Source organism: Streptomyces spororaveus (genome assembly GCF_016755875.1).
In the GTDB taxonomy this organism is placed as follows: Bacteria; Actinomycetota; Actinomycetes; order Streptomycetales; family Streptomycetaceae; genus Streptomyces; species Streptomyces spororaveus.
Map to the genome: position 1 here is coordinate 7583810 of NZ_BNED01000005.1, position 226503 is coordinate 7810312.

General features: G+C 73.2%; 204 protein-coding genes and 6 pseudogenes (1 of these 210 running past the window's edge). 123 read left to right on the top strand and 87 right to left on the bottom strand.

Annotation, left to right across the window (positions count from 1 at the left end):
• From Sspor_RS36655 to Sspor_RS36665, 3 genes are all read left to right on the top strand, one after another.
• A protein-coding gene (locus Sspor_RS36655) for a serine/threonine-protein kinase (RefSeq protein ID WP_202202951.1) crosses the window boundary here: on the top strand, window positions 1-1365 show its 3' portion. It extends 747 nt beyond the left edge of the window; the window shows 1365 of its 2112 coding nt (coding positions 748-2112); the start codon falls outside the window, past its left edge; its stop codon occupies window positions 1363-1365.
• Window positions 1362-2933 carry a phytoene desaturase family protein gene (locus tag Sspor_RS36660; protein ID WP_202202952.1) on the top strand — a complete coding sequence of 524 codons (1572 nt, stop codon included), beginning with the start codon at window positions 1362-1364 and terminating at the stop codon, window positions 2931-2933. The genes Sspor_RS36655 and Sspor_RS36660 overlap by 4 nt, the downstream gene beginning before the upstream one ends.
• Before the next feature lie 246 nt (window positions 2934-3179).
• Window positions 3180-3587 carry a PPOX class F420-dependent oxidoreductase gene (locus tag Sspor_RS36665; protein WP_202202953.1) on the top strand — a complete coding sequence of 136 codons (408 nt, stop codon included), beginning with the start codon at window positions 3180-3182 and terminating at the stop codon, window positions 3585-3587.
• A gap of 65 nt (window positions 3588-3652) precedes the next feature.
• Here the strand turns inward: Sspor_RS36665 and Sspor_RS36670 are convergent, their stop codons facing one another.
• Both Sspor_RS36670 and Sspor_RS36675 read right to left on the bottom strand, forming a co-directional pair.
• The gene (locus Sspor_RS36670; RefSeq protein WP_202202954.1) at window positions 3653-4102 is read right to left on the bottom strand and encodes a nitroreductase family deazaflavin-dependent oxidoreductase; all 450 of its coding nucleotides are present in this window, start codon (window positions 4100-4102) and stop codon (window positions 3653-3655) included.
• 43 nt (window positions 4103-4145) lie between these two features.
• Window positions 4146-5351: an FAD-dependent monooxygenase gene (locus Sspor_RS36675; RefSeq protein ID WP_202202955.1), complete on the bottom strand. Its 1206-nt coding sequence runs from the start codon at window positions 5349-5351 to the stop codon at window positions 4146-4148.
• A 96-nt stretch (window positions 5352-5447) separates the two neighbouring features.
• Between Sspor_RS36675 and Sspor_RS41210 the strand changes: the two genes are divergently transcribed.
• The 4 genes from Sspor_RS41210 (at window position 5448) to Sspor_RS36695 (ending at window position 9044) form a co-directional block, all read left to right on the top strand.
• On the top strand, window positions 5448-6134 hold the full coding sequence (locus Sspor_RS41210) for a TetR/AcrR family transcriptional regulator (protein WP_272934859.1): 687 nt from the start codon (window positions 5448-5450) through the stop codon (window positions 6132-6134).
• Between the two features lie 215 nt (window positions 6135-6349).
• On the top strand, window positions 6350-7765 hold the full coding sequence (locus Sspor_RS36685; RefSeq protein WP_202202956.1) for an alpha/beta hydrolase family protein: 1416 nt from the start codon (window positions 6350-6352) through the stop codon (window positions 7763-7765).
• A 160-nt stretch (window positions 7766-7925) separates the two neighbouring features.
• Window positions 7926-8483, top strand: a complete 558-nt coding sequence (locus Sspor_RS36690) for a hypothetical protein (protein ID WP_237404190.1) — start codon at window positions 7926-7928, stop codon at window positions 8481-8483.
• A 186-nt stretch (window positions 8484-8669) separates the two neighbouring features.
• The gene (locus Sspor_RS36695; RefSeq protein ID WP_202202957.1) at window positions 8670-9044 is read left to right on the top strand and encodes a VOC family protein; all 375 of its coding nucleotides are present in this window, start codon (window positions 8670-8672) and stop codon (window positions 9042-9044) included.
• Window positions 9045-9066: 22 nt separating this feature from the next.
• Here the strand turns inward: Sspor_RS36695 and Sspor_RS36700 are convergent, their stop codons facing one another.
• On the bottom strand, window positions 9067-10986 hold the full coding sequence (locus tag Sspor_RS36700) for a serine hydrolase domain-containing protein (RefSeq protein ID WP_202202958.1): 1920 nt from the start codon (window positions 10984-10986) through the stop codon (window positions 9067-9069).
• A gap of 342 nt (window positions 10987-11328) precedes the next feature.
• Here Sspor_RS36700 and Sspor_RS36705 point away from each other — a divergent pair, with 342 nt between their 5' ends.
• The 3 genes from Sspor_RS36705 (at window position 11329) to Sspor_RS36715 (ending at window position 15514) form a co-directional block, all read left to right on the top strand.
• Window positions 11329-12444: a nitronate monooxygenase gene (locus tag Sspor_RS36705; RefSeq protein ID WP_202202959.1), complete on the top strand. Its 1116-nt coding sequence runs from the start codon at window positions 11329-11331 to the stop codon at window positions 12442-12444.
• A gap of 5 nt (window positions 12445-12449) precedes the next feature.
• A complete protein-coding gene (locus tag Sspor_RS36710) occupies window positions 12450-14033 on the top strand; it encodes an acyl-CoA synthetase (RefSeq protein ID WP_202202960.1) in 1584 nt (527 codons plus the stop codon).
• A 371-nt stretch (window positions 14034-14404) separates the two neighbouring features.
• A complete protein-coding gene (locus Sspor_RS36715; RefSeq protein ID WP_202202961.1) occupies window positions 14405-15514 on the top strand; it encodes a calcium:cation antiporter in 1110 nt (369 codons plus the stop codon).
• Between the two features lie 86 nt (window positions 15515-15600).
• Here the strand turns inward: Sspor_RS36715 and Sspor_RS36720 are convergent, their stop codons facing one another.
• Window positions 15601-18069 (bottom strand): penicillin acylase family protein, encoded by a 2469-nt coding sequence (locus Sspor_RS36720; RefSeq protein ID WP_202202962.1) that lies wholly within the window; start codon window positions 18067-18069, stop codon window positions 15601-15603.
• Between the two features lie 157 nt (window positions 18070-18226).
• On the opposite strand from Sspor_RS36720, the gene Sspor_RS36725 reads away from it, so the two are divergent.
• Window positions 18227-19750 carry a fatty acyl-CoA synthetase gene (locus tag Sspor_RS36725; protein ID WP_202202963.1) on the top strand — a complete coding sequence of 508 codons (1524 nt, stop codon included), beginning with the start codon at window positions 18227-18229 and terminating at the stop codon, window positions 19748-19750.
• 40 nt (window positions 19751-19790) lie between these two features.
• Here the strand turns inward: Sspor_RS36725 and Sspor_RS36730 are convergent, their stop codons facing one another.
• On the bottom strand, window positions 19791-20645 hold the full coding sequence (locus Sspor_RS36730; protein WP_202202964.1) for a YhjD/YihY/BrkB family envelope integrity protein: 855 nt from the start codon (window positions 20643-20645) through the stop codon (window positions 19791-19793).
• Window positions 20646-20716: 71 nt separating this feature from the next.
• Window positions 20717-22039 carry a phenylacetate--CoA ligase PaaK gene (gene paaK / locus Sspor_RS36735; protein WP_202202965.1) on the bottom strand — a complete coding sequence of 441 codons (1323 nt, stop codon included), beginning with the start codon at window positions 22037-22039 and terminating at the stop codon, window positions 20717-20719.
• A 101-nt stretch (window positions 22040-22140) separates the two neighbouring features.
• Here paaK and Sspor_RS41625 point away from each other — a divergent pair.
• Together Sspor_RS41625 and Sspor_RS36740 are read left to right on the top strand one after the other, a co-directional pair.
• A pseudogene (locus tag Sspor_RS41625) lies at window positions 22141-22254 on the top strand (alpha/beta fold hydrolase); the annotation flags it as partial.
• Window positions 22255-22501: 247 nt separating this feature from the next.
• A complete protein-coding gene (locus Sspor_RS36740) occupies window positions 22502-23023 on the top strand; it encodes a hypothetical protein (protein ID WP_237404191.1) in 522 nt (173 codons plus the stop codon).
• Between the two features lie 28 nt (window positions 23024-23051).
• Here Sspor_RS36740 and Sspor_RS36745 read toward each other — a convergent pair whose 3' ends face one another.
• Window positions 23052-24680 carry an acyl-CoA synthetase gene (locus tag Sspor_RS36745; protein WP_202202966.1) on the bottom strand — a complete coding sequence of 543 codons (1629 nt, stop codon included), beginning with the start codon at window positions 24678-24680 and terminating at the stop codon, window positions 23052-23054.
• A 198-nt stretch (window positions 24681-24878) separates the two neighbouring features.
• Here Sspor_RS36745 and Sspor_RS36750 point away from each other — a divergent pair, with 198 nt between their 5' ends.
• The 11 genes and pseudogenes from Sspor_RS36750 (at window position 24879) to Sspor_RS36790 (ending at window position 34581) form a co-directional block, all read left to right on the top strand.
• Complete coding sequence (locus tag Sspor_RS36750; protein WP_202202967.1) at window positions 24879-25679, top strand: crotonase/enoyl-CoA hydratase family protein; 801 nt, start codon at window positions 24879-24881, stop codon at window positions 25677-25679.
• Window positions 25680-25895: 216 nt separating this feature from the next.
• The gene (locus tag Sspor_RS36755) at window positions 25896-26858 is read left to right on the top strand and encodes a Zn-ribbon domain-containing OB-fold protein (protein ID WP_202202968.1); all 963 of its coding nucleotides are present in this window, start codon (window positions 25896-25898) and stop codon (window positions 26856-26858) included.
• Window positions 26858-27916: a thiolase family protein gene (locus Sspor_RS36760; RefSeq protein WP_202202969.1), complete on the top strand. Its 1059-nt coding sequence runs from the start codon at window positions 26858-26860 to the stop codon at window positions 27914-27916. The genes Sspor_RS36755 and Sspor_RS36760 overlap by 1 nt, the downstream gene beginning before the upstream one ends.
• Window positions 27913-29079, top strand: coding sequence for a thiolase family protein (locus tag Sspor_RS36765; RefSeq protein ID WP_202202970.1), 1167 nt, complete (start codon window positions 27913-27915; stop codon window positions 29077-29079). Before Sspor_RS36760 ends, Sspor_RS36765 begins: the two co-directional genes overlap by 4 nt.
• A gap of 144 nt (window positions 29080-29223) precedes the next feature.
• Window positions 29224-29451: a DUF397 domain-containing protein gene (locus tag Sspor_RS36770; RefSeq protein WP_254722811.1), complete on the top strand. Its 228-nt coding sequence runs from the start codon at window positions 29224-29226 to the stop codon at window positions 29449-29451.
• 43 nt (window positions 29452-29494) lie between these two features.
• Window positions 29495-29653: pseudogene (locus tag Sspor_RS40860) on the top strand (GNAT family N-acetyltransferase); the annotation flags it as partial.
• 152 nt (window positions 29654-29805) lie between these two features.
• Complete coding sequence (locus tag Sspor_RS36775; protein WP_202202972.1) at window positions 29806-30213, top strand: ACT domain-containing protein; 408 nt, start codon at window positions 29806-29808, stop codon at window positions 30211-30213.
• 136 nt (window positions 30214-30349) lie between these two features.
• Window positions 30350-32887, top strand: a complete 2538-nt coding sequence (locus Sspor_RS36780; protein WP_308445564.1) for an ATP-binding protein — start codon at window positions 30350-30352, stop codon at window positions 32885-32887.
• Window positions 32887-33177 carry a hypothetical protein gene (locus Sspor_RS41365; protein WP_308445565.1) on the top strand — a complete coding sequence of 97 codons (291 nt, stop codon included), beginning with the start codon at window positions 32887-32889 and terminating at the stop codon, window positions 33175-33177. The genes Sspor_RS36780 and Sspor_RS41365 overlap by 1 nt, the downstream gene beginning before the upstream one ends.
• A 35-nt stretch (window positions 33178-33212) precedes the next feature.
• Window positions 33213-33992, top strand: coding sequence for a maleylpyruvate isomerase family mycothiol-dependent enzyme (locus Sspor_RS36785; protein ID WP_202202973.1), 780 nt, complete (start codon window positions 33213-33215; stop codon window positions 33990-33992).
• Between the two features lie 88 nt (window positions 33993-34080).
• Entirely contained in the window at window positions 34081-34581 is a 501-nt protein-coding gene (locus Sspor_RS36790) for a hypothetical protein (RefSeq protein WP_202202974.1), read from the top strand.
• 25 nt (window positions 34582-34606) lie between these two features.
• Here the strand turns inward: Sspor_RS36790 and kstD are convergent, their stop codons facing one another.
• The 3 genes from kstD to Sspor_RS36805 all read right to left on the bottom strand — a co-directional run bounded on the left by kstD (window position 34607) and on the right by Sspor_RS36805 (window position 38418).
• Window positions 34607-36400, bottom strand: coding sequence for a 3-oxosteroid 1-dehydrogenase (kstD, locus tag Sspor_RS36795; protein WP_202202975.1), 1794 nt, complete (start codon window positions 36398-36400; stop codon window positions 34607-34609).
• A gap of 90 nt (window positions 36401-36490) precedes the next feature.
• Window positions 36491-37084 (bottom strand): hypothetical protein, encoded by a 594-nt coding sequence (locus Sspor_RS36800; protein ID WP_202202976.1) that lies wholly within the window; start codon window positions 37082-37084, stop codon window positions 36491-36493.
• Between the two features lie 209 nt (window positions 37085-37293).
• Window positions 37294-38418 carry an aminoglycoside phosphotransferase family protein gene (locus Sspor_RS36805; RefSeq protein WP_202202977.1) on the bottom strand — a complete coding sequence of 375 codons (1125 nt, stop codon included), beginning with the start codon at window positions 38416-38418 and terminating at the stop codon, window positions 37294-37296.
• A gap of 231 nt (window positions 38419-38649) precedes the next feature.
• Here Sspor_RS36805 and Sspor_RS36810 point away from each other — a divergent pair, with 231 nt between their 5' ends.
• On the top strand, window positions 38650-40146 hold the full coding sequence (locus Sspor_RS36810; protein ID WP_202202978.1) for a DNA-binding protein NsdB: 1497 nt from the start codon (window positions 38650-38652) through the stop codon (window positions 40144-40146).
• 103 nt (window positions 40147-40249) lie between these two features.
• Here the strand turns inward: Sspor_RS36810 and Sspor_RS36815 are convergent, their stop codons facing one another.
• Window positions 40250-41671: a PP2C family protein-serine/threonine phosphatase gene (locus Sspor_RS36815; RefSeq protein WP_202202979.1), complete on the bottom strand. Its 1422-nt coding sequence runs from the start codon at window positions 41669-41671 to the stop codon at window positions 40250-40252.
• 488 nt (window positions 41672-42159) lie between these two features.
• Here Sspor_RS36815 and Sspor_RS36820 point away from each other — a divergent pair, with 488 nt between their 5' ends.
• The 4 genes from Sspor_RS36820 (at window position 42160) to Sspor_RS36835 (ending at window position 48490) form a co-directional block, all read left to right on the top strand.
• Window positions 42160-44388 (top strand): xanthine dehydrogenase family protein molybdopterin-binding subunit, encoded by a 2229-nt coding sequence (locus Sspor_RS36820; protein WP_202202980.1) that lies wholly within the window; start codon window positions 42160-42162, stop codon window positions 44386-44388.
• A gap of 21 nt (window positions 44389-44409) precedes the next feature.
• Window positions 44410-44865, top strand: coding sequence for a (2Fe-2S)-binding protein (locus Sspor_RS36825; RefSeq protein ID WP_202202981.1), 456 nt, complete (start codon window positions 44410-44412; stop codon window positions 44863-44865).
• 178 nt (window positions 44866-45043) lie between these two features.
• The gene (locus Sspor_RS36830) at window positions 45044-46519 is read left to right on the top strand and encodes a PucR family transcriptional regulator (RefSeq protein ID WP_237404192.1); all 1476 of its coding nucleotides are present in this window, start codon (window positions 45044-45046) and stop codon (window positions 46517-46519) included.
• Window positions 46520-46549: 30 nt separating this feature from the next.
• The gene (locus Sspor_RS36835; protein WP_202202982.1) at window positions 46550-48490 is read left to right on the top strand and encodes an APC family permease; all 1941 of its coding nucleotides are present in this window, start codon (window positions 46550-46552) and stop codon (window positions 48488-48490) included.
• Here Sspor_RS36835 and Sspor_RS36840 read toward each other — a convergent pair.
• Window positions 48408-49733, bottom strand: a complete 1326-nt coding sequence (locus Sspor_RS36840) for a helix-turn-helix domain-containing protein (RefSeq protein ID WP_202202983.1) — start codon at window positions 49731-49733, stop codon at window positions 48408-48410. The genes Sspor_RS36835 and Sspor_RS36840 overlap by 83 nt on opposite strands.
• 128 nt (window positions 49734-49861) lie before the next feature.
• On the opposite strand from Sspor_RS36840, the gene Sspor_RS36845 reads away from it, so the two are divergent.
• The 9 genes from Sspor_RS36845 to Sspor_RS36885 all read left to right on the top strand — a co-directional run bounded on the left by Sspor_RS36845 (window position 49862) and on the right by Sspor_RS36885 (window position 58299).
• Window positions 49862-50425 (top strand): TetR/AcrR family transcriptional regulator, encoded by a 564-nt coding sequence (locus Sspor_RS36845; RefSeq protein ID WP_202202984.1) that lies wholly within the window; start codon window positions 49862-49864, stop codon window positions 50423-50425.
• A 56-nt stretch (window positions 50426-50481) separates the two neighbouring features.
• Window positions 50482-51102, top strand: a complete 621-nt coding sequence (locus Sspor_RS36850; protein WP_237404193.1) for a DUF6461 domain-containing protein — start codon at window positions 50482-50484, stop codon at window positions 51100-51102.
• A gap of 142 nt (window positions 51103-51244) precedes the next feature.
• Window positions 51245-51487, top strand: coding sequence for a helix-turn-helix domain-containing protein (locus Sspor_RS36855; RefSeq protein ID WP_202202985.1), 243 nt, complete (start codon window positions 51245-51247; stop codon window positions 51485-51487).
• A gap of 160 nt (window positions 51488-51647) precedes the next feature.
• The gene (locus Sspor_RS36860) at window positions 51648-52088 is read left to right on the top strand and encodes a hypothetical protein (protein WP_189966848.1); all 441 of its coding nucleotides are present in this window, start codon (window positions 51648-51650) and stop codon (window positions 52086-52088) included.
• A complete protein-coding gene (locus tag Sspor_RS36865) occupies window positions 52085-52882 on the top strand; it encodes a transcriptional regulator (RefSeq protein WP_202202986.1) in 798 nt (265 codons plus the stop codon). The genes Sspor_RS36860 and Sspor_RS36865 overlap by 4 nt, the downstream gene beginning before the upstream one ends.
• Before the next feature lie 71 nt (window positions 52883-52953).
• Window positions 52954-53373, top strand: a complete 420-nt coding sequence (locus Sspor_RS36870; RefSeq protein WP_202202987.1) for a roadblock/LC7 domain-containing protein — start codon at window positions 52954-52956, stop codon at window positions 53371-53373.
• Window positions 53374-53542: 169 nt separating this feature from the next.
• A complete protein-coding gene (locus Sspor_RS36875) occupies window positions 53543-53917 on the top strand; it encodes a hypothetical protein (protein WP_150255694.1) in 375 nt (124 codons plus the stop codon).
• Window positions 53918-54112: 195 nt separating this feature from the next.
• The gene (locus Sspor_RS36880; protein ID WP_202202988.1) at window positions 54113-57691 is read left to right on the top strand and encodes a bifunctional glycosyltransferase/CDP-glycerol:glycerophosphate glycerophosphotransferase; all 3579 of its coding nucleotides are present in this window, start codon (window positions 54113-54115) and stop codon (window positions 57689-57691) included.
• Window positions 57692-57816: 125 nt separating this feature from the next.
• Window positions 57817-58299, top strand: coding sequence for a VOC family protein (locus Sspor_RS36885; RefSeq protein WP_202202989.1), 483 nt, complete (start codon window positions 57817-57819; stop codon window positions 58297-58299).
• An 81-nt stretch (window positions 58300-58380) separates the two neighbouring features.
• On the opposite strand, the gene Sspor_RS36890 is transcribed toward Sspor_RS36885, so the two are convergent.
• The gene (locus Sspor_RS36890; protein WP_202202990.1) at window positions 58381-59109 is read right to left on the bottom strand and encodes an SIR2 family NAD-dependent protein deacylase; all 729 of its coding nucleotides are present in this window, start codon (window positions 59107-59109) and stop codon (window positions 58381-58383) included.
• Window positions 59110-59273: 164 nt separating this feature from the next.
• Here Sspor_RS36890 and Sspor_RS36895 point away from each other — a divergent pair, with 164 nt between their 5' ends.
• From Sspor_RS36895 to Sspor_RS36905, 3 genes are read left to right on the top strand one after another with little or no spacing between them, the layout of a single operon-like run.
• Window positions 59274-59702: a hypothetical protein gene (locus Sspor_RS36895; RefSeq protein ID WP_202202991.1), complete on the top strand. Its 429-nt coding sequence runs from the start codon at window positions 59274-59276 to the stop codon at window positions 59700-59702.
• Between the two features lie 42 nt (window positions 59703-59744).
• Window positions 59745-60710, top strand: a complete 966-nt coding sequence (locus Sspor_RS36900; protein ID WP_202202992.1) for an ATP-grasp domain-containing protein — start codon at window positions 59745-59747, stop codon at window positions 60708-60710.
• Window positions 60707-61549: a GNAT family N-acetyltransferase gene (locus tag Sspor_RS36905; RefSeq protein ID WP_202202993.1), complete on the top strand. Its 843-nt coding sequence runs from the start codon at window positions 60707-60709 to the stop codon at window positions 61547-61549. The genes Sspor_RS36900 and Sspor_RS36905 overlap by 4 nt, the downstream gene beginning before the upstream one ends.
• A gap of 98 nt (window positions 61550-61647) precedes the next feature.
• Here the strand turns inward: Sspor_RS36905 and Sspor_RS36910 are convergent, their stop codons facing one another.
• Together Sspor_RS36910 and Sspor_RS36915 are read right to left on the bottom strand one after the other, a co-directional pair.
• Window positions 61648-62091: a subtilase-type protease inhibitor gene (locus tag Sspor_RS36910; protein WP_237404194.1), complete on the bottom strand. Its 444-nt coding sequence runs from the start codon at window positions 62089-62091 to the stop codon at window positions 61648-61650.
• Between the two features lie 260 nt (window positions 62092-62351).
• The gene (locus tag Sspor_RS36915) at window positions 62352-63002 is read right to left on the bottom strand and encodes a TetR/AcrR family transcriptional regulator (protein WP_202202994.1); all 651 of its coding nucleotides are present in this window, start codon (window positions 63000-63002) and stop codon (window positions 62352-62354) included.
• Between the two features lie 101 nt (window positions 63003-63103).
• Between Sspor_RS36915 and Sspor_RS36920 the strand changes: the two genes are divergently transcribed.
• Entirely contained in the window at window positions 63104-64852 is a 1749-nt protein-coding gene (locus Sspor_RS36920; RefSeq protein WP_202202995.1) for an MFS transporter, read from the top strand.
• Window positions 64853-64934: 82 nt separating this feature from the next.
• On the opposite strand, the gene Sspor_RS36925 is transcribed toward Sspor_RS36920, so the two are convergent.
• Entirely contained in the window at window positions 64935-65396 is a 462-nt protein-coding gene (locus Sspor_RS36925; RefSeq protein WP_202202996.1) for a Crp/Fnr family transcriptional regulator, read from the bottom strand.
• A 157-nt stretch (window positions 65397-65553) separates the two neighbouring features.
• Window positions 65554-65862 carry a hypothetical protein gene (locus Sspor_RS36930; protein WP_030722976.1) on the bottom strand — a complete coding sequence of 103 codons (309 nt, stop codon included), beginning with the start codon at window positions 65860-65862 and terminating at the stop codon, window positions 65554-65556.
• A gap of 200 nt (window positions 65863-66062) precedes the next feature.
• On the opposite strand from Sspor_RS36930, the gene Sspor_RS36935 reads away from it, so the two are divergent.
• Complete coding sequence (locus tag Sspor_RS36935; protein ID WP_202202997.1) at window positions 66063-67991, top strand: glycoside hydrolase family 5 protein; 1929 nt, start codon at window positions 66063-66065, stop codon at window positions 67989-67991.
• Here the strand turns inward: Sspor_RS36935 and Sspor_RS36940 are convergent.
• Entirely contained in the window at window positions 67915-69441 is a 1527-nt protein-coding gene (locus Sspor_RS36940; RefSeq protein ID WP_202202998.1) for an MFS transporter, read from the bottom strand. The two genes, Sspor_RS36935 and Sspor_RS36940, sit on opposite strands and share 77 nt — an antisense overlap.
• A 77-nt stretch (window positions 69442-69518) precedes the next feature.
• Here Sspor_RS36940 and Sspor_RS36945 point away from each other — a divergent pair, with 77 nt between their 5' ends.
• Both Sspor_RS36945 and Sspor_RS36950 read left to right on the top strand, forming a co-directional pair.
• Window positions 69519-70106, top strand: coding sequence for a helix-turn-helix domain-containing protein (locus Sspor_RS36945; protein ID WP_202202999.1), 588 nt, complete (start codon window positions 69519-69521; stop codon window positions 70104-70106).
• A gap of 184 nt (window positions 70107-70290) precedes the next feature.
• Complete coding sequence (locus tag Sspor_RS36950; protein WP_202203000.1) at window positions 70291-73023, top strand: DNRLRE domain-containing protein; 2733 nt, start codon at window positions 70291-70293, stop codon at window positions 73021-73023.
• Window positions 73024-73118: 95 nt separating this feature from the next.
• Here the strand turns inward: Sspor_RS36950 and Sspor_RS36955 are convergent, their stop codons facing one another.
• The 6 genes from Sspor_RS36955 to Sspor_RS36980 form a co-directional block, all read right to left on the bottom strand.
• Window positions 73119-75635: an acyl-CoA reductase gene (locus tag Sspor_RS36955; RefSeq protein WP_266818387.1), complete on the bottom strand. Its 2517-nt coding sequence runs from the start codon at window positions 75633-75635 to the stop codon at window positions 73119-73121.
• Window positions 75632-76816: a LuxE/PaaK family acyltransferase gene (locus tag Sspor_RS36960; protein ID WP_202203002.1), complete on the bottom strand. Its 1185-nt coding sequence runs from the start codon at window positions 76814-76816 to the stop codon at window positions 75632-75634. The genes Sspor_RS36955 and Sspor_RS36960 overlap by 4 nt, the downstream gene beginning before the upstream one ends.
• A complete protein-coding gene (locus tag Sspor_RS36965) occupies window positions 76813-77958 on the bottom strand; it encodes a GNAT family N-acetyltransferase (protein ID WP_237404195.1) in 1146 nt (381 codons plus the stop codon). The genes Sspor_RS36960 and Sspor_RS36965 overlap by 4 nt, the downstream gene beginning before the upstream one ends.
• Window positions 77955-79325 carry an MFS transporter gene (locus tag Sspor_RS36970; RefSeq protein ID WP_202203003.1) on the bottom strand — a complete coding sequence of 457 codons (1371 nt, stop codon included), beginning with the start codon at window positions 79323-79325 and terminating at the stop codon, window positions 77955-77957. Before Sspor_RS36970 ends, Sspor_RS36965 begins: the two co-directional genes overlap by 4 nt.
• Window positions 79322-80605, bottom strand: coding sequence for a phenylacetate--CoA ligase family protein (locus tag Sspor_RS36975; protein ID WP_202203004.1), 1284 nt, complete (start codon window positions 80603-80605; stop codon window positions 79322-79324). Before Sspor_RS36975 ends, Sspor_RS36970 begins: the two co-directional genes overlap by 4 nt.
• Window positions 80606-81735: 1130 nt before the next feature.
• On the bottom strand, window positions 81736-82149 hold the full coding sequence (locus Sspor_RS36980; RefSeq protein ID WP_202203005.1) for a DUF3224 domain-containing protein: 414 nt from the start codon (window positions 82147-82149) through the stop codon (window positions 81736-81738).
• Window positions 82150-82250: 101 nt separating this feature from the next.
• On the opposite strand from Sspor_RS36980, the gene Sspor_RS36985 reads away from it, so the two are divergent.
• On the top strand, window positions 82251-83213 hold the full coding sequence (locus tag Sspor_RS36985) for a helix-turn-helix transcriptional regulator (RefSeq protein ID WP_202203006.1): 963 nt from the start codon (window positions 82251-82253) through the stop codon (window positions 83211-83213).
• Between the two features lie 103 nt (window positions 83214-83316).
• Here Sspor_RS36985 and Sspor_RS36990 read toward each other — a convergent pair whose 3' ends face one another.
• Window positions 83317-83796, bottom strand: coding sequence for a hypothetical protein (locus Sspor_RS36990; protein ID WP_202203007.1), 480 nt, complete (start codon window positions 83794-83796; stop codon window positions 83317-83319).
• A 96-nt stretch (window positions 83797-83892) separates the two neighbouring features.
• Between Sspor_RS36990 and Sspor_RS36995 the strand changes: the two genes are divergently transcribed.
• Complete coding sequence (locus Sspor_RS36995) at window positions 83893-84189, top strand: hypothetical protein (protein ID WP_202203008.1); 297 nt, start codon at window positions 83893-83895, stop codon at window positions 84187-84189.
• A 24-nt stretch (window positions 84190-84213) separates the two neighbouring features.
• Here the strand turns inward: Sspor_RS36995 and Sspor_RS37000 are convergent, their stop codons facing one another.
• Both Sspor_RS37000 and Sspor_RS37005 read right to left on the bottom strand, forming a co-directional pair.
• Window positions 84214-85056: a MerR family transcriptional regulator gene (locus Sspor_RS37000; RefSeq protein ID WP_202203009.1), complete on the bottom strand. Its 843-nt coding sequence runs from the start codon at window positions 85054-85056 to the stop codon at window positions 84214-84216.
• An 84-nt stretch (window positions 85057-85140) separates the two neighbouring features.
• On the bottom strand, window positions 85141-85590 hold the full coding sequence (locus Sspor_RS37005; protein WP_202203010.1) for a hypothetical protein: 450 nt from the start codon (window positions 85588-85590) through the stop codon (window positions 85141-85143).
• Window positions 85591-85777: 187 nt separating this feature from the next.
• Between Sspor_RS37005 and Sspor_RS37010 the strand changes: the two genes are divergently transcribed.
• From Sspor_RS37010 to Sspor_RS41220, 4 genes are all read left to right on the top strand, one after another.
• On the top strand, window positions 85778-87073 hold the full coding sequence (locus tag Sspor_RS37010) for an MFS transporter (RefSeq protein WP_202203011.1): 1296 nt from the start codon (window positions 85778-85780) through the stop codon (window positions 87071-87073).
• A 215-nt stretch (window positions 87074-87288) separates the two neighbouring features.
• A complete protein-coding gene (locus Sspor_RS41215) occupies window positions 87289-87420 on the top strand; it encodes a hypothetical protein (protein WP_272934860.1) in 132 nt (43 codons plus the stop codon).
• A gap of 63 nt (window positions 87421-87483) precedes the next feature.
• Window positions 87484-88230 carry a peptidoglycan-binding domain-containing protein gene (locus Sspor_RS37015; RefSeq protein WP_202203012.1) on the top strand — a complete coding sequence of 249 codons (747 nt, stop codon included), beginning with the start codon at window positions 87484-87486 and terminating at the stop codon, window positions 88228-88230.
• A gap of 223 nt (window positions 88231-88453) precedes the next feature.
• The gene (locus Sspor_RS41220; protein WP_266818402.1) at window positions 88454-88582 is read left to right on the top strand and encodes a hypothetical protein; all 129 of its coding nucleotides are present in this window, start codon (window positions 88454-88456) and stop codon (window positions 88580-88582) included.
• 27 nt (window positions 88583-88609) lie between these two features.
• Here Sspor_RS41220 and Sspor_RS37020 read toward each other — a convergent pair whose 3' ends face one another.
• The gene (locus tag Sspor_RS37020) at window positions 88610-89353 is read right to left on the bottom strand and encodes an SDR family NAD(P)-dependent oxidoreductase (protein WP_202203013.1); all 744 of its coding nucleotides are present in this window, start codon (window positions 89351-89353) and stop codon (window positions 88610-88612) included.
• Window positions 89354-89534: 181 nt separating this feature from the next.
• On the opposite strand from Sspor_RS37020, the gene Sspor_RS37025 reads away from it, so the two are divergent.
• Both Sspor_RS37025 and Sspor_RS37030 read left to right on the top strand, forming a co-directional pair.
• Window positions 89535-90611, top strand: a complete 1077-nt coding sequence (locus Sspor_RS37025) for an RNA ligase (ATP) (RefSeq protein WP_202203014.1) — start codon at window positions 89535-89537, stop codon at window positions 90609-90611.
• Window positions 90612-90780: 169 nt separating this feature from the next.
• A complete protein-coding gene (locus Sspor_RS37030) occupies window positions 90781-91698 on the top strand; it encodes an NADP-dependent oxidoreductase (RefSeq protein ID WP_202203015.1) in 918 nt (305 codons plus the stop codon).
• A gap of 63 nt (window positions 91699-91761) precedes the next feature.
• Here Sspor_RS37030 and Sspor_RS37035 read toward each other — a convergent pair whose 3' ends face one another.
• The 5 genes from Sspor_RS37035 to Sspor_RS37055 all read right to left on the bottom strand — a co-directional run bounded on the left by Sspor_RS37035 (window position 91762) and on the right by Sspor_RS37055 (window position 100076).
• Window positions 91762-94671 carry a poly(A) polymerase gene (locus Sspor_RS37035; RefSeq protein WP_202203016.1) on the bottom strand — a complete coding sequence of 970 codons (2910 nt, stop codon included), beginning with the start codon at window positions 94669-94671 and terminating at the stop codon, window positions 91762-91764.
• The gene (locus Sspor_RS37040; RefSeq protein WP_202203017.1) at window positions 94671-96449 is read right to left on the bottom strand and encodes an RNA ligase family protein; all 1779 of its coding nucleotides are present in this window, start codon (window positions 96447-96449) and stop codon (window positions 94671-94673) included. The genes Sspor_RS37035 and Sspor_RS37040 overlap by 1 nt, the downstream gene beginning before the upstream one ends.
• Window positions 96450-96584: 135 nt before the next feature.
• Window positions 96585-98111, bottom strand: a complete 1527-nt coding sequence (locus Sspor_RS37045) for a hypothetical protein (RefSeq protein ID WP_202203018.1) — start codon at window positions 98109-98111, stop codon at window positions 96585-96587.
• Between the two features lie 173 nt (window positions 98112-98284).
• Entirely contained in the window at window positions 98285-98773 is a 489-nt protein-coding gene (locus tag Sspor_RS37050; RefSeq protein WP_202203019.1) for a hypothetical protein, read from the bottom strand.
• 67 nt (window positions 98774-98840) lie between these two features.
• Window positions 98841-100076: a DUF418 domain-containing protein gene (locus Sspor_RS37055; RefSeq protein ID WP_202203020.1), complete on the bottom strand. Its 1236-nt coding sequence runs from the start codon at window positions 100074-100076 to the stop codon at window positions 98841-98843.
• A 242-nt stretch (window positions 100077-100318) separates the two neighbouring features.
• Between Sspor_RS37055 and Sspor_RS37060 the strand changes: the two genes are divergently transcribed.
• From Sspor_RS37060 to Sspor_RS37085, 6 genes are all read left to right on the top strand, one after another.
• Window positions 100319-101368, top strand: a complete 1050-nt coding sequence (locus Sspor_RS37060; protein ID WP_202203021.1) for an NUDIX domain-containing protein — start codon at window positions 100319-100321, stop codon at window positions 101366-101368.
• Between the two features lie 178 nt (window positions 101369-101546).
• Window positions 101547-102050, top strand: coding sequence for an SRPBCC domain-containing protein (locus Sspor_RS37065; protein ID WP_202203022.1), 504 nt, complete (start codon window positions 101547-101549; stop codon window positions 102048-102050).
• A 148-nt stretch (window positions 102051-102198) separates the two neighbouring features.
• Complete coding sequence (locus Sspor_RS37070) at window positions 102199-102939, top strand: SDR family oxidoreductase (RefSeq protein ID WP_202203023.1); 741 nt, start codon at window positions 102199-102201, stop codon at window positions 102937-102939.
• Between the two features lie 127 nt (window positions 102940-103066).
• On the top strand, window positions 103067-103636 hold the full coding sequence (locus tag Sspor_RS37075) for a hypothetical protein (RefSeq protein ID WP_237404196.1): 570 nt from the start codon (window positions 103067-103069) through the stop codon (window positions 103634-103636).
• Window positions 103637-103725: 89 nt separating this feature from the next.
• A complete protein-coding gene (locus tag Sspor_RS37080) occupies window positions 103726-104358 on the top strand; it encodes a hypothetical protein (protein WP_202203024.1) in 633 nt (210 codons plus the stop codon).
• A gap of 104 nt (window positions 104359-104462) precedes the next feature.
• The gene (locus Sspor_RS37085) at window positions 104463-105401 is read left to right on the top strand and encodes a class I SAM-dependent methyltransferase (RefSeq protein WP_202203025.1); all 939 of its coding nucleotides are present in this window, start codon (window positions 104463-104465) and stop codon (window positions 105399-105401) included.
• A 92-nt stretch (window positions 105402-105493) separates the two neighbouring features.
• On the opposite strand, the gene Sspor_RS37090 is transcribed toward Sspor_RS37085, so the two are convergent.
• Entirely contained in the window at window positions 105494-106972 is a 1479-nt protein-coding gene (locus tag Sspor_RS37090) for a DEAD/DEAH box helicase (RefSeq protein ID WP_202203026.1), read from the bottom strand.
• A 111-nt stretch (window positions 106973-107083) separates the two neighbouring features.
• Window positions 107084-107578: a MarR family winged helix-turn-helix transcriptional regulator gene (locus Sspor_RS37095; RefSeq protein WP_202203027.1), complete on the bottom strand. Its 495-nt coding sequence runs from the start codon at window positions 107576-107578 to the stop codon at window positions 107084-107086.
• Between the two features lie 107 nt (window positions 107579-107685).
• On the opposite strand from Sspor_RS37095, the gene Sspor_RS37100 reads away from it, so the two are divergent.
• Window positions 107686-108060 carry an HGxxPAAW family protein gene (locus Sspor_RS37100; protein ID WP_202203028.1) on the top strand — a complete coding sequence of 125 codons (375 nt, stop codon included), beginning with the start codon at window positions 107686-107688 and terminating at the stop codon, window positions 108058-108060.
• A gap of 191 nt (window positions 108061-108251) precedes the next feature.
• Entirely contained in the window at window positions 108252-108458 is a 207-nt protein-coding gene (locus Sspor_RS37105; protein WP_202203029.1) for a cold-shock protein, read from the top strand.
• 116 nt (window positions 108459-108574) lie between these two features.
• Here Sspor_RS37105 and Sspor_RS37110 read toward each other — a convergent pair whose 3' ends face one another.
• Window positions 108575-109174 carry a TetR/AcrR family transcriptional regulator gene (locus Sspor_RS37110; RefSeq protein ID WP_202203030.1) on the bottom strand — a complete coding sequence of 200 codons (600 nt, stop codon included), beginning with the start codon at window positions 109172-109174 and terminating at the stop codon, window positions 108575-108577.
• A complete protein-coding gene (locus tag Sspor_RS37115) occupies window positions 109171-109524 on the bottom strand; it encodes a DUF1304 domain-containing protein (protein ID WP_202203031.1) in 354 nt (117 codons plus the stop codon). Before Sspor_RS37115 ends, Sspor_RS37110 begins: the two co-directional genes overlap by 4 nt.
• Window positions 109525-109747: 223 nt before the next feature.
• On the opposite strand from Sspor_RS37115, the gene Sspor_RS37120 reads away from it, so the two are divergent.
• On the top strand, window positions 109748-110332 hold the full coding sequence (locus Sspor_RS37120) for a hypothetical protein (protein WP_202203032.1): 585 nt from the start codon (window positions 109748-109750) through the stop codon (window positions 110330-110332).
• A gap of 3 nt (window positions 110333-110335) precedes the next feature.
• Here the strand turns inward: Sspor_RS37120 and Sspor_RS37125 are convergent.
• Window positions 110336-110673 (bottom strand): annotated as a pseudogene (locus tag Sspor_RS37125) (thioredoxin family protein).
• A 117-nt stretch (window positions 110674-110790) separates the two neighbouring features.
• Here Sspor_RS37125 and Sspor_RS37130 point away from each other — a divergent pair.
• On the top strand, window positions 110791-111060 hold the full coding sequence (locus Sspor_RS37130) for a hypothetical protein (protein WP_161289346.1): 270 nt from the start codon (window positions 110791-110793) through the stop codon (window positions 111058-111060).
• Between the two features lie 42 nt (window positions 111061-111102).
• On the opposite strand, the gene Sspor_RS37135 is transcribed toward Sspor_RS37130, so the two are convergent.
• The 3 genes from Sspor_RS37135 to Sspor_RS37145 are packed head-to-tail and all read right to left on the bottom strand — an operon-like array spanning window position 111103 to window position 116040.
• Window positions 111103-114768 carry a CHAT domain-containing protein gene (locus Sspor_RS37135; RefSeq protein WP_202203033.1) on the bottom strand — a complete coding sequence of 1222 codons (3666 nt, stop codon included), beginning with the start codon at window positions 114766-114768 and terminating at the stop codon, window positions 111103-111105.
• Window positions 114762-115766 (bottom strand): hypothetical protein, encoded by a 1005-nt coding sequence (locus tag Sspor_RS37140; protein WP_202203034.1) that lies wholly within the window; start codon window positions 115764-115766, stop codon window positions 114762-114764. The genes Sspor_RS37135 and Sspor_RS37140 overlap by 7 nt, the downstream gene beginning before the upstream one ends.
• Window positions 115756-116040, bottom strand: a complete 285-nt coding sequence (locus Sspor_RS37145) for a hypothetical protein (protein WP_202203035.1) — start codon at window positions 116038-116040, stop codon at window positions 115756-115758. Before Sspor_RS37145 ends, Sspor_RS37140 begins: the two co-directional genes overlap by 11 nt.
• Window positions 116041-116261: 221 nt before the next feature.
• Between Sspor_RS37145 and Sspor_RS37150 the strand changes: the two genes are divergently transcribed.
• Entirely contained in the window at window positions 116262-116618 is a 357-nt protein-coding gene (locus Sspor_RS37150; protein WP_202203036.1) for a YciI family protein, read from the top strand.
• 68 nt (window positions 116619-116686) lie between these two features.
• Window positions 116687-117907 carry an RNA polymerase sigma factor gene (locus tag Sspor_RS37155; RefSeq protein ID WP_202204082.1) on the top strand — a complete coding sequence of 407 codons (1221 nt, stop codon included), beginning with the start codon at window positions 116687-116689 and terminating at the stop codon, window positions 117905-117907.
• A gap of 126 nt (window positions 117908-118033) precedes the next feature.
• On the opposite strand, the gene Sspor_RS37160 is transcribed toward Sspor_RS37155, so the two are convergent.
• From Sspor_RS37160 to Sspor_RS37170, 3 genes are all read right to left on the bottom strand, one after another.
• Complete coding sequence (locus tag Sspor_RS37160) at window positions 118034-119512, bottom strand: condensation domain-containing protein (RefSeq protein ID WP_202203037.1); 1479 nt, start codon at window positions 119510-119512, stop codon at window positions 118034-118036.
• Between the two features lie 197 nt (window positions 119513-119709).
• Window positions 119710-121053, bottom strand: a complete 1344-nt coding sequence (locus Sspor_RS37165; protein ID WP_202203038.1) for a variant leucine-rich repeat-containing protein — start codon at window positions 121051-121053, stop codon at window positions 119710-119712.
• Window positions 121050-121973 (bottom strand): LysR family transcriptional regulator, encoded by a 924-nt coding sequence (locus tag Sspor_RS37170; RefSeq protein ID WP_202203039.1) that lies wholly within the window; start codon window positions 121971-121973, stop codon window positions 121050-121052. Before Sspor_RS37170 ends, Sspor_RS37165 begins: the two co-directional genes overlap by 4 nt.
• Window positions 121974-122045: 72 nt before the next feature.
• On the opposite strand from Sspor_RS37170, the gene Sspor_RS37175 reads away from it, so the two are divergent.
• Complete coding sequence (locus Sspor_RS37175) at window positions 122046-122975, top strand: NAD-dependent epimerase/dehydratase family protein (protein WP_202203040.1); 930 nt, start codon at window positions 122046-122048, stop codon at window positions 122973-122975.
• Between the two features lie 5 nt (window positions 122976-122980).
• On the opposite strand, the gene Sspor_RS37180 is transcribed toward Sspor_RS37175, so the two are convergent.
• On the bottom strand, window positions 122981-123739 hold the full coding sequence (locus Sspor_RS37180) for a GntR family transcriptional regulator (protein WP_202203041.1): 759 nt from the start codon (window positions 123737-123739) through the stop codon (window positions 122981-122983).
• Window positions 123740-123971: 232 nt separating this feature from the next.
• Between Sspor_RS37180 and Sspor_RS37185 the strand changes: the two genes are divergently transcribed.
• Genes Sspor_RS37185 through Sspor_RS37205 form a run of 5 tightly spaced genes read left to right on the top strand, consistent with a single transcriptional unit; the run spans window position 123972 to window position 128718 of the window.
• Complete coding sequence (locus Sspor_RS37185; protein WP_373318882.1) at window positions 123972-125135, top strand: ABC transporter substrate-binding protein; 1164 nt, start codon at window positions 123972-123974, stop codon at window positions 125133-125135.
• Window positions 125135-126025: an ABC transporter permease gene (locus tag Sspor_RS37190; RefSeq protein WP_202203042.1), complete on the top strand. Its 891-nt coding sequence runs from the start codon at window positions 125135-125137 to the stop codon at window positions 126023-126025. The genes Sspor_RS37185 and Sspor_RS37190 overlap by 1 nt, the downstream gene beginning before the upstream one ends.
• Window positions 126013-126954: an ABC transporter permease gene (locus Sspor_RS37195; protein WP_237404197.1), complete on the top strand. Its 942-nt coding sequence runs from the start codon at window positions 126013-126015 to the stop codon at window positions 126952-126954. Before Sspor_RS37190 ends, Sspor_RS37195 begins: the two co-directional genes overlap by 13 nt.
• A gap of 4 nt (window positions 126955-126958) precedes the next feature.
• Window positions 126959-128062, top strand: a complete 1104-nt coding sequence (locus Sspor_RS37200; protein WP_202203043.1) for an ABC transporter ATP-binding protein — start codon at window positions 126959-126961, stop codon at window positions 128060-128062.
• The gene (locus Sspor_RS37205; protein WP_272934861.1) at window positions 128059-128718 is read left to right on the top strand and encodes an HAD family hydrolase; all 660 of its coding nucleotides are present in this window, start codon (window positions 128059-128061) and stop codon (window positions 128716-128718) included. The genes Sspor_RS37200 and Sspor_RS37205 overlap by 4 nt, the downstream gene beginning before the upstream one ends.
• A gap of 24 nt (window positions 128719-128742) precedes the next feature.
• On the opposite strand, the gene Sspor_RS37210 is transcribed toward Sspor_RS37205, so the two are convergent.
• Entirely contained in the window at window positions 128743-129252 is a 510-nt protein-coding gene (locus tag Sspor_RS37210) for a hypothetical protein (RefSeq protein WP_202203044.1), read from the bottom strand.
• An 86-nt stretch (window positions 129253-129338) separates the two neighbouring features.
• Between Sspor_RS37210 and Sspor_RS37215 the strand changes: the two genes are divergently transcribed.
• Complete coding sequence (locus Sspor_RS37215; protein WP_202203045.1) at window positions 129339-130424, top strand: DUF2330 domain-containing protein; 1086 nt, start codon at window positions 129339-129341, stop codon at window positions 130422-130424.
• Between the two features lie 30 nt (window positions 130425-130454).
• On the opposite strand, the gene Sspor_RS37220 is transcribed toward Sspor_RS37215, so the two are convergent.
• The gene (locus Sspor_RS37220) at window positions 130455-131684 is read right to left on the bottom strand and encodes a competence protein CoiA family protein (protein WP_202203046.1); all 1230 of its coding nucleotides are present in this window, start codon (window positions 131682-131684) and stop codon (window positions 130455-130457) included.
• Between the two features lie 459 nt (window positions 131685-132143).
• Between Sspor_RS37220 and Sspor_RS37225 the strand changes: the two genes are divergently transcribed.
• From Sspor_RS37225 to Sspor_RS41750, 4 genes and pseudogenes are all read left to right on the top strand, one after another.
• Window positions 132144-132653 carry a hypothetical protein gene (locus Sspor_RS37225; protein ID WP_202203047.1) on the top strand — a complete coding sequence of 170 codons (510 nt, stop codon included), beginning with the start codon at window positions 132144-132146 and terminating at the stop codon, window positions 132651-132653.
• A 111-nt stretch (window positions 132654-132764) separates the two neighbouring features.
• Window positions 132765-134204, top strand: a complete 1440-nt coding sequence (locus Sspor_RS37230; protein ID WP_237404444.1) for an amidase — start codon at window positions 132765-132767, stop codon at window positions 134202-134204.
• Between the two features lie 156 nt (window positions 134205-134360).
• Window positions 134361-134771 (top strand): Rid family hydrolase, encoded by a 411-nt coding sequence (locus Sspor_RS37235; RefSeq protein WP_202203048.1) that lies wholly within the window; start codon window positions 134361-134363, stop codon window positions 134769-134771.
• Between the two features lie 54 nt (window positions 134772-134825).
• A pseudogene (locus Sspor_RS41750) lies at window positions 134826-134994 on the top strand (IS21-like element helper ATPase IstB); the annotation flags it as partial.
• Window positions 134995-135022: 28 nt separating this feature from the next.
• On the opposite strand, the gene Sspor_RS37240 reads toward Sspor_RS41750, so the two are convergent.
• The 5 genes from Sspor_RS37240 to Sspor_RS37260 all read right to left on the bottom strand — a co-directional run bounded on the left by Sspor_RS37240 (window position 135023) and on the right by Sspor_RS37260 (window position 140676).
• Window positions 135023-135730: a 2-phosphosulfolactate phosphatase gene (locus Sspor_RS37240; protein WP_202204087.1), complete on the bottom strand. Its 708-nt coding sequence runs from the start codon at window positions 135728-135730 to the stop codon at window positions 135023-135025.
• A gap of 85 nt (window positions 135731-135815) precedes the next feature.
• Window positions 135816-136553: a class I SAM-dependent methyltransferase gene (locus Sspor_RS37245; protein ID WP_202203049.1), complete on the bottom strand. Its 738-nt coding sequence runs from the start codon at window positions 136551-136553 to the stop codon at window positions 135816-135818.
• A gap of 68 nt (window positions 136554-136621) precedes the next feature.
• The gene (locus Sspor_RS37250; RefSeq protein WP_202203050.1) at window positions 136622-138259 is read right to left on the bottom strand and encodes a carboxylesterase/lipase family protein; all 1638 of its coding nucleotides are present in this window, start codon (window positions 138257-138259) and stop codon (window positions 136622-136624) included.
• Window positions 138260-138398: 139 nt separating this feature from the next.
• Window positions 138399-139304 carry a 5'/3'-nucleotidase SurE gene (surE, locus tag Sspor_RS37255; RefSeq protein ID WP_202203051.1) on the bottom strand — a complete coding sequence of 302 codons (906 nt, stop codon included), beginning with the start codon at window positions 139302-139304 and terminating at the stop codon, window positions 138399-138401.
• Between the two features lie 118 nt (window positions 139305-139422).
• The gene (locus Sspor_RS37260) at window positions 139423-140676 is read right to left on the bottom strand and encodes an MFS transporter (protein WP_202203052.1); all 1254 of its coding nucleotides are present in this window, start codon (window positions 140674-140676) and stop codon (window positions 139423-139425) included.
• Window positions 140677-141312: 636 nt separating this feature from the next.
• On the opposite strand from Sspor_RS37260, the gene Sspor_RS37265 reads away from it, so the two are divergent.
• The 4 genes from Sspor_RS37265 (at window position 141313) to Sspor_RS37280 (ending at window position 145380) form a co-directional block, all read left to right on the top strand.
• Window positions 141313-142065 carry a phosphatase PAP2 family protein gene (locus Sspor_RS37265; RefSeq protein ID WP_202203053.1) on the top strand — a complete coding sequence of 251 codons (753 nt, stop codon included), beginning with the start codon at window positions 141313-141315 and terminating at the stop codon, window positions 142063-142065.
• Between the two features lie 128 nt (window positions 142066-142193).
• Complete coding sequence (locus Sspor_RS37270) at window positions 142194-143771, top strand: carboxylesterase/lipase family protein (RefSeq protein ID WP_202203054.1); 1578 nt, start codon at window positions 142194-142196, stop codon at window positions 143769-143771.
• 79 nt (window positions 143772-143850) lie between these two features.
• The gene (locus Sspor_RS37275; RefSeq protein WP_202203055.1) at window positions 143851-144858 is read left to right on the top strand and encodes a LacI family DNA-binding transcriptional regulator; all 1008 of its coding nucleotides are present in this window, start codon (window positions 143851-143853) and stop codon (window positions 144856-144858) included.
• A gap of 21 nt (window positions 144859-144879) precedes the next feature.
• Complete coding sequence (locus Sspor_RS37280) at window positions 144880-145380, top strand: hypothetical protein (RefSeq protein ID WP_237404198.1); 501 nt, start codon at window positions 144880-144882, stop codon at window positions 145378-145380.
• A gap of 261 nt (window positions 145381-145641) precedes the next feature.
• Here the strand turns inward: Sspor_RS37280 and Sspor_RS37285 are convergent, their stop codons facing one another.
• From Sspor_RS37285 to Sspor_RS37295, 3 genes are all read right to left on the bottom strand, one after another.
• Entirely contained in the window at window positions 145642-146853 is a 1212-nt protein-coding gene (locus Sspor_RS37285; protein ID WP_202203056.1) for an SMI1/KNR4 family protein, read from the bottom strand.
• A 135-nt stretch (window positions 146854-146988) separates the two neighbouring features.
• Window positions 146989-147753, bottom strand: a complete 765-nt coding sequence (locus Sspor_RS37290; RefSeq protein ID WP_202203057.1) for a phosphatase PAP2 family protein — start codon at window positions 147751-147753, stop codon at window positions 146989-146991.
• 114 nt (window positions 147754-147867) lie between these two features.
• A complete protein-coding gene (locus Sspor_RS37295) occupies window positions 147868-148818 on the bottom strand; it encodes an alpha/beta hydrolase (RefSeq protein ID WP_202203058.1) in 951 nt (316 codons plus the stop codon).
• Between the two features lie 286 nt (window positions 148819-149104).
• Here Sspor_RS37295 and Sspor_RS37300 point away from each other — a divergent pair, with 286 nt between their 5' ends.
• From Sspor_RS37300 to Sspor_RS37330, 8 genes and pseudogenes are all read left to right on the top strand, one after another.
• On the top strand, window positions 149105-149551 hold the full coding sequence (locus Sspor_RS37300; protein ID WP_202203059.1) for an ATP-binding protein: 447 nt from the start codon (window positions 149105-149107) through the stop codon (window positions 149549-149551).
• 147 nt (window positions 149552-149698) lie between these two features.
• Window positions 149699-151309, top strand: a pseudogene (locus tag Sspor_RS37305) (AMP-binding protein); the annotation flags it as partial.
• 138 nt (window positions 151310-151447) lie between these two features.
• A pseudogene (locus Sspor_RS40870) lies at window positions 151448-151837 on the top strand (acyl-CoA thioesterase); the annotation flags it as partial.
• Window positions 151819-154122, top strand: a complete 2304-nt coding sequence (locus Sspor_RS37310) for an oxidoreductase (RefSeq protein ID WP_202203061.1) — start codon at window positions 151819-151821, stop codon at window positions 154120-154122. The pseudogene Sspor_RS40870 and the gene Sspor_RS37310, both read left to right, overlap by 19 nt.
• A gap of 19 nt (window positions 154123-154141) precedes the next feature.
• Window positions 154142-155179: a carbon-nitrogen hydrolase family protein gene (locus Sspor_RS37315; protein ID WP_202203062.1), complete on the top strand. Its 1038-nt coding sequence runs from the start codon at window positions 154142-154144 to the stop codon at window positions 155177-155179.
• Entirely contained in the window at window positions 155176-156294 is a 1119-nt protein-coding gene (locus Sspor_RS37320; RefSeq protein WP_202203063.1) for a cupin domain-containing protein, read from the top strand. The genes Sspor_RS37315 and Sspor_RS37320 overlap by 4 nt, the downstream gene beginning before the upstream one ends.
• Window positions 156295-156311: 17 nt before the next feature.
• Window positions 156312-157223 carry a fumarylacetoacetate hydrolase family protein gene (locus Sspor_RS37325; protein WP_202203064.1) on the top strand — a complete coding sequence of 304 codons (912 nt, stop codon included), beginning with the start codon at window positions 156312-156314 and terminating at the stop codon, window positions 157221-157223.
• 9 nt (window positions 157224-157232) lie between these two features.
• The gene (locus Sspor_RS37330; protein WP_272934862.1) at window positions 157233-158012 is read left to right on the top strand and encodes a maleate cis-trans isomerase family protein; all 780 of its coding nucleotides are present in this window, start codon (window positions 157233-157235) and stop codon (window positions 158010-158012) included.
• A 50-nt stretch (window positions 158013-158062) separates the two neighbouring features.
• Here the strand turns inward: Sspor_RS37330 and Sspor_RS37335 are convergent, their stop codons facing one another.
• The 4 genes from Sspor_RS37335 to Sspor_RS37350 all read right to left on the bottom strand — a co-directional run bounded on the left by Sspor_RS37335 (window position 158063) and on the right by Sspor_RS37350 (window position 161836).
• Window positions 158063-159118, bottom strand: a complete 1056-nt coding sequence (locus Sspor_RS37335; RefSeq protein ID WP_202203065.1) for a zinc-dependent alcohol dehydrogenase family protein — start codon at window positions 159116-159118, stop codon at window positions 158063-158065.
• Between the two features lie 53 nt (window positions 159119-159171).
• Window positions 159172-160026 carry a DMT family transporter gene (locus Sspor_RS37340; RefSeq protein ID WP_202203066.1) on the bottom strand — a complete coding sequence of 285 codons (855 nt, stop codon included), beginning with the start codon at window positions 160024-160026 and terminating at the stop codon, window positions 159172-159174.
• A gap of 101 nt (window positions 160027-160127) precedes the next feature.
• Window positions 160128-160925, bottom strand: coding sequence for an ATP-grasp domain-containing protein (locus Sspor_RS37345; protein WP_202203067.1), 798 nt, complete (start codon window positions 160923-160925; stop codon window positions 160128-160130).
• A complete protein-coding gene (locus tag Sspor_RS37350) occupies window positions 160922-161836 on the bottom strand; it encodes an ATP-grasp domain-containing protein (RefSeq protein ID WP_202203068.1) in 915 nt (304 codons plus the stop codon). Before Sspor_RS37350 ends, Sspor_RS37345 begins: the two co-directional genes overlap by 4 nt.
• A gap of 429 nt (window positions 161837-162265) precedes the next feature.
• Between Sspor_RS37350 and Sspor_RS37355 the strand changes: the two genes are divergently transcribed.
• Window positions 162266-162997 (top strand): DUF7873 family protein, encoded by a 732-nt coding sequence (locus tag Sspor_RS37355; protein ID WP_030758600.1) that lies wholly within the window; start codon window positions 162266-162268, stop codon window positions 162995-162997.
• Between the two features lie 414 nt (window positions 162998-163411).
• Here Sspor_RS37355 and Sspor_RS37360 read toward each other — a convergent pair whose 3' ends face one another.
• The 3 genes from Sspor_RS37360 to Sspor_RS37370 all read right to left on the bottom strand — a co-directional run bounded on the left by Sspor_RS37360 (window position 163412) and on the right by Sspor_RS37370 (window position 165830).
• Entirely contained in the window at window positions 163412-164140 is a 729-nt protein-coding gene (locus tag Sspor_RS37360) for a zf-HC2 domain-containing protein (protein WP_202203069.1), read from the bottom strand.
• Window positions 164137-164748, bottom strand: coding sequence for a sigma-70 family RNA polymerase sigma factor (locus Sspor_RS37365; protein WP_202203070.1), 612 nt, complete (start codon window positions 164746-164748; stop codon window positions 164137-164139). Before Sspor_RS37365 ends, Sspor_RS37360 begins: the two co-directional genes overlap by 4 nt.
• An 83-nt stretch (window positions 164749-164831) precedes the next feature.
• Window positions 164832-165830 (bottom strand): DUF1996 domain-containing protein, encoded by a 999-nt coding sequence (locus Sspor_RS37370; protein ID WP_202203071.1) that lies wholly within the window; start codon window positions 165828-165830, stop codon window positions 164832-164834.
• 82 nt (window positions 165831-165912) lie between these two features.
• Between Sspor_RS37370 and Sspor_RS37375 the strand changes: the two genes are divergently transcribed.
• Window positions 165913-166896, top strand: coding sequence for a phosphotransferase family protein (locus tag Sspor_RS37375; RefSeq protein WP_202203072.1), 984 nt, complete (start codon window positions 165913-165915; stop codon window positions 166894-166896).
• A gap of 55 nt (window positions 166897-166951) precedes the next feature.
• Here the strand turns inward: Sspor_RS37375 and Sspor_RS37380 are convergent, their stop codons facing one another.
• Window positions 166952-168118 (bottom strand): ATP-binding protein, encoded by a 1167-nt coding sequence (locus Sspor_RS37380; protein ID WP_237404199.1) that lies wholly within the window; start codon window positions 168116-168118, stop codon window positions 166952-166954.
• Between the two features lie 324 nt (window positions 168119-168442).
• Here Sspor_RS37380 and Sspor_RS37385 point away from each other — a divergent pair, with 324 nt between their 5' ends.
• The 4 genes from Sspor_RS37385 (at window position 168443) to Sspor_RS37400 (ending at window position 175009) form a co-directional block, all read left to right on the top strand.
• Entirely contained in the window at window positions 168443-168988 is a 546-nt protein-coding gene (locus Sspor_RS37385) for a GNAT family N-acetyltransferase (RefSeq protein WP_202203073.1), read from the top strand.
• A 76-nt stretch (window positions 168989-169064) separates the two neighbouring features.
• A complete protein-coding gene (locus Sspor_RS37390) occupies window positions 169065-169814 on the top strand; it encodes a DUF1838 family protein (RefSeq protein WP_202203074.1) in 750 nt (249 codons plus the stop codon).
• A gap of 449 nt (window positions 169815-170263) precedes the next feature.
• Window positions 170264-172027 (top strand): S8 family peptidase, encoded by a 1764-nt coding sequence (locus Sspor_RS37395; RefSeq protein WP_202204091.1) that lies wholly within the window; start codon window positions 170264-170266, stop codon window positions 172025-172027.
• Between the two features lie 213 nt (window positions 172028-172240).
• On the top strand, window positions 172241-175009 hold the full coding sequence (locus Sspor_RS37400; RefSeq protein WP_237404200.1) for a helix-turn-helix transcriptional regulator: 2769 nt from the start codon (window positions 172241-172243) through the stop codon (window positions 175007-175009).
• Window positions 175010-175033: 24 nt separating this feature from the next.
• Here the strand turns inward: Sspor_RS37400 and Sspor_RS37405 are convergent, their stop codons facing one another.
• From Sspor_RS37405 to Sspor_RS37415, 3 genes are all read right to left on the bottom strand, one after another.
• Window positions 175034-175948 carry a glycoside hydrolase family 19 protein gene (locus Sspor_RS37405; protein ID WP_202203075.1) on the bottom strand — a complete coding sequence of 305 codons (915 nt, stop codon included), beginning with the start codon at window positions 175946-175948 and terminating at the stop codon, window positions 175034-175036.
• 145 nt (window positions 175949-176093) lie between these two features.
• Window positions 176094-176507, bottom strand: coding sequence for a rodlin (locus Sspor_RS37410; RefSeq protein WP_202203076.1), 414 nt, complete (start codon window positions 176505-176507; stop codon window positions 176094-176096).
• A 167-nt stretch (window positions 176508-176674) separates the two neighbouring features.
• The gene (locus tag Sspor_RS37415) at window positions 176675-176866 is read right to left on the bottom strand and encodes a DUF5302 domain-containing protein (RefSeq protein WP_030384532.1); all 192 of its coding nucleotides are present in this window, start codon (window positions 176864-176866) and stop codon (window positions 176675-176677) included.
• Between the two features lie 208 nt (window positions 176867-177074).
• Here Sspor_RS37415 and Sspor_RS37420 point away from each other — a divergent pair, with 208 nt between their 5' ends.
• On the top strand, window positions 177075-178436 hold the full coding sequence (locus tag Sspor_RS37420; protein WP_202203077.1) for an FAD-dependent oxidoreductase: 1362 nt from the start codon (window positions 177075-177077) through the stop codon (window positions 178434-178436).
• A gap of 102 nt (window positions 178437-178538) precedes the next feature.
• Here the strand turns inward: Sspor_RS37420 and Sspor_RS37425 are convergent, their stop codons facing one another.
• Entirely contained in the window at window positions 178539-179057 is a 519-nt protein-coding gene (locus tag Sspor_RS37425) for a mycothiol transferase (protein WP_202203078.1), read from the bottom strand.
• Between the two features lie 98 nt (window positions 179058-179155).
• Window positions 179156-180700, bottom strand: coding sequence for an MFS transporter (locus Sspor_RS37430; protein WP_202203079.1), 1545 nt, complete (start codon window positions 180698-180700; stop codon window positions 179156-179158).
• Between the two features lie 154 nt (window positions 180701-180854).
• On the opposite strand from Sspor_RS37430, the gene Sspor_RS37435 reads away from it, so the two are divergent.
• Both Sspor_RS37435 and Sspor_RS37440 read left to right on the top strand, forming a co-directional pair.
• On the top strand, window positions 180855-181292 hold the full coding sequence (locus Sspor_RS37435; RefSeq protein ID WP_202203080.1) for a MarR family winged helix-turn-helix transcriptional regulator: 438 nt from the start codon (window positions 180855-180857) through the stop codon (window positions 181290-181292).
• 5 nt (window positions 181293-181297) lie between these two features.
• Window positions 181298-181936: a HutD/Ves family protein gene (locus Sspor_RS37440; protein WP_202203081.1), complete on the top strand. Its 639-nt coding sequence runs from the start codon at window positions 181298-181300 to the stop codon at window positions 181934-181936.
• Here the strand turns inward: Sspor_RS37440 and Sspor_RS37445 are convergent.
• The gene (locus Sspor_RS37445; RefSeq protein WP_202203082.1) at window positions 181905-183755 is read right to left on the bottom strand and encodes a galactose oxidase early set domain-containing protein; all 1851 of its coding nucleotides are present in this window, start codon (window positions 183753-183755) and stop codon (window positions 181905-181907) included. The two genes, Sspor_RS37440 and Sspor_RS37445, sit on opposite strands and share 32 nt — an antisense overlap.
• Window positions 183756-184010: 255 nt before the next feature.
• Here Sspor_RS37445 and Sspor_RS37450 point away from each other — a divergent pair, with 255 nt between their 5' ends.
• Window positions 184011-184673: a DUF4360 domain-containing protein gene (locus Sspor_RS37450; RefSeq protein WP_202203083.1), complete on the top strand. Its 663-nt coding sequence runs from the start codon at window positions 184011-184013 to the stop codon at window positions 184671-184673.
• A gap of 71 nt (window positions 184674-184744) precedes the next feature.
• Here Sspor_RS37450 and Sspor_RS37455 read toward each other — a convergent pair whose 3' ends face one another.
• A complete protein-coding gene (locus Sspor_RS37455; protein WP_202203084.1) occupies window positions 184745-185794 on the bottom strand; it encodes a LacI family DNA-binding transcriptional regulator in 1050 nt (349 codons plus the stop codon).
• A gap of 89 nt (window positions 185795-185883) precedes the next feature.
• Window positions 185884-186312, bottom strand: a complete 429-nt coding sequence (locus tag Sspor_RS37460) for a MarR family winged helix-turn-helix transcriptional regulator (RefSeq protein ID WP_202203085.1) — start codon at window positions 186310-186312, stop codon at window positions 185884-185886.
• Window positions 186313-186441: 129 nt separating this feature from the next.
• On the opposite strand from Sspor_RS37460, the gene Sspor_RS37465 reads away from it, so the two are divergent.
• Complete coding sequence (locus Sspor_RS37465; protein WP_202203086.1) at window positions 186442-187326, top strand: MBL fold metallo-hydrolase; 885 nt, start codon at window positions 186442-186444, stop codon at window positions 187324-187326.
• A 19-nt stretch (window positions 187327-187345) separates the two neighbouring features.
• On the opposite strand, the gene Sspor_RS37470 is transcribed toward Sspor_RS37465, so the two are convergent.
• The 4 genes from Sspor_RS37470 to Sspor_RS37485 all read right to left on the bottom strand — a co-directional run bounded on the left by Sspor_RS37470 (window position 187346) and on the right by Sspor_RS37485 (window position 190812).
• Entirely contained in the window at window positions 187346-188182 is an 837-nt protein-coding gene (locus tag Sspor_RS37470) for a class II glutamine amidotransferase (protein WP_202203087.1), read from the bottom strand.
• Window positions 188183-188270: 88 nt separating this feature from the next.
• Window positions 188271-188783 (bottom strand): pyridoxamine 5'-phosphate oxidase family protein, encoded by a 513-nt coding sequence (locus tag Sspor_RS37475; protein ID WP_202203088.1) that lies wholly within the window; start codon window positions 188781-188783, stop codon window positions 188271-188273.
• 134 nt (window positions 188784-188917) lie between these two features.
• Complete coding sequence (locus Sspor_RS37480) at window positions 188918-190348, bottom strand: glycoside hydrolase family 16 protein (protein WP_202203089.1); 1431 nt, start codon at window positions 190346-190348, stop codon at window positions 188918-188920.
• A gap of 245 nt (window positions 190349-190593) precedes the next feature.
• Entirely contained in the window at window positions 190594-190812 is a 219-nt protein-coding gene (locus Sspor_RS37485; protein ID WP_202203090.1) for a hypothetical protein, read from the bottom strand.
• Window positions 190813-191033: 221 nt separating this feature from the next.
• On the opposite strand from Sspor_RS37485, the gene Sspor_RS37490 reads away from it, so the two are divergent.
• Window positions 191034-191243: an acyl-CoA carboxylase epsilon subunit gene (locus Sspor_RS37490; protein ID WP_202203091.1), complete on the top strand. Its 210-nt coding sequence runs from the start codon at window positions 191034-191036 to the stop codon at window positions 191241-191243.
• A 50-nt stretch (window positions 191244-191293) separates the two neighbouring features.
• Here the strand turns inward: Sspor_RS37490 and Sspor_RS37495 are convergent, their stop codons facing one another.
• The gene (locus tag Sspor_RS37495) at window positions 191294-192925 is read right to left on the bottom strand and encodes an FAD-dependent oxidoreductase (RefSeq protein WP_202203092.1); all 1632 of its coding nucleotides are present in this window, start codon (window positions 192923-192925) and stop codon (window positions 191294-191296) included.
• Between the two features lie 271 nt (window positions 192926-193196).
• On the opposite strand from Sspor_RS37495, the gene Sspor_RS37500 reads away from it, so the two are divergent.
• The 10 genes from Sspor_RS37500 to Sspor_RS37545 all read left to right on the top strand — a co-directional run bounded on the left by Sspor_RS37500 (window position 193197) and on the right by Sspor_RS37545 (window position 200909).
• Window positions 193197-194294 carry a SchA/CurD-like domain-containing protein gene (locus tag Sspor_RS37500; protein ID WP_202203093.1) on the top strand — a complete coding sequence of 366 codons (1098 nt, stop codon included), beginning with the start codon at window positions 193197-193199 and terminating at the stop codon, window positions 194292-194294.
• Window positions 194295-194392: 98 nt separating this feature from the next.
• Window positions 194393-194836, top strand: coding sequence for a cupin domain-containing protein (locus Sspor_RS37505; protein ID WP_202203094.1), 444 nt, complete (start codon window positions 194393-194395; stop codon window positions 194834-194836).
• A complete protein-coding gene (locus Sspor_RS37510) occupies window positions 194833-196104 on the top strand; it encodes a beta-ketoacyl-[acyl-carrier-protein] synthase family protein (RefSeq protein ID WP_202203095.1) in 1272 nt (423 codons plus the stop codon). Before Sspor_RS37505 ends, Sspor_RS37510 begins: the two co-directional genes overlap by 4 nt.
• Window positions 196101-197327, top strand: a complete 1227-nt coding sequence (locus Sspor_RS37515; protein WP_202203096.1) for a beta-ketoacyl synthase N-terminal-like domain-containing protein — start codon at window positions 196101-196103, stop codon at window positions 197325-197327. The genes Sspor_RS37510 and Sspor_RS37515 overlap by 4 nt, the downstream gene beginning before the upstream one ends.
• 18 nt (window positions 197328-197345) lie before the next feature.
• Window positions 197346-197600, top strand: coding sequence for an acyl carrier protein (locus tag Sspor_RS37520; protein WP_030725715.1), 255 nt, complete (start codon window positions 197346-197348; stop codon window positions 197598-197600).
• Window position 197601: 1 nt separating this feature from the next.
• Window positions 197602-198081 carry an SRPBCC family protein gene (locus tag Sspor_RS37525; RefSeq protein ID WP_202203097.1) on the top strand — a complete coding sequence of 160 codons (480 nt, stop codon included), beginning with the start codon at window positions 197602-197604 and terminating at the stop codon, window positions 198079-198081.
• Between the two features lie 20 nt (window positions 198082-198101).
• Entirely contained in the window at window positions 198102-198443 is a 342-nt protein-coding gene (locus tag Sspor_RS37530) for a TcmI family type II polyketide cyclase (RefSeq protein WP_202203098.1), read from the top strand.
• Window positions 198444-198597: 154 nt separating this feature from the next.
• Window positions 198598-199230, top strand: a complete 633-nt coding sequence (locus Sspor_RS37535) for an NADPH-dependent FMN reductase (RefSeq protein ID WP_237404446.1) — start codon at window positions 198598-198600, stop codon at window positions 199228-199230.
• Window positions 199231-199292: 62 nt separating this feature from the next.
• Window positions 199293-200210: a MurR/RpiR family transcriptional regulator gene (locus Sspor_RS37540; protein ID WP_202203100.1), complete on the top strand. Its 918-nt coding sequence runs from the start codon at window positions 199293-199295 to the stop codon at window positions 200208-200210.
• 312 nt (window positions 200211-200522) lie between these two features.
• Window positions 200523-200909, top strand: coding sequence for a hypothetical protein (locus Sspor_RS37545; protein ID WP_030725700.1), 387 nt, complete (start codon window positions 200523-200525; stop codon window positions 200907-200909).
• A 30-nt stretch (window positions 200910-200939) separates the two neighbouring features.
• Here the strand turns inward: Sspor_RS37545 and Sspor_RS37550 are convergent, their stop codons facing one another.
• Both Sspor_RS37550 and Sspor_RS37555 read right to left on the bottom strand, forming a co-directional pair.
• Window positions 200940-201332 carry a toxin Doc gene (locus tag Sspor_RS37550; protein ID WP_202203101.1) on the bottom strand — a complete coding sequence of 131 codons (393 nt, stop codon included), beginning with the start codon at window positions 201330-201332 and terminating at the stop codon, window positions 200940-200942.
• Between the two features lie 66 nt (window positions 201333-201398).
• Window positions 201399-202256 (bottom strand): S1 family peptidase, encoded by an 858-nt coding sequence (locus Sspor_RS37555; protein ID WP_202203102.1) that lies wholly within the window; start codon window positions 202254-202256, stop codon window positions 201399-201401.
• A gap of 229 nt (window positions 202257-202485) precedes the next feature.
• On the opposite strand from Sspor_RS37555, the gene Sspor_RS37560 reads away from it, so the two are divergent.
• Together Sspor_RS37560 and Sspor_RS37565 are read left to right on the top strand one after the other, a co-directional pair.
• Window positions 202486-202992 (top strand): hypothetical protein, encoded by a 507-nt coding sequence (locus tag Sspor_RS37560; protein WP_202203103.1) that lies wholly within the window; start codon window positions 202486-202488, stop codon window positions 202990-202992.
• A gap of 45 nt (window positions 202993-203037) precedes the next feature.
• On the top strand, window positions 203038-203286 hold the full coding sequence (locus tag Sspor_RS37565) for a hypothetical protein (protein WP_202203104.1): 249 nt from the start codon (window positions 203038-203040) through the stop codon (window positions 203284-203286).
• 173 nt (window positions 203287-203459) lie between these two features.
• Here Sspor_RS37565 and Sspor_RS37570 read toward each other — a convergent pair whose 3' ends face one another.
• Window positions 203460-204443: an IS481 family transposase gene (locus Sspor_RS37570; RefSeq protein ID WP_202203105.1), complete on the bottom strand. Its 984-nt coding sequence runs from the start codon at window positions 204441-204443 to the stop codon at window positions 203460-203462.
• Window positions 204444-204584: 141 nt separating this feature from the next.
• A complete protein-coding gene (locus Sspor_RS37575; protein WP_202203106.1) occupies window positions 204585-205487 on the bottom strand; it encodes an oxidoreductase in 903 nt (300 codons plus the stop codon).
• Window positions 205488-205557: 70 nt separating this feature from the next.
• Between Sspor_RS37575 and Sspor_RS37580 the strand changes: the two genes are divergently transcribed.
• Window positions 205558-206556, top strand: coding sequence for an ArsR/SmtB family transcription factor (locus tag Sspor_RS37580; protein ID WP_237404447.1), 999 nt, complete (start codon window positions 205558-205560; stop codon window positions 206554-206556).
• On the opposite strand, the gene Sspor_RS37585 is transcribed toward Sspor_RS37580, so the two are convergent.
• A complete protein-coding gene (locus Sspor_RS37585) occupies window positions 206537-206812 on the bottom strand; it encodes an SHOCT domain-containing protein (RefSeq protein ID WP_202203107.1) in 276 nt (91 codons plus the stop codon). The genes Sspor_RS37580 and Sspor_RS37585 overlap by 20 nt on opposite strands.
• A gap of 302 nt (window positions 206813-207114) precedes the next feature.
• On the opposite strand from Sspor_RS37585, the gene Sspor_RS37590 reads away from it, so the two are divergent.
• A complete protein-coding gene (locus tag Sspor_RS37590; RefSeq protein ID WP_030725676.1) occupies window positions 207115-207489 on the top strand; it encodes a hypothetical protein in 375 nt (124 codons plus the stop codon).
• 182 nt (window positions 207490-207671) lie between these two features.
• A complete protein-coding gene (locus Sspor_RS37595) occupies window positions 207672-208037 on the top strand; it encodes an ArsR/SmtB family transcription factor (protein WP_030725673.1) in 366 nt (121 codons plus the stop codon).
• A gap of 24 nt (window positions 208038-208061) precedes the next feature.
• Here the strand turns inward: Sspor_RS37595 and Sspor_RS37600 are convergent, their stop codons facing one another.
• Entirely contained in the window at window positions 208062-208427 is a 366-nt protein-coding gene (locus Sspor_RS37600; protein ID WP_202203108.1) for a darcynin family protein, read from the bottom strand.
• Complete coding sequence (locus Sspor_RS37605; RefSeq protein ID WP_202203109.1) at window positions 208417-209337, bottom strand: NAD(P)H-binding protein; 921 nt, start codon at window positions 209335-209337, stop codon at window positions 208417-208419. The genes Sspor_RS37600 and Sspor_RS37605 overlap by 11 nt, the downstream gene beginning before the upstream one ends.
• A 113-nt stretch (window positions 209338-209450) precedes the next feature.
• On the opposite strand from Sspor_RS37605, the gene Sspor_RS37610 reads away from it, so the two are divergent.
• Complete coding sequence (locus tag Sspor_RS37610) at window positions 209451-210398, top strand: LysR family transcriptional regulator (protein WP_202203110.1); 948 nt, start codon at window positions 209451-209453, stop codon at window positions 210396-210398.
• A gap of 69 nt (window positions 210399-210467) precedes the next feature.
• Here the strand turns inward: Sspor_RS37610 and Sspor_RS37615 are convergent, their stop codons facing one another.
• Together Sspor_RS37615 and Sspor_RS37620 are read right to left on the bottom strand one after the other, a co-directional pair.
• Window positions 210468-211133 carry a response regulator gene (locus tag Sspor_RS37615; RefSeq protein ID WP_202203111.1) on the bottom strand — a complete coding sequence of 222 codons (666 nt, stop codon included), beginning with the start codon at window positions 211131-211133 and terminating at the stop codon, window positions 210468-210470.
• The gene (locus Sspor_RS37620) at window positions 211130-212335 is read right to left on the bottom strand and encodes a sensor histidine kinase (protein ID WP_202203112.1); all 1206 of its coding nucleotides are present in this window, start codon (window positions 212333-212335) and stop codon (window positions 211130-211132) included. The genes Sspor_RS37615 and Sspor_RS37620 overlap by 4 nt, the downstream gene beginning before the upstream one ends.
• Window positions 212336-212638: 303 nt before the next feature.
• Here Sspor_RS37620 and Sspor_RS37625 point away from each other — a divergent pair, with 303 nt between their 5' ends.
• The 3 genes from Sspor_RS37625 (at window position 212639) to Sspor_RS37635 (ending at window position 219537) form a co-directional block, all read left to right on the top strand.
• Window positions 212639-213865 carry a hypothetical protein gene (locus Sspor_RS37625; protein ID WP_202203113.1) on the top strand — a complete coding sequence of 409 codons (1227 nt, stop codon included), beginning with the start codon at window positions 212639-212641 and terminating at the stop codon, window positions 213863-213865.
• Between the two features lie 379 nt (window positions 213866-214244).
• Complete coding sequence (locus tag Sspor_RS37630) at window positions 214245-218033, top strand: bifunctional glycosyltransferase/CDP-glycerol:glycerophosphate glycerophosphotransferase (RefSeq protein ID WP_202204094.1); 3789 nt, start codon at window positions 214245-214247, stop codon at window positions 218031-218033.
• The gene (locus tag Sspor_RS37635) at window positions 218026-219537 is read left to right on the top strand and encodes an Ig-like domain-containing protein (RefSeq protein ID WP_202203114.1); all 1512 of its coding nucleotides are present in this window, start codon (window positions 218026-218028) and stop codon (window positions 219535-219537) included. The genes Sspor_RS37630 and Sspor_RS37635 overlap by 8 nt, the downstream gene beginning before the upstream one ends.
• Here the strand turns inward: Sspor_RS37635 and Sspor_RS37640 are convergent.
• Window positions 219521-220480, bottom strand: a complete 960-nt coding sequence (locus tag Sspor_RS37640) for an endonuclease/exonuclease/phosphatase family protein (protein ID WP_202203115.1) — start codon at window positions 220478-220480, stop codon at window positions 219521-219523. The two genes, Sspor_RS37635 and Sspor_RS37640, sit on opposite strands and share 17 nt — an antisense overlap.
• 165 nt (window positions 220481-220645) lie before the next feature.
• Here Sspor_RS37640 and Sspor_RS37645 point away from each other — a divergent pair, with 165 nt between their 5' ends.
• From Sspor_RS37645 to Sspor_RS37660, 4 genes are all read left to right on the top strand, one after another.
• A complete protein-coding gene (locus tag Sspor_RS37645) occupies window positions 220646-221554 on the top strand; it encodes an aldo/keto reductase (RefSeq protein ID WP_202204095.1) in 909 nt (302 codons plus the stop codon).
• Window positions 221555-221646: 92 nt separating this feature from the next.
• Window positions 221647-223152 carry an alpha/beta hydrolase gene (locus tag Sspor_RS37650; protein ID WP_202203116.1) on the top strand — a complete coding sequence of 502 codons (1506 nt, stop codon included), beginning with the start codon at window positions 221647-221649 and terminating at the stop codon, window positions 223150-223152.
• 341 nt (window positions 223153-223493) lie between these two features.
• Window positions 223494-223667 (top strand): hypothetical protein, encoded by a 174-nt coding sequence (locus Sspor_RS37655; RefSeq protein ID WP_202203117.1) that lies wholly within the window; start codon window positions 223494-223496, stop codon window positions 223665-223667.
• 92 nt (window positions 223668-223759) lie between these two features.
• Window positions 223760-225100 (top strand): DUF2252 domain-containing protein, encoded by a 1341-nt coding sequence (locus tag Sspor_RS37660; protein ID WP_202203118.1) that lies wholly within the window; start codon window positions 223760-223762, stop codon window positions 225098-225100.
• Between the two features lie 14 nt (window positions 225101-225114).
• Here Sspor_RS37660 and Sspor_RS37665 read toward each other — a convergent pair whose 3' ends face one another.
• Window positions 225115-226449, bottom strand: coding sequence for an MFS transporter (locus Sspor_RS37665; protein WP_202203119.1), 1335 nt, complete (start codon window positions 226447-226449; stop codon window positions 225115-225117).
• Window positions 226450-226503: the final 54 nt, after the last annotated feature.

Sequence of the window (226503 nt, forward strand, 5' to 3'; positions counted from 1 at the left end):
GAGCTGCCCGGCTACTTCGACGAGGTGGTCCTGGACCTGCTCGCCAAGCGCCCCGAGGACCGGCCGGGCGACGCCCGCCACGTGCACCGCCGGCTCGTCGAGGCACGGCTCGGACCGGGCGGCCTGCCCGGCGCCCAGGCCCCGCTCCCGGCCTGGGCCCGCGGCATGACCGCCGGACGCAAGGCCGGGATCGACGCCCGGCCCGCGAGCGGCGAGTGGGCCGTGCTCACCGGAGCCTGGACGGCCGCGCGCCCCGGCGGCCGACAGCCGGTGCCGCGCCCGCGCGACGAGTACCCCCCGGTCCACCCCGGCACCACCACCATCATCCGTCCCGCGCCCGACGAGGACCCGCGGCTCACCGCCGCGTACGGATTCCCGCGCCCCGCCGGCCCGCGGGGCAGCGGTCCCGACGCGCTCGCCGCCGGACACGCGCGCGCGTACGCCCTCAGCCGCACGGGCCGGCCCGAGGAGGCGCTCGCCGGGTACACCGCCGTGGCCGAGGGGCGCACGCGGGTGCTCGGCGCGGACCACGCCGACACCCTCGCGGCGCGCCAGGAGACGGCGTACGAACTGGGCCGGCTCGGGCGCCACCGGGAGGCCTACGACGTCTACCGCGCCGTACTCGCCGCCCGCGAGCGGACCATGGGCCCGCTCCACCCCGACACCCTGCGCTGCCGGCACAACCTGGCCTGCGCGCTGGGCGCGCTGGGCCGGTTCGCGGAGGCCCACACGACCGCCGCCCAGGTCGCCGCCGACCGGGCGGCCGTCCTGGGGGCCGAGCACGCGGACACCCTGCTCACCCGCTACGAGGCGGCGTACGCCCTCGGCCGCCTGGAGCGCTGGCAGGAGGCCCTGGTCGCCTTCCACGAGGTCGCCCTCGTACGCGAACGGGTGCTGGGCCGCGACCACCCCGACACCCTGGCCGCCCGCTACGAGGTCGGCATCGCGCTCGGCCGCACCGGCAACAGCGCCCAGGCCCTCGACCTGTTCCGGGCCCTGGTCCGCGACCGCACCCGCGCCTACGGGGTCACCGACCCCGAGACGCTCCGCGCCCGGCACGTCCTCGGGGTCAACCTGGGCCGTCTGGAACGCTGGGCGGAAGCGGTGGCCGAGGCCCGCCAGGTCGGCGCCCTGCGCGCCGAGGTGCTCGGGCCCGAGCATCCGGACACCCTGGTCAGCCGCCGGGAACTGGCCGGAGGGCTCGGCCGGCTGGGCCGGTGGGACGAGGCCCTGCCCATCTACCGGGACCTCTCCGGAATCCGCGAACGGTCCCTCGGCGACGAACATCCCGACACGGTCCTGGCCCACGCCGACGAGGCCCACTGTCTGGAGCGGCTCGGCCAGGTGTGCTACCAAGAGCCATGACGACCTTCGGGCGGGACGTGTACGACGATGTGATCGTGGGCGGTGGGCACAACGGCCTGGTGGCCGCCGCGTACCTGGCCAGGGCGGGCCGCTCCGTGCTGGTTCTGGAGCGGCTCGGGAACACGGGCGGGGCGGCGATCTCCAGCCGCCCCTTCGTCGGGGTCGACGCGAGACTCTCGCGCTACTCGTACCTGGTCTCCCTGCTCCCGGCGAAGATCGTGCGCGACCTGGACCTGCGGTTCGCGGTACGCCGCCGGACGATCTCCTCGTACACGCCCACCGAGCGCGGCGGGCGGCCCGGCGGACTGCTCGTCGGCGGCGGCGAGCAGCGCACCCGCGAGTCCTTCGCGCGGCTGACCGGTTCGGACCGGGAGTACGAGAGCTGGCGCTCCTTCTACGGGACCACCGGGCGGGTCGCCGAGAAGGTCTTCCCCACCCTGACGCAGCCGCTGCCGACACGGGCGGAGCTGCGGGCCCGGATCGACGACGAGGCCGCCTGGCGGATGCTCTTCGAGGAGCCCCTCGGGCAGGCCGTGGAGCGGAACTTCGCCGACGACCTGGTCCGCGGGGTGGTCCTCACGGACGGGCTGATCGGCACCTTCGCGGACGCCCACGACCCGTCCCTCGCGCAGAACCGCTGCTTCCTCTACCACGTCATCGGCGGCGGGACCGGCGACTGGGACGTGCCCGTCGGCGGCATGGGCGCGCTGACGGACGCGCTCGCGGCGGCGGCCAGGGCGGCCGGTGCCGAGATCGCGACCGGCCACGAGGTGCTGCGGATCGACACGGACGGGGTCGCCCCGGCCGAGGTGGTCTTCCGCACGGCGTCCGGGGAGGGCCGCGTCGTCGGCCGCACGGTGCTGGTGAACGCCTCGCCGAAGGCGCTGGCCGAACTCCTCGGCGAGACCCCGCCCCCAGGGGGCGCGGCCGCGGCCCCCGAGGGCGCCCAGCTCAAGGTCAACATGCTGCTGCGCCGGCTGCCCCGGCTCCGGGACACCTCGGTGGACCCGCGCGAGGCCTTCGGCGGCACCTTCCACATCGCCGAGGGCTACGCCGAGCTCGCCCGGGCCCACGCGGAGGCCGCCTCCGGCGAACTGCCCTCCGTACCGCCCTCGGAGATCTACTGCCACTCGCTCACCGACCCGACGATCCTCGGCCCGGACCTGGTGGAGCAGGGCTACCAGACGCTCACCCTCTTCGGTCTGCACACCCCGGCCCGGCTGTTCGAGAAGGACAACCAGCAGGCCCGCGAGGTACTCCTGACGGCCACCCTCGCCCAGCTCGACGCGCACCTGGCCGAACCGCTCACCGACTGCCTCGCCTTCGACGCGGACGGCCGCCCGTGCATCGAGGCGAAGACCCCGCTGGACCTGGAACGCGAACTGCGGCTGCCGGGCGGCCACATCTTCCACCGGGACCTGTCCTGGCCCTACGCCGAACAGGGCGGCCGCTGGGGCGTGGAGACCGCCCACCGCAACGTCCTGCTGTGCGGGGCGGGCGCGGTCCGCGGCGGCGGCGTCAGCGGGGTCCCCGGACACAACGCGGCGATGGCGGTCCTCGGGCACTAGTCGGGCCTGCGGGACCGGGACTCGGCCGGACGGGTGGATCGTCGGCACTCCCTCCGCCCGCCGGGCCGGGCGCTCCGGCCCGGCCACGAACCGGGATCCGGGGCCCGCGGCGCCGCGGCGCGCGGTGCGGCACGGGGGCGGAGGAACTTGCCCGGGGCGGCAGCGTTTTGCAGGCTGTCCGTTGCCGGTCCCCTCCGAGGCCAGTCGGCCCGGGGACGGCAGCCAGCCGAGGGAAGGAACCGCCCCGTGTCCGCCGCACTCTCCGACGACCTGAAGAAACTCATCGACGACAGCCCGGTCTTCGCGACCGTGGCCACGATCCAGCCGGACGGCAGCCCGCAGCTGTCGATCACGTGGCTCACCCGTGACGGCGACGACCTGCTGGTCTCCACGACGGTCGGCCGCCGCAAGGAGAAGAACCTGCGCGCGGACCCGCGGATCACGGTCATGATCAACCCGTCGAACGCGCCCTACTCCTACGCCGAGGTCCGCGGCACCGCCGAACTGACCACGGAGGGCGGGTACGAGCTGATCGACGCGCTGTCGCGCAAGTACACGGGCAAGGACTACGCGGACTTCAACCCGGCGTCGAAGGACGACGCCGAGCGCGTCGTCGTCCGCGTCACGCCGCGCAAGGTCGTCGGCTCGATCTGACGCCCGCCGGACGGGCCGGCGGGAGGAAGACCTCCCGCCGGCCGCCGGACGGCCGTCCGCCGCGGTCAGCCGGCGGGTTCGATGACGACGATCGGGATCTCGCGGTCCGTCTTGGCCTGGTACTCGTCGTACGCGGGCCAGTGCCCGACCATCACCGGCCAGTACGCGGCGCGCTCCTCGGGGGTGGCGGTCCGGGCGGTGCCCTCCATGATCTTCGGGCCGACCTGGATGCGGACCGCGGGGTGTTCGGCGAGGTTCCGGTACCAGAGCGGGTGCGCGGGATCGCCGCCCTTGGAGGCGACGACCAGGTAGCCGCCGTCGGCCTCGCCGTAGATGAGCGGGGTCCGTACGGGCTTGCCGGAGACCCTGCCCAGGGTGGTGAGCAGCAGGGTCTGGGTGCCGTTCCAGTACTGGCCCTCGGAGCCGCCCGAGCCCACGTACAGCGTGACGTGGTCCCGCTGCCAGGTTCCCTCCTTGGGGTCGGTCGGGTGGTCCCAGTCGATGTCGGTCGTCATATGACCCCGCCTGCCTTCGCGTCGGAACAGTCAGCGAACCCGGTCAACGAGTACGGGTGCCCACGGGCACGGTGTCCGTCCCGTCCGGGAGCGTGAATCCGTCGAACAGCGCAGCCATCGCCCGGCCCGCGGCCCCGGCCGGGGTGGCGCGGACGGCGAGGTCGCGGACGGCCACGGCGAGCGGGTGGGTGACGGCGGCGACCCGGCCCGCCCGGCGGGCGCGGACACGGATGGCGTCGGTACGCGCGCAGCGGGCCGCGCTGTAGGCGGCGAGGGCGGCCGGGACGTCCCCGGTGCCGGCGCCGGCCAGCAGATGACCGAGGACCGCGGCGTCCTCGACGGCCTGGCAGCCGCCCTGGCCCAGGTTGGGCGTCATGGCGTGGGCGGCGTCGCCGAGCCAGGCCAGGCGTCCGCGGTGGAAGCGGGGGAGCGGGGCGGCCAGGTCGTACAGGTCGTGCTGGAGCACGGCCGCCGGGTCGATCCGCTCCAGCAGGGCCGGGATCGGGTCGTGCCAGGTGCCGTAGCGGCGCAGGAGTTCGGTACGGACGTCGGCGGGACGGTAGCCCGCGGGGACGACGGCGGTGGCGTAGAGGTAGATCCGGCCGTCGGCCAGCGGGACCACACCGAAGCGCTCGCCGCGGCCCCAGGTCTCGGCGGTGGCCGTCGCGGTGCCGCTCGCGGCGGCGGGCAGGACCGTGCGCCAGGCGGTCTCTCCGCTGTGGTGGAGTCCGGGGTGGTCCGGGAAGTACTGGCGGCGCAGCGGGCTGTGGATTCCGTCGGCGGCGATGACGAGATCGGCGCCGTCGAGGTCGCCGGCGTCGGTGCGGACCACCGGGGAGCCGTCGGCGTCGTCGACCGAGGTGACGGCGACTCCGTAGCGGATCGCCGTGGCGGGGAGGGCCGCGGCCAGGGCGTCGGCGAGGGCGGAGCGGTGCAGGGCGAGTGGCGGGCCGCCGAAGCGGGCGGCCAGCGCGGCGGTGTCGGCGCGGCTGAGCCAGCGGCCGTCCGGGCGGCGCAGGCCCATCGCGGCGGGGACCGTACGGCCCGCCGCGCGGGTGATGTCGAAGCCGATGGTGTCGAAGGCACGCAGGGCGTTGGGGGCGAGCACGATCCCGGCGCCGACGGCGGTGGGCCCGGCCGCCCGCTCGCACACGGTGACCCGCCAGCCGTGGCGGTGCAGGGCCACGGCCGCCGTGAGCCCGCCGATCCCCGCGCCTGCCACGACCGCGTGACGCTGAACTGCCGACATGACGAATCCCCGCTTCCTCGTGCGTCGTTCTCCTTCGCCGGAGCCTCTACAGATGTAGAGCCCGATGGCTTCACTCTACAGCTGTAGAGTGAGGGGATGTCCACCCCTCGTATGCGTCCGCCCGCGGCGGACCGCAGAACCCTGATCGCCGACACCGCGATCGACCTCGTCGCCGCCGCCGGGCTCCGGGGCCTGACCCACCGCGCGGTCGACGGTGCGGCGGGGCTGCCGGCCGGGAGCACCTCGTACTACTTCCGTACGAGGACGGCGCTGATCGCGGCCTGCTACCAGCGGCTGGCCGAGCTGGACCTCGGCGACCTCGGCGACGTGGGTGACCTCGCCGGCCTCGGCGATGCCGGTCGCCCCGGAGCCGGTGGCCCCGATGCCGGTGGCGCGGCCGAGGGCCCGCCCGTGTCCCCGGCGGCGGACCGGGACACGGCCGCGGCCGCGCTGGCCGGGCTGCTGCACCGCTGGCTCACGGCGGGCCGCGCGCGCCAGCTGGCCCGCTTCGAACTCAGCCTCGAAGCGGCGCGCAACCCCGACCTGGAGGCGGACTTCCACCGGGCGGGCCAGGGAGCACGGGCCCGCGCCTCCGGCATCCTCGCCGCCCTCGGGGCCCGGCGGCCCGAAGAGGCCGCCGAACTGCTGGTCGCCTGGACGGACGGGCTCCTCTACGACCGGCTGGCCGGCGCCCTCGCCCGCTCCCGCCCGGCCCCGGACCTCGCCGAACTGACCTCCGTCACCCGGCGGATGCTCGACGCGGTCCTCGCCCACCCGGCCTGACTCCCACGGCACCCCGCCGTCCCGGAATCCGGGCCCCGCTTCCCCCGGACGGCGCAAGACCGGCGGCGTCCGGAAGGCCGCGCCGCCCGGCCGGGGCCCGGCCCCCGCCACCTGCCGGTTCGGGTGACGGCCCGGGCCGGGGCGGGTACCGCGCGCGGACCACGCGGGAGGGGACGGGAGGCCGGCGCGCCGGGCCGGCGCTACGTTCCGGAAGCATGAACCGCATACCTGGTGACCAGCACTCCGGCCCCACCCGCCGCGCCCTGCTCACCGTCGGAGCGGGTGCGGCCCTCGCCGCGGGGTGTGCGCGCGGCGGTGCCTCCGGCTCTCCGGCGGCGGCGTCCAGCGGCACCGCCCCGCCGACCGCCACCCCCACCGCGGCCGCCGGCGGTCTCACCCCGGGCGTGATGACGCTGTTCCAGGACCCGGCGTACAACTTCAACGGGCTCCTCGCCCTCGGCGGCTCGGGCGCCGGCGCCGCCGAGGTCGGCGAGGTCCTCACCGCCGTGAACAAGATCAACGCCGCCGGTCTGAGCGCCCAGACGTACGTGGAGACCTTCCGCACCCTCGGCGACCAGCTGCTGAAGGCGCCTCCCGGCGCCCCGGCCGACGGCCAGAGCAAACGCTTCTGGGCGCTGCGCGCCGCCCAGTACTACGGCCAGGCGCTCTTCTTCGTCCTCGGATCGGACGACCCCGGCAGCGAGGAACAGCTCTACAAGGCGGGCCGCGGGGCCTGGGACACCTTCTGCGACCTGTGCGAGCCCGCCCCGGTGAAGGCCAACGTGCCCTATGCCGGCACGCCACTGCCGGTCTGGTTCTTCCGCCCCGACACCTCCGGCACCCCGCGCCCGACGGTGATCCTCACGAACGGGAGCGACGGCCAGAACGTGGACATGTGGACCTACGGGGTCCCTGCCGCGCTGGACCGGGGCTGGAACGCACTCGTCTACGACGGCCCGGGCCAGGGGCAGCTGCTCTTCGTGGACCGGGTGGTGTTCACCCCCACCTGGGAGAAGGTCGTCACGCCCCTGGTCGACTGGCTGTCGGCCCGCCCCGACGTGGACCCCGGCAAGATCGCCCTGACCGGTCTGAGCATGGCGGGGGACCTCGCCCCGAGGGCGGCGGCCTTCGAGACCCGGATCGCCGCACTGGTCGCCATGCCGGGCTGCGTGGAGCCGTGGCTGGGCTTCCCGCCCGAGATCCGGAAGATCCTCACCCCCGACAAGCAGGAGACGAACGCCATCTGGAACAAGGAGGTCGTACCCGAACTGCCCCCGGACGCGGCCGACGTGATGAAGAAGCGCTTCGAGCCGTTCTCCGTCCCCGCCATGCTCGAAGCGCGGCAGGGCAAGCTGTTCACCGACTTCTACACCCCCGCCACCCGGATCCAGGCCCTGTCCATCACCGACGTCGTCGGCCGGATCAAGGCCCCCACCCTGGTGCTGGACTACGAGGGCGAGCAGTTCTACCCGGGCCAGCCGCGCCGCATGTACGACGCCCTCACCTCGCCCAAGGACTACCTGAAACTGACGGCGGCCGAGGGCGCGCAGTTGCACTGTTCCCCGATGGCCCCGCAGCTGCACTGCGAGGTCGTCTTCGACTGGCTCCAGAAGACGCTCCTGGGCGGCTGAGGGACGGCCGACGCCGACGCACGCGCAAGTGCGGGCCCGGGCCCGGGCCGCCCGGGACGGCGCAAACCCCTGGCCGGAGCCGCTCCGACCTCGCATGATGGGGAGGCCGTCGCCGTCCGGCGGCGTCGACGCCGAACCTCCGGAGCGGAGCAGCACCTTCATGGCGACCGTCGCGGTGACCGGCCACGTGAACCTCACCGGGGCGAGCCTTCCGCCGGTCGCGGAGGCGCTGCGCGCGCTGCTCGCCCGCTACCCGGCCGCGGAACTCACCGGCATGTCCTGCCTGGCCCCCGGCGCGGACACGGTTTTCGGGGATGCCGTACTCGCCCTGGGCGGGCGGCTGGTGGCGGTCCTGCCCTCGGGTGACTACCGGGCGCGCATGCGGGAGGGCCCGCACGCAGCCGCCTTCGACCGCCTCCTGCGGGCCGCCGCCGAGGTCGAGGTCATGCCGTACCGAAGGGCCGGTACGGACGCCTACGCCGCCGCCAACCGACTCCTGCTCGGCCGGGCCGAGCTCCTCGTCGCGGTCTGGGACGGAGGAGCCGGCGGCAGGCAGGGCGGGACGGGCGACGCGGTGGCCGCGGCCCGTGCGCGGGGGATCCCGGTGGAGGTCGTCTGGCCGGCCGGTGCGGCGCGGGAGCACCCGGCACGGCCCGCCCGGGGCGAGCGGCGCGGCGGTTCCGCCGGTGCCCCGCGCCGCCGGCCAGACACGGCCTAGGCCGGGTCCGCAAAGTAGCGCCGGCCGCCCGAAGGGCGGGCCACGCGGCGTCTGGCGCCGTGCATCGCAAGGCGGAGGGCCGTCCGTGTACTGGCCGTACTCGGACGTGCCCGACAACGCAGCGAGGTGCGGTGCCAGGCGTCGCGTGGCAGGCGGGACTTTGCGGACACGGCCTAGGATCCGGTCATGATCGCTGAACTGCAATGCGTGGTCCTGGACTGCCCCGAGCCGCAGGCGCTCGCAGAGTTCTACCGGTCCCTGCTGGGCGGGAACGTCAACCAGCCGGACCGGCGCTGGTCGCTCGACGAGAGCTGGGCGACGCTCCACACCCCGTCGGGACCGGTCCTCGCCTTCCAGCAGGCCCCGGACCACGTGCCGCCGCGCTGGCCCGACCCCACCCGGCCGCAGCAGTTCCACCTGGACCTCGGTGTCCCGGACCTGGACCGGGCGCAGGAGGAGGTGCTCGCGGCCGGCGGGACCCTGCTCGACGGTTCGGACGGGCGTGGCTGGCGGGTCTACGCGGACCCGGCGGGACATCCCTTCTGCCTCGTCCGGCACTGAGCCGCGGCGGCGGCCGGAGCCGTCAGTCCGCCGACCGGGTCCAGCCGACGGCCTCGACGTGGTCGGCGTCGGCGGGGCGGTCCTCCGCGAAGAGCAGACGACCCGGTTCCGCCACCCGTACGACGTCCACGTACGCCCCGCGCCCCACGTAGCGGCCGGTCGCGGTGTGGCGGAAGCGCAGCCGTACCTCGCGTCCCGCCCACGCGGCCGTGAGGGGGGCTTCGAGACGGTGCCAGACGCGGCCCGACCAGCCGCTCACGGAGCCCCGCGGCCACTGCTCGGGCGTACCGCCGGTGGACCGCAGCGTGCTGAAGGGCAGCGGCTCCCAGTGCTCCCCGTCGGGGGAGGCCTCCAGGTGCAGGGCGCCCTCGCCCGGCACCGTGTCCCACCACACGGCGCAGCGCAGCCGGGCGGCGGCCGTGACCGGGCCGAGCGGCGGCAGTGTGAGGGTGCCCGAGGCGCCGGGCCGGATGCCGGAGAACCAGGCCGCCCCGCCGTGCCGGGTGCGTACCGGGACGGCGCGGGCGAAGCGGTTGCCGACCGCGACCCGTGGCGCGCTCCCGGCCCGCCAGGTCCGTACGGGGTGCACGGAGTTGCCGAGCAGGATCAGGAACGAGTCGGTGGAGGGGTCCAGGACCAGGGAGGTACCGGTGAAGCCGGTGTGCCCGGCGGAGTGCGGGGTGGCCATGGCGCCCATGTACCAGTGCTGGTAGAGCTCGAAGCCGAGGCCGTGGTCATCGCCCGGGAAGGCCGTGTTGTAGTCGGTGAAGAGCAGTTCGACGGAGGCGGGGCGCAGGATGCGCCTGCCCGCGTAGACCCCGCCGTCGAGGAGGGCGCGGGCGAGGACGGCCAGGTCCCAGGCGGTGCCGAAGACCCCGGCGTGGCCCGCGACGCCGCCGAGTGCGTACGCGTTCTCGTCGTGGACCTCGCCCCACACCAGCCCGCGGTCCAGGCCGGACCAGGGCGGGCGCTGCACCTCGGTGGCGGCGATGACCCGGCGCCAGGAGAGCGGTGGGCTGTACCGAGTGCGGTGCATTCCGAGCGGAGCGGTGATCTCGTCGTGGAGCAGGACGTCCAGAGTGCGACCGGTGATCCGTTCCAGGAGCAGTTGCAGCGCGATGAGATTGAGGTCGGAGTAGCGGTAGACGGTCCCAGGGGTCTCCTGCGGCCTGACCGACCACAGCAGCCTCAGCCGCCCCTCCCGCGTGGACTCCTGGTAGAAGGGCGCCCAGGAGCGCAATCCCGAGGTGTGCGTGAGCAGCTGACGGACCGTGACGATCTCCTTGCCGCCACCGGTGAACTCCGGCAGGTACCGGCACACCGGAGCCTCCAGCTCCAGGCGCCCGCGTTCCATCTGCTGCACCGCCAGGATGGAGGTGAACAGCTTGGTCAGCGAGGCCAGGTCGAACACGGTGTCCTCGGCCATCGCGATCCGCTCGGCCGCCGGGAACTCCCGGACCCGGTCGGTCCGCCCGTCGTACTCCGCGTACCGGACCGCGTACCCCATGGCCCGGTGCAGGGCGACGGTCCGGCCGCGGCCGGCGAGGACCACCGCCCCCGCGTAGTAGGGGTGTTCGGGGGAGGGGCCCAGAAAGCGCCGGGCCTCGTCCGCCACCCCCTCCAGATGCTTCTCCAGCAACCCGGCCTGGCGGGCGGAGCCGTACCGCAGTCGCAGGCCCTGGAGCGCGCGCCGCTCGGCCGGGCTGCCCGCGGCGCCGGCGGATCCCGCGGAGCCGGGGAGCGCGGCATGCAGGACGAGCACCCCGCCCAGCGCGAGCAGCCGCGCCCCGATCCGCCGCCGCGTCGGCGCGCCACCGGCTGCCCCGGGCCCGCCGCCCGTCCTCCCGGGCGCGCCCGTTGCGGCCGGTGCGCCCGCTGCGGCCGGTGCGGGCCGCGCCGCCTCTCCGCTCGCCCCGCCGAAAGCCCCCGTGCGTCCTGTCATGTCCGCCCTCCTGTCGGCTGTCCACATGCGGCGCCGTCTCCCGGGCCTGCGCCCCGGACCCCGCGCCCCGAACGCCGACGGGGCTGGACCGCCCCGCCGACCGCCTGCGGCGTCACCGCCCAGGACGCCGCCCGGGGTCCGGGCCCCGGAACCGTCGAGCGCGATGCGGGCGAACGGGCCCCGGACACCCCGGATCCGCCGAGCGCGCCGCAGGCGATCCGCACGGTAGTGGGTATCTGCCCGCCCACCGGGCACCCTCCGCACCGACCGGCCCGTAAAGAATCTGACACTGCATCAGAAAATCTCTTCCCTCGACCGCCGGGCTGCGGCATCCTGCCGCCCATGGAGACGGAGCTGAGCAAAAAACTGGGAGTCGAGCACGCCATCTTCGGCTTCACGCCCTTCCCGGCGGTCGCCGCCGCCATCACCCGCGCGGGCGGTTTCGGGGTACTCGGCGCGGTCCGCTACACGGCCCCCGACGACCTCAGGCGGGACCTCGACTGGATGCAGGCACACACCGACGGCAAGCCCTACGGCCTCGACGTCGTCATGCCCGCCAAGAAGGCCGTCGACGGCATCGGCGAGGCCGACATCGAGGCGATGATCCCGGCCGCGCACCGCGCCTTCGTCCGTGACACCCTCGCCAAGCACCACGTGCCCGAGCTCGCCGAGGGCGAGGCCTCCGGCTGGCGGATCACCGGCTGGATGGAACAGGTCGCGCGGAACCAGCTCGACGTCGCCTTCGGGTACCCCATCAAACTCCTGGCGAACGCCCTCGGTTCCCCGCCCGCCGACGTCATCGCGCGCGCCCATGACCACGGCGTCCTCGTCGCCGCCCTCGCCGGCAGCGCCAAGCACGCCCGCCGCCACGCCGAGGCCGGCATCGACATCGTCGTCGCCCAGGGCTACGAGGCCGGCGGCCACACCGGCGACATCGCCACCATGGTCCTGGTACCCGACATCGTCGAGGCCGTCGCCCCCCTCCCGGTCCTCGCCGCCGGCGGCATCGGCAGCGGCGAGCAGATCGCCGCCGGCCTCGCCCTCGGCGCCCAGGGCGCCTGGCTCGGCTCCCTCTGGCTCACCACCACCGAGGCCGACCTCCACTCGCGCGCCCTCACCGAGAAGCTGCTCGCCGCCGGCTCCGGCGACACCGTCCGGTCCCGCGCGCTCACCGGCAAGCCCGCCCGCCAGCTGCGCACCGAATGGACCGATGCCTGGGACGACCCGGCGGGCCCGGGCGCCCTCCCCATGCCGCTCCAGGGCCTGCTCGTCGCCGAGGCCGTCTCCCGGATCCAGGAGTACGAGATCCAGCCGCTGCTCGGCACACCCGTCGGCCAGATCGTCGGCCGGATGACCGAGGAGCGCAGCGTCCAGGCCGTCTTCGACGACCTCACCAGCGGGTTCGAGAGGGCGATCGACCGCATCAACCGCATCGCCGGCCGAGTCCGAGAGGCGTGACCGACATGACCGCCACGACGTCCACGACCCCCGCCGCCGACCGGCAGCCGCCCAACGGCTTCTGGGCCCAGGCCGCAGCCGACCCCGGGCGCACCGTCCTGGTGACCCCCGAGGGCGAGGAATGGAGCGCGGGCCGGCTGCACGCCGACGTCAACCGCCTCGTCCACGGCCTGCGCGCCGCCGGCCTGGAGAAGGGCGACGTCTTCGCCGTCGTCCTCCCCAACGGCGTCGAGTTCCTCACCGCCTATCTGGCCGCCTCCCAGGCCGGCTTCTACCTCGTCCCCGTCAACCACCACCTCGTCGGCCCCGAGATCGCCTGGATCGTCTCCGACTCCGGGGCCAAGGTCCTCATCGCGCACGAGCGCTTCGCCGAGGCCGCCAGGGCCGCCGCCGACGAGGCCGCCCTGCCCGCGAGCCACCGCTACGCCGTCGGACCGGTCGAGGGCTTCACGCCGTACGCGCAGCTCCTCGACGGGCAGCCGGCGAGCCCGCCCGAGGGCCGCACGCTGGGCTGGGTGATGAACTACACCTCCGGCACCACCGGCCGCCCGCGCGGCATCCGCCGCCCGCTGCCCGGCAAGCTCCCGGAGGAGACGTACCTGGGCGGCTTCCTCGGCATCTTCGGCATCCGGCCCTTCGACGGCAACGTCCACCTGGTCTGCTCGCCGCTCTACCACACCGCCGTCCTCCAATTCGCGGGCGCCGCCCTGCACATCGGGCACCCGCTCGTCCTGATGGACAAGTGGACGCCGCAGGAGATGCTCCGGCTGATCGACGGTCACGCCTGCACGCACACCCACATGGTGCCGACCCAGTTCCACCGCCTCCTGGCCCTGCCGCAGGAGACGAAGGACGCGTACGACGTCTCCTCGATGCGGCACGCCATCCACGGCGCCGCGCCCTGCCCCGACCACGTGAAACGGGCGATGATCGACTGGTGGGGACGCTGCGTGGAGGAGTACTACGCGGCCAGCGAGGGCGGCGGCGCCTTCGCGACCGCCGAGGACTGGCTGAAGAGGCCGGGAACCGTCGGCAAGGCTTGGCCGATCAGCGAACTCGCCATCTTCGACGACGACGGCAACCGGCTGCCGGCCGGGGAACTGGGCACCGTCTACCTCAAGATGAACACGGGCGGCTTCAGCTACCACAAGGACGAGGGCAAGACGAGGAAGAACCGGATCGGCGACTTCTTCACCGTCGGCGATCTGGGGCTCATGGACGAGGAGGGCTACCTCTTCCTCCGCGACCGCAAGATCGACATGATCATCTCGGGCGGGGTCAACATCTACCCCGCCGAGATCGAATCCGCCCTGCTCACCCATCCGGCCGTCGCGGACGCCGCCGCCTTCGGGATCCCGCACGCCGACTGGGGCGAGCAGGTCAAGGCGGTCGTCGAACCGGCCGAGGGCTTCGTGGCGGGCGACGCCCTGGCCGCGGAGATCCTGCACCACTGCGAGCGGCAGCTGGCCGGCTACAAGCGCCCCAAGACGGTCGACTTCATCGAGACGATGCCCCGCGACCCGAACGGCAAGCTCTACAAGCGGCGGCTGCGCGACCCGTACTGGGAGGGCCATGACCGGCCGCTGTGACGCGGGGCGCCGGGTCGCCCCCGGGAGCAGGCTCACCACTGAGTGAAGTCGTACACCGCCGCGCAGTAGGGGTCCTCGTCCGCGGACAGGCCGTCCGGCGCCCCCGGCTCCCGGAGGCGGCGACACGTGGCGCAGCAGTGCCCGGAGCAGCACGCGGTGCAGGTCCGTCAGGTCCTCGTCGCTCCAGAGCGAGGGCGGGCTCGCCGGGGCCGGGGTCATGCCCCCAGGCTCCGGCTCGTCGCCGCCCCGTCCGCGGAACCGCGGAACCGCGGAACCGCCACGCCGCGGAATGCCGTGAGAAATGCCACGTCACGGCCCCGGAGGCGCGCCTTGCGCCGCACTGTGCGGACATTTCTGGCAACTTGGCCGATATGAGTACGGCTACCCGTAGATCCCCCCTGACCGACTGGACCTTCGTGGTCCCCGTGGTGGCGCTGGTCGCGCTCGTCTTCAGCTGGGGGCGGGACCTGCCAGGCTTCGCGGTAGGGCTCGTCGCGCTCTGCCTCGCGGGCGCGGTGCTGGCGGCCGTCCACCATGCCGAGGTCGTCGCCCACCGGGTCGGCGAACCCTTCGGCTCGCTGGTCCTCGCCGTCGCGGTCACCGTCATCGAAGTCGCCCTCATCGTCACCCTGATGGCCGACGGCGGGGACAAGACCGCCTCGCTGGCCCGGGACACGGTGTTCGCCGCCGTCATGATCACCTGCAACGGGATCGTCGGCCTGTCCCTGCTCGTCGGCGCCCTGCGCAACCGGATCGCCGTCTTCAACCCGGAGGGCTCCGGCGCGGCCCTCGCCACCGTCGCGACGCTCGCCACCCTCAGCCTGGTCCTGCCGACCTTCACCACCAGCAAGCCCGGCCCGGAGTTCTCCGCCGCGCAGCTCACCTTCGCCGCCGTCGCCTCGCTCGCCCTGTACGGGCTCTTCGTCGCCGTCCAGACGGTGCGTCACCGCAGCTACTTCCTGCCCGTGGACACCGGGCGGGGGACCGGCGACGCCGACGCCGACGGACTCGCGGAGCCGCCCACCGCCCGCGCCGCCCTCGTCAGCCTCGGCCTGCTGCTGATCGCGCTCATCGCGGTGGTGGGCGACGCCAAGGCCGTCTCCCCGACCATCGAGCGGGCCGTTGCCGCGGCGGGCCTGCCCCAGGCGGTCGTCGGTGTGATCATCGCCCTGCTCGTCCTGGCGCCCGAGACCCTCGCCGCCGTCCGCGCTGCCCGGCGCGACCGCGTGCAGACCAGCCTCAACCTCGCCTACGGATCCGCCATCGCCAGCATCGGCCTGACCATCCCGGCGATCGCCCTCGCCTCGGTCTGGCTGTCCGGCCCGCTCCTGCTCGGCCTCGGCCCCATCCACATGGTGCTGCTCGCCCTGACCGTCGTGGTCAGCGCCCTCACCATCGTCCCGGGCCGGGCCACCCTGCTCCAGGGCGGCGTGCACATCGTGCTGCTGGCCGCGTACCTCTTCCTGGCCGTCAGCCCCTGAGGGCCGCGGCGGGGGCCGGGGCCGCCGCGCGAGGCTGCGTCCCCGGCCCCCGCCTCCGGCCCCCGGCACCCGCCCCCGGCCCCCGGTCACCGCCGTTCGCGGGCCAGGACCACCTTCAGCTTCGGCGACGTGAGGATGTCCCGCTCGCAGAACCGCGCCGTGACCCAGCGCTCCTCGGAGTACAGCCGGGTCTGGTCGGCGTAGTACGGCGAACCCGGGTTCGAGGACTGGCTGTACGTCAGCAGGGTGCGCGCCACCGGACAGCGGCCGCCGTCCCAGCCGACCGCCTGGATGTGACTGGACCCCTGCGTGACCTCCGGGTAGCCGCCGGCCGCCGCGTTCCACGGGGCCTCGGTCTTGTTCCAGACGCCGAGTGCCTCCGTGCCGCCCCCCACCGGCAGCTTGCGGCCGCCCCGGACCACGAACTGGTGCTCGCCCAGCGGGGCGTCCAGCGCGATCCCGGCCGCCCTCAGCTCCGCCACCGTGTCCGCCAGCGCCCGCCCGATGCCGGGCGCCGCCTGATCGAGCGTACGGGGGGTATGTACGGGATCGGCCGCCGAGAACGGCACCAGCCACAGGTCCTTGGCCGGCGTCGAGGCCGTCAGCCTGCGCCAGAACCGGTCGAAGAGCAGCGCGCCGCGGCTGGCGCTGTCGGTCGTACGGTCCCAGCCCGCCAGCACCCCGCAGGCCGCCGAGACGTCCACCGCACTGCCGTCGCCCGCCGTCGCCGTACCGCCCGGCAGGGCGGCGCATGCCTTCGCGGCGTCCGCGGCCGCCAGATCACCGGCCGGTACCCGGTTCGCGAACTGCTGCTTCTGCAGGTCGGCCACCGTCAGCCGGCCCTTCGCGGCCATCGCGGACACGTCCTCGACGGCGCCGCGCGTGCGCAGCGAGCGCGCGGTGGCGACAGTGCCCCAGACCCGCTCGTAGCCGGTCAGCGGCCGGTCGGCGTTGGCCAGCCAGGCGCTGTCGTTGGAGTTCTCGGCGTACGGGGCGTCCCGCAGCGTCGGCGCCTTCCCCGGGCCGAAGACACCCGGCTGCACCGCGTCAGGGTCGGAGCCGATCGCGCAGTCACCGCGTGAACCGTCCAGTACCGCCAACCCCGAGGCCGGGTAGGTGGCCCGCCCCAGCGGGGTGGAGCAGCGCGCCGCCAGCTCGTCGGTGATCCGGGGAAGCACCTGGGTCTGGGTGAAGAGGGTGCCGCCCGCGGAGTCGGCGGCCACCGTGTTGACCCAGGGCAGCCCCTGGGTGCGCTTCAGCGCGTCCTGGATCCCGGCCACCGAGCGGGCCTTGCCCATCGCGAGGGCGGTGTCGGAGCCGCGCAGGTTCGCCGCGTTCGGGTCGTTCAGCGCGTACGCGGTCTGCGCGGTCCACGGCAGGGGCAGGCCCGGGCCGAGGGCCGAGACCACCGGTCCGTAGCGGGTCCACCACTGGGTGCGGGTGACCGGGGCGCCGCCCGCCACCGGGACGGTGACGGTCCGCCGGGTCATCCTCTCCGGCGTGCCGTCGACGAGGTAGGCGGTGGGGTCGGCCGGATCCAGAGCCAGCTGGTGGAGGCTGACGGGGGTGCCGGTGGCGACCGTGTGGCTCCAGGCCACCTTCTCGTTGAAGCCGATGCTGACCACGGCGGTGCCGAGCAGGGACGCGCCCGAGACGTTCAGCTCGCCCGGGATGGTCTGCTGGAACTGCCAGAAGCGGCGTCCGCCGTGCCACGGGTAGTGCGGGTTCCCGAGGAGCAGGCCGCGGCCGTTCGCCGTGGTGGAGCCGGCGAAGGCCACGGCGTTGGAGCCCATGTCGTAGCGGCCGGTGTCGAAGAACTCCCGCGCGGCCTCTGCGGCGGCCACCGGATCGGTCGCCGGATCCTGTGCCGGACCGCCCGCCCGCGGGAGCCCGGTGGGGCCGGCCGCCGAGCCCGCGGCGACCGGGGGCTGCGCGGCCGTGATGCCGTCGATGCCACGGCCCTGGCCGCCGAGGACGGACACCGCGAAGGCGCGGGCGGCCACATCGGCCGTGGTGACCGGGCGGACCCACCCGGCGCCCTTGCACGCCGGATCGGTGACCTCGTTCCGGGCCAGCCAGGCGTTGTACCCGGCGGCCCAGCCACGGGTCAGTTCCTTGAGGTCCTCGGTCGGGCCGGCCGGGGCGGGCGTCGCCAGCAGCCGCTCCACCGTGCCGGACTCCCTCACGCCCTTGAAGTAGAGGTCGCTGGAGAGGTTCCTCGTGGCCGAGGAGAGCGAGAAGTCGGGGGCCGCGTCGGCGCCGAACCAGCGCGAACGCTCACCCGCCACGGTCACGAACCCGTCCGCGAGGACACAGACCTGGTCGGCGGCCTGCGCCCAGCCGGTGCCGAAGCCGAGCTGCGCGTAGTCACGGGCGAGTATGTGCGGGATGCCGTTCTCGGTGTACCGGATGACGGCGGACAGGCCGCCGCGGGCGACCGTCCGGTCGTCGGGCGCCGCGGACGCCGACGCCTGGGGTACCGCGGCCGTCGCGGCGAGCAGAGCGGCGCCGACGAGGGCGGCGCGGCGGAGTATCGGACGAGTACTGAGGTGCAACAGTCCTCCCAAGTTGCCTGTGGGTGGGCGTGGTTACCCGCTGGACAGGCGGTACGTCCGTGCCCCCACACTCAGTCAGCTCGTCCGGCGATCTGTCAACATGCCGTTCGGCGTACGGTTGTTGACCTTGGGTGCGCGGGAGGACGAGGATCGCGCCATGACGGCAGCGCGGGCACTGCGAGCAGTGCGGGACAACACGGTCGACGGACTGGTGCACGACAGTGCGCGGCGGGTCCCCGACCGCCCGGCCGTTCGCTACCGCGAGCGGAGCTGGACGTACGCCGAGCTGGACGCGGCCGTCACCACGGGCGCCGCCGTGCTGCGGGAGCGGTACGGGCTGGCCGCCGGGGACCGGGTCGCCACCTTCGCCCACAACTGTGACGCCTACCTGCTCGCCTTCCTCGCCTGCGCCCGGGCCGGGCTCACCCACGTCCCGGTCAACCAGAACCTCACCGGCGAGGACCTCGCGTACATCCTGGACAACTCGGCGAGCGCCCTGGTCCTCGCCGACCCCGACCTGGCCGGGCGGATCCCCGACGGCTACCGGGTGCGGCCGCTGCGCGACGCCGCGGACTCCTTCCTGGCGGAGCTGGCCGAGCCGCTGCCCTTCGAAGCCGGCCGGGATCCGGGCGCACTGGCGCAGCTCCTCTACACCTCGGGGACCACCGCCCTGCCCAAGGGCGCGATGATGACCCACCGGGCACTCGTGCACGAGTACGAGAGCGCGATCGAGGCCCTGGACCTGGCCGAGGACGACCGGCCCGTCCACTCCCTGCCGCTGTACCACTCGGCGCAGATGCACGTCTTCCTGCTGCCGTACCTGGCGGTGGGGGCCCGGAACACGATCGTGGACGCGCCGGTCGCGGAGCAGATCTTCGACCTGGTCGAGGCCGGGGAGGCGGACAGCCTGTTCGCCCCGCCGACGGTGTGGATCGGCCTGGCCGGTCACCCGGACTTCGCCGCGCGTGAGCTGGGCGCGCTGCGGAAGGCGTACTACGGTGCCTCGATCATGCCGGTTCCGGTCCTGGAACGCCTGCGCGAGCGGCTGCCCGGGCTCGGTTTCTACAACTGCTTCGGCCAGAGCGAGATCGGCCCGCTGGCGACGGTGCTCGGACCCCTGGAGCACGAGGGGCGGATGGACTCCTGCGGCAGGCCGGTGCGCCATGTCGAGGCGAAGGTCGTCGACGAGGACGGCAAGGACGTGCCGGACGGTACGGCGGGGGAGGTGGTCTACCGCTCGCCGCAGCTCTGTCTGGGCTACTGGGACGACCCGGTGGCCACGGAGAAGGCCTTCCGTGACGGCTGGTTCCGCTCGGGCGACCTCGCGGTGCGTGACGCGCAGGGGTACTTCACGGTCGTGGACCGGGTGAAGGACGTCATCAACTCGGGCGGGGTGCTGGTCGCCTCGCGGCAGGTGGAGGACGTGCTCTACACCCACCCGGGCGTGGCCGAGGCGGCGGTGGTCGGGCTGCCCGACGAGCGCTGGATCGAGGCGGTCACGGCGGTGGTGGTCCCGCGCGGGGAGGTGACGGAGGCGGAGCTGATGACCTACGCGCGGGAGAGGCTCGCCCACTTCAAGGCCCCGAAGCGGGTGCTCTTCGTGGACGCCCTTCCGCGCAATGCCAGCGGAAAGATCCTCAAGCGGGAACTCCGCGACCGGTTCACGGAGCCCGGCCGCTGACACGGCCGCTGACACCCGGCTGGGGGCCCGGTCCGCGCGGTCAGCCGGAGCGTGGTGGGGGTGCGGCGGACTCCTCGGGCGGGAAGAGCCCGCGGCGCCGCAGCCGCCGCAGGGTGAGGTGCTCGTGTACGAGGCGGCCGACGAGCGCACCCCCGTAGACCACGAAGCCGACGCCGACCAGCCAGGACTGCACGACGAGCAGGGTGCCGAAGGGGCCGTAGATCACCGCGTTGGAGGCGATGAGCGGGGAGAACACCAGCTGCGAGAAGATCCGCAGCCCCAGCAGCCCGAGGCTGGTGGCGACCGCCCCCGGCACCAGCGCGCGCCAGCGGACCCGGCCGCCGAGCAGCAGGCGCTGCGAGACGATGAAGAACAGGCAGGTGCCGACGAGGTCGCCCAGAGCGCCGAGGACCGTGCCGATGGCGTCGTTCGACGGCGAGGGGATCCCCACGAGCAGGCCGAGGTAGCAGACGAGCAGGGCGAGCCAGACGACGTGCAGCCACATGGTGTGCCAGCGCGCGGTCGGCAGGTCCCACACCTTCTCGTAACCGGTCTGCACGGCAGACCCGAAGGTCAGGCCGAACACCGCCAGGGCGGCCAGACCGAACGCGGTGGTCCGCTCCAGCGCCATGTCCGCGGCGCCGAACAGCATCTCTACCCGGACCCGCGAGGCCTCCGTCACCCCGAGGGCCTGACCCAGCCAGCGGCCGAAGCCCGAGCCGCTCCCGGGCGCGGCGGCCGCCACGACCACCAGCAGCGGCACCAGGGTGAGGAAGCCGAGGGCCGCGAACCCCATCGCCCGGTGCATCAGCTCCATCTCCCGGCCGCGGCTCCAGGCCAGCCCGATCTGGGAGCCCTGGAGCCGGTCGTAGAGCTGCCGGACGGTGGAGATCACACCTCATGCACTACCCCCGAGCGCAGGCCCGTTCCCGGAAGCCACCCCGAAATGGGCCCGAAGGGGTGGTTTCAGCCGCCCGGACGCGTGTCCGGGCCGGACCCGCGGAGGTCGACCAATCTCTTGATCTTCCCCACCGAGCGCTCCAGCGTCTCCGGGTCGACCACTTCGACCCGGACGGAGACCCCGACCCCTTCCTTGACGGCCCGGACCACGGCAGCGGCCGCCTCCTGCCGCCGCCCGGCGTCCGTCTCCCGGCGCGCCTCCACCCGTACCGTCAGGGCGTCCATCCGGCCCTCCCGGGTCAGCCGCAGCTGGAAGTGGGGTGCCAGGCCCGGCGTCCGCAGCAGGACCTCCTCGATCTGGGTCGGGTACACGTTCACCCCGCGCAGGATGATCATGTCGTCGCTGCGGCCGGTGATCTTCTCCATCCGCCGGAAGGCCGGCCGGGCCGTACCGGGCAGCAGCCGCGTCAGGTCCCGGGTGCGGTAGCGGATGATGGGCATGGCTTCCTTGGTGAGGGAGGTGAACACCAGCTCGCCGGGCTCGCCCTCCGGCAGTACCGCGCCGGTCAGAGGATCCACCACCTCGGGATAGAAGTGGTCCTCCCAGATGTGGAGGCCGTCCTTGGTCTCCGCGAACTCCTGCGCCACGCCCGGTCCGATGACCTCGGACAGGCCGTATATGTCCACCGCGTCGATGTCGAGCCGTTCCTCGATCTCCCGGCGCATCTCCTCGGTCCACGGCTCCGCCCCGAAGATTCCCGTCCGCAGCGAGGTGGAGCGCGGGTCGATCCCCTGGCGCTCCATCTCGTCCAGCAGGGTCAGCATGTAGGAAGGGGTGACCATGATGACCTCCGGCCGGAAGTCCTCGATGAGCCGGACCTGCCGGTCCGTCATCCCGCCCGACGCGGGCACGACCGTACAGCCGAGGCGCTCCGCGCCGTAGTGCGCGCCCAGGCCGCCCGTGAACAGTCCGTACCCGTAGGCGATGTGGATGATCTGGCCGGGCCGCCCACCGGCCGCGCGTATGGACCGGGCGACGACATCCGCCCAGGTGGCGAGGTCCCCGTCGGTGTACCCGACGACGGTCGGCCGCCCCGTGGTCCCGCTGGAGGCGTGGATGCGGCGCACCTGCGAGCGCGGTACGGCGAACATCCCGAAGGGGTACTGGTCGCGCAGGTCGGCCTTGGTGGTCAGGGGGAACAGGGAGAGGTCGGCGAGGGACCGGCAGTCGTCGGGATGCACACCGGCCTTGTCGAAGGCCTGGCGGTAGAACGGCACCTTCTCGTAGGCGCGGCGCAGGGTCGCGCGCAGCCGGGTGAGCTGGAGGGCGGCCAACTCGTCGCGGCCCAGCCGCTCGCCCTCGTCGTGGAGATCCGCGTACACCGCCATGCCGTCACCTCAACATGAGAACCGACCGATCATTCGGTAGATTGCCAGGAAGCCGCAGGTTAAATCAATGACTCGAACGAGTGATCGTCTGTTGTGATGGCCTGGGGGACCTCGGCGGGCCGGCCGCCGGGCGCCTTCTGATCCTCCTCGACCTGCGCGGCACGGGCGACTCGGCGCCGCCGGCCGACGAGTCGGCGTACCGCGTCGACCGCCAGGGAGGACCGGCTCGCCGCGCTGTTCCCGCGGGGTTCGGTCGACGTCCAGCCCCGAGCGGGCCACTTCCCGTGGCCGGACGACGCGGCCTGGTTCGCGGCCCGCGTGGAGCGGTTCCTGGCGGCGGGGGTCTGGGGGCGGGGGCCTGACGGCGCGATGCGGCGGGGGCTCGTCGGGCGGTGGTTCGTCAAGATCGGCGGGATGGCAGACTGGCCGGCCGTACCGCGAATCGGGAGGATTGACATCATCGTGCGACGGATACTGGTGCTCATAGCCGTGGCGTCCCTGGCCTTGACGGCACTGGCGGCGGCCGTGGCGGCCGTCGGCGCGTTCTTGCTGCGGGACCTCGGCCCGCTGCCCCCGCGATACTCGGGTCCGCCGCTGCCCCGCGAAGCGGTGGTGTCGGAGATGACCTCGATCCTGGCGGCGGAGGGCATCACGGTGGAGCGGGAACCCTCCGGGAATCTGGGCAGGTGCCACGAACGGCTCTCAGGGTTCCACGCGCCGGAGACGGTGGACGCCGCCATGAAGGCGGCCCTCGCGCGGGCCCGTTCCGAGTACGGCTGGCAGACCGGACCCGACACCGGCGGGACATCGGTGACCCTGACGAAGAACAACTGGACGGCCCTGGCCGGCTTCGCGGGTGACCCGGCGTCGGGTCTGCAGGCACCGGTGCTCATCTCGCTGATGTGCGTGGACGGCGACGACGCCTCCACCGCCCCCGCCGCACCTTCCGCCCCGGCCCTCACACCCGCACCCGCGCCGTCCTGAGCGAACACCGGGCGTACGCCCCGTGTGATCAGGCCGTGTCCGCCTCCGTCGCCACCGCCTTCGCCCAGCGGTAGTCCGCCTTGCCGCTCGGGGAACGCTGGATCGCGGGCGCGATGACCAGCTGGCGCGGGATCTTGTAGCCCGCCAGCCTCGTGCGGCAGTGGCTCTGGATCTGGTCCAGCGACGGCGCCTGCGCGCCCTCCCGGACCTGGACCACGGCGGCCACATGGCTGCCCCACGTCGGGTCCGGGACCCCTGCCACCAGGGCGTCGTACACGTCGGGGTGGGACTTCAGGGCCTGCTCGACCTCTTCCGGATACACCTTCTCGCCGCCCGTGTTGATGCACTGCGAGCCGCGGCCGAGCACCGTGACGATGCCCTGCTCGTCGACGGTCGCCATGTCGCCGAGCAGCACCCAGCGCTCCGAGCCCTTCTGGAAGAAGGTCTCGGCGGTCTTCCCCGGGTCGTTGTAGTAGCCGAGCGGGACGTGTCCGCGCTGGGCGAGGCGGCCCGGCTCGCCCACCGCCACCGGCTCGTGCGTCACCGGGTCCACCACCTGCGTACGGTCGTTGACCTCCAGCCGGAAGCCCTTCTCCGGGCCGGAGTCGTCCGTCGCCCGGCCGTTGGAACCGGACTCGGAGGAACCGAAGTTGTTCAGGAGCAGCACGTTCGGCACCAGCCGCTGGAACTCGGCGCGCACCGTGTCCGACATGATCGCGCCGGACGAGGAGACGCTGAACAGCGAGGACAGGTCCGTGCCCTTGAGCGGTCCGTTCAGGGCGTCGATCAGCGGCCTCAGCATCGCGTCGCCGACCAGCGACACGCTGGAGACCTTCTCCTTCTCGATCGTACGGAGCACTTCCTCGGGCGCGTACTTCCGGTGGATGACCACCCGCTGGCCGTAGTTGAAGGCGATGAACGAGGTGAGCGTCGACGTGCCGTGCATCAGCGGGGGCGCCGGGAAGAAGGTGAGCCCGGCGCCGCGCGCCGCGACCCGCTCGGCCAGCTCCTCCGGCCGCTTCACCGGCTCGCCCGAGGGCTCGCCGCCGAACAGCCCGGCGAAGAAGAGGTCCTCGGCCCGCCACATCACGCCCTTGGGCATGCCCGTCGTCCCGCCGGTGTAGATGATGAACAGGTCGTCGGGGCTGCGCGGCGGGAATCCGCGCCCGGGCGCTCCGGCCGCCTCCGCGTCCGCGTACGGGACGGGCGCGATCGATGGCTCGGGGGCGCCCCCGGGGGCCTGACCGACGCGGATCAGGTGCCGGAGCCCCGGCGTCTGCGGGAGCGCGGCCGCGACCCGCCCGGTGAACTCGCCCTCGAAGACGAGGGCGGCGAGATCGGCGTCGTTGTAGAGGTAGACCAGCTCCTCCTCCACATACCGGTAGTTGACGTTCACCGGCACCAGCCGGGCCTTCAGGCAGGCCAGCACCGTCTGCAGGTACTCGATCCCGTTGTAGAGGTGCAGGCCCAGGTGCTCGCCGGCCTCCAGGCCGCTGTCCAGCAGGTGGTGGGCGATCCGGTTCGCCGCCGTGTCGAGCTCCGCGTACGTCAGGCGGCGCTCGGCGCCGGTCCCGGGGTGGTCCACGTACACGAGGGCCTCACGGTCCGGGACCACGTCCACGACCGACTCGAACAGGTCGGCAAGGTTGTACTCCACCGTTCCTCCTGACCCCGGATGTTCCCGATGTTCACGATGACTGGCCCCGTGGCCGGCCTGCTCCGGCGGTCATTAGAGCGCCGGGGACGGCAACTGGGAAGGGCACCGTCCAAGAAATCTGACTGAGTGTCAGAAAACTATTGAACTGCACCCTCCCCTACTGCAACCTGTTCTAGGTCTTGAGACGGGAGGACGGCAATGGGTGGGACGGAACACCTGAGCGTGGACCGGCACGGCGCCACGCTGGTGCTCACCATGAACAGGCCCGAGGCGAAGAACGCGCTCTCGCTGCCGCTGCTGGTGGGCCTGTACGACGGCTGGCTGGAGGCGGACGCCGACGACGGGATCCGCTCGGTGGTCCTCACCGGCGCGGGCGGGGACTTCTGCGCCGGGATGGACCTCAAGGCCCTGGCCGGGAAGGGAATGGCGGGCGACCAGTACCGGGACCGCCTCAAGGCCGACCCCGACCTGCACTGGAAGGCGATGCTGCGCCACCACCGGCCGCGCAAGCCGGTGATCGCGGCGGTGGAGGGGTACTGCGTGGCGGGCGGGACGGAGATCCTGCAGGGCACGGACATCCGGGTGGCGGGCGAGGGTGCGACCTTCGGGCTGTTCGAGGTCAAGCGCGGGCTCTTCCCGATCGGCGGCTCCACGGTGCGGCTGCCGCGCCAGATCCCGCGGACGCACGCCCTGGAGATGCTGCTGACCGGCCGCCCGTACTCCGCCGCCGAGGCCGAGCGGATCGGGCTGGTCGGGCGGGTGGTGCCGGACGGTACGGCGCTGGCGGCGGCGCTGGAGATCGCGGAGCGGATCAACGCGTGCGGGCCGCTGGCGGTGGAGGCGGTCAAGGCGTCGGTCTACGAGACCGCCGAGATGACGGAGCGGGAGGGGCTGGCGTCGGAGTTGCTGCGGGGGTGGCCGATCTTCGACACCGCCGATGCGAAGGAGGGGGCGCGGGCCTTTGCCGAGAAGCGGCCCGCGGTGTATCGGCGCGAGTAGTAGGGGCCGGGCTGCCCGTGTCGTGCCGTGCCGTGCCGGTGCCGTGCCGGTGCCCTGCCGGGTGCGGCGCCGTTGCCGGGGGCGCTGCCCCCGGACCCCCGCGCCTCAAACGCCGACGGGGCTGAGATAGCGCCTCAAGCGTCGGCGGGCCTGAGAAGGCGCCTCAAGCGTCGGCGGGGCTGACATCAACCGAATCGATCGCATCGGAGAGCCACCATGACAGCTGCCCCCCCACCGGAGGTGCTCCGTGCGCCCCTCGTCGTCGAGTTTCCCTTCACCCGGTCCCTCGGGCCCGTCCAGAGCGCCTTCCTCACCGGACTGCGCGAGCGCACCGTCCTCGGGGTGAAGACCTCCGACGGCAAGGTGATGGTCCCGCCCGTCGAGTACGACCCCGTCACCGCCGAGGAGATCCGCGAGCTCGTCGAGGTCGCCGCCACCGGTACCGTCACCACCTGGGCGTGGAACGACCGCCCCCGCCCCCAACAGCCCCTGGACACCCCCTTCGCCTGGGTGCTGGTCACCCTCGACGGCGCGGACACGGCCCTCCTGCACGCCCTCGACGCGCCCGGCCCCGACGACGTCCGCACCGGCATGCGCGTGCGCGTCCGCTGGGCCGCCGAACGCACCGGCGCCATCACCGACATCGCCTGCTTCGAGCCGTGCGACGACGGCCCCGCGGGCGGGGAGCCCGTCCCGCACGACGGGGGGTTCGCCGACGCCGTCACCGGCATCGTCGCCGAGGCCCGCCTCGACTACGTCTACAGCCCCGGCCGAGCCCAGACCGCGTACATCAACGCCCTCTCCGAACGGCGGACCGTCGGCGAGCGCTGCCCCTCCTGCCACAAGGTGTACGTCCCGCCGCGCGGCGCCTGCCCCACCTGCGGGGTGGCCACCACGGACCAGGTCGAGGTCGGCCCGGCGGGCACGGTCACCACCTACTGCATCGTCAACATCAAGGCCAAGAACCTCGACATCGAAGTCCCCTACGTCTACGCCCACATCGCCCTCGACGGCGCGGGCCTCGCCCTCCACGGCCGGATCGGCGGCATCCCCTACGACCAGGTCCGCATGGGCCTGCGCGTCGAGCCCGTCTGGACCGAGGGCGGCCGCTACCCCGACCACTACCGCCCCACCGGCGAACCGGACGCGGACTACGACGCGTACAAGGAGCTCATCTGATGGCCCGATACGCCCGCGAGGTCGCGGTGGTCGCCTTCGCGCAGAGCGACCACCTGCGCCGCACCGACGAGCTCAGCGAAGTCGAGATGGTCATGCCGGTCCTCCACCGGGTGCTGGCCGCCACCGGCCTGAAAGCCGGTGAGATCGGCTTCACCTGCTCCGGCTCCAGCGACTACCTGGCCGGCCGGGCCTTCTCCTTCACCATGACCCTCGACGGGGTCGGCGCCTGGCCGCCCATCTCCGAGTCGCACGTCGAGATGGACGGGGCCTGGGCCCTCTACGAGGCCTGGGTCAAGATCCAGACCGGCGAGGCCGACACCGCCCTCGTCTACTCGTACGGGAAGTCCTCGCCGGGGTCCGTGCGCGACGTGCTGACCCGCCAGCTCGATCCGTACTACGTGGCTCCGCTCTGGCCCGACGCGGTGGCGCTCGCCGCCCTCCAGGCCCGGGCCCTGATCGACTCGGGAGAGACCGACGAGAGCGCCCTGGCCGCCGTCGGGGCACGCAGCCGGGACGCGGCCGCCGCCAACCCGCACGCCCAGCTCCGCGGCCCCGTCCCGCAGGGCGACTACCAGGTCCGGCCGCTGCGCACCGGGGACTGCCCGCCCGTGGGCGACGGCGTGGCCGCCGTCGTCCTGGCCGCCGGCGACCTCGCGCGCCGGCTCTGCGAGCGCCCCGCCTGGATCACCGGCATCGACCACCGCATCGAGGCCCACAGCCTGGGCCTGCGCGACCTCACCGACTCCCCGTCCACCCGGCTCGCCGCCGCACACGCGGGTGTCTTCGACGCCCCGGTGGACACCGCCGAACTGCACGCGCCCTTCTCCTCCCAGGAGATCGTGCTGCGCAAGGCGCTCGGACTCGCCGACGACGTGACCGTCAACCCCTCCGGGGGAGCGCTCGCCGCCAATCCGATGATGGCCGCCGGCCTGATCCGCATCGGTGAGGCGGCCGCCCGGATCCACCGCGGAGCCTCGCGGCGGGTCGTCGCCCACGCCACCTCCGGCCCCTGCCTCCAGCAGAACCTGGTCGCCGTCCTGGAAGGGGACGCACGGTGAGTAAAGAGCCCGTGGCCATCGTCGGGATCGGCCAGACCAAGCACGTGGCGGCCCGCCACGACGTGTCCATCGCCGGACTGGTCCGCGAGGCGGCCGCACGCGCCCTCGCGGACGCCGAACTGACCTGGGCGGACATCGACGCGGTCGTCATCGGCAAGGCCCCCGACTTCTTCGAGGGGGTGATGATGCCCGAGCTGTACCTGGCGGACGCCCTCGGCGCGGTCGGCAAACCGATGCTGCGCGTGCACACGGCCGGTTCGGTCGGCGGGTCCACCGCCCTGGTCGCCTCCAACCTGGTGGCGGCCCGCGTCCACCGCACCGTCCTCACCCTCGCCTTCGAGAAGCAGTCCGAATCCAACGCGATGTGGGGCCTGTCGCTCCCCGTCCCCTTCCAGCAGCCGCTGCTCGCCGGGGCCGGCGGCTTCTTCGCCCCGCACGTGCGCGCGTACATGCGGCGCACCGGCGCGCCGGACGCGGTGGGCTCGCTGGTGGCGTACAAGGACCGGCGCAACGCGCTGAAGAACCCGTACGCGCACCTGCACGAGCACGACATCACCCTGGAGAAGGTCCAGGCCTCGCCGATGCTGTGGGACCCGATCCGCTACTCGGAGACCTGCCCCTCCTCCGACGGCGCGTGCGCGATGATCCTCACCGACCGCGCGGGCGCGGCGCGTTCGCCGAAGCCGGCGGCCTGGGTGCACGGCGGGGCGATGCGCAGCGAGCCCACCCTCTTCGCCGGCAAGGACTTCGTGTCGCCGCAGGCCGGCAAGGACTGCGCGGCCGACGTCTACCGCCAGGCCGGAATCACCGATCCGCGCCGGGAGATCGACGCGGTCGAGATGTACGTGCCGTTCTCCTGGTACGAGCCGATGTGGCTGGAGAACCTCGGCTTCGCGGCGGAGGGCGAGGGCTGGAAGCTCACCGAGGCCGGGGTCACCGAACTCGACGGGGACCTTCCGGTCAATCCGTCGGGCGGGGTGCTGTCCACCAACCCGATCGGCGCCTCCGGCATGATCCGCTTCGCGGAGGCGGCCCTCCAGGTCCGCGGCCAGGCCGGGGAACACCAGGTTCCGGGAGCCCGCCGGGCGCTCGGGCACGCGTACGGCGGCGGCGCGCAGTTCTTCGCGATGTGGCTGGTGGGGGCCGAGGAGCCCACGTCCTGACGGGGGCCGGGCCGGCCGCGGAGGGACGGGCCCGGGGTACGGGACAGGCCACGGTGACGCACCGTGGCCTGTGCGCCACGCGCTGCGGTGGTTAACCTTGCCCCCGGACGACGTACCGGGAGGAGCACGCACGTGGCCGAGAGCATGACTTCACAGCCCCTCGCTGGCTGGGGGAAGCCGGACCTCGATCTCACCGAGGCGCAGTGGCAGTCGAGCAGCCGGGGAGTGGGCGACGTCCAGATCGCCTTCGTCGAGGGCTTCATCGCGATGCGCAACAGCGAGCGGCCGGAGAGCCCTTCGCTGATCTTCTCGCCGGACGAGTGGCACACCTTCGTACGGGACGCGCGCGGCGGTGAGTTCGACCTGACCTGAGCCGGTCCGACCCCGACCGGGCGGTCCCCCTCCGGGGATCCCGGGCGGGGAGGAGGACAACCCCCGGGCGCGGGCCCTGTACGAGCGGCCGGGGTACGTCGCCCGGGGCTTTCGGCCCGACGCGTGGATCGAGCAGGCCCCGGACGGATCGTCCCGCCGCCACGAGACGGTGTGCACCGTGATGCGCAAGCGGCTCGCGTAGGCAAGCCGCCCCCGGGCCGGGCCCGCTCCACTCGCACGGGGCCGGACGGCCGATCGGGAGCATCACGGGCGACTCCCGATCCGGCCGACCCGCCCGTTTGACCCGCCCGCTCACGGACCGGCCGCGGCCGCAGCGATCGGTAGGGTGGCCGCATGAGCGGCGAGCACGATCTGCGGAAACTCCTGAGCGGCATGCGGCCCGAGCTGAACGAGGGACAGTACGTCTTCTGCACCGTCGATGGCGCCACCGTCCCCGCCGGGACCGCCCCCGTCGCCACCGTCCTCGAACCCGAGGGGCTCACCCTCGTGCTGCGCCAGGAGGACGCCGACGCGGCCGGGCTCGCCTACGACTGGACGGCCCGGTGGATCACCCTCCGCGTCCACTCCGCCCTCGACGCCGTCGGACTCACCGCCGCCTTCGCCACCGAACTCGGCGCACACGGTCTGAGCTGCAACGTCATCGCCGGCTACCACCACGACCACCTCTTCGTGGCCGCCGACCGCGCGCAGGAGGCCGTGGCCGTCCTGGAAGGCCTCGCCGCCCGTTCCGCAATCGACTGAATCCGGCCGGAAAAGAAGATCGCATTCTTTTCCCCAGTGGCATCCCCCGCGATGCGCGCCGGGCGTACGCTGAACCCCCGAACAGGCCTGGGGGGTACCAGCCATGACGGACCGCCGGACCCGCACACGGCGCACAATGGTCGAACGCGACACCGAACTCGCCATCGTCGACGAAGCCCTGGACCAGCTCACCGGTCCCGGGCCGGACGCGGGCGGCGCGCTGCTCGCCTTCTCCGGCCCGGCCGGCCTCGGCAAGACCACCCTGCTCGCCGAACTGCGCCGCCGAGCCCACGCCCGCAACTGCACCGTCCTCGCCGCCCGGGGCGGCGAACAGGAGCAGAGCCAGCCCTTCCACGTCGCCCGCCAGCTCATCCAGCCCCAGCTCGCGGGCACCTCCGAGCAGGAGCTGCGCGCCGCCCTCGGGGGCTGGTACTCCATCGTCGGCCCCGCCCTCGGACTCTGCGCCCCCGAACAGGGCGTCCCGCCCGACCCCCAGGGCCTGCGCGACGGACTCGACTGGGTCCTCACCCACCTCGTCGTCAAACGCGCCCCCGTCGCCCTCGTCCTCGACGACGCCCACTGGGCCGATCCCGAGTCCCTCGGCTGGCTCGCCGCCTTCGCCCCGCGCGCCGAACACCTCCCCCTGCTCCTCGTCGTCGCCTACCGCCCCGACGAACTGCCCGAGCACGCCGACGCCTTCCGTACGCTCCCCGGCCGGGCGGGACAGCGCCCGCTGCCGCTGGCCCCGCTGACCCCGGCCGCCGTCGCCACCCTGGTCCGCGAGGCCGTCGGCGCCCACGCCGACGACGCCTTCTGCCAGGAGGCCTGGGCCGTCACCACCGGCAACCCCTTCGAGGCCGTCGAACTCACCGCCAAGGTCCGCGGCAGGGGCCTGACCCCGGTCGAGGCGAACGCCCCGCAGCTGCGCGACCTCGCCGCCGCCCAGCGCGGCAGCGGCCTCGTCGCCCGCCTCGAACGCCTCGGCCCCTCCACCGTCCGCTTCGCCTGGGCCTGCGCCGTCCTGGGCACCGCCATCCCGCAGGACCTCGCCGCCCGGGTCGCCGCCCTCGGCTCCGAGGAGGCCGTGGACGCCACCAGGCGGCTGCGCGACGCCCGTATCCTCTCGGCGGCCGCCACCGAGGAATCCGACGCCGACACCGGACTGGAGTTCGTCCACCCGCTCATCGCCACCTCCATCTACCGCGCCATCCCCGACGCACTCCGCGTCGCCCTGCACGGCAAGGCCGCGGCAGCCGTCGTCGACGCCGGACTCGGCTCCTCCGCGGCCGCCCGCCACCTGCTGGAGACCCACCCCGAGAACGACCCCTGGGTGGTACGCACCCTGCGCGAGGCCGCCGGCGAGAACCTCCGGGCCGGCGCCCCCGAGGCCGCCCGCCGCCAGCTCGCCCGCGCCCTCCTCGAACCACCGGACTTCGACGAACGCGCCGCCGTCCTCTACGAACTGGGCTGCGCCTCCCTGCTCACCGAGCCCGCCAACACCGTCAACCACCTGCGGGCCGCCCTCGCCGAACCCTCCGACGACCCGGCCCTGCGCCAGGGCATCGTCATCCGGCTCGCCCAGGTCCTCGCGCACAGCGACCGCCTCGCCGAGGCCTCCGAATCGCTCGCCCGGGAGATCCCGTACACCCAGGACGTGCGCGCCCGGCTGCGCCTGCAGTCCGAGCAGTTCATGTGGGACGCCTTCAACGCCGCCGAGACCGACTCCCCGGCCCGCTCCCGCCGGCTCGCCCGCCTCGCCGACCGGCTGACCGGCCGCGATCTCACCGAGCGGTACATCATCGGGCTGCGCGCCTGGGACGCCTGCCTGCGGGGCGAGCCGGTCGACGTGGTGCTGCACCACGCCGGGCGCGTGCTGGAGCGGCCCTTCAGCTGGGCCCACGAGGACCGCGGCTTCGAGGTCCCGGTCCTGGTCGCGATGGCCCACATGTACACCGACCGGCCCGGACGCGCCGAGGAGCTGTTCGAGGAGGGCACCGCCGAGTTCGAGCGGCACGGCTGGCGCGGCGCGCACCTCTCCTTCGCCTACAGCCTGCGGGCCTACGTCCGCTACCGGCGCGGGCGGCTCGTGGAGGCCGAGGAACTGGCCCGGGCCGGGCTGCGGCTCGCCGAACGCGTGGGCCGGCGTACCCCTGTGCACTGGTACGCCATAGCCATCCTCCTCACCACCCTGCTCGCGCGGGGCCGACCCGAGGAGGCCTGGGAGCTGGCACAGGAGCACGAGTACGGCGCTCCCTTCCCGGCGGCCGTGGTCTTCCCCGACTCGCAGACCGTGTACGCCGAACTGCTGCTTTCCCGGGGCGAGGTGCGGGCCGCGATCGCCGAACTGGAGGCGGTCGACCGGCGGCTGACCCCGCGCGGCATCCAGAACCCGGCCTGGTGCCCGTGGCAGCTGCACCTGGCCCGGGCGGTGGCCGCGCACGATCCGCAGCGGGCCCGAGCCCTGGCCGACGACGCCGTCCGGCGGGCCCGTGCCTTCGGCGCCGCCTCGGGCATCGGCCAGCCCTGCGGGTGGCGGCGCAGGTCGCGGCCCCCGAGGAGCGGGCAGGGCTCCTCCAGGAGGCGGTCACCCTGCTCTCGGCCTCACCCGCGGGCTACGAACTGGCCTGCGCCCTGGCCGCGCTCGGCACCGAGCTGCGCGACGCGGACCTGCTGATGCAGGCCGTGGTGACGGCGCGGGAATGCGGCGCGGACGGGCTGGCCGCGGAGGCCACCGACACCCTGCTGGGGCTGGGCGGCGCCCTGCCGTGCGGGCTGGCCTGGGAGGACGGGCTCACCGAGGAGGAGATCCAGGCGGCGGACCACGCGGTCCGGGCCGAGAAGGAACCCGCGGCGAAACCGAAGCCCGGCCCGGACTGGGTGCTGTCGGCCGCCTGCCGCAAGCTGGGCACCGACCGGCCCGGGCTCAGGGACGCACTGGAGGCGTTCGCCCGTAGCTCAACGTGATCGCCTGCCCTCCCCCGGTGGGCAGGGACACCCGTATGGATCACCTGGACCAACTGGATCACGGCGGGAGGCTCACCGCCTTCCGGACCGAGGCCGCCGCCTTCGAGAAGGCCGTACGCGGAGCGTTCGACCGCGGAGGGGAGGCGCCACCGGTCCCCTCGTGCCCCGGCTGGTCGGTCACCGACCTCGTCCGGCACCTGGGCGGGGTGCACCGCTACCTCGCGCACCTCCTGCGCGAACGGCTCACGGCCCCGCCGGACCCCGCCGGCCTCACCCTGACCGAGGCCCCGGACGATCCGGACGCCCTGGCCGACTGGTTCGCGCAGGGCGCCCTGGAGCTGGCCGGGCTCTTCGCCGAGCTGGGGCCGGACACGACCGTCTGGACCTGGTCGGTGGAGCAGACCTCGGGCTTCTGGCTGCGGATGCAGCTGATCGAGCTGGCCGTCCACCGCTGGGACGCCGAATCCGCGACCGGTACTCCGGGCACTCTCGCCCCGGACGTCGCCGCGGACGCCGTGACCCAGACGATCCAGGTGATGGCACCGGCCCGCCGCGGCTGGCGGCAGGCACCGCCGGGCGCGGGGGAGCGGTACCGCTTCCGGCGTACCGACGGTCCGGAATCCTGGACGGTCCTCTTCTCGGGCGACCAGGTGCTGCTGGTGCCCGGCGTCCCCTCCCCGGCGGACGTCGAGGCCGAGGGGAGCGCCTGCGACCTCGCGCTCTTCCTCTGGGGCCGCGTCCCGGCCACCCGCCTGCGGGTCACGGGCGACGCCGCCCTGCTCCCGCACTGGTTCACCCTCGTCCCGCCGGTCTGACGGCCCGGGCCGGCGGGCCCGGCCCGGGGAGGTTCCCGGATGCGGGCCCCCGGGCCGGAAAACTCGCGCGGCCACGTACCATGGCGGCATGTCCTTCCTCCGCCGCCACCGCGCCGCCACACCCGCCGGCCCGGACTTCGATGTCCTGGCCATGGACCCGGGGGACTGGCCGGGCAATCTCGGGGCCGGGCTGCTGCCCGCGCCCGACGGCAGCTGCCAGGGTGTCTTCCTCCGCTACGACCTGTTCGGCGGACGCGGCCCCGCGATGATCATCGGGAACCTCCCGGAGGGCTCCCCGGCCCGGGACCTCACCGACGGCCAGATCCCCTTCGAGGCGGCCCAGCTCCTCGACGCGCTGGAGAACGACGAGGACGTCGAGGTCACCGGTGTCGAGGACTGCCCCGTCATGCAGGGCGACAACCTCCTCATCGTCCGGAAGATCAAGCTGTCGGAGTCCCGCATCTCCTGCGTCCAGTTCGACCGCAGTGACAACGTGCTGGTCACCATCGCCAGCTGGGACCGCCCGATCACCGATGACCTCTACGCCCTCCTGAAGCCGCTCCCCGCCGAGCTCTTCCAGCAGGGCTGACCGTCCGCGTCCCCGGGCGCGGACGTCACGCGTCCGCGATGGCGTTCGCCGCCACGTAGCCGAACGTCATCGCGGGGCCGATCGTCGATCCGGCCCCCGCATAGCTGTGCCCCATCACCGCCGCGCTCGCGTTGCCGGCCGCGTACAGGCCCGGGATCACCGTCCCGTCCGGGCGCAGGGCCCGGGCGCGTGCGTCCGTCACGATGCCGCCCTTCGTACCGAGATCCCCCGGCACGATCCTGAACGCGTAGAACGGCGGGACCCAGACGGGTGCCAGACACGAGTTCGGGTGCACGTTCGGGTCGGTGTAGTAGTGGTCGTAGGCCGTGTCGCCCCGGTGGAAGTCGGCGTCGTCGCCGTTCCACGCCTGCGCGTTGAACCGGCCCAGCGTGGCCCGCAGCGCCGCCGCCGGGACCCCGATCTGGCCGGCCAGCGCGTCCCAGGTCCATGCCTTCTTCGCCGCGCCCGCCTGGTACCAGGAGTCCGGGAAGGGGAGCGTCGGGAGGATGTCCTTGAACAGGTACTTGTTGCGGTAGTTCTGATCCACGATCAGCCATGCCGGGATGTGCGAGCCGGCCGCGCCCCGGTCCTTCTCGTACATCACGTGCACCACATCGCTGTACGGCGCCGCCTCGTTGACGAACCGCGCGCCGTTCGCGTTCACGATCAGACCGCCCGGCAGGGTCCGCTCGGCGAGGCAGAAGTAGGGCTCCCCGGGCAGCGGGATCGACGGCCCCCACCACGCGTCCTCCATCAGCGCCAGGGCGGCCCCCGCCCGCTGGCCCGCCCGGATCCCGTCGCCGGTGTTCTCCTTCGCGCCCACCGACCACTGGGTGCCGATCGGCTGCTGCTGGTACTGCGCCCGCATCGCCGCGTTGTGCTCGAAACCGCCCGAGCCGACGACCACCCCGCGCCGGGCCCGTACGGTGCCCCGTACGCCCTCCTTCTCCACGACCACGCCGGTGACCGCGCCGCCCTCCTGGACCAGGTCCACCAGCGGGCTGTTCAGCCACACCGGCACCCCGGCCCGCTGGAGTCCGGCGCGCAGCCCGGCCGCCAGTGCCTGGCCCATCGTCAGTGGCTTCTCGCCGCGCAGCGCCGCCTTCGTCCCGCGCGCCAGGCACTCGGTGGACACGGCGAGCCCCTTGGCGCTCACCGCCGCCAGGTTCAGCCACTTGTAGTCCTGGCTGAAGACCACCATCCCGGCCGGGACCGGCATGTACGCCGGGTTCAGGCGGGCCAGTTCGTCCCCCAGGATGTGCCCGTCGATCTGGTCCGGTTCGATGGAGCGGCCGTTCGCCAGCCCGCCCGGCAGATCGGGGTAGTAGTCGCTGTAGCCCTCCATGAAGCGGAACCTGAGCGGGCTGCTGGCCATCACGAAGTCCAGCATCCTCGGCCCGTTGGCGAGGAACGCGGCCTGCCGGTCGGCCGGCACCCCGGGCCCGACCACGGCCGCGAGGTACGTCGCCGCCTTCTGCGGGGTGTCCGGAACCCCCGCACCCAGGATCACCGAGTTGTTGGGGAGCCAGATACCGGCTCCGGACCGGGCGGCCGATCCGCCGAAGGTCGGGGCCTTCTCCACCACCAGCACGCTCAGCCCCCGCCGGGCGGCGGTGAGCGCGGCGGTCATCCCGGCAGCCCCGGACCCGACCACCACGACGTCGTACTCGCCGAGCGGGGGACCGTCCTGGGCGCCGTCGGCCCGGGCGGCGGCGGACGGCAGCACGGTGGCGGCGAGCACCCCGGCCCCCGTACCGGCGAGGACCGCGCGTCTGGAGGGGAGGGTGGCGGGGGAGGTGCGTGAAGCGCTCGCGGACATGGGCAGGCTCCAGCGGTGTGGGGAGGAGGGGAAGTGCCTCCAGCATGTCTGATGCTGAGTCAGAAAAGGTGTTCGGGGGATCATGTGATGTCAAGGCATCCGGCGCCGCCGCCTCCAGTAGGCCACCGTCACCACGCCGAGCAGTGGACCCCACAGGACGAGCGGGACGTAGCAGACGTAGAACCACGCCGCGGTCCAGCCACCCGCCTCACTGGGGAAGTCCGCAGGCACCGGATCTCCCTGGAGGGTGGTCCCGGCCACCTGGGTCACCGCCGCGAGGACCGTCCACAGCGCGGTCAGCACGACGGCGCCGAGCGCCGCCGGGACGGCGGCCGCAGCCACCGGGATCCGCCGGCCGCCCAGCACCGGGATCCACCGGGGGACCACCTCGCCCCACGCGGCCACCAGCCCGACCGCCGTGAACGCCAGCAGCTCGGACACGACCGAGAGGAGGACGACGTACACCTCCAGCGGCAGCCAGTCCGGCAGCTGCCCGCTGTCCGCCTCGGAGTGGTCGACGAAGAGGAGGCCCAACCGCCAGATGCCGGACGGCAGAACGGTGAGCGGGACGGCGTACGCGGCGACCCGCGCCCAGCGCGGAACTCCCGCCACGGGGGCGTGCGCGGCCTTCCAGGCGGCACCGAAACGCCCGCCCGCCGGGCGGGCGTCGGAATGTACGGACACGGTTTCCTCCGCAATCACGGGCAGCCCTTGCCCGCTCCGCTCCGAACATCGCAGCTGCCCGGCGGCGCGCGGATCGCCCGCCGGGCGGATCCGGCTCCCCCGCACGGGGGACACCCGCCCCCTCCCCGTACCCCCTGTCCGCACCCGAGAACGGCGAAGTCCCGCGGCGGTGGGGGCCACGGGACTTCGCGTATCGGGGGGAAAGACGGTCAGCGCGTGCCGACCGCCGCGCGGACCGCCCGGCGCGCCATGCCCGCATCGTCGTGCAGGCGGCGCAGCAGCAGCCGCTGCTCCTCGCCGGAGGACAGGGCGCCCACCGGCAGCGGCTGGGCCGGGGTGCTCGCCAGCATCGAGCGCTGCACCGCCGTCTCGGACATCCGGATCTCCCGGGTCAGCACCAGCATCAGATTGACCAGGAAGGCGTCCCGTGCGGCCGGACCGGCCGACTGGGCGAGCCGGCTGATCTGGGCACGTGCGGCCGGGGCGTCGCCCAGTACCGTCCACAGCGTGGCCAGGTCGTATCCGGGCAGGTACCAGCCCGCGTGCTCCCAGTCGAGCAGGACCGGACCGGCCGGCGACAGCAGCAGGTTCGACAGCAGGGCGTCACCGTGGTTGAACTGCAGCGCCGTGCCGGACAACTTCACGCCGTGCAGCAGCTTCTGCAGGTCGCCGAGGTCCCGGTCGGTCAGCAGCCCCAACTCGTAGTCGCGGGCGATCCGCCGCGCGTAGTTCATCGGGGTGCCGAACAACTCCGCTGGCGGGCGCCACTGGTTGACCCGGCACACCGCGCCGAGGGCCGCCCGGAGGTCCACCCGCGGCGGCGGCTCCACCGGGTGCCGCTGCAGCGCCGCGACCCGGCCCGCCATCCGTTCCACCACCAGCGTGCAGTTCTCGGGGTCCGCGGCGATCAGCCGCGGCACCCGGACCGGCGGGCGGTGCCGGACGAAGGCCCGGTATGCCGCTATTTCGTGCCGGTAGCGCTCACGCCACTCGGGCGAGTGATCCAGTAAGACCTTCGCGACGGCGGTCATCCGTCCGGTGGTGCCCACCAGGAGGACCGAGCGGCCGCTGCGCCGTAGCACCTGCACCGGGGCGAACTCCGGGCAGATCCGCTGCACCGAGGCGAGTGCGGTGCGCAACTGCGCCCCCTGCGGACCCGAGAGGTCGATTCTTCCGCTGACGGGCAGGGAGCCGGTACCCGGCATTCGCCGCGCCCGGACGGCGCCCTGCGCCGGTGCCGACGGGCGGCCGGGTTCGAGGTAGGGGCCGCCGCCGGCCGGGAGGGTGCGGTGCGACCGGACCGGTGCGGACACGGAGGACGTTGCTGCGTACATGGTGATACGGATCCCTTCGTGCGCCGACGAGTTGCGTACGCCGCCCCGCCGGATCCCGTACTTCACCCTGGGGAGTTCCGCCGGTGAACCGGGGCGGGGAGGCGCATTCCTACCTGACACCCGGCGCAAGGTGGCGAACCATCGGGCGTGCCCTGGCGAAGCCTGGCGAATAGTCGCTGGGCATCTGACGGCGGGCTACTGTCAACTCAGCCGAGAACCTGGGGGCTTGACGTGAGCAAAGGTCCAAACACCCGCTTGAACGACCTGTTCGGCCTGGCCGGCTGGTCGAAGGGCGAACTGGCGAGGATGGTGAACAGGCAGGCGGCGGCCATGGGCCACCCCCAGCTGGCCACCGACACCTCGCGGGTGCGGCGCTGGATCGACATGGGGGAGGCCCCCCGCGAACCGGTGCCCACGGTACTGGCAGCACTGTTCACCGAGCGGCTCGGTCGTGTCGTGACCATCGAGGACCTCGGGTTCGTACGGCAGCGGCGCACCTCCAGACGGCAGCCGGACGGGGCTCGTGAGAACCCCGACGGCATGCCGTGGGCGCCCGAACGCACAGCCGCGGTCCTCACCGAATTCACGGGAATGGACCTCATGCTCAACCGTCGCGGTCTGATGGGCGCCGGTGCGGTGCTCACCGCCGGCTCCGCCCTCAGCAACGCCATGTACGACTGGCTGCACACCGACCCCGCCCTGGCCAAGGAGGCCCGGAACTTCGGGGATTCCTTCCAGGCCGATCCAGCGGGCTACGACCGCTACGAGGCCGCGCCGATCGGCTCCCAGGAGATCGCGGCCCTGGAGCGCTCCGTTGAGGTCTTCCGGGCCTGGGACGCTTCCAGGGGTGGCGGACTCCAGCGCAAGGCCGTCGTCGGCCAGCTCAACGAGGTGGGCGGCATGCTCGCCTACCACCACCCCGACCACCTCCAGCGCCGGCTCTGGGGGGTGGCGGCCAACCTGGCGGTCCTCGCCGGCTGGATGTCCCACGACGTGGGCCTCGAACCCACGGCGCAGAAGTACTTCGTCATCGCCGCGCACGCGGCCCGCGAGGGCGGCGACCGGCCGCGCGCCGGCGAGGCGCTGTCCCGCGCCGCCCGTCAGATGGTCCACCTGGGCAAGCCGAACGAGGCCCTGGACCTGATGAAGCTCGCCCAGTCCGGCTCCGGCGAGCAGACCCTGCCGCGCACGCGCGCCATGCTGCACACCATCGAGGCGTGGGCGCAGGCCGCCATGGGCAAGGGGCAGGCCATGCGCCGCACCCTGGGCGAGGCGGAGGAGCTGTTCGTGTCCGACAAGGGCGATGTGCCCCCGCCGAGCTGGATGCAGCACTTCGACGAGGCGGACCTGCACGGCATGCAGGCGCTCGCCTACCGGACCCTCGCCGACCACGACGCCGCGGCGGCGCCGATCGCCGCCCGCCACGCCAAGGAGGCCCTGCGGCTGCGCGGTGAGGGCTACCAGCGCTCGCAGATCTTCGACTACATCTCCATGGCCTCGGCCTGCTTCATCGCCGACGAGCCGGAGCAGGCGGACCGGTACGCGCGCCTCGCGCTGGTCTCGATGAACGAGACCTCCTCGCACCGGACCTGGGACCGGCTGCGCGAGATGTACCGGCTGACGGCCCAGTACTCCGGGTACGCGCGCATCGAGGACCTGCGCCAGGAGATCAAGCTGGCCCTCCCCGACACACCGGCGCCGCGCGGCCCGCGCGGTACGGGGGTGTAGTCCCACGCCGCCGCGCACCGCATGCCGTCCACGAGCCCCTGTACGGAGACGAGAAAGGCCGCGCCTTCCGGCGCGGCCCTGAAGTCCACCCGGCGTCGGGCCGTTACCCGCCGACCCGGGCGACGAGCACGCAGGCGTCGTCCTCGCGCTCGCTCTCGCCGAACTCCTCGATCACGATCCGCACGCACTCCTGCGCCGACCCCGCCGCAGAGAAGCGCGGCGCCAGCGCCAGCAGCCGTTCGGTCCCGTCCGCCCGGCTGAACTCGATGCTGCGCGGCGTGAGTCCGTCCGTGTGCAGGACCAGCAGGTCGCCCACTTCGAGGCGTTCCTCGGCCTGCCCGTACGAGGCTCCGGACGTCGCGCCCAGCAGGACGCCCTCCGGCGGCAGCAGGGCGCGCCCCGACCCGCGGCGGAACAGCAAGGGGGCCGGGTGGCCCGCCTGCGCCCAGGACAGCACCCGGCGCGCGGGATCGTAGCGGCAGCAGACGGCCGAGCCGAGCGCGGGCTGTACGGAGGTCTCCAGGAGCTGGTTGAGCCAGCCCATCAGCGGGCCGGGCTCGATGCCCGCCATGGCCATGCCGCGCAGGGCGCCCAGCATCATCGCCATCCCCGAGGTGGCGCTCACCCCGTGTCCGGTCAGGTCGCCGACCGTCAGCATCGAGCCGCCGTCGGGGAGTTCGAGCGCGTCGTACCAGTCGCCGCCGATCAGGGCGCTGGTCGCGGAGGGCAGGTAGTGCGCGGCCACGTCCAGCGTGCCCGCGCTGCCGTACGGGAACCGCAGGGAGCCGCGCCACGGGGGGAGCACGGCTTCCTGCAGCTCGACCGCCAGCCGGCGCTCGGTCTGCGCGATCTCCCGCTGGCGCTGCAGCGAGTCACGGGACTCGCGCACCGCGCGCTGGCTCCGGCGCAGTTCACTCACGTCCCGCAGGACGGCCCACATCGAGGCCGTACAGCCGTCGGAGTCGAGGACCGGCTCGCCCCTCATGTGCAACGTCCGGACCCGGCCGTCGGCCCGGACGATGCGGAACTCGCCGTCGATCGGCTTGCCGTCCACCAGGCAGGCGGTGACCCACGCGGTGAGCAGCGGCTGGTCCTCGGAGAACAGGGTCGAGCCGAGTTCGTCGAGGGGCGGTGCGCCGGACTCGGGCGAGCGGCCGAAGATCTGGAACAGCTCGTCGGACCAACTGACCTCGTCCGTCAGCAGGTTCCACTCGGCGCTGCCGACGCGGGTCTGGGCCTCGGGACCGGCCTCGGCCCCCGGCTGCGGGTACTCGACGGTCTCGGGCGCCGGCGGCAGGCCTTCCTTGAGCTGGCCGAGGTGCTCGCGGAGGTCGTCGAGGTGGTGGACGGCGAGATCGCACAGGGCGCGCTGCCAGCGGCCCTGGGCGTCGTCGTCGTCGACGACGGTGTCGCGGCGGACCGCGTCCACTTCCCCCCGCAGCCGCCGGGTCTGCGAGATCAGCGCGTCCACCGACCCCGGCTCGGGCGGCTGCGCGGGACGGTCCGCGAACAGGTGGGACGGCATGAGAACTCCGATACAGGCGCGGCACGGCCAAGTCTGAAGGAAGGACCGGTAACGACTGTTGCACAGGGCGCGACGGTGTGTAAGGCGTTTGGCAACATCCGCTACGTTCTTGCTTCTGGTATATGCCGATGGCCTTCCGGCCCGCTCGCGACGTGCGAACGAATCCGGTCAGGCGAACTCCGGGGCGACCCAAGGGCATCAGCCGGTCGGGGCCGTGAGGCCGTGGGAACCGCGGCCGGAATCAGGCCATCCGGCGGGCGTCGCTCGATCGTACGGCCGAGGTGTACGAGTCCTGCCCACCGCCGGAATCGCGTAAAGAACGGATCAAGGCAAGCCCTCGGAATACCCCCGAACGAGTGATGTCGCCCGGAGTGACGCGGCGTGATCGGGGCTTCCCAACGCCCTGCCGGGTCGCTACCCTACGTGCCGGTAATAACCGGGGGAGGTCTGCGCGGGCGGACCCGCGCAGCGTGGGGACACACAACGACATGACCGGGCAGGACCACGCCACGGGGCAGAGCCGCCGTTCCTTCCTCACCTGCCTCGTGGCCGCGCCGACCCTGGCCCTGGTCACCCGGGCCGGCGCCGACGCGCTCGCCCCGCAGGCCGCCCACGCCGTCGTGCCGTCCCTGCCGGCCGTCGCCGACGTCATCGACCTCGGCGACCTGTTCATCCTGGCCGGCGCCCCCACCTCGGCCCTGCTGGCACTCGCCGTCGAGGCGGACGGCACCATCCGCTTCCGGCTGCCGCGCGAAGAGGTCGGCCAGGGCCTCACCACCGCCGTGGCCATGCTGGTGGCGGAGGAACTCGACGCACCGCTGGCCGACGTCCGCGTGGAACTGGACGACGCCCGGCCCGAGCTGCTCTTCAACCAGCTCACCGGATCCTCCAACTCCATCCGCTCCCTCTACGGGCCGGTCCGCCAGTGCGCCGCCACCGCCCGGGCCCGCCTCGTCGCGGCCGCCGCCCACCGCTGGAGCCTGGACCCGGCCGCACTGACCACCTCCGGCGGCGCCGTCCGCGCGCCCGACGGCCGCACCGCCGACTACGGCGGCCTCGCAGCGGCCGCCGCCGACCCCGGCCTGATCGTCCTCGGAGCCACCCCCAAGGAGACCGGCCGGCACACCCTCGTCGGCCGGCCGACGAGCCGCGTCGACGCCCGCGCCATGGTCACCGGCGCCCTGCGGTACACCCTCGACCTCGACGTACCCGGCGCCAAGCCCTGCGTCGTGCGCCGCCCGCCCACCCTCGGCGGCACGGTCCGCACCGTCACCAATCTCGCCGCCGTCCGCGCCATGCCCGGCGTCCTGCACGTGGTCACGGTCCCGACCGGGGTCGCCGTCGTCGCCGAGACCTTCGGGCAGGCCATCGACGCCAAGGCCGCCCTCCAGGTCACCTGGGGCCCCGGCCCCGCCGACCAGCTCTCCGACGACCGGATCCGCGCCAAGCTGCGCGCCGCCACCCCGCCGCTGCTGGTCCCGCCCCTGCTGACCCCGTACGTGGACGCCGAGTTCGACTTCGCCTTCGTCAGCCATGCCCCGATGGAGACCAACTCCGCCATCGCCGACGTGCGCGAGGACCGGGCCGAGATCTGGTCCGGCCTCAAGTCCCCGATCGTGGCCCGCGAGACCATCGCCGCCGACCTCGGCCTGCCGCTCTCCAAGGTCCAGGTGCACGTGGTCCAGGCCGGCGGCTCCTTCGGCCGGCGGCTCTTCTTCGACGCGGCCCTGGAGGCCGCCCGCATCTCCAAGGCGTGCCGCCGCCCGGTCCGTCTCATGTGGACCCGCGTGGACGACACCCGGCACGGGCGGATGCGTCCCGCGACCCACCACAAGATCCGCGCCACCCACCTGCTGGGCGAGGTACTCAGCTTCGAGCACCGCGTCGCCGCCGCCGAGACGGACTTCCGGCACGGCCTCGGCGAGATCATCACCGCCACCGCAGCCCGGCTGCCGCTCGGCATCGGCAACGCCACCCTCGCCCAGACCCTCTTCCTGACCACGGTGAAGTCCCCGTACCACTTCGGACTCACCACCCAGGCGCTCACCGAGGTGCCCACCGGCATCCCCACCGCCTCCTGGCGCTCGGTCTACTCCGCCAACACGCGCGGCGCCGAGGAGATCGTGGTCGACGAACTCGCCGCCCGGACGGGCCGGGACCCGTACCGGTTCCGGCGCACCTTCCTGAAGACCGACGCCCAGCGCGCCGTACTCGACAAGGTGGCCGAGGAGGGGAACTGGGGACGGCCGATGGAAGCCGGATGCGCGCAGGGCATCGCCTTCCACGAGGAGTACAAGTCCCGCACCGCGTGCCTCGTCGAGATCGACACCCGGGACCCGGACCACGTCCGCGTCACCAGGGCCGTCATCGCCGTGGACGTCGGCCTGCCGGTCAACCCGCGCGGACTGGAGGCCCAGATGATCGGCGGCCTCACCGACGCGATCTCCACCACCCTGCGCGCCGGGCTGCACCTCGACAAGGGGCTTCCGCTGGAGGGCAGCTACAGCCAGTTCCACTGGGCCCGGCAGCGCGACACCCCGCACGACGTACGGGTGTTCGTACTGCCGGCCACCGGCGAGGAGCCGGGCGGCGCGGGTGAGCTCGGCGTGCCCGCCGCGGTCGGTGCGATCGCCAACGCCTGGGCCCGGGCCACCGGTTCGAAGCCGCGCAGCTTCCCCCTCGACTTCGACGTCGACTTCACCCCCTACCCCCGCTGATCCCGGAGCCAGGAGTACGCAGTGCCCTCGCACACCTTCACCGTCAACGGGCGGAGCGTCACCGTGGACGCGCCCGACGACCTGCCCCTGCTGTGGGTGCTCCGCGACATGCTGGGCGTCCGCGGCCCCAAGTACGGCTGCGGGGTGGACGTCTGCAAGGCCTGCACCAGCCACCTGGACGGCGCCGACATCCGCCCCTGCGTGGTGCCCGTCTCCGCGTGCGCCGGCCGAACGGTGACCACCATCGAGGGCCTGGCGGACGGGGACGAGCTGCACCCCGTGCAGGAGGCCTGGCTGGAACAGGACGTCGCACAGTGCGGCTTCTGCCAGCCCGGCCAGATCATGGCCGCCGTCGCCCTGCTCAAGCGCACCGGCTCGCCCACGGACGAGGACATCGACGCCATCGCCAACATCTGCCGCTGCGGCACCTACTTCCGCATCCGGGAGGCCATCCGCAGCGCGGCGCGCAAGATGTGAGCGGCGGCGGGATCCCGTGGCTTCCCCCGTGTCCGACTCCCATCGAAGCCACCGGGACCCTGCCGCTCGTCCCCCAACCTATGCGCAGGCCGGGACATGCGCAGGGTTCGTCCTGCCCAGTGAGCGGGCGAGACCGGTATCACAGCGCACAGTGACCGCCGGGTGGTTGAATGCGGCCGTGTCCCGGTCCGACGACGTCCTCAAGGTCCACCGGCTCGTCCACGCCGGGGGATCGACCGCACTGCTGGAGTGGCTCGCTTCCCACCTCGGCGGCTGGGTCGGGGTGGTGGACGCCGAAGCGGAGCACGGCCCGGCTCCCGAGGCCGCCGTGCGCGGCGCCGCCGAGCTGGGTGCCCGCGGCGTACGGTCGGCGGTCCTGCACGGCGCCGACCGCGCGACCCTGCTGTTCGCACTGGACGGCCGGCGCGCGCTGGCCGCCGTACTGGAGCAGCCGCACCATCCCGACGCGCCCGCACTCCTCGCGGACGCGGCCGTGGCGCTGGACCTCGTGCTGCGCGCCGAGGAGGCCGGGAGGCGGGAGGAACGGGTCCGGCGCGCCGAGGCGCAGGTCCGCGAGGCCGTCCTCCACCTGCTGATGAACGGCCGCCTGTCCACAGCCCACCAGATCTCCGCCACGCTCGGCCCCGCACTGCCCGATCCGATGCGGATGTACGTCGTCGAGTGCCCCACCGGACGGCGCGCCGAAGTCATGCGGATCTGCCGGGAACTGACGGGTGCTCGGGCCTGGATCGTGCGCTGCCCGGTCTATGTGCGCCACCTCATCGTGCTCGTCCCGCCCGACGCGGCCGCGGTGTCCGCCACCGGCGACCCCCTGGCCGAAGCACTGGTGGCGGCGGCGCCGGACTGCACGGTCGGGGTCAGCGGGGAGGCGGGCCTGAGCGAGGCACCGGCCGCCTACACCCAGGCCTTCCACGCGCTGGCCGTCGCCCGGGCGAACGGTGACCGGCACGCCCGGTTCGGACCCGGCCCCGAACTGGCCCTCGCCGCGTACGAGGCGGGGGTCCGCTGGGCCGAGTCCCTGCTCGCGCCCCTGCACACGCACGCGCGTCGGCGCCCCCAGGATCCCGGCGGGCAGGAGCTGCGCGCCACCGCCCACGCGTGGCTGAATTTCACCTCGCACGCCACCCGGCTGCTGAAGATCCACCGCAACACCCTGGCGGCCCGGCTCCGGCTGATCGAGGCGCTGCTCGGCCTGGACCTCGCACGCCTGGCGGACCAGGCGGCGCTCTCCCTGGCCCTGCGGCTCACCTCGGAGACCGCGGCCGGGGCGGGCCTCGGTCCGGGAGCCGGGACGGGGACCGGCGGCGCCTCCGGAGCCGCCTCCTGTCTCGACGACGTGCTGCGCGACCCACGCCTGACCGACTGGGCCCGTACCCATCTGAGCGCGCTGACCGGACCGGACGCCCCGCCGGGAGCCCGGGAAACGGTCCGCACCTGGCTGGCGCACGATGCCCAACTCCTCCCGGCGGCCGCGGCGCTGGGGGTTTCCGTCCCCGGTGCCCGCAAGCGGCTGACGCGGATCGAGGCGCTGCTGGAGCGTTCCCTCCTGCAGTCCCCCAGTGCCCGCCACGACCTGTGGCTGGCGCACCGGGTGGAGGACCTCGCCGGGTGTCACAAGCCCCAAAAGGGATGATGTGTGAATCAAATGCACGATCATGCCTGAATGAGGCGTATTAATGCGAAACGCATGCTGGTCGGCGAACCCCTCGACACCGCCCGCCTGGGCGAGACCCTGCTGCCCAAACGACTGGCCCTGCCGATTTTCTGCAGCGACCCGCTCTCGTCGGTGGCCTACGCCACCGAGGAGATCCTGCTGATCCTCGCCCTCGGCGGCGTCGCACTGCTGCACCTCACCTGGTACGCGGCCGCCGCCATCGTCTTCCTGCTCATCGTCGTCGTCGCCTCGTACCGGCAGACCTGCCACGCCTACCCGGGCGGGGGCGGCGCCTACGTCGTCAGCTCGGAGAACCTCGGGCAGACCGCCGCGCTCACCGCCGCCAGTGCCCTGCTCGTCGACTACGTGATGACCGTCGCCGTCTCCGTCGTCTCCGGCGTCTCCGCCATCACCTCGGCCGTCCCCTCGCTCAGCGACCACGAAGTGGTCCTCTCCGTCGCCTTCGTGGTGCTGCTGACCGTCATGAACCTGCGCGGCGTACGGGAGTCGGGCCGCGTCTTCGCCATCCCCACCTACGGCTTCGTCCTCGTCATCTACCTCATGTTCGCCGTCGCCGCCGTACGGCTCGGGACCGGCGACACCATCCGCGCCGAGTCCGCCGACCTCCCGATCACCCCGGTCGACACCTACACCGGACTCGCCCTGGTGTTCCTCACGATGCGCGCCTTCGCCTCCGGATGCACCGCCCTCACCGGCGTCGAGGCCATCAGCAACGGCGTCCCCGCCTTCCGCAAACCCAAGGCGAAGAACGCCGCCACCACGCTCGCCGCGATGGGCGTGCTCTCCGTGACCATGTTCGTCGGCATCACCGCCCTGGCCATGTCGTACCAGGTCCACGTCGCGGCCGACCCCACCGAACTGGGCCTGCCCCCGGGCACCGCGACCTCCACCGCCCTCGCGCAGATCGGCCGCGCCACCTTCGGCAGCTGGCACTTCCTCTTCTACCTGCTCCAGGCCGTCACCGCGGGCGTCCTGATCCTCGCCGCCAACACCGCCTTCAACGGCTTCCCGATGCTCGCCTCGATCCTGGCCAAGGACCGGTACGCGCCCCGCCAGCTCTTCAACCGCGGCGACCGGCTCGTCTACTCCAACGGCGTCGTACTCCTCGCACTCACCGCCATCGCCCTGATCGTGGCCTTCGACGCCGAACTGACCCGTCTCATCCAGCTCTACATCATCGGCGTCTTCGTGTCCTTCACCCTCTCCCAGTCGGGCATGGTCCGGCACTGGAGGAAGGCGCTCGCCTCACCCGCCACCCCGCGCGAGGAGCGGATCCACATCCACCGCAGGCTCGCCATCAACGCGGTCGGCGCCACCCTGACCGCCCTGGTCCTGGTCATCGTCCTGCTCACCAAGTTCACCCACGGCGCCTGGCTCGTCGTCATCGCGATGCCGCTGCTCTTCCTCGGCATGAAGGGCGTCCGCCGCCACTACGACCAGGTCGCCCGACAGGTCGCCATCGCCCCCGACGCCGTCCCGCGCAGGCCCACCCGCCACCACGTCCTCGTCCTGGTCGCCGCCGTGCAGGCCCCGACCCTCAAGGCCATCGGCTACGCGCAGGGGCTGCGCCCCGACAGCCTGACCGCGGTCACCGTCGCGGCGGACGAGCAGGAGGCGACCCGGCTGCGCGAGGCGTGGGCCGAGCACGAGACCGGCCTTCCGCTGAAGATCCTGCACTCGCCGTACCGCGAGGTGGTGCGCCCGATCCTGGACCACGTCGAGGAACTGGCCGCCGGCTCCAGGGCGGACATGCTGTCGGTGGTGATCCCCGAGTACGTGGTGGGCCGCTGGTGGGAACAGCCCCTGCACAACCAGAACGCCCTGCGGCTGAAGGCGCGACTGCTGTTCACGCCGGGCGTCGCGGTGATCGACGTGCCGTACCTCCTGGAGTCCGCGAGGCCCGCGGATCCGGCGCGGCGGGACGGGTAGCCGGTTCCGCCCCGACGCGCTGCAGCACCGCCGCGTGCGCCAGCGCCAGCTCGACCACGTGCCGGGGGTCGGACAGGGAGCGGCCGGTGAGCTGCTCCAGGCGCCGCAGCCGGTTGGAGACCGTGTTGCGGTGGCAGTACAGCCGCTGCGCGGCGTCGGTGGTCGAGCCCTGGCAGGCGAGCCAGGTGCCGAGGGTGGTCAGCAGCGTCCGCCGGTCCGCCGCGGGCAGCGCGAGCACCGGGCCCAGGACCACCTGGCACAGCCGGCCGGCGAGTTCCGGCTGCGCCGCGATCAGCGCCGCCGGCAGCCGTTCGTCCAGCAGCGCGGTGCGCGGGCCCTCGGACCCGGGCGAGGTGCGCAGCGCGAGGGCGGCCAGGCGGTGCGCCCGGGCCAGTTCGGCCGGCGCCGCGACGACCGGGCCGACCCCCGCGCGCACCCCGAGCGGCGCGAGCAGTTCCCGTACGGACTCCAGCGGATGGTGGCCCAGCTCCACCAGTCCGATCTCCCCGTCGGCGCGGGTCCGCCACAGCACGCGCGGAGCGGCGGCGGCCCCGGTCCCCCCGGCCGGGGGGACCGGGGTGAGGGGGGCCACCGGGTTGCCGGAGGCGTCGGGGGCCAGCACGACCACCGTGAAGCGGCCCCGCTCCGGCAGCCCCAGCCGCGCGGCGGCGGCCTCGGCGGCCGGGGCCGCCGCCCCGTCCGCCGCCCAGCCCGCCACGCTGGACGCGCCGTCGGCGCCGTCCGCTCCGTCGAGCAGTACGTCCAGCAGAGCCGCCCGGCGCTCCCGGTCCCGGTCGCCGTGCGCGGCCTCCGTCCGGCGGTAGGACTCGGTCATGGCGTCCGTCGTACGGTCCAGTACGTCCCACAGCGCGGCCGCGCCCGGCAGCAGCCGGGGCAGTGCCGCCCGGTCGTGCGCGGTCACGGACTCGGTCATGCTCTGCCAGAGCAGCCGGCCGCCACGGCGGTAGGTGCGCAGCACCGAGGCGAGCGGCAGCCCCTGTTCGGCGCGGAGCGCGCCGACGGCCCGGGCGTCGGCGAGCTCCACCGGCAGACCGCGGGAGGTGTGGACCAGACCCTCGACGGCCTGGCGGAGGTCGTGGTGGATCCGCTCGCGCAGCTCGGCCCGGCCCAGCAGGGCGGCGTAGGCGGGGTCCTCGGTCAGCGTGCGGTCGGCGAGCCGGTCCGCCGCCACGGCGATCCGGCGGGACAGGTCCTCGCGTATCTCCTCGATGATCCGCTCCATGACGCGCAGCCTGACACGGGGGAGGGGGCGGTGGGGAGGGCCCGGACCGGGCAGGTCCGCTACCGTGTGCGAATCACTGCACCTGCAGTGCTCACCAGACGTGCCCACCCATACCCAGGGACCCGCCCATGCGCCAGAACCCGCAGCGCCGCGCCGCACTGCTCGACGCCGCCATCGAAGTGCTGGCGCGCGAGGGCTCGCGCGGCCTGACCCTGCGCGCGGTGGACGCCGAGGCGGGCGTGCCCACGGGCACCGCCTCGAACTACTTCGCCAACCGGTCCCAGCTGCTCGTGCAGATCCTGCACCGCACCCGGGAGCGGCTGGTCCCGGACCCGGCGGACCTCGCCGGCTCGCTGGACACCGAGGTCCTGCTCACGCGGCTCCTGGAGCGGATGCGGCGCGAGCGCAGTGTGCACATCGCCATGCTGGAGCTGCGGCTGGAAGGCACCCGGCGCCCCGAACTCCAGGCGGAGCTCGCGTCCTTCCAGGGCCTGGAGCTGGAGGCCAACATCAGGTGGCACCTGGACGCGGGGCTGCCCGGGGACCGGCAGGGCGTGGTCCTGATGTACCTGGCGATGCTCGGTCTGATCGTGGACGACCTGACCGCGCCCGCGATGCTGGAGGCGCACCCGGCGCACGGGCTCATTCGGACGATGGTCGAGCGCCTCCTCCCGGAGAAGCCCGCGGACTGACTATCGTGCCGGTGAACAAGCACCGGCGGGGTGGGGACACCGTGGGGAGTGCGCACATGGCGGACATCGCAGAGGACGTGGCGGACGGGATCCGGTGGCTGGCCCACTGGGACCAGTGGTTCGCCGGTCTGACCTTCGCCCGGGGGATAACCCCCGACGAGCTCGCCGCGCGGCTCGGCGCGCTGCCGGGCGTGCACCCCGGGACGCTGGGCGCGCTCGACGCCTGGAGCATGGTCACCGAGACCGTGGACGGCGACGGCGTGGCCCGGGTGGGCAGGTGGGGCGGCTGGTCCTTCGCCGTCGAACACGGACTGCCGGCCGGAGCGGAACGGCTCGCCGAGGTCTCCCGGGGCGGTGTCGAGGCCGTTCACCTGGACCCGCAGTCCGACCACCCGCCCAAGCAGTTCGCGTACGCCCGGGACGGCGAGCTGGTGTGCTGCTTCGGCCTCGGCGAGGAATGCTGGCGCGGCGGGCACCGGCCGGACTTCCTGCTCCCGGAGCTGATCGCGGCCGGGATCCTCACCCCGGACGGCGCGTGCGCCCGCCCGGCCGGCGAACCGGACGCCGACCGCGACCGTCACACCCTCGCCGTCGTCGAACGCCGTTTCGGGCTGGCCCTGCCGCGCCACCTCATCGCGGACACCCCGCTCCCCGCGTACGTCACCTGTACGCGCTAGGCCGTGTCCGCGACGTGCCCGCCGCTCGGGAGCCGGGATGCGGTGATCTTATGCTCAGGTTTACGCGAGTCCGCTGGTTTTGCGCCCGGTGAGCCACTTTGATGGGTTTGCCAGGCCTCGTACCGGAGCAGGGGGACCAGACATGGGCACCGACCACAGTCAGAAGGACAGCACACCCACCCTGATCGGCTCCGTGCAGCGCGCACTGCGCCTCCTGGAAGCGATGTCCGCGGAGGGCCGGGTGACGGCCAAGCGGCTCGCCCGCCTCACGGGGATCCCCCTGCCCACCGTCTACCACCTGCTGCGCACCCTCAGCCACGAGGGCTACGTGCAGCGCGAGGGAGGGTCGTTCCGCCTCGCGGACGATCTTCCGCTCGCTTCGTGATCAAATTTCGACGCGTTCCGGCCAAGCTCTCGCACCCTTCCTGGCATGTTCCAGCGGAAAATGCCAGAACGCCCTTTCGTACAGCGGAACTTGAGTAAGTTCCCTCCTGTCGCGCCGCACGACCGTGCACCCAGCAGGTCCGGCAGGGAGGGGAGCCCGCGTGCCCGGGATCGACGAATGCCTGCTCGAAGCCATGGCCCTGCCTGGTGCGCGGGGGGCCGCGCTGGTCGACTGGAGCAGCGGACTGGCCCTCGGCACCGCCGGGGAGTCGCCCGTGGGCGACCACGAGACCACCGCCGCCGAGACCGCCGAACTGGCCCGGGCGGCCGCCGAGTACGAATCCTTCGCCCCGGCGGAGACCGACCCGGCACACGGTGGCGGAGCCGTTCCCTCCGCCGGTTCGTCCGCCGGCTTACCGGCCGGCCCGCCCGTCGAGGATCTGATCGTCACCACCCGCACTGGATACCACGTACTGCGCTTCGTCGAGACGAGCTTCGACAGCAGCGTATTCCTGCACCTGTGGCTCGACCGCGCCGACGGCAATCTCGCCCTGGCGCGCCACAGGCTCCGTGCCCTGGCCGAGGGGCTGGTACTGAGATGACCGCCCCGGCCACCGCCACGGCCGCGAATGCCTTCGCCGCTGTCTCCCCCCTTCTCACCCGACTCGCCGAGGAGCGCGCCACCGGCGCCCTGCTCCGCGACCGCGGCACCCTCTTCCTGGAGGACGGCCGCATCGTGCACGCGGAGAGCCCGGCCACCCCCGGTCTCGACGTACTGCTCACCACCGGCGGCGGCCTCGCCCCCGAGCGCTGGCGCGAGGCCGTGGACCGGGCCGGAGCCCGCCGCCAGGTCGCCCGCTTCCTCGTGGACAGCGGCGGACTCGCCGGCGGGGAGCTGGAGATATGCCACCTCGCCGCCATATTCGACGCCGCCTTCTTCGCACTCTCCCCGGGCAGCGGGCCCTCCCGCTTCCGCCGCGGGGCCACCCACTGGATCGGCTCCGTCCGGTCCGTTCCCGCCGCTGCCGTCGAACGGGAGACCCGGCGCCGCCGGGACCTGCTCGACGCGGTCTGGCCGTACCCCCTGCTCGATACCTCCCCGGTCGTCCCCCGGGCGGCCGCGCCGGGCCAGACGATCACCGCCCGGCAGCGCACCCTGCTGGGCCGGGCAGACGGTCTGCGCACACCGGCCGACCTCGCGTGGGACCTGGGCCGGCCGGCCTTCCACACCCTGCTCGACGTACGGCGCCTCGCGGCGGCCGGACTGGTCGACACCCCGCTCACCCCGGCCCCGCCGCCGGCCGTGGCGCCCCTGCCCGACTGGATGACCGAGGCCCAATCCCCGGACGTGGCGCTGCTCCGCCGGTTACGCGACGCACTGGAGGCAAGTCTGTGAGGCTCCCGCTGCGACCGGCCCTGCGTGCCGACCGCTCCGAGCGAAGGCAGCCCGAAAGGAGAAAGGCCGACATGAGTACGGTGCCCCCCGAGACGGAGGCCGAGATACTCGCCGAGCTCCGCAGGCTGCGGGCCCGGGTACCCCAGCTCACCGGTGCCCTCGCCGCGAGCGCCGACGGTTTCGTGCTCGCCCAGGACAGCGCCGCCGTCGGGGCCGAGTCCGTCGCGGCGCTCACCGCCGCCGCCCTCGGGGTGGCCCAGCGGCTCAGCGACTGCACGGGCCAGGGTGCCTTCCGCGAACTGCTCGTGCGCGGTGAGGACGGATACGTCGCCACCTACGCGGCGGGCATGGTGGCGGTTCTCACACTGACCGCCGAGCCGCGCGTCAACGTCGGGCGCCTCCACCTGGAGGCCCGGCGCTCCAGTCTCCGGATAGCGGAGCTGATCGACCAGACCCTCGGACGCCGGGGTCCGGGAGAACCGCCCGGGTGATGCGCGTTCCGGCCGGCGGCAGGCCCGACCTGTCCGGCGCGCACCGCCACGGCTCCATACGGCTACAGCCAGTCACGTTCCCCTCACGCCACAGTCACAGCGACAACGGTCACAACGACAACAGTCACAACGACAACAGTCACAACGAAACAGGAAAGAGGACCCACTCATGGTCAACGTGGAGACCGCACTCAAGGAAGCCACCACCACGATCGAAGGCGCGATCGGTGCCGCCCTCGTCGACTACGGCAGCGGCATGGCCCTCGGGACGATCGGGGGCGGCAAGGACCTCGACCTCGCGGTCGCGGCGGCGGGCAACACGGACGTGGTGCGTGCCAAGGTCCGCACGATGGAGATGCTCGGCCTCAAGGACGAGATCGAGGACATTCTCATCACCCTCGGCAGCCAGTACCACCTGATCCGGCTGATGAAGGCCCGCGGTTCCACGGGCTTCTTCCTCTACCTGGCGCTCGACAAGGGGCGGGCCAACCTCGCGATGGCCCGGCATCAACTGAAGAAGATCGAGGCAGACCTGGAGGTCTGACCGGCCCTGCCGGGCAGGGTCGGGCCGCCTCCAATCGCATCGCCGAAGTGGCGGACGGCTGAATTCTTTGCCGTCCGCCCCGGCAGTTGGATCCGTATGCCCCAAATGGGTGGAGTTTATGACTCTGTTACAGAGTAGGATGCTGTGAGCAACTGATCATCGACAAAGCACAAAACGCTGGAGAACCCGCCACCCATGCCCCCGCGCCTGAGCATCGTCGTCCCCGTCTACAACGTCGAGCTCTACCTCGACGAGTGCCTGGAATCCATCGCCGCTCAGACCTTCGAGGACTTCGAGGTCATCCTCGTGGACGACGGGTCCACGGACACGAGTGCCGTCATCGCCAAGGCATTCGCCGCCAAGGACAAGCGGTTCCGCGTCGTGCTGCAGGACAATGCAGGCCTCGGTGCCGCCCGTAACGTGGGCGCCCGCCACGCCGACAAGGACAGCGAGTACCTGGCCTTCGTCGACAGCGACGACACCATGCCCGACTACGCCTACCAGCGTCTCATCGAGGCCCTCGACGAGACCGGTTCGGACTTCGCGGGCGGCAACGTCAAGCGTTTCCGCTCCGTCGGCATGCAGCAGTCCTGGGGCCACCGGGCCGCCTTCGCCCGGACGCAGCTGAAGACCCACATCTCCAAGTTCCCGGCGCTGGTCACCGACCGCACCGCGTGGAACAAGGTCTACCGGCGCAGCTTCTGGGACAGGCACGGTTTCCAGTACCCCGAGGGCATCCTCTACGAGGACGCCCCGGTCAGCATCCCCGCGCACTACTTCGCCTCCAGCGTCGACATCATCAGCGACTGCGTCTACCACTGGCGCGTCCGTGAGACCGGCGAGCGCTCCATCACCCAGCGCTCCACCGACCCGGTCTCCCTCATCGACCGGGTCAAGTCCGTGCGCCTGGTCCGCGAGTCCCTCAAGGCCAAGCAGGGCGCCAAGTACGCCCGCTACCTGCGCGACTACGACCACAACGTGCTGAGCGAGGAACTCCCGCTCATATACAAGTACGTCGGCGAGGGCGGCCCCGACTTCCGCGCCGCGTTCGTCAAGGAGGTCGGTGGCCTCATCCGCGAGATCGGCACCGGCCCCTGGTCCGACCTCACCGTCGCCGACCGGCTCAAGGCGTACCTGGCCGGCGAAGGCCGGGTCGAGGACTTCATCGCGCTCCAGGACCACCAGCGCGACTACTCCTACAGCGTGCCCGTCAAGGGCCTCGCCCGCCCGCAGGCCGACTACCCCTTCCTGCAGGGCCGCCCGCCGGTCCCGGCGAAGATCCTCACGCTCGGCCCGCGCGAGCGCCGCGTCGTCAGCCGCCTGGAGCAGGCGACCTGGGCCGACGGCAAGCTGCTGCTGCGCGGCTACGCCCTCCCCGGCCACCTCGGTGCGGAGAGCCGCCTCGGCTCCCGCAAGATGCTGGTCTTCCGCGAGGGGGGCAAGCGCCGCCGCTCCGTCGTCAGCACCCGTACCGTCGCCTCCCCGATGGCCACGGTCAAGGCCCCGCACCTCGCCCTGCGGCACGCCGACTGGGCGGGCTTCACCGCCGTCGTCGACCCCTCCGTCTTCCAGTCGGGAGGCAAGTGGCGTGACGGTATATGGACCACGTCCGTCGCCGTCACCGGAGCCGGCGGCCTGCACCGCGCCCGCCTCCGCGGCGGGGAGAACGACACCGGCCAGAACCCGCCCGCGCACTGGGTGGCCCCCGATGTCCGGATCGTCCCGGCCGTCTCCGGCGCCCTCACCGTGCAGGTGGAGGTCGCCCGCGCCCGCGCGCTGAACGTCCGGGCCGCAGGGGACGACGCCGTCGAGATCACCGGCGAACTCTCCGCCGAGGCCGTCGGCGCCACCAAGCTGCGTGCCGTCCACGTCACCACCGGCACCGTTCTCGACCTCTCGCTGGAGAGCACCGGATCGGGCGTCGGCCCGATCCCGTTCACCGTCCGAGTGCCGCTGGCCGACCTGGCCGCCGTACCGGACACCGTGTGCGAGCCGGGTGAGTGGGCCCCCGAGCCCTGGAGCCTGTCCGCCGTCGGCGCCGACGGCACCGAGCACCGCATGGTCTTCGACGAGCGCGGCGGCTTCGACGGCCTGGTCCTGCCGCTGCCCGGCGAGGACCGCGGCCGCTCCCTCTTCGCCAAGCGCGGCAACACCGGCCACCTGACCCTCTCCGTGCAGCCCTCTCCGCCGCTGGTCGACGAGGTCACCACCGAGGACGGCACCATCACCCTGCGGGGCCGGTTCGCCGCCCCCACCGACGAGCCGTACGAGCTCGTCCTGCACGACGCGCACGGTGTGGAGTTCTGCTACCCCGTCACCCGTGACGGGGACGCCTTCGAGGCCGTCTTCCGGCCCGTGCTCCCCGAGCCGTACGCCGGCCGCACCACCATCCCCGAGGGCCGCTGGTGGCCCACGCTGCGCCCGGCCGCCCAGGGTGGAACCACCGCCGGCCTGCTCGGCGTCGACCGCGGCGCTCCCGTCCAGATGGGCCCCGGCCTCCTCTTCGCCGGGCCGTACCCCCTCACCGTGCAGGGCCGTCGGATGCGGGTCGAGACCCGCTTCCACGACCGCGCGGTGCTGGTCGCCGACCCGCTGCTCAGCCCGCACGACCGCTCCCGCTACGCGCAGCGCGTCGCCCGCTTCGAGACCTACCCGGCGCAGCGTGCCCTGCCGGTCAAGGACATCGTCGTCTACGACACCTTCCAGGGGATGGGCGCGGGCGACTCGCCGCGCGCCATCCACGAGGAACTGGTGCGCCGCGGCGAGAAGCTGGAGCACGTCTGGCTCGTCAGGGACGGCCGCGCCGAGGTTCCCCCGACCGCCCGCGCCGTGCAGTACGGCAGCGTGGAGTCGTGGGAGGTGCTGGCCCGCGCCCGCTACTACGTGACCAACGACAACGTGCCGCAGCACTTCGAGCGCCGCGCCGGCCAGGTCGTCGTACAGACGTGGCACGGCACGCCGATCAAGCAGATCGGCCACGACTTCGTGCACGACTACTACACGAGCCCGGAGATCCTGGAAGGGCTGGCGCACGACAGCGCCCAGTGGACGCTGCTGGCCTCCCCGAGCTCCTACGCCACCCCCCTCCTCAAGCGCGCCCTCGGCTACGACGGCGAGGTCATCGAGGCCGGCAGCCCCCGCACGGACGCGCTGCTGCGGCCCGACGCGCAGCGGATCGCGGAGGTCCGGCGGCGGCTCGGCCTGCCCGAGGGCAAGAAGGTCGTCCTCTACATGCCCACGTGGCGCGAGAACTGCGAGGGCTGGTCGGGCGGTTACAAGCTCGATCTGCGCATCGACCTGGACCAGGCCCGCCGTGAGCTGGGCGAGGACCACGTCCTGCTGGTCCGCGGCCACCACCACGTGACGGAGCAGGTCCGCGACGGCGTCCGCGACGGGTTCGTCGTCGACGTGTCGCGCTGGCCCGACGCGGCCGACCTGCTGCTGGTCGCCGACGTGCTCATCTCGGACTACTCCTCCGCGATGTTCGACTTCGCGCACACCGACCGGCCGATCCTGCTCTTCACGTACGACCTGGAGCACTACCGCAGCACGCTGCGCGGCTTCAACTTCGACCTGGAGGCGAAGGCGCCGGGACCGCTGCTGGCGGACTCGGCGAGCCTGATCGAGGCCGTGCGCAACGCGGACGCGGTCGGGGCGGAGTACGCCGAGGCGCGGGCGGCGTTCCGCGCCGAGTTCTGCGACCTGGACGACGGCAGCGCCACCGAGCGCGTCGTCGAGCGCATGCTCGCCATGGGGGCGGAGCCCGCCAAGTAGGCCGAACGGGCGAACAACCGGCTGCGAGCGGACCGGCCCCGGACCCACCGATGAATTTCGGGTCCGGGGCCGGTCTGTATGTGAGGGACGGTGTCCACCGTCCACGCACCGGCCCGGAGGCAGAGATGAGCGGCAAGGGATTCACCACGTGTCTGTGGTTCGACGGCAACGCGGAAGCGGCAGCCGACCACTACCTGTCCGTCTTCAAGGACGGCAAGCTCGGCCGGATCGGCCGGTACACCGATGCGGGCCCCGGCCAGGCGGGCTCGGTGATGGTCGTGGAGTTCGAGATCAACGGCCAGCAGTTCATCGGCCTCAACGGCGGTCCTCAGTTCCCCTTCACCGAGGCGATCTCCTTCCAGATCCGCTGCGCCGACGAGGCGGAGGCGGACTACTACTGGGACGCGCTGACCGGTGACGGCGGCGAGGAGGGCGTCTGCGGCTGGGTCAAGGACAAGTTCGGGGTGTCCTGGCAGGTCATCCCGCCGGGCGCCATCGACCTGATCGCCGACCCGGACCCCGGGCGGGCCGCCCGGGCCACCGCCGCCATGATGCGGATGAAGAAGCTGGACGTGGCGGAGATGCGCCGGGCGGCGGACGCGGGGTAGCGCCCGGGGCGGGTCCGCGCGCGGCCGGCGGTCGCGCGCGGGACCCGGCACGATCCGGCGGGGACGGGCCCCAGAGACGGCTTAGGCAGCGGCGAACCTGGCCAGCAGGGCCGGCAGGGCGGTGCCGATCGGTTCGCGGACGATCTCGTCGGCGAGCGGGTCGTACGGGGTCTCCTCCGCGTTCACGATGATCAGCCGGGCCCCGGCCTCCGCGGCCATCCCGGCGAGCGACGCGGCGGGCTGCACCTGCAGCGTGGACCCGACGGCGATGAAGACCTGGCACCCCTTGGCCACGGCGATCGCCTGCCCCAGCACCTCGGGGTCGAGGCGCTGGCCGAACATCACGGTCGCCGACTTGAGGATCCCGCCGCACAGCAGGCAGGCGGGATCCGGCTCCCCGGCGGCCACCCGGGCCAGTGCCTCGTCCATGCCCGACCGGGCGTGGCAGGCCGTGCACACCACCGACCGGGCACTGCCGTGCAGCTCGAACACCTTGCGGTCGGGCATCCCGGCGAGCTGGTGCAGCCCGTCCACGTTCTGGGTGATCACCCGCACCGGGGTGCCGCCGCGCTCCAGCTCCGCAACGGCCAGGTGCGCGGCGTTCGGCCGTGCTCCGAGCGCGCCGAGCTCGGCGCGCATCAGCCAGGAGCGGCGCCGGATCTCCGGATCGGCCATGTAGTACTCGTAGGTCACGAGCTTCTCGGCGTCGGGCTCCCGCCGCCACAGGCCCTGGGGCCCCCGGTAGTCCGGAATCCCGGAGTCGGTGGACATTCCGGCCCCGCTGAACACTGCGACAAGTGGCTTCCCCATGCAACGACCCTACGTACGGGCACGGGCCGCCCGCGAGCCCATTTCCGCCCACCGGCCGCGGCGTCGGCCGGAGGGTCGTTTCTGCGGTGAATCCCGACCCCCGCAGGAGTGAGATCCGGGCCCCGACCTCCCGATCCACCGGCCCGGCGGGTACAAAACCGGACATGATGCTCAAGCCGTACCGCCTAGGCGCCCTGCTGCTGACCCTGCTCGCGCTGCCGGTCATGCCCTCCGTTCCCGCCCTCGCCGCGCCCGCCGCCGTCGCGGGCAGGGGGCACACCGCTGCCCAGATCAGCGACTTCCTGATCCGTTTCTACGGTGACCACGGTCCCTCCACGCAGGACCGGGAGAGCCGGGTCTCGCAGATCCTCAAGGAGAGACAGGAGATCAATGAGGAGCTCGACGTCCTGCTCTGCGCCCACGACGAGCCGCAGGACATCAGCGTCGGCCCGGTGACCGTCGCGAAGACCGCCTCGGTGGGCTGGGCCACCGTGACCACCCACTGGGCCTCCGGTGGAACGGACACCTTCACCGCGTACGTCCGTCTCGACTCCAGCCCCATCCGGCTCGACGACGTGATCTGCGCGGGCTGAAATCCGTACGGTGACCCTCGGGGTCGTTCGTAGGGTGGGTGCATGGCTACGACCACCGCGACCACCGCCACCGTCCTCTACTGCCGTGACCCGTTGCACGAGCGCCGGGCCGACGCCCACTTCGCGGCGGAGGCCCGGCAGTTGCGCGCCGCCGGGGGCACGCCCCTGCTGATCGACCATGACGCGCTGCTCGCCGGGGACGCCGAGCGGGCCGTCGCACGCGTGCCCGACGGGACCGGAGCCGTCTGGTACCGGGGCTGGATGATCCCCGCGGGCGGGTACGCCGCACTGGACGCGGCCCTGCGCCGGCGCGGCAGCGAGCTCCGCGTCTCCCCGGAGGCGTACCGCCGGGCGCACGAACTCCCCGGCTGGTACGAGACCTTCGCGGGCCTGACCCCGGTCAGCGGCTGGTTGCCGGCGGGGCCGGGGGCGGTCCCGGATCCGGAGGGCCTCTCGGCCCTCGCGGCGGGCCTGCCGCCGGGAGCCGCCGTCGTCAAGGACTACGTGAAGTCCCGCAAGCACGAGTGGCACGAAGCGTGCTACGTGCCCGACCTGGCCGATCCGGCCGCTCTGCACCGCGTCGTCGCCCGTTTCGTCGAACTGCAGGGCGAGTTCCTGGCGGGCGGGGTGGTGCTGAGGGCCTTCGAGCCCTTCGTCACGCCGGAGGCGGCGGCCGCCGAGGTACGGGTGTGGTGGCGGGACGGGGCGCCCCGGCTGGTCACCGCCCACCCCGACAGCCCGGTCGTCGAAGTCCCGGATCCGACCCTCGATCCGGCTCTCGCAGCGGTACTCCCGCCGGTCCGGGCGGCCGTCGAGGCGCTGGGCTGTCCCTTCGTGACCACCGACCTCGCCCTGCGCGCCGACGGGGTCTGGCGGGTCGTCGAAGTCGGGGACGGACAGGTCAGCGACCTCCACAGGGAGGCTGATCAGGGCGCCTTCGTCAGCCTCCTGACGGCTGATCAGGCACCCCTGCGCACGCCGGCCGCATCTGGTACAACACCGGCATGACGGGATTCGAGATCGGCGGCGCGAGCGCCGCCGACATGAAGCTGATCCGCGACTGGGCCGACGAGGAGGGCTGGAACCCGGGAGACTCGGACCGGTTCGCCTTCGCGGTCGCCGACCCGGAGGGATTCCTCGTCGGGAGGCTGGACGGCGAACCGGTGGCCTGCATCTCGGCCGTCCGGTACGGCGGAGGCTTCGGTTTCATCGGCTTCTACATCGCCCGCCCGGCCGTCCGCGGCCAGGGGTACGGCATCCGGCTGTGGCACGCCGGGATGGAACGGCTCGACGGACGGCTCGTGGGCCTGGACGGGGTCGTCGACCAGCAGGACAACTACCGCAAATCCGGGTTCCGTCCGGCCTGGAACAACTTCCGCTACGAGGGCACCCCGCGGGGGGAGGATATCGCCGGGGTCGAGATCGTGGACGCGGGCACCCTGCCCTTCGGCCGACTCGCCGCCTACGACCGGCGGTTCTTCCCCGCGTCGCGGGACGCATTCCTGTCCGCCTGGACCGGGCTTCCGGGCCGCACGGCACTGGCCGCCGTCCGGGACGGCCGGATCGAGGGCCTCGGTGTGATCCGTCCCTCCAGCGCCGCCCATCGCATCGGCCCGCTCTACGCGGCCACCCCGGCCGTGGCGGCGGCCCTGCTGCACAGGCTGGCCCGGCACGCACCCGACGGGCTGGTGTCCGTGGACGCGCCGGACGCCAACCCGGCCGCAGCCGCGCTGTTCGAGGACCTCGGCCTGGCCCCGGCCTTCGAGACCGCGCGGATGTACACCGGCCCGGCACCGGATCTCGCCCTGGCGGAGCTGTTCGGGGTGACCAGTCTCGAACTCGGCTGAGAACGGAACCGTGCGGGCGGCGGACCGGTGGCCGGTCGCCCGCGGGCCGGGCCGGGCGGCGGTCGCACGGCGCCGCCCGGCCCGCCGCTTCACGAGGGTCAGAAGCCGAACAGCACGCCGGAGGTGTTCCGCAGGCCGCACGGATTGGCGAAGGTGTAGGTGTAGCTGAGCCGACGGCCCTGCCACACGCCGACGGCCGTCACCGTCATCGGGTTCCACTCCCTGGTACAGACGGCGCCGGCGGCCGGCGCGGCGAGCGCGTCGAGCTGCGAGCCGTTCGCCCGTAATTCGGCGCACGCCGCGGCCGGGTGCGGGTGCGTCCCTCCGGGCGTCGGCGCACAGACGAGGGTCACCGCGCGCACGACCCTGCCCGTGTCGGCATCGGGCCCGGTCGTCACGCTGAGCACCAGCGCGGACGGCGCGTAGAGGCTCTCCGTACCGGTCGGTGCGGCTCCGGCCGTACCCGGCCAGGCCAGCGCGGTGAGCGCGGTGAGCGCCATGGCGGCGGAACCGAGCCCGAGACCCTTTGCGATGGACCGCATTTCGAACACTCCCTTGGGTTGATGTTTCGGATAGCGGACGCAGTCTTGCCGACCCGAGCCCTGAACGCCCGTTCGCACCCCCATTTTTCGTCACCGATCGTGTACGAATGAATGCAGACAGCAGCCGCGGGAGCGGGCTGACCTGTGGGGGAGCAGGCCGCCGAATCGGCCGAACACCGACCGGGAGACCTCCCCGAAACCTGCCGCACCACGGCTGTGATCTGCCCGGACAGGGCCCGAAGCCCTACCGGGGGCACCTCCTAGCGGATCGCGTACCCGCCGAAGCCGGACTCCAGCAGTCCGAAGGCCCGGAGGGCCCGTGCGCGGGCTTCCGAAAGGAGGGACGCGGGGCTCTCGCCCTCGATCAGCCGCCGGAAGTTCTCGGTGACCAGGGTGCGTCGAATGCCGAGGGCGGCGGCTGCGAACACCCGGGCGTCCACGGCGCCCGGGTCGTCGGCCTCTTCGGTGAGGGCCTCCGCCAACGCCTGCTCGCGGTCGGCCTCGACGGCCAGGAGCCGGGCGTTCAGGGCGGGCGTGGTGAGGATCATCCCGACCAGCGGGGCGGCGGCCTCGTACATGCCCGCCTGCGGCGCGTAGGAGGCGAGGTCGCGCAGGAAGGCGTCGCGCAAGGCATCCAGGGGCGTGGTGCCGGCGGGACGCTCACGGACCGCCCGGACCTCGTCGCCGGTGTGCTCGGCCAGCGGGGCGAGGGCCAGGTCCTCCTTGGTCGGGAAGTAGTTGAAGACGGTGACCTTCGAGACGTCGGCCGCCTTGGCCACCTCGCCCACCGAGACGTTGTGGAAGCCGTCCCTCAGGAAGAGGTCGGCGGCGGCGCGCGAGATCGCGGTGCGGGTCTCCAGCCGCTTGCGTTCGCGCAGACCGAGCGGCGCGGTCGTGGTGTCTGCGGGCATGCCGTCAATGTACCTGACTCGGACCAATCTTTGCCTTGGTAAAAAAGCTTACCTGGTATAATTTTGTTCTCGGTTAAGCCCAAGACCGCGAGGGGGACCCCATGGCCTCGACCACGATGCCCACCGCAGAAAAGCCCGCACGGGGTGGTTCACCGAGCCACTGGCTGCTCCTGTTCGTCCTGCTCGGCGCCAACTTCATGGACCTGCTGGACGGCTCCGTGATCAATGTGGCCATGCCGGCCATCCGCGCCGACCTCGGCGGCAGCTACACCGCCCTGCAGTGGATGGCCGCCGGCTACGCGCTGGCCTTCGCCGTCCTGCTGGTCACCGGCGGCCGGCTCGGCGACGTCTTCGGCCGCCGTCGCACCTTCCTCGCCGGTCTCGCCGCGTTCACCGCCATGTCCGCCCTGTGCGCGGCCGCGCAGAACTCCACCGAACTGATCGCGGCCCGCGTCCTGCAGGGCGCCTCGGCGGCGGTGATGGTGCCCCAGGTCCTCGCCGTCATCAAGAACGTCTTCCCGCCCGGGCGGCGGGCGGCGGCCTTCGGCGCCTCCGGCCCGTTCATGGGACTCGCCGCCGTGGGCGGCCCCGTGCTCGGCGGCGCGCTCGTGGACTGGGACCTCTTCGGCACGGGCTGGCGCTCCGTCTTCCTGCTGAACGTCCCCGTCGGCATCGCGGCTTTCGCCATCGCCCTGCGCATCCTCCCTGAGTCCCGCTCCCCGCGTCGCCCGGACCTCGACACCGTCGGCATGCTGCTCGCCACGACCGGCCTGTTCCTCCTCGTCTACCCGCTGGTCCAGGGGCGCGAGCAGGGCTGGCCCGGCTGGATCCTGGCCATGCTCGTCGGCTCGGTACCGGTCCTCGCCCTGTTCGCCTGGTACGAGGTCCGGCTGCAGCGCTCCGAGCGCACCCCGCTCGTCGAGATGAGCCTGCTGCGCAACCGCACCTTAGTCGTCGGCCTGTTCATCACCCTGGCCTTCTTCTGCGCCATGGCCGGCTACCTCATGGTCCTCGCGCTCCACGTGCAGATCGGCCTCGGATTCTCCGCCCTCAAGGCCGGCCTGACCGAGATGCCCTGGGCCGTCGGCGTCGCCTTCGGATCCGCCTGGTCCGGCATGGCCCTTGTGCCGCGCCACGGCGGCCGCGTCCTCACGTGGGGGCTGTTCGCCCTGCTGATCGGCACCGCGGGCACCTGGCTGACGCTCCAGCTCGCCGGAAACGGCCTGAACCCCTGGGAACTGATCCCCTCCGGCCTCCTCTGCGGTACCGGCATGGGCTTCGTCCTCACCCCGCTCACGAGCCAGATCCTCGGCGGCGTCTCCGACCGTGAAGCCGGCTCCGCCTCCGGCCTTCTGAACGCCTTCGACCAGCTCGGCGGCACCCTCGGAGTGGCGGTCCTCGGTACCGTGTTCGTCGCACTGCTGGGGATCCGGGCGGACCACGCGGCGGACGACTCCGTGCCCCGCGTGCGAGCCGTCGCCACGGCCTCCGGTCAGGACGTCGACCCCTTGCTCACCGACTTCCGGGCCTGTGTCCGCGAGCGGGTCGCCACGGACGAGGGGCCGTCGGCGGCCGGGGACTGCGCCCGCCTGGCAGGGCGTGGCGGGGAGAGCGCCGCCGTGGCCGGGCGCGAGGTGGAGAAGGCGGCGCGGACGGCGTTCACCGACTCCACCAAGACGATCACCTGGTTCTCCGGAGGCCTGGTCCTCCTCGCCCTCCTGTCGGCCGGCCTGCTGCCGACGGCGGTCCGGGACGAGGACTGGCGCACGGAGGAGGAGATCCTCGCCGAGTATGCCGTCGGGCGGGCGAAGGACGCCGAGGAGCCGGACATCGCCGAGGCGAGCCCCTGACCCGCTCCCCGCGGGACGGGGCACGGCATCCGCCGGACACCCCCTGGGCGGGGCGGTGCCGTTCCTGGGCGGTGCCGTTCCTCTAGGCGGTGCTGGTGAGGCGGGGGGCGTACAGCTCCAGCAGGCGGGTGCGCGTCTGCTGGAGGCGCATCGCGAGGACGCGCCCGACCCAGTGCCCGATCGCGGAGCCGAAGGTCGGGTCGGCGTCCATCAGCATCCGGACGGTCGCGGCGTCGAACTCGTACGCGCGTACCGGCGTCATCGCCTCCGCGCTGAGCTGCCACACGTACGGCGGGAAGAGCCAGGACCAGCCCACCAGCTCACCGGGGCCGAGGCTCTCCACGGGCGCGGGCCGGCGGCCCGCGACGGGGATCTCCAGGGTCACGGTGCCGGAACGCACGATCCAGAAGGAATCCGCCCGTGTGCCCTCGTCGAAGATGCGCGCGCTCTCCGGGAAATTGACCTCACGGGCCTGGGACATCAGCCGTCCACGGTGCTCGGTGGACAGGACGGCGGCGATCCGGATGGGGGAAGGTGTGCTCACGACGGCCTCCGATCACGACCCCCCACGAAGCTCCTGCTCTCCCAGTGTCGCCGACGCCCGGCATATCGCGGCCGGACCGGGCACAGATTCCTCCGGGACCGGTGCGGGACGGGGCCCCGGAGGCCTTCTGCGGCTCAAGGGCCCCACGGCACGGCGCTCAGGGGGTGTCCTCGGCGTTCGCCTCCAGGCAGGCCAGCTCCATGGCGTCGAGGACGGCCTCGTGGCTGCGCCCGCTCAGCTCGGCGACATTCTCGATCTGGGCCGTCGCCCAGGCCGCCAGCGTCATCACCAGCACCCGGAGTCCGTCGGTGCCGTGCTCGGCCAGGACCGCGTCGGCGACGACCATCGCCTCCTCGGGAACCTGCTCGGGCGGTTCGAGGCCCGCGAGACCGCGCAGCAGGGTGAGGGTGCGGCGGGAGATCTCCGGCGTCATTCCCGCCAGCCGCATGTCTTCTTCGTCGTCCATCCGCCCCGCCCTCCGGTGCCGTGCCACATCACCTCAGGGCACGGTAGAGGGGCGCGGCACCGCGCGGGGCCGTTTCCGCAGGGTGACGGTGCGTGACCGGGCGAAAAGCGTCCCCGCCTCCACCTTCCCCCGCAAGCGACCCACCGGTAACCTGCCCGCGGCAGCCGCCCGCCGGGACGGCCGATTCCGGCAGGAGCGAGATGAAGAGCCTCTTACGCGCCGTCCTCTGCGCCCTCCTGCTGGCCGCCGGGGCTCTGTCGGCCCCGGCCGCCCAGTCCGCCCGCGCCGCCGCCCCGCCGTCCGCGGCCACGGGCACCGCCGAGGCCTGGACGCCGCCGCTGTCCACCCGCGGCCGGTACATCGTCGACGCGCAGGGCAACCGCTTCCGCCTGCGCTCAGGGAACTGGGACGGGGCCCAGGGCTCCTGGAACGGCTCGGGCGACCGCGACGACCCCGCCACGCACCACAGCGGGCAGAACTCCCACGGCATACCCGTCGGCCTGGACCGGACGCCCCTGCCCGCCCTGCTCGCCGACTTCCGGGCCCTCGGGCTCAACAGCATCCGGCTGCCCTTCTCCAACGAGATGCTGCGCGACAGCACCCCCGTGCCGGACTCCGCCGTCGCCGCCAACCCGGCCCTGCGCGGCCGCACGCCCCTCCAGGTCTACGACGCGGTGGTCGCCGCCCTCACCGACGCGGGCTTCGCCGTCATCCTCAACAACCACACCGTCACCACCCGTTGGTGCTGCGGCCTCGACGGCAACGAACGCTGGAACAGCGGCCGCTCCACGGCCCAGTGGGCCGACGACTGGGTCCTCCTCGCCCGCCGCTACCGGGACAACCCGCGCGTGGTCGGCGCCGACCTCTACAACGAGGTCCGCCGCGACGTCTTCGACGACCCCAACTGGGGCCTCGGCGACAACCACGACTGGCACGCGGCCGCCCAGGAGGCCGCCGACCGCATCCTCACCGAGGCCAATCCGGACCTGCTGATCGTGGTCGAGGGCATCAACTGGTTCGGCCTGCCCGTGGACGGCTTCCCGCACGGCCGCCCCACCCTGACCCCCGTACGCACCCTCTCCCACACCCTGGTCACCTCGAACAAGCTGGTCTACTCCGCCCACTTCTACGGCTACACCGGCCCCCGGCACAGCGGCGCCACCGGCATGGGCGAGACCCATGACCCCCGCTACCAGGACATGACCGCCGCGGAGCTCGAACAGACCCTCTACGACCAGGCCTTCTTCGTGTCCGCGGAGACCGGCACGCACTTCACCGCCCCCGTCTGGATCAGTGAGTTCGGCATCGGGGCCGACGAGAGCGGCACCGCCCCGCGGGCCTGGTTCGACCGGCTCACCGGCTATCTGACCCGCTCCGACGCCGACTTCGCGTACTGGCCCCTCGTCGGCTGGAGCACCACCGCCCAGGGCACCCCGGGCGGCGACACCTGGGCGCTCCTGCGCTACGACGCCACCGGCCGCCGCTCCGGCGTCCTGGACCCGGGCGACTGGCGCACCGCCCGCTGGTCACCGCTCACCACCACCCCCGGCCGCACCGGGCCGGTCCCCGCCACCACCGCCTGGTACCAGCTGACCACCGACCACCGCGACCACAACGCGTCCCTGCGCACCCGTGCCACCGGCGACTGGGACAGCGGGGCCCGCAAGGCGGTCTGTCCCGACGGCGCGGCCCTCGCCGGGCTCGCCCACACCGGCGGCCGCGGCCTGTGCACCACCTCCGGCCTGCGCGCCCCGACGGGCGGGCACACCGTGGTCCGCGACGAGACGTACGTCCCGGCGGGCGGCGACTGGGCCACCGGATACACCAAGCTCCAGTGTCCGGGTGGCCAGTTCCTGATCGGCTACAGCCTGCGCGGCGAGCGGGTCTCGGCGGCGCTGTGCGCCCCGGCCCGTACGGCGCTTCCCGGAGGCGGCCGGACGCTCTGGTTCGACCGGGGCGACAACCGCCCGCCGGGCGGCCCCGGCGGTGACTTCGGCTACGGGAACTACAAGGGCCAGTGCCTGCCCACCGAGTACGCGGCGGGCATCGCCTTCACCACCCGCGCCGCCACCCGCCCCTCCCCGGCCGCGCTGCTGTGCCGTCCCCTGCCGGGCCGGATCGCCCCCTGAGCAGGCTCACGGCGGCGACGGCGGCCAGCGCGACGACGATCAGGACCGCCGCGACCAGGAAGGTGAACCGCGTCCCGGCGGCCACGGCCCCGGCGGACGCCGAGGCGACGTCGGCCGACGCCGTCGCGTGCGCGAACACGGCGCCCATGACGGACGCGCCGGTGACCAGACCGAGATTGCGCGAGAGGTTGAGCACGCCGGAGACGACGCCCCGCCGGTCCGGGCCGGCATCCGCCATGACGGCGGTGTTGTTGGCCGTCTGGAACACCGCGTAGCCGGCGGTCAGGACCGCGAGCGGGGCGACGTACCCGAGGACACCGGGCGAAGGCGGCGCCATGGACAGGGTGAGGGCACCGGCCGTCATCGCCAGCAGCCCGGCCAGGGTCGTGCGCTGCGCGCCGAACCGGTCCACCAGGCGCCCGGCGGGAACCCCGGTCACCGCGGCGACCAGCGGACCGGCCGACAGGACGAGCCCGACCGGGGCCGCGTCCAGCCCGAGCGACCGGGAGAGGTAGAACGGCCCGACCACCAGCGTCGCCATCATCACCGTCGACACGAGCGCACTCGAAGCGAGACCGGCGCCGATCACCGGATCGCGGAACAACGCCCGGTGGACCAAGGGCGAGGCGGCCCCCGCCTCGGCGCGCGCGAAGAGGACGGCCCCGCAGCCGGCGGCCAGCAGCAGTGCCGTGTTGAGGGCGCCGAACCGGCCCCCGCCGAGGGTCATCGCGAGCGCGTAGGCCGCGAGCGTCAGCGCGAGCAGGAGGGTACCCAGGTGGTCGAAGGGGGCCCGGTCGGCCCCGGACCCCTGCCGGTCGGCGGGCAGATGGCGGTGGGCGAGCAGGAACGCCGCGATGCCCAGCGGCACGTTGACGAGGAAGAGCGCCCGCCAGCCGAACCCGGCGAGCAGGGCCCCGCCCAGCGACGGGCCGAGAGCGGTGCCCACCGCGGACATCGTGCCGAGCAGCCCCATGGCGCTGCCCGTCCGCTCCTTCGGGACCGTCTCACCGACGAACGCCATGGTGAGGGCCGTCATCACGGCGGCTCCCAGGCCCTGGGCCGCCCGGGCGGAGACCAGCAGCCAGAGCGTGGGCGCGACGGCGCACAGCCCCGAGGCCGCGGTGAACAAGGAGATACCGGCCAGGAGCAGCCGACGGCGGCCGACGAGGTCCCCGAGGCGGCCGACACCCACGACCAGGGTGGTGATGGCGAGGAGGTAGGCGAGGACGATCCACTGCACCTCCTGGAAGGAGGCGGAGAACACCCGGGCCAGGGTCGGCAGGCCCACGTGGGCGATGCCGGTGCCGAGCGAGGACAGCAGTACGGAGAGGGAGAGACCGGCGAGCACCCAGGGCAGCGCGGCCCCGTGCCCGCCGGCCGCCGCCCTCCGGTCTTCGCCGCCGGTGCGGCGCTGTCCGTGTCCGGTCGCGGAATCACTGTGTGGGCTCATGCCGGGAGGGTGCGGGCGCCGGACGGCGGACGGCAAACCTTGTTGCCGTTTCCGGGACGGCCGGGTGCAATGGCCGTATGGACGACAAGCCATCCCCGCACCAGGCGGTCCTCGACGAGGTCGCGCCCCGGCTCAGACGGTTGCGCGCCCGGCGGGGCCTCACCCTGGCCGCGCTCTCCGAGACGACCGGCATCTCCAAGAGCACCCTGTCCCGGCTGGAGTCCGGGCAGCGCAGGCCCAGCCTGGAACTGCTGCTGCCGCTCGCGGCCGCGTACCAGGTGCCCCTGGACGACCTGGTGGGCGCCCCCGAAGTGGGGGATCCCCGGGTACGGCTGACTCCCCGCACCCTCCCGAACGGCGGCACCGCCGTACCGCTCACCCGAGGCCCGGGCCCCCTCCAGGCGTACAAGATGCTCATCCCCGACCGGGGCGGCGAGCCGGATCCGCGCACGCACGAGGGCTACGAGTGGCTGTACGTGCTGGAGGGCCGGCTGCGCCTCGTCCTCGCCGAGCACGACCTGGTCCTCGGCCCCGGCGAGGCCGCCGAGTTCGACACCCGGCTGCCCCACTGGTTCACCAGCGCGGACGGGCGTCCGGTGGAGATCCTCAGCCTCTTCGGGCGGCAGGGTGAGCGCATGCACGTCCGGGCGAAGCCGCGCGCGTGACGGCGGGGCGGGCGTGCGGGGCCGGCGCTCATTCGCATCCGATAGGTCAAGTGGGATGAATCAAGCCGCGAATCGCTCTAGGGTGCGCCCTTAGGCACGGCTGTGGACTGCTGTTCGGTGGTTTTCGGCCATGGCCCGTCCGGCCGCACCCTACGGCCGTACCGCACACCGAACTGGGGGATTCATGCGTAGATCCCGAGGGGCGGCGGCCGCGCTCGCCCTGTCCCTGGCCGGCACCGTCGCGGGGGTGGGCCTCGGCCTCGCCCCGCAGGCGGCGGCGATCACCCCGCCCGTCGCGTTCACCGCCGACCCGCTGTCCACCTGGCAGCCCAACGGCGTCGTCTGGGCCCTCGCCGAGGCGGGCGGCCAGGTCTTCGCCGGCGGCACCTTCTCCACGCTGCGCCCGCCCGCCGGAGGCTCCGGAAGCGAGCGGTCGGCCGTGAACTTCGCGGCCCTCGACGCCGCGACCGGCGCTCCGACCTCCTGTGAACTGTCCTTCACCGTCGCCTCCGGCAGCGCCACGGTCCGCGCGCTCGCCCTCTCGCCGGACAAGGCGACCCTGTACGTCGGCGGCTACTTCGGTGCCGTCAACGGCACCCCCGTCTCCAGCCTCGCCGCCGTCGACGTGGCGAGCTGCACCGTCAAGCAGGGCTTCCGCCCGGCCTTCGCCGCCACCGTCCGCGCCCTCGCCGTCACCGGCGACACCGTGTACGCGGGCGGCGACTTCCTCAGCGTCGCCGGCCAGCCCCGCGGGCGCTTCGCCGCCGTCGGCGCGGCCGACGGGGCGCTGAAGCCCTTCACCGCCGACGCCGACGAGCCCGGGCGCGCCGTCGAGGTCACCCCGGACGGCGATCACGTGGTCCTCGGCGGCGACTTCTTCACCGTCAACGGCACGAACACGCACGCACTGGCCGTCGTCGACGCGACGAGCGGCGCGCTCACCAAGTCGTACGCCGGCTTCATCGAGACCAACTCCGTGGTCAAGGACATCGCGACCGACGCGACCGGCTTCTACACCGCCAACGAGGGCACCGGCGGCGGCGTCTTCGACGGCCGGATCGCGCTCAACCTCGGCGACTACGGCCAGCGCTGGCGCGACACCTGCCTCGGCGCCACCCAGGCCGTGCTGCCGTATCAGAGCGTCCTCTACAGCGCCTCGCACGCGCACGACTGCTCCAGCGTCGGAGAGTTCCCCGACGGCCAGCGCCACCACCTGCTCGCCCAGCCCACCACCGGCACCGGCAAACTCGGCTGGGCCCCCGACACCAACGACGGCATCGGTGAGGGCATCGGGCCGCGCGTGATGACGGTCGGCTCCAAGGGCGGCGTCCAGTACCTCTGGGTCGGCGGGGAGTTCACCACCGTCAACGGCGCGGCCCAGCAGAGCCTGACCCGGTTCGCCTCCACCGGCGACACCGGCGCGCCCACCGTGCCCGTGGCCAGTGCCGTCAGCGTCAAGCCCGGCGAGGTCCAGGTGCGCTGGCGCACCAGCCTCGACCTCGACGACAGCGCGCTGACCTACCGGATCTACCGCAATGGCGCGGCCACCCCCCTCGCCACGGTCACCGCCGACTCGCTGTTCTTCAAGCGGCCGCAGGCCTCCTGGGCCGACACCACCGCCGTGGCCGGCCAGGCGTACACCTACCGGGTGACGGCCACCGACGCGGCGGGCAACACCAGCGCCCTGTCCGCGACGGCGAGCGTGACCGTCCCGACCACGGTGGAGGGCTACCCGAACCAGGTCCGCGCCGATGGGGCCCAGCAGTACTGGCGCTACGACGAATCGGCCCTGCCGTTCGCCGCCGACACCTCGGCCGGCGGCAACCAGAGCGGCACCCACCTGGGCGCCCCCGCCCTGCGGCAGACCCCCGGCGCCGTCTCGGGCGCCAGTACGGCGATCGGCTTCAACGGCACGGACACCCAGGTGTACGGGGACACGCGGCAGACCGTGGGCAGCACCTACACCATCGAGACCTGGTTCCGGACGGACACCACCCGAGGCGGCAAACTCGTCGGCTTCGGGAACAACCAGGCCCGCGGCAGCAATCAGTACGACAAGCACATCTACATGACCAACGGCGGCCGGCTCGTCTACGGCGTCTACACCGGAGCCACCCGCACCATCACCACCCCGGGCGCCTACAACGACAACCAGTGGCACCATGTCGTCGCCACCCAGGGCCCCGGCGGCATGACCCTCTACGTGGACGGCGCCCAGAAGGGCACGCTCGCCGTCACCACCCACGAGAACTTCTCCGGCTACTGGCACGCCGGCGGCGACAGCCTCGGCGGCTGGCCCGACCGCCCGACGAGCGAGTACTGGTCCGGCCGGCTCGACGAGACCGCCGTGTACCCGACGGTGCTCAGCGCGGCACAGGTGCAGAACCACTACACCCTCGCCACCGCCCCGGCCGACTCGGTGGTCCAGGTCACCGCCGCGGAGGACACCTACGCCAACGCGGGCGCGCCCGCCACCACCTACGGCACCTCGGGATCCCTCGCCGTGCGCGGCACCTCGTTCTACGCGAGCTACCTGCGCTTCGACCTGCCCGCCGCACCCGCGGGCACCGTACTGAAGTCGGCCGCGCTCAGCGTGAAGACGAGCACGCAGAGCGGCGCCGGTACCACGGACACCGTCTCGGTCGTCCCGGTCACCGGCTCGTGGAGCGAGGGCGGGACCACGTACAACAACCGCCCCGCGCTGGGTGGTCCCGCGCTCGGCACCTTCTCCGGGGTCCCGGACGGTTCGGCGGTGCACACCACCGCCCTGACCACCGCGCACGTCGCGGCGGCGCTCGGCACCGGCTACGGCCTGGCGCTCACCAGCACCGGTACGGACGCCCTCTGGCTGTGGTCCTCCGAGGCACAGGCGAACGAAGGGACGCCCCAGCTGACGCTCACCTTCGGCGCGCCGTGACCTGACGGTCCCAGGACGACAGGGGAAGACCGGGGACACGGATGACAACCGGGGGCGCGGGACGGCCTGACAGCCGCCCCGCGCCCCCTCGTCGTCTAGCGGCGCGCGTCCACCACGGCGAGGAGCTTCCCGCTGGTCGGGCTGCGGTCCAGCGACGCGCCGTCCACCACCTCGACCACCAGCTCCAGCAGCCGCTCCACAACCGCCGAGCGAAGCTCCGGGTAGCCGGCCAGGAAGACCTCCCGCAGCCGCTCCGGATCCGTCGCCGCCGCCCGTTCCACCCGTACGGTCAGCCGCTCGCGCGCGCCGGCCGAGTCGAGCCGGACCTGCAACTCGCCGCGGTGGCCGCCGTGTTCCCCGGCCAGGTCCAGGAGACGGCGGTGATTGAGGAAGTACGTCGCCACCCGCATCACGTCGCCGGTGCGCCCCCGCAGCTCGAAGCGCGGCGCGTGCCGTCCGCACGGGCAGCGGCCGGGGACCTCCCGCCCCAGGTCGCCTATCACGTACCGGCCCAGGTGCTGGCCGCGCCGGGCGTGCGTGGTGAAGACCAGCCGGCCCGTCTCGCCTTCCGCCACCGGGCGGTCCTCGGCCAGGTCCAGGATCTCCATCGTGTGCAGGTCCGCGTGCAGGTGGTGGACGCCCCCGGAGCTCTCGGTGCACTGGTAGCCCAGCGGGCCGAGGTCGGTGCTGCCGTAGGTGATCGAGCGCACGACCTCGATGCCGAAGGCGTCCTTCAGGGTGCGCTGCTGCTCCTCGGTGAAGTGCTCGCCGCCGTAGAACACCTTGCGCAGGCCGCCGTACGCGCGCAGCGCGTCCGCCTCCGCGTGCAGCAGCTGCCACAGGTAGGAGGGCATGCCGAAGAGGGTGTCGGCCCCGTGGTCGATCAGCGCGCGCGCCGTCGCCCGGTGGTCCGGGCCCGCCGACAGCGGCAGTTGCACCCCGCCGAGCCGTTCCAGCACGGAGAAGAAGCTGATGAAGCTGCCGTACATCGAGCCGCAGTAGAACAGGTTGGCGGTGCGGTCCGAGGCCGGGTCGTAGCCGGCGGCCAGCAGGCCGCGGGCGGCGGCGTGCATCTGCGTGTCGTAGTCGTCGTAGCTGAAGACCGACAGCGCCGGCGCGCCGGTACTGCCGCCGCTGCGGAAGTACAGCTCGGCGTCGGCCCGCGTCAGCCGGCGGGCCGGCTCCTGCACGTCCTCCTTCCCCAGCAGCGGGCCCGCGGGACGCGGCAGCACCACCGGCCGGACCAGGTCGTCCAGGCAGGCGGTGGTGGCGAAGGCGGCCGGATCGGCCTGGACCGCGACGCGGCGGCTGTAGCGCTGCAGGGCGTAGACACCGTCGTGCGGTTCACCCGCGTAGCTCTCCAGCATGGCGCCGACCGGCGTGACCCGGGTGACGCCCGCCGCCAGGGCGGTGCGGGACAGCTCGGCGATGTCCGCCCGGCTGCCCGCGAGGCCCGCCGTCTGCAGGTAGCGGCGCATCGGGCGCAGGGTGGCGATCAGCCGCTTGCGCGGCAGCGGCTTGACCCACACGCTGCGGTGCAGCGGCGAGGCGGTCAGCGGGGACCGGGTGTCGGCCATGACCCGCCACGAGCCGTCCCTAGCGGCGAACACCCGCGTCAGGCCCAGGTGTTCCTCCAGCCGGGCCACCAGCTCCGTGGTGGTCAGCTCGGCCGCCTCCGCCGGGTCCGGCTCGCCCACCGGAGCCCCGGCCGCGGCCGGGGGCCGGGCGGCGAGGACCGCGGCGAAACGCCCGGCGAAACCGAAGACCTCGTCCTCGTCCTCGGTGTCGAGGTAGACCACCTGGGGGCTGGAACACGCCTCCTGCTCGTGCAGGCAGACGTCGTCCGCGAGGGCGTCGAGCGTGCGGGCGTCCGACCACGCGTCGGCCGTCAGGTACGCGAAGGAGATCCGGTGCCCCCACTCCACCAGCCGGCACCCGGCCGGCACGTGGGCCGCCACCCCTGCCACGGCCGCCTCCCCGCCCCAGACGGCGACGGCGTCCGCGGGCGCGCACATCAGGCGCAGCCACTCCTGCCGGGAGGAGGGGAAGCGCAGGACCACGATCCGCGCGGCCAGGGCGCCGCTGGGGTCCAGCGCCGCGAGCTCGGCCATCAGGTGCTGGGTCAGCAGGGTGTCGTCGCTGCTGGTCTTGAGCACATTGACGTTCCCCGCGAGGAGGCCCTCGACGATGCTCAGCGGCGCGACGGTCGCGGCATTGCCCGGCGCGATGTGGGCGACCAGACCGACGGGCGCCCACGCCTCGTAGACCGTCTCGCGCGGATCCGCCCGGTTCAGCCGGCCGGGAGCCGCGCCGCCGAGTTCCCGGCGCAGCTTGCGGGTCAGCTCCCGCCGGCCGAGGAGGCCGCCCAGCTCGGCCAGAACGGCCGGGTCCGCGCCCTCGGGCAGGTGCGCGGCGAGCCGGGCGTGTACGGGGTGGCCGGGGTCGCACAGGGCCACGGCGAGGGCGTCGCACGCGGCCAGCACGGTCTCGGTCTCCAGCACCTCGGCCAGCGCGGCCTCGACGGCGGCCGGCAGACCGGCGAGGCGCCGCCCGGCCTCCTCGTCGTCGATGAAGGAGCCCTGCCAGTAGTGGTGGTGCACGTTCACGGTCACGCCATTCCCTTCATCAGTTCCGCCGCGGCCACCGCGCAGCTGCGGTTGCGGCTCACCCCGGCACGGCCGTGCACGGTGAACCAGGGGGTCTCCAGCTCGCATCCGCACGCGCTGCCGGGCTGGAGGGAGGCGAGGTCGCCCATGACCACGCTCTGCGCCGGCACCGAGGTGATGTACGGCGACACGAGGTGCAGATAGCCCCGCTCCCCATAGGGCAGGGGTTCGAGCGTGCGGGTGGAGCGGATCGTCACCCGCGACCAGACGGGGGCGTGCAGCCGGTGGTGGTCGCACTCGATGTACGGGATGCAGTGCTCCACCGACCCGAAGGTGTCCCGGATCCGCTCACCCGGGATGCCGAGCTGCTCGGTGACCAGGGAGTACAGCTCCTCCTTCTCGATGCGCCGGTCGGCATGGCCCTTCCAGCCGCCGCCCAGGACGACGAGGGAACCCTCGGGCAGGCGCAGCGGAGGCAGCCCCATGGCCCGCATCCGCTCCAGGGTGAAGAACAGGAAGGCGGGGAAGCCGAGGATGCGGACCGGGGCGTCCTCCCGCTCGAAGCGGCGCAGCGCGGAGATGCAGCCGAAGGGGTCGAACTCGTGCTCGCCGCCGGTGTTGCGCAGTGCGTAGGCGACGCTGCGCGCGGGGGCGAAGTCGCACAGGTAGTTGTCGGTGAAGGCGGTCCCGAGATTCAGCGACGGGGCCGGCTCGTAGCTGTAGAGGAGGTAGTTGACCTCCTGGTCGGGGGTGATCCAGCCGTTGCGTTCGAAGATCCGGGCGACCATGCGCTGGGCGGAGCGGATGGTCCAGTGGTCGAAGAACATCTGCGACTTCTGGCCGGTGGTGCCGGAGGAGGTCAGGTGCAGCTCGACGTCCTCGCGGGGGATGGAGAGCACCTCGTGCCGCTTGAAGAAGTTCGCGTGGACGAGCGGTGTGCGGTACGGCTCGGCCGGGGGAGTGGCCTCGTACAGGGACCGGAAGAACGCGGAGCGCTCGGTGTGCCAGGCGTTGGTCTCCGCCATGGCCGCGGCGAACAGCTCGTCCTCCGCGGGTCCGAAGGCGTACGGGTCGGTCAGGTCGCACAGCTCCTGTACGTGCGGCAGCAGGGCCGGGTCGGGTACGGCGACCGGCGCGAGATGGGGGTTGGTGGGGTTCGTAGGGCTAGTGGGCTGAGTGGGGCTCATGGGGCAACCTCGGATGATGTGGGCAGGTGTGCCGACGCCCAGGCCGACACGTAGCAGTCCAGGTACGGCTGGAGGGGCGGTTCGACGGCGACGCCGCGGAAGTCGATCCGCTCGCTGGAACGCGACAGGACGGCGTAGTCGTGGAAGCCGTCGCCGTCCGCGCGCATGGCCGGGAAGAGGGCCCCGGCGACGAAGCCCTGGGCGAGGAACGCCGAGAGGGCCTCGTGGTGCGCGAGCGGCACCAGGGCTTCGACGTAGCCGGCGCCCGCGCGGGCCAGGGCCCGGGTGACCGGTTCGAGGTGGGCGGCCGCGGCGGCCGGGTCGGGGTGGGCCGTCAGCAGGCAGCCGTAGCCGCCGGCGCGGTTGAGGTAGGCGTAGACCTCGAACCGGCCGTCCTCGGGGGTCAGCAGCACGTTCGGGGTGTGCAGCGGGTAGAACCAGCCCCCGGCGCCCGGGAACCGTTCGCGGAAGCGGCGGCGGACGAAGGCCGGTGCCTCGATCACCTCCAGCCGTTCGACCGCCGCGTGCGGCGCGGGCGCCGGGAGCGGGCCCGCGGCGGCCCGGACCCCGGGGTAGCCGATGCCGAGTGCGGACTCGGCCGTGCGCAGCAACGGCAGCAGTGGGGCCGGTACTTCGGTGACCGGGATCCGGCGGTCGAGCACTCCGGCGGCGTGACGCGCGTAGAGTGCGAGGCTTTCGCGGCTGCTGAGATCCACCGCGTTGGGCAGGATGCCCAGCGGGCGGAAGCCGTTGCGGGCGACGACGCGCTGCGGACCGGCGCTGACGGTGCGCACGGTCGCGTACACCGAGTCCAGCCGGCCCGTGTCCAGCATCCCGGCGCACAGGGCCCCGGTCAGGGCGGCGGCCAGGCCCGCCGAGCGGTGCTCGGGGTGCACGGCGATGCCCTCCAGCCGGCCGGTGCGGCTGCCCGCCTCGCCGTGGATGGCGGCGGAGGCGGTCAGGGCCCCGGTGTCGGCGCAGCGGGTGACGAGCCACAGGGAGTGCGGGTCCGCGATGAGCCGGGCCATCTCGGCCGGGTCGGTGCCGAGGGCCACGGGGTAGTGCGGACCGTAGACGGCGTAGTAGAGCTGGCGCAGTTCGGCGATGTCCGCGCGTACGGCCGGGGCGATCACAGGGCTCATCGCTCGCCTCCGGCGGGTGCGGCCGCGCCGGGACCGGGCGTACGGGACCCGAGCAGGGCCAGCGCACACGCCGCGGGGAGCAGACCGGCGCCCTGGACGAGACAGAGCGTCTGCGGGGACACGAGGTCGCCGGCGGAACCGAACACCAGGGACGCCACCGGAAGGGAGGCGCCCAGGACGGCCTGCATCACGGCGAAGAAGCCGGGCTTGTCCGCCGTCGGCACCATCCGCTGGAACAGGGCGACGAAGCGGACGCTGACGGCCCCCGCGCACCAGCCGGCCACGGCCAGGCAGGCGGCGACGACCGGGCGCTGCGCGAACAGCCCGGGCAGCGCCAGGGCGAGGGCCATCAGACCCAGGCACCAGGCGCCGGCGACCGTGGGCCGCCCCGGAACGCGGCTGCCGGTGAACGCGCCGACGAGCGCACCGGTGCCCAGGGAGGCCTCCAGCAGGGCCACGGTGCCGCCTCCGCCGGAGAGGACCGAGCGGGTGTAGAGGGGGATGACGACGAACACGGCGGCGGTGAACAGGTTCGCCGCGGTGAAGCAGATCAGGATCCGCCGTACGGAGGGCAGTTCGGCCAGGATGCGGGTGAGCGGGCGGCGCCGGGCCGGTGCCGCCGGGACGGCCGCACCGTCGGCGGCGTCCGCGCCGTCGTCCGCGAGGGTACGGAAGCGGGCGCTCGCGACGAGCACGGCCGCGCCGAGGTAGGCGGCCGCGCAGCCGGCGGCCAGCCCGGCCACGCCCGCCCGGTCGACGGTCAGGGCGCCGAGCAGCGCTCCCGACAGGCCGGCCAGGGACTGCGTGGACAGCTCGAAGCCGGTGGCCGTCTCGATGTCGGCGTCGTCGACGAGTTCGGGAACCGAGGTGGTCAGGCACGGGTCGAAGAACGCCTGGCACGTGGCCAGGGCGAGACCGGCGGCGTACACGGTGGTGAGCGGCAGGCCGCCGCCGTACGCCCACAGCGCCAGGGCGGCCGAGGCGGCCCCGGCCACGGCGGCCGCGGTACGCAGCACCGAGCGGTGCGCACACCGGGCGACGGCCCCGGCCACGACGGGCGCCAGGGCGACGGCCGGCAGCGTGCAGACCGCCATGAACAGCCCCGAGGCCAGCCCCTGGGCCTCGGGTACGGCGTAGGCGACGATCCACCAGGACACGCCGACCTGGAACATGCGCACGGCGGCCTGCGTGAGGACCTGGCCGAGCCATACGGCGCCGAAGGCGCGGTTGCGCAGGACCAGCGGAGCCCGCCGGTGGTCGGCCCCGGCCGGCGCGTCCGGCTGCGACTGCGACTGCGACTGCGACTGCGACGGCGACGGCGACGGCGTGTCGGCCGCGTCGGCCACGGGTGCGGGGGTCGCGCTCATGCGGTCGGCCTCTCGTCGAGGACGCGGACGAGCTTGCCCGTGCGCGGGTTGACGGCGAGGTCGCGGTGGCGCGCCCACTCCACGGACAGCGGGTGCACGAACCCGGCACGCACACTGTCCGGATACAGGGGCCGTACCGTCTCCAGCTCCGCGACGACGGCCTCGGCCAGCGCCTCGCGGCCGCCCGCGGCCTGGCCGCGGGCGTCGTCACCGGGGGCCGTCGCCAGCCGCAGGACGAGCCCGTCCCGGCCGTCCCAGCGGCGGACGACGAGCTGCATGCCGACCACCTGGCCCGCGGAGTCCGCCGCGGCCACGGCGTCCTGGGCGTCCTGCGTGTAGAGGGACACGGGGCCCACGCGCACACCCTCCTCGGCGCGCCCGAGGATCCTGAAGTGGCCCGGCCCGGTGCCGGTCCACTCGGCCCGGTCTCCGGCGGGGTAGCGGATGATCGGCATGAGGCGGCGGAAAAGGCTGGTGACGACGACCCGGCCGGGCCGCCCCGGTTCGGTGACGGGTTCCCCGGTGGAGTCGTCGAGGATCTCGACGACCGCGTACGGGGCGAACTCCCGGTGCACCCGGGCGTCGTGGCCGGACACCGGGCGGCCGAGCAGACCCGCGTCGACGCTGGCGTAGCCCACGGAACGGACCTCGGCGCGGGGGAAGGCGGCGGCCAGGAGGCGCCGTTGGTCGTCGAAGAGGGCCTCGCCGCCGAAGAGGAGCAACTCCACCGCGTCGAGCCGCGCACCCGACGAGACGACCTGCTCGGCGAGCCGGCACAGGGTGGTGGGCGTGCCGGTCAGTACCTGGGCGGCGAGTTCGCGCAGGGTGGGGATCGTCGACTCCAGGGGCGCGCCGCCGCCGATGGGCAGTCGGACGTTGTCCACGGGGGCGTGGGCGAGCGAGTCCAGGACGAAGAGGAAACTGGCGTACAGCTCCCCGGCGTAGAAGAGGTCGGCGACGCGATGCCCCGGGCGCAGGCCGGTGTCCACCAGCCCCTGGCCGAAGGCGGTGACGAACGTGCGCCACTCGTCGCGGGTGTAGACGGAGAACTTGGGGGACCCGGTGGTGCCGCCGGTCTTGTAGACGGTGGCCTCGCTGAGCGGGCCGGTCAGCACACGGCTGTCGTGCAGGGCGTTGGCCGCCCAGAAGTCCTGCTGGTCGACCACCGGCAGGTCGGTGAGGCGGTCGACGTGCGGTGGGAGGGACGCGTAGAGGTCCCGGTAGTAGGGCGAGTTGTGGCGCGCGAAACGTATGAGGTCCGAGAGCTGCTGGGCGGACATGAGCCTTTGCCTGGATGACGGGAACGGGAACGGGGCCGGGAGACCGGGCGGGACGCGGCGAGAGCGTGAAGGCGCCTGCGCGATCGGGCCGGTGTGAACGGGGGACCCCCCGGCGCCCCCGCCTCCCTCTGTGGCACGCCGAAAGCTGACGCGCAGTCATGATGATGAAACATCAGTGCCCAGATCGCCAAATTGGCCGAGGATTTCCGGACACTGGGACCGGATTCAACAGTTTTTCCGGTAAAGCCTGCGCTGCCGCCGGCGTCGGCGCGGGTGCCGGGGGGCTCCGCCCGTTCGTCACGCGGCCGGGCGGCCGGGGTGACCGGAGGAGACCCGGCGCCCCGGAACGGGAGAGCCGTCGATGTGCCGCCCGTGGATGTTCGAATTCATCTGTCGGTGTGCGGATCCGGGGTATCCGTAAATTCCGTAATTCTCTGCTTCCGCTGTGCTGCGGCTCCGCGACTGGCTATTGTTTCCTTGTTACACCCTCTGGGTCGGTGGCGTTCTGCTGCTGCCCTTCGGTGCGCTGCCGCAGTGCCGCGACGTGCCGAAGGTCCGCGGCTGCGGACCGGTCCCCGAGGTGAGGGAAGGGGTGCCGTGAAGGACCCTGATGAAGCAGGCGGCAGGTCGCCCAGGCGTGGTCAACTACGCCGGTTGGCGGCCCGGGCCCGGTGGGCGGCGCGCGGCGTCGTCCCGATCGTGGCCTTGCTGGCCTACAGCGCACAGCTCGTGCGCGCCCTTCGGGGGTAGCCGCCCCGGACGTGTGCTCACCACGTCCGGGGGGCTGTCCCCGGGGTTCGGCCCGTCGCGGCGCAGATGCCGCGTCGGGCCTTCGGTGTGCGCGCCCGGTGGCGCGCGTCCTTCGAATGTTCCGTAAGTTACGGAACTTACGATACTGCACCCCGCCCCGGCGTAACGGTCGATGCGGTAATTGGGGGCGGAAATGTGGGCGGTAATGTGGGCGGTAATTCAGGCCGTAGTGTTCCCGGGATTTCCGGCGGTACCGCCACCCGAATAGTGTCGCCGCCAACAGCTCCGCACCACATACGAAAACTGGGAGGTGGCCGCGCGGTCACCCGCACGACGGGGCGCCGACCACACCTGGACGTCAAAGTGTGGTCGCCCGCACGTCAGTTCGCCCTCTCGTAGGTGAAGGTGTACGCCACGGAGGTGTCGCCGTGGCGGTAGGTGAAGCCTCCGGATCCGGTCAGCCCGGCCAGCTCCCCGGTGCCGGAGCCGGGGACCACCTCGAAGCGGCAGACGGTGCCGCCGGCGTCGAAGCTGCCGCGCTCCTCCAGCACGAAGCTGCCCTTGCGGCCGTCGAGGCTGCCCGAGACCAACTCCATCCCGCTGTAGGAGCCGAGGTTCTCCCCGGTGTAGGCGATCGTGTAGTCGCAGGCGGTCTCGGCGGCCGCGATCCCCCCGGTGAAGGTGTTGCCGACACGGGCGTGGGCGAGCCGCGGGACGGCGTCCGCGGCGCCGACGGGGCTCTCCTCCCAGTTGGCGAAGGTGAAGCGGCCACCGGTCTCTACGGGCGTGGGCATGACGGTCCTCTCGGCCTGCCGGGTGGTCTCTCCGCCCGGCGTGCCCCCAGGCTGGCAGCCGTACCTGACACCTTCTGTCAGGTACGGGGGACAATGACGCCATGCGCGCCGACCGGCTCCTCTCCCTGCTCCTGCTGCTGCAGAACCGCGGCCGGATGACCGCGCCCCAACTCGCCGCCGAGCTGGAGGTGTCGGTGCGCACGATCCACCGCGACATCGACGCCCTCGGCGCCTCGGGCGTTCCCGTCCTCGCCGACCGCGGCCCGGCCGGCGGCTACCGGCTGGCCGACGGATACCGCACCCGCCTCACCGGCTTCACCGACACCCAGGCCGGTTCCCTCTTCCTGGCCGGCGCCCCCGGACCCGCGCAGGAGCTCGGCCTCGGCGCCGATCTGGCCGCCGCCCAGCTCAAACTCCAGGCCGCGCTCCCGGCCGCACTCGCCGTACGGGCCCGCCGGATCCAGGACCGCTTCCACCTCGACGCGCCCGCTTGGTTCCGGGAGGCCGACCCCGTCCCGCACCTCGCGCAGATCGCCCAGGCCGTCTGGGACCAGCACGTACTGCGCACCGACTACCGCCGCTGGCGCGGCGAGGTACGGCGCGAACTGCATCCGCTCGGCCTCGTCCTCAAGGGCGGCATCTGGTACCTCGTCGCCGACGTCGACAGCGCCGTACGGACCTACCGGGTCTCCCGCTTCCTGACCGTGGACACCGCCGCGGAGCGCTTCGAACGACCCGCCGGATTCGAACTGGCCGCGTACTGGCAGGAGTCCACCAGCCGCCTGGACGCCGTGCTCCACCAGCAGACCGCCGAACTACGGCTGTCCCCGCGCGGACAGCGGCTGCTGCCCATGCAGTTCGGTGCGGCGGGCACCCGGGCGCTCGCCGGGGCCGGACCGGCCGACGCCGACGGCTGGGTCCGGCTGCGCATCGACGTCGAGTCCGAGGCCGTCGCCGTCGGCGACCTCCTGCGCCTGGGAGCGGAGGCCGAGGTACTCGGCCCGCCCGGACTGCGCCGCGCCCTCGCGGAGACGGTGACCGTACTGGCCGGGCGCTACGCCTGACGCCGGGCCGTGTCTCGCCGACGCGGGACCGGCGCCGACCGCACGGGCTCGATCCGGATGCCGGAGACCTGCCGGTCCACCGTCACCGGCCGCACCCGCCAGGTCATCCGGGCCCGCCGGAGGGCCTCGGCCCGCTCGGCGGCTCCACCTCCAGGAAGCGCCGCCGCCGGGGCCCCCGGTAGAGCAGGCACACCCAGCCCAGCCGTTCCAGCACGGCCGCGCAGGCCGTCAGCCGCTCCTGCTCCTCACCGGCCGCGCCACCGCCCGCCGGGCCGAGCCAGGTCACCTCCGCCCGCCCCGGGTCCGCTCCCTCCACCACGCGGTAGCCCGTCCGCGTACGCCGCCCCTGCGCGTCCACTGCCGACGGCGCGATCCCCGCCGCCTCCAGTACGAGGGCCACCGCGCGCGGCAGCTGCCGTACCTCCCACGGCGCGGGAACCGACGCGCCCGCCGAGCCGTTCAGCAGGCGGCGGATCTGCAACAGCCCCTCGTACGCGGTGCGCAGCTCCGCCTGACGCCCACCGGGCTCGGCGGCCGGGCCGTCGCCGGTCGCGGGCTCGAAACCCCGCCCGGGTACCGTCATCACCCACCACCCGCCCCGCCCGTCTGAGTACCTGCGCCCGACGGCCTGAGTATCCACCCCGATTCCCCGGCGGCGCGCCGCTGGTCGAATGGGGACATGACTTCAGACGCCCAGAGCGGCCGGACCGTCCGCCCGAGCATGCAGCACGTGACGACCGCGGGTACGGCCCTGGCCGTGGCTCTGGTCCCGCTCGTGGTCGGCGTCCTGTTCGCCAAGGCGATGGCCACCGACCCGATGACCCCGGTCAACGCCCTGATCGCGGGCGGCGGCCAGCGGGCCGCACTGCCCCGGGGCGAGTGGAAGCGGCGCGGCCACAACACCGTGCGCAGGCTGCGCACCGCCCGGCGCGACACGGCCCGGCGGTGCGCCCGCGCCTGCGGACGCCGCCCCTGAGGCCCCCCGGGTGCGGCGGGCCCGTCACGGCATGGCGGCGAGCGGCTCCTGGAGTTCGGTGACCCACTGGGCGGGGTCCTCGGGGCAGGCCAGGGTCAGCTCGCGCGCGTACCCGGCCGAGCGGTGCCCGTGCGCGTCGATCCACCGGGCCAGGGCCTGCGACGTCGGCAGGACACCGTCCATCGAGCCGCGGTGCACCACGGTCGCGGCCCGCTCCACCGCCGGGAGCGTGACGATCCGTACCTCACCCCCGAGGTCCTCGGCGCGGACCGGAGCCGCCACCGGCAGTCCGGCGTGGACCAGGACGGCCGACACGGATCCCGTGCCGGGGACGTCCTCGTAGGAGGCGGTCCCGGGACCCGTCGGGGTGATCCCGGCGTCCTCGAACCGGCGGCACAGCTCCTCGAAGAGCGGGCCGATGACCGGGCCGATGTCCTGCGGCTCGTAACTCCCGGCCGTGCCGGTCAGCTCGGCGAGCCGGACGGGCGGAAGGCTCTTCACGACGATGTCGTCGGTGGGCATGGTTCCCTCGCTCTCGATGGTCCGGAGCCTCGCCTCGACCTGGACCAGCCGGGCCGCCGCGGCGGCCATGGCCGTCTCCAGCTCGGCCTGCCGCAGCCGCAGCATGCCGCGCAGCTCCTCCGCGTCCACCCGCTCGGCGAGGATCGTCCCCACCTGGTCGAGGGAGAAGCCGAGTTCCTTGAGCGCGATGACACGGTTGAGGCGGGCGAGCTGCCCGGCCTCGTAGAAGCGGTAGCCGGTGAAGGGGTCGACACGTGCCGGGCGCAGCAGTCCGAGGGCGTCGTAGTGACGCAGCATGCGGACCGACACCCGGCCGTGCTTGGCGAAGTCTCCGATGGTGAACATGACGCTCTCCACTACAAGGTCTGACACAGGGGGAGGGTCAAGCGTCGCACCGGCGACGGACGCACCGGTCGGTGGCCGTGCCGGTCAGCGGCCGTACTGCCGCAGGCACAGGTCGACGATCGACGGCGGCACCGTGCCCTCCGCGGCCGAGCACAGCTGGTCCAGGCGCGGCGGCGGGGCCGGCCGCCGCCGCGGATGGGCCGGCGCCGGTCCCGGCACCCGCTTGCGCCGCGGCGGCGGTGCCGCCTTCGCGGGGGGCCGCTCGCGCGAGGGCTCCGGATCCGGGGCCGGCTTCCGGCCCGGCTTCGCCGCCGCGTCCGCGTCCCGGGCCCGGTTCGCGTCCGGAGCGGGCGTGGCGGCACCGGGCAGCACCCCCAGCGGCAGGGCCAGGGGCGCCGGGACCTCGGGCGCCTCGGCCGGCGGTACGGATCCCCGTACGGGGGCCGGAGCCGGATCCCGCGGGCCGACGGAGACACAGCCGGTGCTGGCGAGGAGCACCACGAGGGAGAGGGGCACGGCCCGGCGTAACTGCATCCGACCACCTTGCCGTACGGCAGGGCCGGCCCGGCTCCGTTCTCACGCGCGCGGGTGACACCGGCCCGGCGGGAATGGCCGGGGCGTGTGGGAAATTGGAACGGCAGTACGGGTGAAGGGGGAGGCGCGACCCCCGGCTCCCCGTGCCGTGCCCTGCCCGCCGACCGCCCGTACGGAGCACCGACCCATGACCTCAGCCGCCGCGCCCGGCAACGATCCCGCGCCGCCCTCCGAGTCCGCCCCGCACGGGGGTCCCGAGTCCCCACCCCGGCCGGGGGACGGAACCGCACCGGGGGCTGCCGGAGCGGCACCGGGGAGCGGTGCCGCTCCGTGGAAGGGCTGGGCGGCCGTCTGCGCGGTCTCGCTCGGCATCTTCTGCCTGATCACCTCCGAGCTGCTGCCCGTCGGGCTGCTCACCCCTGTCGGGGCCGCCCTCGGCGTGTCCGACGGGACGGCCGGCCTGATGGTCACGGCACCCGGGCTCGTCGCCGGTTTCTGCGCGCCGCTGGTCACCGTCGGCGCCGGCCGGCTCGACCGGCGGTTCGTGCTGTGCGCGCTCATCGCCCTGATGGCCGTCGCCAACCTCGCCGCCGCCTCCGCCCCGAACTTCGCCGTCGTCCTGGCGGCCCGCCTGCTCGTCGGCGTCAGCGTCGGCGGGTTCTGGGCCATAGCCGGCGGACTCGCCGTACGCCTCGTCCCGGAGCGTCAGGTCGGCCGGGCCACCGCGCTCGTCTTCGGCGGCGTCCCCACCGCCTCGGTGCTCGGCGTCCCCGCCGGCACCCTGCTCGGTGAACTCGGCGGCTGGCGCGCCGCCTTCGCCGCGGTCGGGGCCCTCGGCCTCGTCACGCTGGCCGCCCTGCTCGTCCTACTGCCCCCGCTCCCGGCGACCCGGCACATCACCTTCCCCGAACTCCCCGCCCTGCTCCGGGAGAACCGAGCCGTGCGGGCCGGGGTCATCGTGACCTTCCTCGTGGTGACCGGGCAGTTCGCCGCCTACACCTTCGTACGGCCGATCCTGCAGGAGGTCTCCGGCGTCGACGCCCGACACATCAGCACGCTGCTGCTCGGCTACGGCGTGGCGGGTGTGGCGGGCAACTTCCTGGCCGGGACGCGCGACGCGTACCGAACCCTGCTCGTGGTCAGCTCCTGCCTCACCGTCATCCTCGCGCTGATCGCGGTCCTGCCGGGACCCGTCGTCGGCACCGTACTGCTGCTGGCCTGGGGACTCGCGTACGGAGGGGTCTCGGTGAGCGTGCAGGGCTGGATGATCAAGGCGGCCCCGGAGGCGCCCGAGACCGCGTCCTCGCTGATGGTGGCCATGTTCAACTTCGCCATAGCGGCGGGCGCGCTGTGCGGCGGTCTCGCGGTCGACGGCATCTCCGCACCCGCCGCCCCGCTCGGCGGAGCCGCCCTCATGCTCGCGGCCGCCGTCACCGTGTGGGCCGGCCCGGTGGTCCTGGCCCGGACACCGGGGGACAAGTGACCCGCCGGTACGTGCGCGCCCGCCGCGGCAGCCCGCAGACCGCTCCCCTCCCATCGGCCGGCCCCGGCGTCAGCCCCGCGGCGGCCGGGAAGGTCGAGCTGCTCCCCGGCGGGGGCGGCCGCGACCGACAGATCGGATGGACAGGGGCGGATCGGACACCGGGCTTGACCCGGCCCCCGCCGGAGGGCAAGAGTGCGCCGATCAAGAATCACCGCATGAGCCGCACCTCGGAGATACGCCAGATGTCCAGATCCGTTCGCCCGTCGATCGACCCGGCCGAAACCGGCAGTTCTCCGGCACGCGGCGCGTTCGCCCCGGCTCCCGCCGCCCGGCGGCACGGAGCCTGACCGACCGGGTGGGGGCCGGCACCGCACCGCCGCGCCGGCCCCCGTCCCCGCCGGGAGATCACCATGCGCCAGGATCCTGATGAGAGCGGGACCGTCCCCGACGACCACCTGCTCGTACGCCCGTACGTCGGCCCCTCGGGTCCACCGCCCCAGTCGGCCGCGCCCGGGCCCGCCTGGCCGCAGACCGGCCCCCTCGCCTTCCCCGGCCCGGCGCACGTCCAGGGCCGGCATGCTCCCGCGGGCCCTCCCGCCCCTGCTCCCGTCCCGGCCGCCGGGCGGGGTCGGCGCAGCCGGCTTCCCTTCGCCGTCCTCACCCTGCTGGCCCTTTCCGCGGTGGGCGCGCTGGTGCTCCTGCTGGGCGACGCCGACCCGCAGCCGCCCCGGGCCGGGGCGCCCGCCGAGCTGTCCGTACCGGTGCTCCCGGCGCACGGCCCGGACTCCGTCGCCGACGCCGACGCACCCGGGTCGACCGCGTCCGTACCGTCCCCGACCGCCTCGGCCTCCGTTTCCCCCACTCCGTCCCGGGAGCCTGAAGCGTCCGCGAGCCCGAGCCCGAAACCGCCGTCCTCGCCCAGCCCTTCGGCCCCGAGCCCGCCGGTGTCCTCCGGGACGCTGCGGATGGGGGACAGCGGCCCCGAGGTGCGCGACCTGCAGGAGCTGCTCCGCGGGCAGGGGTTCACGTACGTCTCCGTCACCGGGGTCTACGACAACCAGACCAAGCGCGGCGTCGGTCAGCTCCAGCGCGACCGTTCCATCAAGGGCGACTCCCCGGGCGTCTACGGCCCCGCCACCCAGGCGGCGATGCGCTGACCGCCGGTCACGCCCGCGGGCTGTGCGGCGCGACGGAGCCCACGTGAGGGTTGAACGTGTTCAATTCTTCTGTCAGGCTACAGAGCGAACGCGGGAGCGTGCGATGTCGAAGGGCTCGCTGCCGTGACATCCGTACATGTGCCTGTGCCTGTGCCCACGGGGGGTTCTCTTGTCCATCCCGGTCCCACCGCCCGGTCCGCCGCCGCCCCCACACCCCCGGCCGGTGCCCCTGCCCCCGCCCCCGCCGGACAAGCACGGCGTCGCGAAGGCGTTCGCCCGCTCCTGCCTCACCGCCGTAGCCGTCATCCTGCTGCTCTTCATATGGGTGTTCAGCCGAGGGCAATGGATCTGAGCCGTGGACCGGCCGGCCCCGGCGCGGTCAGCGGCCGCCGGACACCCGCAACACCGTACCCGTCGTGTACGAGGCGTCCGGGGAGAACAGCCACGCGATCGCCCCGGCGATCTCGTCGGGCCGTCCGGGCCGCCCGAGGGGGATGGTGGCCGCGGCCTTCGCCGGACGGTCGGGATCGCCCATCGCCGCGTGCATGTCGGTTTCGGTGACGCCCGGTGCCACGCCGTTGACCCGGATCCCGTCCGGGCCGAGCTCCTTGGCGAGCCCCACCGTGAGCGCGTCGGTGGCCGCCTTGGTCGCCGCGTAGTGCACGTACTCCCCGGGGCTGCCGAGGGTGGCGGCCGCGGAGGAGACGTTCACGATCGCTCCGCCGCCGGCGTCCGCCATGTCCCGGGCCGCCCGGCGGCAGCACAGCAGGTACCCGAGGAGGTTCACCTCCACCACCCGCCGCAGGTCCTCGGTGCGGGCATCGGCGAGCCGGCCCAGCGGGCCGGTCACCCCGGCGTTGTTCACCAGCCCGGTCACCCGGCCGAGTTCGGCGCCCGCGATGTCGAAGAGCCGCTCGACGGCACACTCCTCGGAGATGTCACCGCGCACGGTCACACAGCGGGCCCCCGCGGCCCGCACCCGCTCGGCGACCGCCTCGGCCGCCGCCGCGTCGCGCGTGTAACCGAGCGCCAGGTCATGCCCGTCGGCGGCCAGCCGCAGGCAGGTCGCCGCCCCGATGCCCCTGCTGCCGCCGGTGACGACGGTGACCGGACGAGCTGGCATGGGAGCCTCCTGGGTGACGTGAGGTGCGGAACCCGGAGAAGACAAACGCCGGGCGGGGCGGGCAGGCTAACACCGCGATATTCGCTGGACCAGCGGAAATGGCCGGAAGCAGAGTGGTCGTCACCGACGCGCCGCACCAGCGGACGCCGTTCGTGTCCCCGACCCTTGTTGGAGCCGTCCCATGTCGACCCTGCGAGTCACCGCCGAAGAACTGACCGTCCATGAGCACCCGAACGCCGATGCGCTGGAACTGGCCCAGGTGGGCCTGTACCGCGCCGTGATCGCCAAGGGTGCCTACCGTACGGGGGAGTTCGCGATCTACATCCCCGAACAGGCGGTCCTTCCGGCGGAACTCATCGAGGAGCTCGGCCTCACCGGACGGCTCGCCGGCGGCTCCGCCGACCGGGTCAAAGCGGTCCGGCTCCGCGGTGAACTCTCGCAAGGCCTGGTGTGCAGGCCGCGCGCGCTCGCCGACGTGGACCTGGCCCGGGCGGCCGAGGAGGAAACGGACTTCGCGGAGCTGCTCGGCATCACCAAATGGGCCCCGCCCATACCCACGACCATGGACGGCGAGGTCGAGGCCGCCGCCGACCTGATGCCGTGGGTCGACATCGAGAACCTCCAGCGCTACCCGCACATCTTCGAGCCCGGAGAGCCGGTCGTCCTCAGCGAGAAACTGCACGGCACCGCCTGCCTGTTCACGTACGTGGTCGAGGGCGGGCGGTCCCTCGTCTCCTCCAAGGGGTTCGGCTCGAAGGGGCTGGCGCTCAAGGAGGACGACCGCAACCTCTACTGGCGGGCCGTACTCGGCCACGACGTGGCGACCGTCGCGGCCGCCCTGGCCGACCGCCTCGGCGCGACGCGGATCGGTGTCTTCGGAGAGGTGTACGGCAGGGGCGTCCAGGACCTCGCGTACGGGACCGACGTACGCACCGCCGACACCCCACCGGGATACGCCGTCTTCGACGTCTCCGCCGAGATCGACGGACAGACGCGCTGGCTCGACCCGGCCGCCGTGCTGACGGACGGTGAGCTTCCGCTGGTGCCCCGGCTGTACGAGGGCCCGTACGACCTCGACAAGGTGCTGGAGCTGGCGAGCGGCCGCGAGACCGTCTCCGGCAAGGCCGTGCACCTGCGTGAGGGCGTCGTCATCCGGCCGGCCGCGGAACGGTACAGCCCGGTCGTGGGCGGCCGCGCCATCGCCAAGGCGGTCAGCCCGGCGTACCTGACCCGCAAGGGCGGCACCGAGTACGAGTGACCGCACCCGCGGCCGGCTGCCTGTGCATCTGTCGGCCGCGCCGCGCCGCGCCCGCCCCGCCTCGTGGGGCGGGCGCTCCGTGCATGGTGGGATGAGCGGGGGGCGGGTTCCACACGCACACGGAGAGGTCGGGTACATGTCCCAGTCGGGCCGGAGCAGCCAGGAAACCATGCGGGCAATGGCGTACGAGACGTACGGCGGGACGGAGGTGCTCTCCGAGACCCGGCTGCCGATGCCCAAGGTCGGACCGGGTGAGGTCCTCGTCCGGGTCAGGTGCGCCGGCGTCAACCCCGTCGACTGGAAGATCATGGCGGGCGGTCTCGACCCCCTGATGGACGTCGTCTTCCCGGTGGTGCCCGGCTGGGACGTGTCCGGCACCGTCGAGCGGGTCGGCATCGACACCCCCGAGTACGCCGAGGGCGACGAGGTCATCGCCTACGCCCGCAAGGACTACGTGCACGGCGGGACCTTCGCCGAGTTCGTCACCGTGCCCGTACGCGCCCTCGCGCACAAGCCCGCCTCCCTCGACTGGGCCGAGGCCGCCGGGCTCCCGCTCGCCGGGCTCACCGCCTACCAGCTGCTCACCCGCCTCGGCACCGGCAAGGACGACATCGTGCTCATCCACGGCGCGGCGGGCGGCGTCGGCTCCTTCGGCGTGCAGATCGCCCGCGCACTCGGCGCCCGGGTCATCGGCACCGCCTCCGCGCGCAACCACGACCGGGTGCGCGAGCTCGGCGCCGAGCCCATCGAGTACGGGGACGGCCTCGCCGACCGCGTGCGCGCCCTCGTCCCCGACGGCCCCACGGTCGTCGCGGACTTCGTCGGCGGTGTCGGCGGAGTCACCCGCGAGGTGCTGCACGACGACGGGCGGCACGCCTCCATCGCCGACCCCAGCGTGCTGGGATCGGGCGGCGAGTGGATGTGGGTCCGCCCGGTCGGCAGCGATCTGGCCGAGTTGGGCCGGCTCGCCGACAGCGGACAGCTGAAGGTGCCGGTCGCCAAGACCTTCCCGCTGGGCGAGCTGGCTGCCGCCTTCGAACTGAGCCAGGGCGGGCACACGGCAGGAAAGATCGTCATCGAGGTCTGACCCAGCCGACCTGTCCGACCCGTCCGACCCCGCCGATCCGTCCGGTGTACGGACCCCGGCCCGTCACACCAGGTCCGGCACCTCACCGCCGGCCGCCCAGGAGACCTCGACCCCCGGCAGACCGGTCCGCCAGGGGCCGGCCAGGGCGGCCAGGCGGGCCGCGTCCGGGGGAGCGGAGCCGAGGCCGATCGCGTAGCGGGCCAGGGCCGGACCCGACTCGAAGGGGCGGGGCCAGGCGTGGAGGTCCGTGACACCGGCCTCCTCCAGCGCACCGAGCAGCGCCCGCAGCCGCCCGCGCACCCGGCCCAGGGTCCCCTCGAACCCGGCCTCGGAGGCCGTCCGTACGGTCACCACCGCCCAGGCGGCGTGCCGCCGGTGCAGCGGCGGCGGCCCCGGGGCAGGGTCGCTGCCCGCGGGGCCGGAGTCCAGCAGCTCCCAGGCCGCGTACAACTCCTGGACCAGCAGGTCGCGCAGGCCCGGCCCGACCTGCGCCGTGCAACTGCGCACCGGCTCCGACGGGGTGAGGACCGTGACCGCATCCGGCCCGCCGCCGCCCGCCGGGCCCGGGGCCGCCGGGGACAGCGAGACGGGCTCGCGCCAGTCCCAGGCCGCCCACCTGCCGAAGAACTCACGCAGCAGGGCGTCGGGCGGCAGCGCCCCGGCCTCCGCCACCGTGCGCGCCGCCAGAACGGCCCAGGCCAGCCCGGGCAGTCCGCCGAACGGCGCCGCATCGAGCCCCCGGGCCCGGGCCCACGCCTTCACCCGCCGCGCGAGCCCGGCGAACGCGGCCTGCCGCTCCGCCCCCACCCACCCCCGTACGGCGTCGGCGTCGCTGACCGCGCTCAGCGCGAGCGCGGCCGCCTCGCCCAACTCCGCCCGCCGTACCACGGCGTGCGCCGGATCCAGCCCGCCGGTGGCCACCGCGACCAGATCCACCGACAGCCCGCCCACGCGGAACCGCAGCCCCGGCACGCGCGCCCCCGTCACCTCCCGCAGCCGCTCCGCCTCGGGCAGCGCCGCCGCCAGCCGGTCCCGTACGAGGGCCACATCGGCCGCGCCCGGAAGCGCCGCCACCAGGTCCAGGTCGGCCTCCGGCAGCGCGCAGCCCATGCGGCGCGACCCGGCCGGATGCACCTGCGCGCCGCCGAGCGCGGCCCGGACGCGCGCGGTGACCGACTCCGCGGCCCCCTCCCGGACCGCGGGCCCGGCGGCGGGCCCGACAGCGCCCACAGCCGCTTGCCCGGTCAGGGACGCGGGCGGGTCGGCGGTCTCCGGCTCCCAGCGCACCTCGCCCGTCCCCAGCGCCACCGTCGCCCGGACCCGCATCGGTCCGTCCCCGCGCCGCGAGAGCACGGCCAGCTCCCCGACCCGGGCGGCCACCGGGCCGCCGAGCCGCGCCGCGAAGGCCGCGACCGCGCGCTGCGGATCCCGGCTGCGCCCCAGCGTGAGATGCGGGGTGTAGCCCCGGTCGGCACCCGCACGCCCCCGGCAGCCCGGGAACCGCTCCACCAGGGCCCGCCGGAGCTCCCGCCACGGTGCCTCGCCGGCCGCCGCCGGGTCCAGCCAGACGGTGGCGTCCTCGCGGTGCCCGAAGCTGTGCACACCCTCCAGCCGGGCCCGGAACGGCCCGGTCGCGGCGGCCGCCTCCGCCAGCAGCGCCACCGCCCCGGCGAAGGAGGACTCCGGCACGAATCCGAAGAGCAGGTTCACGTGCGCGGGCCAGCGTCCGGCCTGCGGGTCGAGCGCGCTGCGCAGCTCCCGTACCGCCTCCGGCAGGGGCGGCGCCAGCCATGCCACCGCCGTCCGCGCCGTCGCCGGTACGTCCAGGCGCGCGGGCGCACCGTCCCGTTCGCCGAACTCCACCGTCGCCTCCACCCCGAAGTGGTCGGAGACGAACAGCCCCTCCGGCCCGGGGGAGTCACCGCGCAGCGCGGCCCCGGCCACCCGTGCGGTCGTGGAGCGCAGCAGGATCCGGTCGAGCCGGGCCGACCGGCCCGACAGCGAGCCCAAGGCGGCCAGCGGATTGACCGCGGGGTCGAAGGTGGGCGTCTCGTCCGCCGCCCCGTGCACGTCGCTCCAGGCGTCCCGCATGCCGAGCGCGGCCGCGGGCCCCTCGGCGCCGTGGCGCCCGTCGTTGAAGTCGCCCAGCAGCGCCACCGCGGCCTCGACGCCGCCCAGCCCCTCGGCGAGCCGGGCCAGTTCGGCCTCCCGCCGGTCGTGCCCGTTCTCGGAGTGGTCGCTGGTCAGGTGGGTGTTCGCGACGACCAGAGGGCCGGCCGCGGTGTCCACCGTGACGGCGGTGACCGCCTTGTGCGGGCGCAGCAGGTGCATCCCCGCCTCCCGTACCGGCAGCCGGCTGAGCACCAGCAGCCCGCACTCGGTGACGTCCCGGCCGCCCGGATCCGTACCGATGGTGTACGCCTCCCGCACCCACGGCGCCGCCAGCAGCATCCGCAGCAGCTCGGGTTCGGCCTCCTGCAGCGCGATGACATCGGCATCGGCGGCCGCGAGATCGGCCAGCAGCAGCGGCCTGCGCCGGGCGGTGGAGATGCGCGGGGCGTCGTACCGGTCCCAGAGGGTGTTCCAGGTCAGCAGCCGCACCGAGGTGGTGGCGGCGGCCGTGCCGCCCCCGGGCACCGGCTCGGCGGGCCGCCACGCGCCGCCGCCCGCCGGGTCCCACGCGTGCGGGGTCCGGGCGGTGAAGAACGGGGCCCGCAGCAGCCGCGGATCGCGGACCCGGCCCGCCGTGGTGGCATCGATCCGGTCCACACCCGTGGACCGGTCCCACACCAGCTCCCCGTCCGCCTCGACGAACAGCACCCGGTGCCAGGGGATGTCGCCGCCGGGCACGAAGGAGGGCAGCGGGACCCGCTTCGGGGCCGCCCCGCGCTGGAGCAGCCCGAGCACGAACCGCGCCGGATCGAACCGGGAGTCCCAGCGGACCTGGTGGTAGAGCTCCTCGCTCGTACGCATCAGTACCGCCCCCGCCCCGTGTCCGCGGGCCCGGCCGCGAGGCCGCCCGCCGTGTCCTCGACGACCCCGGCCGCACCGACGTACCACGTACGGTGCGCCTGACCGGCGTAGGGCGGACCGAACCGGCGCACCTGCGAGGTCAGCACCTGCGGGGGCACCGGATGCGGGCGCACGCCGTTGCGCCGCACCAGCTCCGCCTCCTCCACCAGCACCACGGCGTGGGTGACGAGCGCGTCGCGGCGCCGTGCGACGGCGCCGGCCAGGCCCCGCTGCTGACCGGTGAGCGAGGTGGCGTCCCACACCACCGTACCGCCGCCGGCCAGGGCCGCGTCGAGCCGGTCGAGGCCCTCGCTCAACACCTCGGCGTTGGCCCCCTGGTCGGCCCGGGAGCCCCGGGCCGTGCGCAGATCGTCCAGACTGATGTACGCGTCCACGCCGGGCAGTGCGCGGCCGAAGGTGCTCTTCCCGCTCCCCGACGGCCCGCACAGCTGCACCAGCCGGGGGAACGTTCCCTCGCGCCACTGCCACGTCGCCGCCACGGCCTCCTCCACCGCGGAACCCGAGATCCTGCCCTGCCCGAACGCCCTCCGGGCCTCCGCCCAGCAGCGGTCCGCGGCCTCCGTGCCCAGCCCGGCGAACGCCTCGCGCAGCCCGGGGCGCAACGCCTCCAGCGGATCCGGGCCCAGCAGCCCCGCCTCCTCGGCGCACAGCGCGGACCACTCCACGCACTCCCGCGCCTCCGGCCCGTCCGCCAGTGCCCCGGCGAGCGCGTGCAGCACCCCGAGATCGGCCGCCGCGGCCATCCGGACCAGCCCCGCCCGCCGGTCCGCGTCCGGGAACGGCCGCTGCAGGCAGGGGTACAGCCCCACCAGGTCCGCGACCCGCCGCGCGAGCCCCATCCCGACGGGTCCCGCCGCGAGCCGCGCCGCGATCCGGGCCCGGGGCTCACGGCGGAGCACGGCGGCCAGGACACCGGCCAGCCGGTCCTCCCCGGTCCGCCCCGCCCCGTCGATCCGGGCCACGACCTCGGCGACCTCGTCGCCCTCGCCCTCGTCCTCGGCCCCGGCCGTGCCGGCGGCTTCGTCCGCGCCCACCCCGAGGGCGGCCGACAGCGCCGGCGGATCGGCCTCGGCTCCCGAACGCACCGCCCACAACGGGGCCGCCGGCCCGAGCCCGTTCGGCACGATCTGCGCGAACATCCAGTGCGTACTCGTCTGCACATGGCCGCCCCGCACCCACTTGGCCACGCAGCGCCCGAAGTCCTCGCGCGCGAATCCGGCCGCCCGGCGCACCACGTACCCTTCCTGGCGCGCCGTGTCGAGCTTCAGCCTGCGCAGCGCGCGTTCGTCGAAGACGCCCCGCCACAGCACGCGCGGGGTCGGCACACCGAGGCCGCGCAGGAACCGTACGGTCCGGTCCCAGTCCAGGCAGTGCTCCCCGTCCCACACCGAGAACCCGTAGAACCAGCTGTCCAGTTCCTCGTACGGGATCGAGTGCCGGGCGTAGAGGTTCTCCCCGCACACCCGCCACCCGGCCGGGATCCCGGGGCCGATGCGGCCCTGGAGGCCCTTGACCCACGCCCGCGAGGGGTGGTGCGTCGAGTCGAGGGAGCGCGCGTGCAGGCCGTCCGCGTACAGGGTGGTGTTCTCCCCGTCGAGCTTCTCCGTCACCACGACCTCGTGCCCGGCCAGCCCCGCCAGTCCGACGGCTCGCACATCGTCCGCCGCCGCCCCGGGGGACCAGGGCAGGTGCGGCGTACGGGGATAGTGGATGCGCATGATCCGCTCCTGCTCGATATCGGGTGCCTGGTCACCTTAGGTAGCCGGAACCCACGCATCCACCCAATATCGCCCGCCCGCCCGGGTCCGACGGCGCCCGATCATCACCTCGTGCCGGGCCCCGGCGCGGAGCCGTCAGCCCAGGGCGGCCACCGGGACCGCGGCGGCCAGCTGGCCGGCCCCCGCGAAGTGCAGCCGCTCCAGCCGGGCCGCGTACGGCCAGCCGGCCGCCCGGTAGAAGCACAGGTCGCTCGGGATCGGCACGGCCCGCAGGTCGGCGGCGTGCGAACCGTCGGGCAGCGTGGTGGCCGCCGCGAGCAGCGGGTCCGCCGAGCCGGCCCACTCGCCGACCGGGGCGGGCCGCGGCCAGGGCTCCCCGGTGTTGGGGAACAGCCACCGGGTGTCCCGGGCCATCCGCGCGGCGAAGTCGGGGCCCGACGCGGCCCGCCGGGCGAGCCGCGCGAAGGTCAGCAGCAGGTCCGGCAGGGACTCGGCGAGCAGGGCCAGCTCCGGGTACTCCCGCAGGCTCTCCCCGTCGCCGGGCACGGACACGACGTACCCCCACCGGCCGGTCGCCGCGTCGATGCGGATCTGCGCGAGGGCGTGGCCGCGCCCGTGGGAGATGCGGGCGAGCGGCCAGTACGAACCGTCCCCGCCCAGCATGCGGTGCAGCTCGGGGTCGACCGCGTGCTCCGGCGCCCCGGGCAGCAGCCGCAGCGCCGGAAGCCCCGCGATCGCCACGCCGCCGATCGCACGGAGCACGGTCCGGACGTCCTCGGGGACCGGGACCGTCCAGCCGTCCATGACCGAGTCGGCGCAGCCCGGGTCGAGGACGACGAAGGCGGGGCAGCCGTCGGCCAGTTCCCGCAGCTCGGCCACGGCCCGACGGGCGGCGTCGGCCGGCACGCGGTGGCGGCGCACGGACCGGCCGAGGAAGTCGCCGCTGACGACGCTGCGCAGCAGCAGGGCCCGGCCGTCGCCGACGATCTCGAACTGGACCTCGCTGCTTCCGGTGTCGGCCGTTTCGCGGAAGGTGGAGAAGTACGGTTCCCATTCCACGGCGCACGGATAGCCGGGAAGGCCGCGCAGGTCGACGAGATCGGTGAGCGGGTCGCCGCGTCCGACGAGCGCGGCGAGCTCGCCGTCGGCCCCTGCGCTTCCCTCGCTTCCTTCACTTCCTTCGGCGAGTTCGGCGATTTCGACGGTGGGGGTGGCCGGCACGGAGAACCTCCCCCTCGGCCGGTCCGCCACCCCGTCGGCGAAGCGCTCGGCGAACCCGGCGAGCCAAGTGCTGAAGTCCGGTGCCTCGACGGTGACATCCGGGTCGGCCCCCCACGGGTTCACGGCCACGACCGGCCCCCAGCCGGCGGCCCCGACCCCCACGATCAGCGAGCCCTCGCCGAAGTCCGTCTCGCCCAGGGTCCAGCAGCCGTCCGCGAACACCTCGCGGCCGCGCGGCCCGAAGCGGTACTCGTGGTCCTCGGTCTCCAGGCCGCCGATCTCCCGCAGTACGCCCCGTACCTCCTCGGGTACCGCGACGGCCCAGCCGTCCAACTCCGCGTCCGTGAAGCCTTCGAAGAGCTCCAGCTCCTCCGGCCGCTCCCGCGCCAGCTCCCTCAGTGCCCGCACGGCATCCACCACCGACGGCCCCGCGTCGTACATGTACCTGGCTCCCCGTGTCGTCCGCTCAGCGGCTCTGAGGGTATCCCCGCGGTCCGCCGCCGGATGGTCCGGACCGCGCGCGACCGGAGGAACCCGGAGCGGCCCCGAAGGCCCTGGGACAGCAGGCCTTCGAACGGCAGGACCACTCCTGGGATCCCCGGGACGGCACGCGTTCAGTGGCAGAGGGCGACGATGGAAGGGTGCACGGTGCCCTTGGCCGCCTCGCACAGCGAGGCCATGTCGTACGGGTGCTGCGGCGCCGGCCTGGGCTTCGCCACCGCCTGCGGCCGCTTGCGGGGCTTCGCCGGAGCCGCGGAATTCACCTGCTTGGCGGGCCGCCTGGGCCGCGGGGGCTTCGCGTCGACCCGGCGCGGGCGATGCGGCCGCCCGGCCACGGCCGGCACGGGTGCCCGCCGGGCCTCCGGGACCACGGCCGGCGCGGAAGGCGCGGGCGGCAGGGGCGGGGCGGGCGCGGCGGGCTCGGCCGATGCCGGGAGCGGGCTCAACGGCAGCGCGAGGGGGGTCCGTTGGCGGACCTGCGCACGGGCCGACGCGGGCTCCTGCCGCGGCGCGTCCGGCGGGGCGGCGGGACGCACGGTCACGCACCCGGTGGCCATCACGAGCGCGGCAAGGGTCAGGGTCAGGGCCGGGCGCAACTGCATCCGCCCACCCTGCCGTACCGGCGCCGCGCGGGCCGAACCCATCACACGGACGGGTGACCGGGCACGCTCAGGCCCGGCCACGCCCCTGCGCGGCCAGCCGGAGCAGGTGTTCCACCGGGCCGCGGCGCAGCGGGCTGTCGGCCCAGATCCGCTGCCAGGCCCAGGTCAGGGCCAGGGCCGCGCCGCTGAAGGCCAGCCAGGCGGACCAGGACGCGGCGCCGTGCGCCGGACCGGCCAGCACCAGCGCGTGGACGACGTACGCGCTCAGCGCCATCGCCCCGAGCAGCGTGAGCGGCCTCAGCAGGCGCGCCCCCTTCCCGTGCCGCGCGGCGAGCGCGCACAGGCCGATGAGCGCGCAGCCCACGCCCGCGTTGCCGAGGGTCTCCAACGGGGTCTGGCTGTAGGGATCGGCCACCAGCAGCCAGTCCCAGGAGGTGCTGGGCACGGCGCCGTACTGACCGCTCAGCACCTCCCGTACGGGGTCGGCGGCGGCCATGGCCTCCGGGTGGTGGACGGCGATCGCCTCCAGCAACCGCTGCCGGGCGCCGAACACATGGCTCGCGAGCCACGCCGGTCCGTATCCGGCGAAGGCGGCCACCGTGCCCCACACCGCCATCCGCCGCGCCGCCGACCGGGCCCGCACGTCGCACAGCCGGGCCAGCGCCATCCCCACCAGCACGTACGGGAAGTAGGTGGCCAGCGGATACGCCCCGGTGAGCAGCAGTTCCAACAGCACCCCGCCCAGCCCGGACCAACCGGTCAGATCGGCTGCCTCGGGGACCAGGCCGCGGCCGGACGCCTCGTAGCCGAACACCGGGCCCAGCAGGAAGGACAGCAGCGGCCCGGCCACCACCGAGACGCCCGCCACGGCGCCGAGGGCCGGGGTGGACAGCCGGGTGAAGGGCTCGGCCGCCAGGAAGTACACGGCGAAGAAGGCCAGGATGACCAGGATTCCGGGCCACAGCGAGGCCAGCCACACGCCGAGTGCGGCCAGCAGCGCACTGCGGATCAGCAGGGGACGCCAGCGGCGCGCCCAGCCGTCCGGGCGCTTGGCCGGGTCCGGCGTGCGCTGGGCGAGGACCAGGGAGAAGCCGGCGAGCAGGGTGAAGAGGGCCGGAGCGCGCCCGTCGGCCGCGACGAGGAGGTATCCGGCGCCCTCCGGCTCCGGAGCGGGGCCGACGTGCACGGCGAACATGCCGAGGACGGCCAGGCCGCGGACGGCGTCGACCCCGGCCAGCCGACCGGAGCCCCGGGCGGGGGCCGCCGTCCCCGTGCCGGTGCCCGTCGGGGAGGCGCGTCGCATGTGTGGGTCTCTCCTCGGTGCGGTCGCCGTGCGTTCCGTGCGTGCGACGTTGGTCGGACCGGCGGTTTTCACGCCGCCAGTCCGCGTGCGGAACGTACCAGGGAGTGCATAACCAAGTAATAAGGAGGTATGGGGAGGGCAAAGACCTGGTGCGCCGGTGCGGGCGGAAGGGTCGCCGTAACCCGGGAGCCGTGCCCGCTGTTGCACAGGCCGTCAGGTCCACCCACGGTGAACGGAGTCCGATGCCGCAGCTGACCGACCAGGGCGCGATCGACGCACACGAGCGGGGGCGTACGGGGACCTGGATGACCCCGGCGGAGTACGGGGCCTCGCGGGCCGCCGTGTGGACCGCGGCCGTCGTCCTCGTCACCGACGTCCGCGGCCGGATCCTTGTCCAGAGCGTCGACTACCGCGCCGACCGGCTGCTTCCCGGCGGAGCCGTGGACGCCGGCGAGGCACCGTCCGCGGCGGCCGCCCGCGAGCTGCGCGAGGAACTCGGAGTCGACGGCCGCTACCCGCGCGGCCTCGCCGTCGACTGGATCCCGGCCGACACCCCCGGGTTCCCGCCCGAGATGTGCTTCCCGGGCGAGATCCTGCACGTCTACGACGGCGGCACCTGGACCCCCGACCGGATCGAGGCCGTCCGCCTTCCCGCCCAGGAGATCACCGGCATCCACTTCGCCGAGCCGGCCGACCTGCCCGCCCTGATGGACCCGGGCGACGCCCGCCGCGCCCTGTCCGCGCTCCGCGCCCGCATCAACGGCTCCGGCACCGCCCTGCTGGAGGACGGCCGCCCCACCGCGCCGACCGCCCTCGACCGGCTCGGGGTCCTGCGCACCCGCCGGATCCCGCAGCACGGCGCCTGGCACCCCGGCCGGGTCCCGGAGCGGCTGTCCGTACGGGACCTGTCGGCCTGGCTGTTCGCCCCCGACGGCCGGGTCCTGCTGCTGATCTCCCGGGCCACGGGCGCCGCCCACCTCCCGCCCCCGACGGCCGGATCCACCGAGGACGCCGTGCCGCTCGGCTACCGCCACGGTGAGCAGGGCGCCCACGCCCGGGCCGCGGGCCGCCTCACCGGCCTCGCCCCGGGCGCGGACGCGGAGTACGCACGCCTGCTGGCCACCCCCGAACAGGTCCGCGAACTCAGTGACTGGGGGCGGGCGGGCGACGACGAGCTCGCGGCGGTCCACGCCGCCCGCGCGCGCCTCGGCCTCCCCGTCCCCACCCGCACCCCGCCCACCGAACTCCCCGATGAGGGCGCCCGCCGGAGCCACTTCGCGGGCATCGCTTAGCGGGTGTCCTGCCGGTCAGGGCGGACCAGGGAGCGGTGGCCGGCAGGACACCCCCTGCAGGACATGCCCGGGGGAGCGCCGCCGGACCGCGGGGCGACCGGGGTGGCCCCCGCCCCGCGGCCACCGCCATGATCGGGAAATCCGGCGTCCACGGTCCGCGGTCCCGCAGCATGGGGCCATGAGCGACAGCGCGATCACCTACACCCTGTACATCCAGGCCGATCCCGCCAGGGTCTGGCAGGCCCTCACCGAGCCCGCCCTCACCCGCCGGTACTGGGGCCTGAGCTTCGAGACCGACTGGGGGGTGGGCTCGCCGATGGACTGGGTCGAGCGGGGGACCCGTACCAGCGACCCCGAGCAGGTGGTCCTCGGCTGCGTCCCCGACCGCCTGCTCTCCTACACCTGGCACACCTTCACCCCCCAGTGGGCGGCATCGGCCGGGATCGGCGAGGAGCTGCGGGCCGAACTGGCGAAGGAGCGCCGTACGAAGGTGACGTACGAGATCGAGCCCGTCGGCGACACCCTCGCCCGGCTGACCATCCTGCACGAGGGCTTCGAACCCGGCGGCACCCTGATCGGCATGTGCGGACGGGCCTGGCCGATGCTCGCGTCCAGCCTCAAGACCCTGCTGGAGACCGGGGCGCCGCTGCCGGAGGCGGAGGAGGAGGCGGGCGAGGTCTGAGGCGTGGAACGGAGAGCCGGTCCGCGTCCGTGTCCGCGGCCCCGGTCGCCCCGAACGGCCCGGCTCTCCACGAACGACCCGGCCCAACTGCCCTGTCCCGCACCGTACCTGAGAACATGTGTACAGACCACGAATCGGGAGCACGGACATGGCACCGGAACTGGACCAGCACCGCGTCGTCATCACCGCCGCGGGCCGCGACTTCGGGCGTACCCTCGCCCTCCGTTTCGCGGGCAGGGGTGCCGAGGTGCACCTGTCCGCCCGCACCCTCGAAGCCGCCGAGCACGTCCGCGAGGAGATCCGCGCCCAGGGCCACGACGCGGACCGCGTCCACGCCTACGCCTGCGACCTCACGGATCCCGCCTCCGTACGGGCGTTCGCCGCCGCGGTCGCCGCCCGCACGGACCACGTGGACGTGCTGGTCAACAACGGCTCCCGCTACCAGCACGGCACGGACCTGCTGTCCGCCACCGACGAGGAGGTGACCGACACCCTCGCCTCCGGAGCCACCGGTACCGTCCTGGCCACCAAGGCCTTCCTGCCGCTGCTCCTGAAGTCGGCCAAGCCGGACATCGTCACGATGGTCTCCGGCTGCGGGGAGAGCGGCCACCACAGGTCCGACGCCCACGCGGCCTTCTACGCCGCCAAGAGCGCCCAGGCCGGTTTCACCGAGATCCTCTCCCGCAGGCTGCGCGACCAGGGCGTCCGTGTGATCTCCCTCTACCCGCCGGACTTCGACAACCACGACCCGCTGTCGGAGTCCTGGGAGGGCGCGCCGCGCACGGCGAAGGACCCGCTCACGTCGCAGTCGCTGGTGGACTGCATCTTCTTCGCGATCGGCCAGCCGCGGGACTGTTTCATCAAGTCCTTCCACTTCGAGCAGGTCTGACGGTCGTGGGGCGGACACCGGCGACCGCCCCCGGCCCCCCCCGCGTGCGCAGTCTCCGCACCGCTGAACAGGCCTTGACGGCACCCTGACCGCAGGCCGCTCCAGGGGGTCGTGTGGAATGGGTGCCATGGGGAGAGGAAACGACGAGCAGCGACCCGGCACAGGCATACCGGCGCGGGACCCGATGAGCGGCCCCGACACCGACGAGCCCCCGGAGCACTGGCGCTACGTCCGCCACCTGGAATCCCTGGCTGCGACTCCGGGCCGGGGCGCGGAGACCGAGGCGCAGGTCGTGGCCGCCGTCCTGCGCGATCCCGACCGGGTGATGGCCGAGAGCGCGGTGGTCACCCACCTCGACCGGCGAGCCGTGCACCTGCTCGCCGACGAGGAGTTCCCCGCCTGGGCCCGCGCCATGGCCGCCGCCCTCGCCGGCCGGGACTTCCCCGAGCGCCGGCTGCGCGAGTGGAGCCTGCTCAAGGCCGTCACCCGTGGCGAGCCCTGGTCCGCCGAGGAGCTCACCGCAGCCTCCGACTGGTGCCAGCGCACCGCCGCCCGCCTGCTGACCTCGTACGAGGCGCTGACCCTGCTGGCCGCCGACGCCCGCACGCGCCGCGTCCGCAACGCGGCCACCGAACGCCTGCGCCGCGGCACCGCGGTCCGAACCGCCGGGCCGGTGCCGGCCCCGCGCCGGTCGTAACACCCCTGAGCTGACGGGTGGTTGTGGTGCGGGCCGGTGATTCCGCGCTTTGCGTCCCCGAGGCCGGATGCCCATGGCATCGTTGGCACGTGACTGCGCCCAGCCCTGCCCGGCAGCTCGCCGACCACGTCCGCGAGGTCCTCGGCGAAGGGCCGTTCGCCCCGCCGGGCGGTTGGTCGCACATGGGCGCCGTCATCTGCGACGTGAGCTTCCAGGCGCGCACCCGGTACGTGTCGACGCTGCTGCCGCGCCTGCTCCGGCTGCGGGAGGAATGGCCCGATGCCGCGACGGTCAGCGGCTTCCAGGCCCGGCTCGCCGCCCATGACCTCGCCGCCACCCTGGACTTCCGCAGTCCCGGGAAGGTCGCCAAGGCCCACGACATCACCGACCTGCTGGTCGCCGAGCGGGTCGACACGCGGGAGGACCTGCACGGCTGGCTCGGCCGGCCGGCCGGTCGCGCCGCCCTGCGCGCGGTGAAGGGCGTGGGGCCGAAGAGCGTGGACTACCTCGGCAACCTGGTCGGCCGGTCCCAGGTCGCGGTGGACGTGCACCTGCGCGCTTTCGCCGCGGACGCGGGTGTCCCGAACCTCGGCTACGAGCCCCTGCGCGCCGCCTACGAGGAGGCCGCCGCCCTCCTCGGCCACGATCCGGGTGCCCTGGAGCACGCGGTCTGGGGTTCGCGGGCATCACACGGGGCCGGTAGGACAGGAATCACAGGCTGATCTCGTTTACATCTCGTCACACGTCCTTCCAGGGCTTAAGGTGCCGTTACCCGGCCGGGTATCAGCGTGAAAACCGATGCCACTCCGCTGGAGGATGACTCTCCGTGTCGCACGTTTCACAAGCTTCCGTCGTCACCACCCCCGACGGTGAGCAGGCCCCGCCCGTCCCTACCACGTACGGCGAGGTCAAAGGCTGGTTCTCGGCGTACGACCAGGTGCTCTTCGACTGGTTCCTGACACGCCAGGACAGCGGCGAGGCGCAGCCCGGCGACCTGCTGGAGCTCGGCGCCTTCATGGGGAAGAGCGCGATCTTCCTGGGCCGGTACCTCCGGCCCGGTGAGAGGTTCACCGTCTGCGACCTCTTCGACTCGCCCGCGACGGACGACTTCAACGTCGCGGAGAACCGCACGTCCTACCCCACGCTCACGCGGCGCGGCTTCGAGACCAACTACCTGGCCTTCCACGAGGCCCTGCCGACGCTGATACAGGCCCCCACCTCGGTCGTGGCCGACGAGGTCAAGCCGGCGAGCTGCCGCTTCGTGCACGTCGACGCCTCGCACCTCTACGAACACGTCGCCACGGACATCGCGTCCTCGCGCCTCGTCGCGGCCCCGGATGCCGTGGTCGTCTTCGACGACTACCGGTCCGAGCACTGCCCCGGTGTCGCGGCCGCCGTGTGGAGCGCGGTGATCACCGGCGACCTGCACCCCATCTGCGTCTCGGGTTCGAAGCTCTACGCGACCTGGGGCGACCCGGAGCCCCACCAGACGGCGCTGCTCGCGTGGCTGGAGGGGCGCAGCGACCTCTGGCACGGCGTGGACGTGATCGACGGCCGTCCCATGGTGCGCATCGGGGACCAGGGCGTGGTCGCGCCGGAGCCGCCGCAGCCGCTGCACCCCGCGCCGCCGGCGGAACCGGCGCCGGCCCCCGCTCCCGTCGCCGCGCGCCGGCCCGGCGTCCGCTGGCGCAAGCTGGCCAAGGACCTGCTCCCGCCCGTGGTCACCCGCGCGATCGTGGCACGTAACCGCCGCCGCAGGGGCTGACGCCGTAGGGCCGGCGCCGAAACGACGGACGCCGAAAAAGGCGCACGCCACCCCGGACCGGATCCGGTCCGGGGCGGCGGGACGGACGCGGGTCAGACGCCCCGGCGCACCCGGGCCGCGCGGCGGGCCTCCGCCTGCTGGCGGGCCTCGATCGTCTTGCGGGACTCCTTGCCGCGGCCCGGGCGGGTACCGATGCCGCGGAAGGCCAGGTCCGAGCCGGAGGGCTTGCCCTTGGCGTCGGTCGGCGCGGAGCCCGCCAGCGGGACCCCGGAGGGGGCCTTGGCGCCGGTGATGCGGGTCAGTGCCGCCTCGCCGGACCGCACCTGCGTGATCGTCGGCCGGATCCGGGCGTCGGAGAGCAGGCGGACCATGTCCCGGCGCTGGTTCGGGGTGACGAGGGTGACGACCCGGCCGGACTCGCCGGCCCGGGCGGTGCGGCCGCCCCGGTGCAGGTAGTCCTTGTGGTCGGCGGGCGGGTCGACGTTGACCACGAGGTCGAGGTCGTCGATGTGGATGCCGCGCGCCGCGACGTTCGTCGCGACCAGGACCGTGACGGCCCCGCTCTTGAACTGGGCCAGCGTCCGGGTGCGCTGCGGCTGAGACTTGCCGCTGTGCAGGCCCTCCGCCCGCACGCCCATGGCCCGCAGGTGCTTCACGAACTGGTCGACCCCGTGCTTGGTGTCGAGGAACATCAGCACGCGGTTGTCCCGGGCGGCGATCTCCGTCGCCGCCGAGACCTTGTCGGCCGCGTGGATGTGCAGCACGTGGTGGTCCATCGTGGACACCGCGCCCGCCTGCGGGTCGACGGAGTGCGAGACCGGGTCCTTCAGGTACTTCCGGACGAGCTGGTCGACATTGCGGTCCAGGGTCGCCGAGAACAGCATCCGCTGTCCCGCGTGGTGCACCTGGTCCAGGATCTCGGTGACCTGCGGCATGAAGCCCATGTCGCACATCTGGTCGGCCTCGTCGAGCACGGTGATCTTCACCCGCTCCAGGTGCACGTCCCGCCGCCCCACCAGGTCGCTGAGCCGCCCGGGGGTGGCCACCACGACCTCGGCGCCGGTGCGCAGCGAGCTCACCTGGCGGCCGATGGACAGGCCGCCGACCACGGTGGCCATCCGCAGCTTCAAGGCCGCGGCGTACGGCTCCAGCGCCTCGGTGACCTGCTGCGCCAGCTCGCGCGTCGGTACGAGGACCAGTGCCAGCGGGCGCTTCGGGTCGGCCTGCTGTCCCGCCGTACGGGCCAGCAGGGCCAGGCCGAAGGCGAGGGTCTTGCCCGAGCCGGTCCGGCCGCGGCCGAGGACGTCCCGGCCGGCCAGCGCGTTCGGGAGCGTCGCGGCCTGGATCGGGAACGGCTCCGTCACGGCCAGCGAGGCCATGGTCTCCACCAGCTCAAGGGGCAGGTCGAGCTCGGCGAAGGACTTCACCGGCGCCAGTGCCGGCTCCTTCGGCGCGTGCATCGTGAACTCACCCTGCGGGCCGAGGGTGCGGGCGGCCTTGGCGGGGGTCCGGGGACCGGCCTTGGCACCGCCCTTCACACCGAAGCGCCCATGAGCTGACGGGTTCCTCATGCAGGACCTTTCGAAACAGTGAGTAAGAGGGGAGGGAAGAAGAAGATGGTCAACCGCCCATGGTACCAGCGGCGGTCAGGGGGTGTCCGGCCATGATCCGCCGGACACCCCTTAAGCCTCCCCGGCGGTCAGTTCCCCGGACCGCACCTGCGCGCAGTGCGCACGGATCTCGACCGCGGCGCGGCCGAACCAGTCGGCGATCACGGCGATCTCGTCGGGGGTGTAGTCGGCGAAGAGAACGGCCAGCCGGTCGTACATCGGCTGGTACACGGCGACGACGCGCGCGGCGGCCGTGGGGTCGGCCACCACCCGCACCCGGCGCCGGTCGGCCGGGTCGGGCACGCGCCGCGCGTATCCGGCGCGCTCCAGGCGGTTGAGCACCCCGGTGACGGCTCCGGTGGTGAGGTCCAGCAGTCCGGCGAGGTCACCGGCGGCGAGCGGGGTGTCGCCGGCGCCCAGGATGTGCCCCAGGCAGGTCAGGTCGGTGACGTTGAGCCCGAGCAGCTGCGCCACCTCCTGCTGGCCGACGATCCCCAGGGCGACGTACTGGTCCATGCGCGCGATCGCCTCGCCGGCCGTGGCCGGGGGGCGGGTCTTGCCCTGCACCCAGATACTCCTTAGGATCTAAGTTACTTAGTGAGTGAGATGCTTATTTCGCGAAATAAGCTTCCCCGCTTCCGAGCGTACTGCTGTAGGTCCGACCTGGGAGAATCATGAGCGCGCACGGTCACGTCGACCTCGGCCACACGGTGGCCGGCTGGACCGGAACCACCCTGGCCCTGCTGGGCTTCGCCGGAGCGGGCGGCTCCGTCTGCCTGGCCTGGATCCCCGGGATCTGGATCGGCCTCGGTGTCGTCGCCGTGGCCGGGATCGTCACCTGGCTGCTGCACCTCGCCGGCTGGGGCAAGCCGAGCGGCCCCCGGCCGGAGGCCGACTGGGACTGGCGCATCCGGGACACCCGCGCCCACACGGGACACGCCGACTGCCTGGGCTGCCGCGTCAGCGGGCCGCGGCGAGCCCTCGCGGCGGCCGCTGGGCCCCGGCCCCGGTCCGCCGCGTCCTTGCCCGCGGCGGACAGCGCCGGGTGAGAGGCGCTCCCCGTGGCGCATCCCGGGCGCCGAACCGCCCCTCCCTCTTTTCACCGACAAGGCGGCCAGAAGTTCGAACGTGCGCCGTGCCCCGGTTGGCCGCGTCCGGCGTGTGCTCCGCGGGGCCGTTGGGCAGGATCGAGACGGCCGCGTGTGCGGCCCGCAGTGGAACGTTGTGAAGGATCAGCCAGATGGCAACAGGCATCGTGAAGTGGTTCAACTCGGAGAAGGGGTTCGGCTTCATCCAGCAGGACAACGGCGGCCCCGACGTGTTCGTGCACTTCTCCGCGATCGAGACCACGGGGTTCAAGTCGCTGGAGGAGAACGCTCGCGTCGAGTACGACGTCACCCAGGGTCCCAAGGGTCCGCAGGCTGAGCGGGTGGTTCCGCTCAGGTAGTCCACTTCACGAGCCGTGCCCGTGACGCGAAGCCCCGCCGGTGCGCCCGGCGGGGCTTCGCGCGTCCCGGTCCGCCGCCGCGGCGCCGCGGTCGTGCGGGAGTCCGGGCGGTCCCGCTATCGCGTCCGGTCCGCCTTCGGTCCGCCGCCCGGTCCGATCGCGCCGTGGAGGGCCCAGAGCAGCCGCCACAGGTGGTCGGCCAGTGCCCGGGGCTCCGCCCGGATGTCCTCGTGCAGCCAGTCCGCGAGGACGCCGGTGAACGCGGCCGCGACCGCCGACGCGACCAGCTCGGGCTGCGGGGCGCCGACCGCTTCCCGTTCCGCCCGGGCCCGGGCGGAGAGCTCCCGGTGGAGGCGCCTGCCGAGCGGGCCGCCGCCGCCCTGGAGGAGCAGGGTCCGGTAGAGCGGCGCCCGGTCGGCCGCCTGTACCAGGAAGGCGGCCAGCGCGGCCGGGGGCTCGGCCGGGGGGACTGCCGACGGGCCGGTCTGCCAGGCGTGCAGGGCGTCGACCGCCGCGTGCACCACGTCCGCGCACGCGTCCACGGCCAGCGCGGTGAGGTCCTCGTAGTGCAGGTAGAAGGTGGCGCGGCCGACGCCGGCCCGGCGGACCACCGCCGAGACGCTGACCTCGGCGAGCGGCCGGTCGGCGCACTCGGCCAGCAGGCTCTCGCGCAGCCGCCCCTTCGTCCGCGCCGTACGCGGATCCTCCGGGCTCACGCGGCGAGCAGCGCCGCGCCGAGGGCGAGGGCGCCGGGCAGCGCCTGGGCCACGAGGATCCGGCGGTTGGCGGTCGCGGCTCCGTAGATTCCGGCGACGACCACGCAGACGAGGAAGAAGACCTGGGTGGCGAGCGAGTCGATGACGAGCGACCAGACCAGCCCGGCGGCGAGGAAGCCGTTGTAGAGGCCCTGGTTGGCCGCGAGCGGCGCGGTGAGGCGGGCGGTGTCCGCGTCGAAGCCGGACAGCGCGCGGCCCGGGGGCCGCTGCCACAGGAACATCTCCAGAACCATGAAGTACACGTGCAGCGCGGCCACGAGGCCGATCAGGATCTGAGCGACCGTGTGCATGGCCGCCTCCACTTCTCGGGGTCGGTGTCGGTGTGCGGGAGCGGATTACCGGTCGGTATTTCCTGGACAACTGTACAGGAAGTCCGCTCCGGGCCGGTGTGCGTGCGACGGCCCACCGGCGGGGCGTCCGCACGAGCGGTACGACAACGGGTTCCGGGGGCTGCCGGGCACCGAGCGCGGTGTGTGAGACTCCCTCTGAAGATCACTCGGGGGGAGTTCCGCGTTGAACGCGCTGTTGAAGAGGGTGTGGATCGGGCTGGCCGCGACCTTGATCGTGAGCCTGGCCGCCGTGGTCATGCCGGACCAGGTCCAGATAGACGACAACGGGCGCGTCCACCTGGGCGCGCCCGCGTCCCCGCCGTCCCCGTCCACGGCGGGGCCCACACCGGAGCCCACGTCACCGCCCCTCACCCGGGACGCCGTGGACGAGGCGATCGCGACCGCGGTCGGCGCGGCGGGCCTCGACCCGGCGCAGGGCCGCCCGACCGTCGCGATCGGCGCCAACTCGTCGAACAGGACGTACTGGACGGCCGTCCGCGAGAAGAGCGCCGCACAGTCGGAGATGAACGCGGTCTGCGCGGACCTGGAGCGACAGGGCTGGACGCCGAACCCGAACGGCGACCGCCCGGACGTCCCCCGCAGCTACAAGCGCGGGGGCTGGTTCCTGCTGGTGAGCACGCGCGGGAAGACCCAGGCGCCGTCCACCGCCTCCGCCTTGACCGACTCGCAGACCTACCTGACCCTGACCGGGCTCCAGCTGAACCTTGCCGACATCCCCCTCCCCGAGATCACCGTCCGCATCGGCTGACCCTCAGAGGTGGGCGTCGAGGAACGCTCGGAACTCCTCGCGCGTCATCGGCCCGCCTGGCTCGCGACCGCCTCCCCGTCCTTGATGAGTACGGCGGTCGGCGCCCCGGTCACCCCGTAGCGCCTGGTCGGCTCCGGGCAGCGGGTCATGTCCGTGCGGACGGCGGTGAACCGCGTCCCGTACTCCTCGGCCAGCTCCCCGACCACGGCGTCCATCGCGCGGCAGGCCTCGACGGCCTTGGGCCAGGTGCCGCAGAAGTACGCGAGAACGGGCCCGGTCGTCATCGAGAGGATGAAGTCGAACTCCTCGTTCTCCAGTGGCTGGTGCACCCGACGTGCCATGCGTGTCGCTCCTCGCTCGTGCGCCTCCCCGGATCGGGAGGGCGGCCCCCATCATCGCCGCCGCACCGGCCGGCGGCCGCCGGGTCCGTTGTCAGTGGTGGCTGTGAAGCTGAGCGTATGGACGACAGGATGCTTCGGCGGCGGGTCTACGGCGCCGACCACGAGGACCCCGACCCCGGGCCGCGACCCGGACACACCTACGGTGAGCTGGTCGGCGGGCCGCTCGACGGGCTCCTCCTGGACGTCACCGGCTGGAGTGCGCCGCAGCTCGCCGAAGAGGCCAGGCTCCCCACGGAGATAGGGCGCTACGGAGCGGGCGGCCGCGCCCACTACCGCCGCCGCGCGGGGGACCCGGGCCACTGGGACTGGACGGGCGACAGCCGCTGACCCGCCGCCGACCGGGGCCAGGGCCGGGCGTGCGGTGCCGGTTCAGCCGCCCAGGTGGACGAAGGCGGCCCAGAAACGGGCGTCCGCGTAGCACGGGAGCTCCGGCGGCCGGCCGTCCAGGTGGGCCACGGCTGCGCGCAGGCGCGAGCGCGCCGGTTCCTCCGGTACGTCGTCGATCAGACCGGCGCACCACCGGGACAGCTCCGCGGCCGTGGAGTCCCGCAGCCACAGCTGAGCCCTGCGCAGGGCCCGCCCGGCGTCCACGGCGCCGCCGCCGGGCGGGCCGGAGTCCAGTTCACGGTAGAACCGGGTCGCGACGAGCATGGTCGCCAGGTCGTTCACGTTCCACAGGGAGGCGATCACCTCCCGCGCGCCGGCCTGGAGCAGCCCCGAGGCCAGGCCGATGGCCTCGTCCGGCAGGAAGGCGTCCGTGGTCGCGGTCCGGCAGGCCGACGCGAACACCAGCCGCACGCCGCGGAAGGCGCGGCCGGACATGATCGCGCGGAGCGTCATACGGGTGCCCGCGGCCAGGACGAAGGCAGATTCCAGCGGGCTCGCCGTGTCGAAGGAGCCGTGGCACGCCAGGTGGACGTGCGTGGCCCCGGGGACGTCCTCCCGGACGAACACGGGAGCGGTGGCCGCCGCCCCGTACCGCACGGTCCGCCGGCACCAGGGGAACAGCGCGCCGACGGCGCCGGCCTCCGCCGACGCGTAGTGCAGATCGTCCGTGGGGTCGCCGACGGCCGCCAGGACGGCGGGACCCGGCCGGGCCGCCGGCCTGCGGGCGAGCACGGCCGCCGAGGGCGCGTAGGACACCGTGAACTCGTCGAGCAGGCAGCGGCCGTCATGGAGGAAGGCGTGCAGCGGCCGGCCCGCCAGCGCACCGCACGCGACCAGGGTCACCGCGCCGACACCGAGCTCGCGCAGCCACGCCGCCAGCGCCGCGGTGAGCCTGGCGTACACGGGCGGGCTGTGATCCGGGCCCGCCGGCAGGTCCCGCAGGTCCACAGCCCGGCTGTCGACGTCCAGGCCGCCCTCCCCGTCGCGCCGGACGAGCAGCAGGCGCACGAACCCGGCGGCCCCGTACACGTAGACCAGGGGACGGTGCGGCGGCGCCGCGGCGGACAGCTCGCCGATGCCCGGTGGGCGCAGCGCCTCGGCCGCCGCGGTGAGCCGTGCCAGCGCAGCGGCCTGTTCCCGGCGGGCCTTGGAGATCGAGCGGACCAGGGACAGATGCAGCCGTTCCACGTCGGCCGCGCCGAAACCGGCACCGGGCATCGACCGTTCGACACCTGCGAGGGCCGTCAGCCGGTCGCATGCCGCACGGTAGGCGTCGAAGGCCACGCGGTCGCCGTCGCGTGCGCTGCGCAGCACGTCCTGGTCCTGCTGGAGGCTCTCGCCCAGCTCCCGGGCCCGCGTCCGCTCCAGGAGCAGGACGGCGTCCAGGGTGCGGCCCGCCCGGACCATCGCGGTGACGATCTCCAGCACGTCGCGCGCGGCAGCCTGCTGCTCCATGTGCCGGCTCTGCCTGAGCAGGGCTTCCTGGTAGAGGCTCTCGTGCAGTTCCGCGGCCCGCGCACCCGCCTCCGCCGCGGCCGGCCAGTCCCCCCGGTCGCCGAGGTGGCGCAAGTAGATCATGTACGCCTTGAACGCTTCGTTCCGGTGTCCGCGCCCGACGAGGCCCCGGATCATCCTCCGGTGGACGGCGAGGTCCTCCGGAGGTTCCAGCTGGGCCAGGTTGAGTTGGACGCTGGTCCAGTCCCGGGGGTGGTTCTCGAACGTCAGCACCCGCAGGGCGGCGCGGAAGTGATCGGCTGCGGCCAGGAGTTGCTCCGGCGTTCCGGTCTGCGTGCGCATCACCCCGAGGAAGGACTGGGTGATCGCCCACTGCCAGGGGGCGGCCTCCTCGGTGAACACCTGGAGCGCGGAGGTCAGATGGGTGATCGCGCGCTCCAGGTCCGGCCGGGCCCGCACCTCGCTGTCACCGAAGGCGACCCCGAGATTGAACTCGGCGGTGGCCCAGCTCTGCGGGTTGTCCTCCAGGGTGAACACGGACTGCGCGGCCATGAACGCCTGGATCGCCATCCGCTGCGTGGCCTCGACGTCCCGGCCGCGCATCATGCTGTAGACCACGCCGAGCGAGCTCTGGGACATGGCCCAGTCGACGGGCATCTCGTCCTTGGGCTGGGCCGCGAGCGACGCACGGAAAAGCTCGATCGCCCGCCACAGGTTCGCCTCCCGGCCCTCGCTGAGCCGGTCCCGGTACAGCCGCGCGAGGTTGTGGTGGACGTCCCCGCGCCGAACGGCCTCCGTGGCGGGGTCGAGCAGGTCGAGAGCCTCGTGGGCCGCGCGAATGGCCTCCTCGGAATTGTGTTCCGGGTCCCCCGTGGTCCGCAGGGGCAGCAGCCTGACGACCGTGTTGAGCAGGTTCGCCCGCAGCGCGGGCTCCGCGTCCGCCGGCATGGAGTCGAGCGCGCCGCGGCACAGGGCGATCGCCCGCTCGATGCCGTCGCGCCTGCCGCTGATGTCGGCTTCGTCCAGCAGGGCCTGGGCGAGGGCGCAGACGACGGCCGGATACCGGGGATGATCCGGAGTCACCTCCGACGCGCACTGCTCGAAGATGGCCAGGGCCTCGGCCGCGTTGGCCGCGGCGTCGCCCTTCAGGCGCCGGTCGTAGGCGATGCCCAGATTTACCTTCAGCTCCAGGGTGACACCGAGCCCGTCCGTCTCGGGCAGGCCCAGAACGGTCCGCAGGGCCGTGATGGCCTCCTCGGTGTCGATCTTCCCGTTGGTGCGCGGCGAGAGGACCTCCTCGGCCAGCAGCACGTTCAGGAGGATCCAGCCGGTCCCGGTGGTCTCGTACGTGTTGGTGGCGAGTGCCTCGCGGATCCGGGCGAGGCGCGCGCCGTGGTCGGGGAGGTCCCGCAGGCCGTCCGAGAACTCTTCGATGTCCATCCGCCCGGGAGGGCCCGGCGCGCGCTCCGCGGGCGCGTTCTCCTCGGCCCAGCTGTGCAGATTCCTCAGACCGGCCAGCAGCACGGAGGCGGCGTGCCGCTCCTCGCCCTCGGGGAGCCGGCGCTCCGCGTCCGCGGTCAGCTCCATCGCGCGGACCACCAGGGCCCGATGGGCCGCGGGACTCCCTTCGTACGTCGAGGCGAGCTGCGAGGCGAGGCACAGCTGGTACGAGGGAAGGTCGGGGTCGGTCGGGTCCGTCAGCAGTCGCTCCAGTGCGGCCCGGCGCAGGCCGCGCAGCGGATCGGTCAACTCGCCGGCGTGCGCGTCGATCCGGCCGCAGATCGTGCGGCACATCCCACGGGCGGACGTGCCCGGCACGGGTTCGTCCACGAGGGCCCACAGGGTCTGCATCGCCGTGAGCAGGTCGTCGGGTTCACCGGTGAGCGCGTACCGCTGATCGCGCGCGTGGAAGAGGTTGAAGGACGCCAGGGCCCGCTGGGCCCGTGGCACGGAAGGCAGCCGCAGGGCGTTCTCCAGGCAGGCCAGCGCGCTCGCCAGGTCTTCGAGGCGGCCGTCCCGCTGGTGTCGCTGCAGTCGGCAGGTGCCGAGCGCGGCCAGCGCCGACCAGCGCTCGGGCACCGGCAGCGAAGCGAAGCCGGGATGCGTCAGGACGGCCTCCCAGGCCTCGGCGTGCACGTCCGGGTCGGAGTCCGGCGGCAGGCTCATGGCATGGTCGAAGAGCTCGCTCAGCACGGTGGGGGACCTCCGGAAGGGGCGCCGGGCGGTGTGCCGGGCGCAGCGCCGGGCGCGGGCGGATCGGTGAAGAGGAGCTCGGGTCGGCGGGATCCGGCGGAGAGGTACGTGGTGAGCCGCCGCCCCGCCCGGTACTCCGCGAGCGGATGCTCCGGGAGGGGAAGGCGCAGGGCCCCGTAGAGCTGTTGCCGGTACAGGTCGAAGCAGGATTCGACGACGTCCCCGTGCAGGCGTGCGGCGGACAGCAGGAAGCCGTGGTAGGCCGTGGCGGCGAGGACCAGGGACAGCGGGACCGCCCACAGGGTCCACACCGACCACACGCAGCTCAGGACCGCGCAGGCCCACACCTGCGCGGTGAGGTGCACCGACCGGCGGGAGGCGACGACCTCGTTCCTGGTGGCGTCCGGGAGGAGCAGCCACAGCCGGGGCCAGCAGACGACCGGGTCCAGCCCGTAGTGGGCGCGGATCCGGTCCTCCGAGGCCCGCAGGACGTTGCCGAACCGCGTGGGCATCCGGCGCCGGGGATCGAAGGGGACCGACCGCACGCGCCGGGCGAGGCTGCCGCGCTCCGCGAGTGACTCGGCGTCGAGCGAGTCGGCGGGGCGGGCGGCGAGCGGACGCAGGGCCGCGATGTCGGCGTCGGCGCGGCGGCCGAGCCGCTCGCGCAGCCGGCGCCGCGGGCCCGGGAGGACCCAGTACCCCTCCAGGCCGCGGACGAGCGGATGGACGAAGAACTGCAGCAGCAGCCCGGAGAACGTCAGCAGCAGCAACACCCCCACCACCGCGGCCGCTTGCAGGAGGGCCGGCAGCTCGGTCAGCCCCGCCGTCCACTGCTTCGCCGCACCCGCCCAGCCGAGACGCTGCACCGTGGGCCATCCCACGCCGCGCAGCCAGGCGCCGAGCCCGGCCAGCCAGAACAGACAGGCCGGCGAGAACAGCGCGGCCAGCCAGCGCTCGGAGAGCTTCCCGCCCAGTCCCTTCCAGAAGTCATTCAGCACCGGGCTGCCATCCCGCCGGCCGGTACGTCAGCCCGCTCCCGTCGTTCGGGCAGCGCTCGGGCAGGGGGGTGGGGTCCTGGACGTCGAGCACGGGATACGCGTAGTCGCACCGTGCGCACACCACCCGGTCGAAATCGGCGAAGGCGTCCCCGCCCAGCCCCATGTACGAACGCCCGTCGCCCCGCTCCCCGTCGCCCGTGCCGTTCTCGCCGGTCGCCGCCGCGACCGGCTGCCGCCGCCCCCCGGCCGCGTCGGTCTCGTGTTCCCGTGCCAACAGAACCGTGCCCCCGTTCCGTGCCCTGCCCCACCCGGTTCTGGTCCAGCACACCGCCGAACGGGGCCGCTGTCCAGAGGGCCGGACGGGGGACCCGGTGGCGGCCCGGGAAAATTCCCCGAAGAATTTTCCCGGAGCTGTCGATCCGGGCGTCTCCCGTTCGACGCAGGGGTGAGAGGCGGGGACAGCCCCCGCCCTCCCGACCCGACCGAGGAGTCACCATGCCGCGCTTCCTGACGATGATCCGCATCGACGAGCAGGACCTGCCCAGCGACGAGTTCCCGCCCGAGTTCGAGCAGCGCATGGGCGCGCTGCTGGAGGAGATCACCAAGGCCGGGGTCATGCTCGACACCGCCGGGCTGCTCCCCACCTCCGAAGGGACCCGCCTCAGCTGGTCCGGCGGGAAGATCAGCTACACCGACGGCCCCTTCACCGAGACCAAGGAGGTCGTGGGCGGCTACTCCCTCACCCAGTGCAAGGACAAGGCCGAGGCCATCGAGTGGACCCGGCGGTTCCTTGAGATCCACCCGGTGGAGTGGAAGGTGAGCGCCGAGGTCCGCGAGATCCAGGAGATGTGATCCCGGCCCGCCCGCGCCGCGTTTGCCCTGCCTCGTCACGGCTGCTCTGATGGGTGGCCGTGACGGCAGTGAGTGCGGCCCAGGCGGTCGAAGCGGTGTTCAGGATCGAGTCCGCGCGGATCATCGCCTGTGCCGCCCGCGTCGTGCGGGACGTCGGCATCGCCGAGGAGATCGCCCAGGACGCCCTCGTCGCGGCGCTGGAGCAGTGGCCGCAGGAAGGGGTCCCGGCCCGGCCGGGCGCCTGGCTCATGACCACCGCCAGGCACCGCGCGATCGATCTCGTCCGCCGCAAGGAGACCTACGCGCGCAAGCTCGCGGAGGTCGGCCGGAGCTTGGAGGACGTGCCACCGCCCGCCGAGCCGGCCGACCCCGAGGACATCGACGACGACCTGCTGCGCCTGATCTTCACCTCCTGCCACCCCGTCCTCGCCACCGAGGCCCGCATCGCGCTCACCCTGCGCCTGATGGGAGGGCTGACCACCCAGGAGATCGCCCGCGCCTTCCTCACCTCCGAGGCCACCGTCGCCCAGCGCATCGTCCGGGCGAAGCGGTCCCTGGCGAAGGCGGGGGTCCCCTTCGAGGTCCCGTACGGCGCCGACCGCGACGCACGGCTCGCCTCGGTCCTGGAGGTGATCTACCTCGTCTTCAACGAGGGGTACTCGGCCACCGCCGGGGACGACCTCGTCCGCCCCGCCCTGTGCGAGGACGCCCTGCGCCTGGCCCGCGTCCTGGCCGCCCTGGTGCCCGGGGAGCCCGAGGCGCACGGCCTGGCCGCGCTGCTGGAGTTCCAGGCCTCCCGGATCGCCACCCGCACCGGCCCCGACGGGGAACCGGTGCTGCTCGCCGACCAGAACCGGTCCCGGTGGAACCGCATGCTCATCCACCGGGGCGCCCGGGAGCTGGGCCGGGCGGGGAACGGCCCGTACTCCGTCCAGGCCGCGATCGCCGGCTGCCACGCGGCGGCGGTCCGGTACGAGGACACGGACTGGCCGAGGATCGCCGCGCTCTACGGGCGCCTCGTCCGGCTGGTCCCGTCGCCGGTGGTCGAGCTCAACCGGGCGGTGGCCGTCTCGATGGCCGAGGGCCCGGAAGCGGCCCTGCCGCTGGTCGACGCCCTGGCCGCGGAACCGGCCCTGCGCGCCTACCACTTGCTGCCGAGCGTACGGGGAGACCTGCTGGAGCGGCTGGGCCGGACCGAGGAGGCCCGCGCGGAGTTCGAACGGGCGGCCTCCCTCACGCGCAACGCGCGGGAACGCACCCTGCTGCTGGGACGCGCGGCCCGCCTCTGAGAGGCGCGACGGTCCGAGGACGGCCACGGATCCGCCCCCCTCGCCGACCCGCGTCCTGGCCCGGATCCTCCTCGGCCTCCCGACCCGCGCGGGCCCGCTCGTCCTCCTCGGCCACCGGGCTGTGGCTCAGCCGAGGCGGGCGAAGCCGGCGACGTCCAGCGGGGTCCCTACGGGCCGCCGCGGCGCGGTCAGCGCGACGGGCCTGCGGAATCCGCCGGACCGGGTGATCTCCTGCACGGTGAGGCGCAGTGCCTCCTGGAAGTCGCCCATGGTCCGGCGGGCCGCCGGGGTGTCGACGTAGAGGGAGTTCATGTGCAGCCCCTCCGTGTCCCGCTGGAACCACGAACAGGCCCCGTTGGCGCGCGCCGACCACACGTGGGTGGTGGGCCGCCACTCGTCGTGGCGCTCGGCTCCGGGGCACTTGCGCATGTCGATGTACGAGAAGAAGTTCACCGGATACGGCCAGGAACGGGCCGCGAACTCCTCGGGTGCCAGCAACTCCCAGGCCCGCACGAACGGCACGTCGAGATGGCTCATCATCTCGCTGAAGCCGGCCCGGACGGAGGACATGACCTGGGCGAAGTCCCGGCCGGGCGAGGCGTCGAACTCGATGGGCAGGGTGTTGACGAACCAGCCCACCGAATGCGCCCAGGTCTCCCGGCCACGCTCGCTGACCGGCATCAGGCCGCGGTAGACGCCCGGGCCGCCGGCCTCGCGCAGACAGACCGCGACCGAGGCGAGCACCCCCATGAACGGCTTGCCGTCGGCCGCCAGACACGTCTTCTCGAACACCTCGGCCTCGGCGGCGTCCAGGAGGGTGGAGGCCTCGTTGACGATCGGGTACATCCGGCCCGGCTCGACCCCCAGGTCGAGGGGGAAGCGCGGGAAGAACTCACCGGCCTGCCCCATGAACGCCTTCCAGTAGTGCAGGCGTTCGTCGCGGGCGTCGATGGACAGGTAGCGGCGGCGCTGTTCCTCGGCGAAGTCGAGGTAGCTGGGGGCGGGCGGCAGTTCGACGTCCTCGCCGCGGCACAGGGCCTCGTAGCCCATCGACACCTCGCGGGCCACGATCGGCATCGACATGCCGTCGCAGACGATGTGGTCGAAGGCGAGGTAGACCGTCGCGGAGTCCTCGCGCACCACCGCACCCATGACGAACAGCGGCCAGGAGAGGGTGTCGATGCTCCGCTTGAACCGCTCGACGAGGAATCCGCGCAGCAGGTCGGAGGTCTCGAACGCGCCCACCTGCCGGGGCTCGAGGGACAGTCCGGCGGGGTCGAACGGCTCACAGGCCACCTCGCCCGCCAGACGGCGGAACGCGCACCGCAGGACCTCGTGCCGCTGCACGAAGGAGAGCAGGGACTGCGCCAGGGCCTGCTCGTCCAGCGGACCGGCCACCTCGAAGGTCACCGCGACCCAGGACGCGACCGGGTCGTCGGCGGCCCTGCTCTCCTCGGCGACGGTGAAGTGCTTGTCCTGGTTGAACGATGCCTTCCTGCCCACCGGGTCACCCGTGTCGGCGGCCTCCGCCGCCGTGGACCCGAGCCGCCACTCCACCACACGGCCGGGTGCCATGTGGTGCATCTCCAGAGGAAACTGCCGCATTCCGTCATCCCTTCGCCCCCGAGTCAACCCCCAGGCCCTAACGACCTCCGGCCCGGGGAGGTGACGAATTCGCTCGGGCCGGGCCGGGGTGGGGGTGTCGGCGGGCGTTCACGGGGAGTTCAGGCGGACGGCGTCAGAGGCACGGCCCCTGTTCGGTGTGCAGGGCCGAAGCGATCGTCATCCCGGCCGACGGACGGTCAGGGCACCAGCTCCACCATCACGGCACGCGGCAGCGAGGGGTTGCCCGCCGCTTCCTCCGCCACCCATCGGTCCTCGTCGGCGAGCAGCCCGGTGATGGCCTCGGGCGGCAGCGCCGGGTGGGCGGCGGCCAGCGGCCGGGACGTCCGGTCCGCCAGGCAGGCGAGCAGGGCCGGGCCGGTCGCGTGGGGGTGCTTGGCGACCTCCTTCAGCGCCCTCCGTACCCCCGGCCGATGCTGCGTCAGGTGCTCCAGCAGGGCACCGGACGCGTCCGGGTTGGCGGCCACCGCGGCGAGGACCTGCACCCCGTGCCGCGCGACCATGGCGCGCAGCAGCTCCTCGGACAGGCCCGGGTGCGCAGCGACGGCCCTGACCACGGACGCGGCCGGATCGACCGCCAGCGCGTCACGCAGATGCGCGGGCAGGTCGCGCCGCTGCGCCACGAGCATCCGTACGGCCGCGTGGCGGGACCCGGCCAGCTCGGTGAGTTCGGCGGGGGTGGCGGCGGCGACCCGGGGCAGCGGGTTCCAGGCGGCCCGGTCGCCGACGACCAGCTCGGTCAGCAGATCGAGCGGCGCGCGCGGATGCTCCGCGACGGCGCGCCGTACCTCGATCTCCGGATCGGCGGCCAGGACGCGGATCAGCTCCTGGCCGATCCCGGGGTTGCGCGCGTACGCGGCCCGGACCCCGTCATTCGGGTCGGCGGCCAGTCGGGCGTAGAGCGCCTGTGGCAGATCGGTGCGCTCGGACAGCGCCCATTGCAGGGGAAGTTCGGGGTCCTCGGCCAGGGCGAGGACGGCTTCGAGCGGGGTGGTGGGATTGAACGCCACCGCGATGCGGACCCGGGGGTCCGGGTGGCGGGCGAGGCGGGCGGTGACGGGTGAATCCGTCCAGCGGGCCACTTCCTCCACCACCTCCACATCCGGGTCGGCGGCGAGCAGGTCCACGACGTCGGACGGCAGGCCGGGGCAGGAGGCCAGCTTCCAGCGGATCCCGGAGTCCGGGTGCGCCGCGAGGAGGCGGGGCCATTCGGGGTGCCCGCGGCCCTCGTCGATCAGGGCGACGGCCGCGTACGGCCAGGACATGGGATCCACGTCGGCGGCGGTGAGCGTCCCCCTGTAGGCGAGGGGCACCGCGGTGCTCCTCGCGTACGCGGCGAGCGCCAGCACCTGGTCGCGGCGCAGACCGGTGCGGCCGGTCAGATCGTGGAGCAGCTCGTCGGCGTAGTCCCGTTCGGTGTCGGGCCCGGTGCCCGCCTCCTCCAGCGCGCGCGTCAGCAGTCGGTCGACCAGTTCGGGCGGCAGCGCCGGATTGGCGGCCAGTCCGCAGAGGAGGTGGTTCAAGGGCGCTCTCCGGCCGGTGTGCGGGGCGAGGCGGCTGCAGCGGTCAGAGCGGCGGCCAACGCCCGGGTGTGGGGGTGCGGGCGTCGCCGCCGGGGGAGGACCAGCCCGATGTGCCGCGCGGGACGCGGGGGTTCGATGCGGACCGCGGTCGACTCCCCGGTCGGGGAGAGCGAGACGTGCGGGACCAGGGAGACCCCGACCCCTGCCGCGACCAGGGTCTGCGCGAAGAAGTAGTCGGTGGTGGAGGCCGCCACCCGGAGGTCGAATCCGGCGAGCTCCGCGTACCGGCGCAGGAAGGCCTCCGTCCTGAGGCAGCCCAGCACCCAGCGGTCGGCCCCCAGTTCGGCCAGGTCCACCGAGGGCCGGTCCGCGAGGCGGTGGCCGGGCGGCAGCACCAGCCACAGCGGATCCTCCATCAGCGGAACCCAGTCGAGCCCCGGGCGCTCACCCGGGCGCACCGGCGGCGGTCCGTCGAAGCGGTAGGCCAGTGCGAGATCGGCCGCGCCGGCGCGCACCATCGCCGCCGCGCCGTCCGGCTCGCTCTCCAGCACCGTCAGTTCCACCTCCGGATGCGCCTCCACGAACCCGGTCAGCGCCGCCGGCAGCAGGTGCCGGCCCCCGCTGGTGAAGGTGGCGACGGTGAGGCGCGGCCGCTCCGCCGTGAGCCGGTCGATGGCGTGGCGGACCTGGTCCAGTTCGGCGGATATGGACTCGGCCGCCTCGACCAGCAGCCGTCCGGGTTCGGTGAGGGTGACCCCGCGCGTGCTGCGCACCGCGACCGGGTGGCCGACCGCGCGCTCCAGGGCCGCGATGTGCTGCGAGACGGCCGACGGTGTCAACAGCAGGGCACCCGCGGCCCGGTTGAAGCTGCCGTGCTCGGCCACCGCCCGGAGGACGCGCAGCCGGTGCACATCGATCATCAGTTTTCCTTACGATCCGTTCAGCGGCTGGTCGGTTCCGCTGGAGGACCATACAGCGGCACAGTCGCACGCATGAAGCGAATTCTTGTCGTCGGCGGCAGCCGGTACTTCGGAAAGACCCTGGTCACCCGGGCGCGCGAGGCGGGGGACGAGGTGACCGTCCTCAACCGGGGCTCCGGCGCACCACCTCGCGGTGTGGAGCGCCTGGTCGCCGACCGCGACGACGAGGAAGCGCTGCGGGCGGCGCTGGGCGGGCGCGACTTCGACGTGGTCGTGGACCAGGTCTGCTACACACCGCTCCAGGCCGCCGTCGCCCGGCGGGTGTTCGCCGGGCGGACCGGGCGCTACGTCATGACTTCGACGATGGAGGTCTACGACCCGGCCACGCTCCCCGCCGGTCCTGCCGACCCCGACCCCGTTCCGGTCACCGAGGCTTCGCTCGACCCCGCGCGGCTGCCGCTCGCGGCGGCGGCGGTCCGTACGTCCGGGCCCCGGCCCGCGTACGTCTACGCCGAGGGAAAGCGGCAGGCCGAGGCCGTCTTCCTGCGGGACCCGGTATTCCCGTACGTCAGCGTGCGCGCCGCGCACGTCCTCGGCGGCGGCCCGGCGGAGTTCACCGGGCGGCTCGCGCACTACGTGGAGCGGATCGGCGCCGGGACCCCCGTCGACGTCCACGAAGCCCCGTACGCCACCTCGTTCATCCATCACCACGAGATGGCCGGATTCCTGCAGTGGGCGGCGGACGAGACCTTCACCGGGCCCGTCAACGCCGCCTCGCACGGCGCGACCGACGTGATCGCGCTCTGCGAGGCGGTCGCGGCGCGGGCCGGGAGGCGGCCGCGGTACCGGGTGGTCGGGCCGGGGGCCGCCGCCTCGCCCTTCTCCTTCGACCGCGCCTACGCCCTGGACAGCGGCCGGGCCTCGGCCCTGGGCTTCGGCTTCGGCCGCGTCGCCGACTGGCTGCCCGGGGCGATCGACGAGGTCCCGCGCGCCGCGGGCTGACGGGGTCACTGGTCTCCGACGCGCCGCTCCAAGGGAGTTGCTACCGAAGAGTTGCTCACACTGAAGGTCACGCTGCCGGCCCGGTAGCGGTCGTCGGACCACTCGATCGGGCGGCCGGTGGCCGTGGCGGAGACGTGCCGCTGGCGCAGCAGCGGGCTACCGCGCCGGATCTGGAGCAGCCGGGCGTCCTCGCTGCCGGCCGGAAGCGCGTCGATGAGGTGCTCTCCGTAGTGGGCGGTGACCCCCGAGCCCTCGGCCAGACTGTCCATGACGGAGCGGCAGTCCACCGGCAGCGCCTCGACGGCCGCCGCGACCCAGTCGGCGTAGGCGGTCCGCTCCACCATGGTCGGCTCCCCGTCGAGCAGCCGCAGCCGCAGGACGGCCAGGATCTCCGTGCCCGGGGCCAGCGCGAGCCGGTCCGCCTCCTCGGCCGTCGCGGGCCTGCGGGCGCGGGACAGGAAGCGGCTGGCGGCCCGGTGCCCGAGCCCCTCGGCCCACTGGGCGAAGCTGTTCAGCTCGCCGAAGCTGTGCCGGCGCTCCCGGCGCAGGACGATGCGCCGCGCGCCCTGGCGGGAACCGATCAGACCCTCCGCGGCGAGGGTGGCGACGGCCTGGCGGACCGTCCCGCGCGATGCGGACCAGCGCGTCGCCAGGTCGCTCTCCGAGGGCAGGTGCGCCCCCACCGGGAGCTCGCCCGAGAGGATCGCCCGCCGCAGCGCCTCGGCGATCTCCAGGTACCTGGCCGTGCCCGCGCTCGTACTCATGCCTTCCGCCCCCTGTTCGCCGTGTGCCGGCGGTGCTGTGCCGCAACCGCCGTGCACCGTCTCACATGATCATTCCAACAGGTTCTGTCACGGCTTCTTCCGGTCATTCTTCTCTCTTCGTCGAGCCGTGCTCCCGGAGACAGGCGCCGTTCACCGTCCGTACAGCGGGCCCGGGCGAACTGGAGCCAACTTGTTCAGACAAGTGAACCCATCCTCGTCTCTGGGAGAGACCGTGCTCAGTTCCTCCGCCCGTCGCGGTGCGGCCGTTCTGCTCAGCGCCGCCGTACTCACCACACTCAGCGCGTGCGGTGCCGCACCCGACCCGAAGTCCGGCGGCGCCGACGGCGCCAAGAACGGCGTGCAGCCGGGCGCCGCGACCTCGGTCGCCGACTTCGGCTCCTTGGAGGCCCTCGCCGCCGCCGCGCAGAAGGAGGGCGAGCTCAACGTGATCGCGCTCCCGCCGGACTGGGCGAACTACGGCGAGATCATCAAGGCCTTCGAGGCCAAGTACAAGATCAAGGTGAACAGCGAGAACCCGGACGCATCCAGCTCCGACGAGATCGCCGCCGTCAAGTCCCGCAAGGGCCAGAAGCGCGCCCCCGACGTCCTGGACCTCGGGATCGCCTTCGCCCGCAGCGGCGCGGCCGAGAACCTCTTCGCCCCCTACAAGGTCACCGCCTGGGACAAGATCCCCGCCGCCCAGAAGGACGCCGACGGCCGCTGGACCAACGACTACGGCGGCTACGTCTCCATCGGCTGCGACGCCGCCCGCATCACCACCTGCCCGCAGACCTTCGCCGATCTCCTCAAGCCCGAGTACAAGGGCAAGGTCGCCCTCAACGGCAACCCCACCAAGTCCGGCTCGGCCTTCGGCGGCGTCTACGCGGCCGCCCTCGCCAACAAGGGCTCCTTCGCCGACATCCAGCCCGGCATCGACTTCTTCGGCCAGCTGAAGAAGTCCGGGAACTTCATCCCGGTCGAGTCCACCCCGGCCACCGTCGAGAAGGGCGAGACGCCCATCTCCATCGACTGGGACTACCTGAACGCCGGCTACGCCGACCAGTTCAAGGGCAAGGGCGTCGACTGGAAGGTCGCCGTCCCCACCGACGGCGTCTACGCCCAGTACTACTCGCAGGCCGTCAACAAGGACGCCCCCCACCCGGCGGCCGCCCGCCTGTGGCTGGAGTTCCTCTACGGTCCCGAGGGCCAGAACCTGTGGCTCAAGGGATACGCCCGCCCGGTCCTGCTCCCCGGGATGACCCAGGACGGCACCGCCGACCAGGCCGCCGTCGCCAAGCTCCCGCAGGTCCAGGGCACCCCGGCCTTCCCCGCCTCCGAGGAGCTCGACAAGGCCAAGGCCATCCTCGCCGAGAAGTGGGACAAGGCCCTCTCCTGATGTCCTCCACCACCGACCCCCGCGCCGCCGACGGCACCCGCCGCCGGCGGCGCGGCCCGCGCACCTGGCTCGCGACCCTCCCGCTGCTCGCCTTCACCGGACTCTGCTTCGGCATCCCGCTCGGCGCCATGGCCTACGGCGCGGTCACCCGCACCGACCCGGCGAGCGGCGCCACCCGGGTCACCGGCGAGCACCTCGCGCGCTCCCTCCAGGGCCCCTACCTCGACTCCCTCATCGGCAGCGTCCAGCTCTCCGCCCTCACCGCACTCGTCGGCGGCGTCCTGGGCGTGGTGATCGCCCAGGCCGTGGTCACCTCCCGCTCGGCGGGCCTGCGCAGCGCCGCGCTGACCGCCTCCGGGGTGCTCGCCAACTTCGGCGGCGTCCCCCTCGCGTTCGCCTTCATCGCCACCGTGGGCATCTCCGGCGTCGTCACCCGGCTCGCCGACCTCACCGACCTCGGCTGGAACCTGTACTCCTTCACCGGTCTCACCGTGGTCTACCTGTACTTCCTGATCCCGCTGATGGTGCTGGTGATCGCCCCGGCGCTGGACGGACTGCGCCCGCAGTGGCGCGAGGCCGCGCAGAACAGCGGGGCCACCGGACGGCAGTTCTGGCGCCATGTCGGCCTGCCCGTGCTCGCGCCCTCCCTGCTCGGCGGGTTCGTGCTGCTCTTCGGGACCGCCTTCGCCGCCCACGCCACGGCCGCGGCCCTCGTCGGAGGCTCCGTCCCCCTGGTCACGCTCAAGATCGCGGACGCGCTGTCCGGGAACGTGCTCACCGGCCAGGAGAACGTGGCGCTCGCCCTCGGCCTCGACATGATCCTGATCGCCGGCCTGGTCATGGCGGTCTACCTGCCCCTCCAGCGACGGAGCGCCCGATGGCTGCGATGACCCCGACCACCCGGTACTCCGACGGCGCCCGGGACACGGGGGAACCGGACGCCGGAGCCCCGGCGCGCACCCCGGCCCGCCGGCCCCGCCGGCCCCGCCCCGGGATCTGGCGCGGCGCCGTCCTCGCCCTCACCGGCGCCTACTTCCTCGTCCCGCTCGTCGCCTCGTTCGTGTTCACCGTGCACGTGCCCGGCCGGGGCATCACCTTCGAGGCGTACACCGAGCTGCTCTCCGCCGACGGCTTCACCGAGAGCCTGCTGCTCTCCCTCGGCCTCGCCGCCGCGACCATCGCCCTGTCGCTGCTGCTCGCCGTGCCCGCGCTGGTGGCCGTACGCATCGGCTCACCGCGGCTGCGCCCGGTCGTCGAGGTCATGTGCATGCTGCCACTGGTGGTGCCGCCGATCGCCCTGGTCACCGGCATCACCACCGTGCTGCGCTGGGGGCCCGAACACCTGTCGCGCACCCCGCTCTACCAGACCTTCATCGCCGTCCAGAACGAGAAGTTCCCCGTCGTCCTGGTCCTCGCCTACACGGTCCTGGCGCTCCCCTTCGTCTACCGCTCGCTCGACGCGGGCCTGCGCGCCGTCGACGTCCCCACCCTGGCCGAGGCCGCCCGCAGCTGCGGCGCGAGCTGGCCGTACGTCGTCCTGCGCGTGCTGCTGCCGAACCTGCGGGCCTCGCTCGCCGGCGCCGCCTTCCTCACCCTGGCGCTGGTGCTCGGCGAGTTCACCATCGCCTCCCTCCTCGGGTTCCGGCCCTTCGCCGTGTGGATCGTCTCGATCTCCGGAGCCCAGGCCCGGATGTCGGTGGCCGTCTCCATCCTCAGCCTGCTGATCACCTGGCTCCTGCTGATCGCCCTCTCCCGGGCCGGGACCACCCCCTCCACCGCCGCGGCCGCACCCGCCACCACCTCCCGCAAGGAGCCCTGAGCCCATGTCCACCACGCCCACCACCCTTCCCACGGCCGGGAAGCCGGCGGATCCCGCGCGGCCCGCGGGCGCGCGCGTAGAGTTCCGCGGCCTGCGCAGGGCGTTCGGGTCCACCGTCGCCCTCGACGGGCTCGACCTCACCGTCGAACCCGGTGAACTCCTCGCCCTGCTCGGCCCGTCCGGATGCGGGAAGACCACCGCCCTGCGCGTCGTCGCCGGCTTCGAACAGCCCGACTCCGGCGAGGTCCTCGTCGACGGAGCGGACATCACCCGGGTCCCGGCCAACCGCCGCGACGCCGGCATGGTCTTCCAGTCGTACAGCCTCTTCCCGAACCTGAGCGCCCGGGACAACGTCGCCTTCGGCCTGCGCGTACGCAAGGTCGGCGCGGCCGAGCGCCGCGAACGCGCCGCCGAACTCCTCGACCTGGTGGGCCTGCCCGACCACGGCGACCGCTACCCGCACCAGATGTCCGGCGGCCAGCAGCAGCGTGTCGCACTCGCGCGCGCCCTGGCCCTGCGCCCGCGCGTGCTCCTGCTCGACGAACCGCTCTCCGCGCTCGACGCCAAGGTACGGGCGAACCTGCGCGAGGAGATCCGCCGCCTCCAGCTCTCCCTCGGCATCACCACCGTCTTCGTCACCCACGACCAGGAGGAGGCACTGTCGATGGCCGACCGGGTCGCCGTCCTGAACGCCGGGAAACTGGAACAGTGCGCCGCGCCGGCCGAGCTGTACGACCGCCCGGCCACCCCTTTCGTCGCCGAGTTCGTCGGCACCATGAACCGGCTGCCCGGCCGGCTCACCGACTCCGGTCTGGTGGCGGTGGCGGGGGCGCGCCTGCCCGTCGACGGCCCGGTCCCCACGACGCCGCAGGTGCAGGTCCTCGTACGCCCCGAGAACGTCACCGTCACCGCCGACGACGCGGGCACGGCCACCGTGGTCTCCGCCTCCTTCCTCGGCTCCGTGACCCGGCTCCGGCTGGAACTGCAGGACGGGGTGAGCGTCAAGGCGGACCTGCCGTCGCGGGACGCCGGAGCCCTGGTGCCGGGGGCACGCGCCACCGTGGGACTGGCCGAGCGGCCCGTTCTCGTCGTGGCCGGGTCCGCGTGAGCGCCCTGGCGGCGGTCCTGTTCGACATGGACGGCACCCTCGTCGACACCGAGGTGCTGTGGTGGCGCACCACCGAGGAGGTGGCCGGCGGCCTCGGCCACCGGCTCACCGAAGCGGACGCGCCGGAGGTCGTCGGCCGCGCGGTGGAGGACACCGCCGCGCACCTCGTACGGGTCTCGGGCGGGGGAGACCCGGCGGACGTGGCGGCGGCGCTCACCGAGAACTTCTTCCGCGGGGTCGAGGCCGGGGCGCCCATGCGCCCCGGCGCCCAGCGGCTGCTGACCGCGCTGGAGGCGGAGGGCGTGCCCTTCGCCCTGGTCAGCGCCTCGCCGCGGGTCGTCGTCGACTCGGTGGTCGGGGGCTCCCTGGCCCATGTCCCCTTCGCCTTCACCCTGTCCGCCGACGACACCGCCCGCACCAAGCCGCACCCGGACCCCTACCGGGCCGCTGCCGGGCGCCTCGGCCTCGCACCGGCGGACTGCGTCGCGGTGGAGGACTCGCCGGACGGCGCCGCCTCCGCGGAGGCGGCCGGCTGCGCGGTCCTGGTGGTCCCCTCCCTGCTCGCCGTCCCGGCGTCCCCACCGCGGACCTTCGCCGGGTCCCTGGAGGACGTCACCGTGGCAGGGCTGCGACGCTGCCTGACGGCTCCGGGCTGACCCCGGGCCGGGGGCGGGCCGGGCTCAGGCCGGCAGGCCGAGGATGTCCAGGATGGCCTCCGCGTAGGCGGCGGTCCCGGAACCCGGGGCGGTGGCGACCTCACGGCGGAAACCGTCCACACCCGTACGGATGAAGGCGGTGCACTGCCCGTGCAGTCCGGCCTCGTGGGTGCCGCCGTCGTCCACCGTGCACAGCAGGGCGAGCAGCGTCCACAGCAGGGCCTCGCGGGTCGCCCGCCGGGGCGGCCCCGCCGCCCACACGGCCATCAGCACACCGCACACCGCCGGAGCGGGCGGCTTCAGGTGCTCCGCGAAGAAGACGTGCCCCTCCAGCGCGTGGAACGCGGAAGGATGCCCCTCGGCGGCATCCCGTACGGCGTCCATCAGATGGCCCGCCGAACGGCCGCAGCCGCACTCGACGGCCTCCCAGTCGTGCCGCGCGATCTCCGCCGCCACAGCATCCGGAACCAGCGGGCTGCGCAGCACCGCGGACCGGCGCAGCAGAGCCTGCTGCCGCTTCTCGCTCCCCGTCATGGGGCACAGTATGAGGCCAGGTCGCAGTGGTCGGCGAGGGGGGTCGGAACCGGATCACGGGGGCCGCCGTCTGAGACCCCGTGTGGATGAAACGAAGAATTCTCGCGCTGCTGTTCGCCCTGCTCGCGACCCAGCTGGGCGCACTGGTCAACCCGGCCTACGCGTGCGGGTGCGGGGCCATGATTCCCGACGGCCAGTCCCGGATCGGCGTCGACCGGGAGACCTCCGTCGTGCGCTGGGACGGCCGTACGGAGCAGATAGTCATGCGGTTCACCGTCGGCGGGGACGCCCACCGGGCCGCCTGGATCATGCCGGTGCCGGGCCGGGCCACGGTGGAGCTGGGCGACGGCAAGATGTTCGACGAACTGACCCGGCTCACCCGGCCCGTGCACAAGGACCGCGGCTACTTCTGGCCGCGCGAGCGCGACTGGCCCTTCTCCTCGGACACCCGGGACGGCGTCGGGGACCGGGCGCCCGGCAGTGCCGCGCCGCCGGTCGGGGTCGTCGGGCGCGAGCAGCTCGGAGACTTCGACGTGGCACGCCTGACCGCCACCGACCCGGACGCCCTGAGGAACTGGCTGGAGAGCAACGGCTTCAAGCTGCCCGACCGCCTCGCCACCGAGGTCAAGCCGTACGTGGACCAGGGCTGGGAGTACGTGGCGGTACGGCTGGCCCCGCGCGGGCCGGGCCATCCGCTGCGCGGCGACCTGGACCCGCTGCGGATCCGCTTCGACAGCGCCCGGCTCGTCTACCCGATGCGGCTCTCCCGGATGGCGCAGACACCGCAGTCCCTCGGCCTGTACGTCCTCGCCGACCACCGCATGGAGCCCGCCTCCCCGATCGGCGGCTCCGCACCCGAGGTGACCTTCGCGGGCACCATCCACCCCGAGGACGGCCCGCTCGCCGACCTGGCCGGTGCCGAGCCGGTCTTCCTCACCGCCGTCGACCAGCGGTTCCCGGTGCCGAGCCGCATCGACGCCGACCACGAACTGCGCGCCACGGCCAAGGACACCCCGTACCGCAGGGCGATCTACCACGACAAGCTGCTCAGGGTGGGCGGCGTCCCGCTCTGGCTCCTGACGCTGGGCGCCGCCATGGTGGTTTTGACTGCAGCCTCCGTCGCCGTCGTGCGCCGACGCGAACGCCGCCCGCGCCCGGCCGGGGCCTCCTGACCCGGCGTCATGCCCGGCGCCCGGGACGCCTCACACCCCCTCGCGGCGCTGCGGCGGGATCACGACCACACGCTGACCGGGCGCCGCCCGCCGACTGATCCGCTCGCCGTCCTCGGGGTCGGCCGCGAACAGGAGCAGCGCGGCCAGCCGGTCCCGCACCGGCGGTATGTCGTCGGCCACCGGGCAGATCACCGCGTACGGCCGGCCCCGTACGTACAGGGGCAGGCCGCCCGCGAAGGAAGGGGCCTCCATGTAGTGGGTGGCCGGATGGACACCGGTCTCGTGCCGGAGGAAGTCCGACGCCGGGCCGACGAAGCGGGCCATCCGGTCCCGCAGCTCCATCCGCCGGTAAGGGTCCTGCTCCAGCCGCCAGTTCGCGGCCTCCATCGCCTCGCGCCGCCGCTGCTCGCGCGCTTCCCGTTCCGCCGCCTCGGCGGCCAGGTCCGCGGCCCGCTGCCGCTCCTCTTCCTCACGGCGGCGCAGGGCCGCCTCCCACTGCTCCTTGTGCGCGGCCCGCAGCCACTCGTGGGCCACGGCGACCGCCCGGCGCCGCGCATGCGCGGCACGGATCTCCTCCTCGGCCATCCGCGCGTACCCCGGCGTCACCCACCGCATGACCGCCTGCTCACCGGGGCGGGCCCCGGTCACCTCGGACCGGATCACACTCCCGGCGCAGAGCGCCGCCACGAACCGCCCCAGCGGGAAGGGCCCGGGCGACGTCCACGCGCCGTGACCCCCGCACGGGAGCGGGCCCCGGAAGTCCTTGGGGCGGTCGTCGCCGGCCCCCGGCGGCTCGGTCCTGCGGCAGTCCGCGCGGTCCGCGCACCAGTCCGGCACGAACCGGGCCGCCCCGGCCACGACCTGGAGGGGCCCACCGTCCTGGGGCCGGGCGATCCGTACCGCAGGTACCGTGTCGAGCCACGGCACCCGCTTGCGGTCCGTGAACCAGCACACCTCCATGCCGTCCGCCGCGTAGCGGGCGGTGCGCATCCCGATCCCGGCCACCGAGATCCCGGACAACTGGGCCTCCAGCGCCGTCCGGCGGCCGCCGTCCGGCGACTGCGCCAGTACGTCGGCACGCCAGGACCCGTCCGGCGCGGCCACCTCGTACTCGGCGGACCACCCGGCGGCCCGGGCGGCCGTCGCCAGCTCCAGCTTCAACAGGTGGTGCGCCATGCTCTCGCCGGCGGACGCACAGTGCGGCGCGCCGTCGGCATGCCGCAGGTACCACACGTCCCGCCCACGGTGGGTGAGGTGCACCAGGTGCACCTGCCATCCGCACTCATGGCAGGAAACCGGTGCCGGCGCCTTCGGCCGGTGCAGCGCGCTCCGGTCCTGCCCGCACCCCAGATCCGGAAACGTGGCGTCGATGCGACCCCACTCGGCATGCACGCCGACGAACGCCATGGTCCCCCCGTCCTCCCGCTGCGGCCGCACCCCCGGGCCGTCGTACGACATACATACTTACGTCCAACGGCCTTTGCGCCGAAGGCGCCTCGCGGTGAGGGCGGCAAACGGGACCGTGCGCGACGGACCCGGCCGGCGCATCCCGCGGGGTACTCACGGGGGTACTCACGCGGGGAGCCGAGTACCCGCCCCGATGTGCCGTGCGAGCCGCCCTCCTAGGGTGTGGGCATGCCCTCCGCACGGTCCTCCGCCCCGACAGCGCCACCCCGCCCGCGCCCACGCCCACGCCCACGCCCGCGTCCCGTCCGTGCCGTGCTGGCGCTCGGGGGTGTCGTCTGCCTTCTGGCCACCGGCTGGGGCGCGTACCGGTTGTGGAACGGCGAGCCGTACCCCGACGCCGATCCCCAGGCCGTCGCCACACGGCTCGGTGCGCAGGCCGAACGCGTCCGGGACGATCTGGCCGTACCCGTGCCGGCCGACGCGCTGCCCAGCCGGGCGGACACGGGCGCCTGCTCCTACCGCGGACTGCGTTCCGTCGCCCACATCGACGAGAGCCGCCCGGACGTCCGCAGCTTCAGCCTCGCCTGGCAGACCACCGGAGTTCCGGAGGAGACCGCCCGGGCCGCTGAGCGGCGGGTCCGCCTCCGGCTGGCGCGGCAGGGCTGGAAGCTCGCCGCGGAGAACATCTCCGACATGGGGTTCCGCTACGAGGACCCGGGCACCGGTGACCGGGTCGACGTGGACTGGTACGAGCCCACCGGGACGCTCGCCGCCCGTGTCCACGCGCCCTGCGGGAAGGTCCCCGGGGACCACCCCGGGTAGGCGCGCCTCCCGGCCCGGGCCGGGCCGCGCCCCCGCGGGGTTGACGCGTGAGCGCCTGGACACCAACCTTGCACCGGAGTTACCGACAGGTAAGGGGAAACGGTGGTGTCCATGGACGAGGACGGCGCACGACGGCTCGCACAGGACCGGGACGACGCGGAGCTGATGTTCCAGGGAGTCGCGCGCCAGGCCGAGCTGGTGCGCGCCGGCAAGACCACCTCACGCGCCCTCGTCGAGGCGGCGCTGCGCCGCATCGCCCGGACCGACCCCGTCCTCGGCGCCTTCCGCGTCGTCCTCGCCGAGCAGGCCCTCGCCGAGGCCGACGCGCGTGACGCGGCCGAGCCGACCGGGCCGCTCCACGGCGTGCCCATCGCCGTCAAGGACGAGCTGGACGTCGCGGGGCAGGTCACCACCTTCGGCGGCGCCGCCAACCGGACCCCCGTCGCCGCCGATTGCGAAGCGGTACGCCGCCTGCGCGCCGCCGGAGCCGTCGTCATCGGCAAGACCACGATGCCCGAGTTCGGCCAGTGGCCCTTCACCGAGTCCGCCGCCCACGGGCACACCCGCAATCCCTGGGACACCACCCGCACCCCCGGCGGCTCCAGCGGCGGCAGCGCCGCCGCCGTCGCGGCCGGACTGGTCGGGGCGGCCCTCGGCGGCGACGGCGGCGGATCCATCCGCATCCCGGCCGCCTGCTGCGGTCTGTTCGGCCTCAAACCCCAGCGCGGCCGGGTCTCCACCGCCCCGAACCCGCACCTCTGGTACGCCCTCGGCACCGTGGGGCCGCTGACCCGCAGCGTGGGCGATGCCGCTCTGCTCTACGACGTCCTGGCCGGCACCACCCCCACCGACCGCTGGAGCGCCCGCCCCGCGGCCACCGGCTGGGTGGAAGCCCTGGAGACGCCGCCCGGCCGCCTGCGCATCGGATACTCGGCCAAGTCGGCCGTGCCCGGGGTACGCCCGCATCCGGAACACGTCGGGGCCGTCCTGGAGTCCGTACGGGCCCTGCGCGAACTGGGCCACGACGTACGGGAGGTCGACCCCCGCTACCCCGACGCGACGGCCCCGTTCGCCGCCCAGTTCTGCGGCGGAGTACGGGCGGAGGCCGACGCCGTCGACCGTCCCGACCTGCTGGAACGGCGCACCCGTCGTACTCTCGCGCTCGCCCGGCTGGTCCCCGAATCCGCCGTGGAACGCGGGATCCGGGCGGGGGAGCGGCTCGCGGAGCGCGCCGACCGCATGTTCACCACCATGGACCTCCTGCTCACCCCCGTCGTCCCCGAACGCCCCCGCCCGGTGGGCGCGCTGGACGGTGCCGGGCTGCTGACGGCGCTGGCGCGCTCGCGCCCGATGGTCGCCTACACCGCACTGTGGAACGTCACCGGGCACCCGGCCGCCTCCGTCCCGGCAGGCCTCGCGGAGGACGGACTGCCGCTCGCCGTACAGCTGGTGGGCCGCCGGGACGACGAGGTGACCGTGCTCCGGGTCGCGGCACAACTGGAGGAGGTCCGGCCGTGGGCGCAGCGCCGCCCCCGGCCGCCGTCCGCCTGACCGACAGGACCGGCGCGGTCCCGGCCGGGCAGGGGCACGGGGGAACCCGGTACCGGAGCCGGCCTCCGGTACCTCAGCGCACGCGGATGCTGCGCGTGCCGCTCGGTGGAACGAATTGCGATGCGCACCGGCGGTAAGCCGGTCAGACTCGCGTGCATGACTGCGAAGATCACTCGTATCAACCCCGAGCAGCTGCACGAGACGCCCGGCTATCACCACATCACCGTGGTGGAGACCGGCCGTACGGCCTACCTGGCGGGGCAGTGCCCTCTCGATCGGAGTGGTTCCCTCGTCGGTTCCGGATCGCTTGAGGTCCAAGTCGACCAGGTGGTCGCCAACGCACTCGCCGCCTTGGCTGCGGTCGATGCCGAGCCGGAACACGTGGTGCGCTCGGTGGTCTATGTGCGGAGCGACGACAGAGACGTACTGGGCGTCGCTTGGCGTCGGCTCACCGACTCGGCCCTCGGGGCGGCGTTCACCACCGCCAGCACGCTGTTGGGTGTTGCGCAACTCGGCTTCACGGGACAGCTCATCGAAGTGGACCTCACCGCGGCGCTGCCCGACTGAGCCTCTTCGTCTCCAGGTGTCGCACGCCGTCGCGAACGGGGTGGTCGCCCGCCACGGCCGCATCGGAACTCGACCGCCCCGGCGCCGAACTTCGCCTCCAACGCGTGCTTCGGCGGTGGGACCCAAGACGTTCACCGGCCCCCGCCTCCGCGCGGCCATCGTCGAGACCGGCACCGACTCCGACCGCCTCGCCAGCACCCGCGCCCGAGCCGAGGAGCCCGCAAGAGCGGGATGCCCCCGACAGTCGCGGGTCAGCCGGCGTCGGCTGATCCGTCGGGCACCGCGGCGGGACGCAGCACGGTCAGAGAGTCTTCCTGGCGGGCGACCATCGCGAAGGAGAACGTGTCGACTTCCAGACAGAGGTCGACATCATCGGGATGAACCCCCTGGTATCCGCGTCGCACCCCGTCGGAAAGGTCGGCGGCCGCCCGGGAGGTCCTCGCACGGTGGAGATACGGGGCCACCTCGACATCGCCTCCGTCGAGATGCCGGCCGATGTATTCGGCGCAGGCCAGGTCCTCCGAGGCCCGGCCTGCGTCGCCGGTGACGACGAACGTCACCGGCCCGGATCCCTCCGTCTTCAGGAACCGCGCGGTCGCGCCGGCCACGACGAAACTCGCGCACAGGACCAGCGGCGCGCTCGCGACGGCCAGGGCACCGACCGTTCCGGCCGTCGTCTTCTGCACCACCGTGCGACCCGTCAGACCGAGCGACCGGACCAGACCGGGTGAGTTCACCGTGTCGAAGCCCGCTGCCGGAGCGCCGTCCTTCAGAGCCAGCCAACCCGGACGACTCTCCTTCAAGGCCAGTGCCTCACCCTCCGACGAGGCCAGGACGATCCTTTCGGCGCCACGCGAGAACGCCCAGGCAGCCACGGTGAAGGCCCGCATCACGTCGACGACGACCGCCACACGCGGAACGTCGGTCAGCTCCGGAATGCTGACAAAGCGATGGTTCATCTCGCCATTCTCGCCGAGGCCCGCATCGCTGACGCCAACGGGCGGTCCAACGCCCGCCACCGGGGACCCAGCGGGCCCGCCCGGGCTACGACGCGGAGGGGCGGCGGAGCAGGGCCGTCCAGAGGAAGGGCTCGCCGAAGAGCGCGGACTCGGCGGGCTCGTCGCGCATCATGCGCAGTTCGACCTCGGTCAGGTCACTGAAGATCGCCCGCAGGGACTCCGCGGTGTAGGCGAGTCCGCCCTGGAGGCCCGCCTCACGGTAGAACTCCTCGTCGGGGATCTCGGATCCCATCCCGCCGGCCGCGAAGCAGGTCAGCGCGAGATGGCCGCCGGGGGCGAGAGCCCGTTCGAGTAGAGCCAGGTAGCTGATGCGGCGGTGGGGCGGCAGGTGGTGGAAGCAGCCCGAGTCGTAGATCAGGTCGTACGGGCCGCTCAGGGTGGTCGCGGCGAGTTCGAAGGCGTTCCCGCGGTGGAACCGGATCTCGGCCCCCGCCTCGCGGGCCCGCTCCTCACCCCAGGCGATGGCCGTCGGCGACAGATCGACGGCGTCCACGTCGAAGCCCAGGGCGGCGAGGTGCAGCGCGTTGCGGCCCGGACCGCAGCCCAGGTCGAGGGCGCGGCCCGGGGCGATCAGGCCGCGGTCGGCGTACGAGACCAGGTTCTCGTCCGGCTTCGGCACGAAGAACGGGACAGGCTTGGAGCGATCCGCGTAGAAGCCGTCCCACCAGGACGCCCCGTCGTCCGTCCACCGGTCGGCCTCCGGTGCGAAGAGGCCGTCCAGCAGCTTCAGGACGTCCTCGACCGTGCGTATGTTCCGGTCCATCCGGCCCCCTCCTCTGATGATCCAACTCTACGTTGCCGCCCGGGTGATCAGAGGGGAGCGGCAACGCCTCACAGCGGCCGGGGAGGCTGCGTCCGCCAGAACGCGCAACTGTGCTCCGCCGCGAACGACGTGCTCGTCCGGGTCGCCGCCGGGTCGAGGACGAGCACCGGGGCGGTACCGGCACCGGTACCGCCTCCGGCACTGGTCGGCGGCCATGGGGTCTGGCCCGCCACCACCGGGGCGCCGAAGCGGGCGAACGCCGCCCAGTAGCGCTTCATCCGGTTCCCCAGCGCGACCTGCTCAGGGGCCAGCGGGCGCTCGCCCATCGTGAAGTCGTACAGGTAGGCCAGCTCCGCACTGTGCGCGTTCGACTCGTCCAGGCCCGGCACCTGCGCGCCCGCGAGCGTCGGAGACCGCGGGTCGTCGAACTCGTAGACGTACGTCGGCACCTGGGACGCGAACGACTGCGCCGTCCACGCCGTGTGGCAGGCGAAGGTGGAGTCGGTCATGACCGCCGACAGCGCCAGATACGGAGAGCCGTACTTCGCTACCGGATAGCGCGCCAGCACCTCGGGCCCCGCGGCCCCGTGGGCCGCCAGGATCTGCGCCGTGTACTGCTCGGCCGTCAGGTACGGCTGGGTCAGGGCGACGAAGAAGCGGGCCTCGGAGCGGGTGCTCCCGATCAGCACCGGCACCTTGTTCCACGCACCGCTCGCGATGGCCCGCGCGGGGGCGACCGGCAGCAGCCCGTCACCCGAGGCCGGACCCCGCGTCGGCAGCGTGCGCGCCGCCTCGACCAGCGCCGCTCCGGAGGCGGCGCGCAGGCAGGCGGCCACCTCGGCGGCGACGGTGCAGCCCGCCCGCGCGGCGAAGGACCGAGCCTGCGCCTGCGCCTCCGAGACGTCCGGCGTGGCCAGCAGCGTGCAGGGACCGCTCTGCAGCACGGCCCGGTGGAACAGGCCGGCGGCCGATGGGGCGGCGAGCAGCGCGCAGACGGAACCGCTTCCCGCGGACTGGCCGGAGATCGTGACACTGCCCGGATCTCCGCCGAACGCGCCGATGTTCTCCCGGGTCCAGCGCAACGCGGCGAGCTGGTCCATCAGCCCGAAGGACCCGGATCTCAGGGCGTCCTCCCGGCCGAGCTCGGGCAGTGCGAGATAGCCGAGCTGCCCCAGCCGGTAGTTGATGCCGACCACCACGCTCTGCGTGAGGTCGGCCATGGTCCGCCCGCCGAACTGGGTACCCGTCCCCTGGCTGTACGCACCCCCGTGCATCCAGACGATCACCGGGAGCCGGGCTCCGGGGCGGGCGGTCCGCGGCCGGTACACGTCCAGGTACAGGCAGTCCTCGCTGACGGCCGCCGGGTCGCTCAGGCCGAAGGGCGAGAACTGCAGGCACGCCGGAGACTGCCGGGTGGCCTCCCGCACCCCGGTCCACCGGGGCGGGGGCGCGGGAGCCCGCAGCCGTGCGGCCCCGACCGGGGGAGCGGCGTAGGGGACGCCGAGGAACTCCTGCGCCCCGTCGTGGGAACGGCCGCGCAGGGCGCCCTGCGTGACGGTGACCCGGGGGTCCGCCGAGCCGCCGGACGGCGACGGCGGCGAAGCCGTCGCGGGTGGTGCGCAGGCGAGCAGCGCCACCAGGGCGAGTGCGAGTGCGCTGCCGAGCAGGGACCTTGCCGAGGGCAGCCGGTTGCCGGGCCTCTTCATCCGTCCTCCTGGAGTGGTGCCGGGGCGAGCGGGTGCGTGCAGGTGCGTGCGCGTGTGAGCCGGTGCGGGCACGTACCGGGGTGCGGCCGGGTCCGGCCGGGGCGGAGCGGGGTGCGTGCTCCGCCCCGGCCGGGGCTCGTCAGGGGCGCAGCCCGGCGATCAGTACGGAGGTCACGGCCTGGTCGGCCGGCCCCGTGTTCCAGTCGGCGTTCATCGGGCTGACGGCGATCCGGCCGGCGGTGACGGCCTCGACGTCACCGCCCTTGGCTGCGGGCCGCAGGTCGACCTTCACGGTCACCTTCCAGGTGCCGTCGCCCGCGTCGGTGAAGTCGGGTTCGAGCAGGGTCTGCGGATCCTGGAAGGTCGCGGACACCCCCGCGGCCGTTCCCTTGCCGTCCGCGCCGACCACCGGGTGGTTCACGTTCAGGCCCACACCCTTGGGCAGCAGCGGCCCGGACCGGGCCCGCGAGCGCAGCCGGTCGATCAGCTTGACCGCGAAATCGAGCGTCGGCCCCATCGCGTTGACCGTGGTGACCGGGTCGGGCGCGCTGACGCCCCCGGTGCTCAGCGCGATGGCCGGTACACCGTGCTCCAGCGCGGCGACGGCGCCGCCGACCGTACCGGAGTGGGTGGCGAGACCGGCCACGTTCGGGCCGAAGTTGGTACCGGAGACGACCAGGTCGGGCGCGCCGCCCGCGAACACCTCGGCCAGTCCGAAGGCGACGGAGTCGCCGGGGGTGCCGTCGACGGCCCAGACCTTCGGCTCGGGGTGCTTCACCGTGACGGCCGGGGCGCTCATCATCTTCGTACCGGCGCCGCTCTGGTTGGTGAGCGGGGCGACGATCGTGACGTCGTGCCCGGCGGCGGTCAGCCGCTCGAAGGCCTTGCGGATGCCCGGGGCGTTGTAGCCGTCGTCGTTCGTGAGCAGGATCCGCAACGGACCGGCGGGCGCGGTCCGCGGTGCGGCGACCGCCGGAGCCGTGCCGGCCAGGGCCGGCGTGCACAGCAGCAGCGCGGCCAGCGGCAGAACTCGCTTGCGTCTCACAGGGTGCTCCTTGATGAGGGAGGAGGAAGTCGAGGGTGAGCAGGGGTGGGTACCGGCGGGCGCACGACCCTCGGCGTGCGCCCGCCGGAGTCGCGGACGGGCGGGCCCGGGGGAGGGATCAGCGCACGCTGCGGATCGGGAGGATGGCCAGCGCGCCGACCAGGGAGAGGGCCCCGCCGACGAGGAAGAGCGGGGTGTAGCCGCCCAGGCCGGTGACGACGGCCGAGGCGACGAAGGGGGCGATGATCTGCGGCCCCGCGTTCGCGATGTTGAGGACGCCCATGTCGCGGGCGGCGTCCTCGGCCCGCGGGAGGACCAGGGTGACGAGCGCGGTGTCGACGGCCATGAAGCAGCCGAAGGCGAGCCCGTTGAGCGCGCTGAAGACGAGCATGCCGGTCCAGGTCGGGCTGACCACGGGGACCACCATGACGAGCCCGGCGAGGGCCGCCGATACGCCGACGAACACCTTGCGGCGGTTCCAGCGGTCGGACAGCAGACCGCCCACCACGGTGGAGACGGCCATCGCGACCATCGACACCGGGGTGAGGACGGCCATCGCGGCGGGCGGGGTCAGCCCTTCGGGGAGCGTGATGTGGTCGCCGAGGATGTACAGCTGGTAGCCGACGACGGAGAAGTAGCCGAGGACCATCAGGGCCCGGCCGATGAAGGCCCACCGGAAGTCGTGGTTGGCCAGGGCCGAGAGGAAGGCGGCCAGTTGGGCGCCCTTGGGCCGGGCGGGCGCCTCGGCGGCGGGCCCGGTGCGCGGCACGTCGCGGCAGAAGACGCTGAGCAGCAGGGCGGAACCGGCGACGACCGCGCCGAGCACGAGGTAGCCGGTGCGCAGCTGGTCCGCGGTCCGGGAGGCGATGAGCACGCCGACCGTACCGCCGATGGGCAGGCCGAGCCCGACCAGCGCGGATGCGGTGCCCCGGCGGGCCGCGGGGATCCGGTCGGGCACGATCGCGGTGACCGCCGCCTGGAAGACGTTCATCGTCGCCTGGATCAGACACCATCCGATGCCGACGAGCAGGGCGGTGCGCGCGTTGCCGAGGAGGGCGAGAAGGGCGAGCGAGGCCAGGCCGCCGCCCACGATCCAGGGGTTGCGGCGCCCGCTGCGGTCGGAGAGGGCGCCGGCGATGGGGTTGAAGGCGGTGGCGAAGACCGCGCTGACGCCGCCGATCAGGCCGAGAACGGCGACCTTGTCGTCGGGGGCGATCGCGGCGACCTGGGTGGGCAGCAGGACGGAGCCGACGCCCATGTAGAGCGCCATCATCGCCGAGTTGGCGACCAGGAGGAGGGGCAGGAGACCACGCCGGGGGGCGGGCTCCCCGGTCGGGGGGACGGATGGTTCGACGACTTCGGGCGTGGCCATGACGACTCCTCGGGGGACGGAGCGGGGAGGTGGTGGCGTGCGGGGGAGAGCGGGCGGCCCATGAGCGGGCGCCGGACGGCGTCGTCGCCGGGAACATGCGGTGGAGGACGCCGTTCGTAACGTGATGTTGTTACACGTGTCACCAAGTGCGGTGGACACTGTGTAGCACCCATTTCCGGACTTCGCCAAGGCCCGTGGCGGGTCGTTGTGCAGATCGTGACCGTCGGGCGGGTTGGGCGTGAGCACGCGTGTAACCACTTGTGCAGGCCGCCTCGTACGGCAGATGTGACGAGAAACCGTCTTGCCCTTGTGGCGGTCGTGACGCGTAGGCAATACTCCGTGCCGCACCGCGACGACCCTGCCGCCCGGGCGGCACCGGGCGGTTTTCCCGCGGTCCGCGCACCTCCGCCGCGATCGCCCGGCTTCCGGCCGCGTCCCGCCGTGTTCCGGCGCTCCCCGCCGCGTTGCGTCGGTTCCCGCGACGTTCCGCCGCGTTCCGCTCCCCTTCCGCCTCCCTTCCGCTCCCCTCGTGCTCCACGCTCCCGCGCCCGCTCCCCGAGTGCCCCCACCGCCCGGGAAGCCGGCTGTGCGGACGACCGTGAAGACGAACGTGAAGACGACAGTGAAAGGCCCGCCATGTTCGCCTCGCCCTCCGCCTTGCCGCCGCCCGGCCCGCCCCGCCCGGCGGTCCCGACCCGGCCGCCCCGGCACCACCTCCCGGCGCCCCCACCCCGTCACGCGCTCGGCCTCGGGGTCACCCTCCTGCTCCTGGCGCTGCTGGCCGGGCTACTGCTCCGGCTGGACCCGCGGCCCTTCTTCCAGGGGCTCGACGACCGCTGGGCCGCTTCGGTGAACGACCCCGCCGCCGCCGGAGCCGCGGGAGCCGAGGGCCTGGGTGTGTTCAGCACCGTCCTCGACCGGCTCGGCGGCCCTCTCGGCATGGTCCTGCCGCTCCTGCTGATCGGCTGCCTCTGCGTCTACGGGCGCTGGCGCTCGGGGCTGTTCGTCCTCGCGGTCACCGTCGTCGCCAACCTCGTCGTGCTGCTGCCGCTCAAGCAGCTCGCCGACCGCCCGCGTCCGCCGCATCCGTGGGTCCTGGTCAACGACGGCTCGTACCCGTCCGGTCAGGTGTTCAGTGCGGTGACGCTGGTGATCGCCGTGGCGGTGGTGGTGTTCCCGCCGCGTGCGCGACGCTGGTGGTGGGTGCTCGGGGCCTCGTACGTCCTCGCCATGATGGGGAACCGGACCTGGCTCCACGCTCAGTGGCTCAGCGACACCTTCGCCGGTGTGCTCGTCGGCGTCGGAACCTGCCTCGTGCTGTGGCGTGCCTTCGCACCGCTGCTGGAGGTGGAGTCGGAGCGGATGGCCTCGGACAGCCTGTGGCTGTGACGCGGCGCAGGGGCGCGGCCCCGGCGGCCGGTCGATATATTGCGACACATTGACGTTCGACAAAATCACGCCATACTCTCGGTTTCGCGGCGCGCAGCCCGCGCGCGGCAGCGAGGAAGGAACGGCTCATGCCTCATCCCCCAGGACGGGACCGCACGGTGGTGGACCTGCCCGCAGGGCGTCTGCGCGGCGCGACCGAGGGCGGGATCACGGTCTTCCGTGCCGTGCCCTACGCCGCCCCGCCGGTCGGCGACCTGCGCTGGAGGCCCGCCCGGCCGCACGCCGGCTGGACCGGCATGCGGGACGCCACCGTGGACGGACCGAGCGCGCCGCAGATGTACCTGGAGGGCGGCGACCCCGTGCTCGGCGGTCACGGGTCACCCCCGTTCGACGAGGACTGCCTGACCCTCAACGTCTGGACGCCCGCCGCCGACGGCGCCCGCCGCCCGGTACTGGTCTGGATCCACGGCGGCGGCTTCGTCTCCGGCTCCGGTTCACTGCCCGGCTACTCCGGCGAGACCTTCGCGCGCGACGGCGATCTCGTCGTCGTGAGCATCAACTACCGCATCGGGCCGCTGGGTTACCTCTACCCCGGAGACGGAGACGGAGACGGAGACGGAGACGCGGACGGGACCGGCGGCGGGGAGGGCGGCGGCGGCAACTTCTGGCTCACCGACCAGCTCGCCGCCCTGCACTGGGTGAAGGAGAACATCGCGTCCTTCGGCGGCGACCCGGACTGCGTCACGGTCGCCGGGCAGTCCGGCGGCGCGGTGTCCACCGCCGCACTCGCCGGCCATCCGCAGACCGAGGGCCTGATCCGGCGGGTGATCCTGCAGAGCCCGCCCTTCGGTCTGGACCTCCCGGACCCGGACGCGTACCTGGAGCGCACCGCCGCCTACCTGGAGCTGGCCGGCGCCAAGGATCTGGCGGAGCTCCGTACGCTGCCCTGGCCCGAGCTGATCGGAGCCGGCGGCGGACTCTTCGCGCAGACCATGCGGTGGGGGTACTGGCCGACCCCCTTCCTGCCCGTGGTCGACGGGGTCACCCTCACCGGCCACCCCGCCGAAGCCCTTCTGGGCGGGGCCGCGGCCGACATCGACGTCATGATCGGCTGGACGAGGGAAGAGGCCAACTTCGGCTTCGCCCTCGACGAGGGGTACGCCGCCGCCACCCGGGAGCAGGTGACCGACCGCATCGCGGACACCTTCGGGAGCGAAGCGGCGAAGGGCGTGTACGCGGCGTACGAGCGGGCCCGGCCCGGATCCCGCCCGGCCGACGTCCTGATGGACCTCATCACGGACGAGCTCTTCCGGGTGCCGGCACTGCGGCTGGCCGAGGGGCGCGCCGAGTCGGGCAGCCCCGTATGGGCCTACCAGTTCGACCTGCCCACCCCCGCGTACGGGGGCCGGCTCGGCGCCGCGCACTGCCTCGAACTCCCCTTCGTCTTCGACAACTTCGACCGGTGGTCGCACGCGCCCTTCCTGGCCGGCCTCGACCCCGCCGTCCGTGACGGCCTCGCGTACGTCATGCACCGGGCCTGGATCGCCTTCGTCCGCACCGGTGACCCCAACCACCCCGATCTGCCGCAGTGGCGGCCCTACGACACGCGCACCCGCACCACGATGCGCTTCGACTCGGTCGTGACCGCCCTCGACGACCTCGCGGGAGCCTCCAGGCTCCTGCACACCCCCGCCCCCTTGATTTGACTCGTGTAACCTGAGAAGGAAGGAGCTACCCGGACGGAACCGGTGCTCGACCCCAGCAGAAGGAGCGTCGAGGGACGTCATGAGCAGAGACACACGCGTCCCCGCATCCATCACCAGCGCGGACGTGGCCCGCCTCGCCGGGGTGTCACGTGCCACGGTCTCCTTCGTCCTCAACGACACCCAGGGCCACCGGGTGAGCGCCGGCACCCGTGCCCGGGTGCTCGACGCGGCCAAGCAGCTCGGTTACGTACCGCACGCCGCCGCCCGGTCCCTGCGCGCGGGCCGCAGCAACCTCGTCCTGATGCCCTCGTCGATCTCCGCGATCGGCCGCCTCGTCAGCGACTGGGTCGACGATCTGCACAGCGAGCTCGAGCGGTACGGCTACACCGCCGTGCTGCACGCGGGCCGCTTCGCCGACCCCCTCGACGCCGCCCGCGCCTGGGCCGAACTGCGCCCCGCGGCCGTCGTCGCCCTGGACGGCGACCGCTTCACTCCCCAGGCGGCGGAGGTACTGGTCCGCGCGGGCGCGCGCGGCCTGCTGGCCTTCGCCTCCCACCCCGTCGAGGGCGTGCACACCATCGACTTCGACCACACCCGCATCGGCGCCACCGCGGCCGAGCACCTCATCGCACGCGGCCGGTCCCGGATCGGCGTGGTCATGCCCCAGGAACGCGGCCTCGGCACCCTCGCCGAGCCCCGCCTCGCGGGCGCCGAGTCGGTGGCGGCCCGGCACATGGCCACCGTCACCCCGGTGGAACTGTCCTACACCCGGGAGTCCGCGAGCGCGCTCGCCCGGAGCTGGCGCGGCCTCGGCCTGGACGCCGTCTTCACCTACAACGACGAGTACGCCGCCCTGCTGCTGCACGCGCTGCAGGCCGAGGGCATCACCGTGCCGGACGAGGTCGCCCTGGTCGGCTGCGACGACCTCGTCCTCTCCACGCTCCTGCAGCCCGCGCTCACCACGGTCCGGCTGGACATGCCGTCGGCCGCGCAGATCGCGGACGCCGTGCACGAGCTCATCGAGACCGGGACGGCGGCGCCGCTGCCTGCCGTGAAGCCCGTTCTGGTGCACCGCCTGACCTCCTGACCTCCTGACCTCCTGAGCGGCGTGCATACTGCTGCGATCCTGCTGCAATGGATCGCCGAGGTGGCGGACGAGCCCCTGGCGCTCGAACCGGCCGACCGGCAGGTGGAGCGGGAGACCAACACCTGGTGTCCGAGCGTGGCCGACGGGGACAGGGAGTCGCTGTCCGTCGCGGAGGTGGTGGCAGCCTTCGAGCGGACCGCCGCCGCCCTTCGGGGACGCGTTCGCGGGCTGGGCTTCACCGGGGCGGCGACCTTCTACGTGTGGCACGACGAGCAAGCCGGTCAGCTCCGGTGCTCGACCGGTTCGGTACCCCCGGAGGCGTTGCCGTTCGGGCGCGGCTACGTGACCTGCACCGACCTCGGCCCGGTGGTGGAGGGGTTCCTGACCGGCGGCGGGCCGCGGATCGCCGCCGGGGCGGACCTGGAAGAGGCGGAGCGCGGCACGGAGGGGATCGCCCCCGGCCCGGACCCGCAGTGCGCACCCCTCCCGGTCTGGGTCAGCGGCGTCGGAGCCGCACCCTGACCGGCGCCGCCCGCTGGACGTGATCGTCCTGTCCTCGGTGGTCCTGATCGCGGCCGGCCGCGTCGGCGTCGGCGCCCGTCACCACCCGCATGCCCGCGGTCGCCGCGTCCCGGTCCGTGGAACTCGCCGCTCACGCCCCCGAGCGGCGCCACGTTCGCCGGCACGGCCCAGGCCCGGCCGTGCGCACCGCCCCGGCGAGGGCCCTGCCCTGCGGTGACCGGAGGCAGCCCGGCCCCGAAGGCCGGCCTCAGGGAGCCGCTCTCACCAATACGCGCCGGCGTCCCAGGCGGCGAACCCGGCGCATTCCACCGGGTCGTCGCTCACGTCCAGGCCGGGCAGGCCCGCGGTCGCAAGGGTGCCGCGCTGCCAGGCGAGCAGGGTGTCGATCAGACCGCCCTCCAGCGGCGGCCCCTGCCGGGCGTGGCGGGGCCACACCACCAGCGGCCAGGCCTCGGGGTCGGCGCCCTCGGTGAGCCAGCCGAGCTGGTCCCCGTCGACGGAGTTGGCGAAGGGAAGGAAGCCGCCCGGCTCGGGCCATACGGCCAGCGGCTGCTCGTCCGGATACGAGGCCTTGAGCTCCCGGTAACCGTCGAGGACGTCCTTGACGTTGATGACGAAACGCCGCTCGTGGTCGCGGGTGCGCAGGGGAGTGAAGAAGCGCAGCCACCGACTCCAGCAGCCCGCCCCGTACCGCTCCATGAGCGTGACGTACTCCCTCGGCAGGACCGTTCCGAGCTCCGCGAAGAGCGCCTCCCAGCTGTCTCCGCCCAGACAGGGCTCGGCCGGCGGGGGAGACAGGAGCTCCAGGGCCTCCAGGCCGGTGCCGGTCCGCAGGGCGACGAGCCGCTGCGCCTCGGTCAGCCGCGGGACCTCGGGCGCCGGGGGTGCCCAGGGCCGGGCGTCCGGCAGGAAGGCGGTGCGGGCGAGCGAGCCGGGCAGCGGGCCCATCAACGGGCCGGGCGGTGAGGGGAGTTCCCAGCCGTCACGGACCGTGTGCCTCAGATACTCGGTCAGGGTGAGGTCGTAGGCGTGCCAGACGCGCAGCCCACTGCCCGGGATCACGCCCCGGTGGTGCACCACCACGCCCCACGCGTCGGGGTCGGCGGAGCGGGAGGTGTCCCAGAACAGCGTGTCCCCACCGCGGCTCACGCCCCAGGCGAGCAGCCCTCCGGGCTCGGGATGAACGGCGTACCGCTCCTCTTCGGGCAGATGGCGCACCTGGATGCGCGCGGCGCGGTGGGTCTCGTGGAGCCAGGTGCCGTAGTCGAACCGGCCGGCCTCGGCACAGGGCGTGTGGATCCAGATGTACGCACCGAAATCCACGGGACCGTACGCGTCCGCGAGCTGCTTGAAGTCCGACGGCAGACCGGCGGCGAGACCGAGCCAGGCCTCGACCGCCGGCCAGTCGGCGGCGACGGGAGAAGGCGGACGCTCGGGGTCCACGGTGGTGAAGTCTGCTGTACCCGGGTTCATGATCCCCGATGCTATCCAGCGGCCGGACGCGGACGGCGCCCCAGAGGGCACGGCCCGTACCGGGCGCGGGCTCCGGCCCGGCCGGTCAGCGGCCCGGCCGGAGCCCGCGCCGCGGCGAGGCGGCCTGCGCCCGGGTCACGCCGTGCCCGCACCCGCGGCCGCCCCCCGGCGGTCGTGGACACGGGCACGTTCCCGGGCGAGCGCCGGTCCGAACAGCCACCACGCCAGCAGACCCACTCCCGCGCCCGCCGCGGCCCCCGCCACGGTGTCGCTGAGCCAGTGCGCGTGCAGCCAGGTACGGCTCCACATCATGGCCAGCGTGAAGACCGCGCCCCCGGTCCACCACGCCCGCCGCCGGACGGCCGGGACCAGGAGCGCCCCGAGGACGACGACCAGGAGTGCCGCCGTGGCCGCGTGGCCGGACGGGAAGGAGCCGTGGTCGACGCGGACCAGCGGGTCGGCCGGGCGCGGCCGGTCCACCAGGTGCTTGAGGCCCTGGACCACGAGCGTGTTGCCGCCGACATGGGCCGCGAGCAGGAAGCAGGCCGAGACCCAGCGCCGGCGGACGAGCAGCAGGATCAGCAGGGAGAGCGGGAGGAGCGCCCCGACCGGCCCGCCGAACAGGTCCAGGGCCGAGGCGAGGGCCCGGTAGACCCCGTCGTGAGGGCCGCCCATCCAGATCAGCCAGCGGTCGTCGAGCTCCTGGAAGGGCGGCTCCGCGACGTCGGAGCGGACGACGAGGGCCGGCAGTACGGCGGCACCCAGGAGCAGCAGACCCGTGACGAGGACGCCGCGGCCGGGCGGGGCCCCGGTCCCGGCGCGCCGGCCGGGCCCACCGGCCCGGTGAGGTGCGCGGGGTCTGCCGTGCGGGGTGACGGTGGTGGTCGGGTTGCCGGACATGGCTGCCTCTCGTGACCGCGGCGGGGGCCCGCGGCCGGGTGTGCGGTGAAGGGAACGCGGGGGCGCGGCCGCGGCCGCGCCCCCGTGGTGGAACGGGGGCGCGGACCGGCGCCGTCAGGCTCCCGCGCCGAGGTGCCGCGCCAGGAAGGCCACGCCCCCCTCGACGATGGCGGGGATGTCGCGGGAGCCGAGGAAGATGTGGTCGGCGCCCTCCACGGGCTGGAGGACGACCTCGCCCCCGGCGTTCCTCAGGGCCTCGGCGAGGGCCTCGCTCTGGCTGTACGGGACCAGGCCGTCGTGCGTCCCGTGCACCAGCAGGAACGGCGGCGGGTTCGAGCCTTCGGCATGCGTCACGGGGCTCGCGGCCCGCGCCAGGTCAGGCCGCGCGGCGACGGTGGCGCCGAGCAGGGCCTCGTAGGGATCGGGGAAGTCCGTACCGGGCATGGCCGGCAGGGGGTGCTCGGCCAGGGTGACGAGGTCGCTGACGCCGTACCAGTCGACGACCGCGCGGACCCCGGTCTCGCCGGAGCCCACGCCCTGCGTGCCCTCCAGTGCGGCTCCCTGCGGGGTGCCGGGGCCGACGAGACCGGCGAGCGCTGCGAGGTGGCCGCCCGCGGACTCGCCCCAGACGCCGATCCGGTCGGGGTCGATGCCGAGGGCGTCGGCGAACGTGCGGACGTAGCGGATCGCGGCCTTCACGTCGTGCAGCTGGGCCGGGAAGGGCGCTTCGAGGCTGTGCCGGTAGTCGATGGAGACGAGTGCGAGGCCGGCGCCCAGTACCGCTCCGTGCAGCAGGTCGGCGGGGACGGTCGGCGGCGGGTAGCGGCGGTCGCCGTCCAGCCAGCCGCCGCCGTGGATCCAGACGACCGCGGGGAAGGGGCCCTCGCCCGCGGGTACCTGGACGTCGAGCAACCGGGGGCGGTAGCCGGGCGTGGTCGCGTAGGTGATCCCGTCGAAGCGGCGCACGCCGTCCGTGCCCGTCACCGGCGGTACCGGGGACCGGTACGGCGGGGGCGGCCAGGTCATGTCGGCGATGTCGATCCCGGCGGGGGGAGATTGCGTCATTGCGGCCCTTCCAATGTCGGTGGTGTCCCGGGGTCCGGGTGTCCCGGTGCCGCGGCGGAGCGCGGAGCGGTGGTGGCTCTGTGGCCGGTGGGGCGGACGCAGGCTTCGCGTCGTTTGTCCGGAATGCTTGCGCGAGTCACCGGGGGAGGCGTAGCGTGTTACACGTGTAATCAAGGACTCTAGCGATGCGTTTCCGCTGACCACAAGCCCAGGGACGATCCAGATTCGGGATCAGTTACACGAGCTACTGCAGTGGCGGCGCCACCTTCCCCTCCGGGAGCACGTCATGCTCACCATCGCCGACACCTCCGCGGCCCCCTCGGTCCGCAGCTACGTCCACTGGGTCGCCGACCCCGTCGCCGCGAGTGTTCCGCAGGTCAGGTCCCGTGTGCGCGCCACCCTCGACGGCTGGCGGGTGCCCGCCGAGGTGGTGGACGCCCTGCTGCTGGCCGTCAGTGAACTCGTCGGCAACGTGGTCCGGCACGCGGGCGGCGGTGCCGGGCGGATGAGGGTCGCCGTGTCGGCGGGCGGCGGCTGGATGCGGCTGGAGGTCGCCGACCGGGGTGCCGGCCTGCCGCGGCTGCCGTCCCCTCGCGCGGAGGTCGACCCGGAGTCCGAGAGTGGTCGCGGGCTGCTGATGGTGCAGCTGCTGACGGCCGAGCTCGGCGGTGAACTCTCGGTTGTGGCACATGAGTTCGGCAAGTCGGTCCAGGTGCGCGTCCCCGTGTCCTGAGGTGCGGTCCGGGGGGTCCCGGGCTGTCCGGAGGGGGCCGGAGGAGTCTCTCGGTCCGACGCGATATCGCGAGATGTTGACGAGCGCCAAATATTCGACATACCTTGCATCCATCTCCCCGCTGCTCCCTGATCGAGGTGCCGCCCCATGGAGCTCTCCCCTTCCGCGTACGCCGACCCCTTCTGCCGGGACCGGCTTCCGCCTTCCTCTCTCTGGCCCCAACTCCACTTCGACCTACCGGAGTTGGAGTACCCGGACCGACTCAACTGCGCCCGGAGCCTGCTCGACGACGCCGTCGAGCGGCACGGCCCCGACCGCCCCTGTCTGCTCACCCCGACCGAGCGATGGACCTACGGCGAACTGCAGCACCGCGCCAACCAGGTCGCCCAGGTCCTCACCGAGGACTTCGGCCTCCGGCCGGGCAACCGCGTTCTGCTGCGCGGCCCCAACAACCCCTGGCTCGTCGCCGCCTGGTTCGGCGTCCTGAAGGCCGGCGGGGTCGCCGTCACCACCATGCCGCTGCTGCGCGCCGGAGAACTCGCCGAGCTCACCGACATCAGCCGGCCCGCGCTCGCCCTGTGCGACCACCGCTACGCCGACGAGCTCGACCCGGGCCGCCGCCCCGGTCTGCCCGCCCTGCCGGTCCTCACCTACGGGGGGCCCGGGCCGGAAGACCTGGCCGCACGCTGCGCCGCCAAGGACGGCCGGTTCACCACCGTGGTCACGGCCGCGGACGACGTGGCGCTGATCGCCTTCACCTCCGGTACCACCGGCCGCCCGAAGGCGACCCTGCACTTCCACCGCGACGTCCTGGCCAACGCCGACACGTTCTCCCGGCACGTCCTCAAACCCCGCCCGGACGACGTCTTCACCGGCACGCCACCGCTGGCCTTCACCTTCGGGCTCGGTGGACTGGTGGTCTTCCCCCTCCACGCAGGAGCCGCCACCCTGCTGATCGAGCAGGCGGCCCCGCTGCGGCTGGCCGAGCTCGTCGCGGAGCACGGTGTGACCGTGCTCTTCACCGCGCCGACGGCCTACCGCGCGATCATGGAGGCCGGGGCGGTGGACCGGCTCGCCGGGCTGCGCCGCTGCGTGTCCGCCGGGGAGCCGCTGCCGGCCGCCGTGTGGCACGAGTTCCACGCCGCCACGGGCCTGCGCATCATCGACGGCATCGGCGCCACCGAGATGCTGCACGTCTTCATCTCCGCGGCCGACGAGGACATCAGGCCCGGTTCCACCGGCCGTCCCGTTCCGGGCTACCGCGCCGCCGTGGTCGACGAGAACGGCGACCCCGTCCCCGACGGGCAGCCCGGCCTGCTCGCGGTCACCGGTCCCACCGGATGCCGCTACCTGGAGGACCCGCGCCAGGCCTCGTACGTCAGGAACGGCTGGAACATCACCGGCGACACCTACATCCGCGACACGGAGGGGTACTTCTGGTACGTCGCCCGCAGCGACGACATGATCGTCTCCTCCGGCTACAACATCGCGGGCCCCGAGGTCGAGAAGGCCCTCGCCACCCACCCGTACGTCGAGGAGTGCGCGGTCGTCGGGGCCCCCGACGCCCGGCGCGGCATGCTCGTGAAGGCGTACGTGGTCCTGGGCGCGGGAGTCCCGGCGGACGGGGCGACCGTCCGCGAGCTCCAGACCCACGTCAAGCGGTCCATCGCCCCGTACAAGTACCCGAGGGCCGTGGAGTTCGTCACCGCGCTCCCGCGCACCGGCACCGGCAAGCTCCGGCGCGGTGAGCTGCGCGAACGCGCCCGCACCGACGCCGCCCCCACGCCGGGCCCGGTACCCGCCCCGGTACCCGCCCCGGCACCGGCCGAGCCGGCCGGCGTCGTCGTCGAACGCCGCGTCGAGTGGACCGACACCGACGCCGCCGGCCACTACCACCACTCCACCGTGGTGCGCTGGGTCGAGGCGGCCGAGGCCGTCCTGCTCCACCGCCTGGGCCTCTCGCACCTGTTCGGCAGCACGCCCCGGGTCCACTTCGAGGCCGACTACCGGGCCCGGCTCTGGTTCGGGGACGCCGTACGCACCGAGCTCAAGGTCACGAAGGTCGGTACGGCCTCCCTGCACTACGCCTTCACCGTACGGGGCGCACAGGGCGTCGAGGCGGCCACCGGCCGCATGGTCATCGCCCACTCCGCCGCCCACGCCACCGGGTCGACCCCCTGGCCCGCCGGGGTACGGGACCTGCTCGGCACGGCCGGACCGCAGCGACCGGAACTACTCACCACCGCACCACCGTCAGGAGGCACGCCGTGCGCGTCGCAGTCATAGGAGGAGGGCCCGGCGGACTGTACTTCGCGGCCCTCACCAAGCAGCTCTCCCCGCACTGGGAGGTCACCGTCTGGGAGCGCAACGCCCCCGACGACACCTTCGGCTTCGGGGTCGTCTTCTCCGACGAGACGCTCGACGGCATCGCCCAGGCCGACCGCGAGATCTACGAGGCCATGTCGGCCGAGTTCGCCCGCTGGGCCGACATCGACGTCCGCCACCGGGGGAGCACCCTCACCTCGGGAGGCCACGGATTCGCCGCCCTCGGCCGGCAGCACCTCCTGCGGATCCTCCAGCAGCGCTGCGCCGAACTGGCGGTGGACGTCCGCTACCGCACCCAGGCCCCGCCCGCGGCCGAACTCGCCGCCGGGTACGACCTGGTGGTGGCGTGCGACGGCGTACGGTCGGCCACGCGCGCGGCCTACGCCGACACCTTCGTCCCCGACCTCGACGAGCGCTCCGGCCGCTACATGTGGCTCGGCACGGACAAGGTCTTCGAGGCCTTCACCTTCATCGTCGACGAGCAGGACTTCGGCACCCTCCAGGTGCACGCGTACCCCTACGACGCCACCCGTTCCACCTTCATCGTGGAGCTGGCGGAGGACGCGTGGCGGCGCGCCGGCTTCGCGGAGTTCGCCGACCGGGACCATCCGCCCGGCACCAGCGACGAGGACAGCATCCGGCGCTGCGAGGAGCTCCTCGCCGACCACCTCGACGGCCACCGCCTGATCCCCAACAACTCCAAGTGGCTGCGGTTCACCACCGTCCGCAACAGGACCTGGCGGCACGAGAACGTCGTCCTGCTCGGCGACGCCGCCCACACCGCGCACTTCTCCATCGGCTCCGGCACCAAGCTGGCCATGGAGGACGCCCTCGTGCTCGCGGCCAGCCTGCACGAGCACCCGGACGTACCGACCGCCCTCGCCGCCTACGAGCAGGAGCGCAGGCCGGTGGTGGAGTCCACCCAGCGCGCGGCCCAGGCCAGCCTGGAGTGGTTCGAGCACATCGACCGGTACACCGGTCAGGACCCGCACCAGTTCGCCTTCAACCTGCTCACCCGCAGCCGCCGCGTCACCTACGACAACCTGCGCGTGCGCGACGAGGGCTTCACCAGCGCGGTCAACCGCTCCTCGGCCGTGCCCCCGATGTTCCGCCCCTACCCGCTCGGCGGCCTGCTGCTGCGCAACCGGGTCGTCGTACCGCCCACCGCCCTGCACACGGCGCGCGACGGGGTCCCCGGCGACTTCGACCTCGTCCACCTCAGCACACAGGCCGTCGGGGGCGCCGCACTGGTCCTCGCCGGAATGACCGCCGTCAGCGCAGACGGACGGGCCACCCCCGGCTGCCCCGGCCTGTGGAACGACGAACAGGAGGCGGCCTGGCGGCGCCTCACCGACTTCGTCCACGGCCAGAGCGACACCTGCCTCGGCATCCAGCTCACCCACGCCGGACGCCGCGCGGCCACCCACGGCGGCGGGCGGCCGGTCGCCGCCTCGGCACTGCCCTGGGACGAGCGGAGCCCGGTGCCGCGCGAGGCCGACCGGGCCGACATGGACCGGCTCGTACGGGACTTCACGGCCGCGGCCCGGCGGGCCGACCGGGCGGGCTTCGACGTGCTGGAACTCCAGTACGGGCACGGGCACCTGCTCTCGGGCTTCCTGTCCCCGCTGACCAACGAGCGCACCGACGAGTACGGCGGCGATCTCGACGGCAGGCTGCGCCTTCCACTCGAAGTGCTGCGCGCCGTACGGGAGGTGTGGCCGGCCGGCAAGGCGCTCCTCGTGCGGATCTCCGCCGCGGACTGGGCCGAGGGCGGTACCACCGAGGCCGACGCCGTCAGGATCGCGGCCGCGCTCGCCGAGGCGGGCGCCGACGGCATCGACGTCTCCACCGGCGAGGTCGTCGCCCACGAGCGGCCGCGTTACGGCCGCAGCTACCAGACCCCCTACGCCGACCTCATCCGCAACGCCACCGGGGTCCCCACCATCGCCGTCGGCGCGATCTCCACGTACGACGACGTGAACTCGATCATCCTGGCCGGCCGGGCGGACCTGTGCGGCGTCGGCCGCGCCCAGCTCCACGACCCGCTGTGGACCCTGCACGCCGCGGCCGCCCAGGGCTACCAGGGGCCGGCCGCGCCCTGGGCGCGCGCCTGGCGGGCGGGCAGCGGGCGGCCCCCGTCGGCACGGACCGACCGGATCCCGCCGCGCCTGGAACTCCTGCGGCAGCCCGCCGGATCCGTCCACCGCCGCTGGCTGCCGCCCGCGGCCGTTCCCGCCCACCGCTGAACCGGAGGTGCCCACACCCATGGACAGGGACCACCTGCCCCGCTTCACGGCGGCGGCCGTCCAGGCCGCGCCCGTCTACCTCGATCCCGCCGCGACCGTCGACAAGGCCGTCGCCCTGATCGCCGAGGCCGCGGCCCACGGAGCCGAACTCGTCGTGTTCCCGGAGGTGTTCGTCCCCGGCTACCCCTACTGGAACTGGACGATGAACCCGGTCCAGGGCTCCCCGTGGTTCGAGCGGCTCCAGCGCGCCTCCGTGGACATCCCCGGCCCGCACGTCGACCGCCTGCGCGCGGCGGCCCGCCGGCACGGCGTCGTCCTCGTCATCGGGGTCAACGAGCGGGCCGCGCACAGCCTCGGCGTCCTCTACAACACCCTGCTCACCGTCGGACCCGACGGCGAACTCCTCGGCGTGCACCGCAAGCTGGTGCCGACCTGGGCCGAGAAACTCACCTGGACCGGCGGCGACGGCAGCTCGCTGGTCGTCCACGACACCCCCGTCGGCCCCCTCGGCGCACTGGCCTGCGGCGAGAACACCAACACCCTGGCCCGCTTCGCCCTCCTCGCGCAGGGCGAACTCGTCCACGCCTCCTGCTACATCGCCCTGCCCGTCGCCCCCGCCGACTACGACATGGCCGACGCGATCGCCGTCCGCACCGCCGCCCACAGTTTCGAGGGCAAGGTCTTCTCCGTCGTCGCCTGCTCCACCGTCTCCCCGGAGATCGTGGACGCCGTCGCCGGGGACGACGAGGAACTGCGCAAGCAGTTCACCCGCCCGCGCAGCGCCCTGTCCGGGATCTTCGGCCCCGACGGCCGTCCGGTGACCGAACCCCTCGTCGACGAGGAGGGCATCGTCTACGCCGAGATCGACCTCGCCCGGTGCATCCAGCCCAAGCAGATGCACGACATCACCGGCCACTACAACCGCTTCGACGTCTTCCACCTCGAAGTGGACAACCGCCGCAAGGCCCCCGTCACCTTCACCGCGCCCCCCGCGGCCCCCATCGCACAAGCCGCCCCCATCGCCGCCGCTCCCATCGCTCCCGAGGAGGACGTATGACCATCGAGCAGGACGACACCGTGCTCGGCCGTGCCCGGGTGTCCGACACCCCGGAACTCAACCGCTACTACGAGGAGCTCGCCACCCTCGACGCGGGCGCACTGTGGACCGTCGCCAACGACATCGAGCCCTGGTACCCGCAGCCGCGGTCCGTGCCCGTGCTGTGGCGGTACGCCGACCTGCGCCCCCTGGTCCACAAGGCCCTCGGCCTCGTCAAGGGCGACGACGCCGGCCGCCGGGTCGTCATGCTCGTCAACCCGGGCCGCAAGGACGTCAGCGCCGCCGCCGGACTCCTCTACACCGGCCTCCAGATCATGGGCCCCGGCGAGGCCATGACCGCCCACCGCCACCAGGCCGCCGCCCTGCGCTTCGTCCACGAGGGCACCGGGGCCTGGACGATCGTCGACGGCCAGAAGCTGAAGGTCGGCCCCGGGGACTTCGCCATCACCCCCAACGGCACCTGGCACGAGCACGGCAACGACGCCGACGACGCGCCCGTCATCTGGCAGGACGGACTCGACATCCCCCTGGTCAACGCCCTGGACGCCGGGTTCTACGAGGTCCACCCCGAGCTCTACCAGACCCCCGGAAAGGTCATCAACTCCTCGGTCCTGACCTACGCGGCGAACCTGATGCCGTACGGCGTCGAGAAGTGGACCCGGCCGTACTCGCCGCTGCTCGCCTACCCCTGGGAGCCCACGTACGAGGCCCTGCGCGGCCTGGCGAAGGCGACCGAGGGATCCCCGTACGACGGGATCATCGCCGAGTACACCAATCCGGTCACCGGCGGCTCCGTCATGCCGACCATGGGCGCCCACATGCAGCTGCTGCGCCCCGGCCAGGCCACCCTCGCCCACCGCCACACCGGTTCGGTGATCTACACGGCGGCCAAGGGCCGCGGCGTCTCGGTGATCGCCGGGCAGCGCTTCGAGTGGAAGCAGGGCGACATCTTCTGCGTGCCGTCCTGGGCCTGGCACGAGCACCACAACCTCGACCCGGCCGAGGACGCCTGCCTCTTCTCCTTCAACGACTTCCCCGTCATGCGCTCGCTCGGATTCCACCGGGAAGAGGCGTACCCCGACCACGGCGGCCACCAGCCCGTCACCACCGCCTGACCCACCAGGAGCCCCGCATGCGCATGCTGACCTTCACCCACGGCCCCGGCGACACCACCGAACGCCTGGGCGTCGAGAGCGACGGCCTCGTCCTCGACCTCGCGGTCCTCGCCGACCACGCCGGCGTCCGCCTCCCGCACGACCTGCTCTCGTTCGTCCAGGCCGGTCCGGCCGCCCTGGAAGCGGCCCGGAGCCTGCTCGCCGCGGATCCCGCCGGGCGCCCCGCCGAGGCCGTCCACCGGATCGAGGCGGTGTCCCTGCGGGCCCCCCTGCGCCCCGGCAAGATCATCGGCGTCGGCCTCAACTACATCGAGCACGTCGAGGAGTCCAGCCGCAGCCTCGACACCGACAAGGACCTGCCGCCGCGCCCCGTCCTCTTCGGCAAGCCCGCCACCGCCGTCACCGGCCCCGGAGCGCCGATCCTGCACAACGCCGACCTGACCACCCAGCTGGACTGGGAGTGCGAACTCGCCGTCGTCATCGGCCGCCCCGCCCACCGGGTGAGCGAGGAGGAGGCCTACGACCACATCTTCGGCTTCAGCATCGTCAACGACATCAGCGCCCGCGACCAGCGCCGCTCCGGACAGTGGTTCTTCTCCAAGGGCCAGGACTCCTACGCCCCCTTCGGCCCGGTGGTCGTCACCCGCGACGCGATCCCCGACCCGATGTCCCTCGACCTGTCGCTGCGCGTCAACGGCGTCACCAAGCAGAAGTCGAACACCCGGCACATGCTCTTCCCCATCGCCCGGCTCATCGCCGACATCAGCTCCGGCATGACCCTCGAACCCGGGGACGTCATCGCGACGGGCTCACCGTCGGGCGTCGGCGCCGGCATGGTCCCGCCCGAGTTCCTGCGCCCCGGCGACACGGTCGAGGCCACGGTCGAAGGCATCGGCACCCTGACCAACCCCGTCGTCGACGCCCGCTGAGGAGCGCACATGTCCCCCCGCACCTACCGCATCGGCCAGATCGTGCCGAGCTCCAACGTCACCATGGAGACGGAGGTCCCGGCCATCCTCCGGGCCCGTGAGGCCGTCGCACCCGACGAGCGCTTCACCTTCCACTCCAGCCGGATGCGCATGACCCATGTGACCCCGGAGCAGCTCAAGGCCATGGACGCCGACTCCGACCGCTGCGCCGTGGAACTCTCCGACGCCCGGGTCGACGTACTGGGCTACGCCTGCCTCGTCGCCATCATGAGCATGGGCCTCGGCTACCACCGCACCTCCGAACAGCGCCTGCACACCCGGACCGTCGAGAACGGCGCCCCCGCCCCCGTGGTCACCAGCGCCGGAGCCCTCGTCCACGGCCTGCACACCATCGGCGCCAGGAAGATCGTGCTGCTGGCCCCCTACATGCGCCCGCTCACCCGGACCGTCGTGGACTACCTGACGCACGAGGGCATCGAGGTCCTCGACCACCAGGCTCTGGAAATCCCGGACAACCTCGACGTGGCCGCCCACGACCCGGCCCGGCTGCCGGGCCTCGCGCGCGCAATGGAGTACGCCGACGCCGACGCGGTCGTGCTCTCGGCATGCGTGCAGATGCCCTCCCTCGGTGCGATCGAGGAGGCCGAACAGCTCCTGGGCAAGCCGGTGGTGTCCGCGGCGGTGTGCACGGCCCACCAGCTGCTCCGGGCCCTGGACCTGGACGCGGTGGCCCCGGGCGCGGGCCACCTCCTGTCGGGCGCGTACGCCCGGACCCCGCTTCCCGGGTAGCGGCGGGCGGGCGGTGGCACCGGGCGGGCCGCGCCGGGGGCGGTCGGGGCTCAGCTCCGGGCGTCCGCCCCCGGCAGGATGACGGTGACCCCGCTCCCGGCCGCCGTGCCCATCGCGGCCAGCGCCGCCGGGGCCGCGTCGAGCGGGATCGTCGAGGTGACGAGCAGGTCCGGCCGCAGCACCCCGCCCCGGACCATCTCCATCATCGGCGGGTAGGCATGCGCCGCCATGCCGTGGCTCCCGAGGATCTCCAGCTCCCAGCCGATCACCCGGTCCATCGGCAGGGCCGCCGTACCGGCCGCCGCCGGCAGCAGTCCCACCTGCACGTGCCGGCCGCGCCGGCGCAGCCCGGCCACCGAGGCCGCCGCCGTCGCCGGTGAACCCAGCGCGTCCAGTGACAGGTGCGCGCCCCCGCCGGTCGCCTCCCGGACCGCCTGCGCGGTGTCGGCGCCGTCCCGCGCGTCCACACCGTGGGCGGCGCCGAACTTCCGTGCCAGATCCAGCGCCCCGGGCGCCGTGTCCACGGCGACCACCCGGGCCCCGGCCGCCACCGCGATCATCACGGCGGAGAGCCCCACCCCACCGCAGCCGTACACGGACACCCATTCGCCCGCCGCGACCCGGCCCTGCGCCACCACCGCCCGGAACGCCGTCGCGAAGCGGCAGCCGAGCCCGGCCGCCGTCGTGTACGAGAGCTCCTCGGGCACGGCCACCAGGTTCACATCGGCGTGTTCCAGGGCCACGTACTCGGCGAAGGACCCCCAGTGCGTGAACCCGGGCTGGGTCTGCCGCGCGCACACCTGGTGGTCACCGGCCGCGCAGTCGGCGCAGCTGCCGCAGGCGCACACGAACGGTGCCGTGACCCGGTCGCCGACCCGCCAGTTCGTGACGCCGGCCCCCACGGCCTCGACCACACCCGCGAGTTCGTGCCCGGGGACGTGCGGCAGCACGATGTCCGGGTCGTGCCCCATCCAGCCGTGCCAGTCGCTGCGGCACAGTCCGGTGGCCTCCACCCGCACCACCACCCCGCCCGCCGGCGGACCCGGCTCCGCCACCTCCCGTACCTCGGCCCGCTCGCCGTACCGCTCGAAGACCACCGCTCGCATGGCTCCCGCCCTCCGCTCGACTGCCCGCACGGTACCCGCCCCCGGCGGTGTGCTCACGGCGCGCCCTCGCCGGCCCGGGCCAGGGCCAGGACGGCCGCGCAGATCAGGGCGATGCCGAGCAGCTGGGGGAGCAGCCACCAGCCCGACCGCAGGTGTTCCTCGTACAGGACCACCCCCAGCGCGATGCTGATGCTCGCGTCGCCGAGGGTCAGCGCGGGCTGCGAGGCGACCAGCGGGCCGCCCTGCATGGCGTGTTCCAGGAGGAGCAGGGCGCAGATGCCGGTCGCGCCGAAGGCGTACGTCTCCCAGGTCGTCAGGAAGGCGACGAACCCGCTGTCGTCGAGGACGTGCACCGCGGACTTCATCAGCGCGGCGGTGAGCGCGTAGCAGACGGCGGTGGCGGCGCCGAGGCAGCCGGCCCGGGCGCGGCCGGGCGGGAGGCGCAGCCCGGTCACGGCGAGTGCGGCCACGGCGAACGCGCTCGCGGCCAGGGCCACCACCCAGCGCTCCGCCGGCACGTCCGTACGGTTGCCCATGGGCGAGGCGGCCACCAGCGCGATCCCGAGCCCTGCCACCACCCCCGCCACGGCCAGCCACAGTGCCCCCGGCAGCCGCTGCCGCGTCACCAGCGAGGCGATCAGCAGCGCGAGCGGCAGCTCCAGCACGAACAGCGGCTGTACGAGGGCCAGCGCGCCCGTGGCCAGGGCCGCGGCCTGCCCCGCCCCGGCCGCGATCACGGCCAGGATGCCGCCGATCCACACCGGGCGCCGCAGCAGATCGAGGATCAGGCCGGGGCGAAAGCCGTCGCTCTGCGGCACGGTGAGCGCGGCCCGCCGCTGGAGCACGGTGGCGAGTGCGTTGCTGAAGGCCGCGAACAGCGCGAAGAGGACCGGCAGGACGACGCCCATGCCCCGATCCTCACGGCGCCCGCCGTCCCGCCGCGCCACGACACCGGGCCCGCGACGTCATGCCGTGCGCATTCCCCCGTCCGGACCTGCCCGGCAGTACCTCAGGCGCGCCCCGCGGCCCGGCGCAGGGCCAGTGCCGCGAGGGCCTCCGGGGCGCCGGCCTGGCCCCGGACGCCGGGGAAGGCGTTGATGTCCACGATCAGCGGTGTCCCGCCGCCGGTGTCGATGATGTCCACGCCGTACACGTCCAGCGCGAACACCGCGCCCACCTCGCGCACCAGACCGGCCCAGCCGGACGGCAGTTCCGCCAGGGGCAGCGGGCGGGTGGGGCCCCGTCCGCCGGGGGAGAGTTCGGACCGGCGCAGGGCGGCGAAGACCTGGTCCCCGATGGCCCACAGCTTGTGGTCCCAGCCGCTGTTGGGCGCGTACCGCTGCACCACGACCGGCTCGTGCGGCCATTCCCGCGCCAACTCCCGCAGCCCTGCCGTGTCGTCGACGCGGGCGACGAGGTCGCCGCGGCGGCTGTGCCGGCTCTTGACCACGACGGGGGAGCCGAGCCGGGCCCCGGCCGCCCAGGCCGCGAGGGAGTCGTGGGTACGGGTCGCGGCGAAGGGCAGACCGGCCCGCAGGGCGAGCCCGGCCATCTCCGTACGGTCCTGGCACAGCGCGGTGGCCGAGGCGGAGTTGACCACGGCCGCTCCCCGCCGTTCCAGGTGGCGTGCGAGACCCAGCGCCTGCGGGGTCCGCGACTTCAGCAGGTACACCTCGGCGAGCGGCAGCGGCACTTTTCCCTGCGTGAACGGATCGAGGGCCTCGACCGTGTGTTCCGGGGCCAGCAGGGCCGTGGCGTCCGCCAGCAGCGGGTGGCCGGGCTCGGGGGTGATCAGGCCGATCCTCACGCGCCGTCGCCCCCCACGGCCGAGACCTGCGCCGGGATCGACAGGGGCAGCGGGTACGGCAGCGGCGGTGCGGGCACGGGCGCCGGCGGCTGGGCGCAACCGCCCGCCCGCGCCAGCTCCAGGACCGCCCGGGCCACCCGCGCCGCCGCGTCCGGTACCTGACGGAAGCTCGGGAAGTCGTTCACGTCGACGACCACCGGCCCGTCGGGGCCCAGCAGCACGTCCACGCCGTACAGGTCCAGTCCGTAGACCGCCCCCACCTGGGCCGCGATCGCCGCCACCTCGGCCGACAGCGGTACGCGGCGCTCCCGCACCGAGGGGTCCGGGTGCAGCGGGGAGCACCGCTCGGTCGCGAACAGTTCGCCGCCGACCGCGTACACCTTGATGTCCGTGCCCGAGTTGGGCACGTAGGGCTGGGCGATGAGCAGGCCCTCGCCCGCGAGGACGGGCAGCAGCGACTCCAGCCGCTCCGGCGAGGACACCAGGTGCACGGCCCGCCCGGAGCTGCCGTCGGATGGTTTGACGACGAGCGGGTACTCCGCCGCGGGGATCTCCCGGAGCAGCTCGGGGCGGGCCACGGCGTACGTCGGCGGCAGCGGCAGCCCCCGGCCGCGGCCGAGCGCGGCGGCCAGCGCCTTGTCCCGTACGCCGCGGATCGACCGGGCGTCGTTGACGGTGGTGGTCCCGGCCGCGGCAGCGGCTTCCAGCAGCGTCAGACCCGGGCCGCCCGAAACCGTCTTGAGGACCCAGGCGTCGTGCGCCCCCGCGTCCACCGCTTCGGTCATGCGCAGGAGCGAGCCGCCCGGCCGCACGACGTCCACCCGGTGCCCCCACGCGGTCAGCTGCCGGATCACCTCGTTCGGCATGCCGTCGTGGCGGTAGTGCTCCTCCACCAGGAAGCAGAGCCTCATGGACCTTCCCCATATTCCCCGGACGTCCGCCGATACCGTCCGGCGAGTTGTGACGTCACAGGATGTCATGGACCGCAATGTGATGATCGGTCCGCGTGTGGGCTTCCTTGTTGCGCCGCGAGATCGGGATCACCGCTGCCCGGCCACGAAGACGACCGCACGCGCCGCGCGGTTGCGCGCCGCCGGGACCTGCCGCCGGAAGCGGTCGACGCGGTCCTCGCGCACCCGGACCGCCACGTCCGGCGGACCTTCGCCGAGAACGGCGCCGCCGACCCGGCCCGGCGCGCCAGGCTTCTCGCCGATCCCGATCCCGACACCGCCGCCGCCAACCCGGCGCTCCCGCCAGGGGATATGCGCCTGCCGCCGGACCGGGCGCAGGTGCCGGAAATCCCGGTGAATGATCGGACAATCGCCTGCTAAGTTGATCGCGTGCCGAAGCTGAATCAGATCATCGCAGTGGAAAAGGGCGTCAAGTCCAAGTCCCTCCAGGAGCTCACGCAGGCTCACCACGACGTCCAGAAGCCCGCCCTGCTGGCGGGTATCTCCCGGACCTACCAGCCCAAGGACGAGGAGGGCGAGCAGCTGCCGCCCGAGTCCACCCGGGTGCAGATCAAGGCCGAGGACGTACTGCGGGCGACGGCGGGCACCCTGACGCGACTGTTCGACGTGACGGCGACCAAGGACTGGGCCAACCGCACCGCGGCCGCCGACGTCGTCGTGGACGGGACGGTCCTGCTGGCGCAGGTGCCCGTGCCGTACCTGCTCTTCCTGGAGAAGCAGCTCACCGACATGCACACCTTCGTACGGAAGCTGCCGGTACTGGACGCCTCCGAATCCTGGAACCTGGACCCGTCCACGGACTCCTGGAAGACGGACCCGGTGCGCACCATCCGTACCAAGAAGGTGCCGCGCAACCACGTGAAGGCCGAGGCCACCGAGAAGCACCCGGCGCAGGTCGAGGTGTACTACGAGGACGTGCCGGTCGGGTACTGGACGACCGTGAAGTTCTCCGGTGCGCTGCCGGCCCGGCGGGTCAACGAGCTGCTCGACCGCGTGGAGAAGCTCCAGCAGGCGGTCAAGTTCGCCCGCGAGGAGGCCAACAGCGCCGAGGTCACCGACCACCGGGTCGGCGACGCGGTGTTCGGCTACTTGTTCAAGTAGCCCACAGAACCCCTTCCGTATGTCTGCGGGAGGTGCGCGAGAGCGCAAGCTGAAACTGATGTTGAAGCTGAACGAGGGTGTCAGTTGGGGGTTCGAATCCCTCCCCCGGCATTGCGAGCCGGGGTGGCCCAAGCTGGTAGAGGCGGCCCTTCAATCTCAGATTATCGCTCCAGTCTCAGTATTCGCCGCCGAACACCGGATCGACCGAGCGTGGACGATCATCGATGGATAGGGGTTCAAGTCCCCTCTGCGCCTCTCTTCATGGCGCGGTAGTTCAAAGGCAGAACACGTCGATCTAAGAATGATCCGCGACTCTTAAACGTGCCGGTGTGCGCAATTGGGTGGCACACAGGAGCCCGGGAGCTGGATATGCTCCCGGGCTCCGTCACGTTCCCGCCCGTGGCGGGACTCCGGTCAGACCGTGACCGGTACGGACACGTACGTCCGGCCCGACTCGTTCTCGACCAGGATCGCCTTGACGTCCGCCGACTCCACGGCCGCCGAACCGTCCAGCGCCGCGCCCTTGCCCTCGCCGTTCTCCTGGTTGCCCACGACCCAGCTGCCCGCGGTGGTGCGCGTACCGTTCTTGGAGACCACGATCAGCCGGCACCGCTCACCGGGTGGCACTCCCGTGACCGCCGCCCGCACCCGCACCCACTTCGCGGCGGGCGTCATCTGCACGGTCATCCGCGCGCCCGAGACCTGATCGGTCCCGGAGAGCGTCTTGGTCCCGGCGGGCGGCGGCGTGGGGTTCGCCGTGGCCGTCGGGGACGGCGGCGGCAGGGCGACGGCCCCCGAATCGCCCGCACCCAGCTGGGTACCGGCCCAGAACACGGCCGCCAGCGAGGCGGCGACCGCCAGCCCCGCGAACCCCGCGCGCCGGCGCGAGTCGCCGGCCCGCTCACCGCGCATCTGCCGCAGGGTGCGCTGGAGCAGCAGGTCACCGCCCTGCGGCGGGCCGTCGAAGAATGCCTCGTCGGGCACCTCGCCCAGAGCCGCCTCCATCTCGCGCAACGCGGCCACCTCCTCCCGGCACTGCATGCACCCGCTCGTGTGTTCCTCGACCCGGCGGATCTCCTCGACGTCGAGGACGCCGAGTACGTAGGGGCCGAGCAGTTCCTCCTCGTGCCGCTGCCGGTTCATGCCACCACCTCACGCAGTCCGGCGGGCTGCTGGGGCGGCCTGCCCGATCGCTTTCCTTCTCTGGAACCGATGTCCCTGAATCCGTCGCTCTTGAAGACGTCGCGCAGCGCCTTGAGGGCGTAGTGCGAACGCGATTTGACCGTACCCGCCGGGATGCCGAGGCTGTCGGCCGCCTCCGCGACGCTGAGCTGTCGGTAGTACAACTCCTTCAGGACGTCCCGGTGTTCCGGCGACAGCTGATCGAGGGCCCCCAGGACCGTCATGCTGTCCACCACGGAATCGGCGTGGTCCGCCTCCACCGGGGGAGCGGACGAGGCCCCGGACACCTCGGGCGGCCGGGCGGCCTTGGCCCGGTGGCGGTCGGTGATGATGTTGCGGGCCACGGTGAGCAGCCAGCCGCGCACCGAGCCCTTTCCGTTGACCAGCACCTCGGAGTGGCGCCAGGCCCGGATCAGAGTCTCCTGTACGACGTCCTCGGCGGCGGCCCGATCCCCGGTCAGCCGGGTGGCGTACGCGAGCAGGGCGTGGCCGTGCTCCTCGTACACCGACTTGATCAGTGCCTCATCGGTCGAGCCCCGCCGAGTGCGGGGCCACAGTGGTCCGGCCATCTCACCCTCTCCGTCTTCCTCGCATATGTGGTGCGGTCGGAACACGCCACCGGGACGGATTCGGTTCACGTGACCTGCGTCACTCAGGTCCGGCAGTCGCGGCCCTTGTTGATGCAGTCGACCAGCGCCGCCATCTGACGGTCGGTCATCACGTTCACGAACATGGCGTGGTCGGTCTTGGGGCTGTGCCGCTGCTCGGGGAACGAGTCGAGGGCCACCTTCAGCCCCGGGGGGATCTCGTAGGCAAGGGAGACGCGCAGTTCGGGCACCGGGAAGGTGTCCTTCGGGCAGACGCCGTTCGCGGCGGTGAAGAGCAGGTGCGAGCGGTGCGTGACGCCGACGGTGTCGAGGCCGTTCCAGCAGCTCGGGAAGATCAGCGTGCGGGTGACGAGCTCGCCCGCCGGGCAGCGCGGATAGCGGGTGGTGGCCCGGTCCGGGGAGCCCGAACACCCCCAGCGGGCCCGGACGTCGGCCTCGCTGTCCGCCGTGTACGCGACGGCGTCGCCGGTCATGCCGCGCAGGAAGCGCGGCATCGGCACCACCTTGCTGAAGGGATTGCCGCGGAACTCCACCCGGACCGAGGCCTCCGGCACGATCTCGCCGACGTTTCCGTGCCCCGCCGAATCCTCGTGCGCGCGCGTGCCCGGGCGGTCGGGGCGGCGCAGGACGGGCCAGTAGTACGTGGAGCGGTCGCCGCCCGCACAGCTCGTGGCGGCCGCGGCCAGCGAGGCCTCCGTCGACAGTGCGCCGGTGGAGAGGTTCCCCACGTAGGCGTGCGTGTGGTGGGCGCCGCCCGGCAGCCCGGGCGAGACCACGAGGTTGTCCTCGTTGTAGTGGCGCTCCTCGTTGCGGCCGCAATTGACCACCATCGAACCGGTCGACCCGTCGGGTCCGGGGGCGGGAGCGGCTGCCGGAACGCGCGGAACCTCACGTATGTCCACATAGTCGGACGCCGTCGGCCGCCCGTCCGCCGCCTCGGCGTGCGGGCCGACGGCTCGCCACGCCCCCAGTACCGCCGCGATCAGCACGCCGCTCAGGACCAGGCAGAGGGCGAGAGTGAGCAGCCGGCGTTCGTTCCCCATGCCGGTCACCGTCGCCGCTGGCGTCCCCGTCGTCAACCTGCCATCCGCATGGCGGTCGCGGGAAGACCGATAGGCTCTCTCCATGGCGGTGGGCGAGGAGACCGAGGACAGGGCCGCGGATTCCGGCGGCGAGGGCTGGGACGCCACGCGCTCCTGGGTGGAGCAAGGGCTCTGCGAGGCCGAACGCATCGAGAACGTCGTACGGCTGCGCGGCGGCTGGACCGCGCGGATGCGCCGCCTGGACCTCGGCGGCCCGGACGGCCGGCGCTCGCTCGTGCTGCGGTCCTTCGTCACGCCCTTCTACCTCCGGCACGCGGAGGGCCTGCTGACCCGTGAGGCGGAGATCCTGCGGCTGCTCGCGGACACGGACGTACCGGCGGCCGAACTGGTGGCGGTGGACGCGACGGCGCGGCACTGCGACCACCCCTCCCTGCTGATGTCGCTGCTGCCGGGAACCGTGCGCCTGGGCGACCGGCAGGCCGATGACCGGGCCGACCTGCTGGCCCGCCAACTGGTACGCATCCATCAGCTGCCCGTCGCCCCGCGACAGCGGCCCCGCACCTATCAGGCCTGGACCTCCGCCGAGCGGGTGAGCCCGCCCGCGGACACCGAGCGGCCCGAGCTCTGGCGGCGGGCGGTCGACGTCATCCGCCGCGAACCCCCGCCCTATCGGGGCCGCTTCCTGCACCGGGACTTCCATCCCGGGAACGTCCTCTTCACGGGTACGGGCGAGGATCTCCGGATCAGCGGTGTCGTCGACTGGGTGGAGACCTCCTGGGGGCCCGCCGACCTGGACGTGGCGCACTGCTCGACGGCCCTCGCCCTGCTGCACGGCGTTCCGGCCGGGATGCGCTTCGCCGACCGCTACGCCGCCGCGGGAGGAACCCTGGCCGAGGACCGCACCGCCCATCTCCACTGGCGGCTGCTGGACGCGCTGGGCTTCGCGCCGGACGCGGAGAAGGTCGCCGTGCCCTGGCGCGAGCTGGGCCGTGTCGACCTGACGGCCCGTGTCCTGAGCCGGAGGCTGGAGGGGTACATCGAAGCCCTCTTCGAGAGGTATGCCTGAACCGCCGGATCCCGGTCGGCGGTCGGCCGAACGCCGACCGGGATCCGGCGGGCGCTCAGCGGAGGGTGTCGGCTCCGAGGATCCGGCCGACGACGGCCGCGGCCTGCTCGGGGTTCTCCTCCAGCCAGGCACCGAGGTGCTTCCGGACGGCCTCGCGGACGCGGGGACGTACCTCGGCGTTGCTCAGCTCGCCGCGGGTGGCCCCGACGAACGCGGGGTCGTCCAGCTTGACCGACACGACGGCCGTGAGGCCCGCGCCGATGCGGTCGGCGCCGAGGCCGGGGTCCGTCGCCGTCAGCAGTCCCCGTGCTCGCGCGTAGGCGTCGAGCGCGGCCGCCACCCCCTCGCGCAGTCCCGCCTCGTGGGAGCCGCCGCCCGGTGTGGCCGCATCGTTGGCGAAGCTGCGGACCCGCTCCTCACGGGAGCCGCACCACCGCAGGGCCACCTCCATCGCCCCCGCCATCCGCGGATCGTCCTGCTCGAAGCCGATGACACCGGTGTGTACGGGCGTCCCCGTCGCGGCTCTGAGGGAGGCGACGAAGTCCCGTACCCCGCCCGGGAAACGGAACCGGGCCACCTGGGCGTCGCCCGGAGCGCGCTCGTCGGACAGTGAGATCTCCAGGCCCCGGTTCAGGAAGGCGAGCTGCTCGAAGCGCTCCGCCAGCACGGCGAACGAGTACTCCGTCGTCTCCAGGAGGGAGGCGTCGGGACGGAAGGTGACGGTGGTGCCGCTGCCGCTCGCCGGCCCGGCGGCGGTGGGCCGGGTGACGGCGACGCCGCGCGCGTACTCCTGGACCCGGCGGACCCCCTCACGCCGCACCTCGGCCGTCAGGCGGCTCGACAAGGCGTTCGCGACGGCGAGCCCCATACCGAAGAAGGACATGGCCGCCGAGCAGCGGCCGACGGGCCTCGACCTGACCGACAGGTCGGTCAACAGGGCTTCGAGGCCGGGGCCGTCGCCGGCCTCGGCGGCTCCGAACGGGATGCCCGGCCCGTCGTCGGCGACCCGCACGGCGCCGTCCGCCACGAGGGTCACCCCGACGGAGCCGGTGCGGCCGGTCAGCGCCTCGTCCACCGCCCGGGCGGTGACCTCGAAGACCAGCTGGTGCAGTCCGCGTGCGCCGGTCGAGCCGATGTACATCCCGGGCCTCGTCCGAACGGCCTCGGCCCCCTCCAGCACCCGGATGCGGCTGGCGTCGTACGTGATCGCTTCGTCCCTCACGAGATCCCCCTCGATGGTGTCCGGCAGATGGCCCCAGCCTAGGTGAATCCAAGGAAAAGGCCAGGTCAGGCCCGGTTTGTCGAGGCTGTGGAGGGGCGGGTGGGCGGCTCCCCGGAGCCGGCCCGCCCCGGAGGTGCGCACCACGCCCGAATCGCGGCCGCGGGCCCGCCGAGGCCGCGTACGACCCCTTTTCCGGCGGCCCCGAGGCACCTGATTCCGCGCGGTCCCAGCCCGGTGCGAGGCGCCGCGCCGGCGTGGCCCGCGGCCGCTCGGGCAGCCGGCCACCCGTCGGCGCACGCCCGGACGGCTGCGTACGATCGCCCGATGATCACTTCCGTCACGCTCCGGGCCGCCGCGACGGCGACCGCTCCCGCTCTCGTCCTCCGGCCCTGGTGCGCGGACGACGTCGTCGCACTGGTCGAGGCCTCCCCGGACCCCGGGCTGCGGTCCGAGGACGACGGACTGCGGTGGGTGCGGGCCCAGGAGCGGGGCTGGGCCGCCGGGGTCCGGTTCGGCTTCGCCGTCCTGGAGCCGGGCCCGGGCCCGTCGTCGCCGGCGCGGCTGGTGGGCAACGTCGTCCTCAAGGAGGTCGCCCCCGGCAAGGCAGCCGCCGAGGTCGGCTACTGGACGGCGGCCGAGGCGCGCGGCCGGGGTGTGGCCCCCCGAGCCCTGGAAGCCCTCACCACCTGGTCCCTGGACGCCTTCCGGGCCGACGGCCTCGAACGCCTCGAACTGCTCCACCAGGTGGACAACCCCGCGTCCTGCCGCGTCGCGGCCAAGTGCGGCTACGCGTACGACAGGACCCTGGCCTGCGCGCCTCCGGCCTTCCCGCTCGACGGACACCTGCACGTGCGCCGCGCGGCCTCCTGACCCGTCAACGGCGGGGGCCCAGGTTGTCCGCCGGGCCGCTTGTCCGGCCGTGCGGCCACCGAGCACAGTGGGCCGTATGACATCAGAGCTGACACCGGCCGAGCTCCTGCACGCCTTCGCCCGCACCCGCGCCTCGCTCGACGGCGCCGAGGTCACCTACTGGTGGACCGGGGACGTCCACTCGTGGGCCCCGGGCGAGCCCTACCGGCGCCTCTTCGGCTTCGAAGGGCTCAACGTCGCGCGCCTCGTGGCGGACGAGGAGCTCGGCGGCTACCAGCTCCTGTCCAGGGAGGCGGCGTTCTACCTCGACCCCGTGACCCGGGAGATCCTGGAGACCTGGCAGGACAAGCCCGTGGTCCACGTCTGGAACGATCCGGCCAACCAGAAGTGGCGCCCCTTCCCGGTCCCCATGACGGAACTGGGCGACCAGATCTGCTTCAGCCTGGAGATCCCGCTGGCCTACCCCTCGCCGCTGCCGGTCCAGGAGTACCCGGCCCAGTCCGCCGATGACACCTACCGCGCCCTGGAGCTGTTCCAGTTCTTCGCGCCCGCGGCCACCCCGGCCACCGACGCGGTGAGCGTGCCCGCCACGATGTCCTGGACCCGGATGTCCCCGTGGCTGCCCTGGATGGAGCGGGGGCAGAGCCCCGGCGGCCTCACCTTCCACTGCCGCGGCCGCAAGCTGGACTCGTACGCGCAGGTTCCGGAGCGCACCCGTGCCTATATCGCCGAAAACCGGCCTGAATTCGCCCATGCGCCGGAGAAGTGGAGCGAGCCGAACGAGACCAGCTGGACGTACTTCCGCAAGCTGTTCCCGCCGCGGTAGAGCCGGTCCCCGCCCCCGCCCCCGGTCCCGCGCCGCGTGCGCGCGGTCACCGAACATCCCTGGTCAGAGCCCTGCCGAGGGACCCCAGAGGGGAGTCACAGGGGGCGGACAAGGGTTTTCCCCGTATCGAGTTCATCCCCGTGTTGCCTACTGTCTGCCCACCGGCGATCTTCCCCTGGTCCTGAGGCACACACGCCAACCCCACATGGCGTGAAGGCCGCACCGGCCGGGGGGAGAGCCCGGGACCGCCGTTGCCCGGCCCCGCCGTTGCGGCTCGGGCGACGTGGCGCGCGGCGGAGGCCGGGGCGAGCTCGACCAACTCGCTCCCGGTCCCGCGGCCGCCGGAACCTCCCACACTGCACTGACCGGCCGCTCCGGCATGCCCGGAAACGGCCCTCGAAGGGGAACACGTGCACGCTTCCAGACGTAGGCTCATATCCGTGGTGGCCATGTCCGTCACCCTGCTCGCCGGCTCCGCGACCGCCTCCGTGGCCCTGGCCGCCGAGACCCCCGCCGCGGCCCCCGCCGCAACGGTCGCCCCCACCGCGCCGGTCGAGAACCTCATCGTCGGATACAAGTCCTCGGCCACCGAGGCCAGCTCGAACACGGCGGCGGCCGACGACGCCACCGCCAAGGGCAAGAAGGCCGGCAAGAAGGCGAAGTTCGACCGCCGCCTCGGCACCGGAGCCGCCCTCGTCAGCCTCGGCGGGACCGTCGCCCCGGCCGCGGCGGCCGACGTGATGGCCCAGTTCCGCGCCGACCCGGACGTCGCCTACGTCGAGCCGGACACCCGCGCCTACGCCATGGCCGTCACCCCGAACGACACCGAGTACGCCAAGCAGTGGGACCTCTTCGAGCCCACCGCCGGCATGAACGTCCCCGGTGCCTGGGACAAGACCACGGGCTCCGGCGTCACCGTCGCCGTGATCGACACCGGCTACGTCGCCCACTCGGACGTCGCGCCGAACATCGTCGCCGGCTACGACTTCATCTCGACCTCCTCCGAGGCCCGCGACGGCAACGGCCGTGACAGCAACCCCGCCGACGAGGGCGACTGGAACGCCACCGACGGCGAGTGCGGTACCGGCTCCAAGGCCAGCACCTCCTCCTGGCACGGCACCCACGTCGCGGGCACCATCGCCGCGGCCACCAACAACTCCAAGGGTGTCGCCGGCATCGCCTACGGCGCGAAGATCCAGCCCGTCCGCGTCCTCGGCAAGTGCGGCGGCGCCACCTCGGACATCGTCGACGCCATCACCTGGGCCTCCGGCGGCTCCGTCGCGGGCGTCCCGGCCAACGCCACCCCGGCCAAGGTCATCAACATGAGCCTCGGCGGCTCGGGCACCTGTGGCACCAGCTACCAGAACGCCATCAACGCCGCCGTCGCCCGCGGTACGACCGTCGTCGTCGCCGCCGGCAACAGCAACGCCAACGCGTCCGGCTTCTCGCCCGCCAGCTGCAACAACGTGATCAACGTGGCGTCGACCAACCGCGCCGGCGACCGCTCGTACTACTCGAACTTCGGCTCGATCATCGACGTCTCCGCCCCGGGCGGTGAGACCCGCCGCGCCACCGACACGCCCGGCACCGTCACCACCCCCGAGAACGCGATCCTCTCCACCCTGAACGCCGGCACCAGCACCCCCGGTGCCGAGACCTACAAGCCCTACCAGGGCACCAGCATGGCCGCCCCGCACATCGCGGGCCTGGCCGCCCTGCTGAAGTCGGCGAACACCTCGCTGACCCCGGCCCAGATCGAGTCGGCGATCAAGACCAACGCCCGCCCGCTGGCCGGTACCTGCACCGGTGGCTGCGGCGCCGGCCTCGCCGACGCGGCCGCGACCGTCGCCGCGGTGACCTCGACCCCGCCCACCTCGGGCCGCGAGAACACCACGGACTACGCCATCGCGGACAACGCCACCGTGGAGAGCCCGATCACCGTCACCGGTGTGACCGGCAACGCCCCGGCTGCCCTCAAGGTCGGCGTGAACATCGTCCACAGCTACATCGGCGACCTCAAGGTCGACCTGGTCGCCCCGGACGGCAGCGTCTACAACCTGCACAACCGCTCCGGCGGCAGCACGGCCAACATCAACCAGGTCTACACCGTCAACGCCTCCTCCGAGGTCGCGAACGGCACCTGGAAGCTGCGGGTCAACGACAACGCAGGCGGCGACACCGGCAAGATCGACTCCTGGAACCTGACCTTCTGATCAGGAGCCAACTCGGCCTGACGGCCAGATAGTACGGACCAAAGTGAGCCCGCGGACCTGCTGATACACCTCGTATCGGCAGGTCCGAAGGGTTTTCCCGGGACGTGACTGATTTCTGCGTCACAATCCGTGTCCGCCCGCCACTCGACCTCGTATTGTCGCCTCTCACAGGAACGGCACAGGAGCTGGGGATCGAGAGGCTGGTGGCTGTGCGTGGTGGCGGCGACGGGGCACGCTGACACAAGTGTCGGACACGGAGAACTGATCAAGGCGGTCGACCGCGCGCTGACCGCGCACGGCCGGGCGATCCTGACCGGACCGGCCGGCGCGGGCAAGACCGAGGTCGTGCGCGCCGTCGCGGCCGCGGCCGAATCACGCCGCGAGACCGTGCTGTGCCTCGCTCCCGAGGCCGCCGACCAATGGATACCCGAGGCGTCCGCCGCCGCGCTCCTCGCCTCCGTACCCGGCGGCGCCCTGGACCAGCTCTCCGGTCCCCAGCGCACCGCCATCGCCCTGCTGCGCCGCGAGGCCGACGCCCCCCGGGCCGGCCGCGACCACATCGCCCTGCGCCTCGCCGTGGTCGAGGTACTGCGTACGCTCGCCGAGCGCCACCCCGTCCTGCTCGTCCTCGACAACGCCCAGTGGCTCGACGCCGAGAGCACCGACCTGCTCCGCTTCGCCCTCCGCCTCACCCCGCCCGGTGTACGGGTCCTGGTCGCCGAATGCGTCCAGGGCGGGGTCCCCGTCGGCGAACCCCTCTGCGGCCCCGGCGTCCCCGCCATCCGGGTACCCCCGCTGGGCGCCGACGAGGTCGCCGAGCTCCTCGTCCGCCACGGCCTCCCGGCCCGCCTCGCCGGCCGGATCCACCAGGCCAGCGGCGGCAACCCGCGCCTCGCCCTCGCCCTCGGCCACTCCCTCGCCGAAGCCGCCGAGGCCCGCGACGGCAGCGCGCACCACGCCGACCCCCTGCCCGTCTCCGGACAGGCCCGCGAGGTCGCCCGCCGGCTCCTCGCCGGAGTCCCCGCCCAGGCCCGCCGCACCCTGCTGCTCGCCGCCCTCGCGGCCCGCCCCACCATCTCCCTGCTGCGCCGGGCCGGCCGCCCCGACGCCGAGGCCGAGCTGGCCGAGGCGGAACGGGCCGCGCTGGTCAGGGTGGGGGACGACGGCTCCGTGGAGTTCACCGCCGGCGCCCTGCCCACCGCCCTCGCCGCGGACGCGGGCTGGCCCGAACGCGCCGCCGGGCACGCGGCCCTGGCCGACGCCGTCGACGATCCCGTCCAGGCCGTACGCCACCGCGCGCTGGCCGTGGACACCCCCGACCAGTGGCTCGCCGCGGAGATCACCGAGGCCGCCGCGGCCTGCCGCCGCCGGGGCCAGCGCGCCCTCGCCGCCGAACTGGGCCTGCTCGCCGCCGAACGCACCCCGTCCTGGCTGGCCGGCGAGGAACTGGCCCGCCTGGTCACCGCCGCCGAGGACGCCGGCTGGTCCGGCCGCGCCGACCTCGCCCGCCGCGCCACCGGGGCCGTCCTGGCCCGTGACGCCTCGCCCGCCGACCGGGTACGGGCCCGCCTCGCCGTGATCGACGCCGCCGGGCAGGCCCTCGGCGCCCTCGACGAGACCATCGCGTACGCCATGGACGAGGCCGCCGGGGACCCCTCGCTCCAGGCCGCCGTCCAGCTGCGGATCGCCTGGAAGCACAACCTCAGCGACGGCGACCCGGTCCGCTCCCGCGACGCCGCGGCCCGCGCCGGAGCGCTCGCCGCACTCGGCGGCGACCAGGTCGCCGAGGCCATGGCCCTGACCGTACGGGCCCGCATGGGCCGCATCCTCGGCGACCCGGGCGCCGAGGCGATCCTGGCCGAGGCCCTCGCTCTGCCCGCCCCCGAGGTGCCGCTCGGCATGCGCAACGCGCCCCAGTACCTCGCCGTCCGGCACGCCCTCTTCGACGACGGCTGCGACGACGCCCGCCGCCAGCTGATGGTCCTGCTGCCCGCCGTCCAGCGCACCGGCTCCGCCGAGGACGTCTTCGAGGTGCTGCGCAGCCTCACCGAGGTCGAACTGCGCAGCGGCCGGTGCGAGGCCGCCTCCGCCCACGCCCGCCGGGCCCTGGAGCTCACGATCGAAGCGGGCCTCTCGCCCGGCCCCGCCTGGTACGTCGCCGCGATGGCGGAGGCCATGGGCGGCAGCTTCGCCCGGGCCGCCGGCTACGCCCGGCGCGGCATCCAGGCCTCGCAGGAGGAGCAGGACCAGGTCTTCCTCTCCCGCAACCTGCACGCGCTCGGCCTCGTCGAACTCGCCACGGGAGAGGCGTCGAAGGCCGTCGCCACCCTGCGCCGGGTCGCCGAACTGGAGGCCGCCCAGCAGGTGGTGGACCCCTCGATCCTGCGCTGGCACGGAGAGCTCGCCGAGGCCCTGATCGCCGCCGACGCGACCGACGAGGCGGCCCGCCTGCTGGCCTCCGTCCGTACCGTCGCCGTCGGCCTCGGCCGTACCGGCGTCGTCGCGGCCCTCGACCGGGCCCGCGGACTGTGCCTGTCCGCCCAGGGAGACGCCGACGCTGCCGTGCACCTGCTGGAGGCCACCGCCCAGCGCTTCGAAGCCCTCCGGCTGCCGCTGGAGCGCGGCCGTACGCTGCTGGCCCTCGCCCGGGTGGAGCGCCGCCGGCGCCGCCGGGCCCCGGCCCGTGCGGCGCTCCGGGCCGCGGCCGAGGTGTTCGAGCGGGCCGGGGCCGCCCCCTGGGCGGAACTCGCCGGGGAAGCCGCCCCCGGCGACGGCGCCGGTGCGCAGGTGCCGGCGGCCGCGACCCTGACCGAGGCCGAGACCCGCCTCGCGCTGCTGGTCAGTCAGGGCGCCAGCAACCAGGAGGCCGCGGCGAAGCTGTTCCTCAGCGTCAAGACGGTGGAGGCACGGCTGACCCGTATCTACCAGAAGCTCGACGTCCGCTCACGGGCCCAGCTGGCCACCGCGCTGCGCACGCGGTGACCGCCGGGGCACCCCGGAGACGGCCTAGCAGCCGAGGTTGTTCCCGGGAGTCACTCCGAGCAGCTGCGTGAAGCTCTGGTACTTCGAGATGCGGCTCTGGACCTGGGCGGGGTTGCCGCCGTTGCACTCCAGGGAGCCGTTGATCGAGCGGATGGTCTCCCCGAAGCCCGCGCCGTTCACCATGGCGGCGTGGGCGGTCATCGTGCCCGGACCGTTCTGGGTGTTCCAGTACCAGAGCGCCGTCTTCATGGCGACGGCCGGGTCCTGCTCCACGAGGTACGGGTTGGCGAGGAGGTTGATGCCGAGGGCGTCACCGGCCGCCTTGTAGTTGAAGTTCCAGCTGAGCTGGATGGGCCCGCGGCCGTAGTAGGCGGCCTGCCCGGCGGGACAGCCGTACGGCTGGCTCGCGTCGCAGTAGTGCGGGTAGTTGGCGGTGTTCTGCTCCACGATGTACACGAGTCCGCCCGTCTCGTGGGAGACGTTCGCGAGGAAGGCGGCGGCCTCGCGCCGCTTGGTGGTGTCGTCGCCGGTCTTGGCGAACCCGGGGTAGGCGGACAGCGCCGAGACCAGGCCGTTGTAGGTGTAGAAGGGGTTCCGGTTCGGGAACATCTGGTTGAACTGGGCCTCGGAGACCACGAATCCGGAGGGGTTGCCCGGGTCCGGGTCCTGGCCCCCGCCGCCGCAGGCGCCCTGGTCCGACCAGACGCCCCACTGTCCGGTGGTGCCGGGGGTCTCGCCCTGGGTCCACCACTTCGCCTGCCAGTTGTGGCCGCCGTACGAGGCGCTCATGCCGTTCGTGTAGACGGCGGAGGAGGCCCAGGCGCCGGCGCAGGGGGTCGCGGCGACGGCACTGGAGGAGGGGAGGGTGAGGGCGAGGCCGGCCGTGACGGCCGCGGCGGCGGTGAGTGCGAGGGCGCGGAGGCGAGGCGCACGTATCACGTAACTGCTCCTTCGGTGGGGGGAATTGCCGTGGGGGCAACGGTGCCCACTGAAGCGAAAATGGTCTGAACCTGTCAAGGTCTAGACCAAATGAAAAGCGCCGGTGTCACGCGTCACGCGTGACACCGGCGCGAATTCGAGCCGGTCAGCTGCCCTGGGAGAGGTTCCCGGAGAGAACCGGGATGTTGCTGGCGATGTGCGAGACCGACTCGTCACCCTTGGCCTGGGTGGAGTTCTCGGCGCACTGCTGGTTCTGCGGGTTGGCGAGCACGTTGACGTCCTGGACGCCGACGTTGGCGATGACCGCGAACAGCGACTGGGCGTTGACCTTGGCCGGCAGGCCGACGCACAGCTTGTTGAGCGAGCCCTGGATGGCGCCGAGCTGCGGGCTCATCTTGCCCTGGGTCTCCTGGTTGCCGTAGATCTGGGCCGCATTGTTGCCGTTGACGGTGTTCACGCCGTTGTCGTTGCCGATCGCCATCGCCGGGGAGGCGACTGCGGCACCCGCGCCGAGCACGGCGGCGGTGGCGGCTGCGGTGGCCATGAACTTCTTGAACATGTGGGGATCCTTCTGTCGCACTGTCGCATGTGATGGCTGCCCTCGGCGGGACGTGCTGATCAACTGTCGACAGTGCCCGGGGTTATCCCCACTCACCCGAGTGGCCCAATGGCGGGTCGAGCCACCCCCGGCCGCGGCGGCGGGGGCGGGCTCCTCGCGTCCGGGGGTCAGCCGGTCTTGCGGCGGACCTTCTTGTTCTTGCCGCCGGGGCCGCTGCTGGCACCCTGGACCTTCGCCCGGCTCTGGTGGGCCTGCTGGGACTGGGCGTTCGCGGCGTTGCGGTCCAGGGCCTCCCGGAACTTGCGCTTGGCCGCGTCGGCCGGGGACTCGTCCTGCGGGGTGTCGGTTTCGTCAGCCATTTTGTCCTCCTGGGGTGATCAAGCGGTTTCAGTCTGTCAGGTGGCGTCCGTGCTGACCAGCGAGTTCCTCTGCGCTCCAAGGGTTGCTTGGAGAGGCCATAAGCTTTGATTATGGGGTCATAAAAGGACACCGGGTGCTGAGTTAGGTTTACCTTCGTTTAGGGTTCCCTTTGATCCACCTTGCCGTCGCTCGAAGGGAACCTCTGCCATGCCTCGCCCTCTGCGGGTAGCAATCGTCGGTGCCGGCCCCGCCGGTATCTACGCCGCCGACGCGCTGCTGAAGTCCGAGGCTGCCGTCGAGCCCGGTGTGTCCATCGACCTCTTCGAGCGGATGCCCGCTCCCTTCGGCCTGATCCGCTACGGCGTCGCCCCCGACCACCCCCGGATCAAGGGCATCATCACCGCCCTCCACCAGGTGCTCGACAAGCCGCAGGTGCGTCTCTTCGGGAACGTCGACTACCCGAACGACATCAGCCTCGACGAGCTGCACTCCTTCTACGACGCCGTGATCTTCTCCACCGGTGCCACGGCCGACCGCGCGCTGGCCATCCCGGGCGTCGACCTCGACGGCTCCTACGGCGCCGCCGACTTCGTCTCCTGGTACGACGGCCACCCGGACGTCCCGCGCACCTGGCCGCTGGAGGCCGAGAAGGTCGCCGTGCTCGGTGTCGGCAACGTCGCCCTCGACGTCGCGCGCATCCTCGCGAAGACGGCCGACGAGCTGCTGCCGACCGAGATCCCCGCGAACGTCTACGACGGGCTCAAGGCGAACAAGGCCCTGGAGGTGCACGTCTTCGGCCGCCGCGGACCGGCCCAGGCCAAGTTCAGCCCCATGGAGCTGCGCGAGCTGGACCACTCGCCCAACATCGAGGTCATCGTCAACCCCGAGGACATCGACTACGACGAGGGCTCCATAGCCACGCGCCGCGGCAACAAGCAGGCCGACATGGTCGCCAAGACCCTGGAGAACTGGGCGATCCGCGACATCGGCGAGCGCCCGCACAAGCTGTTCCTGCACTTCTTCGAGTCGCCCGCCGAGATCCTCGGCGAGGACGGCAAGGTCGTCGGGCTGCGCACCGAGCGCACCGAGCTCGACGGCACGGGCAACGTCAAGGGCACGGGCAACTTCACCGACTGGGACATCCAGTCCGTCTACCGGGCCGTGGGCTACCTCTCCGACGAGCTGCCCAAGCTGCCCTGGGACGTCGAGTCCGGCACGGTCCCGGACGAGGGCGGCCGGGTGATCGAAGCCGGTGGCCACCTGCAGTCGACGTACGTCACCGGATGGATCCGGCGCGGTCCGGTCGGCCTGATCGGCCACACCAAGGGGGACGCGAACGAGACCGTCGCGAACCTGCTCGCCGACCACGCGGAGGGCCGCCTGAGCGAGCCTGCCGCCCCGGCGCCGGAGGCCGTGGAGGCCTTCCTCGCCGAGCGCAGCGTCCGCTACACGACGTGGGAGGGCTGGCACCGGCTGGACGCGGCCGAGAAGGCGCTCGGCGAGCCCCAGGGCCGCGAGCGGGTGAAGATCGTCGAGCGCGAGGACATGCTCGACGCGAGCGGAGCGTAGTGCGAGAGGGCCGGGACCCGGACGGGGTCCCGGCCCTTCGTGCGTGCGGCGCCCGAACGCAGGCGCCGCCGGGGGAGGGGCACGCTCGCGGTCCCGGTCCGCTCAGAAGCCCCGGTCGCGCTCCAGCACGCCCCGTACGAAGGCCGCCTGCCCGGCGTGCTGGAGGTCGTCCTCCAGCACGCTGACCAGGCGCACCCCGAGGGTGACGGGCGGATCCCAGCGTTCGTCGACCACCCGGTCCAGCTCGGCGGCGGCGAGGCCGCGGACGAACCGCGCGGTCCGCTCGTGCACCGCGTCGAAGTACCCCAGCAGCAGCTCGCCCGAGTCGACCCGGACGGTGTAGACGTCCCGCGAGGAGTGGCCGTACCCGGTCGACCCGGCGGGCAGCGGCAGCGCGAACCGCTCCGACCAGCCCTCGGAGTCCCAGACCTGCTCGGTGCCGGCCGCGTCCGCGATGTGGTCGTCCTGGATCCGGGTCAGGTGCCAGACGAGCCAGGTGACCGAGTTCGCCGCCGGGTCCACGCGGGCGTTGAGCAGCTCCGGCGGGGCCCCTGTCACGACCTCGTGCACGATCTCCCGGATGCGTCCGAAACCGTCGGCGATGACGTCCGTAGCCTTCATGCACCCACCATGCAAGGCCCGGGGGCCCGACCGCCGCGAGCGACACGCGGTGGCCGGGCCCCCGGGCCGGCGGGTCGGGCGATGGTACGGACGTCCGGTCAGCGGGTGGCGGCGGCCTTCTCGGCCTTCCCGGCCTTCCCGGCCTTCCCGGCCTTCTCGCTCACCGCGGCGGGTTCGGCCGCCGCGGGCTGCCCGGCGGCCGCGGCCACGGTGCCCTGACCGCTCCGCAGACCGATCCAGCTGATGACCGCGACCAGCGCGAAGGCGACGGCCCCGATCCCGAAGGTGAGGGTGAACCCGGACTCGGCGGGCAGCGGGGGGACCCCCGCGGGCAGGTGCTCGACGGTCTTGGAGGCCAGGATCGTGGTCACGACGGCGCTGCCGATCGCGCTGCCCGTGGAGCGGGAGATCGAGTTGATGCCGTTGGCGATGCCGCTCTGGTGGTGCGGGACGCTGGACATGATCACGGCCGGCATGGCGGCGTAGCCGAAGCTGACGGCCGCACCGACGACGAGCCCGGCGCCGATCACCGAGAGGGTGTGCTCGTGGTCCAGGACCAGCCAGGCGAAGCCGGCCGCGCCGAGAGCCGCGGCCAGGGCCAGGGCCGTACGCGGGCCGCGGTGGCGCACGATCTGGCCGCCCACGGGCGAGGCGAGGAGCGAGACGATGGCGCCGGGCAGCAGGAACTGCACGGAGGCGCGCAGGATGGAGGCGTCGAAGCCGTAGCCGGTGAGGGCCTCGGGCATCTGGACGAGGTACGAGACGCCCAGGAAGTTCGCGAACATCCCGAAGCCGACGAGGACGCCGGCCAGGTTGGCCATGAGCACCGGGCGGTGGACGAACATCTTCATGTCGACGAGCGGTTCGCGCACCTTGCGCTCGACGAGCACCCAGACGGCGGCCATGACGGCGGCGCCGGCGAAGCTGCCCAGCGTACGGGCGGAGCCCCAGCCCCACTCGTGGCCCTGGGAGATCGGCAGCAGGAGCAGCAGCAGCGCGATGCCGAGGGTCAGCGCGCCGAGGAAGTCGGTGCGCCCGCCGGTCTTGTGGCGGGTGGCGGGGACGAGGAACACGACCGCGAGCAGGGCGAGGACCGCGAAGCCGGTCGCCATCCAGAAGGCGTTGCGGTAGTCCGCGCCGTCGCCGGAGGTGAGCAGTCCGGTCGCGACGAGCGCGAGCCCGCTGCCGAACGCGAGCGTGCCGCTGACCAGGGCCATGGCACCCGGCAGCTTCTGCGGCCGGACCTCTTCGCGCAGGACCGACAGGGCCAGCGGGAAGATCGCGGTGGCGGCTCCCTGGAGCACCCGGCCCAGGATCAGCAGCGGCAGCGAGGACGCCAGCGCGGCGATGACGGAGCCGGCGACCATGACGCCGAGCACGGCGACCAGGGTGGGCTTCTTGCCGTGCTGGTCGCCGAACCGGCCCAGCAGCGGGGTGAAGACGGCGGCCGACAGCAGGGTGGCGGTGGTCACCCAGCTCACATTGGCCGTGGTGGTGCCGAGGTCCTGGCGGATGAGGCCGAGGATCGGGACCGGGAGGGTCTGCATCATCGACACGACCATGGCGGCCAGGCTCAGGGCGAAGACGATGACCGTCTCGTTCCGGTGCCCGGCGGCCGGGGTGGCGGGGGAGGGGGTGCTCATGGCTGGGGTGAACCTTCTTCGTGTTTCGGAGCAGAAGAGCTTCGGAACGCAGATGTTTGACCTTCTCAAGTAACTCGACAGACGGTAGACGTCGATAGTTAAGGTGGTCAAGTAAACAATTGATAATGTGAAACAACCTGAGTACGCTCCAGGCATGAGCGACACCGCCACGCAGACCCCCACCAAGCTCCAGCTGCTGGAGCTGCTCGCCGCGATCGGCACCGCCCAGTGGCGCGAGTTCGCGGCCGCCGCGGCCCAGCACGGACTCACCTCCACCCAGGCCCGGGTCCTCGCCCAGCTCGACGGCCCCGTGCCCATGCGCGGCCTCGCGACCCTGCTGGTGTGCGACGCCTCCAACGTGACCGGCATCGTCGACCGCCTGGAGGCCCGCGAGCTGGTGCGCCGCCAGCCGGACCCCGCCGACCGCCGCGTCAAGAACGTCGTGGCGACGGACGCGGGCCGCGAGATCATCCGCCGCGTACGCGAGGAGATGCAGGCCATGCACGGCGCGCTGGACACCCTCGACGAGGCCGAGAGCGCGACGCTCTACGCCCTGCTGGGCCGTCTGCGCCCCTCGATGGAGAAGGCCTGACCGCCATGGACGCGCCGAGCGGCAGCGGGATCCGGATCCTGCGGGCGGCCGACCGGGACGCCGCCGTCTGGAAGAACGGCGGGGGAGTCACCCGGGAGATCGCGGCCTGGCCCGAGGGCGCGGGCATGGACGACTTCGGCTGGCGGGTGAGCCTGGCGGAGGTCGCCGCCGACGGGCCGTTCTCCGCCTTCCCCGGCATCGGGCGCACCCTGACCCTCGCGGAGGGCGCGGGCATGGACCTCACGGTGGCGGGCGTGGGCCGGCTCGTGGACGAGCGCTTCGCGCCGCAGGACTTCCCCGGGGACGAGCCGACCGACTGCCGGCTGCTCGCCGGCCCCGTCGTGAACTTCAACGTGATGTACCGCAGGGGCGCGGTGGACGCGCAGACCGCCGTCGTACGGGGCGCGCTCGCCCTCACCGTCCCGCCGGGCGGGACCGTGCTGGTGGCCGCACTGGAGGGCGGGACGGTCCTCGAACGGTCCGGGGGCCGAGCCGATCTGCTCCCGTACGACGCGGCCCTGCTGACCGGACCGCTCGACTGCGGGGTCCGTACGGCCGGACGCGCGGCCGTCGTACGGTTCGCCCCGGCTCCGGCCGCGGCCGGGGGCGGTTCTAGCGGGTGCGCGTGCGGGTGCCCAGCTTGATCCACTTCGCGGTGCTGGGCACCCCCTTCGCGTCGAGCAGGAAGAGCATGTAGTACCCGGGCGGGGCGTCGGCCGTGCTCGGCGGCGTACGGAGCCCGATCGTGGAGCCGTGGACGCCGGTGATCCGGAGGTCCAGGTGGCGCTGGCTGGTGTTCACCGAGTGGGTCACCGTCGTCGGCGCCAGCAGCACGGCGCGCCGGACGTCCTTCGCCGTCGAGCTCGTGACCTGGAAGACCGTGTCGTGGCCGAGGTCGCCCGCCGGGGCCCGGTCGAGCGCCGGCCGGGCGCCCCGGTGCAGGTAGGCGGGCTCGTAGAGCTCGATGCTGCCGTCCATCCCGTCCTTGATGTCGGGATCGTTGGCGATCTGCTGGAGCTCGTCGCCGGTGACCATCATCCGGCCGTCCGGCAGGACCAGGGCGTTGGAGTGGTAGCCGCGGGGCAGCCGCTGGGCCGGACCCAGCTTCCAGTGGCCGCGCGCGTCGCGCAGTTCGATCTGCCGGTACTTCAGGTCGGCCTTCGGGTTGAAGGGCCCGTTGCCGTAGTTGCGGGTGTCCAGGGCGCCGTTCACCGTGATCAGGGTCCCGTCGGGCAGGATCAGCGTCCCGTCCTGGGTACGGCCGAAGGCCCTCGGCTCCTCGATGCTCCAGCGGCCGCCCGACAGCCGGTACGTGAGCGGGTCGCGCGGGTCGCCGCCCAGGACCAGGACGGAGTCCGGGCCCCGGAAGCCGGCCGGCAGCGGTACGGCCGAGCCGTAGCCCCGGAAGTCGGCGGGCCGCCGGGGCAGATCGGTACGGGTGTCCTTCACCGGGTCGAACAGCCACTGCTGGTCGGCGTCGCGGCCGAGTCCGTAGATCTTGCCGTCCCGCAGCGAGAAGAGGTGCGGATAGTCGTTGCGGAAGGGGGCCCGGGACCGGAGCGGCTCCGCGGGGACATTCGCCGGGATGTCGTACGAACGCCAGGGCACGGGCCGTCCGAGCGCGGGGAAGCGCTCCACCACCGGGGTGGGCGTGCCCGTACCGCGCTCGGACTGGCCGGACATGATGATCTGCCGGCCGTCCGGCCCGGTCACCACCGACGGGTACCAGCGGCCCACGGCCATGTCGCGGTTGCGGAACCACTTCTCGGTCCACGGGTCGAACACGAAGGAGAGCTTGGCGCCGCTGCCGCCCTTGCCGCCCACGTTGCCGCCGAACACCCCCACCATCCCGTTGGGGAGGTACGAGTGGCCGGCGCAGAAGAACGGCGCGGGGCGCGGTGCGTAGGCGCCGTCGGGCATCAGCACCACCGGCGGCGGCACGTTCGTGAAGGCCCCGGCCCCGGTTCCCCTGGCCGGATCCCAGAGGTAGGCGCGACCCGCGTTGGTCCGGCCGACCGTGTTGGTGGGGCCGGTCTCCTTGGTGGGATCGGCTTCCACGCGTTCGAAGGAGAAGAGCAGCACCTTGCCCGTCGGCAGCTGGGCCACATGGACGCCGAAGTCGGGGGAGGGGAAGAACCGGGTGAACCGGCCGAAGCGCGCCGCGTCGAACTTCGCGTTGCCCTTGCGCTGCGACTCCTCCAGTGCGGCCAGGCTCGACGTGCGCTTCGACTGCGGATAGCCCTGGTTGCCCTTGGCCGCTTCCCGCAGCCGCGCGTGCGCGCGGGCGTGCTCCTCGCCGAGCACCCCCGCCTCGTCGCCGGTGTGACGGGCCGCGGCGAAGGCCGGGGCGGGTCCCGCCAGGGCGACGGCCAGGGCGGTGGTGAGCACCAGCGCCGACAGGGAGGCGCGGCGGGGCCGGGGTCGTGGTCGCGGTGCGCGGGACGGGCGTGGTGCGCGGGACATGGGACTCCTCACCGCAGGAGGGCCCGGCGCGCGGGCCGGGCCCAGCACCCGCTGATTGCCTGAAGGACTTCGCCGATATTAGGAAAAACCGGGGTGAGTTCCCCGTGCGACTCGGCGCTCCGCGCCACCTGGGGCCGTTCGGCGGAGGGGTTGAGGTAGATTTATCGTTTCTGCGGTGACCTGCTTCGGCCATCGAGGTGAGACCGCGTGCCCGTCGGCCGACCGGGGCCGACGCGGACCGCTATCCATGGCGGTGTGATCAAGTCCCTCCGCACCGGATTCACCGCAGCCGCCGTGACCGCGACCTTCGTCGCGCTCACCCCCGCCGCCGGGGCCTCGTCCTCGGCGCCCTCGGCCCCCACCGACCAGGTCACCGTGGACGTCGCCTCCGTGAACGGATCGGGCTGCCGTCCAGGCAGTGCCGCCGTCGCCGTGTCGCCGGACAACTCGGCCTTCACCGTCACCTACAGCGAATACCTGGCCCAGGCCGGCGGCGGTGTCGCCGCCGTCGAGGGCCGCAAGAACTGCCTGCTCTCCCTCGACGTCCACGTCCCCCAGGGGTACACCTACGCCGTGGCCAAGGTCGACTACCGCGGCTTCGGCAGCCTCGCGCCGGGCGCGGTCGGCACGCAGAAGGCCAGTTACTACTTCCAGGGCATGAGCCAGACCGCGTACCGGACCCACAAGTTCAACGGCGAGTACGTCGACAACTGGCAGGCGACCGACACCACGGGCATCGAGGCCCTGGTCTGGGCGCCCTGCGGTGAGCAGCGCAACTTCAACATCAACACCGAGCTGCGTGCGGAGGTCGGCACGTCGGACCCGGCGCACACCAGCTTCATGGCGCTCGACTCGACGGACGGCAGCATCAACAGCGTGTACCACTTCTCCTGGAAGCAGTGCCCGGTCCGGCGCTGATCCGGGAGCGTTCCCTCCCCGTGCGCGGGGGCCCGCCGTCGGCGGGCCCCCGCGGCGTGTCCGGTGCCGGGTCAGGCCGACGCGCGCCGCACCAGTGCCGTGGCGGTGATCACCGGATCGGGCGCGATCCGCCCGTCCGGACCGCCGTTCAGGCGGTGCATCAGGAGGCGGGCCATCAGGCGGCCCATCCCCTCGATGTCCTGGCGCACCGTCGTCAGCGGCGGGTCGGCGCTCTCCGCTACCGGTTCGGCGTCGTCGAAACCGACCAGCGCCACGTCCCCGGGCACCGTCCGGCCGGCCTCCCGCAGCACGCGCAGCGCGCCGGTCGCCATCAGGTCGTTCCCGGCGAAGACGGCGTCGATCCCGGCGTCCCGGTGCAGCAGTTCCGTCATCGCGCGGGCCCCGCCCGCCGGGGTGAAGTCCCCTTCGGCGAACAGCTCCGGGCCGGTGGCCGCCAGGGCGTCCCGGTATCCGCTCAGCCGGTCGGCCGCCGAGGTCTGGTCGAGCGGGCCGGCGATGTGCGCGATCCGCCTCCGGCCCTGTGCCAGCAGATAGCGCACGGCCTCCCGCGCGCCCCCGCGGTTGTCGGCGTCGACGTAGACCACGCCCTCGCCGCCGTGTTCCCCGGTGCCGGTGGTCCAGCCGGGCCGGCCGCCGTAGACCGTGGGCATGCCGATGCGGCGCGTGATGGCGGGCAGCGGGTCGTCGGTGTGCAGGGAGAAGGCGAGGGCTCCGTCGACGTGGCCGCCCGCCAGGTAGCGCTCGATCCGGTCGTAGTCGCCACGGTCCTCGACCAGCAGCAGGACGAGCTGGGTGTCGTGCGCGGTCAACTCCTTGGCGATGCCGCGGACCTGGCGGGAGAAGAACGGGTCCGAGAAGATCCGGATCTCCGGCTCGGCGATGATCACCGCGACGGCTCCGGTGCGGCGGGTCACCAGCGTGCGCGCCGCGTGATTGGGGACGTATCCCAGCTCGCGGATCGCCGTACGCACCCGGTCCACCAGATGCGCGCGGACCCCGTCGCCGCCGTTGACCACGCGGGACGCGGTGGCCCGGGACACCCCGGCGTGCTCGGCGACGGCCTCCAGGGTGGGGCGGCTGCCGGGACGCGGCTCGGTCACGGATGCTCCTCCACGGTGTCCACGGGTGGTGGCCTCGACGGGCAGCAGAGTAACCGGTGATCGCCCCCGGTCGCTGCCCCGTAGGCGGGTTACGGCCGGATGGCGGCCCGCTCCAGCAGGTCCCGCAGTACGCGCTGCTCCTCCGGGGCGAGGCCGGACAGCGGGGAGTCGACGGCGAGGAGCCCGAGGAGACGCTCGCGCAGTGCGGTGCCCTCGTCGGTGAGGACGAGCTGCTTCGCGCGCCGGTCGGTGGGGTGCGGATGGCGCTCGATCAGGCTCTGCTTCTCCAGCTTGTCGACGACGAAGGTGGTGTTGGACGGCTCGCAGCTCATGCGTTCGGCGAGCTCGCGCATGGTCATCGGCCCGCTCATCTCCCGCAGCGCGGTGGCCTGGGACGCGGTGAGGCCCAGGGTGGCGGCGCGCTCCCGTACGTGCTCGGAGATCCGCTGGGCCAGTCCGTTCACCAGGCCGCACAGCTGGCGCTCGGCGATGGCCTGGAGCTCCGGGGGCGTCGTCATGCCCCCACTCTAACAAGTCCGTGAAGCGGAAATATTTACAGCTTGAATGATTCAAGTTTGATGTTTATGGTGACGTCGTCGCCGCGGAGCAGCCGCGGCGGCCTGACGGCGACTCACAGGAGAGACCCCATGGCTGACGTGACGATGACTCAGGACGCACGACTGCGCCGTCCGTCCGGAATCCGCTCGATCCGGCTCGGCGACACGAAGGTGTCGTACGTGCCGGACGGCGACGTGCGGCTGCGGCCGAAGCAGCTGCTCCAGGACAGCACCGACGAGGTGTGGGCCGCGCACCCCGAGTACCTGGACGCCACCGGCCACCTGGTGGGGAGCATCGGCGGACTGCTCGTGGAGCACGGCGACCGCGCCCTGCTGATCGACGCGGGCTTCGGCCCGCAGGCGCACGAGGCTCCGGAGGGCCCGCTCGCCGCCATCCGGGGCGGCGCGCTCGTGCGCAGCCTGGCCGAACTCGGCCGCACCCCCGAGGACGTCGAGGCGGTGGCCTTCACCCACCTCCACGCCGACCACCTCGGCTGGGCCTGTCACCCTGCGCCCGGCGGCGCGCGGCCGGTGTTCGCCCACGCCGAGTACCTGGTCTCCGAGCCCGAATGGGAGCGGCGCGACCTCCTGGAGGCCCAGGGCATGGCCGATCAGGTCGCCGCCCTGGCACCGCGCGTCCGTACGATCACGGACGGTCAGGAGGTCTTCCCCGGCGTGCGGGTGCGGATCACCCCCGGCCACACCGTCGGACACGCCGAGTACGTGATCACCGGTGGCGGACGGCGGCTGATCGCCTTCGGGGACGCCGTGCACTCGCCCCTCCAGATCGACCACCCCGCATGGTCCTCGGGCTTCGACCACGACGGCACCCTCACCGCCGGCCACCGCCACCGCCTCGTCGCCGAGCTGGCGGAGCCCGGCACCGTCGGCTTCGGCGTCCACTTCGCCGACGTGGTGTTCGGCCAGGTCCGCCGGGACGGCGACGGCCCGGCCTGGCGGCCCCTGGACGCGTGACCCGCGGGCCGGGCGGCGGTCAGAACTCGGGGACGAAGGGGAGGTAGTCCACGTGGGGACCGGAGGGGATCACCGCATAACTGCTCTCGGGGAGCTCGTTCCACACACCGGGCAGGTCTCCCAGCGGTTCGGACACCACGAGGCGGGTCTCGTCCGAGACCTCCCTCAGGTACGGCACCTCCGGGTGCAGATGCCGGACGGTCTCGGCCCGGGAGCTGTAGAACAGCGAGCGGGACTTGCCCTGGCTGGAGTAGCGGAAGGCCCAGACGTGCACGCCGTCACTCACCGCCACCGTCATCTGGAGCGGTTCCGGTACGCCGTGCTCCTTGCCGAGGTGCTCCACGAACCCCGCCATCCTGGCCACCGCACCCGGGGCGTCCTGGTCGAGACCGAACGTGACCGCCAGGTAGAACATCACCTCGGAATCGGTGGACCCCTCGATGGACGGGAACAGCGCCGGGTCGACCGCCATGCACAGATCGCGCTGCAGCCGGTGGAAGTCCGCGATCGCGCCGTTGTGCATCCACAGCCACCGTCCGTGGCGGAACGGGTGGCAGTTGGACTGCTGGACGGCCGACCCCGTCGAGGCCCGGACGTGTGCGAAGAACAGCGGCGAGCGGACGTGCGCGGCGAGCTCCTGCAGGTTGCGGCTGCTCCACGCCGGGCCGACGTCCCGGAAGACCGCCGGGGTGCCGTCGCCGTCCGCGCTGTACCAGCCGATGCCGAATCCGTCGCCATTGGTCGGTTCGGCGCCCATCTTGGCCCGGAGGCTCTGGTTGATCAGCGAGTGCTCAGGGCGGTAGAGCACGGTGTCGAGGAGCATGGGCGAACCCGAGTAGGCGAGCCAGCGACACATGCGCACCATCCCCTTCGCGACCTGCTCCGAGCCTAACCCCGCCGACGTCGGGGTTCTCGCGGGACAGGCCGTCCGCGGCGGCCGCTGGTCAGGAGAACAGCCAGCGTGTCTGGCTGTAGCCGCCCTTGCCGAAACCGAAGGCGGTGCTCGGGCGGACCGCGAAGACCAGGGCCCGCCCCGCGTCGGGATTCACGAACGCGCCGTCACCCACCTCGAAGTGCCACTCGGCGCCGTACTTCGCCTCCCAGGCGGCGGCGAGACGGCGCAGCCGGTCGGGATCCGTGACCCGGGCGGCCTCACCCTCGACGACCAGGTCGAATCCTTCGTGGAGGGTGTTGGTGCCGGTGGTGAGGACGACGTGCGCGTTACCGCGGAGGTTCCTGGCCTTGCGTTCCTCGGGCCCGGTGCAGAAGTGGAGCGCGCCGTCCGCCCAGACGCCGATCAGCGGGGTGACGTGCGGCCGCGCGTCGGGGCGTACGGTCGTCAGCCAGTACAGCTCCGCCGCGGCCAGCCGGGTGACGGCCTCCCGCCAGGGCACGGCCCTCGCCCGCTCGTCGCTGTACCGGGCGTCCAGCTCGGCGCGGGGCTCCTCGTCGGGCATCGCTGTCCTCCTGCTGTCGCCGCGGCCTCCTGCCGCGGTCGCCCTCCAGCCTGTCCCGGGGCGCCCCGGCCGTCCACCCGGGCCGCGCCCGGCGTCGTCCACGCGGAAGCCCGCGCGGACGACGCCGCCGCGTATCAATGGCCGAAGTCGAACCAGTTGACGTTCACGAAGTCGGCCGGCTGGCCGCTGGTGAAGGTCAGGTAGACGTCGTGCGTGCCCGTGACGCCCGTGATGTTCGCCGGCACCGTCCGCCAGCTCTGCCAGCCGCCGGTGGACGCGACCGCGAAGCTGCCGACCGGAGCCGAAGCCGGGTCGTCGAGCCGCACCTCGACCAGCCCGCTCACCCCGCCGGCCGCACCGCTGGCCACGCGTCCGTAGAACTGCCGGGCGGGCGTGGAACCGAAGTCGACGCCCCGGAAGAGCGCCCAGTCGCCGTTGCCGAGCGCCGCGAGGTTCTGGCCGCCGCCGCTGTCCGTGGTGCTCTCCCTGACCGTGCCCGACTGGCCGTCGTACGACTCGGCCTGGATCGCCGTGTACGCGTCGCGGTGACCGGGCGGCGTGGTCGGCGGGGTGGTGGGCGGCGTCGTCGGGGGCGTGGTGGGCGGTGTGGTGCCGCCGGTCGACCGGAGGACGGACACGTAGTCGACGACCATCGCGTGCCCGGGCTGGGTGCCCGCGTCGGGGCCGCCGCCGAAGGCGTCGGGGAAACCGCCGCCCATGGCGACGTTCAGGATGACGTAGTAGCCGTGGTTCGTGGCATTGGTCCAGGTCGTCGCGTCGACCTGATCGGCGCGCACCGTATGGAAGGTGAACTCGTCGACGTAGAAGCGCATCTCCTCGACCGCCTTGGACCGGTCCCATTCGACGGCGTACGTGTGGAAGCCGGCCTGGCAGCTGGCGCCGGGGCAGGCGCGCTGGCCGCCGATTCCGGAGGTCTCGTTGCAGGGGCCGCCCGGGCTCGTTCCGCAATGCAGGGTCGCCCAGACGTTGTTGAGGCCCTGGACGTTCTCCATGATGTCGATCTCGCCGATGCCCGGCCAGTTCCACCAGTTGCCGCGGTAGGGGGCGCCGAGCATCCAGAAGGCCGGCCAGTAGCCCTTGGCGGCCGGGCCCGTCACGTCCGGCATCTGGATGCGGGCCTCCGACCGGAGCTTGCCGCCCGCCGGGGGCTCGAAGTCGGACCGCCGGGTCTCGACGCGGCCCGAGGTCCAGTTCCCGGCGGCGTCCCGGCGCGGGGTGATGCGCAGGTTGCCCGTGCCGTCGAGGGAGACGTTGGCGGGGTCCGCGGTCATCGTCTCGATCTCGCCGGTACCGAAGTTGGCGGGTCCGCCGGGGTAGGAGGTGCCGGTGGTGTACTGCCAGTCGGCGGTGTTCACCCCCGATCCCGCGGCTCCGTCGAAGTCGTCCAGGAACACCCGGGACCAGCCGGACGGTGCGGGGGGAGCCGCGGCGTTCGCGGGCAGGACGACGCCCGCGGCGGCTGCCGCGACCACGGCGATCGTGCTGAGCGCGGCGAGGACGGCCCGCCGGACCGTCGGCGGCTTCCTGCCGGATATCTCGTGCATGGGTGCCCTCTCTGAAGCGCGCCGAGGCGCGGTGCGGGGGGAAGGGTCGGCGGGACCGGCTGCCTGAGAGCGCTCTCAGAACCGGCGCCGCTGGACACTGTCCTCCGCACCCTCACGGGCCGTCAAGAGATGGAACCGCCAAAGGGCTTACGGGCAGGGGGAGTTCAAGCAATGAACGCGAGCGCCCTGTGGTCGGCGGCCGCCGGCCACAGGGCACTCACCCGTACGGACCCACTCGCCGTACCTCACACCGGCGGACCGAGCACCTCCTCGGCACCGGGCAGGTCGTGCACGGAGGCCGCCGTCCCGGTCAGCGGCAGCAGACCGGACAAGGGGCATGACACGGGCAGCTCGTGGTCCACCTCCCACTGCCCGACCGTGTTCCCGCCCGCGTGGTCCATGGTGCAGACGGCGTACAGATTGCCCGCGCAGCCCCGGCACAGCAGCGGCCGGTGGCCGGTCACCACGGCCGGTCCGAAGTGCCGTGCGCGGCACGCTCTTGTAGCGTCGTCCGCGACAGGACTCCCGGTGCCCGCACCGGAGTCCGCCGGCCGGTTCGCTCACGCGGAACACGTCCCGTCAGCGCGCCGAGCCACCCGTGTGCCGCCCGCGCCGGAACCGAGCCGGTCCGCCCCTCGCGATACGGCCGGGCGCACGCGCAGCCCCCGTGAGAGAGGCCGTGCCGATGTCGACGGATGTCCCGATAGCGAGCCTGCTGCGTGTGGAGAGGGGCGTCGCCGCCCCTGAGGAACTGGCCGCGATCGCGGTCGTCGTCGCGTGTTACGCCCAACGGGCCTCCGGCGGCGGCGACGCGGCCGCGGACGCCGGGCCCGGCCGCCGGCGTACGGCCGTACGCGCCGCCGGCTGCTGGGCAGGCTGCTGGGCCTGCCGCTGAACCCCTTCCGCCGGCCGCACGCACGGCCGGCGGAAGGGCGGACGAGGTGGTCACGCCCGGTGCAGCACCGTCGAGAGGACCTCGCGCAGCGTCGCCGGGGCGTCGGCCACGGCTCCCTCCGAGCGCCAGGCCACGAACCCGTCCGGCCGTACGAGCACGGCGCCCCCGGCGCTCATCGCATGGACCTCGGTCCAGTCGGAGCGCCCCTCCTGGACCAGGTCCGCGCCCGGCCCCGAGCCGATCGTGTAGGCGTCCAGCCGGATCGCCAGTTGCCCGGCCACCTGCTTCGCGGCCGCCTGCCACGGCGTCCCCGCGCCGCTGAGCAGCACGAAGGAGCGCTCGTACAGGTCCAGGGTGGAGATCCGCTCACCCGCCCGGGTGACCCACATGTGCGGGGCCCGGGTCCCGGTGTCGCCGACCAGTCGCAGGGTCTCCGGGATGACGGGCCGTCCGGGCTCGCCGCCGACGAGCGCGCCCTTCGGGTAGCAGTAGCCCATGGCGGTGGTGAGGACCCCGCTGCCCGGTCCGCCGCCCATGGTGGGCGGCGGCGCGTACCCCGGGTGGCTGTGCTCCGCCGAACGGGCCGACGCCCGCTCGCTGGTGGCCCTGGCCACCGGCAGCCGCTCGTCCTCGTAGGTGCCGAGCAGCCCGATGCCGGCCGAGCCTTCCAGTACCGCGGCGATCTTCCACGCCAGGTTGTGCGCGTCCTGGATGCCCGTGTTGGAACCGAACGCCCCGGTGGGGGACATCTCGTGGGCCGCGTCCCCGGCCAGGAACACCCGACCGGACGAATACCGCTGCGCCACCCGTTCGGCCGCGTGCCACGGCGCCTTGCCCCCGATCTCCACGTCCAGGTCCGGTACACCGATCGCGTCGCGGATCTGATCCACGCACCGCTCGTCGGTGAAGTCCTCCAGGGTCTCGCCCTGCTCCGGGTGCCACGGTGCGTGGAAGACCCAGTGCGTCTTGTTGTCCACCGGCAGCAGTGCCCCGTCCGCTCCCGGGCGCACCAGGTAGCAGACGATGAAGCGCAGGTCGCCCAACACCTCGGCGAGCTTCTCCGAGCGGAAGGTGACGCTCACATTGTGGAACAGCTCGCCGTTGCCCGTCTGGGGGATCCGCAGCTGTTCCCGGACGGGACTGCGCGGCCCGTCCGCGGCGATCAGGAAGTCGGCGCGCACCGTGATGTGCTCGCCCGTCTCCCGGTCCTTCACCACGGCGTTCACCCCCGTGGCGTCCTGGTCGAAGCTCATCAGCTCGGTGGCGAACCGGACGTCGGCGCCCAGGTCACGGCTCTGTTCGGCCAGTACCGGCTCGATGTTGTTCTGGCTGCACAGACACCATCCCGTCGGGCTGAAGCGGGCCAGCGCCCCGGCCGGGTCGATCGACTTGACCAGCCAGTTGTGGTCGCCGTCGGTCAGCGACCGGGCCTGCAGAATGCCCTGATTTCCCTCCAGTACGGACGCCGCCCGGCGGATCGCGCGCTCCGCCCCTGCCGTGCGGAACAGCTCCATGGTCCGGGCGTTGATGCCACGGCCCCGCGGGTGCGCGGAGGTACCGGAGTGCTTCTCGACCAGCAGGTGCCTCACTCCGTGGCGGCTCAGGAAAAGCGAGGTGGACAGGCCCACGAGGGAGCCGCCCACGACGAGAACCGGTACGCGAACATCGGCGTTGTCTTCCATCAGCTGCGGGCTCCTGTTTTCTGTGTGGGGGAGTGGAGTCTTTATGCCCCCGATCCTGGATGAGGCCCAGTTGATTCGCCGGTTGTCACCCGCTTGATCCTGACATGTAGCGGTACGTCCCCACCCGGATGACGATGAGCGACAGCGGCTCCCCCTGAGACGCGCCGGCCTGCCCCCACCGAGGCGGCCGCCGGCCCGGGCGGACGCCACCGGTGACGGACGAGGGGTCCGTACGCGATGGATCTCCACCCCCTCATGAAGGAGTGAGTAGATGACAACCACCCTGTCCGAACGGGTGTCGCAGTCAGCCTTCGACGGCTCCATGCTCCGGGTCGTCCTGCTGATGGATCTCCACGAGGGGACCCAGCAGCAGTTCTTCGAGGCGTACGAACAGCTCCGCCACGACATCGCGTCGGTTCCGGGCCACATCAGCGACCAGCTGTGCCAGTCCTTCGAGAATCCCTCCCAATGGCTCATCACCAGCGAGTGGGAAAGCGCCCCGCAGTACCTCGCATGGGTCAACAGCGAGCATCACGCGGAACAGGTGAAGCCGCTCGGCGCGTGCGCCCGTGCCATGCGCCCGCTCAAGTTCACCGTCCTGCGCGAGACCGGACGCGGATACGGCCAGGCGGACCGCCCGGCCACGGCGCGCCTGCAGCAGACCCCCCGGCTGGGTGCCGGCATCGTGCGCCACGCCCTCACCTTCACGGTCAAGCCGGGCAGCGAGAAGGAGGTCGCGTCCATCCTCTCCAGCTACACCTCGCCGGAAGCCCGGGTCGACGACCACACCCGGCTCTGCCGGACCTCGCTGTTCATGCACGGCAACCGCGTGGTGCGCACGGTGGAGGTCCAGGGCGACCTGATGACGGCCCTGCGCCACGTCTCCGAGCAGCCCGGGGTCCGGGCGGCGGAAGAGGCACTCAACCCGCACCTGGAGAAGGACCGGAACCTGAACGATCCGGAGTCCGCCCGTATGTTCTTCATGCGCGCCGCGCTCCCGGCGGTCCACCACATCGCCGCACCCGAGCCCGAGTCCGCCGAGGTGCAGCGGCACGCGCTCTTCTACCCGGCCAAGCCCGGCTGCGGAGCCGCGCTCGCCAAGTTCCTGGCCCGGCAGGACGAGGCGGCCGCACGCAACCCCGGCAGCCCCGTCCGGAGCAGCAGCATCTTCCAGCGTGACGACATCGTCGTCCGGCTCATCGACGTCCGCGGCCCGTTCGACGCCGAGCCCGACACCACCTTCGGCGTATCGGGACCGCGCAAGGCGGCGGTGCTCGACCGCCTGACGGCCCGGGCCGGCAGGCGGTCGAGCACCGCCGGCCACACCATGAACCTGATCACGGACCGCCGGGCACCCGCGGAGTCCTGATCCTCCCGGGCCCACCGGCCCACCCCCGGCCACCCCTGGTCCACACCCGAGCCCGACCCATCCGCACCAGGCTCTCCCCTACGCAGGAGGAACCCGCCATGACCCAACACCGCCCACGCATCGTGGACCTCAGCGAGACCCCGCCCAACCGCCGGCGCGGCGGCGACCTGAGGGCGGTGCTCACCCCGACCTCCGTGGGTTCCACCAGCGGCTTCATGGGCCTGGCGATCATGGCCCCCGGGGAGTCGATCGCCGAGCACTACCACCCGTACTCCGAGGAGTTCGTATACGTGGTCAGCGGCCGGCTGGAGGTCGACCTCGACGGCGAGGCCCACCCCCTGCGCACCGACCAGGGACTCCTGGTCCCGCTGAACGTGCGCCACCGCTTCCGCAACGTCGGGGACACCGAGGCCCGCATGGTCTTCCACCTCGGCCCGCTGGCCCCGCGGCCCGAGCTCGGCCACGTGGACACCGAGCAGGCCCCGCACCCGGAGAGCACCGCGTGGGAGCAGCCGCCGGACCGCACGGGAGCGGTCTCGTGACCCGCCGGCGGGTGGCCGTCACCGGAGTCGGTGTCGTCGCGCCCGGCGGGATCGGCGTCCGCGACTTCTGGGACCTGCTCTCCAACGGCCGTACGGCGACACGCGGGATCAGCCTCTTCGACCCGTCCGGGTTCCGCTCCCGGATAGCCGCCGAGGTCGACTTCGACCCCGCCGCGCACGGCCTCGAACCGGGCGAGGCCGACCGGGCGGACCGCTACATCCAGTTCGCCCTGGTCGCCGCCCGGGAGGCGGTGAAGGACGCGGGACTCGACCTCACCACGGACGAGGCCTGGCGGACCGGAGTCTCCCTCGGCACGGCCGTCGGCGGCACCACCCGTCTGGAGCACGACTACGTCGCCGTGAGCCAGTCCGGCTCCTGGTGGGACGTGGACCACAAGCGGGCCAACCCGTTCCTGCACCGGGCGTTCACCCCCGCCACCCTCGCCTCCGCCGTCGCGGAGCAGACGGGTGCGCGGGGCCCGGTCCAGACGGTGTCCACCGGCTGCACCTCGGGACTCGACGCCATCGGGTACGCCGTCCACTCCATCGCGGAGGGCCGGATGGACGTCTGCATCGCGGGCGCTTCCGACTCACCCATATCGCCGATCACCGTGGCCTGCTTCGACGCCATCAAGGCCACCTCGCCGAACAACGACGACCCGGCCCACGCCTCCCGGCCGTTCGACGCCGACCGGGACGGGTTCGTCCTCGGCGAGGGCGGCGCCGTCCTCGTACTCGAAGAGCTGGAACACGCCCGCGCCCGCGGTGCGACCGTCTACTGCGAGATCGGCGGCTACGCCACCTTCGGCAACGCCCACCACATGACCGGGCTGACCGCCGAGGGCCTGGAGATGGCCCGGGCCATCGAAACCGCCCTCGCCGAGGCCGGCGTCGCCGCCGACGAGATCGACTACGTCAACGCGCACGGCTCCGGCACCAAGCAGAACGACCGCCACGAGACCGCGGCGGTCAAGCGGGTCCTGGGCGACCACGCCTACAAGACGCCGATGACCTCCATCAAATCCATGGTGGGGCACTCCCTCGGCGCGATCGGCGCCATCGAACTCGCGGCCTGCGTGCTCGCCATGACCCACCAGGTGGTACCGCCGACCGCGAACTACGAGACGCCCGACCCCGAGTGCGACCTGGACTACGTACCCCGCGTCGCCCGCGGCCGGAAGCTGCGCAGCGTGCTCTCGGTGGGCAGCGGCTTCGGCGGATTCCAGTCCGCCGTGGTCATGACCCGGCCGAAGGAGGAGGTCTCGTGACCAGCCGTACGGTCATCACGGGCATCGGAGTCGTCGCGCCCAACGGCGTGGGCGCCGACGCCTTCTGGAAGGCGACCCAGTCCGGACTCAGCGTGCTGGACCGGGTCACCAGGGCGGGCTGCGAGCACCTGCCGCTGCGCGTCGCGGGCGAGGTACGGGGCTTCGACCCCGGCGCCATGGTCGAGGACCGCTTCCTCGTCCAGACCGACCGCTTCACCCATCACGCGCTCGCCGCGGCCGACCTCGCCCTGGAGGACGCCCGGCTCGGCCGGGCCGACTACGAGGCCGACCCCTTCTCCGTGGGCGTCGTCACCGCTGCCGGATCCGGCGGCGGTGAGTTCGGCCAGCGCGAGCTCCAGCACCTCTGGGAGCAGGGGCCGCGCTTCGTGGGCCCGTACCAGTCGATCGCCTGGTTCTACGCGGCGAGCACCGGCCAGATCTCCATCCGGCGCGGGCTGAAGGGCCCCTGCGGGGTCGTGGCCAGCGACGAGGCGGGCGGACTGGACGCCTTCGCGCACGCCGTCCGCGGGATCCGCCAGGGCAGCCGGGCCATGCTGGTCGGGGCGACGGAGGCCCCCCTGGCGCCGTACTCCATCGTCTGCCAGCTGGAGTACGAGGGGCTGAGCACGGGGGACGACCCCGAGCGCGCCTACCGGCCGTTCACCGACAAGGCCTGCGGATTCGTCCCCGCCGAGGGCGGCGCGATGTTCGTCGTCGAGGACGAGGCCGAGGCCCGCCGCCGCGGCGCCACCGTACGGGCCGTCCTCGCCGGCCACGGCGCGACCTTCACCGGCACCCGGCGACGGGACGTCTCCGGCGAAGGGCTGGCCCACGCCATCCGCGGCGCTCTCCGGGAAGCGGACTGCGCGCCCGAGGAGATCGACGTGGTCTTCGCCGACGCGATCGGGACCCGGGAGGCCGACGCGGCCGAGGCGGCCGCCATCGCCGACGCCCTCGGCGCGTACGGCCGGAAGGTACCGGTCACGGCGCCCAAGTCCGGTACCGGCAGGGCGTACTGCGCGGCCCCCGCCCTCGACACCGCGGCCGCGGTCCTGGCCCTGGAGCACGGCGTCGTCCCGCCGACCCCGAACGTCTACGACGTGTGCCACGACCTCGACGTGGTGACCGGCAGCGCCCGCACCGCGGAGCTGCGCACCGCGCTGGTGCTCAGCCGCGGCCGGATGGGGTCGAACTCCGCGCTCGTCGTCCGCAACGGCTCCTAGGAAGAAGGGAGAAGCAAGATGTCCGACCGGCTGACCCTGGAGGAACTGGCGGCCCTCATGAAGAAGGCCGGTATCACCGTCGATCCCACCGAGCTGGCGAGCCGTCCGCACTCCGCCTTCGACGAGTACGGCCTCGATTCGCTGGGCCTGCTCGGGATCGTCGGCGAACTGGAGAACCGGCGGGGGAGGGCCCTGCCCACCCACGCCGACCGCTGCAAGACCCCCGGGGAATTCCTCGACCTCGTCAACCACAGCCTGATGACCGGAGCCTGACATGCCTGGACACACCGAGAACGAGATCACCGTCAACGCGCCCGTGGACGTCGTATGGGAGATGACCAACGATCTCCCCAGCTGGCCCCAGCTGTTCAGCGAGTACGCGTCCCTGGAGATCATCGAGGAGAAGGGCGACACCACCCGCTTCCGCCTGACCATGCACCCCGACGAGAACGGCAAGGTGTGGAGCTGGGTCTCGGAGCGGACCGTCGACCGCAAGGGTCTCACGGTCCGCGCCCGGCGGGTGGAAACCGGCCCGTTCGCGCACATGGACATCCACTGGCAGTACTTCAAGGTGCCCGGCGGCACCCGGATGAAGTGGACCCAGGACTTCGCGATGAAGCCGGACGCCCCCGTCGACGACGCGTGGATGACCGACAACATCAACCGCAACTCCCCGATCCAGATGGCGCTCATCCGGGACAAGATCGAGAAGCGTCAGCGTGAGGGCCGCGCCCCCGCCGTCAGCCGAGTCTGAGACGAAAGGCGAACACCCGGATGAACCAGACGCACCGCGCTCTCATCGTCGCCCGGATGGCTCCGGGATCGGCGCCGGACATCGCCGGCCTCTTCGCGGGCTCGGACGCGGGTGAACTCCCGCACCTGGTAGGGGTCACGCGCCGCAGCCTGTTCCAGTTCGGCGACGTCTACCTGCACCTGATCGAGTCGGACCGGCCGCCCGGCCCGGCCATCGCGAAGGTCACCGAGCACCCCGAGTTCCGGGACCTGAGCGAGCGGCTGACCGCCTACATCAGCCCGCACGACCCGGACACCTGGCGCAGCCCCAAGGACGCCATGGCCCACGAGTTCTACCGCTGGGAGAACCCCGGCGCGAAGTGACCCGCGGCCCGGACGGGACCCGCACACCGAAGTGTGCGGGTCCCGCCGCGCTTGGCCGTGGAGAGCAGGAGACGACGGCATGAACCCGACCGACACCGACAACTTCCCGGCGGATCCGGCCCGTCCGCACGACGGCGAGCCCGCGCGTTCCTCCCTGCACGTGCTCGTCCTGTCCGGTTCCTCCCGCACCGGATCCGTCAACGCCCGCCTCGGCTCCCTGGTCGCGTCCCTGGTGACCCGGGCCGGCGCCACCGCGGAGGCCGCCACGCTCGGCGACTTCCCGATGCCCTCGTACGACGGTGACGCGGAGGCCGACGGGGGACTGCCCCCCGGGGCCCTCGCCCTGTGCGCGCGGATCCAGGCCGCACAGGCGCTGATCATCGCCTCGCCCGAGTACAACGCCTCCGTCCCGGGCGTGCTCAAGAACGCCATCGACTGGGTCTCCCGCTACCGCCCGCAGCCCTTCAAGGACAAGCAGGCCCTGCTGGTGTCGGCCTCGCCCTCGATGGTCGGCGGCAACCGCGGGCTGTGGGCGCTGCGCGTACCGCTCGAACACCTCGGCGCGCGCGTCTACCCGGACATGTTCAGCCTGGCCAACGCGCACCACGCGTTCACCGAGGACGGCGCCCTCGCCGACCGGGGCCTCGGCGAGCGCCTGACCACGACGATCGGCTCCTTCCTCGACCTCGTCGAGGCCGACACCCGCTACCTGTGCCTGCAGCGCCGCTGGTACGAGTTCCTGGGCGACCGCACCGACGCCCCCCTGACCTCCCGCGCCCAGGACTGATCATCATCGGCCACGAGGCGTGAGCTATGTTGAGCGTGAGTGACGGAGTGAGGGAGGCCCGAGTGTCATCGGGGCAGCAGGCACGCGCACAAGCGGCTGCGATCACACGCGGAAGCCAGTCGTCCGAAGAGGTCCGTCCTCCGGCCGACCGGCTCCTCGCGCTCTTCGACGGCCGCCGCCTGTCACCGGGCCAGCGCCGCATCGCCCAGTACCTGATCGATCACCTCACCGAGGCCGCGTTCCTCTCGATCACCGAACTGGCCGAGCGGGTGGGCGTGAGCCAGCCCTCCGTGACCCGCTTCGCCGCCTCCCTCGGCTTCAGCGGCTACCCCGCCCTGCGGGACGTACTGCAGCCCATCGCGCTGAGCGCCGTCGCCGGGGCCCCGGACACCCGCACGCAGATCCGCCGCAACGAGCTGCAGGAAGCCGTCGACGCCGAGATCGCGAACCTGGAGAACGTGCGCAGGCTGCTCGCCGACACCGACCAGGTGCTGGACATCGGCCGTGAGCTGGCCGCCTCGGTGCCGCTGACCGTCCTCGGCCTGCGCATCTCGGTCTCGCTCGCCGAGTACTTCGCGTACGCGGCCCGGCGCATCCACCCCGACGTACGCCTGGTCACCCGCGGCGGCAGCGTCGCCTTCGACGCGCTGCTCCAGTCCAGGGCGGCCGGCGGGACCTGGGTGCTGGCCTTCGCGATGCCGCGGCACGCCAAGGAGACCCTGGCCGCCATCCGGGCCGCCCGCAGCACGGGGCTGCGTGTGGTCCTGATCACGGACCCCACCCTGGGCCCGCTGGTGGACGAGGCGGACGTGGCCCTGACGGCGGGGACCGGATCCCGCCTGGTCTTCGACTCGTACGCGGCGCCCGGAATGCTGTCCGCGGCCCTGCTGCAGGCGATGGCCGACGCGGACCCGGAGCGGACCCAGGCCCGGCTGGAGAGCTACGAGCACGTGGCCGACCAGCACGGCTTCTTCCTCTAGCCGCTCCGGTCCTGCTTCACCAGGCGATATTCAGCCCTCGGTGTGCATGAAATTTTTCATACTCTTGCTTACTCGACGGTATATATGTTTACTGACGACGGCGCTCCTGATCCACCAGATGCCAGGGAGGACCCCCATGTCCTCCTGAACGTACTCGCGGAACGACGAACCTCCTCAGGTCGCGACCGCGTGTCGGGTCCAGGCTTTCGGATCCCCGCAGAGCGCCCATGGCGGCCTCGGTCAACCCCTGGGCCGAGGCCGCCCCCCAAGAACGTCTCGATCAGAGTTCGACACCACTCGGAAGTGACGAGAATGCCTCAGACGGCCACGTTTACCCTCAGCCCTGACTGGCCCATGCAGGTCAAGGCACCCGGGACGCACGACTGGGAGCGCACCGCCACGCGCTGGCTGCGGGATCTGCTCCCGGCCCGCTACGGCGGCTACCTGACCCTCACCCGCCACCACGCGCTCCTGGCCCGGCACGTCCAGCTCCAGCTGCAGCACGAGATGCGCGCGGTGCGGGCGGCCCTGCAGACCAGCCGGGCCGAGCTGCCCACCATGGGCATAGCCGAGTCGGTCATCGAGAACTCGATCAGGATGTACGCCGTCGAGCTGGAGCAGCTGGGCCGGCTCGCCCGCGGCGCACGCCTCGTGTCCGACGCGCTCCTCGTCGGCACTCCCGCCCAGCGCCGTCGCTGACCGCGGCGCCCGCCACTCCCTCCGTACCGGTCACGCAGGCCGTGGCGGCTGTGCCGGCTCCCAGGAGCGGAGCCGGGCGGCCACGTCGAAGACGGTGGCGCGCAGCATGCGGATGTCGGTGATGAGGTCGCGCCACTGCTCGTAGGCGGCTTCCACCGTCTTGCCGGAGGCCTCGATGTAGGCGACGGCGACCCCGTAGGCGAAGTACTCGTTCGAGTCGGGGAGCGGCCGGAGCAGCACGATCGCGTCGAGCAGGGCGGCCGCGCGCCAGTAGGCGTCGGGGGCGTCCACTTCGAGGCTCGGCGTGTTCACCCGGTGCCGGGCCACGGCGGCGACCAGGGCGGAATGGTCGGCCACCGCCACGTCCTTGAACAGCGCCTCCTGCCGCTCCAGCAGCCAGCGGTGATCGATGTGCAGTTCCACGCCTCCGAGTATCCCCGCCCGGGGCCCGGCCGTGGGGCTTTTCCGGTCGGGCGGGGACGCGCGGGACTACGGCTTGGGCAGCGTGCAGCCGGGGCGGTTCAGGTCGATCTTGTTGCCGGGGGCTATGCAGGGGACGATGATGTACGTCTGCTGCGCGTAGTTGATGCCCTGGCGGACCGTCACGGCGCCGTTCTGGTCGACCTCGCACGGGTTGTTGACCGTGCAGCGGGCGCCGTCCTCGTTGCCCGTGTTGTTGACGGCGACGACCTTGCCGGTCGCCGTGTCGACCACCGGCGATCCGGAGGTGCCGCCGATGGTGTTGCAGGCGGAGGTGTAGCGGACCGAGTCCTTCCAGGTCCAGTCGCCCTCCTTGAGGCGGTAGGCGAAGCCGTCCACGTTGCAGCTGTAGATCCGCTTCCAGTAGCCGGAGACCACCTTGATCGCCGAGCCCTGGGCCGGGCGCGCGTCGTCGAGGGTCAGCGCGGTGATGCCGTACTGGCTCTGGATCTGGGCGTAGGTCCGGGTCAGCTGGTAGACGGAGATGTCGGTGTCGGTCATCGTCGCGTACGCGACCTTGCTCGCGCGGAGCGTCCCGACCTTCGAGCCCGACGAGTTGAGCAGGGAGAACGAGCGGCTGGACGGGCGGTCCCTGACGACTTCTCCGGCCGCCGGGAAGCCCGACTCCAGGCAGTGCCCGTTGGACAGGACCAGCGCGAGGTCGTTCGGCTGGGAGCCGGGCGCCCGGACGACGGAACCGGAACAGTTGCTCAGCGCCACGGTGCCCGCGAAGCCGACCGCGGCCGCGGTGGTCCCGGAGGCGGTGGGCGTGGTGGTGGTGGGTGCGGTGGGCGCCGCCACGGCGGGGGCGGCCGCCGCTCCCAGCAGGAGCAGGGAGAGTAAGGCGCCGGTGAGAGGCTTGTTCATGTGGGGGTTCCCCTCTGATGACAATGCGACCGAAGATCCTCCGGTTGTCATGCGCATTGTTAGGATCCCGGCTTCAAGTCGCAAGACCGCGTGGCGAGTTGACGCGCCTGTCGGGAGAGGGGTTCCGGGCGGCTCCGCATGCGCTCATAACGGACCGTGCACAGGTGTTCCGCACCGGCGGCTGCGCCTCCTACGGTCTGTGCAGCACAGTTCCGGACCAGGAGGCAATGTGAAGCGCGAGATCGACATCGACCAGCTGGTGACGGCGATGAAGGCGGTCGACGAGGCGGGGCGGCTCTTCGAGGAGGCACGCGCCGTGTACGAGGCGCGCGGCCTCAAGAGGATCAGCGACGACTTCAAAGTGGCGGGCGGCTCCGTCCAGACCCTGCAGGGCGCCGAGGAGATGGCCCTGGGGGCCCGCAAGTACCTTGCCGAACTCGCGCTGATCGCCGGCTACGCGGCGGCGGGCCTCGGCGAGCGTGCGGGAGAGAGACCGCAGACCGCCCGGGCCGGATTCCCCGGCATCTCCGGCGGCGGCGCCCGGATGGGCCGCCCGCTCCTCGATCCGACCGTGGAGGGACTGCGGCTGCTGCTGGCCGTCGAGTTCTTCGAGCCCGGCTTCAAGGCCGGGATCGAGGAGGTCCTGCAGGCCGAGAAGGCCACCTACCCCGACCCCGCCACGTTCCGCATCCCCACGAGGCCGGACCGCGCCGCCACGGCCGGCCGTACTCCCTGAGGCTCTGCGGGTGCCGTACCGGGCCGTCGGGGCGAGGCTGGGGGTATGCACCATGCGCCCGTCGTCGTACACCGGATCTTCCCGTCGGGGGGCCGGCAGGTGACCCTGCGGACCTCGCACGGAGAGGAGCCCCTGGGCCTGGCCCGCTCCGACGAGGACGTCATCGAGTTCCTGCGCCGGGCCGGCATGCCGGACCCCGACGACGTGGTCCTCGGCGGCACCGAGCTGCTGGACTGGGAGTGGGACACCCCCCACGTCTACGAGGCGGACCCGCCGACCGACGACCTTCCCTAGGCCGTGTCCGCAAAGCCCCGCCTGCCACGCGGCGTCTGGCACCGCACCTCGCTGCGTTGTCGGGCACGTCCGAGTACGTCCAGTACACGGACGGCCCTCCGCCTTGCGATGCACGGCGCCAGACGCCGCGTGGCCCGCCCTTCGGGCGGCCGGCGCTACTTTGCGGACACGGCCTAGATGTATTGACCCGTAGCGTTGTTCACACGGCTGATGGGCGGCTTGCCGTTGAGTGCGGTGTGGCAGCGGTGGTGGTTGTAGGTGTGGAGGAAGTCTGCCAGGGCTGCTGTCCGCTCGTCGTTCGATCGGTAGGGCCGCAGGTAGGCCCATTCGTCGAGGAGGGTGCGGTTGAAGCGTTCGACCTTGCCGTTGGTCTGCGGCCGGTAGGGGCGGATCTTCTTGTGGGTGATGCCGGCCGCGGTCAGGGCCCTGGTGAACTGTTTGGCTTTGTAGCAGGAGCCGTTGTCGGTCAGGACACGTTCGACGGTGATGCCGTGGTCGGTGAAGAACGCGTTTGCCCGCTGCCAGAAGGCGATCGCGGTGTGCTGGCGCTCGTCGGGCAGGACTTCGCTGTAGGCCAGGCGGGAGTGGTCGTCGACGGCGGAGTGGATGAAGCTGTAGCCGATCACCGGGGTGGAGTTCTTGCGCTCGGTGGTGGTGGCCTGGCGGTTTCGGTCGCCTGCTGTGCGGCCCACCGTGCGCCAGCCGCCGCCGTCGGGGATGTTGCCGAGCTTCTTGATGTCGACGTGGACCAGCTCGCCCGGCCGGGCGCGTTCGTAGCGCCGGATGGCCTGCCCGGTGGGGCGGTCGAGCCAGGCCAGACGGTTCAGACCGTGGCGGACCAGGATTCGGTGCACCGTCGAGGCGGGCAGGCCCAGGATCGGGCCGATGTGGGCCGGACCGAGCTTCCGGCCGGTCCGCAGACGGCAGACCTGGGCCTCAACGGTGGCCGGTGTGCGGTGCGGAGTCGCGTGGGGCTTGCTGGAGCGGTCGTGCAGGCCGGCGTCGCCTTCGGTCCGCCAGCGGCGGACCCACTTGTGGGCGGTGGCCCGGGATATACCCATCTCGGCCGCGACGTGTGCGACAGGACGGCCCGAGCGGACACGTTCGACCAGCAGGCGCCTACCGAAGACGGTCAGCCGGGCATTACGGTGGGACACGAAGACCTCCGTGCGGTGAGTTCCTAGACAGCTCCCACCACACCGGAGGTCTTCGCCATGTCCAAGACCTGACCAGTGTCAACAACGCTCGTGATCAATACACCTAGGGTCTCGCCGGTCGGCAGGTGTTCCGTCCTCCGGTCAGCCGTGGTGCACGGCCTCCAGGACGGACCGTTCCTCCGCGGACAGGTGCAGAGCGCCGGCGGCCACGTTCGCCTCCAGGTGATCCGGGTCGCCCGTGCCGGGAATGGCCAGAACATGCGGTCCGCGCGCTAGCGTCCACGCCAGCCGTACCTGCGCCGGGCTCGCGCCGTGCGCCCGGGCGACGGCGCGTACCTCCTCGTGCTCGGTGCCGCTCGCGCCCGCCTGCCGTCCGGTGCCGGCGATGGAGTAGAAGGGGACGAACGCGATGCCCTGTTCACCGCAGGCGCGCACGAACCCGTCGTGCTCGGGCCGTACCCCGATCCCGTACATGTTCTGCACGCAGACCACCGGCGCGATGGCCCGGGCCTCGGCGAGGTGCTCGGGGGTGACGTTGGAGATGCCGAGGTGGCGCACGAGGCCCGCGTCGCGGAGCTCGGCCAGTGCGCCGAACCGCTCGGCGATGGAAGCGGTCCCGACGATGCGCAGGTTCACCACGTCGAGGTGGTCCCGGCCGAGCTGGCGCAGGTTCTCCTCGACCTGGCCGCGCAGCAGCTCCGGGGTGGCGTGTTCGAGCCACTCCCCGGACGGGGCCCGGCCCGGTCCGACCTTGGTGGTGATCACGAGGTCCTCCGGATAGGGGGCCAGCGCGGTGCGGATCAGCTCGTTGGCGGAGCGCAGCGGAGAGAAGTAGAACGCGGCGGTGTCGATGTGGTTCACCCCGAGCTCGACCGCCCGGCGCAGCACGCCGATCGCCTGGCCGCGGTCCCGGGGCACGGCGTCCTGCGCGAACGCCTCGCCGGTCTGCGGCAGGCGCATCGCGCCGAAGCCGATCCGGTTGACCCTCAGGTCGCCGAGGTCCCAGGTGCCCGCCGCGTCCGCGGTCGTCGTCTGTGAAGTCATGCCCGGATGATCGCCAGCGGATAGGCTGGCAGGCCATTGATTAAGGCATGACTGAATCCTTGAGGTGGCCGTGCGCGCGGAGCTGGCGTTTTCCGTGAGCGATCTCGCGCAGACGCGGTTCGCGGTGTCGCCGATGTGGGAGGTCGGAACCAGCTACCGGCTGCTGGCCTCCGGGTCCGCGTCCCTCGTGCACCGGCCCTGGACCGAGCAGGTGAGGCCGCGGCTGGCGGCCGCGGGCCTCGACCGCGGCCGACTGGCCGAACTGATCCCGCCCTCGGGGTACGTGCCGGACTTCCTCAACCCGGCTCCCACCGGGCCGGCTCCCTCCCTCGCGGAGGAACTGGCCGGAATCCGTGCCACCCCCGCCGCCCGGGTCCGCCGGGACCTCGACCGCCTGCGACAGGAGCAGGGCGGTCTCGGCCCGCGCACACGGAGCCTGCACGCCGACCCGCAGGCCCGCCTCGCCCGCGTCGCGGAGGAGATCGAGACCTACTGGGAGCTGGCCCTGGCGCCCTACTGGGCCCGGATCCGGGCGGTACTCGACGCCGATGTCTTCCACCGGGCCCGGCAGTCCGCCGAGCACGGCGCGGGCCGCCTCTTCAACGACCTCCACCCCTCGGTGAGCTGGGGCGACGACGCGCTCCGGCTCTCCCGCCGGCATCGGCCCCTGTCCCGCGGCACGGCGGGTGCCGGGCTGCTGCTGATCCCCTCGGTGTTCACCGGCCCGGTCCCCTTCACCCGGTCGGCGCCCCCGGACCCGCCGCAACTCGCCTATCCGGCGCGCGGCACCGGCTCGCTGTGGGAGCCGCGGCCCGCCGGCCGGACCGAGGCCCTGGCGGCCGTACTCGGCCGCTCCCGGACCCGGCTGCTGGCCGAACTGGAAACCCCGGCCTCCACCACCGAACTGGCCCGCCGAACGGGGCTCTCGGCCGCCGGTGTGTCCCAGTACCTCACCGCGCTGCGCGCCGCGGGCCTGGTCAGCGCCCACCGGGCGGGCCGCTCCGTGCTCTACGCCCGGACCTCCGTCGCCGAGTCCCTCCTCGGCGGGGTCACGCCGCCCCGTCCTTGAGGGAACGGCCGAACTGCTCGTCCAGGACGGACAGCCGCCGCCAGTACTCGTCCTCGTCGATCTCCCCGGCGGCGAAACGCCGCCCGAGGATCGCGATCGGTGACCGCTCGCCGTACGCCGCCACCCCGCGGCGCCCGCGCCAGACGGTACGGCGCAGCACGGTGACGACACTGACGACGACCGCCGCCCAGATCAGCGGAAGGAACAGGATCCACGGGCCGGGCCCGTCGTAGGCGAGGGTGGTGAAGGTGTCCATCTCGATTCATCTCCTCGGAAGCACGGACGTTTCGTCTCACTCCGAGACTCCTCGGAAAGGCCCCTCCGGTCGTCGTACGGCCGGCTGCACCCCGGGTACTTCCACGGGAGTACGGACCGGGAGGCCCGGCCGTCCGAGCCGGTACGGGCGGGACAGTGGTGGGCGATCGGGACATTAGGCGCAATCCCCCGTTCCCCGTACGCCATCGCGCACGCTCGGTAGCGTCTGGATCACAAGCCGTCCGGTGTCGCCGGGAAGGGTGCACCGTACGGAGTCCGCAGCAGGCAAGGGAGCGAATACCGATGGCGAACGTTGAGGTCTCCTTGAAGGAGACGATGACCTCGATCGAGGGTGCGATGGGAGCCGCCCTGGTGGACTACACCAGCGGTATGGCGCTGGGGACCCTCGGCGGCGGCAAGGAGCTCGACCTGACGGTCGCCGCCGCGGGCAACACGGATGTGATCCGCGCGAAGGTCCGCACGATGGAGATGCTGGGCCTGAAGGACGAGATCGAGGACGTCCTGATCACCCTCGGCGGTCAGTACCACCTGATCCGGCTCCTCAAGGGCCGGGGGCACGGCGGCCTCTTCCTGTACCTCGTACTGGACAAGGGACAGTCCAACCTGGCCATGGCCCGCCACCAGCTCAAGCGGATCGAGGCTGCTCTGGAGCTCTGACGCGGGTATTTCCGCGCCCACGCATGCCCATGAGTTGAAGAATTCTTCAATCCGGCACATCTGAAACAGGTAATCGCCGGGCGTGCGTGGGCCCGTCCGTATGAATGTATGGGTGGTCGGCCGACCGGAAGCCCCGCGCCCCCCAGGCAAGGTTTGAAGCAACAGCAGGAGCACTCATGGGCATGCAGGTACCCCTCTACCAGGCGAAAGCCGAGTTCTTCCGCATGCTCGGACACCCCGTCCGCATCCGCGTGTTGGAACTCCTGCAGAACGGCCCCGTACCGGTACGCGACCTCCTCGCCGCGATCGATGTCGAGGCGTCGAACCTTTCCCAGCAGTTGGCGGTCCTGCGCCGGTCCGGCATCGTCGTGTCCATCCGGGACGGAGCGACCGTCAGTTACGCCCTCGCCGGCGGCGACGTGGCCGACCTCCTGCGCGCCGCGCGCCGCATCCTGACCGAACTGCTGACAGGTCAGAGCGAGCTCCTGGCCGAACTGCAGCAACTGGGACCGCAGACGGACCGCACGGACCGGGTCGCCGGCCGCTGACCGCCCCTTGGGCGTCGGGCGGCGTCAGGTCGCGATGCCGGTGACGGCCTCGACGCCGTACGTCCGGGCGTAGCCGTTCTCGGTGCCGACGAGGAGGTCGACGACCTGGAAGTAGCGGTCCCAGAAAGGGGTTTCGCGCAGCGCGTCGACGAGACGCTGGTAGGCGTCGTGGTCGTCGGCTTCCCAGACCCAGACGTCGGTGACGCGGGTGGAGTAGAACTCCGTGTCGTAGAAGCGTGAGCGGACGCCGGTGGTCCTGGCCCTGATCGCGGGGACGACCCGGGTGACGAAGGCGTCCATGCGTTCCTGCGGGGTCATGGCGAGCCACTCGGGCATGGTCTTGATCAGCATGAACGCCGTGACCGGCGCCGTGGTCCTCTCAGTGGCCATGACGGGTGCCTTCCGAGAGGACCGCGGGCGCCAGGGTCCGGGCGCACCACTGGCGGAAGGTGGTGGGAGAGCTGGTGGCCGGGGTGCGGGTGACGCCCGCGTCGAGGCCCTCGTTCTTGGCTCTCTTCATGTCGACGACACCCTGGGCGAACTCCTCGTCGAGACCGTAGGAGAGGAGGCCGGCGTACAACTCGTCGAGCGGTTGGCGTTCGTAGCGGACGGGGCGGCCCAATTGTCCGGTCATGATGCGGGCCAGGTCGTCGGGGGACAGGTCCTCGGGTCCGAGGACGGGCACGCTGTCGCTGCCGGACCAGGAGCGGCTCAGCAGCAGGCCGGCGGCGACCGCCGCGAGGTCGGCGACGGCCACGCGGGGAGCCTTGAGGCCCGCGTCGACGGCATCGGTGAAGACGCCCGTCTCCCGGATCGCGTCCGCGTCCTCCAGAAGGTTCTCGAAGAAGGACGGGCAGGCCAGCGCGCGATAGGCCACGCCGGTGGCGGCGATGAGGTCGTCCATGGCGAGGGAAGCGGTGACGAGCCCGGCGCGGTGGGCGCCCGGTGTGCCGCGGCCGAGCGCGGAGACACCGACGACATGGCCGATGCCGTGGGCGACGAAGGCCTTCGCGGCGGGCCGGGTGAAGCCGAGGTAGGCGTCCTCGGGGGTACGCGACGGGTCCGGGGGAACGAGCCAGAACACGGCGTCGGCGCCCTCGCACGCACGGTCGAGGACCTCGGCGTCGCCGTGCGAGCCGGTGATCACCTCGACGCGGTCGCTGTCGCGCACCGCGTCGGGCAGCCGTGCGGGGTCACGTACGACCACACGCAGCTCCTCGGCGTGGGCGGGGGCGGATTCCAGGAGCAGGGACAGCAGGTGGCTGCCGATGTTCCCGGTGGGAGCGGTGATGACGATCATTGGAACCTCGTGGGTCGTGCCGGATCGGGACGACCCCCATCCTGTGGAGAGCCCGGGTGTTGCCACAATGGGAACGTGAGCACAGGATCATTGCCTGAAATGGAATAACGCCTATGAGCAGCAGTGCAGAGCCGGTCATCGATGCCAATCTCGCCGTCGCGCTGGACGCTCTGCTGACGGAGCAGAGCGTCACGCGGGCCGCTGCCCGCCTGCACACGTCGCCGGCCGCCATGAGCCGCACCCTCGCCCGGCTGCGCCGCATCCTCCAGGACCCGCTGCTGGTCCGCGCCGGCCAGAGCATGGTCCCCACTCCGCGCGCCCAGGCGCTGCGCGAGGAGACGGCCGCGGTGGTGCGCCGCCTGGGAGCGCTGCTGGCCCCCGGTGCGGGCGTCGACCCCGCCGTCCTGCGCAGCACCTTCACCCTCCAGGCGGCCGACCTGGTCGGCGCGGCGCTGGCCCCGGGGATGGTCCGGCTGGCCCGGCAGGAGGCGCCGGGGATCTCCTTGCGGTTCCGGGACGAGGAACTGGAAGCCGGATCGGCCCTGCGCGACGGCCGGATCGACCTGGAGATCGGGTCCATCGACCACGTGGACCCCGAGACGCTGATGGAAGAGCTGGTCACCCTGCGGATGGCGGCGGCCGTCCGGCCCGGCCACCCGCTGACCGAAGGGACCCTGACCCCGGAGCGGCTGGCCGCCGCCGATCATGTGGTGGTGAGCCGCCGTGGACGGTTCACGGGTCCCCTGGACGCCGCTCTGGCCGAGCGGAACCTCCGTCGGCGCGTCGCGGTCGTCCTCCCCGGCCATCTGGCCGCGATGACGCTCGCCGCCGGCAGCGACACCGTCTGCCTCGTGCCCACCGCACCCCCCGGTGGCGATCCCTCACCGCTCTCCGACGCCGCCACCGCCCTGGGCCTCCGCCTCCTCGACATCCCCCTGTCCCTGCCGCCACTGACCATCGGCATGGCATGGCACCCCCGCCACGCCGCCGACGGAGGCCACCACTGGCTCCGCGACGCCGTGCGCCGCACCCTCGGCACCCCCGGCGGGCCGGCTGCCTGACGCGGGACGGCGTCCCCCGGGGGCTTCGGCCCGGAGAGCGCCTCCCGGGACGGCGGCCCGGACGCTGCCTCAGCTGAGCCAGCCGGGGCGGACCAGGCCGGATTCGTAGGCCAGGACGACCAGTTGGGCGCGGTCGCGGGCGCCCAGCTTGACCATGGCGCGGCTGACGTGCGTCTTCGCGGTGAGCGGGCTGACGACCAGGCGGCGGGCGATCTCCTCATTGGACAGGCCCATGCCCACCAGGGCCATCACCTCGCGTTCGCGATCGGTGAGCCGGCCCAGCCCGGCCGTCGCGGCGGGCTGCTTCGACCGGGCCGCGAACTCCGCGATCAGGCGGCGGGTGACGCCGGGGGACAGCAGGGCGTCGCCCGCGACCACCGCCCGGACCGCGCGCAGCAGTTCCTCCGGCTCGGTGTCCTTGACCAGGAATCCGGAGGCGCCCGACCGGATCGCCTCGAAGACGTACTCGTCGAGCTCGAAGGTGGTGAGCATGACCACCCGGACGGCGGCCAGGGAGCCGTCCTCGCCGATCCGGCGGGTCGCGGCGAGTCCGTCCAGCACCGGCATCCGGATGTCCATCAGCACGACGTCGGGACGCAGCTCCCGGACCAGCCGTACGGCCTCGTCGCCGTCGGCGGCCTCGCCCGCCACCTCGATGTCCGGCTGGGCGTCGAGCAGCGCCCGGAACCCGGCCCGGACGAGCAGTTGGTCGTCGGCGAGCAGTACGCGGATCACCGTTCCTCCTTCGACGCGCCGGCCCGGAGCGGGAGTACGGCGATCACCCCGAAGCCGCCTTCCGGCCGCGGGCCGGTCTCGACCGTGCCGCCCAGCGCCGCGGCCCGCTCGCGCATCCCGACGAGCCCGTTGCCGCTGCCGCCCTGGGCGCCGCCCGTGGCCGGGCCGTCGTCGTCCACCCGCAGCTCCAGGGCGTCCCGCTGCCAGGTGAGGCGGATCCGGGCGGTGCGCGACCCGGAGTGGCGCATCACATTGGTCAACGCCTCCTGGAGGATGCGGAAGGCGGCGAGACCCACGCCGGGGGGCAGCGTCCTGGCCTTCCCCTCGGCCGAGACGTCCACGGTCAGCCCGGCCGCCGCGGCCTGCTCCACGAGCTCGGGGAGGCGGTCCAGACCGGGCGCGGGGGAGCGCGGAGCCTCACCGGGGGAGCGCAGGGTATCGAGGACCTGCCGGACCTCGCCCAATGCCTCCTTGCTCGCCGCCTTGATGGTGGCGAGCGCCGTACGTGCCTGCTCGGGATCGGAGTCGAGCAGGGCCAGCCCGACCCCCGCCTGGACATTGATCACCGAGATGCTGTGGGCGAGGACGTCGTGCAGTTCCCGTGCGATCCGCAGCCGCTCCTCGTCCACCCGGCGTCTCTCGGCCGCGGCCCGCTCGGCCCGTTCCCGTCCCCACTGCTCCCGGCGTACGCGCACCAACTCCGCGACGGCGAGCACCGCGAGCACCCATGCGGTGACACCCACCTCCTGCGCCCAGGGCGTCGGGCCGTCCCCGGCGGGCGGGAGCCACCGGTAGAGCCAGTGCCCGATGAGCAGGTGCCCGGCCCAGAACAGTCCGACGGCACCCCACGCGGCCCGGCGGTGCCCGGCGACGACCGCGGCGAAGCAGGCCAGGGCCAGACTGAGGAACACCGGGCCGTAGGGGTACCCGGCACCCACATAGACCAGGGTGACGGCGCCGACCCCGTACGCCACGGCCACCGGATGCCGGTGCCGCACCACGAGGAGAACGGGCCCGATCAGCAGCAGGAGCCGGGCGAAGCCGTCCAGAGGCACCCGCCCGCTCTGCGCGTGAGCGGCCCACCCCGCGCCGATCTGCGCGAAGACGGCGACGAGCAGCGCCGAGCGCCAGGCCGGGCCCCGCCCGGACCGCTCCATCCATCGCCGCCACGGGGGACCCGGGCGTTCGCGCAGCTCATCCATACAGCCACGCTAGACGGCGTCCGCCGTCACCCGCGTCACCCCTGCGTAGCGTTTCAGGCGTACTCCCCACGTAGTACCCGAACCCGACTTTCCGGTCCCGCGGGCCACGGCCGGACCGGTGGCGAGGTCTGACCGGCACCTGGTGGTGGAGGCGGCCGGATCAGGCTAGGTTGCACGGAACCGGAGGCCGTCGTGGACGTCCGCCCCCGGCACCCGCGGGTTGCCCCACTGCCGTAAATTGTCCAACGGTCCGGCGGGTAAGGTCGGGCAAAAGGTACGAGTTGGGGCAGGTGTGGGCAGGACATGGCGCGACGCGGACGGATGGAAGCGGACCGAGGTGCCACCTCCGCCGCGCCCGCGGTGCCGGGCTCCGCGATAGCCGAGGCGGCCGACGGCGGGAGCGCGGCCCGGGGCTGGCTCCGGCTGGGACGGGACGGGCGGCTCACCGCCTACGCGAGCTGTGCCGAGGGGCTGGTGCGCTGGACCGAGTCCGCGCCGGGCTCCGACATCTGGCAGGGTCCCGAGCTGTTCCCCGTCGAGGGATGGGCGGGCCGGTTCACGCTCGCCCAGGACCACAACGGGTTCGTCTGGTTCGCGGGCACCCGCTTCCGGGACGGGGCGCCGGGCGGCCGCGAGCTGATCGTCGCCACCCAGTACCAGACCGGCCGTCCGCTCGGCGACTGGCGGGCGGTGGGGAATCCCTTCCCGGAGCGCAAGAAGAGCCAGCCCCAGGCTCAGGCCCAGCCCCCGGCCCCGGGGCAGCAACAGCCGGAGCCGGAAGCGGAGTCGGGGGCGCCGCTGCCCCCGCCCGGAGACCCCGTCGTGCTGCCCGACGGCACCGGCGCGCTCCACATCCTCACCACCCGCTTCGGCGTGGGCGCGCGCGGCCGGACGCGGCGAGCCGACGGCGTATGGGGCAGTTGGGTCGACTACCAGGGCAAATGGGTGCGCGGCGCCGTCGTTCCGCTGGTGACCGCCCAGGGCCGAGCCGAGTTCCTGGTCACCTTCCGGGGCGGAGCCTCGTACTGGGGCCAGGAGATGCCGGGCAGCGACTTCCGATGGCTCGGGCGGATGAAGGCCGACGCCGTCGAGGGGACGTACAGCTCCTGCGAGACGGGCCCGGGCATCGGCACCTACTTCTGGCGCCACCCGGCGGACGGCGGCGTCATCGCCTACCGCCCGCAGGCCCCCGCCGGTGCGTCTCCCGCGCTGATGCCGCTGGGCGGCGCGGGCGGTGTCGGCCCGGTGGGCGTGGCCCGTACGCGCATCGACGGCTACGACTGCACCGTCCTCCTGCAGCGGGGAGCCGAGGGCTACCCGGAGATCGCCGCCTACCCGACGCACGGCGAGCACTACGGCACTTGGTGGGCCCCCGTGGGCGACCGGTGCGCGGGGCTGCCGGCCATCTCGCTCGACGCCCGCGGCTCGGTCACGATCGCGATGATCGACCTGGACGGCGGGCTGCTGATCGCGCGGCAGGATCCGACGGACCCGGGTCTGGCCTTCGGCCCGTGGTGTCGGGTGGGGTGATCCACCTCACCCGGAAGCCCGTCCTGCGGCGAGTGAAGCGATGCTTCCGCACATCACGCCCCGGAGCCATGGGGAATTGGCCTGCCCCGCAGGTGTGGAAGTTCGCCGCTCATTCGCAAACGTGAAGCTTCGGGCGTGTGGGGCGCCCGTGAACACTTGCTCGCCATTCGGTGATTGGCCTACGCTGCGCAGACGCTGTCAAGGTCGTATAAGTGTGCGGTCGAGTGCGGTCGAGTGCGGTCGAATGCGGTGGGGCGGGTCGGGTGCGTACGGGGAGCGGTGGGTGACCGGATTCAGGGGCGGGTCTGGCGGCGTGCCCCGGCAACTTCCGGTACGCCGTGAGAAGTGTGTCTATCGAGGAGCTTTCTGAGTGGCAGGTATGCCCCGCCTGAGTGTTGTCGTGCCCTTCCAGGATGTTGAGATATACCTCCAGGAATGTCTGGAATCGATAGCCAGGCAGACGTTCACGGCACTCGAAGTGATCATGGTCGATGACGGCTCGACCGACTCCTCGACGGCGATAGCCGCCGACTTCGCCCGCCGCGACCCCAGGTTCAGGCTCCTGCGCCAGGAGTCGATGGGACCGGGACATGCCCGCAATGTCGGCATTCGAGCCGCTCATCCGCAGGCCGAATTCCTCGCGTTCGTGGACGGCGACGACGTCATACCCGAGTACGCCTACGAGCTGCTCGTGCAGACCCTCGAAGGCTCCGGCTCCGATTTCGTGTCGGGCAACGTGCAGATGATGAACTCCACCAAGCGGTGGCAGTCCCCCCTGCACAAGGCGCCCATGCAGAAGAGCAGGCGCGGCACGCACATCACCAGGCTGCCGGACCTCATCTACGACCGCACGGTGTGGAACAAGGTGTTCCGGCGGTCGTTCTGGGACTACCACTACATCGCCTTCCCCGAAGGCGTCATGTACGAGGACTCCTGGGTCAACATGTTCGCCCACTTCCGGGCCGCCAAGGTCGACATCCTCACGGACATCGTCTACTTCTGGCGCCGGCGCGAGGGTGGCGCGGCCCCCTCCATCACCCAGCGGCACACCGAGTTCAGCAACCTCCAGGACCGCGTCTCCGCGGTCCAGTCGGTCAGCCGCTTCCTCGCCGGCCACCGCGCGCGGTCCTACTCGGACCACAAGCGCAAGTACGACCTGGCCTGCCTCAAGTCGGACCTGATGCTGCATCTGAAGGTGCTGCCCGACGCCGACGAGGAGTACCAGGACGCCTTCATGCAGTGGGCGAACGAGTTCCTCGACGAGGCCGACGCGGACATCATCCAGGAACTGCCCGCCGACGCCCGGGTCAAGTGGCTCCTCGTGCGCGAGGGGCGCCTGAAGGAACTCCTCGACGTCGTCGAGTTCGAGCGCAAGGGCGGACCCCTGCCCGTCCAGCGCCGGTTCCACCGCTACCTCAACTACCCCTACCTCGGTGACCGTTCGATCGGCCTCGACAAGAGCGCCTACCGGCTCGACAAGGAACTCTCGCTGCACGGCTCGCTGATCCGGGCGGACTGGGACGACAAGGACCACCTGACCCTGGAGGGGTCCGCGTACGTCCGCTTCATCAACGTGCACAAGCGGCACATGTCGATGAAGGCGATCGCGCTGCGCAACAAGAAGCAGGGCCGCGTCGTCGTCGCCAAGGCGAAGACCACCTACTACCCGCAGGCCACCGAGTACTCGAACCAGAACCGCTACTGCTACGACTGGTCCGGCTTCCAGGTCAGCTTCGACACCAGCCGCCTCAAGCGCAAGGGCGAGTGGGTCGAGGGGACCTGGGACGTCGCGGCGGGCGTCCTGAGCCGCGGCCTGTTCCGCTACAAGGGCATAGCCCGGGGCGGCGCGGGCAGCGCGGCCAACCCGCCCTACCGGTACGTGGACAAGAACGTCCGCGTGGTGCCCCTGTTCCTCCAGGGCAAGCTCAAGCTCCGCGTCGAGACGGTCCGTTGCCGCATCACCCGGCACCGGATGGTCGGTGACCACATCGAACTCGGCGGCGTCTACCTCGGCCCCAAGCTCCCCGAGTGGGCCAAGTTCCGGGTGACCAGCATGAGCGGCGCCGGCCGCCACGACTCGTGGGTCCACTTCACGCCCGGCGGCGAGGGGTGGTACCTCTTCGTCACCCGTATCCCGGTCAAGGCCCTCGTCCCCGGCCACCGCACCAACTCCTCGGACGGGGTCCCCGAGACCTGGAACACCGGCGCCAACGGCTGGAAGACCACCTTCCACGTCGAGGGACGCAAGGCGGCCATCTACCCCGTCATGGCGGAGGACGCCACCGACGGCCACTACCGGATGCCCGCCGGGCTGCAGACCGAGGGCGGGGACCGCGAGGTCTTCGTGCACCGCAACGGCTCCGGCTACGTGGTGCTGTTCGAACGGGACACCCTGCCGCTGGCCAAGTCCGCGACCTGGCGCGAGGACGGCTCGCTGGAGGTCGTCGTCGGCTACGCCGCCCAGGACATGCTCGACGCGTCCGAGTACGCCACGGCACACGTCGTCGTACGCTCCCGCGCCCACGGCGCGGAGCGCGTCGCCCCCATCACCTGGTCCGGCGACGACTTCCGCTTCGCCGTCACCCCCGCCGCGATGCGCACACTGGCCGGCGACATCCCGCTGGCCTCCGGCCGCTGGGACTTCTTCCTGCGCCGCCAGGACCCCTCCGCGGTGTCCCCGGAGGACCGCTCCGGCGACCTCATGATCAAGATGACGCAGGATCTGATCCCCACCCTGCCCCGGGACATGGCCAGCAACGAACGCCGCTACGAGCTGCAGTCGGAGGCCTACGACCGGCTCTCGCTGCTGGTCCACTCGGCGATGCCGGACGAGGCCCGCGGCCCGTACCGGCAGAAGCTGATGCGCACCAAGACGTACCCGGCGGCCCGCCGCCAGCCCGTCACCCAGGCGGTGCTCTTCGACGCCTTCAAGGGGACCCAGTACTCCGACAGCCCGCGCGCGCTGCACGAGGAGATGGTCCGCCGGGGCCTGGACCTCGAGCACCTGTGGGTGGTGCGCGACGACCAGGTCGAGGTTCCGCCCACCGCGCGGCCCGTGCGCATGTGGTCCCCCGACTGGTACGAGGCCATGGCCCGGGCGAAGTACGTCGTGGCCAACAACCACCTGCCGGACTGGTTCGAGAAGCGTGAGGGACAGGTCGTCGTACAGACCTGGCACGGCACGCCGCTCAAGCGCATCGGCCACGACATCGAAGCCGTGCACTTCGCGGACAAGCGGTACCTGGAGCGTGTGGAGAAGGAGGTGCAGAACTGGGACATGCTGGTGTCCCCGAACAGCTTCAGCACCCCGATCCTCAAGCGGGCCTTCCAGTTCCCCGGCGAGATGGTCGAGAGCGGCTACCCGCGCAACGACATCCTGCGCCGCGCGGACTCCGGACAGCGGGCGGCCGAGGTGCGCCGCCGCATCGGCCTGCCGCCCGGCAAGAAGGCCATCATGTACGCCCCGACCTGGCGCGACGACCAGTTCTACGCACCCGGCAAGTACAAGCTCGACTTCCGAATCGACCTCGAAGAGGCCAAGGCGCAGCTGGGCCACGACCACGTCCTGCTCGTGCGGCGCCACCCCAACGTGGTGGACCCCGTACCGGGCGCCGGCGACGGCTTCGTCTTCGACGTGTCCGACTACCCGGACATGGCGGACCTCTCGCTCATCGCCGACGTCATGATCACGGACTACTCCTCCCTGATGTTCGACTTCGTCAACACCGGGCGGCCGATCCTCTTCTTCACCTACGACCTGGACCACTACCGGGACACCCTGCGCGGCTTCTACTTCGACTTCGAGCAGTCCGCCCCCGGCCCGCTCGTGTACTCCTCCCCGGAGCTGATCGGGGCGATCCGCAACATCGACCGCATCCAGCACGGCTACGCCGCCCGCTACCGCTGGTTCCAGCAGGAGTTCTGCGACCTCGACGACGGCTACGCCTCGGCCAGGCTGACCGACCGCATCCTGATCGCCGGAGGGGACCTCGACCCCGCCCGCGCCCAGGCGCCCGCCGTCGGAGCGGTCCGCCCCGCGGCCCCCGGCGGACCGGCCGGTCAGCGCGGCCAGGCGGCCCGGACAGATCAGGCAGGTCCCTGGAACGGAGGCACCCTCGGTCAGGTGCCGCGCCAGCCGGCGAGAAGAATGGATTCCGAGCATGTCTAAGACAGCCCAGAGCACGCGCCGCGTCTTCACCGGCGTGGACTCCTCCGGGGCGGTGCCCATCGAGTACCGGTTCTCCCACGCGCGCAACGGCAACCGCCACCTGGTCGTCGTCTTCGCCAACCGCTACGCGACCAACGAGTACGGCTGGGCCAACGGGAAGCTCGACCTGCTCCGCTCCAACATCCTGTGGATCCGCGACCTGTTCGACGGCGCGAACACCTACTACCTGTGCAAGGGGATGGACTTCTCGCTGGAGCAGTCCGTCGCCGGGGTCATCTCGCGCGTCATGGGCTCGCTGGGCCTCTCGCCGGACCAGGTGACCATGTTCGGCAGCTCCAAGGGCGGCAGCGCGGCCCTGTTCTACGGGCTGAAGTACGGCTTCAGGAACATCGTCGCCAGCGTGCCCCAGTTCCGGATCGGCACCCGCGTCAAGGAGGGCAACCCCGAGGCGGTCCGGGTGATGATGGGCGAGGCGACGGAGCACAACGTACGCGTCCTCGACTCGGTCCTCCCCGACCTGGTGCACAGCGGGGCCAACCGCGCGGCCAACATCTATCTCGTCACCTCGCCCCAGGACGAGCAGTACGCGAGCCAGGTGGAGCCGTACGTCAGGCTGTTCCAGGGGCACGAGAACTTCAACTTCGTCTACAACGACTCTCCCCTCATCACCGACCACGGGAAAGTCACCCTACGCAACCTCCCCACCCTGATCGGGCTGCTGAACCTCCTCGTCGAGGGCATCACCCCCCGGTTCGGGATGGTCCGCAACGGCTACGAGGAGCCGACGCGCGACACCTCCGCCATCGACGCGTACCTGACCCAGACCTCCCTGGTGCAGGGTGACGAGTCCTTCCCCCGGCCGGTGGTGCTCACACCGACGACGGAGGAGCGGGTCCCCGCGAACACCGTCCGGTTCACGGGCACCGCCGTGGGCGCCGTACGCGTCAGCTTCTGGCAGGACGGCAAGCACAAGGGATCCGCGCCCGTCGCCGCGGACGGTACGTGGGTCTGGGAACGCAGCAGCCCCTGGCCCAAGGGGCGGCACGTCGTCAGGCTGTTCGCCGCCGACGCGAACAACTACCAGACCGAGCGCACCGAAGTGGTCTTCACGGCCGTGGAGAACGCGTCCGCGGCCCTGCCGGAGTACGAGCCGGCGCCCGCGCCGCTGCCGAGGCCGGCGCAGCGCCTCGTCCTGTCGGTGACCGCCCCGGCCGCCCACCAGCAGCTGCCGGGTCCCGCCGTCGGCTTCGCGGGCTACGCCCCGGGCGCCGTCCGCGTGGACTTCCAGGAGGGCGGAGCGGCCCTGGGTACGTGCGAGGTGCGGGCCGACGGCAGTTGGGCCTGGGAGCCGGGCTGGGCCTGGAACCAGGGCGACCACTTCGTCGAGGCCATCGCGGTGGACGCCGTCGGCAACGCCTCGCCCTGGACGGCCGTCCCCTTCACTCTGATCATGAACTCCTACCCCGCGCCCGAGCAGGGGGCGTACTTCAACGCACGGTACTGACGCCGGCCGGATCCTGGGGGCGGGTCACCCGCATCACCAGGGGCCGGTGGTCGGACGCCTTGGTGTCCACCACGTCGCACGCGGTGCGGGGGAGCTGGGTGAACAGGTAGTCGATCTTCGTGCCGTCCTTGAGGGTGGCGCGCCCCTTCTTCGAGCTGCCCTTCTGGTCGCACTCGCGGTAGGTGGTGTACGCGTCCGACGGCCAGATCCAGGCGGACGAGTTGTGGTCGCCCACCGGCGGCGGGGAGTTGAAGTCCCCGCCGAAGACCGTGGCGGCGTCCGTCGACGCGGCGGCGACCAGCGAGCTGAGCTGGTCGTCGCGGAAGTCCCAGTCCGGGTGCTCGTCGTCGCTCTCCCGCAGCGAGAGGTGCGCGTTGCACACCCGCACCCGCTGGGCCGGGACCCGCGCGCACAGGATCCCGCGGTGCAGTCCCACGGTCGGCTGCTCGGTCGGGATCGCCTCCACGTCGGTGAGCGGGGAGCCGGCCAGCAGTCCGTAGCCGGCCTGCCCCTTCCCCTGTCCGGTGCAGTCGACGGACGTACGGCGGCCGGCCGCGTCCACCTCGGCGTACGGCTCGAAGGCCGACTGCCACTGCGGCCCGAGGCCGCGGGCGAAGGAGACCAGGTCCTCGGAGCACACCTCCTGCAGGAGCAGGACCTGGACGCCGGAACCGCCGGTCAGGTCGCGCAGTTGCTTGAGCTTCTCCTTCGGCCCCCCGGTCTTCTCACAGCCCCACTGCCGCACCCCGCACATGTTCCAGGTGGCCACGGAGACCTCGTCGGCCTTCGCGGGACCCAGACCGCCACCCGTGACCGAAGCCGGTGTCTGCGCCGACGTGCACGCCACCGCGGTCAACAGGCTCAGGGTCGTCGCCGTGCGGCCGAACCGGCGGCGGAGCGACCGCCGCCGCGACCACCACCCGGTCTCCATGTGTCTCTGCATTCGGACATCATTGGGTATGGGCCGGTCAGACCGTGCATCGGGCCCGGTGTGAGGCGTTCCGCGGGCTCGCCGGACGCTGTCGGACGCACCTCGGACACCGCCTAGGCTGGGGCCGTGACGAACGCGAACACGAGCCCCGGAGGCGACCGGGTGCTGTACGGGTGCATGGGACTGGGCGGCAGCTGGGACACCGACCCGTACGGGCCCGCCGACATCGACGCCGCCGAGGCGGCCGTCGGCGCCGCCCTCGACAGCGGCATCACCACCTTCGACCACGCCGACATCTACCGGCACGGGAAGGCCGAGGCCGTCTTCGGCGAGGTGCTCGCGCGCACCCCGGGCCTGCGCGAGCGGATCACGCTCCAGACCAAGTGCGGGATCCGGCTGGGCGACAAGGACCGCCCCGGGATGTACGACCTGCGCGGGGAGAGCATCACGCGGCGCGTCGAGGAGAGCCTGACCCGGCTGCGGACCGATGTGATCGACGTCCTGCTGCTGCACCGCCCCGATCCGCTGGCGGACGTGGACTCGATAGCCTCCGCGCTGACCTCCCTACACCGCCAGGGCCTCGTACGGGGCTTCGGCGTGTCCAACATGGGCGCCGCGCAGATCGCCCACCTCCAGGCCAGGCTCGACGTACCGCTGGTGGCCAACCAGCTGGAGATGAGCCTGCACAGCCGTGCCTGGGTCGAGGCCGGAGTGCTGCTCAACACGCCGGACTCCGCGCGGAACGGGTTCCCCTTCGGCACCCTGGAGCACTGCCGCGACCACGGCATCCGCCTCCAGGCCTGGGGCGCGCTCGCACAGGGCCGCTTCACCGGCCGTGAGGAGACGCCCGCCGAGCGGGCCACCGCGGCGCTGTTGGCCGAGCTGGCCCGGCGGAAGGACACCACGCCCGAGACCGTTCTGCTGTGGTGGCTGATGCGGCACCCCGCCGCCGTCGCGCCCGTCATCGGCAGCGCGCGCCCCGAGCGGATCCGGGCCTGTCGCGACGCGGCGCTGCGGGAACCCGACCTCACGCACGAGGAGTGGTACGAGCTCTGGATCGCGGCCCGGGGCGTACCGCTGCCCTGAGCCGGCCGGGCGCGGGGAGTGGGGGTAGCCCCACCGGCGGCCGACCGGCAGGCCGGATGGGGCCCCGCGGCGAGATCAACAAGGCTTGCGCCATGACGACTTACCCGCACAAGGCCATGCTCCTCGCCCTCGCCACGGCCACCGTGGCGGCCGGCCTGACCGCGACCGCCGCACCGGCCGTGGCCCGGACCGCACCCGCCGCCCCGCAGCTCACATGGCACCGCTGCACCCAACCGGACGCCCTCGCCGCCCAGGAGTGCGCCGAACTGCCCGTCCCGCTCGACTACGACGACCCCGGCGGCCGACAGCTCACCGTCGCCGTCTCCCGTATCCGCAGCGACCGCCCCGAGGCCCGGCGCGGCACCCTCGTCGTCATCCCCGGCGGACCCGGCGGATCCGGTGTGCAGCGCCTGACGCAGAAGGGCGACGCCCTGCGGCGCGAGCTCGGCGGGGCCTACGACCTCGTCGCCTTCGACCCCCGGGGAGTGGGCGCCAGCACCACCGCGAGCTGCGACCTCGCCCCCGAGGACCGGTACCTGACCAGCCTGCGGTCCTGGCCGGGCCCGAACGGCGAGATCACCGAGAACATCGCCCGGTCCCGGCGCATCGCCGAGGCCTGCGCCCGCAACGGCGGCCCCGAACTGCGCAGTTTCACCACGGCCAACCAGGTCCGCGACATGGACCGCTTCCGCGAGGCGCTCGGCGAGCGGAAACTCTCCGCCTGGGGCACCTCGTACGGGACCTACGTGGGCGCCGTCTACGCGCAGAAGTACCCCCGGCACACCGACCGCTGGGTCCTCGACAGCAGCGGCGACCCCGACCCGAAGCGGGTCGCCCGCGGCTGGCTGGCCAACATGGCGCAGGGCGCCGCGGACCGCCTCCCCGACTTCGCCGCCTGGGCGGCCCACCCCGACCGGGACCTGGACGGCCTGCGGCTGGCCGGGGAAGCACGGGGGGTGGAGCCTCTCCTCGTCTCGCTCGCGGCCCGACTGGACCAGGAGCCGAGGGCGACGACGACCCCCGGAGTGCCGCTGACCGGCAACGGCCTGCGCCAGGCCCTCCAGAACGCGCTCTACGCCGACGCCGCCTTCGCCCCCTTCGCCCGGCTCGTGCGGTCGGCCCAGGACCCGGCGGGGACGCCGGTGCTCCCGAGGGAGCTCGCCGCGCCCATCCGGAACGAGGACGCGGCGCTCATGGTCAGCGTCATCTGCAACGACGTGGCATGGCCGGACGTGCCCATGGCCTCCTACCGGCGGGCCGTCGAAGAGGACCGCGCCCGGCATCCGCTCACCGCCGGCATGCCGGTGAACGTACTGCCCTGCTCCTTCTGGAAGACGCCCGCGCAGAAGCCGACCCGGATCACCGACGACGGCCCCTCCGGCATCCTCATGCTGCAGAGCCGCCGGGACCCGGCCACCCCGCTCTTCGGGGCCCTGAAGATGCGCGAGGCGCTGGGCGACCGCGCCCGCCTGGTCACCGTCGAGCAGGGCGGCCACGGGCTGTACCTCGGCAATGGCAACGCCTGCGGGAACCGGGCCGTCACCGAGTTCCTCACGACCGGCCGCCGCCCGGCCCGGGACACGGACTGCGCGAACTGAAAGGTCGTGTTTCCTCGCGAGTGACCTCCGGGCAGGGTACCCGCCCACCTCCCCGTCACCGTCCCGGTCCCGCGCAACCCGTACGACGTCACCCGCCTCGCCCGGGTGACGGCGGACCCGGCCGCGCCGCTGCTCTCCGAGGGCGAACTCCGGTCCGCCACACGGCTTTCAGTGGCCGGGGCCGGCTCCCGCGGCTGCCTCCCGTTTCTCCTCCCGCCCCACTTTCCGTACGGCCTTGGCCCCGGATATCCATCCGTACTTGTGGGTACTGCGGCCGAATGGCGCCGGATTTGATAGTTCTGGACTGGTCCGGTGTGAGAAAGCTGCGGGAAGGACCCGGCATGTTCGATCTACTGCGCCCGGAGACCGTCATGTGCCCCTTCTGCAAGGCCACCGCCGCCGACGGAGTGGTGCGGACCTTACGGACCGGAGCAGGGTCACTGTCGGTGACCTGGCACACCCTCAACTGCCCGCACTACGCGGCCGACCGGATCCTCGCCGAGAAGGAGGGCTGACCCGGGCCCTCCCGGACCGCTCCGGGCTCGGCGACATGCGCGACCGGATCCGTGCGGCGAGGATGAGGGGGACCGGCGACGAGGAGCGGCGCATGACCAGTCCAGCTGAGCGGCTCCGGCGCGGACGGGCCGTCCGCAAGATCACGGGCCGGGCCGCGCACGGGCGGTGGACCGCTGCGCCGGACCGGCCCGACCCCGTCGAGGTACTCCAGCGCCAGGGCGCCGACCGGGTGCCCGAGCTGCTTCCGATCCGCTACGGCCGAATGGCGGCATCGCCGCTCGCCTTCCTGCGCGGCGCCGCGGCCGTCATGGCCGCCGACCTCGCCACCGGCCCGCAGACCGGCCTCACCGTCCAGCTGTGCGGGGACGCGCACCTGCTCAACTTCGGCATGTTCGCCTCACCCGAACGCGCCCTGCTCTTCGACCTCAACGACTTCGACGAGACCTTCCCGGGCCCCTTCGAATGGGACGTCAAACGGCTCGCCGCGAGCGTCGCGGTGGCCGCCCGCGACAACGGGCACGGCGACGACCGCGCCGCGCAGGCGGCCCTCGGCGCCGCCCGGGCCTACCGCCGGACGATCCGGGAGCTCGCCGGACACCGCGAGCTGGAGGTCTGGTACCACCGGATCGACACCGCCGAGCTGCCGCCCCTCATCGGCAAGCCCGAAATGCGCGACCGGGTGGAGGCCAACCTGGCGCGCGCCCGCCGCCGTACCAGCCTGCACGCGCTCGGCAAGCTCACAGAGGTCCGCGACGGGCGCCGGCGGATCATCCACGACCCCCCGCTGCTGGAGCCGCTCGCCCGGGCGGACTCACGCGAGGTCGACCGGATCTTCGGCACGTACCGCAGCACCCTCGCCGAGGAACGCCGCCTCCTGCTCGACCGCTTCCGCTTCGCTGACGCGGCACGCAAGGTGGTCGGCGTCGGGAGCGTGGGGACCCGCTGCTTCATCGTGCTGCTGCTCGGCCGCGACGCCGACGACCCGCTCTTCCTGCAGATCAAGGAGGCCGTGCCGTCCGTCCTGCAAGGCCACCTCCCGGCCGACGGGCACGATCACCAAGGGCACCGGGTGGTCGCAGGCCAGCGGCGCATGCAGGCCGCGGGCGACATCTTCCTCGGCTGGACGACCGGACCCGCCGGCCGCCACTTCTACGGCCGGCAGCTGCGCGACATGAAGGGGTCGGCCGAAGTCGCCGGCATGTCCCCCGGCCTGCTGCGGCGGTACGCCGAGCTGTGCGGCAGAACCCTGGCCCGCGCCCACGCCCGTACCGGGGACCGCATCGCCATCGCGGGCTACCTCGGCGGCGCCGACACCTTCGACCGCGCCGTGGCGGGCTTCGCGCTCCGCTACGCGGACCGGACCCTCGCCGACCACGCGCTGCTGACCGCCGCGATCGCCGACGGACGGCTCACCGCCACCCCCGGCGTCTGAGACCCCGCGGGGTCTCAGACCGGCGCCCCGCTCGGCTCCGCCTCCCGGGCCGCCCGGCGGCGCAGCGCGTCCTCGTCGGTGTCGGCGTCGTAGGAGATCAGCTTCGGCAGCAGGGCGGCCAGTACCGCCACCGAGGCCACGCAGGCCAGCCCGCCGCCCCAGAAGGCCGAACGGGTGCCGGTCCAGCCGGCCATGGTGCCCGCCCGGACCTGTCCCAGCTGCGGTCCCACGCTGTACGAGAGCACCTCGATGCCCGCGAGCCGGCCCCGCAGCTCCTCCGGGATCGTCTGGTTCCAGATCGTCGCCCGGCCCAGCCCGCTCACCATGTCGCCCGCGCCCGCCACCGCGAGGCACAGCAGCACGAGCCAGATGCCCGAGGAGGCGCCGGCCCCCGCGACCGCCAGGCCCCAGACCGCCGCCCCGAACACCACCAGCAGGCCGTGCCGGCGTATCCGGGACATCCAGCCGCTGGTCATGCCGAGCACCAGCGAGCCCACCGCCCCGGCCGCGTACATCAGGCCCAGCGCCCACACCGCGTCGAGCTCGTCCGCGAGGAAGGGGTAGATCGCGTTCGGGAAGGCGAAGAACATCGCCGCCAGGTCGACCGCGTACGTCCCCAGCAGCACGGGCCGGCTCCACGCGTACCGCGCGCCCTCGGCGATGCCGCGCAGCGACGGGCGCTCGGCGCCCTTCACCGGCGGCGCCGGACTGAGCCGCAGGCACAGCAGTACGGAGGCGAGGAACCCGAGGACGGTGACGGAGTAGGCCGCGGCGTGACCGGCGAACGCGACCACCACACCGGCCAGTGCCGGACCGGCGATCGCGCCGAACTGGTAGCGCAGCCCGTTGAGCGCGGCGGCGGCCGTCAGCTGATCGTGCGGCACGATCCGCGCCATCAGCGAGTCCAGGGCCGGCCGCTGGAGCCCGCTCAGCGCCGACACGCCCGCCGCGACCACGTACAGCGGCCACAGCAGCGGATCCGGCAGCAGCGCGTTCACCAGCAGCACCAGGGCGAGGACCCCGAGCCCGGCCTCGGTCAGCAGGATCATCCGGCGCCGGTCGACCGCGTCGGCGAGGGCGCCCCCGTAGAGCCCGAAGACCACCAGCGGGACGAGCTCCACCGCACCCATGGCACCGACCGCCAGCGGCGAGTCCGTCAGGTGCTTGATCTGCAGCGGCAGCGCGATCATGGCCATGAACGAGCCGAAGTACGTCACCGTGCCCTGGTAGAACAGCAGCCTGAACTCACGACCGGAACGGAACGGGGCGAAATCGGGCAGTATGGCGGCCCACCGGGAAGTGCTCACGAGATGCCATCGTCCGTGGACGTCCGGCCCGGGGCAACGCATTTTCCGTGTACACGCCCCGTATCGGTCACGGACGGGCGAATCCGGAGCCCTGCG

Bases quoted from the DNA above. Each gene is read 5' to 3' on its own strand.
- Sspor_RS36660 (WP_202202952.1), top strand. From the start codon at position 1,362: ATGACGACCTTCGGGCGGGACGTGTACGACGATGTGATCGTGGGCGGT.
- Sspor_RS36670 (WP_202202954.1), bottom strand. From the start codon at position 4,102: ATGACGACCGACATCGACTGGGACCACCCGACCGACCCCAAGGAGGGA.
- Sspor_RS36675 (WP_202202955.1), bottom strand. From the start codon at position 5,351: ATGTCGGCAGTTCAGCGTCACGCGGTCGTGGCAGGCGCGGGGATCGGC.
- Sspor_RS41210 (WP_272934859.1), top strand. From the start codon at position 5,448: ATGTCCACCCCTCGTATGCGTCCGCCCGCGGCGGACCGCAGAACCCTG.
- Sspor_RS36685 (WP_202202956.1), top strand. From the start codon at position 6,350: ATGAACCGCATACCTGGTGACCAGCACTCCGGCCCCACCCGCCGCGCC.
- Sspor_RS36690 (WP_237404190.1), top strand. From the start codon at position 7,926: ATGGCGACCGTCGCGGTGACCGGCCACGTGAACCTCACCGGGGCGAGC.
- Sspor_RS36695 (WP_202202957.1), top strand. From the start codon at position 8,670: ATGATCGCTGAACTGCAATGCGTGGTCCTGGACTGCCCCGAGCCGCAG.
- Sspor_RS36700 (WP_202202958.1), bottom strand. From the start codon at position 10,986: ATGACAGGACGCACGGGGGCTTTCGGCGGGGCGAGCGGAGAGGCGGCG.
- Sspor_RS36705 (WP_202202959.1), top strand. From the start codon at position 11,329: ATGGAGACGGAGCTGAGCAAAAAACTGGGAGTCGAGCACGCCATCTTC.
- Sspor_RS36710 (WP_202202960.1), top strand. From the start codon at position 12,450: ATGACCGCCACGACGTCCACGACCCCCGCCGCCGACCGGCAGCCGCCC.
- Sspor_RS36715 (WP_202202961.1), top strand. From the start codon at position 14,405: ATGAGTACGGCTACCCGTAGATCCCCCCTGACCGACTGGACCTTCGTG.
- Sspor_RS36725 (WP_202202963.1), top strand. From the start codon at position 18,227: ATGACGGCAGCGCGGGCACTGCGAGCAGTGCGGGACAACACGGTCGAC.
- paaK (WP_202202965.1), bottom strand. From the start codon at position 22,039: ATGGCGGTGTACGCGGATCTCCACGACGAGGGCGAGCGGCTGGGCCGC.
- Sspor_RS36750 (WP_202202967.1), top strand. From the start codon at position 24,879: ATGGGTGGGACGGAACACCTGAGCGTGGACCGGCACGGCGCCACGCTG.
- Sspor_RS36755 (WP_202202968.1), top strand. From the start codon at position 25,896: ATGACAGCTGCCCCCCCACCGGAGGTGCTCCGTGCGCCCCTCGTCGTC.
- Sspor_RS36760 (WP_202202969.1), top strand. From the start codon at position 26,858: ATGGCCCGATACGCCCGCGAGGTCGCGGTGGTCGCCTTCGCGCAGAGC.
- Sspor_RS36770 (WP_254722811.1), top strand. From the start codon at position 29,224: ATGACTTCACAGCCCCTCGCTGGCTGGGGGAAGCCGGACCTCGATCTC.
- Sspor_RS36775 (WP_202202972.1), top strand. From the start codon at position 29,806: ATGAGCGGCGAGCACGATCTGCGGAAACTCCTGAGCGGCATGCGGCCC.
- Sspor_RS36780 (WP_308445564.1), top strand. From the start codon at position 30,350: ATGGTCGAACGCGACACCGAACTCGCCATCGTCGACGAAGCCCTGGAC.
- Sspor_RS41365 (WP_308445565.1), top strand. From the start codon at position 32,887: ATGCAGGCCGTGGTGACGGCGCGGGAATGCGGCGCGGACGGGCTGGCC.
- Sspor_RS36785 (WP_202202973.1), top strand. From the start codon at position 33,213: ATGGATCACCTGGACCAACTGGATCACGGCGGGAGGCTCACCGCCTTC.
- Sspor_RS36790 (WP_202202974.1), top strand. From the start codon at position 34,081: ATGTCCTTCCTCCGCCGCCACCGCGCCGCCACACCCGCCGGCCCGGAC.
- kstD (WP_202202975.1), bottom strand. From the start codon at position 36,400: ATGTCCGCGAGCGCTTCACGCACCTCCCCCGCCACCCTCCCCTCCAGA.
- Sspor_RS36805 (WP_202202977.1), bottom strand. From the start codon at position 38,418: ATGTACGCAGCAACGTCCTCCGTGTCCGCACCGGTCCGGTCGCACCGC.
- Sspor_RS36815 (WP_202202979.1), bottom strand. From the start codon at position 41,671: ATGCCGTCCCACCTGTTCGCGGACCGTCCCGCGCAGCCGCCCGAGCCG.
- Sspor_RS36820 (WP_202202980.1), top strand. From the start codon at position 42,160: ATGACCGGGCAGGACCACGCCACGGGGCAGAGCCGCCGTTCCTTCCTC.
- Sspor_RS36835 (WP_202202982.1), top strand. From the start codon at position 46,550: ATGAGGCGTATTAATGCGAAACGCATGCTGGTCGGCGAACCCCTCGAC.
- Sspor_RS36840 (WP_202202983.1), bottom strand. From the start codon at position 49,733: ATGGAGCGGATCATCGAGGAGATACGCGAGGACCTGTCCCGCCGGATC.
- Sspor_RS36845 (WP_202202984.1), top strand. From the start codon at position 49,862: ATGCGCCAGAACCCGCAGCGCCGCGCCGCACTGCTCGACGCCGCCATC.
- Sspor_RS36850 (WP_237404193.1), top strand. From the start codon at position 50,482: ATGGCGGACATCGCAGAGGACGTGGCGGACGGGATCCGGTGGCTGGCC.
- Sspor_RS36855 (WP_202202985.1), top strand. From the start codon at position 51,245: ATGGGCACCGACCACAGTCAGAAGGACAGCACACCCACCCTGATCGGC.
- Sspor_RS36865 (WP_202202986.1), top strand. From the start codon at position 52,085: ATGACCGCCCCGGCCACCGCCACGGCCGCGAATGCCTTCGCCGCTGTC.
- Sspor_RS36870 (WP_202202987.1), top strand. From the start codon at position 52,954: ATGAGTACGGTGCCCCCCGAGACGGAGGCCGAGATACTCGCCGAGCTC.
- Sspor_RS36875 (WP_150255694.1), top strand. From the start codon at position 53,543: ATGGTCAACGTGGAGACCGCACTCAAGGAAGCCACCACCACGATCGAA.
- Sspor_RS36880 (WP_202202988.1), top strand. From the start codon at position 54,113: ATGCCCCCGCGCCTGAGCATCGTCGTCCCCGTCTACAACGTCGAGCTC.
- Sspor_RS36885 (WP_202202989.1), top strand. From the start codon at position 57,817: ATGAGCGGCAAGGGATTCACCACGTGTCTGTGGTTCGACGGCAACGCG.
- Sspor_RS36890 (WP_202202990.1), bottom strand. From the start codon at position 59,109: ATGGGGAAGCCACTTGTCGCAGTGTTCAGCGGGGCCGGAATGTCCACC.
- Sspor_RS36895 (WP_202202991.1), top strand. From the start codon at position 59,274: ATGATGCTCAAGCCGTACCGCCTAGGCGCCCTGCTGCTGACCCTGCTC.
- Sspor_RS36900 (WP_202202992.1), top strand. From the start codon at position 59,745: ATGGCTACGACCACCGCGACCACCGCCACCGTCCTCTACTGCCGTGAC.
- Sspor_RS36905 (WP_202202993.1), top strand. From the start codon at position 60,707: ATGACGGGATTCGAGATCGGCGGCGCGAGCGCCGCCGACATGAAGCTG.
- Sspor_RS36910 (WP_237404194.1), bottom strand. From the start codon at position 62,091: ATGCGGTCCATCGCAAAGGGTCTCGGGCTCGGTTCCGCCGCCATGGCG.
- Sspor_RS36915 (WP_202202994.1), bottom strand. From the start codon at position 63,002: ATGCCCGCAGACACCACGACCGCGCCGCTCGGTCTGCGCGAACGCAAG.
- Sspor_RS36920 (WP_202202995.1), top strand. From the start codon at position 63,104: ATGGCCTCGACCACGATGCCCACCGCAGAAAAGCCCGCACGGGGTGGT.
- Sspor_RS36930 (WP_030722976.1), bottom strand. From the start codon at position 65,862: ATGGACGACGAAGAAGACATGCGGCTGGCGGGAATGACGCCGGAGATC.
- Sspor_RS36935 (WP_202202997.1), top strand. From the start codon at position 66,063: ATGAAGAGCCTCTTACGCGCCGTCCTCTGCGCCCTCCTGCTGGCCGCC.
- Sspor_RS36940 (WP_202202998.1), bottom strand. From the start codon at position 69,441: ATGAGCCCACACAGTGATTCCGCGACCGGACACGGACAGCGCCGCACC.
- Sspor_RS36945 (WP_202202999.1), top strand. From the start codon at position 69,519: ATGGACGACAAGCCATCCCCGCACCAGGCGGTCCTCGACGAGGTCGCG.
- Sspor_RS36950 (WP_202203000.1), top strand. From the start codon at position 70,291: ATGCGTAGATCCCGAGGGGCGGCGGCCGCGCTCGCCCTGTCCCTGGCC.
- Sspor_RS36960 (WP_202203002.1), bottom strand. From the start codon at position 76,816: ATGAGCCCCACTCAGCCCACTAGCCCTACGAACCCCACCAACCCCCAT.
- Sspor_RS36965 (WP_237404195.1), bottom strand. From the start codon at position 77,958: ATGAGCCCTGTGATCGCCCCGGCCGTACGCGCGGACATCGCCGAACTG.
- Sspor_RS36970 (WP_202203003.1), bottom strand. From the start codon at position 79,325: ATGAGCGCGACCCCCGCACCCGTGGCCGACGCGGCCGACACGCCGTCG.
- Sspor_RS36975 (WP_202203004.1), bottom strand. From the start codon at position 80,605: ATGTCCGCCCAGCAGCTCTCGGACCTCATACGTTTCGCGCGCCACAAC.
- Sspor_RS36980 (WP_202203005.1), bottom strand. From the start codon at position 82,149: ATGCCCACGCCCGTAGAGACCGGTGGCCGCTTCACCTTCGCCAACTGG.
- Sspor_RS36985 (WP_202203006.1), top strand. From the start codon at position 82,251: ATGCGCGCCGACCGGCTCCTCTCCCTGCTCCTGCTGCTGCAGAACCGC.
- Sspor_RS36990 (WP_202203007.1), bottom strand. From the start codon at position 83,796: ATGACGGTACCCGGGCGGGGTTTCGAGCCCGCGACCGGCGACGGCCCG.
- Sspor_RS36995 (WP_202203008.1), top strand. From the start codon at position 83,893: ATGACTTCAGACGCCCAGAGCGGCCGGACCGTCCGCCCGAGCATGCAG.
- Sspor_RS37000 (WP_202203009.1), bottom strand. From the start codon at position 85,056: ATGTTCACCATCGGAGACTTCGCCAAGCACGGCCGGGTGTCGGTCCGC.
- Sspor_RS37005 (WP_202203010.1), bottom strand. From the start codon at position 85,590: ATGCAGTTACGCCGGGCCGTGCCCCTCTCCCTCGTGGTGCTCCTCGCC.
- Sspor_RS37010 (WP_202203011.1), top strand. From the start codon at position 85,778: ATGACCTCAGCCGCCGCGCCCGGCAACGATCCCGCGCCGCCCTCCGAG.
- Sspor_RS41215 (WP_272934860.1), top strand. From the start codon at position 87,289: ATGAGCCGCACCTCGGAGATACGCCAGATGTCCAGATCCGTTCGCCCG.
- Sspor_RS37015 (WP_202203012.1), top strand. From the start codon at position 87,484: ATGCGCCAGGATCCTGATGAGAGCGGGACCGTCCCCGACGACCACCTG.
- Sspor_RS37020 (WP_202203013.1), bottom strand. From the start codon at position 89,353: ATGCCAGCTCGTCCGGTCACCGTCGTCACCGGCGGCAGCAGGGGCATC.
- Sspor_RS37025 (WP_202203014.1), top strand. From the start codon at position 89,535: ATGTCGACCCTGCGAGTCACCGCCGAAGAACTGACCGTCCATGAGCAC.
- Sspor_RS37030 (WP_202203015.1), top strand. From the start codon at position 90,781: ATGCGGGCAATGGCGTACGAGACGTACGGCGGGACGGAGGTGCTCTCC.
- Sspor_RS37035 (WP_202203016.1), bottom strand. From the start codon at position 94,671: ATGCGTACGAGCGAGGAGCTCTACCACCAGGTCCGCTGGGACTCCCGG.
- Sspor_RS37040 (WP_202203017.1), bottom strand. From the start codon at position 96,449: ATGCGCATCCACTATCCCCGTACGCCGCACCTGCCCTGGTCCCCCGGG.
- Sspor_RS37045 (WP_202203018.1), bottom strand. From the start codon at position 98,111: ATGTACGACGCGGGGCCGTCGGTGGTGGATGCCGTGCGGGCACTGAGG.
- Sspor_RS37050 (WP_202203019.1), bottom strand. From the start codon at position 98,773: ATGCAGTTGCGCCCGGCCCTGACCCTGACCCTTGCCGCGCTCGTGATG.
- Sspor_RS37055 (WP_202203020.1), bottom strand. From the start codon at position 100,076: ATGCGACGCGCCTCCCCGACGGGCACCGGCACGGGGACGGCGGCCCCC.
- Sspor_RS37060 (WP_202203021.1), top strand. From the start codon at position 100,319: ATGCCGCAGCTGACCGACCAGGGCGCGATCGACGCACACGAGCGGGGG.
- Sspor_RS37065 (WP_202203022.1), top strand. From the start codon at position 101,547: ATGAGCGACAGCGCGATCACCTACACCCTGTACATCCAGGCCGATCCC.
- Sspor_RS37070 (WP_202203023.1), top strand. From the start codon at position 102,199: ATGGCACCGGAACTGGACCAGCACCGCGTCGTCATCACCGCCGCGGGC.
- Sspor_RS37075 (WP_237404196.1), top strand. From the start codon at position 103,067: ATGGGGAGAGGAAACGACGAGCAGCGACCCGGCACAGGCATACCGGCG.
- Sspor_RS37090 (WP_202203026.1), bottom strand. From the start codon at position 106,972: ATGAGGAACCCGTCAGCTCATGGGCGCTTCGGTGTGAAGGGCGGTGCC.
- Sspor_RS37100 (WP_202203028.1), top strand. From the start codon at position 107,686: ATGAGCGCGCACGGTCACGTCGACCTCGGCCACACGGTGGCCGGCTGG.
- Sspor_RS37105 (WP_202203029.1), top strand. From the start codon at position 108,252: ATGGCAACAGGCATCGTGAAGTGGTTCAACTCGGAGAAGGGGTTCGGC.
- Sspor_RS37115 (WP_202203031.1), bottom strand. From the start codon at position 109,524: ATGCACACGGTCGCTCAGATCCTGATCGGCCTCGTGGCCGCGCTGCAC.
- Sspor_RS37130 (WP_161289346.1), top strand. From the start codon at position 110,791: ATGGACGACAGGATGCTTCGGCGGCGGGTCTACGGCGCCGACCACGAG.
- Sspor_RS37150 (WP_202203036.1), top strand. From the start codon at position 116,262: ATGCCGCGCTTCCTGACGATGATCCGCATCGACGAGCAGGACCTGCCC.
- Sspor_RS37160 (WP_202203037.1), bottom strand. From the start codon at position 119,512: ATGCGGCAGTTTCCTCTGGAGATGCACCACATGGCACCCGGCCGTGTG.
- Sspor_RS37170 (WP_202203039.1), bottom strand. From the start codon at position 121,973: ATGATCGATGTGCACCGGCTGCGCGTCCTCCGGGCGGTGGCCGAGCAC.
- Sspor_RS37175 (WP_202203040.1), top strand. From the start codon at position 122,046: ATGAAGCGAATTCTTGTCGTCGGCGGCAGCCGGTACTTCGGAAAGACC.
- Sspor_RS37180 (WP_202203041.1), bottom strand. From the start codon at position 123,739: ATGAGTACGAGCGCGGGCACGGCCAGGTACCTGGAGATCGCCGAGGCG.
- Sspor_RS37190 (WP_202203042.1), top strand. From the start codon at position 125,135: ATGTCCTCCACCACCGACCCCCGCGCCGCCGACGGCACCCGCCGCCGG.
- Sspor_RS37195 (WP_237404197.1), top strand. From the start codon at position 126,013: ATGGCTGCGATGACCCCGACCACCCGGTACTCCGACGGCGCCCGGGAC.
- Sspor_RS37200 (WP_202203043.1), top strand. From the start codon at position 126,959: ATGTCCACCACGCCCACCACCCTTCCCACGGCCGGGAAGCCGGCGGAT.
- Sspor_RS37210 (WP_202203044.1), bottom strand. From the start codon at position 129,252: ATGACGGGGAGCGAGAAGCGGCAGCAGGCTCTGCTGCGCCGGTCCGCG.
- Sspor_RS37215 (WP_202203045.1), top strand. From the start codon at position 129,339: ATGAAACGAAGAATTCTCGCGCTGCTGTTCGCCCTGCTCGCGACCCAG.
- Sspor_RS37230 (WP_237404444.1), top strand. From the start codon at position 132,765: ATGGACGAGGACGGCGCACGACGGCTCGCACAGGACCGGGACGACGCG.
- Sspor_RS37235 (WP_202203048.1), top strand. From the start codon at position 134,361: ATGACTGCGAAGATCACTCGTATCAACCCCGAGCAGCTGCACGAGACG.
- Sspor_RS37240 (WP_202204087.1), bottom strand. From the start codon at position 135,730: ATGAACCATCGCTTTGTCAGCATTCCGGAGCTGACCGACGTTCCGCGT.
- Sspor_RS37245 (WP_202203049.1), bottom strand. From the start codon at position 136,553: ATGGACCGGAACATACGCACGGTCGAGGACGTCCTGAAGCTGCTGGAC.
- Sspor_RS37250 (WP_202203050.1), bottom strand. From the start codon at position 138,259: ATGAAGAGGCCCGGCAACCGGCTGCCCTCGGCAAGGTCCCTGCTCGGC.
- Sspor_RS37260 (WP_202203052.1), bottom strand. From the start codon at position 140,676: ATGGCCACGCCCGAAGTCGTCGAACCATCCGTCCCCCCGACCGGGGAG.
- Sspor_RS37265 (WP_202203053.1), top strand. From the start codon at position 141,313: ATGTTCGCCTCGCCCTCCGCCTTGCCGCCGCCCGGCCCGCCCCGCCCG.
- Sspor_RS37270 (WP_202203054.1), top strand. From the start codon at position 142,194: ATGCCTCATCCCCCAGGACGGGACCGCACGGTGGTGGACCTGCCCGCA.
- Sspor_RS37275 (WP_202203055.1), top strand. From the start codon at position 143,851: ATGAGCAGAGACACACGCGTCCCCGCATCCATCACCAGCGCGGACGTG.
- Sspor_RS37285 (WP_202203056.1), bottom strand. From the start codon at position 146,853: ATGAACCCGGGTACAGCAGACTTCACCACCGTGGACCCCGAGCGTCCG.
- Sspor_RS37290 (WP_202203057.1), bottom strand. From the start codon at position 147,753: ATGTCCGGCAACCCGACCACCACCGTCACCCCGCACGGCAGACCCCGC.
- Sspor_RS37295 (WP_202203058.1), bottom strand. From the start codon at position 148,818: ATGACGCAATCTCCCCCCGCCGGGATCGACATCGCCGACATGACCTGG.
- Sspor_RS37300 (WP_202203059.1), top strand. From the start codon at position 149,105: ATGCTCACCATCGCCGACACCTCCGCGGCCCCCTCGGTCCGCAGCTAC.
- Sspor_RS37315 (WP_202203062.1), top strand. From the start codon at position 154,142: ATGGACAGGGACCACCTGCCCCGCTTCACGGCGGCGGCCGTCCAGGCC.
- Sspor_RS37320 (WP_202203063.1), top strand. From the start codon at position 155,176: ATGACCATCGAGCAGGACGACACCGTGCTCGGCCGTGCCCGGGTGTCC.
- Sspor_RS37325 (WP_202203064.1), top strand. From the start codon at position 156,312: ATGCGCATGCTGACCTTCACCCACGGCCCCGGCGACACCACCGAACGC.
- Sspor_RS37330 (WP_272934862.1), top strand. From the start codon at position 157,233: ATGTCCCCCCGCACCTACCGCATCGGCCAGATCGTGCCGAGCTCCAAC.
- Sspor_RS37335 (WP_202203065.1), bottom strand. From the start codon at position 159,118: ATGCGAGCGGTGGTCTTCGAGCGGTACGGCGAGCGGGCCGAGGTACGG.
- Sspor_RS37340 (WP_202203066.1), bottom strand. From the start codon at position 160,026: ATGGGCGTCGTCCTGCCGGTCCTCTTCGCGCTGTTCGCGGCCTTCAGC.
- Sspor_RS37350 (WP_202203068.1), bottom strand. From the start codon at position 161,836: ATGAGGCTCTGCTTCCTGGTGGAGGAGCACTACCGCCACGACGGCATG.
- Sspor_RS37360 (WP_202203069.1), bottom strand. From the start codon at position 164,140: ATGAACCGGCAGCGGCACGAGGAGGAACTGCTCGGCCCCTACGTACTC.
- Sspor_RS37365 (WP_202203070.1), bottom strand. From the start codon at position 164,748: ATGGCCGGACCACTGTGGCCCCGCACTCGGCGGGGCTCGACCGATGAG.
- Sspor_RS37370 (WP_202203071.1), bottom strand. From the start codon at position 165,830: ATGGGGAACGAACGCCGGCTGCTCACTCTCGCCCTCTGCCTGGTCCTG.
- Sspor_RS37375 (WP_202203072.1), top strand. From the start codon at position 165,913: ATGGCGGTGGGCGAGGAGACCGAGGACAGGGCCGCGGATTCCGGCGGC.
- Sspor_RS37385 (WP_202203073.1), top strand. From the start codon at position 168,443: ATGATCACTTCCGTCACGCTCCGGGCCGCCGCGACGGCGACCGCTCCC.
- Sspor_RS37390 (WP_202203074.1), top strand. From the start codon at position 169,065: ATGACATCAGAGCTGACACCGGCCGAGCTCCTGCACGCCTTCGCCCGC.
- Sspor_RS37395 (WP_202204091.1), top strand. From the start codon at position 170,264: ATGTCCGTCACCCTGCTCGCCGGCTCCGCGACCGCCTCCGTGGCCCTG.
- Sspor_RS37410 (WP_202203076.1), bottom strand. From the start codon at position 176,507: ATGTTCAAGAAGTTCATGGCCACCGCAGCCGCCACCGCCGCCGTGCTC.
- Sspor_RS37415 (WP_030384532.1), bottom strand. From the start codon at position 176,866: ATGGCTGACGAAACCGACACCCCGCAGGACGAGTCCCCGGCCGACGCG.
- Sspor_RS37420 (WP_202203077.1), top strand. From the start codon at position 177,075: ATGCCTCGCCCTCTGCGGGTAGCAATCGTCGGTGCCGGCCCCGCCGGT.
- Sspor_RS37425 (WP_202203078.1), bottom strand. From the start codon at position 179,057: ATGAAGGCTACGGACGTCATCGCCGACGGTTTCGGACGCATCCGGGAG.
- Sspor_RS37430 (WP_202203079.1), bottom strand. From the start codon at position 180,700: ATGAGCACCCCCTCCCCCGCCACCCCGGCCGCCGGGCACCGGAACGAG.
- Sspor_RS37435 (WP_202203080.1), top strand. From the start codon at position 180,855: ATGAGCGACACCGCCACGCAGACCCCCACCAAGCTCCAGCTGCTGGAG.
- Sspor_RS37440 (WP_202203081.1), top strand. From the start codon at position 181,298: ATGGACGCGCCGAGCGGCAGCGGGATCCGGATCCTGCGGGCGGCCGAC.
- Sspor_RS37445 (WP_202203082.1), bottom strand. From the start codon at position 183,755: ATGTCCCGCGCACCACGCCCGTCCCGCGCACCGCGACCACGACCCCGG.
- Sspor_RS37460 (WP_202203085.1), bottom strand. From the start codon at position 186,312: ATGACGACGCCCCCGGAGCTCCAGGCCATCGCCGAGCGCCAGCTGTGC.
- Sspor_RS37465 (WP_202203086.1), top strand. From the start codon at position 186,442: ATGGCTGACGTGACGATGACTCAGGACGCACGACTGCGCCGTCCGTCC.
- Sspor_RS37470 (WP_202203087.1), bottom strand. From the start codon at position 188,182: ATGTGTCGCTGGCTCGCCTACTCGGGTTCGCCCATGCTCCTCGACACC.
- Sspor_RS37475 (WP_202203088.1), bottom strand. From the start codon at position 188,783: ATGCCCGACGAGGAGCCCCGCGCCGAGCTGGACGCCCGGTACAGCGAC.
- Sspor_RS37480 (WP_202203089.1), bottom strand. From the start codon at position 190,348: ATGCACGAGATATCCGGCAGGAAGCCGCCGACGGTCCGGCGGGCCGTC.
- Sspor_RS37490 (WP_202203091.1), top strand. From the start codon at position 191,034: ATGTCGACGGATGTCCCGATAGCGAGCCTGCTGCGTGTGGAGAGGGGC.
- Sspor_RS37495 (WP_202203092.1), bottom strand. From the start codon at position 192,925: ATGGAAGACAACGCCGATGTTCGCGTACCGGTTCTCGTCGTGGGCGGC.
- Sspor_RS37500 (WP_202203093.1), top strand. From the start codon at position 193,197: ATGACAACCACCCTGTCCGAACGGGTGTCGCAGTCAGCCTTCGACGGC.
- Sspor_RS37505 (WP_202203094.1), top strand. From the start codon at position 194,393: ATGACCCAACACCGCCCACGCATCGTGGACCTCAGCGAGACCCCGCCC.
- Sspor_RS37520 (WP_030725715.1), top strand. From the start codon at position 197,346: ATGTCCGACCGGCTGACCCTGGAGGAACTGGCGGCCCTCATGAAGAAG.
- Sspor_RS37525 (WP_202203097.1), top strand. From the start codon at position 197,602: ATGCCTGGACACACCGAGAACGAGATCACCGTCAACGCGCCCGTGGAC.
- Sspor_RS37530 (WP_202203098.1), top strand. From the start codon at position 198,102: ATGAACCAGACGCACCGCGCTCTCATCGTCGCCCGGATGGCTCCGGGA.
- Sspor_RS37545 (WP_030725700.1), top strand. From the start codon at position 200,523: ATGCCTCAGACGGCCACGTTTACCCTCAGCCCTGACTGGCCCATGCAG.
- Sspor_RS37555 (WP_202203102.1), bottom strand. From the start codon at position 202,256: ATGAACAAGCCTCTCACCGGCGCCTTACTCTCCCTGCTCCTGCTGGGA.
- Sspor_RS37565 (WP_202203104.1), top strand. From the start codon at position 203,038: ATGCACCATGCGCCCGTCGTCGTACACCGGATCTTCCCGTCGGGGGGC.
- Sspor_RS37575 (WP_202203106.1), bottom strand. From the start codon at position 205,487: ATGACTTCACAGACGACGACCGCGGACGCGGCGGGCACCTGGGACCTC.
- Sspor_RS37585 (WP_202203107.1), bottom strand. From the start codon at position 206,812: ATGGACACCTTCACCACCCTCGCCTACGACGGGCCCGGCCCGTGGATC.
- Sspor_RS37590 (WP_030725676.1), top strand. From the start codon at position 207,115: ATGGCGAACGTTGAGGTCTCCTTGAAGGAGACGATGACCTCGATCGAG.
- Sspor_RS37595 (WP_030725673.1), top strand. From the start codon at position 207,672: ATGCAGGTACCCCTCTACCAGGCGAAAGCCGAGTTCTTCCGCATGCTC.
- Sspor_RS37600 (WP_202203108.1), bottom strand. From the start codon at position 208,427: ATGGCCACTGAGAGGACCACGGCGCCGGTCACGGCGTTCATGCTGATC.
- Sspor_RS37605 (WP_202203109.1), bottom strand. From the start codon at position 209,337: ATGATCGTCATCACCGCTCCCACCGGGAACATCGGCAGCCACCTGCTG.
- Sspor_RS37610 (WP_202203110.1), top strand. From the start codon at position 209,451: ATGAGCAGCAGTGCAGAGCCGGTCATCGATGCCAATCTCGCCGTCGCG.
- Sspor_RS37620 (WP_202203112.1), bottom strand. From the start codon at position 212,335: ATGGATGAGCTGCGCGAACGCCCGGGTCCCCCGTGGCGGCGATGGATG.
- Sspor_RS37625 (WP_202203113.1), top strand. From the start codon at position 212,639: ATGGCGCGACGCGGACGGATGGAAGCGGACCGAGGTGCCACCTCCGCC.
- Sspor_RS37630 (WP_202204094.1), top strand. From the start codon at position 214,245: ATGCCCCGCCTGAGTGTTGTCGTGCCCTTCCAGGATGTTGAGATATAC.
- Sspor_RS37635 (WP_202203114.1), top strand. From the start codon at position 218,026: ATGTCTAAGACAGCCCAGAGCACGCGCCGCGTCTTCACCGGCGTGGAC.
- Sspor_RS37640 (WP_202203115.1), bottom strand. From the start codon at position 220,480: ATGCAGAGACACATGGAGACCGGGTGGTGGTCGCGGCGGCGGTCGCTC.
- Sspor_RS37645 (WP_202204095.1), top strand. From the start codon at position 220,646: ATGGGACTGGGCGGCAGCTGGGACACCGACCCGTACGGGCCCGCCGAC.
- Sspor_RS37650 (WP_202203116.1), top strand. From the start codon at position 221,647: ATGACGACTTACCCGCACAAGGCCATGCTCCTCGCCCTCGCCACGGCC.
- Sspor_RS37655 (WP_202203117.1), top strand. From the start codon at position 223,494: ATGTTCGATCTACTGCGCCCGGAGACCGTCATGTGCCCCTTCTGCAAG.
- Sspor_RS37660 (WP_202203118.1), top strand. From the start codon at position 223,760: ATGACCAGTCCAGCTGAGCGGCTCCGGCGCGGACGGGCCGTCCGCAAG.
- Sspor_RS37665 (WP_202203119.1), bottom strand. From the start codon at position 226,449: ATGCGTTGCCCCGGGCCGGACGTCCACGGACGATGGCATCTCGTGAGC.